General features: G+C 72.9%; 168 protein-coding genes, 3 tRNA genes, 1 pseudogene and 1 riboswitch. Of the genes and pseudogenes, 113 read left to right on the top strand and 59 right to left on the bottom strand.

The window, feature by feature from the left end; genetic code table 11:
* The 5 genes from ACZ1IK_RS02635 to ACZ1IK_RS02615 all read left to right on the top strand — a co-directional run.
* Nucleotides 1–2355: ATP-dependent helicase C-terminal domain-containing protein (locus tag ACZ1IK_RS02635; protein ID WP_465098307.1), on the top strand; the 2355-nt coding region annotated here is incomplete at its 5' end.
* A gap of 86 nt (nt 2356–2441) precedes the next feature.
* Nucleotides 2442–3746 carry an extracellular solute-binding protein gene (locus ACZ1IK_RS02630; protein WP_060974376.1) on the top strand — a complete coding sequence of 435 codons (1305 nt, stop codon included), beginning with the start codon at nt 2442–2444 and terminating at the stop codon, nt 3744–3746.
* Complete coding sequence (locus ACZ1IK_RS02625) at nt 3743–4714, top strand: carbohydrate ABC transporter permease (protein ID WP_041102962.1); 972 nt, start codon at nt 3743–3745, stop codon at nt 4712–4714. The genes ACZ1IK_RS02630 and ACZ1IK_RS02625 overlap by 4 nt, the downstream gene beginning before the upstream one ends.
* On the top strand, nt 4711–5613 hold the full coding sequence (locus ACZ1IK_RS02620; RefSeq protein WP_080695955.1) for a carbohydrate ABC transporter permease: 903 nt from the start codon (nt 4711–4713) through the stop codon (nt 5611–5613). Before ACZ1IK_RS02625 ends, ACZ1IK_RS02620 begins: the two co-directional genes overlap by 4 nt.
* 35 nt (nt 5614–5648) lie before the next feature.
* The gene (locus ACZ1IK_RS02615) at nt 5649–6941 is read left to right on the top strand and encodes an ABC transporter ATP-binding protein (RefSeq protein WP_135039813.1); all 1293 of its coding nucleotides are present in this window, start codon (nt 5649–5651) and stop codon (nt 6939–6941) included.
* A gap of 27 nt (nt 6942–6968) precedes the next feature.
* Here ACZ1IK_RS02615 and ACZ1IK_RS02610 read toward each other — a convergent pair whose 3' ends face one another.
* From ACZ1IK_RS02610 to purU, 3 genes are read right to left on the bottom strand one after another with little or no spacing between them, the layout of a single operon-like run.
* Complete coding sequence (locus ACZ1IK_RS02610; protein ID WP_236601176.1) at nt 6969–7964, bottom strand: D-isomer specific 2-hydroxyacid dehydrogenase family protein; 996 nt, start codon at nt 7962–7964, stop codon at nt 6969–6971.
* A gap of 33 nt (nt 7965–7997) precedes the next feature.
* A complete protein-coding gene (locus ACZ1IK_RS02605) occupies nt 7998–8519 on the bottom strand; it encodes a gamma carbonic anhydrase family protein (RefSeq protein WP_036314590.1) in 522 nt (173 codons plus the stop codon).
* A 55-nt stretch (nt 8520–8574) separates the two neighbouring features.
* Nucleotides 8575–9480, bottom strand: coding sequence for a formyltetrahydrofolate deformylase (gene purU / locus ACZ1IK_RS02600; protein ID WP_041102954.1), 906 nt, complete (start codon nt 9478–9480; stop codon nt 8575–8577).
* A 179-nt stretch (nt 9481–9659) separates the two neighbouring features.
* On the opposite strand from purU, the gene ACZ1IK_RS02595 reads away from it, so the two are divergent.
* A complete protein-coding gene (locus ACZ1IK_RS02595; protein WP_465098306.1) occupies nt 9660–11216 on the top strand; it encodes a DNA polymerase III subunit gamma/tau domain-containing protein in 1557 nt (518 codons plus the stop codon).
* Between the two features lie 105 nt (nt 11217–11321).
* Here ACZ1IK_RS02595 and ACZ1IK_RS02590 read toward each other — a convergent pair whose 3' ends face one another.
* On the bottom strand, nt 11322–12836 hold the full coding sequence (locus ACZ1IK_RS02590) for a catalase (RefSeq protein WP_060974379.1): 1515 nt from the start codon (nt 12834–12836) through the stop codon (nt 11322–11324).
* Between the two features lie 226 nt (nt 12837–13062).
* Between ACZ1IK_RS02590 and glyA the strand changes: the two genes are divergently transcribed.
* The 4 genes from glyA to ACZ1IK_RS02570 all read left to right on the top strand — a co-directional run bounded on the left by glyA (nt 13063) and on the right by ACZ1IK_RS02570 (nt 18239).
* Nucleotides 13063–14343, top strand: a complete 1281-nt coding sequence (glyA, locus tag ACZ1IK_RS02585) for a serine hydroxymethyltransferase (RefSeq protein ID WP_060974380.1) — start codon at nt 13063–13065, stop codon at nt 14341–14343.
* A gap of 7 nt (nt 14344–14350) precedes the next feature.
* A complete protein-coding gene (locus tag ACZ1IK_RS02580) occupies nt 14351–15262 on the top strand; it encodes a bifunctional methylenetetrahydrofolate dehydrogenase/methenyltetrahydrofolate cyclohydrolase (protein ID WP_060974381.1) in 912 nt (303 codons plus the stop codon).
* A 97-nt stretch (nt 15263–15359) separates the two neighbouring features.
* Complete coding sequence (locus ACZ1IK_RS02575) at nt 15360–16346, top strand: ABC transporter ATP-binding protein (RefSeq protein ID WP_060974382.1); 987 nt, start codon at nt 15360–15362, stop codon at nt 16344–16346.
* A 3-nt stretch (nt 16347–16349) separates the two neighbouring features.
* On the top strand, nt 16350–18239 hold the full coding sequence (locus ACZ1IK_RS02570) for an ABC transporter permease (RefSeq protein ID WP_465098305.1): 1890 nt from the start codon (nt 16350–16352) through the stop codon (nt 18237–18239).
* Nucleotides 18240–18254: 15 nt separating this feature from the next.
* On the opposite strand, the gene ACZ1IK_RS02565 is transcribed toward ACZ1IK_RS02570, so the two are convergent.
* Nucleotides 18255–19757, bottom strand: coding sequence for an MFS transporter (locus ACZ1IK_RS02565; RefSeq protein ID WP_061866938.1), 1503 nt, complete (start codon nt 19755–19757; stop codon nt 18255–18257).
* Nucleotides 19758–19859: 102 nt separating this feature from the next.
* On the opposite strand from ACZ1IK_RS02565, the gene ACZ1IK_RS02560 reads away from it, so the two are divergent.
* From ACZ1IK_RS02560 to ACZ1IK_RS02525, 8 genes are all read left to right on the top strand, one after another.
* Nucleotides 19860–20423, top strand: coding sequence for a hypothetical protein (locus tag ACZ1IK_RS02560; RefSeq protein ID WP_061866937.1), 564 nt, complete (start codon nt 19860–19862; stop codon nt 20421–20423).
* On the top strand, nt 20423–21349 hold the full coding sequence (locus ACZ1IK_RS02555; RefSeq protein WP_002856592.1) for an exodeoxyribonuclease III: 927 nt from the start codon (nt 20423–20425) through the stop codon (nt 21347–21349). Before ACZ1IK_RS02560 ends, ACZ1IK_RS02555 begins: the two co-directional genes overlap by 1 nt.
* Nucleotides 21350–21375: 26 nt before the next feature.
* A complete protein-coding gene (trpS, locus tag ACZ1IK_RS02550) occupies nt 21376–22458 on the top strand; it encodes a tryptophan--tRNA ligase (protein ID WP_002856591.1) in 1083 nt (360 codons plus the stop codon).
* A gap of 181 nt (nt 22459–22639) precedes the next feature.
* On the top strand, nt 22640–23401 hold the full coding sequence (locus tag ACZ1IK_RS02545; RefSeq protein WP_036314566.1) for an ABC transporter ATP-binding protein: 762 nt from the start codon (nt 22640–22642) through the stop codon (nt 23399–23401).
* The gene (locus ACZ1IK_RS02540; RefSeq protein WP_101965725.1) at nt 23398–24681 is read left to right on the top strand and encodes an ABC transporter permease; all 1284 of its coding nucleotides are present in this window, start codon (nt 23398–23400) and stop codon (nt 24679–24681) included. Before ACZ1IK_RS02545 ends, ACZ1IK_RS02540 begins: the two co-directional genes overlap by 4 nt.
* A gap of 49 nt (nt 24682–24730) precedes the next feature.
* A complete protein-coding gene (locus tag ACZ1IK_RS02535; protein ID WP_041105172.1) occupies nt 24731–25327 on the top strand; it encodes a hypothetical protein in 597 nt (198 codons plus the stop codon).
* Nucleotides 25328–25435: 108 nt separating this feature from the next.
* A complete protein-coding gene (locus tag ACZ1IK_RS02530) occupies nt 25436–26020 on the top strand; it encodes a hypothetical protein (RefSeq protein ID WP_135040345.1) in 585 nt (194 codons plus the stop codon).
* A 7-nt stretch (nt 26021–26027) separates the two neighbouring features.
* Nucleotides 26028–26549 (top strand): hypothetical protein, encoded by a 522-nt coding sequence (locus ACZ1IK_RS02525; protein WP_267714514.1) that lies wholly within the window; start codon nt 26028–26030, stop codon nt 26547–26549.
* 178 nt (nt 26550–26727) lie between these two features.
* Here the strand turns inward: ACZ1IK_RS02525 and ACZ1IK_RS02520 are convergent, their stop codons facing one another.
* From ACZ1IK_RS02520 to sdhC, 4 genes are all read right to left on the bottom strand, one after another.
* On the bottom strand, nt 26728–27519 hold the full coding sequence (locus ACZ1IK_RS02520) for a succinate dehydrogenase iron-sulfur subunit (RefSeq protein WP_010079347.1): 792 nt from the start codon (nt 27517–27519) through the stop codon (nt 26728–26730).
* Nucleotides 27519–29306, bottom strand: a complete 1788-nt coding sequence (gene sdhA, locus ACZ1IK_RS02515) for a succinate dehydrogenase flavoprotein subunit (protein WP_252411569.1) — start codon at nt 29304–29306, stop codon at nt 27519–27521. The genes ACZ1IK_RS02520 and sdhA overlap by 1 nt, the downstream gene beginning before the upstream one ends.
* A gap of 77 nt (nt 29307–29383) precedes the next feature.
* Entirely contained in the window at nt 29384–29863 is a 480-nt protein-coding gene (locus ACZ1IK_RS02510; protein ID WP_036314556.1) for a succinate dehydrogenase hydrophobic membrane anchor subunit, read from the bottom strand.
* Nucleotides 29864–29866: 3 nt separating this feature from the next.
* A complete protein-coding gene (gene sdhC, locus ACZ1IK_RS02505; RefSeq protein ID WP_078025777.1) occupies nt 29867–30271 on the bottom strand; it encodes a succinate dehydrogenase, cytochrome b556 subunit in 405 nt (134 codons plus the stop codon).
* A 246-nt stretch (nt 30272–30517) separates the two neighbouring features.
* Between sdhC and ACZ1IK_RS02500 the strand changes: the two genes are divergently transcribed.
* From ACZ1IK_RS02500 to ilvA, 20 genes are all read left to right on the top strand, one after another.
* Complete coding sequence (locus ACZ1IK_RS02500; RefSeq protein ID WP_095353407.1) at nt 30518–31669, top strand: mannose-1-phosphate guanylyltransferase; 1152 nt, start codon at nt 30518–30520, stop codon at nt 31667–31669.
* A 61-nt stretch (nt 31670–31730) separates the two neighbouring features.
* Nucleotides 31731–32987 carry an amidohydrolase gene (locus ACZ1IK_RS02495; protein ID WP_036314553.1) on the top strand — a complete coding sequence of 419 codons (1257 nt, stop codon included), beginning with the start codon at nt 31731–31733 and terminating at the stop codon, nt 32985–32987.
* A gap of 144 nt (nt 32988–33131) precedes the next feature.
* Nucleotides 33132–34289 (top strand): BMP family lipoprotein, encoded by a 1158-nt coding sequence (locus tag ACZ1IK_RS02490; RefSeq protein ID WP_095353408.1) that lies wholly within the window; start codon nt 33132–33134, stop codon nt 34287–34289.
* Nucleotides 34290–34415: 126 nt separating this feature from the next.
* A complete protein-coding gene (locus tag ACZ1IK_RS02485; RefSeq protein ID WP_465098304.1) occupies nt 34416–36014 on the top strand; it encodes an ABC transporter ATP-binding protein in 1599 nt (532 codons plus the stop codon).
* Entirely contained in the window at nt 36011–37426 is a 1416-nt protein-coding gene (locus ACZ1IK_RS02480) for an ABC transporter permease (protein ID WP_148408464.1), read from the top strand. The genes ACZ1IK_RS02485 and ACZ1IK_RS02480 overlap by 4 nt, the downstream gene beginning before the upstream one ends.
* Nucleotides 37423–38730: an ABC transporter permease gene (locus ACZ1IK_RS02475; protein ID WP_036336743.1), complete on the top strand. Its 1308-nt coding sequence runs from the start codon at nt 37423–37425 to the stop codon at nt 38728–38730. Before ACZ1IK_RS02480 ends, ACZ1IK_RS02475 begins: the two co-directional genes overlap by 4 nt.
* Nucleotides 38731–38732: 2 nt before the next feature.
* The gene (locus ACZ1IK_RS02470; RefSeq protein WP_036336742.1) at nt 38733–39164 is read left to right on the top strand and encodes a cytidine deaminase; all 432 of its coding nucleotides are present in this window, start codon (nt 38733–38735) and stop codon (nt 39162–39164) included.
* Nucleotides 39165–39238: 74 nt separating this feature from the next.
* Nucleotides 39239–40573: a thymidine phosphorylase gene (locus ACZ1IK_RS02465; RefSeq protein ID WP_465098303.1), complete on the top strand. Its 1335-nt coding sequence runs from the start codon at nt 39239–39241 to the stop codon at nt 40571–40573.
* A 4-nt stretch (nt 40574–40577) separates the two neighbouring features.
* The gene (locus ACZ1IK_RS02460) at nt 40578–41225 is read left to right on the top strand and encodes a DedA family protein (RefSeq protein ID WP_036336738.1); all 648 of its coding nucleotides are present in this window, start codon (nt 40578–40580) and stop codon (nt 41223–41225) included.
* Nucleotides 41226–41249: 24 nt separating this feature from the next.
* Nucleotides 41250–42461, top strand: a complete 1212-nt coding sequence (locus ACZ1IK_RS02455) for an adenosine deaminase (RefSeq protein ID WP_465098302.1) — start codon at nt 41250–41252, stop codon at nt 42459–42461.
* Nucleotides 42462–42468: 7 nt separating this feature from the next.
* On the top strand, nt 42469–43275 hold the full coding sequence (locus ACZ1IK_RS02450) for a MazG nucleotide pyrophosphohydrolase domain-containing protein (protein WP_465098301.1): 807 nt from the start codon (nt 42469–42471) through the stop codon (nt 43273–43275).
* 177 nt (nt 43276–43452) lie between these two features.
* Complete coding sequence (gene eno / locus ACZ1IK_RS02445) at nt 43453–44730, top strand: phosphopyruvate hydratase (protein WP_454180049.1); 1278 nt, start codon at nt 43453–43455, stop codon at nt 44728–44730.
* A gap of 136 nt (nt 44731–44866) precedes the next feature.
* Nucleotides 44867–45697: an FtsB family cell division protein gene (locus ACZ1IK_RS02440; RefSeq protein ID WP_063189012.1), complete on the top strand. Its 831-nt coding sequence runs from the start codon at nt 44867–44869 to the stop codon at nt 45695–45697.
* A 50-nt stretch (nt 45698–45747) separates the two neighbouring features.
* Nucleotides 45748–47346, top strand: a complete 1599-nt coding sequence (locus ACZ1IK_RS02435) for a DUF501 domain-containing protein (protein ID WP_144879234.1) — start codon at nt 45748–45750, stop codon at nt 47344–47346.
* Nucleotides 47347–47399: 53 nt separating this feature from the next.
* Nucleotides 47400–48815, top strand: a complete 1416-nt coding sequence (locus tag ACZ1IK_RS02430; RefSeq protein WP_454180050.1) for an NAD(P)/FAD-dependent oxidoreductase — start codon at nt 47400–47402, stop codon at nt 48813–48815.
* Between the two features lie 91 nt (nt 48816–48906).
* Nucleotides 48907–48983 (top strand) — tRNA-Leu (locus ACZ1IK_RS02425).
* Between the two features lie 184 nt (nt 48984–49167).
* The gene (locus ACZ1IK_RS02420; protein WP_036384970.1) at nt 49168–50043 is read left to right on the top strand and encodes a Bax inhibitor-1/YccA family protein; all 876 of its coding nucleotides are present in this window, start codon (nt 49168–49170) and stop codon (nt 50041–50043) included.
* Between the two features lie 121 nt (nt 50044–50164).
* On the top strand, nt 50165–51136 hold the full coding sequence (locus ACZ1IK_RS02415; protein WP_063189020.1) for an aldose 1-epimerase family protein: 972 nt from the start codon (nt 50165–50167) through the stop codon (nt 51134–51136).
* Entirely contained in the window at nt 51133–52350 is a 1218-nt protein-coding gene (locus ACZ1IK_RS02410; protein ID WP_465098300.1) for an AI-2E family transporter, read from the top strand. Before ACZ1IK_RS02415 ends, ACZ1IK_RS02410 begins: the two co-directional genes overlap by 4 nt.
* The gene (gene ilvA, locus ACZ1IK_RS02405; protein WP_465098299.1) at nt 52350–53681 is read left to right on the top strand and encodes a threonine ammonia-lyase; all 1332 of its coding nucleotides are present in this window, start codon (nt 52350–52352) and stop codon (nt 53679–53681) included. The genes ACZ1IK_RS02410 and ilvA overlap by 1 nt, the downstream gene beginning before the upstream one ends.
* Nucleotides 53682–53691: 10 nt before the next feature.
* On the opposite strand, the gene ACZ1IK_RS02400 is transcribed toward ilvA, so the two are convergent.
* The 3 genes from ACZ1IK_RS02400 to ACZ1IK_RS02390 all read right to left on the bottom strand — a co-directional run bounded on the left by ACZ1IK_RS02400 (nt 53692) and on the right by ACZ1IK_RS02390 (nt 55627).
* Entirely contained in the window at nt 53692–54330 is a 639-nt protein-coding gene (locus ACZ1IK_RS02400; protein WP_465098298.1) for a GOLPH3/VPS74 family protein, read from the bottom strand.
* A gap of 97 nt (nt 54331–54427) precedes the next feature.
* Nucleotides 54428–54922, bottom strand: coding sequence for a transcription elongation factor GreA (gene greA, locus ACZ1IK_RS02395; protein ID WP_060973861.1), 495 nt, complete (start codon nt 54920–54922; stop codon nt 54428–54430).
* A 258-nt stretch (nt 54923–55180) separates the two neighbouring features.
* Nucleotides 55181–55627 (bottom strand): DUF4307 domain-containing protein, encoded by a 447-nt coding sequence (locus ACZ1IK_RS02390; protein ID WP_002856530.1) that lies wholly within the window; start codon nt 55625–55627, stop codon nt 55181–55183.
* A 115-nt stretch (nt 55628–55742) separates the two neighbouring features.
* Here ACZ1IK_RS02390 and mca point away from each other — a divergent pair, with 115 nt between their 5' ends.
* Nucleotides 55743–56735, top strand: a complete 993-nt coding sequence (gene mca / locus ACZ1IK_RS02385) for a mycothiol conjugate amidase Mca (RefSeq protein WP_080694998.1) — start codon at nt 55743–55745, stop codon at nt 56733–56735.
* Between the two features lie 48 nt (nt 56736–56783).
* Nucleotides 56784–57188 (top strand): hypothetical protein, encoded by a 405-nt coding sequence (locus ACZ1IK_RS02380; protein WP_036316330.1) that lies wholly within the window; start codon nt 56784–56786, stop codon nt 57186–57188.
* Nucleotides 57189–57329: 141 nt separating this feature from the next.
* Here ACZ1IK_RS02380 and trhA read toward each other — a convergent pair whose 3' ends face one another.
* Nucleotides 57330–58049, bottom strand: a complete 720-nt coding sequence (gene trhA, locus ACZ1IK_RS02375; RefSeq protein ID WP_135040037.1) for a PAQR family membrane homeostasis protein TrhA — start codon at nt 58047–58049, stop codon at nt 57330–57332.
* A gap of 105 nt (nt 58050–58154) precedes the next feature.
* On the opposite strand from trhA, the gene ACZ1IK_RS02370 reads away from it, so the two are divergent.
* Nucleotides 58155–58928: an isoprenyl transferase gene (locus ACZ1IK_RS02370; RefSeq protein WP_036339992.1), complete on the top strand. Its 774-nt coding sequence runs from the start codon at nt 58155–58157 to the stop codon at nt 58926–58928.
* On the opposite strand, the gene ACZ1IK_RS02365 is transcribed toward ACZ1IK_RS02370, so the two are convergent.
* Complete coding sequence (locus tag ACZ1IK_RS02365; RefSeq protein WP_257966160.1) at nt 58907–59548, bottom strand: rhomboid family intramembrane serine protease; 642 nt, start codon at nt 59546–59548, stop codon at nt 58907–58909. The two genes, ACZ1IK_RS02370 and ACZ1IK_RS02365, sit on opposite strands and share 22 nt — an antisense overlap.
* A gap of 227 nt (nt 59549–59775) precedes the next feature.
* Here ACZ1IK_RS02365 and ACZ1IK_RS02360 point away from each other — a divergent pair, with 227 nt between their 5' ends.
* Entirely contained in the window at nt 59776–61224 is a 1449-nt protein-coding gene (locus ACZ1IK_RS02360) for a PhoH family protein (RefSeq protein WP_070709063.1), read from the top strand.
* A 344-nt stretch (nt 61225–61568) separates the two neighbouring features.
* Entirely contained in the window at nt 61569–62072 is a 504-nt protein-coding gene (locus ACZ1IK_RS02355) for a prepilin peptidase (protein WP_144825400.1), read from the top strand.
* 90 nt (nt 62073–62162) lie between these two features.
* On the opposite strand, the gene ACZ1IK_RS02350 is transcribed toward ACZ1IK_RS02355, so the two are convergent.
* Genes ACZ1IK_RS02350 through ACZ1IK_RS02340 form a run of 3 tightly spaced genes read right to left on the bottom strand, consistent with a single transcriptional unit; the run spans nt 62163 to nt 64898 of the window.
* Nucleotides 62163–63584 (bottom strand): class II fumarate hydratase, encoded by a 1422-nt coding sequence (locus tag ACZ1IK_RS02350; protein WP_465098297.1) that lies wholly within the window; start codon nt 63582–63584, stop codon nt 62163–62165.
* Nucleotides 63585–63639: 55 nt separating this feature from the next.
* The gene (locus tag ACZ1IK_RS02345) at nt 63640–64311 is read right to left on the bottom strand and encodes a carbonic anhydrase (protein WP_049147417.1); all 672 of its coding nucleotides are present in this window, start codon (nt 64309–64311) and stop codon (nt 63640–63642) included.
* Nucleotides 64308–64898, bottom strand: coding sequence for a DUF4245 domain-containing protein (locus ACZ1IK_RS02340; RefSeq protein WP_069941642.1), 591 nt, complete (start codon nt 64896–64898; stop codon nt 64308–64310). The genes ACZ1IK_RS02345 and ACZ1IK_RS02340 overlap by 4 nt, the downstream gene beginning before the upstream one ends.
* 107 nt (nt 64899–65005) lie before the next feature.
* On the opposite strand from ACZ1IK_RS02340, the gene glpX reads away from it, so the two are divergent.
* Complete coding sequence (glpX, locus tag ACZ1IK_RS02335; RefSeq protein WP_134377287.1) at nt 65006–66028, top strand: class II fructose-bisphosphatase; 1023 nt, start codon at nt 65006–65008, stop codon at nt 66026–66028.
* Between the two features lie 23 nt (nt 66029–66051).
* Here the strand turns inward: glpX and manA are convergent, their stop codons facing one another.
* From manA to ACZ1IK_RS02315, 4 genes are read right to left on the bottom strand one after another with little or no spacing between them, the layout of a single operon-like run.
* Nucleotides 66052–67296 carry a mannose-6-phosphate isomerase, class I gene (gene manA / locus ACZ1IK_RS02330; RefSeq protein ID WP_135040512.1) on the bottom strand — a complete coding sequence of 415 codons (1245 nt, stop codon included), beginning with the start codon at nt 67294–67296 and terminating at the stop codon, nt 66052–66054.
* Nucleotides 67297–67337: 41 nt separating this feature from the next.
* Nucleotides 67338–68930 carry an LCP family protein gene (locus ACZ1IK_RS02325; RefSeq protein ID WP_465098296.1) on the bottom strand — a complete coding sequence of 531 codons (1593 nt, stop codon included), beginning with the start codon at nt 68928–68930 and terminating at the stop codon, nt 67338–67340.
* Nucleotides 68931–68950: 20 nt separating this feature from the next.
* Nucleotides 68951–69508, bottom strand: a complete 558-nt coding sequence (gene purE / locus ACZ1IK_RS02320; RefSeq protein WP_166437667.1) for a 5-(carboxyamino)imidazole ribonucleotide mutase — start codon at nt 69506–69508, stop codon at nt 68951–68953.
* Entirely contained in the window at nt 69505–70710 is a 1206-nt protein-coding gene (locus tag ACZ1IK_RS02315) for a 5-(carboxyamino)imidazole ribonucleotide synthase (protein ID WP_166437666.1), read from the bottom strand. Before ACZ1IK_RS02315 ends, purE begins: the two co-directional genes overlap by 4 nt.
* Before the next feature lie 162 nt (nt 70711–70872).
* On the opposite strand from ACZ1IK_RS02315, the gene ACZ1IK_RS02310 reads away from it, so the two are divergent.
* Nucleotides 70873–71433, top strand: coding sequence for a GtrA family protein (locus ACZ1IK_RS02310; RefSeq protein ID WP_002854495.1), 561 nt, complete (start codon nt 70873–70875; stop codon nt 71431–71433).
* 27 nt (nt 71434–71460) lie between these two features.
* On the opposite strand, the gene ACZ1IK_RS02305 is transcribed toward ACZ1IK_RS02310, so the two are convergent.
* Complete coding sequence (locus tag ACZ1IK_RS02305) at nt 71461–72084, bottom strand: hypothetical protein (protein ID WP_248074017.1); 624 nt, start codon at nt 72082–72084, stop codon at nt 71461–71463.
* A gap of 170 nt (nt 72085–72254) precedes the next feature.
* On the opposite strand from ACZ1IK_RS02305, the gene ACZ1IK_RS02300 reads away from it, so the two are divergent.
* Complete coding sequence (locus ACZ1IK_RS02300; protein ID WP_465098295.1) at nt 72255–72776, top strand: WhiB family transcriptional regulator; 522 nt, start codon at nt 72255–72257, stop codon at nt 72774–72776.
* Between the two features lie 55 nt (nt 72777–72831).
* On the opposite strand, the gene ACZ1IK_RS02295 is transcribed toward ACZ1IK_RS02300, so the two are convergent.
* A complete protein-coding gene (locus ACZ1IK_RS02295) occupies nt 72832–73377 on the bottom strand; it encodes a hypothetical protein (RefSeq protein WP_465098294.1) in 546 nt (181 codons plus the stop codon).
* A 62-nt stretch (nt 73378–73439) separates the two neighbouring features.
* Between ACZ1IK_RS02295 and ACZ1IK_RS02290 the strand changes: the two genes are divergently transcribed.
* Genes ACZ1IK_RS02290 through ACZ1IK_RS02280 form a run of 3 tightly spaced genes read left to right on the top strand, consistent with a single transcriptional unit; the run spans nt 73440 to nt 76615 of the window.
* Nucleotides 73440–73742: a DUF3499 family protein gene (locus ACZ1IK_RS02290; protein WP_020628239.1), complete on the top strand. Its 303-nt coding sequence runs from the start codon at nt 73440–73442 to the stop codon at nt 73740–73742.
* A 45-nt stretch (nt 73743–73787) separates the two neighbouring features.
* Entirely contained in the window at nt 73788–75347 is a 1560-nt protein-coding gene (gene ahcY, locus ACZ1IK_RS02285) for an adenosylhomocysteinase (RefSeq protein ID WP_239664519.1), read from the top strand.
* Between the two features lie 47 nt (nt 75348–75394).
* Nucleotides 75395–76615, top strand: a complete 1221-nt coding sequence (locus tag ACZ1IK_RS02280; protein ID WP_073115930.1) for a TIGR01906 family membrane protein — start codon at nt 75395–75397, stop codon at nt 76613–76615.
* 77 nt (nt 76616–76692) lie between these two features.
* Here ACZ1IK_RS02280 and ACZ1IK_RS02275 read toward each other — a convergent pair whose 3' ends face one another.
* Entirely contained in the window at nt 76693–78531 is a 1839-nt protein-coding gene (locus ACZ1IK_RS02275) for an AMP-dependent synthetase/ligase (protein ID WP_465098293.1), read from the bottom strand.
* A gap of 68 nt (nt 78532–78599) precedes the next feature.
* Nucleotides 78600–80213 carry a dolichyl-phosphate-mannose--protein mannosyltransferase gene (locus ACZ1IK_RS02270; RefSeq protein ID WP_465098292.1) on the bottom strand — a complete coding sequence of 538 codons (1614 nt, stop codon included), beginning with the start codon at nt 80211–80213 and terminating at the stop codon, nt 78600–78602.
* A gap of 96 nt (nt 80214–80309) precedes the next feature.
* Between ACZ1IK_RS02270 and rsmI the strand changes: the two genes are divergently transcribed.
* From rsmI to lepB, 14 genes are all read left to right on the top strand, one after another.
* Nucleotides 80310–81167: a 16S rRNA (cytidine(1402)-2'-O)-methyltransferase gene (gene rsmI / locus ACZ1IK_RS02265; protein WP_465098291.1), complete on the top strand. Its 858-nt coding sequence runs from the start codon at nt 80310–80312 to the stop codon at nt 81165–81167.
* A 183-nt stretch (nt 81168–81350) separates the two neighbouring features.
* The gene (locus tag ACZ1IK_RS02260) at nt 81351–82838 is read left to right on the top strand and encodes an NAD-dependent succinate-semialdehyde dehydrogenase (RefSeq protein WP_065573326.1); all 1488 of its coding nucleotides are present in this window, start codon (nt 81351–81353) and stop codon (nt 82836–82838) included.
* A 119-nt stretch (nt 82839–82957) separates the two neighbouring features.
* The gene (locus tag ACZ1IK_RS02255; RefSeq protein ID WP_465098290.1) at nt 82958–83911 is read left to right on the top strand and encodes a TatD family hydrolase; all 954 of its coding nucleotides are present in this window, start codon (nt 82958–82960) and stop codon (nt 83909–83911) included.
* Between the two features lie 33 nt (nt 83912–83944).
* Nucleotides 83945–85756 carry an ABC transporter ATP-binding protein gene (locus ACZ1IK_RS02250; RefSeq protein ID WP_465098289.1) on the top strand — a complete coding sequence of 604 codons (1812 nt, stop codon included), beginning with the start codon at nt 83945–83947 and terminating at the stop codon, nt 85754–85756.
* 60 nt (nt 85757–85816) lie between these two features.
* Nucleotides 85817–86737, top strand: a complete 921-nt coding sequence (gene rsmA, locus ACZ1IK_RS02245) for a 16S rRNA (adenine(1518)-N(6)/adenine(1519)-N(6))-dimethyltransferase RsmA (protein WP_465098288.1) — start codon at nt 85817–85819, stop codon at nt 86735–86737.
* Nucleotides 86734–87702, top strand: a complete 969-nt coding sequence (locus tag ACZ1IK_RS02240) for a 4-(cytidine 5'-diphospho)-2-C-methyl-D-erythritol kinase (protein WP_070709113.1) — start codon at nt 86734–86736, stop codon at nt 87700–87702. Before rsmA ends, ACZ1IK_RS02240 begins: the two co-directional genes overlap by 4 nt.
* A 66-nt stretch (nt 87703–87768) precedes the next feature.
* Entirely contained in the window at nt 87769–89610 is a 1842-nt protein-coding gene (locus tag ACZ1IK_RS02235; protein WP_070709111.1) for an ABC-F family ATP-binding cassette domain-containing protein, read from the top strand.
* 142 nt (nt 89611–89752) lie between these two features.
* Nucleotides 89753–91246 (top strand): sugar transferase, encoded by a 1494-nt coding sequence (locus ACZ1IK_RS02230; RefSeq protein ID WP_159305442.1) that lies wholly within the window; start codon nt 89753–89755, stop codon nt 91244–91246.
* 64 nt (nt 91247–91310) lie between these two features.
* Nucleotides 91311–91382, top strand: a tRNA-Gln gene (locus tag ACZ1IK_RS02225).
* A 37-nt stretch (nt 91383–91419) separates the two neighbouring features.
* Entirely contained in the window at nt 91420–92913 is a 1494-nt protein-coding gene (gene glmU, locus ACZ1IK_RS02220; RefSeq protein WP_465098287.1) for a bifunctional UDP-N-acetylglucosamine diphosphorylase/glucosamine-1-phosphate N-acetyltransferase GlmU, read from the top strand.
* 85 nt (nt 92914–92998) lie between these two features.
* Nucleotides 92999–93568: a type IV toxin-antitoxin system AbiEi family antitoxin domain-containing protein gene (locus ACZ1IK_RS02215; protein WP_070709107.1), complete on the top strand. Its 570-nt coding sequence runs from the start codon at nt 92999–93001 to the stop codon at nt 93566–93568.
* Entirely contained in the window at nt 93546–94583 is a 1038-nt protein-coding gene (locus ACZ1IK_RS02210) for a nucleotidyl transferase AbiEii/AbiGii toxin family protein (RefSeq protein WP_087114480.1), read from the top strand. Before ACZ1IK_RS02215 ends, ACZ1IK_RS02210 begins: the two co-directional genes overlap by 23 nt.
* 116 nt (nt 94584–94699) lie before the next feature.
* Nucleotides 94700–95680, top strand: coding sequence for a ribose-phosphate diphosphokinase (locus ACZ1IK_RS02205; RefSeq protein WP_070709768.1), 981 nt, complete (start codon nt 94700–94702; stop codon nt 95678–95680).
* 2 nt (nt 95681–95682) lie between these two features.
* Nucleotides 95683–96429: a signal peptidase I gene (gene lepB / locus ACZ1IK_RS02200; protein ID WP_070709771.1), complete on the top strand. Its 747-nt coding sequence runs from the start codon at nt 95683–95685 to the stop codon at nt 96427–96429.
* A gap of 54 nt (nt 96430–96483) precedes the next feature.
* Here lepB and ACZ1IK_RS02195 read toward each other — a convergent pair whose 3' ends face one another.
* Complete coding sequence (locus tag ACZ1IK_RS02195) at nt 96484–97578, bottom strand: PqqD family protein (protein ID WP_465098286.1); 1095 nt, start codon at nt 97576–97578, stop codon at nt 96484–96486.
* 200 nt (nt 97579–97778) lie between these two features.
* Between ACZ1IK_RS02195 and ACZ1IK_RS02190 the strand changes: the two genes are divergently transcribed.
* Genes ACZ1IK_RS02190 through ACZ1IK_RS02140 form a run of 11 tightly spaced genes read left to right on the top strand, consistent with a single transcriptional unit; the run spans nt 97779 to nt 110530 of the window.
* Nucleotides 97779–98702 (top strand): glycosyltransferase family 2 protein, encoded by a 924-nt coding sequence (locus ACZ1IK_RS02190; protein WP_465098285.1) that lies wholly within the window; start codon nt 97779–97781, stop codon nt 98700–98702.
* A complete protein-coding gene (locus tag ACZ1IK_RS02185) occupies nt 98699–99760 on the top strand; it encodes a CgeB family protein (protein WP_217565213.1) in 1062 nt (353 codons plus the stop codon). The genes ACZ1IK_RS02190 and ACZ1IK_RS02185 overlap by 4 nt, the downstream gene beginning before the upstream one ends.
* Nucleotides 99757–100878: an RNA-binding protein gene (locus tag ACZ1IK_RS02180; protein ID WP_217565214.1), complete on the top strand. Its 1122-nt coding sequence runs from the start codon at nt 99757–99759 to the stop codon at nt 100876–100878. The genes ACZ1IK_RS02185 and ACZ1IK_RS02180 overlap by 4 nt, the downstream gene beginning before the upstream one ends.
* Nucleotides 100875–101666, top strand: a complete 792-nt coding sequence (locus ACZ1IK_RS02175; RefSeq protein WP_465098284.1) for an acylneuraminate cytidylyltransferase family protein — start codon at nt 100875–100877, stop codon at nt 101664–101666. Before ACZ1IK_RS02180 ends, ACZ1IK_RS02175 begins: the two co-directional genes overlap by 4 nt.
* The gene (locus ACZ1IK_RS02170) at nt 101663–103906 is read left to right on the top strand and encodes an N-acetylneuraminate synthase family protein (protein ID WP_465098283.1); all 2244 of its coding nucleotides are present in this window, start codon (nt 101663–101665) and stop codon (nt 103904–103906) included. Before ACZ1IK_RS02175 ends, ACZ1IK_RS02170 begins: the two co-directional genes overlap by 4 nt.
* The gene (locus tag ACZ1IK_RS02165; protein ID WP_465098282.1) at nt 103897–105036 is read left to right on the top strand and encodes a glycosyltransferase; all 1140 of its coding nucleotides are present in this window, start codon (nt 103897–103899) and stop codon (nt 105034–105036) included. The genes ACZ1IK_RS02170 and ACZ1IK_RS02165 overlap by 10 nt, the downstream gene beginning before the upstream one ends.
* Nucleotides 105033–106178 carry an acyltransferase family protein gene (locus tag ACZ1IK_RS02160; RefSeq protein ID WP_465098281.1) on the top strand — a complete coding sequence of 382 codons (1146 nt, stop codon included), beginning with the start codon at nt 105033–105035 and terminating at the stop codon, nt 106176–106178. Before ACZ1IK_RS02165 ends, ACZ1IK_RS02160 begins: the two co-directional genes overlap by 4 nt.
* The gene (locus tag ACZ1IK_RS02155) at nt 106175–107212 is read left to right on the top strand and encodes a glycosyltransferase family 4 protein (protein WP_465098280.1); all 1038 of its coding nucleotides are present in this window, start codon (nt 106175–106177) and stop codon (nt 107210–107212) included. The genes ACZ1IK_RS02160 and ACZ1IK_RS02155 overlap by 4 nt, the downstream gene beginning before the upstream one ends.
* Nucleotides 107213–107228: 16 nt before the next feature.
* Nucleotides 107229–108191, top strand: a complete 963-nt coding sequence (locus ACZ1IK_RS02150; RefSeq protein WP_465098279.1) for a glycosyltransferase family 2 protein — start codon at nt 107229–107231, stop codon at nt 108189–108191.
* 9 nt (nt 108192–108200) lie between these two features.
* A complete protein-coding gene (locus ACZ1IK_RS02145; protein WP_465098278.1) occupies nt 108201–109373 on the top strand; it encodes a glycosyltransferase in 1173 nt (390 codons plus the stop codon).
* Complete coding sequence (locus ACZ1IK_RS02140; protein WP_465098277.1) at nt 109370–110530, top strand: glycosyltransferase family 4 protein; 1161 nt, start codon at nt 109370–109372, stop codon at nt 110528–110530. Before ACZ1IK_RS02145 ends, ACZ1IK_RS02140 begins: the two co-directional genes overlap by 4 nt.
* 47 nt (nt 110531–110577) lie before the next feature.
* On the opposite strand, the gene rfbA is transcribed toward ACZ1IK_RS02140, so the two are convergent.
* Nucleotides 110578–111447, bottom strand: coding sequence for a glucose-1-phosphate thymidylyltransferase RfbA (gene rfbA / locus ACZ1IK_RS02135; RefSeq protein WP_465098276.1), 870 nt, complete (start codon nt 111445–111447; stop codon nt 110578–110580).
* A gap of 111 nt (nt 111448–111558) precedes the next feature.
* On the opposite strand from rfbA, the gene galE reads away from it, so the two are divergent.
* Entirely contained in the window at nt 111559–112527 is a 969-nt protein-coding gene (gene galE, locus ACZ1IK_RS02130) for a UDP-glucose 4-epimerase GalE (protein WP_336574930.1), read from the top strand.
* Nucleotides 112528–112591: 64 nt separating this feature from the next.
* Here galE and ACZ1IK_RS02125 read toward each other — a convergent pair whose 3' ends face one another.
* Together ACZ1IK_RS02125 and ACZ1IK_RS02120 are read right to left on the bottom strand one after the other, a co-directional pair.
* Nucleotides 112592–113515, bottom strand: a complete 924-nt coding sequence (locus tag ACZ1IK_RS02125; protein ID WP_336574929.1) for a glycosyltransferase family 2 protein — start codon at nt 113513–113515, stop codon at nt 112592–112594.
* Nucleotides 113512–115719, bottom strand: a complete 2208-nt coding sequence (locus ACZ1IK_RS02120; protein ID WP_336574928.1) for a glycosyltransferase — start codon at nt 115717–115719, stop codon at nt 113512–113514. Before ACZ1IK_RS02120 ends, ACZ1IK_RS02125 begins: the two co-directional genes overlap by 4 nt.
* A gap of 228 nt (nt 115720–115947) precedes the next feature.
* Between ACZ1IK_RS02120 and ACZ1IK_RS02115 the strand changes: the two genes are divergently transcribed.
* The gene (locus ACZ1IK_RS02115; RefSeq protein WP_465098275.1) at nt 115948–117012 is read left to right on the top strand and encodes a glycosyltransferase family 4 protein; all 1065 of its coding nucleotides are present in this window, start codon (nt 115948–115950) and stop codon (nt 117010–117012) included.
* A gap of 17 nt (nt 117013–117029) precedes the next feature.
* Here the strand turns inward: ACZ1IK_RS02115 and ACZ1IK_RS02110 are convergent, their stop codons facing one another.
* Nucleotides 117030–117869 carry a glycosyltransferase family 2 protein gene (locus tag ACZ1IK_RS02110; RefSeq protein WP_336574926.1) on the bottom strand — a complete coding sequence of 280 codons (840 nt, stop codon included), beginning with the start codon at nt 117867–117869 and terminating at the stop codon, nt 117030–117032.
* Nucleotides 117870–117882: 13 nt separating this feature from the next.
* The gene (locus tag ACZ1IK_RS02105) at nt 117883–118752 is read right to left on the bottom strand and encodes a glycosyltransferase family 32 protein (protein ID WP_465098274.1); all 870 of its coding nucleotides are present in this window, start codon (nt 118750–118752) and stop codon (nt 117883–117885) included.
* A 40-nt stretch (nt 118753–118792) separates the two neighbouring features.
* Between ACZ1IK_RS02105 and ACZ1IK_RS02100 the strand changes: the two are divergent.
* A pseudogene (locus tag ACZ1IK_RS02100) lies at nt 118793–119109 on the top strand (integrase core domain-containing protein); the annotation flags it as partial.
* Between the two features lie 5 nt (nt 119110–119114).
* Here ACZ1IK_RS02100 and ACZ1IK_RS02095 read toward each other — a convergent pair.
* On the bottom strand, nt 119115–120011 hold the full coding sequence (locus tag ACZ1IK_RS02095) for a glycosyltransferase family 2 protein (protein WP_336574924.1): 897 nt from the start codon (nt 120009–120011) through the stop codon (nt 119115–119117).
* 284 nt (nt 120012–120295) lie between these two features.
* Between ACZ1IK_RS02095 and rfbB the strand changes: the two genes are divergently transcribed.
* Nucleotides 120296–121291 carry a dTDP-glucose 4,6-dehydratase gene (gene rfbB / locus ACZ1IK_RS02090; RefSeq protein ID WP_465098273.1) on the top strand — a complete coding sequence of 332 codons (996 nt, stop codon included), beginning with the start codon at nt 120296–120298 and terminating at the stop codon, nt 121289–121291.
* A 13-nt stretch (nt 121292–121304) separates the two neighbouring features.
* Nucleotides 121305–122720 (top strand): sugar nucleotide-binding protein, encoded by a 1416-nt coding sequence (locus ACZ1IK_RS02085; RefSeq protein ID WP_070708695.1) that lies wholly within the window; start codon nt 121305–121307, stop codon nt 122718–122720.
* A gap of 60 nt (nt 122721–122780) precedes the next feature.
* Here the strand turns inward: ACZ1IK_RS02085 and ACZ1IK_RS02080 are convergent, their stop codons facing one another.
* Nucleotides 122781–124184, bottom strand: coding sequence for a tyrosine-protein kinase domain-containing protein (locus ACZ1IK_RS02080; RefSeq protein WP_070708694.1), 1404 nt, complete (start codon nt 124182–124184; stop codon nt 122781–122783).
* 168 nt (nt 124185–124352) lie between these two features.
* On the opposite strand from ACZ1IK_RS02080, the gene ACZ1IK_RS02075 reads away from it, so the two are divergent.
* From ACZ1IK_RS02075 to pth, 3 genes are all read left to right on the top strand, one after another.
* Nucleotides 124353–125663 (top strand): O-antigen ligase family protein, encoded by a 1311-nt coding sequence (locus ACZ1IK_RS02075; protein WP_260446659.1) that lies wholly within the window; start codon nt 124353–124355, stop codon nt 125661–125663.
* Nucleotides 125664–125848: 185 nt separating this feature from the next.
* A complete protein-coding gene (locus ACZ1IK_RS02070; RefSeq protein WP_070708693.1) occupies nt 125849–126472 on the top strand; it encodes a 50S ribosomal protein L25/general stress protein Ctc in 624 nt (207 codons plus the stop codon).
* A gap of 7 nt (nt 126473–126479) precedes the next feature.
* Nucleotides 126480–127055, top strand: coding sequence for an aminoacyl-tRNA hydrolase (pth, locus tag ACZ1IK_RS02065; RefSeq protein ID WP_010079281.1), 576 nt, complete (start codon nt 126480–126482; stop codon nt 127053–127055).
* A 43-nt stretch (nt 127056–127098) separates the two neighbouring features.
* On the opposite strand, the gene ACZ1IK_RS02060 is transcribed toward pth, so the two are convergent.
* Together ACZ1IK_RS02060 and ACZ1IK_RS02055 are read right to left on the bottom strand one after the other, a co-directional pair.
* Complete coding sequence (locus ACZ1IK_RS02060) at nt 127099–127674, bottom strand: arsenate-mycothiol transferase ArsC (protein WP_070708692.1); 576 nt, start codon at nt 127672–127674, stop codon at nt 127099–127101.
* 83 nt (nt 127675–127757) lie between these two features.
* On the bottom strand, nt 127758–128285 hold the full coding sequence (locus ACZ1IK_RS02055; RefSeq protein ID WP_070708691.1) for a DUF2505 domain-containing protein: 528 nt from the start codon (nt 128283–128285) through the stop codon (nt 127758–127760).
* 184 nt (nt 128286–128469) lie between these two features.
* On the opposite strand from ACZ1IK_RS02055, the gene ACZ1IK_RS02050 reads away from it, so the two are divergent.
* Together ACZ1IK_RS02050 and mfd are read left to right on the top strand one after the other, a co-directional pair.
* Nucleotides 128470–129516, top strand: coding sequence for a MauE/DoxX family redox-associated membrane protein (locus ACZ1IK_RS02050; RefSeq protein WP_251393468.1), 1047 nt, complete (start codon nt 128470–128472; stop codon nt 129514–129516).
* Nucleotides 129513–133169 carry a transcription-repair coupling factor gene (gene mfd, locus ACZ1IK_RS02045; RefSeq protein WP_161787943.1) on the top strand — a complete coding sequence of 1219 codons (3657 nt, stop codon included), beginning with the start codon at nt 129513–129515 and terminating at the stop codon, nt 133167–133169. Before ACZ1IK_RS02050 ends, mfd begins: the two co-directional genes overlap by 4 nt.
* A 6-nt stretch (nt 133170–133175) precedes the next feature.
* Here mfd and ACZ1IK_RS02040 read toward each other — a convergent pair whose 3' ends face one another.
* From ACZ1IK_RS02040 to ACZ1IK_RS02005, 8 genes are all read right to left on the bottom strand, one after another.
* On the bottom strand, nt 133176–133508 hold the full coding sequence (locus ACZ1IK_RS02040; RefSeq protein ID WP_070709311.1) for a PqqD family protein: 333 nt from the start codon (nt 133506–133508) through the stop codon (nt 133176–133178).
* Complete coding sequence (locus ACZ1IK_RS02035; protein ID WP_070709309.1) at nt 133498–134385, bottom strand: nucleotidyltransferase family protein; 888 nt, start codon at nt 134383–134385, stop codon at nt 133498–133500. The genes ACZ1IK_RS02040 and ACZ1IK_RS02035 overlap by 11 nt, the downstream gene beginning before the upstream one ends.
* 626 nt (nt 134386–135011) lie before the next feature.
* A complete protein-coding gene (locus ACZ1IK_RS02030; RefSeq protein ID WP_161787945.1) occupies nt 135012–135950 on the bottom strand; it encodes an arsenate-mycothiol transferase ArsC in 939 nt (312 codons plus the stop codon).
* A complete protein-coding gene (locus tag ACZ1IK_RS02025) occupies nt 135947–137014 on the bottom strand; it encodes an acyltransferase family protein (protein ID WP_161787946.1) in 1068 nt (355 codons plus the stop codon). The genes ACZ1IK_RS02030 and ACZ1IK_RS02025 overlap by 4 nt, the downstream gene beginning before the upstream one ends.
* Before the next feature lie 78 nt (nt 137015–137092).
* Nucleotides 137093–137398 (bottom strand): hypothetical protein, encoded by a 306-nt coding sequence (locus ACZ1IK_RS02020; protein WP_041103886.1) that lies wholly within the window; start codon nt 137396–137398, stop codon nt 137093–137095.
* Nucleotides 137399–137456: 58 nt separating this feature from the next.
* The gene (gene deoC / locus ACZ1IK_RS02015; RefSeq protein ID WP_041103884.1) at nt 137457–138146 is read right to left on the bottom strand and encodes a deoxyribose-phosphate aldolase; all 690 of its coding nucleotides are present in this window, start codon (nt 138144–138146) and stop codon (nt 137457–137459) included.
* Nucleotides 138147–138166: 20 nt separating this feature from the next.
* The gene (locus ACZ1IK_RS02010) at nt 138167–139897 is read right to left on the bottom strand and encodes a phospho-sugar mutase (protein ID WP_041103882.1); all 1731 of its coding nucleotides are present in this window, start codon (nt 139895–139897) and stop codon (nt 138167–138169) included.
* Entirely contained in the window at nt 139897–140742 is an 846-nt protein-coding gene (locus ACZ1IK_RS02005; RefSeq protein ID WP_052520063.1) for a purine-nucleoside phosphorylase, read from the bottom strand. Before ACZ1IK_RS02005 ends, ACZ1IK_RS02010 begins: the two co-directional genes overlap by 1 nt.
* Before the next feature lie 64 nt (nt 140743–140806).
* On the opposite strand from ACZ1IK_RS02005, the gene ACZ1IK_RS02000 reads away from it, so the two are divergent.
* Nucleotides 140807–142246 (top strand): NAD(P)H-quinone dehydrogenase, encoded by a 1440-nt coding sequence (locus ACZ1IK_RS02000; protein ID WP_052520048.1) that lies wholly within the window; start codon nt 140807–140809, stop codon nt 142244–142246.
* Nucleotides 142247–142369: 123 nt separating this feature from the next.
* On the opposite strand, the gene ACZ1IK_RS01995 is transcribed toward ACZ1IK_RS02000, so the two are convergent.
* The 6 genes from ACZ1IK_RS01995 to ACZ1IK_RS01970 form a co-directional block, all read right to left on the bottom strand.
* Nucleotides 142370–143815, bottom strand: a complete 1446-nt coding sequence (locus ACZ1IK_RS01995; RefSeq protein ID WP_465098272.1) for an MFS transporter — start codon at nt 143813–143815, stop codon at nt 142370–142372.
* 171 nt (nt 143816–143986) lie between these two features.
* A complete protein-coding gene (locus ACZ1IK_RS01990) occupies nt 143987–145843 on the bottom strand; it encodes an acetyl/propionyl/methylcrotonyl-CoA carboxylase subunit alpha (RefSeq protein ID WP_465098271.1) in 1857 nt (618 codons plus the stop codon).
* 164 nt (nt 145844–146007) lie between these two features.
* Nucleotides 146008–146703, bottom strand: coding sequence for a Maf family protein (locus ACZ1IK_RS01985; protein ID WP_465098270.1), 696 nt, complete (start codon nt 146701–146703; stop codon nt 146008–146010).
* A complete protein-coding gene (locus ACZ1IK_RS01980) occupies nt 146700–148388 on the bottom strand; it encodes a DUF885 domain-containing protein (protein ID WP_465098269.1) in 1689 nt (562 codons plus the stop codon). Before ACZ1IK_RS01980 ends, ACZ1IK_RS01985 begins: the two co-directional genes overlap by 4 nt.
* Nucleotides 148389–148423: 35 nt before the next feature.
* Nucleotides 148424–148717, bottom strand: coding sequence for a hypothetical protein (locus tag ACZ1IK_RS01975; protein ID WP_465098268.1), 294 nt, complete (start codon nt 148715–148717; stop codon nt 148424–148426).
* Nucleotides 148714–150297 (bottom strand): acyl-CoA carboxylase subunit beta, encoded by a 1584-nt coding sequence (locus ACZ1IK_RS01970; RefSeq protein WP_465098267.1) that lies wholly within the window; start codon nt 150295–150297, stop codon nt 148714–148716. Before ACZ1IK_RS01970 ends, ACZ1IK_RS01975 begins: the two co-directional genes overlap by 4 nt.
* A gap of 189 nt (nt 150298–150486) precedes the next feature.
* Between ACZ1IK_RS01970 and ACZ1IK_RS01965 the strand changes: the two genes are divergently transcribed.
* The 11 genes from ACZ1IK_RS01965 (at nt 150487) to gatB (ending at nt 161754) form a co-directional block, all read left to right on the top strand.
* On the top strand, nt 150487–151323 hold the full coding sequence (locus tag ACZ1IK_RS01965) for a biotin--[acetyl-CoA-carboxylase] ligase (protein ID WP_063188775.1): 837 nt from the start codon (nt 150487–150489) through the stop codon (nt 151321–151323).
* 30 nt (nt 151324–151353) lie between these two features.
* Nucleotides 151354–151881, top strand: a complete 528-nt coding sequence (locus ACZ1IK_RS01960) for a PH domain-containing protein (protein WP_465098266.1) — start codon at nt 151354–151356, stop codon at nt 151879–151881.
* Nucleotides 151878–153008 (top strand): adenylate/guanylate cyclase domain-containing protein, encoded by a 1131-nt coding sequence (locus tag ACZ1IK_RS01955; protein WP_069941776.1) that lies wholly within the window; start codon nt 151878–151880, stop codon nt 153006–153008. The genes ACZ1IK_RS01960 and ACZ1IK_RS01955 overlap by 4 nt, the downstream gene beginning before the upstream one ends.
* 11 nt (nt 153009–153019) lie before the next feature.
* Nucleotides 153020–153778, top strand: a complete 759-nt coding sequence (locus ACZ1IK_RS01950; protein ID WP_020625514.1) for a PP2C family protein-serine/threonine phosphatase — start codon at nt 153020–153022, stop codon at nt 153776–153778.
* Nucleotides 153779–153818: 40 nt separating this feature from the next.
* Entirely contained in the window at nt 153819–156212 is a 2394-nt protein-coding gene (ligA, locus tag ACZ1IK_RS01945; protein WP_060973933.1) for an NAD-dependent DNA ligase LigA, read from the top strand.
* Nucleotides 156209–157126, top strand: coding sequence for an inositol monophosphatase family protein (locus ACZ1IK_RS01940; protein WP_465098265.1), 918 nt, complete (start codon nt 156209–156211; stop codon nt 157124–157126). Before ligA ends, ACZ1IK_RS01940 begins: the two co-directional genes overlap by 4 nt.
* Nucleotides 157123–157605: a hypothetical protein gene (locus ACZ1IK_RS01935; protein WP_465098264.1), complete on the top strand. Its 483-nt coding sequence runs from the start codon at nt 157123–157125 to the stop codon at nt 157603–157605. The genes ACZ1IK_RS01940 and ACZ1IK_RS01935 overlap by 4 nt, the downstream gene beginning before the upstream one ends.
* Nucleotides 157602–158126 carry a GNAT family N-acetyltransferase gene (locus tag ACZ1IK_RS01930; RefSeq protein WP_036317337.1) on the top strand — a complete coding sequence of 175 codons (525 nt, stop codon included), beginning with the start codon at nt 157602–157604 and terminating at the stop codon, nt 158124–158126. The genes ACZ1IK_RS01935 and ACZ1IK_RS01930 overlap by 4 nt, the downstream gene beginning before the upstream one ends.
* 204 nt (nt 158127–158330) lie before the next feature.
* A complete protein-coding gene (gatC, locus tag ACZ1IK_RS01925; RefSeq protein WP_002854348.1) occupies nt 158331–158627 on the top strand; it encodes an Asp-tRNA(Asn)/Glu-tRNA(Gln) amidotransferase subunit GatC in 297 nt (98 codons plus the stop codon).
* Between the two features lie 8 nt (nt 158628–158635).
* Nucleotides 158636–160252 carry an Asp-tRNA(Asn)/Glu-tRNA(Gln) amidotransferase subunit GatA gene (gene gatA / locus ACZ1IK_RS01920; protein ID WP_465098263.1) on the top strand — a complete coding sequence of 539 codons (1617 nt, stop codon included), beginning with the start codon at nt 158636–158638 and terminating at the stop codon, nt 160250–160252.
* Nucleotides 160249–161754: an Asp-tRNA(Asn)/Glu-tRNA(Gln) amidotransferase subunit GatB gene (gene gatB / locus ACZ1IK_RS01915; RefSeq protein WP_465098262.1), complete on the top strand. Its 1506-nt coding sequence runs from the start codon at nt 160249–160251 to the stop codon at nt 161752–161754. Before gatA ends, gatB begins: the two co-directional genes overlap by 4 nt.
* Before the next feature lie 15 nt (nt 161755–161769).
* On the opposite strand, the gene ACZ1IK_RS01910 is transcribed toward gatB, so the two are convergent.
* Nucleotides 161770–162846: a phosphotransferase gene (locus tag ACZ1IK_RS01910; RefSeq protein WP_135019706.1), complete on the bottom strand. Its 1077-nt coding sequence runs from the start codon at nt 162844–162846 to the stop codon at nt 161770–161772.
* A gap of 144 nt (nt 162847–162990) precedes the next feature.
* On the opposite strand from ACZ1IK_RS01910, the gene ACZ1IK_RS01905 reads away from it, so the two are divergent.
* On the top strand, nt 162991–163887 hold the full coding sequence (locus tag ACZ1IK_RS01905) for a CPBP family intramembrane glutamic endopeptidase (RefSeq protein ID WP_101967295.1): 897 nt from the start codon (nt 162991–162993) through the stop codon (nt 163885–163887).
* Nucleotides 163888–163905: 18 nt separating this feature from the next.
* On the opposite strand, the gene ACZ1IK_RS01900 is transcribed toward ACZ1IK_RS01905, so the two are convergent.
* Complete coding sequence (locus tag ACZ1IK_RS01900) at nt 163906–164541, bottom strand: VOC family protein (protein ID WP_101967294.1); 636 nt, start codon at nt 164539–164541, stop codon at nt 163906–163908.
* Nucleotides 164542–164718: 177 nt separating this feature from the next.
* A riboswitch (SAM riboswitch) is annotated at nt 164719–164834 on the top strand.
* Nucleotides 164835–164964: 130 nt separating this feature from the next.
* Here ACZ1IK_RS01900 and ACZ1IK_RS01895 point away from each other — a divergent pair.
* Together ACZ1IK_RS01895 and metX are read left to right on the top strand one after the other, a co-directional pair.
* Nucleotides 164965–166332 (top strand): O-acetylhomoserine aminocarboxypropyltransferase/cysteine synthase family protein, encoded by a 1368-nt coding sequence (locus ACZ1IK_RS01895; RefSeq protein ID WP_101967293.1) that lies wholly within the window; start codon nt 164965–164967, stop codon nt 166330–166332.
* Nucleotides 166329–167459: a homoserine O-acetyltransferase MetX gene (gene metX, locus ACZ1IK_RS01890; protein ID WP_101967292.1), complete on the top strand. Its 1131-nt coding sequence runs from the start codon at nt 166329–166331 to the stop codon at nt 167457–167459. The genes ACZ1IK_RS01895 and metX overlap by 4 nt, the downstream gene beginning before the upstream one ends.
* A gap of 74 nt (nt 167460–167533) precedes the next feature.
* Here the strand turns inward: metX and ACZ1IK_RS01885 are convergent, their stop codons facing one another.
* Nucleotides 167534–168427: an SGNH/GDSL hydrolase family protein gene (locus ACZ1IK_RS01885; protein WP_101967291.1), complete on the bottom strand. Its 894-nt coding sequence runs from the start codon at nt 168425–168427 to the stop codon at nt 167534–167536.
* 79 nt (nt 168428–168506) lie between these two features.
* Between ACZ1IK_RS01885 and ACZ1IK_RS01880 the strand changes: the two genes are divergently transcribed.
* Nucleotides 168507–169199: an alpha/beta hydrolase gene (locus tag ACZ1IK_RS01880; protein WP_134377310.1), complete on the top strand. Its 693-nt coding sequence runs from the start codon at nt 168507–168509 to the stop codon at nt 169197–169199.
* Nucleotides 169200–169251: 52 nt separating this feature from the next.
* Here ACZ1IK_RS01880 and ACZ1IK_RS01875 read toward each other — a convergent pair whose 3' ends face one another.
* Nucleotides 169252–169494 (bottom strand): RNA-binding S4 domain-containing protein, encoded by a 243-nt coding sequence (locus ACZ1IK_RS01875; protein ID WP_036317588.1) that lies wholly within the window; start codon nt 169492–169494, stop codon nt 169252–169254.
* A gap of 141 nt (nt 169495–169635) precedes the next feature.
* Here ACZ1IK_RS01875 and ACZ1IK_RS01870 point away from each other — a divergent pair, with 141 nt between their 5' ends.
* Genes ACZ1IK_RS01870 through ACZ1IK_RS01860 form a run of 3 tightly spaced genes read left to right on the top strand, consistent with a single transcriptional unit; the run spans nt 169636 to nt 172783 of the window.
* Complete coding sequence (locus ACZ1IK_RS01870; RefSeq protein WP_044659691.1) at nt 169636–171018, top strand: glycine--tRNA ligase; 1383 nt, start codon at nt 169636–169638, stop codon at nt 171016–171018.
* Entirely contained in the window at nt 171015–172151 is a 1137-nt protein-coding gene (locus ACZ1IK_RS01865) for a GNAT family N-acetyltransferase (protein WP_036317592.1), read from the top strand. Before ACZ1IK_RS01870 ends, ACZ1IK_RS01865 begins: the two co-directional genes overlap by 4 nt.
* On the top strand, nt 172148–172783 hold the full coding sequence (locus tag ACZ1IK_RS01860) for a cation efflux transmembrane domain-containing protein (RefSeq protein WP_465098261.1): 636 nt from the start codon (nt 172148–172150) through the stop codon (nt 172781–172783). Before ACZ1IK_RS01865 ends, ACZ1IK_RS01860 begins: the two co-directional genes overlap by 4 nt.
* A 7-nt stretch (nt 172784–172790) precedes the next feature.
* Here ACZ1IK_RS01860 and ACZ1IK_RS01855 read toward each other — a convergent pair whose 3' ends face one another.
* Nucleotides 172791–174104, bottom strand: coding sequence for an MFS transporter (locus tag ACZ1IK_RS01855; protein ID WP_095353461.1), 1314 nt, complete (start codon nt 174102–174104; stop codon nt 172791–172793).
* Nucleotides 174101–175123, bottom strand: a complete 1023-nt coding sequence (locus ACZ1IK_RS01850; protein ID WP_020628395.1) for an LLM class flavin-dependent oxidoreductase — start codon at nt 175121–175123, stop codon at nt 174101–174103. Before ACZ1IK_RS01850 ends, ACZ1IK_RS01855 begins: the two co-directional genes overlap by 4 nt.
* A gap of 139 nt (nt 175124–175262) precedes the next feature.
* Here ACZ1IK_RS01850 and ACZ1IK_RS01845 point away from each other — a divergent pair, with 139 nt between their 5' ends.
* The 3 genes from ACZ1IK_RS01845 to ACZ1IK_RS01835 all read left to right on the top strand — a co-directional run bounded on the left by ACZ1IK_RS01845 (nt 175263) and on the right by ACZ1IK_RS01835 (nt 178493).
* Nucleotides 175263–175679 carry an ankyrin repeat domain-containing protein gene (locus ACZ1IK_RS01845; RefSeq protein ID WP_095353462.1) on the top strand — a complete coding sequence of 139 codons (417 nt, stop codon included), beginning with the start codon at nt 175263–175265 and terminating at the stop codon, nt 175677–175679.
* 119 nt (nt 175680–175798) lie between these two features.
* Nucleotides 175799–177094 carry a tRNA dihydrouridine synthase DusB gene (dusB, locus tag ACZ1IK_RS01840; RefSeq protein WP_230956166.1) on the top strand — a complete coding sequence of 432 codons (1296 nt, stop codon included), beginning with the start codon at nt 175799–175801 and terminating at the stop codon, nt 177092–177094.
* A complete protein-coding gene (locus tag ACZ1IK_RS01835; RefSeq protein WP_081097679.1) occupies nt 177087–178493 on the top strand; it encodes a deoxyguanosinetriphosphate triphosphohydrolase in 1407 nt (468 codons plus the stop codon). Before dusB ends, ACZ1IK_RS01835 begins: the two co-directional genes overlap by 8 nt.
* Here ACZ1IK_RS01835 and ACZ1IK_RS01830 read toward each other — a convergent pair.
* Nucleotides 178420–179322, bottom strand: a complete 903-nt coding sequence (locus tag ACZ1IK_RS01830; RefSeq protein WP_060973407.1) for an NAD-dependent deacylase — start codon at nt 179320–179322, stop codon at nt 178420–178422. The two genes, ACZ1IK_RS01835 and ACZ1IK_RS01830, sit on opposite strands and share 74 nt — an antisense overlap.
* A gap of 113 nt (nt 179323–179435) precedes the next feature.
* Nucleotides 179436–181019, bottom strand: coding sequence for an anthranilate synthase component I family protein (locus ACZ1IK_RS01825; RefSeq protein WP_256748739.1), 1584 nt, complete (start codon nt 181017–181019; stop codon nt 179436–179438).
* A 32-nt stretch (nt 181020–181051) separates the two neighbouring features.
* Here ACZ1IK_RS01825 and ACZ1IK_RS01820 point away from each other — a divergent pair, with 32 nt between their 5' ends.
* The 3 genes from ACZ1IK_RS01820 to dnaG all read left to right on the top strand — a co-directional run bounded on the left by ACZ1IK_RS01820 (nt 181052) and on the right by dnaG (nt 184167).
* A complete protein-coding gene (locus tag ACZ1IK_RS01820; RefSeq protein ID WP_060974137.1) occupies nt 181052–181918 on the top strand; it encodes an arsenic resistance protein in 867 nt (288 codons plus the stop codon).
* 62 nt (nt 181919–181980) lie between these two features.
* Nucleotides 181981–182226: a hypothetical protein gene (locus tag ACZ1IK_RS01815; RefSeq protein ID WP_060974141.1), complete on the top strand. Its 246-nt coding sequence runs from the start codon at nt 181981–181983 to the stop codon at nt 182224–182226.
* Between the two features lie 30 nt (nt 182227–182256).
* The gene (gene dnaG / locus ACZ1IK_RS01810; protein WP_465098260.1) at nt 182257–184167 is read left to right on the top strand and encodes a DNA primase; all 1911 of its coding nucleotides are present in this window, start codon (nt 182257–182259) and stop codon (nt 184165–184167) included.
* Nucleotides 184168–184248: 81 nt separating this feature from the next.
* Here the strand turns inward: dnaG and ACZ1IK_RS01805 are convergent, their stop codons facing one another.
* Nucleotides 184249–184914, bottom strand: a complete 666-nt coding sequence (locus ACZ1IK_RS01805) for a PepSY domain-containing protein (protein WP_060974139.1) — start codon at nt 184912–184914, stop codon at nt 184249–184251.
* Between the two features lie 203 nt (nt 184915–185117).
* Between ACZ1IK_RS01805 and ACZ1IK_RS01800 the strand changes: the two genes are divergently transcribed.
* Nucleotides 185118–185189: transfer RNA gene (locus tag ACZ1IK_RS01800), tRNA-Asn, on the top strand.
* On the opposite strand, the gene ACZ1IK_RS01795 is transcribed toward ACZ1IK_RS01800, so the two are convergent.
* Entirely contained in the window at nt 185151–185414 is a 264-nt protein-coding gene (locus tag ACZ1IK_RS01795; RefSeq protein ID WP_223246458.1) for a helix-turn-helix domain-containing protein, read from the bottom strand. The two genes, ACZ1IK_RS01800 and ACZ1IK_RS01795, sit on opposite strands and share 39 nt — an antisense overlap.
* Nucleotides 185415–185575: 161 nt before the next feature.
* On the opposite strand from ACZ1IK_RS01795, the gene ACZ1IK_RS01790 reads away from it, so the two are divergent.
* The 3 genes from ACZ1IK_RS01790 (at nt 185576) to ACZ1IK_RS01780 (ending at nt 187784) form a co-directional block, all read left to right on the top strand.
* A complete protein-coding gene (locus ACZ1IK_RS01790; RefSeq protein ID WP_060974140.1) occupies nt 185576–185803 on the top strand; it encodes a helix-turn-helix domain-containing protein in 228 nt (75 codons plus the stop codon).
* A gap of 368 nt (nt 185804–186171) precedes the next feature.
* The gene (locus tag ACZ1IK_RS01785; protein WP_238693316.1) at nt 186172–186654 is read left to right on the top strand and encodes a hypothetical protein; all 483 of its coding nucleotides are present in this window, start codon (nt 186172–186174) and stop codon (nt 186652–186654) included.
* A complete protein-coding gene (locus ACZ1IK_RS01780; protein WP_044659678.1) occupies nt 186651–187784 on the top strand; it encodes a DUF2637 domain-containing protein in 1134 nt (377 codons plus the stop codon). The genes ACZ1IK_RS01785 and ACZ1IK_RS01780 overlap by 4 nt, the downstream gene beginning before the upstream one ends.
* Nucleotides 187785–187897: the final 113 nt, after the last annotated feature.

Below are 187897 nucleotides of genomic sequence, written 5' to 3'. Positions count from 1 at the left end.
GCGCGGGCTCGGCTCGCGGACGCCGCCGTCGGCTACGCGGTGCGGGGTGATGCGGCCGGCGGCGGGGCCTCGGCCGTCGAGTTCGTGACCCCGGGCCTGCTGCTGCGCCGCCTCCTGGCCGACCCCGGGCTCGACGGCGTGGACGCGGTGGTCCTGGACGAGGTCCACGAGCGGGACCTGGACACAGACGTGCTCTTCGCGCTCCTCGCCGACCTGCGGCAGCTGCGTCCCGAGCTCGCGCTCGTGGCCATGTCCGCCACCGTGGACGCGGCGGCTCTGGCCACCCGCTGGGCCCGCGGCATGGGGGAGGAGGCGCCCCTGCCCGTGGCCTCCACCCCGGCCGTGCTGCACCCGCTGCGCGAGGAGCACGTCCCCTTCCGCGGCCACCGTCTCACCGCCGGGGGCCGCGTGGACCGGGCCTTCCTCGACCACGTCGCGGCCACGGCCGCGCGCGCCCACGCCGCGGCGCTCGACGCCGACCCGACCGTGGACGCCCTCGTCTTCCTGCCCGGCGTGGCCGAGGTCGAGGCGGTCGCGGGGCGCGTCGCCGCGCTCGCCCCGGACACCGAGGTCCGCGTCCTGCACGGCCGCCAGGAGCCCGCCGACCAGGACGCCGCGCTCGCCGGCCGCGCCGACCCCACCGTGCCGCGCGTCGTCGTCGCGACGGCGGTCGCCGAGTCCTCGCTGACCGTGCCGGGGGTGCGCCTCGTCATCGACGCGGGCCTGGCCCGCGAGCCGCGCCGGGACCGGGGGCGCGGCATGGCCGGGCTCGTCACCGTCCAGGCCTCGCGTGCCGCCGCCGGCCAGCGTGCGGGCCGCGCCGCCCGCCTCGGCCCCGGCACGGTGGTCCGCTGCCACACCGCCGCGGCCCTGGGCACCGCGCCCGCAGCCCCGACGCCGGCCCTCGCCGTCGTCGACCTCGCGCCGGTGGCCCTGGCGTTCGCGGCGTGGGGCGCCCCGGGCGGCCACGGGTTGACCCTGCCCGAGGACCCGCCGGCCGACGCGATGGCCGCCGCCGAGCGCACGCTCGCCTCCCTCGACGCGGTGGACGCGGACGGGCGCGTCACCCCGCACGGCGCCGTCCTGGCCGAGCTGCCCCTGGACCCGCCCCTCGGCCACGCCCTCCTGCGCGCGGCACCGTGGACGGGGCCCCGCCCCGCGGCCGAGGCGACGGCGGCCCTCGCCCTGGACCTGCGCGCCCCCGGGGCCGACCTCGAGGCGCTGGTCGCGGCCGTGCGGGACGGCCGGCACCCGGAGGCCGGGCGCTGGCGCCGGGAGGCGGACCGACTGGAACGACTCGCCCGTCGGCACGCACACCACGCCCCGGGCGAGCCCGGGCCCGAGGCGACGGCGACCGCGCGGCGCCACCCCGCCGGCCTCGTGGCCGCCCTGGCCTTCCCCGCGTGGATCGCCCGACGCGCGGGGGAGGCGGGCGCGTACCTGCTCACCTCCGGCACCCGCGCGGCCCTGCCCCGCGACGCCGCCGGCGGCGGCCTGGCGGGGCAGGAGTGGCTGGCCGTGGCCGAGGTCGCCCGTGTGGCCGGGGACGCGGCCGGCACGGGTGCCGCGATCCGCGCGACCGCGCCGATCGACCGGACGCTCGCCGAGCTCGCCGGCGCGGGCCTGCGGCGCACCGAGGACACCGCCGACTGGCGCGGGGACCGGCTCACCGGCCGCCGCGTGGACCGGCTGGGCGCGCTCGTGCTGGCGGAGACGCCGGCCCCCGTCGCCCCCGACGCCGCCGCGCAGGCCGTGCGCGCCGCACTCGCCGCCGACGGCCTCGCCCGGTTCGACCCGAGCGGTCGGACCGAACGCCTGCGCCGCCGGGTGCACCTGCTCCACCGCGTCCTCGGCGCCCCGTGGCCGGACCTCTCGGACGCGGCGCTGCCCGGCCTGGACGCGCTGGTCGACGGGCTTGCGGCCGACCTGGCCGCGGGGCGGTCCCTCGCACGCCTGGACGCCGAGGCGCTGCTGCGCGGCGCCCTGCCCTGGCCGGAGGCGGGCCGGCTGGACGAGCTCGCCCCCGAGCGCCTGCCCGTGCCGAGCGGGCGCGCCGTCGTCGTGGACTATCCGGCCGTCCACGAGGACACCCCGCCCGTGGTCGCCGCCAAGCTGCAGGAGTTCTTCGGGGCGCGTGTCACCCCCGCTGTCGCGGACGGTCGTGAGCCGGTGGTCCTGCACCTGCTCTCCCCGGCAGGTCGCCCGCTCGCCGTGACCGCCGACCTGCCCTCCTTCTGGGCCGGCCCCTACGCGCAGGTCCGCGCTGAGAACCGGGGGCGCTACCCCAAGCACCCGTGGCCCGAGGATCCCGCCGCCGCGGAGCCGACCGCCCGGACGAACCGCCGCGCCCGCTGAGAAAGGGGTCCGCGAAACGTGCAGGAATCGCTGTGATGCGTGATGATGGCCGTCACATCCGACTCGCATCGATTGAGGTTCCACTTGTGAGACACGACACGCGGGCACGTCAACGGCGCCGGGCCACGCTGGCCGGCGCCGTCGCCGCGGGCGCGCTGATCCTGGCCGGGTGTGCTCCGGCCGAGCAGACGCCCACCCTGACCTGGTACACCAACCCCGACGACGGCGGGCAGGCGAAGATCGCCGCCCAGTGCACCGACGCCGCGAACGGCCGGTACAGAGTCGAGACGTCCATGCTTCCGACGGACGCCGCCTCCCAGCGCGAGCAGCTGACCCGCCGCCTCGCCGCGGGCGACACGTCGATGGACATCATGTCCCTCGACCCGCCGTTCGTCCCCGAGCTCGCCGAGCCCGGCTTCCTGGCCCCCGTGCCGGAGGAGATGCAGGCCTACGCGAAGGACAACGCCCTGGAGGGCGCGCTCGCGGCCGCCAGCTGGAAGGACGAGCTCGTCACGGTCCCGTTCTGGGCCAACACGCAGCTGCTCTGGTACCGCAAGTCGGTCGCCGAGGCCGCGGGGTTGGACATGTCCCAGCCCGTCACGTGGGACCAGCTGATCGAGGCCGCCCGCAGCCAGGACAAGGACCTGGCCGTCCAGGGCGCCCGTGCGGAGTCCATGACCGTGTGGCTCAACGCGCTCATCGAGGGCGGCGGGGAGCAGATCGTCCCCAACGCCGAGGCGCCCACGGACGAGGTCACCACGAACCTCGACTCCGAGGCCGGCCGCACGGCCGCCCGGATCATCTCCACGATCGGCAAGGAGGGTCTCGGCAGCGCCGGCCTGCCGACGCAGGACGAGAACGCCTCCATGCTGCTCTTCCAGGGCAAGAACGGCTCGTTCATGGTCAACTGGCCGTTCGTCTGGCCGGCCACCCTCGGCTCCGTGGAGGAGGGCTCGCTGCCGGAGGACCTGCCCGAGGACATCGGCTGGGCCGTCTACCCCCGCACCGTCGAGGGCAAGGACGCCGCGCCGCCCGTGGGCGGCATCAACCTGGGGGTGGGCGCGAAGTCCGAGCACCAGGACCTCGCCTGGGACGCGATCTCCTGCATCACCACCACCGAGCACCAGAGCCAGTACTTCGTCGAGAACGGCAACCCGCCCGCCGACCCGGCGGCCTACGACGCCCCCGAGGTCGCCGAGAAGTACCCCATGGCGGACACCATCCGGGAGTCCCTCGAACTCGGCGCCCCGCGGCCGCAGACCCCGTACTACAACGAGGTCTCCACCGCGATCCAGCAGCGCTACGCGCCGCCGTCGGGCGTCTCCGAGTCCACCCCGGCCGAGACCGACGACTTCATCCAGGAAGTCCTGAGAGGGGAGCGTCTGCTGTGAGCCACGTCGACACCGCACCCGCCGCATCCACCCCGCGCGCCGCCGAGGGTCGTCGCCCCCGCCGGGTGAAGTCCCAGCGCGCGAAGTCCGAGGCGCGTCTCGGCTGGCTCCTGGCCGGCCCCGCGTTCTTCGTGATGCTGTTCGTGGTCCTGTACCCGATCCTGCAGGCCCTCTACGACTCGCTGTTCAAGTACCGGCTCACCGCGCCGGGCGACCGCGAGTTCGTGGGCCTGGGCAACTACGGCGTGATCCTCACGGACCCCGTGTTCTGGAAGGGCCTCGGGGTGACCCTGCTGATCACCGTGGTGACCGTGGTGGTCGAGCTCATCCTCGGCTTCCTGCTGGCCCTGGCCATGCACCACGCCATCAAGCAGACCCGCGGCCTGATCCGCACGATCATCCTGGTGCCGTACGGCATCATCACCGTGGTCTCCGCGTTCGCGTGGTTCTACATGTTCTCGATCGACTCGGGCTACATCAACGCCTGGTTCGAGTGGCTGCCGGGCGTCGACGCGGACCTGAACTGGTTCGCGCAGGGCAGCACCGCGCTGTTCGTGATCATGCTCTCCGAGATCTGGAAGACCACCCCGTTCATCTCCCTGCTCCTGCTGGCCGGCCTGGCCCAGGTGCCGGGCGACCTCACCGAGGCCGCCTCCGTCGACGGCGCCTCGTGGTGGCAGCGGATGAAGCTGGTCATCCTGCCGAACATGAAGGCCTCGATCATGGTGGCCGTCCTGTTCCGCGCGATGGACGCGTTCCGCATCTTCGACTCCATCTACATCATGACCAACGGCGCCTACGGCACCGAGGTCCTCTCGCTGCTGGCCTACCGCACGTCCATCGGCCGGCTCGAGATCGGCATGGGTTCGGCGGTCTCCGTGATCCTGTTCCTGTGCGTGGCCCTCATGGCGGTCATCGCCGTCAAGGGCTTCAAGGTGGACCTGGCCGACCGAGGAGGTTCCAAGTGAGCACCGCCGCATCCGCTCCCGCCCCCGAGGGCCGCGCGCCTGAGGGCCGCGCGCCCCACCGTCGCGGCACCGGGAAGGCCACCGCACTGTGGTGGATCCTCACCGTCGTGATCGGCGTGTGGTGCCTCTTCCCGCTGTTCTCGATCTTCGCGACCAGCTTCAAGACGCCCGCCGACCTCGCCAACGGCAAGCTGCTGCCCACCCAGTGGTCCACGGTGAACTACGAGGAGATCTTCGTGGGCGGCTCGCGCGAGCTGTTCCTCACGGCGCTGCGCAACTCGATCGGCATCACCGTGATCGCCACGATCATCGCCGTCATCCTGGCCACGCTGTGCGCCTACGCGATCGCCCGCCTGGACTTCCCGGGCAAGCGGATCGTGCTCACGGTGTCCCTGATGGTCTCGATGTTCCCCGTCATCTCCCTGGTGACGCCGCTGTTCAACATGTGGCGCACCCTCGGGCTGTACGACACGTGGGTCGGCCTGATCATCCCCTACCTGTCCCTGACCCTGCCGATCTCCATCTGGACCCTGGCCGCGTTCTTCCGCCAGATCCCGTGGGAGCTCGACCAGGCCGCGCAGGTGGACGGCGCCACCCCGCTCGAGGCGTTCCGCAAGGTGATCGTCCCGCTGGCCGCCCCCGGCGTCTTCACGACGGCGATCATCGCCTTCTTCATCGCCTGGAACGACTTCGTGTTCGGCATCTCCCTGACCTCCACCGAGACCGCGCGCACCGTGCCCGCCGCCCTGGCCTTCTTCACCGGCGCCTCGCAGTTCGAGTCGCCGACCGGGGCCATCTCGGCGGCCGCGATCATCGTGACCATCCCGATCGTGATCCTGGTGCTGGCGTTCCAGCGTCAGATCGTGGCCGGCCTGACCAACGGCGCGGTGAAGGGCTGAGGCCCGCACACGAGACCTCCTGAAAGGACCCCCCGATGGCCTCCATCACCCTGAACCACATCGACAAGACCTACGACGACGGCTTCCACGCCATCAAGGACGTGAACCTGGAGATCGAGGACGGCGAGTTCGTCATCCTCGTGGGCCCCTCCGGCTCCGGCAAGTCCACGCTGCTGCGCATGATCGTGGGCCTCGAGGACATCACCGACGGCGAGATGCTGATCGACGGCCGCCGCGTGAACGAGGCGGCCCCCAAGGACCGCAACCTCGCGATGGTGTTCCAGAACTACGCGCTGTACCCGCACCTGACGGTGTACGAGAACATCGCCTTCCCGCTGCGGCTGATCAAGGACAACAAGCCCTCCGAGGAGGAGATCGACCGCAAGGTGCGCGACGCCGCCCGCGTGCTCGAGCTCGAGGACCACCTCGAGCGCAAGCCCGGCAACCTCTCCGGCGGCCAGCGTCAGCGCGTGGCCATGGGCCGGGCGATCGTGCGCGAGGCGGACGCGTTCCTCTTCGACGAGCCGCTGTCCAACCTGGACGCCAAGCTGCGCGGGCAGATGCGCGCGGAGATCTCGCAGCTGCAGCGCCGCCTGGCCACCACCTCCGTCTACGTGACGCACGACCAGACCGAGGCCATGACCCTGGGCGACCGGGTGGCCGTGCTCAAGAAGGGCGAGCTGCAGCAGGTGGCCAGCCCGCGCGAGCTCTACGAGCAGCCGCTCAACCTGTTCGTGGCCGGCTTCATCGGCTCGCCGTCGATGAACTTCCTGCCCGCCTCGCTGAGGCAGAAGGAGGGCGGCCACGTGCTGTCCTCGCCGATCGGTGACATCCCGGTGCCGCCCGAGAAGGCCCGCGCCGCCGAGGGGCGGGACATCGTGTTCCTCGGCCTGCGGCCGGAGTTCTTCGAGGACGCCGAGCTGGTGGAGGACAGCCGCCGCGGCCAGGGCTCCACCTTCGACGCGACGCTCACGCACCTGGAGTGGCTGGGCCACGAGCAGTACGGCTACATCGAGTTCGATCCGGACCCGGCCGTGGCCGAGATGCTCTCCGCGCTGGCCAAGGACCTGGACGCGGACGAGCTGCGCCCCGTCGTCGTGGCCACCCTCTCCGGCGAGTCCCGCGCCCGGCCGGGCACGCCGACCCGCCTGTGGGTGGACACCACGCGGGTGCACCTGTTCGACCCGACCACCGGTGAGAACCTCACCCGCGACCCCGAGGTCGGCGCCGAGCTGACCCGCCGGGCCGCCGAGGAGCGCCGCCGCCAGATCGAGATGGCGGCCGAGCGTGACGCCGCCGAGCACGAGGCGGACGCGCCGCGCCGCTGAGCCGGCGCCGGGGACGCCGGGGGCGGGTCAGTACCCGCCCTCGGCGTCCACCAGGCCCTCCAGCTCCGTCCCGGCCGCGCGGGCCCGCAGGTTCCGCTCGACCCGCGCGTGGAGCAGCGGGACGCACATCTCCGGGGTGTCCGCCGTGTGCGGCGTGATGAGGGCCCGTTCCTCGGTCCAGAGCGGGTGGCCCTCCGGGAGCGGCTCGGGGTCGGTGACGTCCGTGCCGTAGCCGTGCAGCCGACCCGCCGCGAGGGCCTGGACGACGGCGTCCGTGTCCACCAGCGCCCCGCGGGCGACGTTCACGAGCACGGCGTCCTCGTCCAGGAGGGCGAGGCGGTCGGCGTCGACCATGCCGCGGGTCTCCTCGGTGGCCGCCGCGGCGATCATCACGACCTGCGCGCCGGGCAGGACCTCGTCGAGGGAGTCGGTCGTGACGGTGCGGTCCGCGCCGGGCACGTCGCCCGCGCGTCGGCGGACCGCGGTGACGCGCACGTCCCAGGTCTTGAGCAGGCGGATGTACTCCTGTGCGATCCCGCCGCCGCCCACGACCACGGCGTTCAGGCCGTTCAGGGTGCGGCCGGAGGAGGGGCCCCACGTGGTGGCGCGGACGCGCGCGGGCAGGTCCCGCAGCAGGGCCAGGGTGAGCAGCAGCGCGTGCTCGGCCACCGGCGGCGCGTACGTGCCCTTGGCGGACGTCCACACGATGTCCGGGCGGCTGCGCACGAGGGGGACGAACGGCTCGATCCCGGCGAACGGGAGCTGCACCCAGCTCACGTGGGGGTGGGCGGCCAGGGCCGCGGCGAGCGTGTCGACCGGGATCGGGCGGACCATCAGCAGGGCCGTGGCGGAGGTGTCGCCCTCGGCCACGGCGGCACCGCCGACGTCGGCCACGGCCTGCTCGGCCAGCCGACGGGCGTGGGCGTAGGGGGTGCCGGCGACGTCCTGCGCCGCGGGGAGGACGAGCAGGCGCTCGGGGACGTCGTCGGGTCGGGTGCGGGGGAGAGCGGAAGTGGTGGGCATGGTGCCCACCGTCCCACATCCTCCGGGCCCGCTTCAGCCGGCGACGGCGTCCCGGTGCGCGGCGGACAGCCGCAGGTAGGTGGCCGCGTTCTTCTTGAGGCCCTCCCGCTCCTCGTCCGTGAGGGGGCGGCGGACCTTCGCGGGGACGCCCGCCACGAGCGAGCCGGCCGGGACCTGCGTCCCCTCGAGCACCAGGGCGCCGGCGGCCACGAGCGAACCGGCGCCGATGACCGCGCCGTTCATCACCGTGGCGGACATGCCGATCAGGCAGTCGTCCTCCACGGTGGCCCCGTGCACCACGGCGGAGTGGCCCACGGAGACACCGGCGCCCAGGGTGCACGGGAAGCCCTCGTCCGCGTGCAGCACCACGTTGTCCTGCAGGTTGGTGCCCGCCCCGACGCGGATGGGGGCGGAGTCACCGCGGGCGGAGACGCCGTAGAAGGCCGAGGAGCGCTCGGCCATCTCGACGTCGCCGGTGATCGCGGCGGTCGGGGCGAGGAAGACGGACTCGTGGATGCGCGGGGTGGCACCCGCGACGGTGATGATGTGGGCCATGCCACCAGCCTAGGCGGGCAGGACGACGGCGCCGCGTGGCGCCGTCGTCCCGGGCTCAGCTGAAGACGACGGTCCGCCGGCCGTCCGCGAGGACGCGGTGCTGGGCGTGCCAGCGCACGGCCTGCGCGAGCGTGGAGCCCTCGACGTCGCGGCCGCGGGCCACGAAGTCGGCGGCGGTCTGGGCGTGGGTCACCGGCTGCACGGACTGCGCGATGATCGGGCCCTCGTCCAGGTCGGCGGTCACGTAGTGGGCGGTGGCGCCGATGAGCTTCACGCCGCGTTCGTGCGCCTGGTGGTAGGGGCGGGCGCCCTTGAAGGAGGGCAGGAACGAGTGGTGGATGTTGATGGCCATCCCGGCCAGGTCCCGGCACAGCTCGTCCGAGAGGATCTGCATGTAGCGGGCCAGGACCACCAGCTCGATGTCGAACTGGGCGATCAGATCGCGCAGCCGGTCCTCCGCGGCCTCCTTGGAGTCCCGGCTCGAGGGGTCCTTCGAGACGGGCACGTGGATGAAGGGCACGCCGTAGAAGGAGGCGAGCGGCTGCAGGTCCAGGTGGTTCGAGACCACCACGGGGATCTCGATGGGCAGGGTGCCGGCGCGCTGCTGGAAGAGCAGGTCGTTGAGGGTGTGCCCGTCCTTGGAGCACATCACGAGGGTGCGCATGCGCTGCGCCGCGTCCCACAGGCCCATGCGCATGCCGAACTCCTCGCGCACCGGCGCGAGCGCCTGCTCGATGTCCTCCCGCGTGGCCGGGGTCACGAACTCCACGCGCATGAAGAAGTCGCCGGTGTCCGGGGAGCCGTACTGCTGCGACTCGGTGATGTCCGCCTCCACGCCCAGCAGGGCGCCCGTCACGGCGTGCACGATGCCCTTGCGGTTCGTGCAGGCCAGCGTGAGCACGTGGGCGTGCTCCGCGCCGGAGGCGGGGGAGGGGCTGGGTGAGAGGGCTGCCGTGTCCATGGCGTCGATGGTAGGCGGTGCCGGCCGCGCGGAACCGCGGGATGACGGGGCTGATCCCTGGTCGGGGGGCCGGGCCCCGTGTCATTCTCAAGACCAGGTTCCCCGCCGCGCGGCGGCGCGGGAAGCACGACGCGGCGCCCGGCCCGGCCGGTCGCCCCAGACGACCGAGGAGCACCCCCATGCCACAGTCCACCCTCTACTGGATCATCGCGGCGATCATCGTCGTGCTGCTGATCCTGATCATCCTCTCGGTGATCGCCTCCCGCCGTCGTCGCGAGGCCGAGGCCGAGGCCGCCGAGACCCGGCTCGAGCGTCGGGGTGTCACCGCGGACACCGCGGGTGAGCAGGCGGCCGCCCCCGCGGCCCCGACCCGCCTCTCCCGCCTGGACGAGGTGGTGGCAGAGAAGGACGCGCGCCCCGCAGCCGCGGTGAAGCCCGCCGGGGGTATGGCTGCGTTCGACACCGCCGCGGCGGACCGCGAGACCGACGAGTCCGTCGCCGGCGTGGCCGGCGGGGCGGGGGTGACCGTGGACCAGCACGACGCCCCGAGCACCGAGGCCGCCGCTGAGACCCACCGTCGCGATGCCGCGGTTCCGGCCACCCGGGGCACTCTGCGCCCCGCCGCGGCGGCGCCGAGCACGGCGCGCGAGACGGACACCGTGGGCCTGGGCGCGGCCGGTGTGGCCGGCGGCTCCGGCGTCACCCTGGACGAGCAGACGCCCGCGGCCGACGTCCCGGCGACCCCGGCCTCCCCGTCTCCGGTGACCGAGACCCCCGCCCCGGCGGCACCGGCCGCCGAGGCTCCGCAGCACAGAAGCCACCTCACCCCGGCTCCCGAGCACGTGCACGGGACCGTCCCCGCCGCCGAGGTCGCCACCGAGCACACCCCCACCAAGGAGTTCGCCACGGACGCGATCCCCGTCCCTCAGGGCGAGCACCTCGAGACGCACACGGTCGCCACCACCGCGCACGGCTCGGTCACCGTCGTGGCCACCGAGTCGTACCAGGCCCAGCAGAACGGCGCCGACGGGGCGGAGCGCTCGGCCGCCGGGTCCCTGCGCATCGACGGCACGCCCAGGGTGCCCGGTCGCGTGGCGGAGGCGGACCGCGAGCCGGCGCGCACCGATGACCACGGCGCGGACGTCGCGCAGCCGGCGGCGGTCGAGCCCGCGGCTGAGCGCCCGTCCCTCGAGGCCGCGGCCGAGCGCCCGTCCCTCGAGGCCACCCCGGCCACCCGACGGGCCGAGGCCCCGGAGACCCACGCCGGCACCACGCCGGCCACGCCCCTGGGCGGCGCCCCGGAGCTGGATCCGACCGCGGCCTCGTCCGGCCGTGCGGAGGACGCCACTCCGGCGACCCGCCGCGAGGCCCGCGCCGCGCAGTCGGCGGCAGCCGCCGGGACCGGCGCGCCGACGTCGTCGACGCCCACGACCGTGGCCCCGGACACCTCCACCTCCTCCGCCCCCACGGATGAGGAGCCCGCCGAGGACGACACCGAGGGCGCCGCCCTCCCGGACCTGCGGGCGGACCGCGACGAGACCCGAGCCTCGGACGCCGAGGGTGAGTCGAAGCTGGCCCAGGTCGGCGCCGTGGCGGCCTCCGCGTTCGAGACCGTGCGTGACAAGGTCGCCGTCCCGCTGCGGGACAACGTGGCCGTGCCCGCCAAGGACACGGTCGTGAAGGTGGTCAAGGACAAGCTGTCCCAGGCGCAGGAGCGCCGCTGGGGCAAGCGTTGACCGGCACAACCGCCCCACGACGACGGCGGCCGCCCCCTCGTGTGAGGGAGCGGCCGCCGCGCGTTCAGCGGAGCCCGCGCGGGCGCCCGCCGGGGGAAGGAGCCGTCAGATGCGGGCCTCGCCGCCGGCCTCGACGCCCGGGATGCCGTCGCCCTCGTGGCGCTTGACCTCGTCCTCGATGCGCTGGCCGATCGTGGCGTCCACGTTCTTCCAGTACTCGAAGGCGCGGGCCTGGACGTCCTGGCGGACGCCCTTCAGCGCGCCGGCCACGGTCTCCACGAAGTCCTCGCGCTCCTGGGCCGAGAAGACCTCGCGGACGAGGGTGCCGGCCTGACCGAAGTCGTCGTCGTCCGCGCGCAGGGCCTGGGCCTCGCGGGTCAGGGTGCCGTCGGCCTCCCAGCCGTCGTCCACCGGGCCGGTCTCGTCCGACCAGGAGTCGCCGTTGGAGTTCGGCGCGTAGGTGGAGCGGTCGCCGGTGTGGTCGTACCACATCTGGCCGTCGAAGGCGTAGTTGTGCACCGCGTTCTTGGGACGGTTCACCGGCAGCTGGTTCACGTGGGCGCCCACGCGGTACAGCTGGGCGTCGTGGTACGCGAAGGCGCGGCCCAGGAGCATGCGGTCCGGGGAGAGGCCGATGCCCGGCACGGTGTTGCTCGGGCTGAACGCGGCGGACTCGATCTGCGCGAAGTGGTTCTCCGGGTTGCGGTTCAGGGTCAGCGTGCCGACCTTGATGCGCGGGTAGTCCTTCTTGGAGATCGTCTTCGTCAGGTCGAAGGGGTTGAACCGGTAGGTCTTGCCCTCCTCGTAGGGGATCGCCTGGATGTAGAGGTCCCACTTGGGGTGGTCGCCCTTGGCGATGGACTCGAACAGGTCCTGGCGGTGGAAGTCGGCGTTCTCGCCGGCGATCTTGGTGGCCTCGTCGTTCGAGAGGCCGTGCACGCCCTGCTGGGAGATGAAGTGGTACTTCACCCAGTGCTTCTCGCCCTGGGCGTTGACCCACAGGTAGGTGTGGGAGCCGTAGCCGTTCATCTCACGCCAGGTGCGGGGCAGGCCGCGCGGGCCCATCAGGTAGGTCACCTGGTGCGCCGACTCGGGGTTGTTGGTCCAGAAGTCCCACTGCATGGTGGCATCGCGCAGGCCGGAGTCCGGCAGACGCTTCTGCGAGCGGATGAAGTGGGTGAACTTCATCGGGTCGCGCAGGAAGAAGACCGGGGTGTTGTTGCCGACGATGTCGTAGTTGCCCTCCTCGCTGTAGAAGCGCAGCGCGAAGCCGCGCACGTCGCGCCAGGTGTCCGGGGAGCCGAGCTCGCCGGCCACGGTGGAGAAGCGCAGGAGGGTCTCGGTCTTCGTGCCGGGCTGGAACACGAGGGCCTTGGTGTACTTCGACACATCCTCGGTCACCTCGAACTCGCCGAACGCGCCCGAGCCCTTGGCGTGCGGGCGGCGCTCCGGGATGTTCATGCGGTTGAAGTGCTGGTGGGTCTCCAGCAGGTGGGTGTCGTGCAGGACGATGGGCCCCTCGCTGCCCACGGTCAGGGACTGGCGGTCGCTGACGGCCGGGGCGCCGTTCTGGCGGGTCGAACCGGTCGCGTGCGGGGTCGTCTTCTGGTACTCCGTCATGGAACTCTCCTTCGTCGATCGACGTCGGCCGCGCACCGATCGGCGCGGTGGGCGGCGTCATCCCCGATCTTGGCATATTTCTGAATCAGTCAAAAGAACCGCGCGCCGAGGGTGGCGGCCGGGGCCGCGGCCGCCGTCGTGCAGACCCGACGACGGCGCCCGGTCACTAGGATGGAGGGCACCGGAGCCTTCCGGCCGCACAGACCCCCGTTCGAAGGGAACCCCCGTGACGCAGACGCCCGACATCAACACCCAGCCCCTCGCCGAGGTGGACCCGGAGATCGCCGCGGCGCTCGCGGACGAGCTCGGCCGCCAGCGGGGCACGCTCGAGATGATCGCCTCGGAGAACTTCGTGCCGCGCGCCATCCTCGAGACGCAGGGCTCGGTGCTGACCAACAAGTACGCGGAGGGCTACCCGGGCCGCCGCTACTACGGCGGCTGCGAATTCGTGGACGTGGCCGAGAACCTGGCCATCCAGCGCGCCAAGGACCTGTTCGGCGCCGAGCACGCCAACGTCCAGCCGCACGCCGGCGCTCAGGCCAACGTGGCCGTGATGACCTCGCTGCTGGACCACGGGGACACGATGATGGGCCTGTCCCTGGCGCACGGCGGCCACCTGACGCACGGCATGAAGCTGAACTTCTCCGGCAAGAACTACAGCATCGCCGCGTACGAGGTGGAGCCGGACACCCACCGCATCGACATGGACAAGGTGCGCGAGAAGGCCCTCGAGGCCCGGCCGAAGGTGATCGTGGCCGGCTGGTCCGCCTACCCCCGTCAGCTCGACTTCGCCGCCTTCCGCTCGATCGCGGACGAGGTCGGCGCCAGGCTCTGGGTGGACATGGCCCACTTCGCCGGCCTCGTGGCCGCCGGCCTGCACCCGAACCCGGTGCCGCACGCCGACGTCGTCTCCTCCACCGTGCACAAGACCCTCGCCGGCCCCCGTTCGGGCTTCATCCTCTCCACCGAGGAGCTGAAGAAGAAGATCGACTCCGCCGTGTTCCCGGGCCAGCAGGGCGGCCCGCTGATGCACGCGATCGCGGGCAAGGCCGTGGCCTTCAAGATCGCCGGCTCCGAGGACTTCAAGGAGAAGCAGGAGCGCACCCTGGCCGGCGCGCAGATCCTGGCCGAGCGCCTGACCGCCCCGGACATGGCCGAGCACGGCATCTCGGTGCTCACCGGCGGCACGGACGTGCACCTGGTCCTGGTGGACCTGCGCGAGTCCCAGCTGGACGGCAGGCAGGGCGAGGACATCCTGCACGAGGTCGGCATCACGGTGAACCGCAACTCGGTGCCGTGGGACCCGCGTCCGCCGATGACCACCTCCGGCCTGCGCATCGGCACCCCCGCGCTGGCCTCCCGCGGCTTCGGCGAGGCCGAGTTCCGCGAGGTGTCCGACGTCATCGCCGAGGCGCTGAAGCCGAGCCCGGACGTGGAGGCGCTGCGCGCCCGCGTCGTGAAGCTCACCGAGGACTTCCCGCTGTACGACGGCCTCGAGGGCTGGTGAGCCGCCGATGACCGCGAAGGTCCTGGACGGCAAGGCCACCGCCGCCGCGATCAAGGAGGAGCTGCGCGGCCGCGTGGCCGCCCTCGCCGAGCGTGGGCGCACCCCCGGCCTCGGCACCCTGCTCGTGGGTGAGGACGCCGGCTCGCAGAAGTACGTGGCGGGCAAGCACCGCGACTGCGCCGAGGTGGGCATCGAGTCCATCCAGCGTGAGCTGCCCGCGGACGCGACGGAGGAGCAGATCCTCGACGTCGTGCGCGAGCTGAACGAGGACCCGGCCTGCACGGGCTACATCGTCCAGCTGCCGCTGCCGAAGCACGTGGACACCCAGAAGGTGCTCGAGGCCATCGACCCGGACAAGGACGCGGACGGCCTGCACCCCATGAACCTGGGGCGGCTCGTGGCCTCGGTCGGCGGCGAGCTGGACTCGCCGCTGCCGTGCACCCCGGCCGGCTGCGTCGAGCTGTTGCGCCACCACGGTGTGGAGCTGGCCGGCAAGCACGTGCTCGTGATCGGCCGCGGCGTGACCATCGGCCGGCCCGCCGGCCTCGTGTTCACCCGCCGCGAGGTCAACGCCACCGTGACCCTGGCCCACACCGGCACCACGAACCTCGACGAGCTGCTGGCGAGCGCCGACGTCGTGATCGCCGCCGCCGGCTCCGCCCACATGGTGAAGCCGGAGCAGGTCAAGGAGGGCGTGATCGTCCTGGACGTGGGCGTCTCCCGCGTGACCGGGGAGGACGGGACGTCGCGCGTCCTGGGCGACGTGGACCCGGCCGTGAAGGAGAAGGCGGCCTGGATGGCGCCGAACCCGGGCGGCGTCGGGCCGATGACCCGCGTCATGCTGCTGGCGAACGTCGTCGAGGCCGCCGAGCGTGCCGCCGACGGCGAGGACTGGGCGGGGGAGCGGGCCGGAGCCTGACCTCTCCCCGCCCCGCGACGAACCCTGCGAATCGCAGGGTTCGTCGCCGAGGGGGCGGCGCGCGTCCGGGCGGGTGGTGCGCCTATGCTGTCGCCTTGTGAGTCACACCACTCTGCACGCGTCCCCCGGCGGCGCCTCCGTCATCCGTGCCCGTGGGCTGCGCAAGCAGTACGGCGAGTTCCACGCTGTGAAGGGCATCGACCTGGACGTGCGCCCCGGGGAGTGCTTCGGCCTGCTCGGCCCCAACGGCGCGGGCAAGTCCACCACCATGCGCATGCTCGCGGGCACCTCGCAGCGCACCGCGGGCGAGCTGACCATCCTGGGCATCGACCCGGAGGAGGACGGGCCGGCCGTCCGTGCGCGCCTGGGCGTGGTGCCGCAGCAGGACAACCTGGACGAGGAGCTCACCGCCCGGGAGAACATCCTGATCTACGGCCGCTACTTCGGCCTGCCCTACTCGTACCTGCGGCCCAAGGCCGAGGAGCTGCTGGCCTTCGCCCAGCTCACCGAGAAGGCGGACGCCAAGGTCACCGACCTCTCCGGCGGCATGAAGCGCCGGCTCGTGATCGCCCGCGCCCTGGTCAACGAGCCGGCCCTCTTCCTCCTCGACGAGCCCACCACGGGCCTGGACCCGCAGGCCCGCCACATCCTGTGGGACCGCCTCTACCGGCTCAAGGAACGCGGCACCACGCTGCTGCTGACCACGCACCACATGGACGAGGCGGAGCAGCTGTGCGACCGGCTCGTCGTCGTCGACGGCGGCGAGATCATGGCCGCCGGCACCCCCGCCGAGCTCATCCGCGAGCACGCCTCCCGTGAGGTCCTCGAGGCGCGCTTCGGCGCGGACCGCAACGAGGCCGCGGCCCGCACCGTCCAGGCCCACGCGGGTGACGGCGTCGTGCACCGCGTCGAGGTCCTCCCGGACCGCGTCCTCGTCTACGCCCGACGCGCGGACGACCTGCACGACGTCGTGCAGCGCCTCGTCGACGAGGGCGCCCTGCCCGCCCCCGCCACCACGCTGACCCGCCGGGCGAGCCTCGAGGACGTGTTCCTCATCCTCACCGGCCGCACCCTGGTGGACTGACCCGTGCCGTCCCCCATCACGACGACGGCCCCCGGCCCCGCCTCGCCCGCCGAGCCGCTGCGCCCGCCGGTCACCGCGGCGGCGTCCGCGGAGCGCGTGAGGCGCCGCGGCGTCCTGCTCTACGCCGAACACCAGCTGCGGAACATGCGTCGCTACGGCGCGGTGCTGCTCGTCGGGGCGCTCGGCGAGCCCGTGCTCTACCTGCTGGCCATGGGCCTGGGCCTGGCCCAGCTCATGGGCGGGGGGATGCCGCAGGACGCCCTGGGCGGGGTCTCCTACGTCGCGTTCATCGCCCCGGCGCTGCTGGCCTCGGGCGCGCTGATGACCGCGTCCGTCGAGTTCTCCTACCCGGTGATGGGCGGGTTCCAGTGGCAGCGCACGTACTACGCGGCGCAGGCCACTCCGCTGTCTCCGGCGCAGATCGCCCTGGGCCACCTCGCGGCCGTGAGCCTGCGGTTCGTGTTCCAGGCCGCCGTGTTCCTGCTGGTGATGCTGGCGTTCGGCGTGGTCTCGAGCCCGTGGGCGTGGGTGCAGGTCCTCACCGCCACGCTCGGCGGGCTCGCCGTCGGCGCGCCGATCATGGCGTTCGCGGCCTCCCTGAAGGAGGACAAGGGCCAGTTCGCCACCCTGCAGCGGCTCGTGGTCATGCCCCTGTTCCTGTTCTCCGCCACCTTCTACCCGCTCGAGGCGCTGCCGGTGTGGCTGCGCTGGATCGGCTGGCTCTCCCCGCAGTGGCATGCCGCCCAGCTCGGCCGCGTGCTCTCCTACGGGATGGTCGAGCCGGCCTGGCTCACCGTGGTGCACGTGGCGTTCCTGCTGGCCCTCGCGCTCGGCGGGGCCTGGCTCGCGGTGCGGATCTACACGCGCCGCCTCGGCTGGGTCCGCGGCACCCCGGACCGCGACGCCGTCACGGCCGCCCGTCGCGACCGTGCCCCGCGCCTGGGCCGCCGTGCCCCGCGCCTGGGCCGCCGTGCCGCGCGCACCGGGGCCGCCCGCGCCGACGTCGCACCCGCCGCCGCGCAGGCGGACCCGGCTGCGCCGTCGTCCTCGGTGGTGCGGGAACACGCCGTCGCCGTGCCGCCCCTGCCCGAGATCCCCGTCCGCCGCGGCCCGCTGGCCGGCGCGTACTCGGGCAACGTGCGCGCGGTGATGGAGCGGGCGTTCCTCTCCCTGAAGTCCAACAACTGGGTGGTGTTCTTCTCCGGGTTCTTCGAGCCCGTGCTCTACCTGGCCTCCCTGGGGCTCGGGCTCGGTGCGCTGGTCGGCGACGTGGCCGGCCCGGATGGCACCCCCGTCCCGTACGGCATGTACCTCGCCCCCGCACTGCTGGCGGTCTCGGCGATGAACGGCGCCATCTACGACTCCACGTGGAACGTGTTCTTCAAGCTGCGCTACGCGAAGACGTACCAGACCATGCTCTCCACGCGGTTGGGCCCGCTGGACGTGGCACTCGGGGAGATCGCGATGGCACTGCTGCGCGGGCTGATCTACGCGGTCGGCTTCCTGATCGTCATGACCGTGGCCGGTCTCGTCACCTCGTGGACGGCGCTGCTCATGATCCCCGGCGCCCTGCTCGTGGCGCTGGGCTTCGCCTCCCTCGGCATGGCGGTGACGAGCTGGATGAAGACGTTCCAGCACATGGACTGGGTCCAGATCGTGCTGATGCCCATGTTCCTGTTCTCGGCCACGTTCTTCCCGCTCGCGGTCTACCCGGAGCCGATCCAGTGGGTGATCCGCGTGTTCCCGCTGTGGCATGCGGTGGAGATGATGCGCGCGCTCGCGGTGGGCGTGCTGAGCTGGGCGACCGCCGGCCACGTCCTCTACTTCGTGGTGATGGCCGGCGTCGGGGTGTGGCTGGCCGCCCGCCGGCTCGGCGCGCTGTTCCTGCGCTGAGGCCCCGCGGGCCGGTCAGGCCGCGCGCGCGGCGCGGCGCCGCCGGACCACGTCCAGGGCCGCGACCACGGCGGTGAGCGCCCAGCACACGGCCACCATGCCCATGGCGGTCGAGGCCGCGTGCGCGTACGCCGCGGCCGACGGCGGCCCGGCGCTCTCGGCTGCGGCGCCGGCCAGGGCCGCGAAGAACGCGCCCGTCACCACGGACAGGCCCAGGGCGGTGCCGAGGCGCTGCGCCGTCTGGGCGACGCCGCCGGCCGCCCCCGCCTCGTGGCCGGCGACGTCGTCCATCATCAGCACCTGCGTGCTGGTGAGCAGCAGGGCCTGCGAGGCCGACTGCACGATCAACCCCACCCCCACGATCCACGGCGACCACGCGCCGGCCGCGCTGCGCTCGAACGCGAGCGCGAGCACCCCCAGCGACACGAGGCCCACGAGGGCGCCGAGCAGCACGAGCACGGGCCCGCGCCGCTGCACCATCGAGCCCACCCACGGGGACAGAGAGGCCACGACGACGGCGCCGGGCAGACCCACGAGGCCGGCCTCAAGCGGCGTGAACCCCATGCCGCGCTGCAGGAAGATCGCCACGATCGCGAACACCGCCGGCATGGTGGCCAGGTAGATGGTGGACTCGAGCGCGCCGATCGTGAAGGACGGCCGCCGGAACAGGGCCGGGTCCACCATGGGCTGCACGCCGGTGGCCGAGGCCCGGGCCTTTACGCGCTTCTCCCACAGCCACCACGCCGTCACGAGCGCGGCGGCGAGCACCAGCAGCCAGGCGGTGCCCGGGACGATGAACGGCACCATGAGGCTCACCCCGCCGGCGCCGAGCAGCAGGGCGCCCACCGGGTCGAGCGCGGTGATCCCGCGCGGTCCGGGGGCGGCGGGCAGGCCGTGCACGCGGGTGGGCGGCGGCAGCCAGAGGGCGCCCATCGCGACGGCGGCCAGGCCCACGGGCACGTTCATGAGGAACGTGGAGCGCCAGCCCCACTCGGGGCCGAACGCGCCGAGGAACAGTCCGCCGAGCAGGGGCCCCACGGCCACGCCGAGGCCCACCACGGTGCCGAACAGCCCGTAGGCCCGCCCGCGGGCGCGGCCGTGGAAGTTCGACTGGATGAACCCGATGACCTGGGGGTTGAACACGCCCGCGCCCAGGCCTGTGAGCAGGCGCCCCGCGTTGAGCAGCAGGGTGTCCCCGGCCAGGCCGGAGAGCAGGGAGCCGAGCATGTACAGCGTGATGCCCGCCAGGAACAGGCTCTTGCGCCCCCACAGGTCGCCGGCGCGGCCTGCGGCCACGAGCACGGTGCCGAACGTCAGCGTGTACCCCGCCAGCACCCACTGCAGATCCGCGCTCGTGGCGTCCAGGCCCGACTCGATGGCCGGCAGCGCCACGTTCACCACGGACACGCTCATCAGCGCGAGGAAGAGCGGCATGAGCAGTGCGGTGAGGATGCGGCGCTGGTCAGGGGTGAAGGCCCCGGACGCGGGGTCGGCGGGGTGCGGGGGGCGGGGGGTCATCGCCTCAGGATAGGCACCGACGCGGGCCGCCCGATTCGGAGCGCACCCCGCGATGCGGGATGATGGAGGGCAGACCCCACGAGCCCCTCCGGAGGAGCACCCATGTCCCAGTCCCTGACCCCCGGTCCCGACGGCGCGCGCCGCGGCCCCCGCGCCGGCCTGCGCGTGGGATCGCTCGGCTTCGTCGCGATGATCGTCATCCTGATCGTGGCGATCATCTTCGCCGCGAACCAGAACGACGTGATCGGGTGGCTCGTGGTCGCCGTCGCCGCCGGCTGGCTCGTGTTCGCGGTGGTCGTGTACCTGCAGATGCGCCGCGGCGTCCAGGCCGCGGGCCGCAAGGTGGACACCGCCATGCAGAACGCCCGCGCCGACGTCGCCGCCCTGCGCGGCCGTGACGCCGACGCCGCCGCCCCCGCGGTGGCCCCGTCGGCGCCGGCCGCGGACCCCCTGCGGGACACCAAGCTGGACCACTCCTTCAAGATCGCCCAGGTGCAGGTGCGCGTCGTGCGCGAGCAGCTCGCCGCGGGCGAGAGCATGGACCGTGAGATGGTGGACCGTGCCCTGGAGACCATCGACATCACGGCCTCCAACGCCCGCGACATGATCAAGGAGTCCCGGGCCGGTGGCGCCGAGGGCCCGGTGAGCGGGACGGTGATCGGCTGATGACGGCGCTGCCCGAGAAGGACCCCGTCACCGGGAAGTACCCCGAGCCCGCCGAGGGCGAGCCCGTGGTGCACGCCAACGCCGGGGCGCCCAAGGCCGACGGCGCCGTGCGCGTGGCCACCGTGAACGTCAACGGCATCCGCGCCTCGCACCGCAAGGGCATGCGCGAGTGGTTCGCCGGCCGCGGCGTGGACGTGCTCACCCTCCAGGAGGTGCGCGCCCCCGCGGACGTCACGGCGCAGCTGGTCCGCGAGATCGTGGGCGAGGACTGGGACGAGGTGCACCTGGCGGACGCCGTGGCCGCCGCCAAGGGGCGGGCCGGTGTCGCGATCGCCTCGCGGTTCCCGCTCGGCGAGGTCCGCACCGGCATCGCCGACGCCGACGGGTACTTCGACGACGCCGGCCGCTGGATCGAGGCCGACCTGCGCCTGCCGGACGGCTCGCCGCTGACCGTGGTCTCGGCGTACGTGCACTCGGGCGAGGTCGACACCCCGAAGCAGGTGGACAAGTACCGGTTCCTCGACGAGATGGTCCGCCGCCTCTCCGAGCTGGCCGCGGGGGAGGGGCACGCCCTCGTCACGGGCGACCTCAACGTGGGCCACACCGAGCTGGACATCAAGAACTGGAAGGGCAACGTGAAGAAGGCCGGCTTCCTGCCCGAGGAGCGCGCCTACTTCGACCGGTTCTTCGGCGAGCTCGGCTTCACGGACGTGCACCGCGCCCTCGCCGGACCGGTGCCGGGCCCGTACACGTGGTGGTCCATGCGCGGCAAGGCCTTCGACAACGACGCCGGCTGGCGCATCGACTACCACATGGCGACCGCGGGCCTGGCCGAGCGGGCGACGACCGCCGTCGTGGACCGCGCCCCCAGCTGGGGCACCCGCTTCTCCGACCACGCCCCGCTCGTGGTCGACTACCAGTTCTGACCGTGCAGGAGAGACCCGAGGCTGAGATGACCATGAAGAAGAACTCCGTGCAGGACGTCCTGGCCCAGGACGCCGCCGCCACCGCCCACCTGGCCGGCGCGTCCGCCCGGCACCGCGTGCTCTCCGGCATGCAGCCCTCGGCGGACTCCCTCCACCTGGGCAACTACCTCGGCGCCCTCGTGAACTGGGAGCGCACCCAGGCCGACTTCGAGGCTTTCTTCTTCATCCCCGACCTGCACGCCATCACCGTGCCGCAGGACCCGGCAGCCCTGGCGGAGCGCACGCGGGTGGCTGCCGCGCAGTTCATCGCCGGCGGCATCGACCCCGAGCGCTCCACGCTGTTCGTCCAGTCCCAGGTGCCCGAGCACGCGCAGCTGGCGTGGGTGCTGACCTGCATGACCGGCATGGGCGAGGCCATGCGGATGACCCAGTTCAAGGACAAGTCCGCCAAGCAGGGCGCGGACGCGGCCGGCGTCGGCCTGCTCGCGTACCCCATGCTCATGGCCGCGGACATCCTGCTCTACCAGCCGCATGGCGTGCCTGTGGGCGACGACCAGCGCCAGCACGTGGAGCTCACCCGCGACCTCGCCCAGCGCTTCAACCACCGCTACGGCGAGACGTTCGTGGTGCCCACCGGCTTCTACCCGGAGACCGGCGCGCGCATCTACGACCTGCAGGACCCCACGTCGAAGATGTCCAAGTCCGCGGCGTCCCCGAACGGGCTCATCAACATCCTCGAGGAGCCGAAGAAGACCGCCAAGAAGATCAAGTCAGCGGTCACCGACGACGGCACCGAGGTGCGCTTCGACCGCGAGGCCAAGCCCGGCGTCTCCAACCTGCTGACCATCCTCTCCGCGGTGTCCGGGACGCCGATCCCGCAGCTCGAGGAGGAGTTCGTCGGCAAGATGTACGGGCACCTCAAGGTCGCGGTGGCGGACGCCGTCGTCGAGCGCCTGGCCCCCGTGCGCGAGCGCGCCCTCGCGCTGCTGGACGACCCCGCCGAGCTCGACCGCATCCTCGCCGCCGGCGCCGAGAAGGCCCGCGCCGTGGCCACGCCCGTGCTCGAGGACGTCTACGCCAAGGTCGGCTTCCTGCCGCCGCTGCGCTGAGCCGGGCCGCACCGGCCCCCCGACGACGGCCCGCGCCCCCGACCTGCGGGGAACGCGGGCCGTCGTGTTTCTCCGACTCGAGTCGGAGGCGGCGGCGGGTGCCCGGCTGTCAGGATGGGTGCACTGCCTCCGCTCCTGCCGCAGCGGGGGCGAGCCCCACCGACAGAGGAGTGCCGGAGCCATGTCCACCGCGGTCCCCATCCCCGCCGTCGCCGAGGTCCCGCCCGGCGCCGAGCCCGTCCTGGAGACGGAGAACCTCGTCAAGGTCTACGGTCGCGGGGCGTCCCGCTTCGACGCGCTGAAGGGCATCACCCTGCAGATCCAGCGCGGCGAGTCCCTGGCCGTCGTCGGCAAGTCCGGCTCCGGCAAGTCCACCCTGATGCACCTGCTGGCGCTGCTGGACCAGCCCTCCGCCGGCGTGGTGGCGATGGACGGCCGTCCCGTCTCCCAGCTCAAGGCCGCGGAGATCTCCCAGCTGCGCAACGAGCGGTTCGGCTTCGTGTTCCAGCAGTTCTTCCTGAACCCGAACCAGACGGTCCTGGAGAACACCGTGCTGCCGCTGAAGATCGCCGGCGTGGGCCGGGCCGAGCGCACCCGCCGAGGCATGGCGGTGCTCGAGCGGCTCGAGCTCGCGGACAAGGCGAAGAACAAGGCCACGGACCTCTCCGGCGGCCAGAAGCAGCGCGTGTGCATCGCCCGTGCGCTCGTGAACAACCCGACGGTGCTGTTCGCGGACGAGCCCACGGGCAACCTGGACTCCGCCACCTCGGCGGCCGTGGAGGACATCCTCTTCGGCCTGCACCGCGACGAGGGCATCACCCTCGTGGTGGTCACGCACGACGACGACCTGGCCGCGAAGTGTGACCGTCGCGTCGAGCTGCAGGACGGCGTGGTCATCGCCGACGAGCGCGTCGGCACCGAGCGGGACGGAGCGCGGGCATGAAGGCCACCGACGTCGCGGGCACGGCGCTCGCCAACACGATGCGCTCCAAGCTGCGCACCTTCCTCACCGTCGTCGCGATCGTGATCGGCGCATTCACGCTGACCCTCACCACGGGGCTCGGCGCGGGCATCAACAAGTACGTGGACAACGTGGTCGAGGGCTTCGGCAAGCCCGGCGAGCTGACCGTGATGAAGCAGCAGGACATGTCCTCGGCCGGTGCGGCGAGCGGTTCGCCCCAGGAGTACACGGAGCAGGACGCCGCCGGCGGCGAGATGTTCGGCATGCCGCTGCTCACGCAGGAGGACCTCGCCGCGATCGAGGACACCGAGCACGTCACCGAGGTGAAGACCTATCGGGTGGCCGAGCCGGAGTACATCCAGGGCCCGGACGACCGCAAGTGGCAGACCGGCTTCATGGGCAGCTCCGGCGAGATCGACATGCTCACCTTCTCGGCCGGCCGTGCCCCCGAGGCCGGCGCCGCGGAGATCGTCATGCCCGAGTCGTGGGTGGAGGACCTGGGCGCCGGCGACGCCGAGGACCTGGTCGGCACGGAGCTGACCGTCGTGGCGGCGACCCCGCTGCAGGAGCACAAGTCCGTGACGGCCACCGTGGTCGGTGTGACGAAGGCGGCCGCGTCCGGTGCGGGCACCGCCCCGACGCCGTCGGAGTCGCTCGAGCAGGAGATCTACGACATCACGACGGAGGGCCTGCCGGAGTCGCAGCGGAACACCTACTTCCAGGCCACGGCGATCGTGGAGGACCCGGAGGCGAACGAGGACGCCGTGAAGCAGGCGCTGGCCGACCAGGGCCTGCTGGCGCAGACCCTCGAGGAGCAGCTCGGCGTGATCCGCGGCATCATCGACGCCGTCACGTGGGTGCTCACCGGCTTCGCGCTCATCGCGCTGCTCGCCGCCAGCTTCGGCATCATCAACACCCTGCTCATGGCGGTGCAGGAGCGCACCCGGGAGATCGGCCTCATGAAGGCCCTCGGCATGACCGGCGGGAAGATCTTCGGCCTGTTCACCATGGAGGCCGTCGTGATCGGCCTGCTCGGCTCGCTGGTCGGCATCGGCCTGGGCGTCGCCGTCGGACTCATCGCGAACCAGGTGTTGACCACCGGCCCCCTCAGCGGCGTCACCGGCCTGGTCCTGTTCGCGGTCAACCCCCTCGCCCTGCTGCTGATCCTGCTGCTGATCGTGGCCATCGCGTTCATCGCCGGCACCTTGCCCGCCCTGCGTGCGGCCCGGAAGGATCCCATCGAGGCACTGCGGCACGAGTGATCCTGCCACCGCGCCCGTCACCGCCACCACCGTCACCGAGGAGCACACCATGACCACCGATCGACCGAACCCGAACCCGGAGCAGCCCGCCGTGGGCTCCCGCTACGGCACGCAGCCCTACGCGGCCCCGGGCTATGGCGCCCAGCCGGGCAGCCCGTACGGCATCGTCCCGGAGCCGGCCGCGTTCCCCGCGCTCCTGACGCTGACGCTCACGTCGCTCGCGCTGTACGTGCTGTCCTCCCTGCCGGCCCTGTTCGGCGGCGAGGAGAGCATCGAACGCATGCGGGACTCCCTTCGCCAGAGTGGCCTCACCCCCGAGCAGGTGGAGGAGATCGCGCCTGTCGTGGGCGCCTCCGTGACGGTGGGCACGATCATCGTCCTGCTCATCGGCGTGGCCCTGTACGCCCTGGTGTACTTCAACCTGCGCGGGGCCAAGAACTGGGCCCGCATCCTCGGCATCGTCGTCGCGATCCTGGGCACCCTCAGCGCCGTCGGCGGCATCTTCTCCTTCGTGACCTACCCCGGCATCGGCGGCGTCCTGGCCTCCGTGCTGAGCCTGGCGCTGGTGATCGTGAACATCCTGTGGCTGGTCAAGGCCTTCAACCCGCAGGTCGCGGCCTACACCCGTCAGGGCCGCCGCGCCTGATCCCGACGCCGTTCGCCGGCGGCGAGTCCGGGGTCGCCAGCCCTCGCCCCGGCGTCGGCCAGCGGAGACCATGGCGACATGGCCTCCGATCATCGACCCCCGCATCCCGTGTCCCCCCACCCCGACGACCTGGACGGCGGCGGGCGGCCCGTGGTGGGCCCGGATGAGGCGCGGCGGCGCATCGCCGGGCACTCCGGTCCGGACGCCCGCCCGCTGATCCGCCCCGACGCCCGCACCCCCGGCGTGTTCCGGGCGCTGCTCGGACTGACGGTCGCGTCCGCGGTCCTCTACGCCGCGTCGATCCTGCGCAACCTCCTCCCGGGCGCGGCCCAGGACATCGCGGACTCGCTGCCCGAGGGCAGCGCGCAGTCGCCCGCGATGACCGCCGAGGCGATCGAGGGCGCCCTCACCGGCAGCGTCTGGTTCGCGACCCTGCTGGGCCTGGCGGTCTACGCGATCGTCCTCGTCGGGCTGACCCGGCACAGCAACACGGCGCGCATCATGGGCGCCCTGTTCGCCTCCATCGCCATCTTCGTGACGCTGCTGGGGACCATCCGCCTGTTCGTCTTCCCTGCCGGGGACGTGGTGCTGCCCCTGGTCCTGGGCGGGCTGTTCGCGCTCGTGAACGCGGCCTGGCTCGTGTGCGCCTTCAACCCCGGCCTCGCGACGACTTTCCTGCGCCGCCGGGCATGATGGGGGCATGCACCCCCTCGACGACGATCCCCACGAGATCACGGACCCCGCCCCCGATCTCGCGTCGCTGCGTCCCCTGCGCCTGTTCCAGACCGTCACGGCCGTCACGGGCGCACTGAGCGCGGCCGGCGTGGGGGGCGTGCTCGCGCTGCAGTCGACGCCCGGCTACGCCCGCGCCGTGCTGGAGGCGCGCTCCTGGGGCGCGAGCGAGGTCACCGAGGCCGACGTCGCCGCGTTCCTCACCCCGGCGGGGGCGTGGCCGGTGGCCGCCGCGGCGGTGGTCGTCCTGACCCTGGTGCTCCTGGCCGGCATCACCCGCCGCATCCGGGCCGTGCGCCCCGTGGGGAGCGTGCTCGTGGTGCTGGGGATGCTCACGGCGGCCTTCTGGATGGTCGACGGTGGACGGATGGTGCAGGACGGGGGAGGGGGGCCGGTCGTGCTGGGTGCCGTCGTCGGGATGCTCGTGTCCAGCGCGGTGTGGCTGCGTGTGGCGCACCGGCGGGAGACGCGCGACGCCTTCGACGTCTGAGCTCGGACCGCCTCCGCCTCCGGTCCCGCCCCCGTCCCCACGCCGAGGCCCGCAGACACGCCGCTACACCGGGCCGGTGACGGCGCGTCTGCGGGCCTCGGCGGGAGGGGCACCACGCACGACGACGGCGGCCCGCCTCCTCGAGCGAGGAGACGGGCCGCCGTCGTGGTGCGGGGGATCAGAACTGGCGGGCCAGGATGGCCCGCTTCACCTCGGAGATCGCCTTGGTCACCTGGATGCCGCGGGGGCACGCGTCGGTGCAGTTGAAGGTCGTGCGGCAACGCCACACGCCCTCCTTGTCGTTCAGGATCTCCAGGCGCATGTCGCCGGCCTCGTCACGCGAGTCGAAGATGAACCGGTGCGCGTTGACGATGGCGGCCGGGCCGAAGTACTGGCCGTCCGTCCAGAACACCGGGCAGGACGAGGTGCACGCGGCGCACAGGATGCACTTCGTGGTGTCGTCGTAGATCGCCCGGTCGGCCTGGGACTGGTAGCGCTCCTTGGTGGGCGCGTGGCCCTCGGCGACCAGGAACGGCATGATCTCGCGGTAGGACTGGAAGAACGGGTCCATGTCCACGATCAGGTCCTTCTCCACCGGCAGGCCCTTGATGGGCTCCACCAGGATGGGCTTGGACAGGTCGAGGTCCTTCAGGAGCGTCTTGCAGGCCAGGCGGTTGCGGCCGTTGATGCGCATGGCGTCGGAGCCGCACACGCCGTGGGCGCAGGAGCGGCGGAACGACAGGGTGCCGTCGTGGTCCCACTTGACCTTGTGCAGGGCGTCCAGCACGCGGTCGGTGCCGTACATGGTCAGGCGCCACTCGTCCCAGTAGGACTCCTCGGAGGACTCCGGGAGGTAGCGGCGGACCTTGAGCACGATGTCGAAGCTCTCGACCTCGCCTGCGCCGCCACCGGCGGACTGGGTCTGCGCCTGGGCCACGGGGGCCTCGGTCTCGGTTGCTGAGTGGCTCATCAGTACTTACGCTCCATCGGCTGGTAACGGGTCACGACGACGGGCTTGGTCTCGAAGCGGATGCCCTTGACGCCCTCCATCTCCGCGGTCTCGTCACGGTAGATCATGGTGTGCGCCATGAAGTTCTCGTCGTCGCGGTCGGGGTAGTCCTCGCGGTAGTGCCCGCCGCGGGACTCCTTGCGGCCCAGGGCCGCGAGGGTCATCGCCTCGGCGATGTCCAGGAGGTAGCCCAGCTCCATGCCCTCGAGCAGGTCGAGGTTGAAGCGGCGGCCCTTGTCCTGGACGGACACGTTCTCGTAGCGCCCGCGCAGCTCCTCGATCTTGGCCAGTGCGCGGCGGATCGAGTCCTCGTCGCGGAAGACCTGCATGTCCGCGTCCATCGACTCCTGGAGCTCGGCGCGGATGTCCGCGACGCGCTCGGAGCCGGTGGCGGAGCGCAGGTTCTCGATGTGCTCCACGGTCGGCAGCTCGCCGCCCTCGGGCAGCTCCACCCAGTCCGCCTGCACGGCGTACTCGGCGGCGTAGATGCCGGCGCGGCGGCCGAACACGTTGATGTCCAGCAGCGAGTTGGTGCCCAGGCGGTTGGACCCGTGCACGGACACGCAGGCCACCTCGCCGGCGGCGTACAGGCCCGGCACGACGGTGTCGTTGTCCTGGAGGACCTCGGCCTGGATATTCGTGGGGATGCCGCCCATGAAGTAGTGGCAGGTGGGGAACACCGGCACCGGCTCCGTGTAGGGCTCGACACCCAGGTAGGTGCGGGCGAACTCGGTGATGTCCGGGAGCTTCTCGTCGATGTGCGAGGGCTCCAGGTGCGTCAGGTCGAGCAGCACGTAGTCCTTGTTGGGGCCGGCGCCGCGGCCCTGACGGACCTCCTCGGCCATGGACCGGGCCACGATGTCGCGCGGGGCGAGGTCCTTGATGGTGGGGGCGTAGCGCTCCATGAAGCGCTCGCCGTCCGCGTTGCGGAGGATGCCGCCCTCGCCGCGCGCGGCCTCGGAGAGCAGGATGCCCAGGCCGGCCAGGCCGGTCGGGTGGAACTGCACGAACTCCATGTCCTCCAGCGGCAGGCCCGCGCGGTAGGCGATGGCCATGCCGTCTCCGGTGAGCGTGTGGGCGTTCGAGGTGGTCTTGTACACCTTGCCGGCGCCGCCGGTGGCGAAGATGACCGACTTGGCCTGGAAGACGTGGATCTCGCCGGTGGCCAGCTCGTAGGAGACGACGCCGGCGGTGCGCTTCTGCTTGTAGGCGGTGCCGTCCTCGCGCACGGCGTCCTCCTCCACCAGCAGCAGGTCGAGCACGTAGAACTCGTTGAAGAACTCCACGTTGTGCTTGACGCAGTTCTGGTACAGCGTCTGGAGGATCATGTGGCCGGTGCGGTCCGCGGCGTAGCAGGCGCGGCGCACGGGCGCCTTGCCGTGGTCACGGGTGTGGCCGCCGAAGCGGCGCTGGTCGATCTTGCCCTCGGGGGTGCGGTTGAAGGGCAGGCCCATCTTCTCGAGGTCCAGCACCGCGTCGATGGCCTCCTTAGCCATGACCTCCGCGGCGTCCTGGTCCACCAGGTAGTCGCCGCCCTTGACGGTGTCGAACGTGTGCCACTCCCAGTTGTCCTCCTCGACGTTGGCGAGGGCCGCGCACATGCCGCCCTGGGCCGCGCCGGTGTGGGAACGCGTGGGGTAGATCTTGGTGAGGACGGCGGTGTGCGCGCGCTGACCGGCCTCGATGGCCGCGCGCATGCCCGCGCCGCCGGCGCCGACGATCACCACGTCGTACTTGTGCACCTGCATTCAGGTCTCTCTTTCTGGGTGTCTGTGACGCGGCGGCCGCTCGGGCCGGCCGCACCGCAGGGTGAGCGTTTCCGAGGTCAGCCGCAGAAGGCCGGGGAGCCCTCGAGCAGGGCGCCGGAGGCGTCCACCATGCAGGGATCGAAGGTGAAGATCACCAGGGTGCCGAGGATGATGATCACGGCCGTGGCGATGTACAGGATCATCGTCAGCCAGAAGCGGGCGCTGCCGCGACGGGTGTAGTCGTTGATGATCGTGCGCACGCCGTTGGCGCCGTGCAGCATGGCCAGCCACAGGAGGGCCAGGTCCCAGAACTGCCACAGCGGGTGCGCCCACTTGCCGGCCACGAAGCCGAAGTCGATGGCGTGGATGCCGTCGCCCACCAGCAGGTTGGTGGTCAGGTGCACGGCGATCAGCACGACGAGGAAGACGCCCGAGATGCGCATGAACAGCCAGGCGAGCATCTCGAAGTTGCCGCGGCCGCCGCCGTCGCGCGTGTACTTGGGGTCCAGACGGCGGCTGCGGGGCGCCGCGATGGTGGTCTCAGCGGTGGTGCTCATGGCTCAGTGACCTCCGAGTGCGAGGCTGAAGTGACGGATGGCGAAGCCCAGGGTCAGGACGACCCACAGCCCCAGCACGATCCACAGCAGGGTCTTGTGGTGCTGGGTGCCGCCCTTCCAGAAGTCGACCAGGATGATGCGCAGGCCGTTCAGGGCGTGGAAGATGATCGCCGCGACGAGGCCGGCCTCGCCGAGCGCGAAGTACCACGTCTTGTACGAGCCGATCACGGCGTTGTAGGCCTCGGGGGAGACCCGGACCAGGGCCGTGTCCAGCACGTGGACGAGCAGGTAGAAGAAGATGACGACGCCGGTGACGCGGTGGCCCACCCAGGACCACATGCCGCCGTGGCCCCGGTACAGGGTTCCGCGGCCGTTCTTGGCCGGGGCCTGCGCAGTGGCGCTAGACACGGTTGATACCTCCAGGGGGAATGCACGATCCCGGTCCTCCGCCGTGGGACGACGACGGGCAGGGGCGTGTGCGAGTGGATTCCTCCACCTAGGGTAGACCCTTCCCGCGCCTCCGTGCCCGACCGGGACCCGGGCGACCACTGTGACGCGTGCGGCGCCCCGCCGCCGTCCTGTTCGGTCTGGGCTGTGCCCCGCCTGGGACGCGTCGAGTGGTCCCCCGTCCGGACGGTTCCGTAGTCTGGCCCGGTGAGCACCGATCCGAACCTGACCGATGCCCCGCGCGAGGCCGCGCCGGGCACGGCCCTGTCCCGCTTCCACGCCGTGATCCCCGCCGGGGGCGTGGGCACCCGCCTGTGGCCCCTCTCGCGGGCCGCCGCGCCGAAGTTCCTCCACGACCTCACCGGCTCGGGCCAGACCCTGATCCGTGCCACGTGGGACCGTCTGGCGCCCCTGGCCGCGGGCATGCTCGTGGTGACCGGGGGGGCCCACCGGGAGGCGGTGTGCATGCAGCTGCCGGATCTGGCGGAGACGGATCTGGTGCTCGAGCCCTCGCCCAAGGACTCCGCGGCCGCCATCGGCCTGGCCGCGGCGATCCTCTCCCTGCGTGACCCGGACACGATCATGGGCTCGTTCGCGGCGGATCAGGTGATCTCCCCGGTGGAGGTCTTCCAGGACGCGGTGCGGCAGGCCGTCGAGACGGCGGCCACCGGCCGGATCGTGACCATCGGCATCGAGCCCACGCACGCGGCCACGGGCTTCGGCTACATCCGCCGGGGCCGCCGCCTCCGCGTGGCCGGCGCTCCGGACGCGCATGACGTCGCCGCGTTCGTGGAGAAGCCGGACCTGAAGGTCGCCCAGCAGTACGTGAAGTCCGGCCGCTACCTCTGGAACGCGGGCATGTTCGTGGCGCCCGTGGGCCTCATGCTGGCCCACCTCGAGGAGAACGAGCCCGCGCTGCACGCCGGCCTGATGCAGATCGCCCGCGCGTGGGAGACGCCGGAGCGGGACGAGGTCATGGCCCGGGTGTGGCCCGAGCTGACGAAGACCGCCATCGACTACGCCGTGGCCGAGCCCGCCGCCGCCGTCGGCGACGTGGCCGTGATCCCCGGCTCCTTCACGTGGGACGACGTGGGGGACTTCGCGGCGATCGCCCGCCTGAACCCGGTCAAGGACGCCTCCGGCATCACGGTGATCGGCGACACCCCGCGGGTGTACTCGGACGACGCGTCCGGCGTCGTGGTGACGGACACGAAGCGCGTCATCGCGCTGATCGGCATCGAGGACGTCGTCGTGGTGGACACCGAGGACGCGCTGCTGGTCACCACCACGGAGCACGCGCAGGAGGTCAAGAAGGCCGTCGAGGCGCTCAAGGCCGAGGGCGTGGACGAGGTCCTCTGACCGCGTCCCCGGCCGGGTCCGGTCCGCACCGACCGGCACCCCCGGAGTAGGGTGCTGGGCCATGACCACCTCCGACTCCGTGCTGACCGGGCCCCGTCCGACCTCCGTCCCCTCGGTGGGCCCCGTGGTGGCCGAGCTCGAGGACGAGATCGTGTCCTTCCGCCGGGACCTGCACCGGCATCCCGAACTCTCCTATGAGGAGTACCGCACCACCGACCGCATCGTGGAGCTGCTCTCCGGCTACGGGCTCTCGCCCGTGCGGATGGAGTCCACGGGCGCCTACGTGGACGTCGGGGAGGGGCCGGTGGTGCTGGCCCTGCGCGCGGACATCGACGCGCTGCCGGTCGAGGAGGAGACCGGCCTGCCCTACGTGTCCGTCAATGACGGCGTCGCGCACGCGTGCGGCCACGACATGCACACCGCCGTCATGGCGGGTGTGGCCGTCGCCCTCGGCCGCATCCTCCGCGGGGCCACCGCCGACCCCGACCTGCGCGCGGTCGGCGAGCGGGTCCACGGCACGGTCCGCGTCATCTTCCAGCCCGCGGAGGAGCGGCTGCCCGGCGGCTCCCTGGCCGTGCTGCGGCAGGGGATCCTCGACGACGTGCCCCGCATCCTGGCGGCGCACTGCGACCCCCAGGTCGACGTCGGCTCGATCGGCACCCGCATCGGCGCCATCACCTCGGCGGCGGACACCATCCGGATCACCCTCACCGGACGCGGGGGGCACACCTCGCGGCCCCACCTCACCGAGGACATGGTCTTCGCCCTGTCCCAGATCGCCGTGAACGTGCCCGCCGTGCTCTCCCGGCGGATCGACGTGCGCTCGGCCGTCTCCGTGGTGTGGGGGCAGATCGCCGCCGGCAGCGCGCCCAACGCGATCGACAACACCGGCTACCTGGCCGGGACCATGCGCTGCCTCGACGCGGACGTGTGGGAGGAGGCCGGCGCGCTGCTCGACGAGGTGGTCCGACAGGTCGCCGCGCCGTACGGCGTGCACGTGCAGCTCGAGCACGTGCGCGGCGTCCCGCCGGTGCACAACACCGAGGGCGAGACGGCGCTGATCGAGACCGCGGCGCGGCGGGAACTCGGCTCCCGGGCGATCGTCCTGACCCCGCAGTCGATGGGCGGCGAGGACTTCGCCTGGATGACCCAGAAGGTGCCCGGCTCCATGCTGCGCCTCGGCACCCGGTCCCCGGGTGGCCCCATCTACGATCTGCACCGCGGGGACTACGCGCCGGACGAGCGGGCCATCGGCGTGGGCATGCGGGTCTTCACCGCCGCCGCGCTGCAGGTGCTCACGGGCGAGGACCACCACTGACCCCGCCGCCCGCCCCCGCCGGAGGGGACGGGCCCACCGTTCGGTAGACTCGCGCTCATCCGGACGGGGCCACCCGCACGGGCCCCGTCTTTCCGCGGCCACCGGCCGCGGACCTCGCACCGTGCCTTCCGAAATGAGGACCCCATGGGCATCGCCACCCCGTCGGCCGCGCGCCGCCGTCGTCTCCTGCTCCCCGCCGCCGCGCTCGGCGTCTCCGGCCTGCTGCTGACCGCGTGCGGCGCCCCGCCGGAGCAGTCCGAGGCCTCGGACTCCGGCGCCGCCGAGAGCGAGGCCATCGCCACCGTGGACGGCGTCGGCTCGGACAACAACGACTACAAGGCCTGCATCGTCTCGGACGAGGGCGGCTTCGACGACCGCTCCTTCAACCAGTCCTCCTACGAGGGCCTCAAGGCCGCCGAGGAGGCCTACGGCATCACCACCAGCGAGGCCGAGTCGAACGAGCCCAGCGAGTACACCCCGAACGTGACCGCCATGGTCAACGGCGACTGCGACGCCGTCATCGGCGTGGGCTTCCTCCTCGGCGACGCCATGAAGCCGATCGCCGCCCAGCACTCGGACACCCACTTCTTCGGCGTGGACGTCACCGACGGCGACTTCACCGACAACTTCCAGAAGCTCACCTACGACACGGCGCAGGCGGCGTTCCTGGCCGGGTACCTGGCGGCGGGCACCACCGAGACCGGCACCGTGGCCACCTACGGAGGGGCCGAGATCCCCACCGTCACCATCTTCATGGACGGCTTCGCCCGCGGCGTGGAGCACTACAACGAGGTCAAGGACAAGGACGTCAAGGTCCTGGGCTGGGACAAGGACGCGAAGACCGGCTCGTTCACGGGCGACTTCGAGAACGTGGCCAACGGCAAGACGAACACCGCCAACTTCATCAACGAGGGCGCCGACATCGTGATGCCGGTGGCGGGCCCCGTGGGCCTGGGCACCCTGGACGCCGTCCGCGAGGCGAACCAGGGCGGCAAGGACGTCAAGGTCATCTGGCCGGACTCGGACGGCTACGAGTCCACCAAGGACGGCAACCTGATCCTCACCTCGGTGAAGAAGAACATGGGCCAGTCCGTCACCGACGTGATCGCCGCGGACCTGAAGGACGAGTTCTCGGCCGAGCCCTACGTGGGCACGCTGGAGAACAAGGGCGTCGAGCTGGCCCCGTTCCACGACTTCGAGGACACGGTGCCGCAGGAGCTCAAGGACGAGCTCAAGGACCTCGAGGCGAAGATCATCTCGGGCGAGCTGAAGGTCGGTTCGGAGTACTCCCCGGAGGCCTGACCCGCCTCGCCACCGCCGCGGGGCCGGCCCGGACCCCTCCGGACCGGCCCCGCGGCGCGCGGGCGCCCGGCCCGCCCCCGCCGCCGAGCGCGGCACCACGAGCATCGACCAGACGGAAGGCCCTCGATGAGGCTCGAACTGCGCGGGATCACCAAGCGCTTCGGCTCGTTCGCCGCGAACGAGGACGTGAACCTGACCGTGGAGTCGGGGCGGGTGCACACCCTCCTCGGCGAGAACGGCGCCGGCAAGTCCACCCTGATGAACGTCCTCTTCGGGCTCTACGAGCCCACCGAGGGGGAGATCCTCCTCGACGGCGAGCCCGTCCGGTTCTCCGGTCCCGGTGAGGCCATGCGCGCGGGCATCGGCATGGTGCACCAGCACTTCATGCTCGTGCCCGTCTTCACGGTGGCCGAGAACGTGGCCCTCGGCGACGAGCACACCCGCGCCCTGGGCGTGCTCGACCTCGAGGCCACCCGCCGGCGGATCCGGGAGATCTCCGCCCAGTACGGCTTCGACGTGGACCCGGACGCCGTCGTCGAGGACCTGCCCGTGGGCGTGCAGCAGCGCGTCGAGATCATCAAGGCCCTCGTCCGCGACGCGCGCATCCTCATCCTGGACGAGCCGACCGCCGTGCTCACCCCCCAGGAGACCGACGAGCTGCTCGGCATCATCCGGCAGCTGCGGGCGGACGGCACGGCGATCGTGTTCATCTCCCACAAGCTGCGCGAGGTCAAGGCCGTCTCGGACGACATCACCGTGCTGCGCCGCGGCCGCGTGGTCGGCACGGCGGACCCCTCCGCCGAGGCCGCCGAGCTGGCCGCCCTCATGGTGGGCCGGAGCGTCGTCCTCGAGCGGCGCAAGACGGCCCCGACCCTGGGGGAGGAGACGTTCCGCGTCGAGGACCTCTCCGTCGTCTCGCCCACGGGCCAGGTGCTGCTGGACGCCGTGTCCTTCGCCGTCCGCCAGGGCGAGGTGCTCGCCGTGGCCGGTGTGCAGGGCAACGGGCAGACCGAGCTGACCGAGGCGATCATGGGCCTGGTCAAGGCCACCGGCTCCGTCACCCTGGACGGTCGGGAGCTGATCGGCCGGTCCACCCGCCAGATCATCCGCGCCGGCGTCGGCTTCGTGCCCGAGGACCGCTCCACGGACGGGCTCGTCGGCCCGTTCTCCGTGGCGGAGAACATGGTGCTCAACCGGTACGACGTCGCCCCGGCCGGCAACGCCGTGCAGATGCGCCCCGCCGCGGTGCGGGCGCTCGCCGAGCGCCGCGTGGCCGAGTTCGACGTCCGCACCCAGGGCGTGGACCTGCCGGTCTCCTCCCTCTCGGGAGGCAACCAGCAGAAGGTCGTCATGGCCCGCGAACTCGTGGACGGGCTGCGCCTGTTCATCGCCTCGCAGCCCACGCGCGGCGTGGACGTCGGCTCGATCGAGTTCCTGCACGACCGGATCATCGCCGAGCGCGACGCCGGCACCCCCGTGCTGATCGTCTCCACCGAGCTGGACGAGGTCCTCGAGCTGGCGGACCGGATCGCCGTGATGTACCACGGGCGGATCGTCGGCATCGTGCCGGGGGACACCTCGCGCGAGACGCTCGGCCTCATGATGGCCGGCCAGACCCCCGACGACGCGGCCCTCGCCTCCGGCGCAGACGTCGCCGCGGGCACGCCCGGCACCGCCGGTGAGGCGCCCGCCGCCCACCCCACCACGGAAGGAGAGCGCCCGTGAGCACCGCCGCCCCGCAGCGCCCGGCCCCCGCGTCCGACGCGGCCGTCCGGCCCGCCCCCGCCGACTCCGCCCTGCGCCGGATCCTCTCGGGCAACGGCACGGTCACCGCCCTGGCGATCCTGCTGTCCCTGCTGATCTCCGGTCTGCTGATCATCGCCGTGGACGAGGACGTCCGCGACGCCGCCGGCTACTTCTTCGCCCGCCCGGGCGACCTGCTCTCCGCCGCCTGGGCCGCGTTCGCCGGGGCCTTCGCGGCCCTGTTCCGCGGCGCCGTCTTCAACTACCGGGCCTCGGACGCGACGGGCATGCTCTACCCGCTCACCGAGACCCTCACCGTGGCGACCCCGCTGATCATCATCTCGCTGGGCATCGCCATCGCCTTCCGGGCGGGCCTGTTCAACATCGGCGGCCAGGGCCAGTTCATCTTCGGCGCCATGTTCGCCACGTGGTTCGGCGTGCACCTGCACCTGCCGGCCGGCGTGCACCTGCTGCTCGTCGTCGTGATGGGCGTGCTCGGCGGCGTGCTGTGGGGCTCCGTCGTCGGCGTGCTCAAGGCCTGGACCGGCGCGCACGAGGTGATCCTCACGATCATGCTCAACTACGTGGCGGTGAACCTGCTCGCGTACCTGCTGAACACCCCCGTCCTGCGGGCACCCGGCACCACGAACCCGGTGTCCGCGCCGCTGGACCGCTCCGCCATGTTCCCGCGGCTGCTGGGGACCGACTTCCGGCTGCACTGGGGCTTCTTCGTCGCGCTGCTGGCCGTGCTCTTCACGTGGTGGCTGATGCAGCGCTCCACCCTCGGCTTCCGCCTGCGGGCCGTGGGCGCCAACCCGGACGCCGCCCGCACGGCCGGCATCTCCGTCAAGGGCTCCTACCTGGCCGCCATGGCGATCTCCGGCGGCCTCGCCGGCCTGGCCGGCGCCACCCACGTGGCCGGCACGGAGAGCACGCTGAACACCTCCGTGGCCGGGTCCTTCGGCTTCGACGCGATCACGGTGGCGCTGCTCGGCCGGTCCCACCCGGTGGGCGTGCTGTTCGCGGGCCTGCTCTTCGGCGCCCTGCGCGCCGGCGGCGTGACCATGCAGACCGAGACCGGGGTGCCGGTCGACATCGTCCTCGTGGTGCAGTCCGTGATCGTGCTGCTCATCGCGGCCCCGCCGCTGGTGCGCGCCATCTTCCGGCTGCCCGCCCCGGGCGCCGCGCGCGCCCGCCGCGCGGCCGACCCCGTGACCCAGCCCGCCGTGGCCGGCGCCGCGCTGACCGGCGCCGGCGGCCACGCCGCCGCCCCGTCCACGGGCGTCCAGGAGGCCGCGACCGCCGCCGTCGCGGACCCGCAGGCTCCGACCACTGCACCCACGGACACGGCCCCGACCCACCGCCCGCACGAGCAGAAGGGGGACGCCCGATGAGCGCGACCGCCGCCCGGCCCCACGCCGACGTCGTCCGCCCCGAGGCCGCCGAGCCCGCCCGGGTCGTGGTCCGGCACTGGACCACCCCGATCGCCCTGACGATCCTGACCCTGCTGGCCCTGGCCGTCTTCGCCCTCGGCGCCCCCGAGGCGGCGGCGACCTTCCGACTCTCGAACGCGTCCGACGCCGTCGTGCTCCCGGACCTGACCGCCGACCCCGTGCTGGGGGGCTGGCTGCTCGTCGGGCTCATGGCGCTGCTGACCGCGGTGGCCTGGCTGGCGACCCTGCGCTCGGGGCGCACCCCCGGCTGGGCCGCGGCCCCGTTCGCCGTCGCCTTCGTGGCCGCGTTCCTCATCTGGGTGATCGGCTCGGCGGACAACACCACCGTGTTCCTCACCGGCCTGATCGCCGGCTCGTTCGCGCTGGCCGTCCCGCTGATCTTCGGCTCGATGGCCGGCATCCTGGCCGAGCGCTCGGGCGTGGTGAACATCGCGATCGAGGGTCAGCTGCTGGCGGGCGCGTTCACGGCCGCCGTCGTCGGCACCGCCACCGGCTCGCCCTGGGCGGGCCTGGTCGCCGCCATCGTGGCCGGCGTCCTCGTGTCCTGGCTGCTCGCCGTGTTCTCGATCAAGTACCTGGTCAACCAGGTGATCGTCGGCGTCGTGCTCAACGTGCTCGTGGCCGGCCTGACGAGCTTCCTGTACTCCACCGTCCTCACGGACGGGGACACCGAGCTCAACGCGCCGCCGCACTTCCCGAACCTGCGGATCCCGGGCCTGGCGGACATCCCCGTGCTCGGGCCCATCCTGTTCGACCAGACGATCCTGGGCTACGCGATGTACCTGCTCGTGATCGCGCTGTGGTTCGCCCTGTTCCGCACCCGCTGGGGCCTGCGCGTGCGCGCCGTGGGCGAGCACCCCAAGGCCGCGGACACCGTGGGCATCGACGTGAACCGCACGCGGTACGCCGCCGTCCTGCTGGGCGGTGCGGTGGCCGGCATGGGCGGGGCGTTCTTCACGCTCGTCTCCGCGTCGTCCTTCACCAAGGAGATGACGGCGGGCCAGGGCTTCATCGCGCTCGCGGCCGTGATCTTCGGCCGCTGGAACCCGATCGGCGCGTTCTTCGCGGCGCTGCTGTTCGGCTTCGCCACCAACATGCAGTACGTCCTGGCGATCCTCGGCACCCCGGTGCCGAGCCAGTTCATGGCGATGCTCCCGTACCTCGTCACGGTGTTCGCCGTGGCCGGCCTCGTGGGCCGCTCGCGCGGCCCGGCCGCCTCGGGCGTGCCGTACGTGAAGGAGTAGCCGTGGCGGACGGGCAGCACACGACGACGGCGCCGCGCGTGGACTGGGACCGGCTGCGGGCCGCGGCCCTGGCCGCCACGGAGCACGCCTACGTGCCCTACTCGGGGTTCCGGGTGGGCGCCGCCGCGCTCACCGACGACGGCCGCCTCGTCTCGGGCTGCAACATCGAGAACGCGTCCTACGGGCTGACCCTGTGCGCCGAGTGCGCGCTGCTGGCCGACCTGCGCATGGGCGGGGGCGGCCGACTGGCCGCGTTCGTGTGCGTGGACGGCGCGGGCGTGCTCACCATGCCCTGCGGGCGGTGCCGCCAGCTGCTGTACGAGTTCCGCGCCCCCGGGCTCGTGCTGCTCACCCCGGCGGGGGAGCGGGGGATCGACGCGGTGCTGCCGGACGCCTTCGGCCCGGCCGACCTGGAGCGGGCGGACCGTCCCTGACCTGCGGCGCGCTCCCGGGCCCGCTCGCTAGAGTCGGAGGCTGACCGTCGCAGCCGTCCTCCGAGGAGAACCCCATGACCGCGCAGCCGCAGGCCGAGCCCTTCGACGCCGTCGAGGTGATCCGCACCAAGCGGGACCGGGGGACGCTGTCGCCTGAGCAGATCGACTGGGTGGTGGACGCGTACACCCGCGGCGTGGTGGCGGACGAGCAGATGTCCGCCCTGGCCATGGCGATCCTGCTCAACGGCATGGACCGCGCCGAGATCGCCCGCTGGACGGACGCGATGATCGCCTCGGGCGAGCGCATGGACTTCGGCGGGCTCACCACCCCGGACGGCCGCCCCCTGGCCACCGCGGACAAGCACTCCACCGGCGGCGTGGGGGACAAGATCACCCTACCGCTGGCCCCGCTCGTGGCCTCCTTCGGGGTGGCGGTGCCGCAGCTGTCCGGCCGCGGCCTCGGCCACACCGGCGGCACCCTGGACAAGCTCGAGGCGATCCCCGGGTGGCGGGCCGACCTCAGCAACGAGGCGATGCTGCGCCAGCTCTCCGAGGTGGGCGCCGTGATCTGCGCCGCCGGCTCGGGCCTGGCCCCGGCGGACAAGCGCCTGTACGCCCTGCGCGACGTCACCGGCACGGTGGAGGCCATCCCGCTGATCGCCTCCTCGATCATGTCCAAGAAGATCGTCGAGGGCACCGGCGCCCTCGTGCTGGACGTCAAGTGCGGCTCGGGCGCGTTCATGAAGGACGAGGCGTCCGCCCGCGAGCTGGCCCGGACCATGGTGGACCTCGGCCGGGACGCCGGGGTGGACACCTCGGCGCTGCTCACGGACATGTCCGTGCCCCTGGGCCGGACGGCCGGCAACGCCCTCGAGGTCCGCGAGTCGGTGGAGGTGCTCGCCGGCGGCGGCCCGGCCGACGTCGTGGAGCTCACCGTGGCGCTCGCCGCCGCGATGCTCGCCGGCGCCGGGGTCACGGACGTGGACCCGGCCGAGCACCTGGCCAACGGCCGGGCGATGGACGTGTGGAACCGGATGATCGAGGCCCAGGGCGGCGACCCCCGCGCGGCCCTCCCGACGGCGGCCCACACCGAGGACGTCGTCGCGGAGACGGACGGCGTCCTCACCGAGCTGGACGCGATGGCCGTGGGCCTGACCGCGTGGCGCCTCGGCGCCGGGCGGGAGCGACAGGGCCAGGCCGTCCAGGCCGCGGCCGGCGTCGAGGTGCACGTCCGCCCCGGCGAGCGCGTGGCCCGGGGTCAGAAGGTGCTGACCCTGCACACGGACACGCCGGAGCGCTTCGAGCGGGCGAGGGCCGCGCTCGCCGGCGGCTGGGCCGTCGGCGAGCTCGACGACGCCGCCGCCCGGGCCCTGCGGGAGCGCTCCGTGATCCTGGACCGGATCGGCTGACCGGATGCTCGCGTGGCTCGAGGGGGCGATCCTCCACGCCTCCGCGCAGTGGTGGGTCCTGCCGCTGACGCTGCTGCTGTGCCTGCTCGACGGCATCGTGCCGATCTTCCCGTCGGAGTCGGTGCTGGTGGCCCTCGGCGCGATCGTCCGCGACGGGCATCCGTTCTCCCTGTGGGCGCTGTGGGGGGTCGGCTTCGCGGGCGCGTTCCTGGGGGACGTGGCCGCGTACGCGATCGGCCGTGCCGTGGGCGTCGAGCGGTTCCGGTGGATGCGGCTGCGGCGGGTGCGGGCCACGGTCGAGGTCGCCCGGCACCACCTGCACAGCCACGGCGCGCTGCTGCTGTTCACCGCCCGGTTCATCCCCGGCGGACGCGTGGCCCTGAATCTCACGGCCGGCGCCACCCGCTATCCTCCGGTGCGGTTCGTGGCGCTGGACCTGCTCTCCACGGCCAGCTGGGCCGCGTACTCGATCATGATCGCGCGCCTGACCGCGGGCTGGCTGGAGAACCCGGTGCTGCAGATCGCCGTCTCCGTGACGGGTGCCGCGCTCGTGGGCCTGCTGCTGGACCGTCTGCTCAAGGCCCTGCTGCGCCGCCGGCTGGGTGCCGGGGTGAAGGGCCTCACCCTGGCCGAGCAGGAGGCCCTGCGCTGAGCGCCCTGCCGTAGAGTGACGCCCGTGACGACGACGCAGCTTCCGGACACCGCATCCCCCTCCCCGCTCGAGGTCGACCTGGCCGTCCTGCCCAAGGTCTCCCTCCACGACCACCTCGACGGCGGCCTGCGCGTGGGCACCGTCCTCGACCTGGCCCGCGAGGCCGGCGTCGAGGTCCCCGCGGACACCGTCGAGGGCCTGGCCGAGTGGATCGCCGAGCACGCCAACGGCGAGTCCCTCGAGAAGTACCTGCAGGTCTTCGCCCTGACCACCGCCGTGATGCAGACCCGCGAGCAGCTGCGCCGCGTGGCCCGCGAGTTCGTCGAGGACCTGGTCGCCGACGGCGTCGTCTACGGCGAGATCCGCTGGGCCCCCGAGCAGCACCTGGCCGGCGGGCTGACCCTGGACGAGGCCGTCGAGGCCGTGCAGGCCGGTCTGGACGAGGCGGTCGAGGCCGCCGACGCCGCGGGCCACGTGATCCGCGTGGGCCAGCTGGTCACCGCGATGCGGCACGCTGACCGGGCCCAGGAGATCGCCGAGCTGGCCGTGCGCCACCGCGAGGCCGGCGTCGTGGGCTTCGACATCGCGGGCGCCGAGGCCGGGTTCCCGCCCTCCCGCTTCGCCGACACCTTCACGTGGCTGGCCGCCCACCACCTGCCCGTCACCGTGCACGCGGGCGAGGGCGACGGCCTGGACTCCGTCCGCTCGGCCCTCGTGGACGGCCGCGCCCTGCGTCTGGGCCACGGCGTGCGCCTGGCCGAGGACATCTCGGTGGAGTACGGCGGTGTGGACGAGGACGGCGAGCAGCTGGACGAGCTGACCGGCCTCGTGGACCTGGGCGAGACCGCCGCGTGGGTGCGGGACCGGCAGATCGCCCTGGAGGTCTGCCCGTCCTCGAACCTGCAGACCGGCGCGGTGGACGCCGCGGCGGGCATCGCGGGCCATCCCATCGACCTGCTCGTGCAGCTCGGCTTCCGCGTCACCGCGAACACGGACAACCGGCTCGTCTCGGACGTGTCCCTGACCGACGAGCTCTACCTGCTCGCCGAGACCTTCGGCTACTCGCTCTCCGAGCTGCTGGACCTGCAGCTCAACGCCGCCGAGGCAGCCTTCCTGTCCGTGGAGGAGCGCGAGGACCTCGCCGAGATCCTCGTGGCCGGCTGGGGCGAGGTCATCTCCGGCGACGCCGTCGGCCCGGTCCTCGAGGAGCTGGACGACGAGGACGAGGACGACTGATCCGCCCGTGAGCGCGAGTGTGGACCGTCTGGTGGCGGTGGTCGAGGCCCTGCGCGACCACTGCCCCTGGACGGCCGCGCTCACCCACGCCGACCTCGCCGAGTACCTCGTGGAGGAGGCGTACGAGGCGGTGGCGGAGATCGAGTCCCGCGACGCCGCCGCGTGGGCCGACGTGCCCGCGCGTCGGGCCGACGGCGCGTACCCCGCCCTGGCCGCCGAGCTCGGGGACGTCCTGTTCCAGGTGGTGCTGCACGCCGCCGTCTCCCGGGCGCCGGGCGCCCCGGCGGAGACGGCCGGGTTCCGCCTGGACGACGCGGCCGACGCCCTCACCGCCAAGATGATCCGGCGCAACCCGCTCGTGCTCACCCCCGAGGGCGGCCTGCGACCGGCCGAGGAGCTCGCCGCCGTCACGCCCGAGGCCGTCGAGCTGGCCTGGGAGCGGGTCAAGGCGCAGGAGCGGGCCGCCGCGGGGCTCTCGTCCGCCGCCCCGACCCACGACGACGGCGGCACCGGCCCGGGCCTCGACGTCGGCGACATCCCGGCCCGGCTGCCGGCGCTGGCCGCCGCCGCGAAGGTGGTCGACCGCGCGGCCCGGCAGGAGCCGGACCCGCTCGCCGCGCACGTCCCGGCGCCGGCCGCCGAGGCGGGAGAGCGCCCGGCGGCGGTGTGGCCGGGCGAGGCCGCGCTCGGGGCGGAGCTGTTCGCGCTGGTGCGTCGGGCCCGGGCGGCGGGGCTGGACCCCGAACGGGCCCTGCGCACCACGGTGGCCCGGGTGCGTGCGGGGGACTGGTCGGCGCTGCGTCCGTCCGGCTGACGCGGCGCCGCGCCGGCCCGGCCGCAGCCCCGACCGCGCCCCAGCGACATCGCAGCCGGGGGGAACGGCGGTCTTGTCGCCGGCGCGCGGCCGACCGGAACCGGAGGTCCCCGCTAGGCTGAGGCCGTGTCCACGCCGCGGGCACGACTTCCGACTTCGATTGAAGGAGACCCGTCCATGGCCCTGATCGACGCCATCCACGCTCGCGAGATCCTCGACTCGCGCGGCAACCCCACCGTCGAGGTGGAGGTCCTGCTCACCGACGGCTCCCTGGGCCGCGCGGCCGTGCCCTCGGGCGCCTCCACCGGCGAGTTCGAGGCGGTCGAGCGCCGTGACGGGGACAAGAAGCGCTACGGCGGCAAGGGCGTGCTGGACGCCGTCGCCGCGGTCGAGGGCATCGCGGAGGAGCTCGAGGGCGAGTTCGCCGCGGACCAGCGCGCCGTGGACCGCGCGATGCGGGACCTGGACGGCACCCCCAACAAGGGCACGCTGGGCGCGAACGCGATCCTGGGCGTGTCGATGGCCGTCGCCGTGGCCGCCGCGCAGGCCTCCGACCTCATGCTCTACAAGTACCTGTGCGGCCCGAACGCCCACGTGCTGCCCGTGCCGATGATGAACATCCTCAACGGTGGCGCCCACGCGGACTCCAACGTGGACATCCAGGAGTTCATGATCGCCCCGATCGGCGCCCCGTCCTTCCGCGAGGCCCTGCGCTGGGGCACCGAGGTCTACCACGCCCTGAAGACCGTGCTGCAGGAGAAGGGCCTGTCCACCGGCCTGGGCGACGAGGGCGGGTTCGCCCCGTCCCTGGAGTCCAACCGGGCCGCCCTGGACCTCATCGCCGAGGCCGTGACGAAGGCCGGCTACCGCCTGGGCGAGGACATCGCGCTGGCGCTGGACGTCGCCTCCTCCGAGTTCTTCGACAAGGGCTCCTACACCTTCGAGGGCCAGCAGCGCTCCGCCGAGGAGATGGCCGCCTACTACACCGAGCTGGTGGACAACTACCCGATCGTCTCCATCGAGGACCCGCTCGACGAGGACGACTGGGACGGCTGGCAGCACCTGACGGCGCAGCTGGGCGATCGCGTCCAGCTGGTGGGCGACGACCTGTTCGTCACCAACGTGGAGCGGCTGCAGCGCGGCATCGACGAGAAGGCCGGCAACGCCCTGCTCGTGAAGGTCAACCAGATCGGCTCCCTGACCGAGACCTTCGACGCGATCGCCCTGGCCCAGCGCCACATGTTCCACTGCATGATCTCGCACCGCTCGGGCGAGACCGAGGACACGTTCATCGCGGACCTCGCGGTGGCCACCAACGCCGGCCAGATCAAGACCGGCGCCCCGGCCCGCTCGGACCGCGTGGCCAAGTACAACCAGCTGCTGCGCATCGAGGAGGACCTGGCCGACGCCGCCGTCTACGCGGGCCGCTCCGCCTTCCCGCGCTTCCGCGGCTGACCGTCCCCGACGACGACGCGCGGGCCCGCCCGGATCCTTCCGGGCGGGCCCGCGCCCGTCCCGGCGCGACCAGGATCCTGCCAGGGGCGGGCAGTAGGCTGGGAGGGTTCCCGCAGTGCGTCCGAAGGAGTCCGCGATGAGTCCGCGCCGCCCCCGCGTGCCCCGTGTCGACCCGACGACGGGCGCCCCGCGCCGGACCGCCGTCGCGGCCCCGGCGGCCCCGACGACGGCCTCCCCGAAGCCGGACGCGCCCACGCCGACCCCCGCGGCCCCCACGCCGGCGCCCGCGGCGACGGACGCCGAGGTCATCGACCTGCAGAGCGTCCAGGAGCGCCGCCAGGCCGGTCACCCCGGACACCTGGACGGGCACCCGGACGCGGACCGGGCCGACACGGCCTCCGCCGGGGACACCGCCGCCCCCGCATCCCCGTCGGCACCCCCGCGCCGCACGGCTCCGGCCCGCCCGGCCGGGCGTCGGCCCCGGCCCGCCCCCCGCGGCGCCGCATCCGCCGCCGCCACGGCCGCCCGCCGTCGGGCCCCGCTGCCGGAGCCGGTGCCGGCCCGGCAGATCACGGGCCGCTCGCTCATCGTCGTCGCCGTGCTGCTGGTGGCCGCCGTCCTGGTGGCGCCCACGCTGCGCGCGTTCCTGAACCAGCAGCTGGAGATCTCGGCCGCGCGCGAGGAGATCGCCACCATGCAGGCCCAGCGCGAGGACTACGAACGGCGGATCCAGCTGTGGGACGATCCCGCCTACGTGACCCAGCAGGCGCGCGAGCGCCTCGAGCTGGTCATGCCGGGGGAGACCCTGTACTCCGTGACGGGACGACCCTCCGAGACCGAGACCGAGACCGAGACCGACACCGAGGCCGAGGACACGCCCGCCGCCGGCGCGGACGAGGTCGTCAACACCCGCCTGCCGTGGGCCGAGGGCCTGTGGGACTCGGCCGTCCGCGCCGGGCTCGAGTGAACCCCGCGTCCCGCCCCCGCCCGCACCACCCCCGCACCCCCGAGGACACCATGACCGTCAGCCCCCGCCCCGCCCAGGACCGCACCGTCACCGAGAAGGACCTGGACACCCTGTCCCGCCAGCTCGGCCGCCCGGTCCGGGACGTCGTGGAGATCGGCGCCCGCTGCGTGTGCGGCAACCCCCTCGTGGCCACCACCGCGCCGCGCCTCTCCAACGGCATCCCGTTCCCCACGACCTTCTACCTGACGCACCCCGTGCTGACGGCGGCGGTCTCGCGCGTGGAGGCGGACGGGGAGATGGCGCGCATGAACGACCGCCTCGCCCAGGACCCCGCGCTCGCGGCCGCGCACCGCGCGGCGCACGAGGCCTACATCGCCGAGCGGGACCGGGTCGGGGCCGAGGCCGGCACGGGGCCCGTCCCGGAGATCGCCGGGGTCTCGGCCGGCGGCATGCCCGAGCGCGTGAAGTGCCTGCACGCCCTCGTGGGCCACGCGCTCGCGGCCGGGCCGGGGGTGAACCCGCTCGGGGACGAGGCGATCGCCCTGGTGGCCCCGTGGTGGACGCCCGAGGTCTGCGCGTGCGAGGGCGCGTGGGACGAGGCCGCGGCGGTGCCCACGAAGGACCTCTCCCGGCACGTGAAGCACCTCGAGCGCGTCGCCGCGCTGAAGGAGGTGACGGTGGCCGGCGTGGACTGCGGCACGAACTCCATCCGCCTGCTGATCTCCCGGCCGGCCGGGACGGACGAGACCACCGGCGCCGGGGCCGACCCGACGGCGCCGCTGGCCGACGTCGTGCGCGAGATGCGCGTGGTGCGCCTGGGCGAGGGCGTGGACGCCACCGGCGCGTTCTCCGACGCCGCGCTGGAGCGCACCTTCGCGGCGGTGGACGAGTACGCCCGCCTGGTCCAGCGCCACCACGCCGGCCGGGTCCGGTTCGTGGCCACCTCCGCCAGCCGGGACGTCTCCAACCGGGCCGCGTTCGTCGACGGCGTCCGGGAGCGGCTCGGCGTCGAGCCGGAGGTCGTCTCGGGCGCCGAGGAGGCCGCCCTGTCCTTCGCGGGCGCCGTCTCCGCCGTCGAGACCGCGGACCTGGGCCCGGAGGACCTCGTGCTCGTCGTGGACCTCGGCGGCGGCTCCACCGAGCTGGTCGTCGGCACGCCCGCGGGCGAGGTCGTGGGCGCGGTCAGCCTGGACATGGGCTGCGTGCGGTTCACCGAGCGTCATCTGCGCTCCGACCCCCCGACGTCGGACGAGGTCGCCGCGGCCCGCGCGGACGCCCGCCGCCTCCTCGACGACGCCGCCGCCCGCCTGCCGCTGGAACGCGTGGCCCGCGTGGTCGGCGTGGCCGGCTCGGTGACCACCGTGACCGCCGAGGCCCTCGGGCTCAGCACGTACGAGCCCGAGGCCATCCACGGCGCGCGTCTGCCGATCGCGGAGTTCCGCGCGGCGGCGGAGGGCCTCGTGGCCGCGACCCGGGCCGAGCGCTCCGAGCGGGGGTTCATGCACCCGGGACGGGTGGACGTGATCGGCGCGGGCGCGCTGCTGTGGAGCACCGTCCTGGAGCGGGTGGCCGAGGTCGCGGGCGTCACCGAGGCCTGGGCGAGCGAGCACGACATCCTGGACGGGATCGTGCTCTCGCTGCGGTCCTGACCACGACGGCGGAGAGTGGAGGGGCCGGGCCCGTGCGTGCGTAGACTGGCGGTATGTCTCTCACTCCTGAACTGTCTCCCAAGCCGCGCCTGCTGATCGTCGGCGGCGGCTACGCCGGGTTCCATGTCGCCCGCGAGCTGCAGAAGAAGGTCGCCGAGCGCGGCGGCGTCGTGACCGTCGTCGACCCCCGCCCGTACATGACGTACTACCCGTTCCTGCCCGAGGTCGTGGGCGGCCACATCGAGGGCCGCCACGTGAACGTGGACCTGCAGACGCACCTCAAGGACGCCGAGGTCGTCCGCGGCGCCGTCGTGTCCGTGGACCACGCCGGCCGCACCGCCGTGGTGCGCGGCGAGGGCGGCGACGAGTTCGAGATCCCGTACCAGGACATCGTGATGACCGCGGGCGCCGTGACCCGCGTGTTCCCGATCCCGGGTCTGGGCGAGCAGGGCATCGGTCTGCGCTCGGTCGAGGAGGCCGTCCAGCTGCGCAACCAGATCCTGGAGCGCCTGGACGCCGGTTCCCTGATGACGGACGCCGAGGAGCGCAAGCGTGCCCTGACCTTCGTGGTGGTGGGCGGCGGCTTCGCCGGGATCGAGGCCATCGCGGAGATGGAGAACCTCATCCGCAACGCCGTGGAGCGCAACGAGCGCCTCTCCCAGTCGGAGATCCGGATCGTCCTCGTCGAGGCCGTGGGCCGCATCATGCCCGAGGTCTCCGAGGAGCAGGCCCAGGGCGTGGTGGAGCATCTGAAGTCCCGCGGCGTCGAGGTCCTGCTGAACACCTCGCTGGGCGACGCCACGGACGGCGTCATGAAGCTCGTGGCCATGCCCTCCAAGGAGGAGGCGGAGACCTTCGCGGCGGACACCCTCGTGTGGTGCGCCGGCGTGGTGGCCAACTCCGTGGTCAAGAGCACCGACTTCCCGGTGGACGACCGCGGCCGCGTGGAGGCCACCCCCACCCTGCAGATCAAGGACGGCGAGGCCGGCGCGCTCGAGGGTGCGTGGGCCTGCGGCGACGTCTCCGCCGTGCCGGACCTGACCGGGGCCGGCCCGGGCGGCTTCTGCGTCCCGAACGCCCAGCACGCCATCCGTCAGGCCAAGCGTCTGGCCGCCAACTACATGGCCGTGCGCCACGGCGAGGGCGAGGTGCAGGAGTACGTGCACAAGTCCCTGGGCACCGTGGCGGGGCTGGGCTTCGGCCGCGGCGTGGGCAACCCGCTGGGCACCAAGATCGCCGGCATCCCGGCGTTCCTGGCCCACCGCGGCTACCACGGCTACGCGATGCCCACCCTGGAGCGGAAGTTCCGCATCCTGTCCGGCTGGGTCGCCGAGACCCTGTTCGGCCGTGACTCCACCTCGGTGGCGGGCCTGGACACCCCGTTCAACCCGTTCCGCCGCGCCGCGGGCGTCGAGCTCGAGCCCGGCCGCTTCGAGCGGCAGCGGGCCCTCGAGTCCTCGAAGGGCTGATCCCGCAGCCAGCGGGCCGCCGGCCCCGTCCGAGCGCATCGGGCGGGGCCGGCGTCGTCCGCACCCGGGCCCGCGTCCACGGGCCCGCCACGCCCCCGTGGCCCAACTGGCAGAGGCGGCCGACTTAAAATCGGCGTGTTGCGGGTTCGAGTCCCGCCGGGGGCACCACGCGTCTCCCCGCGCGCCTCGCTTCTGCGCCCACCGTGAACAGCCGGTGAACCGGCGCGGATCCACGCTCCGACCCCGCGCGCGGACACAGACCTCCCGATAGGATCGTGCTGAACCCCGGGGCACGAACGCGGCTCACTGCGGCGGCGTGCGACCGGGCCGACTCGACCCGAAGGAGTGAGCCGTGGCGAATCCGGTCATGAACTCTCAGAACTTCCAGCAGCAGATGCAGGGCGGCGGACAGGCGCAGCCCGGTTGGTACCAGGGCGGGCAGCAGTCCGCGCAGTCCCCGTACGGCCAGCAGCAGAGCCCGTACGGCCAGGCCCAGGCGTTCGGCGCCGGCCAGGCGGCCCAGCAGTACGCGCACCAGCAGTCCATGGAGGACGCCTTCCGCGCGCCCTCCGCCGGCCCGGAGCAGACCGGCCGGATGACCTTCAACGACGTCGTCGGCAAGACCGGCCTGATGCTCGTGCTCGTCGTGGTGGCGGGCGCCGTGGGCTGGTTCTCGCCGGGCCTGATGATCATCGGCGCGATCGCCGGCCTCGTGCTGGGCCTGGTCAACGCGTTCAAGCGCGAGCCCTCGCCCGTGCTGATCATGGCCTACGCCGTGGCGCAGGGCCTGTTCCTGGGCGGCATCTCGGCGTTCTTCGAGGGCGCCTACCCGGGCATCGTGGTGCAGGCCGTGCTCGGCACCTTCTCCGTGTTCGCGGTGATGCTGGCGCTCTACACCTCGGGCAAGTTCCGCCCGACCCCGCGCATGACGAAGATCGTCATGGGCGCCATGATCGGCTACCTCGTCTTCATGCTCGTCAACCTGGTCCTCACCTGGACCGGCATCGGCAACATGCGTGAGGGCGGCCTGGGCCTGATCATCGGCGCGATCGCCGTGCTGCTCGCCGCGTACTCGCTGACGATGGACTTCGAGATGGCCGCCGTGGGCGTGAAGAACGGCGCCCCGCAGAAGTACTCCTGGTCCGTGGCCTTCGGCCTGACCGTGACCCTGATCTGGCTGTACATCGAGATCCTGCGCATCGTCGCCATCCTGCGCGGCAACGACTGACCGGCGCCCCGTCCCCGCACGGAGACCCGCACCGCCGCCCCGGTCCTGCACAGGGCCGGGGCGGTCTGCGTCCGCGAGGGCGTAGATTGAGGGGGTCCCTCGCCGCCACTCAGGAGGTCCCGTGACCGAGACCAGCGACCTGCCCGCCTTCGGGGCTCCGGACGCCACCGGCACCCAGCACCGCCTGCACCGCGGGTCCGCGGAGGCCGTCGTCGTCGGCCTGGCCGGTGCCCTGCGCAGGTACCGCGTGGGCGGCGTGGACCTGACCGAGCCGTACGGCCAGGACGTGGTCCCGCCCGCCGCCAACGGCATCCAGATGAGCCCGTGGCCGAACCGCGTCGCCGGCGCCCGCTGGATCCTGGACGGCGTCGAGCAGCGCCTGGACGTCACCGAACCCGCGCGCGGCCACGCCAGCCACGGCCTGCTGCGCAACACCCACTTCGTCACCGAGACGTTCTCCGCCCACGCGGTGACCCTGCGCGGTGAGATCCACCCCCAGCACGGCTGGCCGTTCCGGCTCACCCACCGCGTCACGTACGAGCTCGAGGCGGACGGCGGCCTCACCGTCACCGCCGAGGTGCAGAACCACACGGACGCCACCGTGCCCGTGGCGGTCGGCTCCCACCCGTTCCTGCGCATCGGGGACGTCCCGACGGCGGAGCTGAGCCTGCGCGTGCCCGCGGACGCCTGGATCCGCACGGGGGAGGACCTCATCCCCGTGGAGACCCTGCCGGTGGACGGCACCGAGCTGGACTTCCGCCGCGGCCGGGCCGTGGGCGAGGCCGCCCTGGACGTGTGCCTCACCGGCCTGACCCCGGACGCCGACGGCCGGCACCGCCAGACCCTGCTCGCCGCGGACGGCCGCGCCGTGACTCTGTGGTCCGACCACGCGTTCGCCTACACCCACGTCTTCGTCACGGACCGGCTTCCCGGCCGTGACACGGCGCTCGCGGTGGAGCCGCTCACCGCTCCCGCGGACGCCCTGAACTCGGGGGAGGGCCTGCACCGGCTCGCCCCGCACGCCCGCTGGAGCGTCCAGTGGGGTCTGACCCCCCATGTCCCCGACCACCCACACGAGGAGGATCGCGCGTGAGCTCGACCCTGGCGGCCCAGACCAAGATCGACAAGGACGTGCCCTACGGGCTGACGGTGGCCGCGGCCTGGTCCTGGCGGCTGGTGGCCGTCGTCATCGGCATCGGCGTCGTGGTGTACCTGCTGGGCTTCGTGAGCCTCGTGGTGATCCCGATCCTCGTGGCCGCGCTGCTGGCCACCCTGCTGGCCCCGGTGTTCCAGGCGATGCGGCGCATCAAGGTGCCGGGCGTCGCGGCCGCCCTACTGTGCGTGCTGCTGTTGGTCGTCGTCGTGGTGGGCCTCATGGGGCTCGCCGGTCAGCAGATCGTCCAGGGCTTCGCCGAACTGGGCGGCCAGCTGGGCCAGGCCGTCGACGACGCGATCGCCTGGCTGGCCGGCGTGGGCGTGGAGATCCCCCGGTCCGGTGCCGGGCTGGAGGGCCTGTGGCAGACGCTGCGGGACAACTCCGCCACGGTCATGAACAGCGCCGTCTCGTTCGGCTCCACGGCCGTCAACATCGGTGCGGGCCTGTTCATCGCCCTGTTCTCCCTGATCTTCTTCCTCTACGACGGCGACCGCATCTGGCGCTTCCTGCTGATCTTCGTGCCGAAGGCGCACCGGGCCACCGTGGGCCGCGCGGGCCGCTCGGGCTGGCAGTCGCTCGGCTCCTACGTGCGGGTCCAGATCTTCGTGGCGTTCATCGACGCCGTCGGCATCGGCATCGGTGCCCTGATCCTGGGCGTGCCGCTGGCCATCCCGTTGGCCGTGCTCGTGTTCCTGGCCTCGTTCATCCCGATGATCGGCGCCACCCTGACCGGCGCGATGGCGGTGCTCCTGGCCTTGATGTCCAACGGCCTGGTCAACGCGCTGCTCATGCTGGGCGTGGTGCTGCTCGTGCAGCAGATCGAGTCGAACGTCCTGCAGCCGCTCGTGATGGGCAAGGCCGTCGCGCTGCACCCGCTGGCCGTGTTCCTGGCCGTCGCCGCCGGCTCCACCGTCCTCGGTCTGGCGGGCGCCGTGTTCGCCGTGCCGGTGCTGGCCTTCGTGAACAGCTTCGTCCGCGCCCTCACCGCCGACACCCCCGAGGAGCTCACGGAGCGGACGGGCCACGCCCTCGAACCGGGCGGCGCGGAGGACGAGACGGCCGGCTCCCACCGGTACCGCCCCTCGGCGCACGACGACGCCGCCCTCGCCTCCGAGGCCGACGCGGGCACCCGGCACGGGGACGACGCCTGATGGGCGCGGCGCAGGCCACGGACACCCCGGACCGGACCGTCCCGACGCCGTCGCCCCGGTGGGTGCGGCCCGCCGGCGGCCCGCCGGCCCCGACGGCGCTGCCCGTCACCCTCGAGGAGATCGAGCGGGCGCGCGAGACGCTGCGCGGGATCGCCGAGCTCTCCCCGCTGCAGCACTCCCGGGCGCTCTCCCGGGCCGTGGGCACGGACGTGCACCTGAAGTGCGAGAACCTGCAGCGGGCCGGCTCGTTCAAGGTCCGCGGCGCCTACGTGCGGATGGCGCAGCTGAGCGAGGAGGAACGCGGCCGTGGCGTCGTGGCCGCCTCGGCCGGCAACCACGCCCAGGGGGTCGCCCTCGCGGCCGCCAAGCTCGGCATCCGCGCCCGCATCTTCATGCCGCACGGTGTCGCCCTGCCCAAGCTTCAGGCCACCCGGGACCACGGCGCCGAGGTCGTCCTGCACGGCTCCACCGTGGACGAGTCCCTCGCCGAGGCGCAGCGGTGGGCCACGGAGACCGGTGCCGTGTTCATCCCGCCGTTCGACGACCCGGCCGTGATCGCGGGGCAGGGCACCGTCGGCCTCGAGATCCTCGACGTGCTGCCGGACGTGGACACCGTGATCATGGGCATCGGCGGCGGGGGGCTCATCGCCGGCACGGCCGTGGCCCTCAAGGAGGCCGCCCGGCGTCGTGGGCGCACGGTGCGCGTCATCGGCGTGCAGGCGGCCACCGCCGCCGCGTTCCCCGGCTCCCTCGAGGGGGGCCGCGTCCAGGTGCTGGAGAGCGTGTCCACCATCGCGGACGGCATCGCCGTCGGCAGGCCCGGGGCCCTGCCGCTGCGGATCGCCGCCGAGCTGGTGGACGCCGTCGTGACCGTCACGGACGACGAGATCGCCGCGGCCCTCGTCCACCTCCTCGAGCGCTCCAAGCTCGTGGTGGAGCCGGCGGGCGCCGTCGGGGTGGCCGCCCTGCTGGCGGGCCGCACGGCGGACCTGGGCTTCGAGTTCGGCACCACCGCCGTGATCCTCTCCGGCGGGAACATCGATCCGATGCTCATGCTGAAGTCCATCCAGGCCGGACTGTCGGCCGCGGGGCGCTATATGACCGTGCGCATCCCGCTGCGGGACCGCCCGGGCGAGCTGGCCACGATCTCACGGATCATCGCGGACACGGACGCCAACGTGGTGCGCGTGGACCACACCCGCGTCGGCCCGGAGCTGTCCATGGGCGGCGTGCACATCACGATCGACATGGAGACCCGCGGCACCGAGCACTCCGCCCAGGTGCTGGAGGCGTTGCGCGCTGCCGGCTACAGCCCGGCCCCGCTGCCCTGACCGGGCCGGCTCAGGCCGCGGAGCCGGCGGCGGCCGCGGTGACGGTGCCACAGGTCCCGCCCACCGCGCGGCGCACGGCCTGGACCAGGAGGTCCTCGCGCGTCAGCGCCTCGATGCGGCGGACCATCTCGCGGCGGTCGTAGCGCTCGTGGGCGCCCGGCAGCAGGCGTCGGGCGAGGTTGAGATGCTGCAGCACACCGAGCAGGAGCACGTCCTCGTCGCAGGGCTCGGCCTCGTCGAGGACCACGGCGGTCAGGTGCGCCAGCAGCTCGGTGCGCGCGGTGCCCCGGGGGACGTGCCGGGTGGCCAGGAAGGCCTTGCGCTCGGTGAGGCAGCCGGTCTCGGTCAGATGGGCGACGACGGCCTTGCGCAGATCCGGCTTGCCGGCCGCCACAGTGGACACGAGCGGTCGGCCGGCCAGGGCGTCGACCTGTCCGAGGGAGGAGTCCAGGACGGGGTCGCCGGTGGTGCCGGCCGCGGTCACGAGCACGCGGGCCCGGTCCACGGGGACGTCCTCGAGCGTCACGATCCCGGCGGAGCGGTGGTCGGCCAGCGCGGCGGCCGCGAGGGCCACGCGATGGTGGGAGGGGCTCTCGGAGCGCCCGTCCTCGCGGGTGAGCAGCAGGTGCGCCTTCTCGACGGTCAGCATGGGGCCAGAGTAGCAACGGGGGCGCGGTGGGGCCCGGGACGGACGACGGCCGCGGTCCCCTCGAGGGGACCGCGGCCGTCGTCGGGGCCGGGGAGGGTCAGCCGGAGTAGGGCTGGACGTCCTTGACCTCGACCTTGATGTCCTTGCCGTTCGGGGCAGTGTAGGAGACCTTGTCGCCCTTCTTGGCACCGTTGATGGCCTCGCCGAGCGGGGAGCGCTCGGAGTAGACCTCGAGCGACTCGTCGTCCGCGGCGATCTCGCGGTTGCCGAAGAGGAACGTCATCTCGTCGCCGGCGACGACGGCGGTCACCACGGTGCCCGGGTGCACGGCGCCGTCGTTCTCGGCGGCCTCGCCGACGCGGGCGGTCTCGAGCAGGTGCTTCAGCTCGGCGATGCGGCCCTCGTTCTTGGACTGCTCCTCGCGGGCGGCGTGGTAGCCGCCGTTCTCCTTGAGGTCGCCCTCATCGCGGGCGGCCTCGATGCGCTCGATGATCTCCTGGCGGCCGGGGCCGGAGATGTACTCGAGCTCCTTGGAGAGGCGGTCGTACGCCTCCTGGGTCAGCCACGGGGCGTCGGACTGGCTGGTGGTCATGCTCTGTTCCGCCTTTCTGTCTCGGGTGATGCGGAGTCCGGGGCGCGGCGCACCGGGTCCGGTGCGCGATCCGCGTCCGGCGGACGCGCCCGCATGCGAAAGACCCCGCCGATCAGGAGGACGCGCGTGACCCGAGGGCTCCGTGCGACGCCTGCCTGACTCACCGGCGGGGCGGGAATGCTCCGACGAGTCTATCCGGGCGGCGTGCGTCACACCAAAGGCGGCCGCTACGCCGAGGGCGGAGCGGGCCGGGAGGGCTCAGACCTTGCGGCAGGTCTCGACGACGCCGGAGTCGCCCCGCACCACGGTGCGCACGTCCACGGTGTAGCGCTGCTGCGCGTCCGAGGGGGAGTCCCGCCGGTCGGCCGGCAGGGTCTCCAGGCGGACGGTGCGGAAGCCGACGGGGGCGGCGTGGGAGTCGGTGACGAGCACATCGCACTCGGCCTGCACGCCCTCCGGGACGGAGGCCTGGAAGGTGACGGTCGCGTGGCCGTCGTCCTCGATGGTGAAGCCGACGTCCTTGTACTCGATGGCGCCCACGGACATGTTCAGGCCGATCCACACGGACAGCAGCACGGCCACGACCAGCCCGAGCCCGCCGAGGCCCGCCCACAGCCGACGACGGCCCGGACGCGTGTGGTCCGTGCCGTACCGGTTGGCTAATGTGGGGTCCTGCGCGCGGACCGCGGGGGCGTGGTGAGACATCCCCTCCACCCTAGCCGCTGCCCGCCGCCGGAGGCCGATGACGACGTCGGCCTGGACCCCTCACGCCGCCGCCCCCGCGGCGGCTCCGCCATCCGGACAGGAGTGTGCGATCCCCGTGACCGATCAGACCCCCCAGGCCCAGCCGGCCGCAGGCACCGCCCTGCCGCCCTCCACCGGGCTGCGTCTCATGGCGGTGCACGCCCACCCGGACGACGAGTCCTCGAAGGGGGCCGGCACGATGGCCGCCTACGCGGCGGCCGGGGCCGAGGTCATGGTCGTCACGTGCACCGGCGGCGAGGCCGGCACCCTGCTCAACCCGTCGTTCGGGGACACCACCCGGGCGGACCGGGACATCGCGGCCGTGCGCCGCGAGGAGATGGCCGAGGCCGCGGGCATCCTCGGCATCCGGCACGCCTGGCTCGGCTTCCTCGACTCGGGCCTGCCCGAGGGGGATCCGCTGCCCGCCCTCCCGGCGAACTGCTTCGCCGAGGTCCCGCTCCAGGATGCGGCGACCCCGCTGATCTCGCTCGTGCGCCGGTTCCGCCCGCACGTGCTCATCTCCTACGACGAGGTCGGCGGCTACCCGCACCCGGACCACCTGCAGGCCCACGCCGTGACGATGGAGGCCTACCGGGCCGCGGGCCTCGCGGACGAGTACCCCGAGGCCGGGCCCGCGTGGGAGGTCTCGAAGGTCTACTACGACTGCGGCTTCAACCCGCGGAAGTTCCGCACGATGGCCGCGGTGGCCGAGGCCGACGGCGAGGACGTGCCGTTCGCCCGACGCCTGATGATGTTCGACGCGATGGACGCGATGCGCGAGGTGCTGCGCCGCCGCGAAGCCGGGGAGGACGTGCCCGACCCGGAGGTCATCCCGCCGTGGGTCACCGCGGACCACGACGTCACCACCCAGGTGGACGTCACCGGCTTCCTCGACGAGCGCGACGCCGCCCTGCGGGCGCACCGCACGCAGATCGACCCCGACGGCATGTTCTTCGACGCCCCCCACGACCTGCAGCGGCGCGCCTGGCCGTGGGAGGACTTCGCGCTGATCGACTCGCGCGTGCCCTCCGAGCTGCCGGAGCACGACCTCTTCGCCGGCCTGCGCTGAGTCGCCCCGGCTCGGGCCGTGCGGCCGGGGCCGGTAGAGTGGGGCGGCGTGACACCCCTGTCTGGCCTTCCCCTCGTCCTCACCGCGCTCGCGGCCGCGAGCCCCGCGCCGGTGCCCGCCGTCCCGGAGCCGACGCTGCGCCCCGGGCTCGAGGAGGCGGAGGTCACCCCCGGCATCGAGGGGTTCCTGTTCACCGCGCTCATGGTGGTCATGGCGATCATCGTCCTCCGCGTCATGGTCCGCTCGGTGCGCCGCGTCCAGCAGCGTTCCCCGGAGGCCGAGGCCATGCTCGTGGAGCGCCATCAACAGCACCTGCCGGACGAGGTCCGCGCGGGCGGCGAGCACCTGGACGCGGACTCCGAGGACCGACTGCGCCGCCTGCAGGAGAAGTACCCCGGCTACCTCCAGGCGCCGGCCCCGGAACCCCAGGCCCCGGACACCGGACGCGACTGACCGTCGTCGGGCCCGTGCACGCCCGAGACTCGACGCCGGAGACTCCACGCCCGCAGACGCGCCGCTACGGCATGACCGTAGCGGCGCGTCTGCGGGCCTCGGCGCTGCCCGGCGGGGCGCAGACCCCCGTCCCCGCCACGCTCAGGCGACGACGAGCACCGCCCGGTAGATGGCGACGGCGTGGCACACGAAGCCGGCCACCGTGAAGGCGTGGAACAGCTCGTGGAAGCCGAACCACTCGCGGTGGATCGTGGGGGCCTGCAGCGCGTAGAAGACCGCGCCCGTGATGTACGCGACCCCTCCGGCCACGATCAGCCACCCCGCCGCCGCATCCGCGGCGAAGAAGTCGCCCAGGTAGAGCAGCGCCGCCAGCCCGAGGGCCACGTACACCGGCGTGTAGAGCCAGCGCGGCGCGTCCGTCCACAGCACCCGGAACGCGACGCCGGCCACGGCCCCCACCCACACCAGGGTGAGCAGCACCCGCGCCCGGTCCGGAGCCAGCAGGGCCAGGGAGAGCGGCGTGTAGGTGCCGGCGATGACCAGCATGATGTTCGTGTGGTCCAACCGCTTGAGGACACGGGAGACCACCTCGTTCCACTGCACCAGGTGGTACGTCGCCGAGACCGCGAACAGCAGCAGGCCCGTCACGGTGTAGACCGCGCTGGCCCACCGCAGCGTCGCGGTCGGCGCGAGCACGATGAGCACGATGCCGGCCGCCAGCGTCAGCGGCGCCATGACCGCGTGGATCCAACCGCGCAGTCGGGGCTTGTACAGCGGATGGTCGGGGTCGCGGATGCGCTCGATGCGCCAGCGCAGGCGACGGGCGGCGTCGGTCTCGCGGAGGGGTGTCACAGGGTCCATGCCTCCATTGTCGTCGGTCGGCCCGGGGCCGGGGCACGGGATGGTCGCTGTGTGCCGCGCGCGTATCCTGGAGGCTCGCAGGACCGTCCGAGAGGGGAGCGCGCCGTGGGTCGACCCGAGGCCTTCTACCGCCTGTACGAGCGGCGGCTGACGCGTGGCCTGGACCCGGAGCGCCTGCCTCGGCACATCGGCGTGCTGGTGGACGGCAACCGTCGCTGGGCCCGCGCGTTCGGGGCGTCCACGCAGCAGGGTCACCAGGCCGGCGCCGAGCGCATCCTCGACTTCATCGGCTGGTGCGACGAGGCCGGCATCCCCGTGGTCACGCTCTACATGCTCTCCACCGAGAACCTGCGGCGCCCGGCGGAGGAGCTCGCCCCGCTCCTGGAGATCATCCAGACGACGGCGGAGCGCCTCGCCCAGCCGGCCGAGGGCCGCGCCCCCGTCTGCGTGCAGCCGGTCGGCGCGGTGGACCTGCTCCCCGAGCCCATGGCGCGACGGCTCGCCGAGGTGGCCGAACAGACCAAGGACCACGACGGCGTGCACGTGAACGTGGCCGTGGGCTACGGGGGCCGCCAGGAGATCCTCGACGCCGTGCGCGAGCTGCTGCGGGACGAGCACGCCCTGGGCCACAGCGCGGCGGAGGTGGCCGAGTCCGTCACCGTCGAGCAGATCGCGGACCGGCTCTACACGCGCGGCCAGCCGGACCCGGACCTGGTCATCCGCACGTCCGGGGAGCAGCGGCTCTCCGGGTTCCTGCTCTGGCAGTCCGCCTACTCGGAGTTCTACTTCTGCGAGGCCATGTGGCCCGCGTTCCGCAAGGTCGACTTCCTGCGTGCCCTGCGCGACTACGGCAGCCGTCAGCGCCGGTTCGGCACCTGACGGTCGGCGCGGCCCCACCACAGGCCCAGCAGCACCCCGACGACGGCCCCGGCCAGGTGGCCGGTCCACGAGATGCCGGGTGCCGGCAGCAGGCCGATCAGGCTCGAGCCCAGGTGCGTGAGGGCAACGAGCACGGAGACGACGACCGCCCCGATCCGCCGCACCGCGACCCCGTAGACGATCAGGAACGCGATCAGCGCGTACACGATCCCGGAGGCGCCGATGTGCACGCCCGGGGTGCCGATCACCCAGGTCAGCAGGCCCGAGCCCAGCCAGGCGCAGACGAGCAGGGCCACCGGCCGGCGCGAGACCAGGGCGGCCAGCGGACCGAGGACGAGCAGCGCCGTCGTGTTGCCGATCAAGTGGGCCCAGCCGGCATGCAGCACGGGGGAGAACAGGACCCCGTCGAGGCCGGCGAGGCGCCGCGGGATCAGGCCCACGCCGGGGATGATCACCCGGCCGAGGAAGATCAGCACGAACTGCGCGACCCACATGGCCGCGATCAGCACGGCGGTGGGCGCGACGGCGCCCAGCAGGCGGCCGCCGGCGCGCTCGGCCAGGGTCGGGGCGGGGGCCGGGCTGCCCGGCAGATCGGGCAGGCCGGGGGACGGGCGGTGCATGCTCAAGGGCCCTCCTGGGGACGGGGAGCGGGCGGCCGTCGGGACGTCGGCGGCGCGTCTCCAGTGTAGGGAGCGCGGGACGTCGGGGCCGTGGCGGGGCCCGGACGGACCGTCACCGCGACTTCATCCCGGGTTCACCGTGCCGGGCCCCGGCGGACGACGCCGCTTCCTAGCGTGGCCCGTGGGCGGACCCCCGCCCGCATGGTTCACCGGCACAGGAGGCAGACATGGTGGCAGAGCTCGTGGAGCACGTGCAGACCCGGGAGGAGCCGTCGAGCCGGCCGGGCCAGGCGCGTGCCGAGGCGGGGCCGGCGGAGGCGACCGGCCTGCGGACCTACGTGGTGGACACGTCCGTGCTGCTCTCGGACCCGCGCGCCCTGCTGCACTTCGCCGAGCACGAGGTGGTCCTGCCGCTCGTGGTGGTCTCGGAGCTCGAGGCCAAGCGCGCCGACCCCGACCTCGGCTACGACGCGCGCACGGCCCTCCGCCTGCTCGACGACCTGCGCGGCCGCCACGGCGCGCTGGACCAGCCCGTGCCGATCACCCCCGAGGGCGGCACGCTGCGGATCGAACTGAACCACGTGTCCGTGGACGTGCTGCCCCTGGGCATCCGCGGCACGGACAACGACTCCCGCATCCTCGCCGTCGCGAAGGCGCTCGCGGACGAGGGCGCCACGGTCACGGTCGTGTCCAAGGACCTGCCGATGCGCGTGAAGGCGGCGGCCATGGGCCTCGCCGCGGACGAGTACCGCCACGAGCTCGTGCGTGACTCGGGCTGGCGCGGCACCGTCTCCCTCAGCGTGGCGCAGGAGCGGCTGGACGCCCTCTACGACGACGGCGAGGTCGACCTGGCCGGCGTCCCGCTGGGGACCCTGACCGGCACGGGCGTCGAGACCGGGCCGGAGGAGGCCCCGGCCGAGGCGAACCGCCTGCCGGTCAACACGGGGCTGGTGCTCACCGCGCCCCGGGGCTCCGCCCTGGCCCGGGTCGGCGAGGGCGGCCGAGCCTGCCTGGTGCGCGGGGACCGCGACGTGTTCGGCCTGCATGGCCGCTCCGCCGAGCAGCGGCTGGCCATCGAGCTGCTGACGGAGCCGAGCGTGGGCATCGTCTCCCTCGGCGGCCGCGCGGGCACCGGCAAGTCCGCGCTGGCGCTGTGCGCGGGCCTCGACGCCGTGATGGAGCGCCGCGAGCACCGCAGGGTGGTCGTGTTCCGCCCGCTGTACGCCGTCGGCGGCCAGGACCTCGGCTACCTGCCCGGCTCCGAGGGCGACAAGATGGGTCCGTGGGCGCAGGCCGTGTTCGACACCCTGGGCGCGCTGGTCTCCCCGTCCGTGGTGGACGAGGTGGTGGACCGCGGGATGCTGGAGATCCTGCCGCTGACGCACATCCGCGGCCGTTCGCTGCACGATGCGTGGGTGATCGTGGACGAGGCGCAGTCGCTCGAGCGGAACGTTCTGCTCACGGTGCTGAGCCGGATGGGCCGCAACTCGAAGGTGGTGCTGACCCACGACGTCGCCCAGCGAGACAACCTGCGCGTGGGCCGGCACGACGGCATCGCGGCCGTGGTGGAGCGCCTCAAGGGCCACCCGCTGTTCGGGCATGTGACGCTGACCCGTTCCGAGCGCTCACCGATCGCCGCACTGGTCACGGACCTGCTGGAGGAGGGCCGGGCCTGAGCCGGCCGGCGGGGTCGGGCATGAAAAAGGGGCCGCTGCCGAAGCAGCGGCCCCCGGCGGGGGTGCTCGGCCCCGCGGAGGGGGGATGGGGGACCGAGGAAGCCCGCCACCATGGCCCCTTTGAAACGGGATTGAGGCCATGGGGTCTGTGTGAGCCCCGTACGTCCATCAGACGGCCGGAAGCTCGTGACTTCACAGTAGACCCACGCGAGGGCTCGTCGCAATGGGCGGCTCCGGTTGCGCTGTGGGCAGAACACGGGGTGGCCGGACCGTGAACGCGAGGTGGCCGGATCGCCCTGTGGACGACGGCCCGGCGGGTGCGCCGCCCGACCTAGGCTGGGCGCATGAGCGGGGTGGGATGGGCGTGGACGCACGGCGCGCCGGCGACGGCGGTGCTGTGGTCCCTGGGACTGGTGTGGTTCGCGGTGTGCACGGGCGTGCTCGTGCGCACGGACCTGCGCGAACATCGGCTGCCGAACCGATGGACGCTGCGGCTGGCGCTGGGCGGGTTGACGATGATGACCGGGGGAGCACTGCTGGCGGGCCGGGGTGACCTGGCCCTCTGCAGCCTGCTGGGCGGTCTCGGCTACACCGTGGCGATGCTCGCGCTGCACGTGCTCAGCCGCGGCGGCCTCGGGATGGGCGACGTGAAGCTGGCCGGCGGGCTGGGCGTGTACACGGGGGTGCTCGGCCCGACGGCGGTGCTCGCCGCCGGGGTGGGCGCGATCCTGCTCGGCGGCGTCGTGGCGGGGCTGCTGGTCCTCGCGGGCCGGGCGACGGGGCGAACGGCGCTGCCGTTCGGGCCGGCGATGGTGGCGGCGGCCGCCGGAGTGCTGGTGCTGGCGTGAACGTCGAGCGGCCGCCCTCCGCACGGGAGGACGGCCGCTCGGCGTCGTGGCCCGGGAGGCGGCGTCGCGCCGCTCACCGAATCCGCCGGATCACTCCGGGTGGGTCATGGACATGGTGTCCAGGGCCTTGTCCAGCTGCTCCTCGGTGATCTCGCCGCGCTCGACGTAGCCGAGGTCCACGACGGCCTCGCGCACGGTCATCTTGTTCGCGACGGCGTGCTTGGCGATCTTGGCGGCGGCCTCGTAGCCGATCACCTTGTTCAGCGGGGTCACGATGGACGGCGAGGCGCCGGCGAGGAAGGCGCAGCGCTCCTCGTTGGCCTCGATGCCGTCGATCATCTTGTCCGCCATGACGCGCGTCGTGTTGGCCAGCAGGCGGATGGACTCGAGCAGGTTGGCGGCCATCACGGGGATGCCCACGTTGAGCTCGAACGCGCCGTTGGTGGAGGACAGGGCGACGGTGGTGTCGTTGCCGATCACCTGGGCGCACACCATGATCGCGGCCTCGCAGATCACGGGGTTGACCTTGCCCGGCATGATCGAGGAGCCCGGCTGCAGGTCCGGGATGGCGATCTCGCCGAGGCCGGTGTTCGGGCCGGAGCCCATCCAGCGCAGGTCGTTGTTGATCTTCATGAGCGAGAACGCGATGTTCCGCAGCTGGCCGGAGGCCTCCACGAGGCCGTCACGGTTGGCCTGGGCCTCGAAGTGGTTGCGGGCCTCGGTCAGCGGCAGGCCGGTCTCCTCGGCGAGCAGCTCGATCACGCGGGCGGAGAAGCCCTGGGGCGTGTTGATGCCGGTGCCCACGGCGGTGCCGCCGAGCGGGACCTCGGCCACGCGCGGCAGCGCGGACTGGATGCGCTCGATGCCGTAGCGGACCTGCGCGGCGTAGCCGCCGAACTCCTGGCCCAGGGTCACCGGGGTGGCGTCCATGAGGTGGGTGCGGCCGGACTTCACAATGCCGGCGAAGTCCTCCGCCTTCTTCTCGAGGGAGACGGCCAGGTGGTCCAGCGCCGGGACGAGGTCGTTCACGAGGGCGGCGGTGACGGCCACGTGCACGGAGGTCGGGAACACGTCGTTCGAGGACTGGGAGGCGTTGACGTGGTCGTTGGGGTGCACCTCGTCCTCGGAGCCGGCCTCCTGGAGGGCACGGGTGGCGAGGGTGGCGAGCACCTCGTTGGTGTTCATGTTCGAGGAGGTGCCGGAGCCGGTCTGGAACACGTCGATCGGGTACTGGTCGTCGTGGTCGCCGGCGATGACCTGGTCCGCGGCGGCGACGATGGCGTCCGCGCGCTCCTGCGAGATGATGCCCAGCTCGGCGTTCGCCTTGGCCGCGGCCTTCTTGACCTGCGCGAGGGCGTGGATGTGGGCGGGCTCGAGGCCCTTGCCGGAGATCGGGAAGTTCTCCACGGCGCGCTGGGTCTGTGCACGGTAGAGCGCGTTCACCGGCACCTTCACCTCGCCCATGGTGTCGTGCTCGATGCGGAACTGCTGATCGGTGTTCTCTGCGGTCATGGTCACATCCTAGGACGGCGTGGGCGCCCGGTGCCGCACCGGACGCCCGACGTCGTCAGACCGCCAGGTCGCCGTGCACGCGGCCCGGTCGCGCGGTGCCCTCGGACAGCGAGTAGGTGAGCCCGACGACGGCGGTGCGCCCGGACTCGACGGCCGCGCGGACGGACTGCGAGGTCTCCAAGAGGTGGTCGCAGGTCTGGTCCACGTGCTCGGCCACGAACTCGTCGACCTCCTCCAGGCCGCGGCGGCGCCCCGCCAGCACGGACGGGATGATGCGCTCCACGAGGGGGCGCACGAAGCCGCGCGGCATGGTGCCGGAGATGTAGGACTCGACCGTCGCCGTGACGGCGCCGCACGAGTTGTGGCCCAGGACGATGACGAGCGGGATCTCCAGCACGTCCACGCCGTACTCGATGGAGCCCAGCACGGCGTCGTCGATCACGTGGCCGGCCGTGCGCACCACGAACACGTCGCCGAGCCCCAGGTCGAAGATGATCTCGGCCGCCAGGCGCGAGTCGGCGCAGCCGAAGATCACGGCGACCGGGGCCTGGCCGGCCGTCAGCCCGCTGCGGCGCTCGGCGTTCTGGTTCGGGTGGCTCGGCTCGCCCGCCACGAAGCGGCGGTTGCCCTCGACGAGGACCTCCCACGCCTCCGCGGGGGTCAGGTCGGAGGTGGGGACGACGACGTCGGGGGCCGGCGTCGTCTCGGGGCGGGTGTGGGGGGTCATCGGGTCTCCTTCGCGACGCCGTGCGCCAGGTCTTCGAGGACGGCGCGGTCACCGGTGGTGGTCAGCACCACGGTGCTGCCGTCCACCTCCGCCACGAGCCGTCGCTCCGGCTTCTTCGGATCGGCGTGGAGGTCCCACGCGATCCCGTCGATCTCGATCGTCTCCGACGTCGGGACCTGGTCCACCCGCAGGCTCACCCAGGTGGGGTCGACGTCCTCCGCCTGCTGCAGGCCCGCGAACACCGTGTCCGTGACCACCCAGCCGACGTCCCACGTGGAGACGCCGTCCAGCTTCTGCAGGCGGGCGTAGTTGGCGTACCAGGACTCCGGCACCTCGGGCGCCAGGGCCGGCAGGTCGCCGTCGTCGTGGGGGACCGTGGCGGCCTCGGCGGCGACGTCGACGCGGTCCTCACGGGGCCGCTGCGGCGGCTCCGGGTTGAGCAGGAGGACCACGGCCACGATCGCCAGCAGAGCCGCCAGGGAGAGCACCATGGCCATCCACGGCTGCCGGGCCCGCTGCGCCTGCGTGGCGGTCAGGACGGGACGGGGGGCGGGGGAGTGGGGGTCGGCGGAGCTCACGGTCAGCATTGTGCCACCCGCGGGAGACCGCCCCCGTAGGATGAGGACCGGGGCAGAGCCGCCCTCACGCCCCGTCTCGTGCGGACGGAGCGCCGCGAGCAAGGATCGGAGCAGCGATGACCAGCGCGTCCTCGGAGAAGACCGGCTACGAGAATCACGTCCCGGACCGCAACCTGGCCATGGAGTTGGTGCGGGTGACCGAGGCGGCGGCCATCGCCGCGAGTCCCTGGGTGGGCTACGGGGACAAGAACAAGGCGGACGGCGCCGCGGTGGACGCGATGCGCGCGTTCATGGACACCGTGGCCATGGACGGCACCGTGGTGATCGGCGAGGGCGAGAAGGACGAGGCCCCCATGCTGTTCAACGGCGAGCAGGTCGGCGACGGCTCCGGCGCCGCCGTGGACGTGGCCGTGGACCCGATCGACGGCACCCGACTGACCGCCATGGGCTACAACAACGCGCTCTCCGTCTTCGCGGTGGCCGAGCGCGGCACCATGTTCGACCCGTCGGCCGTGTTCTACATGGACAAGCTCGTGGTGGGCCCCGAGGCCGCCGACTTCGTGGACATGCGCCTGCCGGTGAAGCAGAACGTGAACCTTGTGGCCAAGGCCCTGGACAAGCCCGTCTCCCAGGTGACCGTGTGCGTGCTGGACCGCCCCCGCCACGAGGGCCTGGTCAAGGAGATCCGCCAGGCCGGCGCCCGCGTGAAGTTCATCCTGGACGGCGACGTCGCCGGCGCCATCGCCGCCGCCCGCCCGGGCACCGGCGTGGACATGATGATGGGCATCGGCGGCACCCCGGAGGGCATCGTCACCGCGTGCGCGATCAAGGCCACCGGCGGCATCATCCAGGGCCGCCTGGCCCCCACCGACGACGCCGAGAAGCAGAAGGCCCTCGACGCCGGCCTCGACCTCGACGCCGTGCTGACCACGAACGAGCTGGTCACCTCCGACCACTGCTACTTCGCGGCCACCGGCATCACCGACGGCGACCTGCTGCGCGGTGTGCGCTTCGCCGACGGCCGCGTGCACACGCAGTCCATCGTGATGCGCTCGTCGTCCGGCACGGTCCGCACCGTGGACGCCGAGCACGACGTGAAGAAGTGGTCCAAGTGGCTGGAGGACCGCGACGCCCGCTGAGCCTGCGGGCCGGCCTGCCGGGCTCAGCCCCGCGGCAGGCCGGCCACGTGCACCGTCGCCGGGGCGCCGGCCGCGGCGCGGACGGCCAGCCGGCCGGACGCCGTCTCCACGGCGGGCAGGAATACGGCCTCGCCCGGGCCCAGCTCGATCTCCTGGCCTGCCAGGGCCAGGCTCGCCGTGCCGCGGGTGACCACCGCGATCCCGGGCCCGTGCACGTCGAGCCCGTGGACGGCGTCGTCCTCGAGCGTGGCCTGGAGCAGCTCGAACTCCTCGAACGGCGGGCGGAAGGCCACCACGGAGTCGGCCACGCGCTCGGGCTCGGTGGAGGGCACCGGCAGCGCCTCGAAGGTGACCACGCGGCGCAGCTCGGGCACGTCCACGTGCTTCGGGGTGAGCCCGCCGCGCAGCACGTTGTCCGAGGCCGCCATGACCTCCACGCCCAGCCCGTGCAGGTACGCGTGCACGTTGCCGGCGGGCAGATGGATGGCCTGACCCGGGGCCAGGTCCACGCGGTTGAGCAGGATGGCCACCACCACGCCGGGGTCGTCCGGGTGGTGCTGGGCGACCTCGAGGGCCGTGGCCAGCGAGGGGTCGCGCTCGGCCAGGTCCGGCGCGGCCCGCAGCACGTCCACGACCTGCGCGACGGCGCCGGGGGCGCCCCACACGGAGTCCGGGTCGAGGATCGAGGTGAACGCGTCCTCGAGGTCGCCGGCGGCGAGGGCCTGGCTGATCCGGGCGGCGGCGACGGCGACGGCGGACGTGTCCCCGTCCGCCCGCTCCGTGAGGGCGCGGGCCAGGGCCTCGAAGCTGTCCGAGGAGACCTCGGGGGAGCGGAAGCCGCACATCGCCGAGAAGGGGGTCAGCGCGAGCAGCATCTCCGGCTTGTGGTTCGCGTCCTTGTAGTTGCGCTGCGGGGCGTCGACCGGCACGCCGGCGGCCTGCTCCGCGGCGAAGCCCGCGCGGGCCTGCTCCAGGGTGGGGTGCGCCTGGATGGACAGCGGGGCGCCCGCGGCGAGCAGCTTCATGAGGAAGGGCAGCCGGCCCTCCGGCGCGACGGGCCCGAGGCAGCGCTCCGGGTCCGCGGCCACCACCTCGTCCAGGCCGATGTGGGCGCCGTCCGCCACGACGGCGACGCACGGGGCGCCCGGATGGTCGCCCAGCCACAGCTCGGCCTCGGGGCGGCCGGTGGGCTCGCGTCCCTGCAGGTCGGCGAGGAGCGTGGGGGAGCCCCAGGCGTAGTCACGGATCACGGGCTTCAGGACGTGCATGCGCCCAGCCTAGGTCAGCCCGTCGGCCCGCGCGTCGCGCCTCACGGGGCCGGGACGCACAGCCCGTTGGTCGAGGACGCGTGGTTCAGCACGTCCTCCTGGCCCAGGTCCTCGGCCGTCATCAGGTCCTCGGCGGTGAAGGGCTCGCCGTCGGAGCGGGTCGGCGGGGCCGGCCACGTGGCCGGGTCGTCCTCGTCGACGTCGGAGGTCTGCGTCTCCTGCGCGACGACGGCCAGCACGGTGAGCAGCGGCGTCGCCGAGACCCCGGTCGGCTCCGATCCGGCGGTCACGGACTCATCGGCCAGCATCTCGTCCACGCGGCGGTGGACGAGGTCGTAGTCGGGGTAGGTGGTGAAGTGGGTGCCCGTGTCGCCGAAGTCGGGCGGGCCGATGGTCAGCCGCCGCATCTTCTGGCCGCGCGAGCGCTCGGCGAGGTCGACGAACGTGCCGAGCTGGGACTGCGGCAGGTCGGTGGTCACGATCTGCTGGCCCGCCGCGAGGATCCCCTCGAAGCGGGTGAGCACGGTGGCGGGGCTGAACTGCTCCAGCATCGCCGCCTGCAGGCACTGCTGCCGGCGGATGCGGGCGTAGTCGGTGGACCAGTGCCGGGAGCGGGCGAAGGCGAGCGCGTCGTCGCCGTTGAAGTGGTGGGTGCCCGGCTCCCACCAGATGTTGCCCCAGACGCCGTCGGGCCGGACGCCGCGGTGCACCACGTAGCCGCCGCTGACGACGTCCACCCCGCCCATGGCGTCGATCAGCTGGGCGAAGCCGCCCATGTCCATGAGGGCGTAGCCGGAGACGTCCAGGCCGAGGATGCCGCCGGCGGCGTCCTTCATGGCCTCGGCGCCGGGGTGCTCGGCGTCCGGGTAGAGGTCTGCGTGGTGCTCCTCCACGTCCGTGTAGAGGGCGTTGAGGATGCACTCGTCGCCGCAGTCGAAGCCGTTCGGGTACACGTCCCACAGCGGGGAGCCCTCGACGAACGGCGCGTTCTGGAGATTGCGGGGCAGGGAGAACATCACGATGGCGCCGGTGCGGGCGTCCACGGAGACCACGTGCATGGAGTCCGGGCGCAGCCCCTGGCGGCCCTCGCCGGCGTCCGCGCCCAGGACCAGGATGTTGTAGCGGCCCTCGGCCTCCGGGACGGCCGGCCCCTCCCGGAAGACCTCGCCGAGCGCCCCGCGGCTCGTGTTCGCCGCCCAGCCGCCGTAGAGCAGGGCGCCGCTGGTGAGCACGAGCGCGAGCGCGGTGACCGCCGCCGTGATCTTCCGCGCGCCGGGGGCGAGCAGGTGCGGCCGGATCAGCCGGAACGTGTCCACCCACAGCACCGCCCAGCCCACCGCCAGCGCCGCCAGGACCACCGCCAGCCCGAGCAGCACGCCGTCCCGGGCCATGAGCGAGATCAGGCTCGCGCGGGAGACCAGCCACCACAGCAGCCCGACGATCAGCACGGCCCACACGGTGACGGTGACCCGCAGCGCCACGCGGCCGAGCCGGCGGCTGCCGGCGACGAGCTGGGCGCCGCCGGGGACCAGCAGGGTCAGGGCGGTGAGGATCAGCGCCCGGCGGGTGCGCTCGGTGGGGGAGGCGACGCGCGGATCCCGGAGCGGGTCGGGCTGCGCGTGACCGGCGGGCACGGATCCGGTGGCGGGCGACATCAGCGGTCGGCGGCCATCCGCTCGCGCAGGCGGGCCCCCTTGGCCTGGGCCTGGGCGTTGAGCTCGTCGGCGTGCTCGGCGAGGGCGGCGCGCAGGCGGTCGCCCTCCGCGGTGTCGGCCGAGGCGAGGATGCGGGCGGCCAGCAGGCCGGCGTTGCGGGCGCCGTCGATGGAGACGGTGGCCACCGGCACGCCGGCGGGCATCTGGACGATCGAGAGCAGGGAGTCCATCCCGTCCAGGCTCTTGAGCTTCACGGGCACGCCGATCACGGGCAGGGGGGTGACGGCGGCGAGCATCCCGGGCAGGTGCGCCGCGCCGCCCGCGCCGGCCACGATCACGCGGATGCCGCGCTCGTGCGCGCGGGCGCCGAACTCCACCATCTCGTGGGGCATGCGGTGCGCGGAGACCACGCCGACCTCGACGGGCACGTCGAGCTCGCGCAGGGCCTCGGCGGCCGCGCTCATCACGGGCCAGTCGGAGTCGGAGCCCATCACGACGGAGACGACCGGGGCGTCGTCCTGCAGGGGCTGGGCGGGGGTCTGGGGCGTGGCGGTCATGGGCGGGCCTCCGTCTCGGTGCCGGTGGTGGGGGCGTCGTCGCGCAGGAGTGCGGCGGCGGACTCGGCGGTCCGCACGGCCTCCTCGAGGCTGAGGCCGTGGTCCGCGACGACGTTGACGTGACCGACCTTGCGGCCCGGGCGCACGTCCTTGCCGTAGAGGTGGACCTTGGCCTGCGGGTGGGCGGCGAGGGCCACGACGCTGCCGGCGTGCAGGTCCTCGCGGGCGCCGCCGAGGACGTTCTTCATCACGACGCCGGCCCCGCGGGGGGTCGTCTCGCCCAGCGGCAGGTCGAGCACGGCGCGGACGTGCTGCTCGAACTGGCCGGTGACGGCGCCGTCCATGGACCAGTGGCCGGAGTTGTGGGGGCGCATGGCCAGCTCGTTCACCTGGAAGCCCGGGCCGACCCCCGGCGTCTCGAACAGCTCGACCGCGAGCATGCCGGTGACGTCCAGCTCCTCGGCGAGGCGGACGGCCGCGGCGGTCGCGGCCGCGGCGACGGCCGGGTCGAGGTCCTGGGCCGGGGCGACCACGAGGTCGCACACGCCGGCCACCTGGACCGAGTCGACGACGGGGTAGACGGCCACCTCACCGGAGGGGGTGCGCGCCACCTGCGCGGAGAGCTCACGGGAGAAGGGGACGAGGGCCTCGGCCAGCAGCGGGGCGATGCCGGCGCCGAGCCACGCGGCCAGGGTGCCGTCCGCGGCGGAGGTGCGGGCGTCGTCGGCGTCGTCGAGCTTGAGCACGCCCTTGCCGTCGTAGCCGCCGCGGGCGGTCTTGAGGATCATGGGCCAGCCGTGCTCGTCGCCGAAGGCGAGGACGGCCTCGAGGTCGTCGACCGGCGCCCACGCCGGGTTCGGCAGGCCCAGCCGCTCGACGGCGGCGCGCATGACCAGCTTGTCCTGGGCGTGCTGCAGCGCCTCGGGGCCGGGGCGCACGGCGACGCCGGCCTCCTGCAGGGCCCGCAGGTGCTCGGTGGGCACGTGCTCGTGGTCGAAGGTGACCACGTCCACCGTGGCCGCGAACGCGCGCAGGTCCGCCAGGTCCGCGTGGTCGCCGACCACGTGGGGGGCGACCTGGGCCGCTGACGCGTCCGGGGCCTCCGCGAGCACGCGGAAGGGCACGCCGAGCTCCGCGGCCGCGCCCGCCATCATGCGGGCCAGCTGCCCGCCACCGATCACACCGAGTCGAGGGGAAGTCACCCGCACAGGGTAGTCGGACCGGCTGAGAACTCCGTCACGGAGGGGCGGCCGACGCCGGATCCGAGGAGGTCGCGCGCCGGGGGCGCGGCTACAGTGTTCCCCAGCCCTGCGCGGGTCCGGCCCGCGTGCACACCCCCGTCCCGAACCGAGGAGTCCACGCCCATGCTGTCCGATCTCTGGGGCCGCCTGACCGGGATGGCCTCCCTGCTGTGGCGGGAGGTGGCCAAGTTCGGCACCGTCGGTGCGGCCGCGTTCGTGGTGGACTCGCTCGTCTTCTGGTGGATGATGACCGGCCCGCTCGAGGGGTCCAACGTCAAGGCCAAGATCGTGGGCGGCGTCGTCGCCACCCTGTTCAGCTGGGTCGCCAACCGCTACTGGACGTTCCGGGACAAGCGCTCCTCGAACAAGACGCGCGAGCTCGTGATGTTCCTGATCATGAACGCGATCGGGCTGGGCATCCAGGCCGGCTGCGTGGCGATCGCGCAGTACCTGCTGGGCGTGACCGACCCGACCGGCCTGTTCATCGCCGGCAACGTGATCGGCCTGTTCTTCGGCACCGTGTTCCGCTACTTCGCCTACCGGTTCTGGGTGTTCAAGGAGAAGCTGGACGTGGAGCCCGGCTTCGCCAACGACCTCGCGATCATCACCGGCCAGATGCCCGTGCTGCGCGAGGACCAGCTGCGTCCGCGCGGCCGGCACCGTACCCCCGACGCCGGGGTCTGAGCGCCCCGGCCTGACCCCGCCGCCCCGTCAGGGGCGCACGGTCACCGCCCGACCCGCGTCCCACGCCTCCAGCGCGGCCCGCACTCCCGCCCACGTCAGGCGGGGGCGCGGGCCGTCGTCGTCCGGGGCGACGTCGGCCCCGGCCGGGATCGACGCGGGCCGCACGTGATCCACGGGGCCGGGCAGGGCATCCGGCTGGGCGCGGATCTCGGCGGCCACGTCCACGACGGCCGGATCGGCGGCCGGGCCGTCGAACTCGGGCTCGAGGCCGCGCGGCAGGGCCACGGCGAAGACGGCCACGGACGGGTCCGGCCACGCCTCGGGCCGGTCTGTGAGGACGGCGGCGGGGGAGTCGCCCTCGAGGGCGGGCTCGGCCTCGGCGCAGAGCACGCCGAGGGCGAGGGCGTGGGAGAGCCAGTGGACGGGCAGGTCCAGGGCGACGGCGTCGCCCGCCCCCACGCCCTCGGCGCCGAGCAGGCCCGCGAACTTGGCGGCCCAGTTCACGGTCACACGGCCCGAGAGCTCGATGCGCTGGTCCACCGCGCCGGGCTCGTCCGGGGCCCCCGGCTCCTGGACGAGCGCGGGCCGCGGGGAGGAGGCGAGGCGGAGCACGAGGGGGCCGGTGGACCGGGGTGCGGAGAGGGAGACCATGGGCCCAGTGTGGCACCCGCTCGGTTTGACTCGGCATGAATCACACCGATGTAATGAACCCGGGCCAACGGTCCCGCCAGGAGGGGCCCGCCGGATTGCCCGGCACCCGCGCGGACCGCATGGTCACCCGGCCCACACCGCCACGTCGATCCCGGGAAGAGGCGTTACACATGGAGCAGACCCAGCGAGTCGAGGACGCGCACCGCGCCGATCCCGCGCCGGCGCCTCGTCCGCGGAGCGTCCCCAGCGACTGGTTCCTGGATCCCGCCGACCCGCAGGCCGACGTCTCCGGTGCGAGCCTCGAGGGCCAGGCGACCGCCTTCCTCACCGCCCACGACCTCGACGGCGAGACCGGCACCCCGACCGCCACCGTCACCGCCCTCTTCCCCGGTGACGCGCGTCCGGTCGAGGCCGTGCCCGTCTCCGCCGACTGGGCCGCCATCCCGGGCGTGACCACCGAGCCCGTCGAGGGCGAGCTGGCCTGGCAGGCGGACGCCCTGTGCGCGCAGACGGACCCCGAGGCGTTCTTCCCGGAGAAGGGCGGCTCCACGCGGGACGCCAAGCGCGTGTGCGAGGCCTGCACCGTCAAGGACGCGTGCCTGGAGTACGCCATGGCGAACGACGAGCGCTTCGGCATCTGGGGCGGGCTCTCCGAGCGCGAGCGTCGCCGCCTGCGCCGCGCCCGCGCCTGAGGCACGGCGCCCGTCCACCGGGTGCGGTGCCCGGCGCGGACCGCCCGGTCCGGGCTCAGCCGCGGCCCCAGCTGGGGTCGAGCACCTGCGGGTCCACGCCCAACGCGTCGGCGCAACGGCTCAGCGCCACCCCGTAGACGGCCCCCTCGAGGTCGGCCGGGTCGGCCGCGTCCCGCAGCGGCCGCTCGAACAGGGTGATCAGCACCCCGTCCCGGCCCTGCCGCTCGGCCCGCGCGAACAGCGCCTCCTCATCCCGTTCCCGGCCGGCGTGCAGCTCGCGCAGCCGCTCGTCGAGCCGGTCCGGGATGCGCTCCACCCGCGCGGTCACGTGCCGCAGCCCGGGCGCGTCCAGGGAGCCCAGCCGGTCCACCGCCTTCTCGACGGCGGTCAGCAGCGCCTCGCCCCGGCCCCGCTCCGAGCGCGCACCGAACGGGCGCGGATGCCGCAGCCCTCGGCCACGGCGGTCCCGGCCGCCGCGCCCCGTGGGGGAGGAGACGCCGGCCTCGGCCGGGCCGCCCTCGACACCCGGCTCGGCCCCCGCGGCGTCGCCCGCCCGGAACGGCAGGGGGTCGAGGGGATCGGAGGAGGCGGACGGGGTCATGCGCGCCATGGTAGGCCACCGCCCCGGGCCGTCCGCCGAGTAGGGTGGCGGGCGTGGGACCCATGCGACGCTGCAGCAAGACCGGATGCCAGAGCCCTGCCCTGGCCACGCTGACGTACAACTACGCGGACTCGCAGGTGGTCATCGGGCCCCTGTCGCGCCGGGCGGAGCCGCACACGTACGACCTCTGCGGCGAGCACGCTCGGCGCACCACGGCCCCGCGCGGCTGGGAGGTGCTGCGGCTGGAGCTGCCCGAGCACTACGAGGCCGTCGACGCGGACGGCGGCGTGCGCACGGTCCCCACCCGGCCCATGGCCGTCCCGCCGGCCCGCCCCGGGCTGCGCGTGGTGCGTGACGGGGACTGACGCGGCACGTGTCGTGCCGTCCGGGGCCTCGCTAGGCTGGAGGGCATGACTGAGACCTCCGCAGAGTTCCGCACCCCCGACGTCGACCCGGCCTTCGCCAACCGCACCACCGTGCCCGGTGCCTCGTTCGACTTCACGGTCCGGGACCTGTCCCTGGCCGAGGCGGGCCGCCACCAGATCCGCCTGGCCGAGCACGAGATGCCGGGGCTGATGTCCCTGCGCGAGGAGTACGGGGAGGCCCAGCCGCTGAAGGGCGCCCGCATCGCCGGCTCCCTGCACATGACCGTGCAGACCGCCGTGCTCATCGAGACCCTCATCGCCCTCGGCGCCGAGGTCCGGTGGGCCTCCTGCAACATCTTCTCCACGCAGGATGAGGCCGCCGCCGCCGTCGTCGTGGGCTCGGGCACCCCCGAGGACCCGCAGGGCGTGCCGGTGTTCGCCTGGAAGAACGAGTCCCTCGAGGACTACTGGTGGACCGCCTCGCAGATCCTCACCTGGCCGGGCGCGGACGAGGATCCGGAGCGCGGCCCCAACATGATCCTGGACGACGGCGGCGACGCCACCCTGCTGGTGCACAAGGGCGTCGAGTTCGAGGCCGCGGGCGCCGTGCCCAGCGCCACCGAGGACGATCCCGAGGAGTACCGGATCATCCTCGAGACGCTGCGCCGCTCGCTGGCCCGCGACCCGCAGCACTGGACCCGCACCGCCGGCACCCTGCGCGGCGTCTCCGAGGAGACCACCACGGGCGTGCTGCGCCTCTACCAGCTGGCGCAGGAGGGCCGCCTGCTCTTCCCGGCGATCAACGTGAACGACGCCGTGACCAAGTCCAAGTTCGACAACAAGTACGGCATCCGCCACTCCCTGCCGGACGGCATCATGCGCGCCACGGACGTGCTGATCGGCGGCAAGGTCGCCGTGGTCTGCGGCTACGGCGACGTCGGCAAGGGTGCCGCCGAGGCCCTGCGCGGCCAGGGTGCCCGCGTGATCGTCACGGAGATCGACCCGATCTGCGCGCTGCAGGCCGCGATGGACGGCTACCAGGTGGCCCGCCTCGAGGACGTGGTGGGCGAGGGCGACATCTTCGTCACCACCACCGGCGGCAAGGACATCATCATGGCCGAGCACATGGCCGCCATGAAGGACAAGGCCATCGTGGGCAACGTGGGCCACTTCGACAACGAGATCGACATGGCCGGCCTGGCCCGCATCCCCGGCGTCGTGAAGACCGAGATCAAGCCGCAGGTCCACGAGTGGACCCTGGACGGCGGCACGGAGGCCGAGCGCAGCATCATCGTGCTCTCCGAGGGCCGCCTGCTGAACCTCGGCAACGCCACCGGCCACCCCTCGTTCGTGATGAGCGCGTCCTTCACCAACCAGGTGATGGCGCAGATAGAGCTCTTCGGCGGCTCCACGGGCACCGGCGCCCTGACCGGCGACCACTACGAGAAGCGCGTCTACACGCTGCCCAAGGTGCTGGACGAGAAGGTCGCCCGCCTGCACCTGGACGCCCTCGGCGTCGGGCTGACCGAGCTGACCAAGGCCCAGGCCGAGTACCTCGGCGTGGACGTGGCCGGCCCCTACAAGGCCGACCACTACCGCTACTGATCCCCGGCGCCCGCGGGCGGACGGACCCACTCGAGAGAGGCACGAGCATGGCTTCCCATCAGGCCGGCCGCGGGCGCGACGAGCGCGCCGGGGCGGAGGACTTCGAATCCGGGCTGGACTACGGCGCGTTCGTCGAGGACGACGCCGCCGACGATCCGAACCGCACCCAGGCGCTGCCCGCCATGGGCCGGGACGACGACGGCGGCGCCCAGCACACCTCGGCGCTCAGCCCCGAGGACCTCGCCGCGCTGCGCGGCGGGGACGCGGCGGCCGCGGACCGACGCGACGCCGGCCGCCCGGTCGCGGACGCCGACCGCGACATCGTCGCCTCCCGGGCCGTGCCCGAGGGCGGCCGGCGGCCGTTGCCCGGCGCCGACGAGCTCGGCCCGCTGAGCGCCGCCGTCGGGGCCCGCCCGGCGGGTTCGAGGACAGCCGCCCCGGTCGACCGCTACCCCGAGGACGGCACCGCCGCCCCCGCGGCGCAGGCGGCGGCCCTGCAGGGCCCCACGCCGGAGGAGCGCGCGCGCCTGCCCAAGGCGGGTCCGCGCCTGGCGCAGGTGCTGCTGGCGGTCCTCGCCCCGCTCGCCCTGCTGCTGGCCGCCGTCCGCCTCGTGGCGAGCCCGGTGTTCCTGTGGCTGGAGTACCACCGGCCCGGGTTCCCCGCGGACCGGTTCGGCTTCACCCTCGCCGACCGCATGCACTACGGCTCCGCCGGGTTGGACTACGTGACCAACCTGGCCGGGCCGCGGTACCTCAGCAGCCTCACACACCAGGGCGCGCCCCTGTTCACCGAGGTCGAGGTCGACCACATGACGGACGTGAAGACCGTGCTGTGGATCGCCACTGCGGCGCTCGTGGTGCTCGTGGTGGTGTGCGCCCTGCTCATCGCGTCCCTGCTGCGCACCAGCCCCGGCGGGGTGCGCCGCGGCCTGTTCGCCGGCGCCGTGTGGCTGCCGCTCGCGGTGATCGCGCTCGCGGTCATGGCGGTGCTGGGCTGGGAGACGTTCTTCGCCGGGTTCCACTCGCTGTTCTTCGCGGACGGCACGTGGACGTTCTCCGTGCGGGACGCCCTCATCCGTCTCTACCCCCAGCAATTCTGGGTGGACGCGGCCGTGGTGGTCGGGCTGGTGACCCTCCTGGCGTCCCTCGTGACGCTCGTGCTCACGTGGCCTACGCGCCGCCGTCGTGAGCTGAGCGCGGACCGCCGCGAGCAGCTGCTGCGGACCCGCCTGCGGTGGGCCCGGGAGGACGACGCCGTGGTGCGCTGACCGCCGCCGGACGGCACCGGGAACGGGCCGGGAGGACGAGGCGTCCTCCCGGCCCGTCGTCGTCCGGGGGCGCGAGGTCAGCGACGGTAGAGGGCCTCGACGTCCTCGGCGTGGTCCTCGATCACCTGGGCCCGCTTGAGCTTCTGGGACTGGGTGACGTGCCCGGAGTCCTCGGTGAACGGGTGGTCCAGGATGCGGAAGCGGCGGATGGACTCGGCGCGGGAGACGCCCGCGTTGACCTGGTCCACCGCCTCCTGGATCGAGGCCAGCACGGTGGGGTCCGTCGCGGCCTCGGCCGGCGTGAGGCTGAGCTCGCGGTCCAGGGCCCACTGGGTGAAGGCCTCGGTGTCCAGGGTGATGAGGGCGCCCACGAACGGGCGGTTCTCGCCGACCACCACGACGTGCTCGATGAGCCGGTGCTGGCGCAGCGCCTCCTCCATGGGCGTGGGGTACACGTTCTTGCCGCCGGCGGTGATGATCACGTCCTTCTTGCGGCCGGTGATCCGCAGGAAGCCGTGCTCGTCCAGCGCGCCGATGTCCCCGGTGCGGAAGAAGTCGTCCTCCATCACCTCCGCCGACGCCTTCGGCATGCCGTGGTAGCCGTCGAACACCACGGGGCCGCGGATGAGGATCTCGCCGTCCTCGGCGATCTTCACCGTCACCCCGGCCACGGGCAGGCCCACGGTGCCCACGCGGTGCGCGCCGGGGATGTTCACGGTGGCCGGCGCGGTGGTCTCCGTGAGGCCGTAGCCCTCCACGATCGGGATGCCGGCGCCGCGGAAGAAGTGCACCAGCTCCGGGGAGAGGGCGGACGCGCCGGACACGCACGAGATCACCTCGCCGCCGAGGGCCTCCCGGATCTTGCGGTAGACCAGCCGGTCGAACAGCGCGCGCCGGGCGCGCAGCAGGGCCGAAGGCCCGGGGCCGTCCCCGAACTCGGCCTCGTCCACGGCCGTGGACCACTCGATGGCGGTGCGCTTGGCGGCCGCGTAGATCGGCCCGGTGCCGCCCTTCTGGGCCTTGGCCTCGATGCCGGCCTCGACCTTCTCGAACACGCGCGGCACGGCCAGCAGCCACGTGGGGTGGAAGGAGGCGAGGTCGCCGAGCAGCGTGGCCGGGGAACCGGAGTGGGCCACCTGGATGCGGGCGTACAGGCAGATGACCTGGACGGCGTGGGCGAGCACGTGGGCCAGCGGGAGGAAGAGCAGGGTGCGCGACGTCGTCGTCTCCGGGGACCACTGGACCACCTCGCGCGCGAAGTGCAGCACGTTGATGGCCGCGCCCACGAAGTTGCCGTGCGTGATCACGGCGCCCTTCGGGCGGCCGGTGGTGCCGGAGGTGTAGACGATCGAGGCGGGGCTGGCGAGGGTCGCCAGGGAGCGGGCGTGCTCGACGGCGTCGTCCGACACGAACGCGCCGGCCTCGGCCAGCTCCGCCAGTCCGGCGTCCGTCAGCGGGAACGTCGCCACGTCCACGCCCGCGTGCCCGGCGGCCTCGGCGACGCGCTCGCCGAGCTCCTCGCTGCCGACGGCGACCACTCGCAGGCCCGAGTCCGTGACGATGTGCTCCACCTGGTGGGCCGAGGAGGTCTCGTAGATCGGCACGGAGACGGCGCCGGCGAACCACACGGCCTGGTCGAGGACGGCCCACGCGTAGGAGGTGGGGGAGAACAGGCCCACCCGGTCCCCGGGCTGGACGCCGCGGGCGATGAGGCCGGCCGCCACGGCGCGCACCTGGGTGAGGAACGCGGTGAAGTGGACGTCCACCCAGCCGCCCGCGCCGTTGCGCACGGCGTACACGGGGGCGTCCGGCCGGTCGGCACAGGAGGCGACGATCAGGTCCGTGATGTTGGAGTCCGCCGGCGGCATGCCGACGAGCTCGGTGGCGGACTCATGGACGGGGCTCTGGTTCTGCACGGTCCGAGGGTATCCACTTCCGGGCGTGCGGCGCGCGGTCGGCACACCCGCGCCCGGGGACGCGGCCGTCAGATCCAGCTGCTGAACCACATCCGCCAGCGCCACTGGTCGTAAGGGATGACGTCGCCGATCCAGACGGGCAGGAAGAACAGGGACACGGCGACGGCGATCGTCACGTACGCCAGCACCAGGGCCGAGCCCCAGCGGGGCCCGGGCCGGCGGCCCGGCCGCAGCAGCAGCGAGAGCGCCAGGGCGATCATCATCACGAGGAAGGGCTCATAGGCGATCGTGTAGAAGAAGAACATGGTCCGCTCGGGCCACAGGAACCACACCAGCTGCCCGGCCGCGTAGGCGCCGAGCAGGGCGCCGGCCCGCCAGTCCCGGTGGCGCACCAGCAGCCACACGCACACGAGGACGGCGGCCAGGCCCGTCCACCACACGAACGGGTTGGCGATGTCCGTGATGGCCGCCGAGCACGCGCCCGCGGCGTCCGCCGGGCAGATCCCCTCGCCGGGCTCTGCACCCTCGTAGTAGTAGCTCACGGGCCGGCCCATAAACGGCCAGGTCCACGGGTTGGCGGCGTAGTCGTGGGGGCTGGTGAGGCCCTGGTGGAAGGTCGTGGACTCCACGTGGTAGTGCCATAGGGAGCGCAGCGGGCCGGGGACCAGCCCGGCGAGCACGCCCTCCGACGGGTTGTCCCGGTGCCAGTCCCGGTAGTAGCCGCCCTCCGTGACGAACCAGCCGGTCCACGAGGCCAGGTAGGCGACCAGGCCGCCGCCCACCACGGCCACGAACGCGTACAGGCCGTCCTTCTCGATGCCGGCCCACGCCCAGTGCCGCACCCCGGCGGTCCGGCGCGCGGACATGTCCCACAGGACCGTGAGCAGGCCGAAGGCCGCCATGAACGCCAGCCCGGAGAGCTTCACGGCGCAGCCGGCGCCCAGCAGCACGCCCGCCAGCAGTCGCCACGGGCGCCAGCCGAGCCACGGCCCGCTGGCCAGGGCGTCGCGTCCCCGCCGGGCGACGTCGTGGGCGAGCCGCGCCGCGAGCAGCCGCCGCCCGTGGACGCGGTCCGCCAAGAGCGCGGCGAAGGCCGCGAGCACGAAGAACGAGAGGAAGATGTCCAGCAGCCCGATGCGGGACATCACCAGGTGGTGGCCCTCCACGGCCAGCAGCAGCCCGGCGACCGCGCCCAGGGACACCGAGCGCAGCAGGTGCTGCGTGGCGAGGGCGACCAGCAGGACGGACAGCGTGCCGGCCACCGCGGCGCTGAACCGCCAGCCCACCCCGTTGTCCGGGCCGAACGCGAGCATGCCCAGGCCGATCAGCCACTTGCCCAGCGGCGGGTGCACCACGTAGGCGGCCCCCTCGAGCGGCTCCGCCTCGCCGCGCGCGAACGCGTCGTTGACGTCCTCGTCCCACCGCCGCTCGTAGCCGGACTCCAGGAGGGCGTAGGCGTCCTTGGGGTAGTAGGTCTCGTCGAAGATCAGCTGGTCCGGGTGGGCCAGGTTCGTGAACCGCAGGACGCCGGCGATCGCCGTGACCAGCAGCGGCAGGATCCAGTGCCACCGCGTCAGGGGTGCCGCACTCACCCCGAGGCGGGCGCGCAGGGCGGCGACGCCGAAGGGGCCGTCGTCGGCCGCGACGGCGGCGGGGCGGGGGGCGAGGGCGGTGGCGGGCACGGGCTCCATGCTAGGGGGACGGGTGGACGGCGAGACGTGCACGGTGACCGGGGCCGTAGGCTCGGGGCAGCCGTCCGTCCGTCGAAAGGTCGTCCCATGCCCGAGGGCCGCATCGTCCTGGCCGCCACCCCCATCGGCAACCTCGGGGACGCGTCCGCGCGCCTGCGTGAGCTGCTGGCGGAGGCGGATGTGATCGCCGCCGAGGACACCCGGACCGCGCGGCGCCTGTGCGCCGGTCTGGGCGTCACCCCGACGGGCAGGGTGGTGGCCCATCACGAGCACAACGAGGCGGCCTCGACTCAGGGGCTGCTGGACCAGGTGCGCGGCGGTGCCACGGTGGCGGTGGTCTCGGACGCGGGCATGCCCACGGTCTCGGACCCGGGGTACCGGCTCGTGGCGGCCGCGGTGTCCGCAGGGCTGCCCGTGACGTGTGCGCCCGGCCCCTCCGCCGTGACCACCGCGCTCGCCCTCTCCGGCCTGCCGACGGACCGGTTCGCCTTCGACGGCTTCGTCCCCCGCAAGGACGGGGAACGACGGCGATGGCTCACCTCCCTGCTGACCGAGGCCCGCACCGTGGTCGCCTTCGAGTCGCCGCAGCGTCTGGCGGACGCGCTGGCCGTCGTCGTGGAGGTCCTCGGTGCGGAGCGGCCGGTGTGCGTGGCCCGCGAGCTCACCAAGCTGCACGAGGAGGTGGTGCGCGGCACCGCGGCCGGAGTGCATGCCTGGGCTGCGGAGCGGCACGCGGGGGAGGGGATCCGCGGGGAGATCGTGCTGGTGATCGGGCCGGCCGCCCCCGGCGCCGAGGGCGAGGCGTCCGAGGCGGACGCCGTCGCCGAGGTGGCGGTGCTGGTGGAGTCCGGCACCCGGTTGAAGGAGGCCGTGGCGGCGGTGGCCGGAGCCCACGGGATGCGGAGCCGGGAGCTCTACCAGGCGGTGCTCGCGGCCCGGGGCTGACACGTCCCCGGCTACACAGATGCTCATGCGCGATGGCGCGGCCCCGGGGCCTGGCTAGGATCAGCCGTGGAGCCGCTGCCGACCGCCGCCGGACGGCGTCGGAATACCCGTGCCCGTCCACCCGTTCCCCTGAGGGACGCGGGGCGCGCCGCCTCCGACCACCGACCCCGAAAGAGGTGCATCATGACCGTGACCGCTGAGCGCGAGAAGGCGCTGCTGGAGTCCGTCCCCACCGGCCTACTGATCGACGGCGAGTGGCGCGATGCCTCCTCCGGCAAGACCTTCGACGTGAAGGACCCGGCCACCGGCAAGGTCATCGCGAGCCTGCAGGACGCGAACTCCGACGACGCCATGGCCGCCTTCGACGCCGCCTGCGCCGCGCAGGCCGATTGGGCCCGCACCCCGGCCAAGGAGCGCGCCGACATCCTGCGCCGCGCCTACGACCTGATCAACGAGCGCGCCGAGGACTTCGCGCTGCTGATGACCCTCGAGATGGGCAAGCCGCTCGCCGAGGCCCGCGGCGAGGTCACGTACGGCAACGGCTTCCTGCGCTGGTTCTCCGAGGAGGCCGGCCGCCACTACGGCCGCACCCTCACCGTGCCCGAGGGCACCCTGCGCATGCAGGTGCACCATCGCCCGGTGGGCCCGTGCCTGCTGATCACCCCGTGGAACTTCCCGCTGGCCATGGCCACCCGCAAGGTGGGCCCCGCCGTCGCCGCCGGCTGCACCATGGTCCTCAAGGCCGCCAAGCTGACCCCGCTGACCACCCAGCTGTTCGCGCAGGTGATGCAGGAGGCCGGCCTGCCCAAGGGCGTGCTCAACGTCGTGGCGGGCTCCTCCGCCTCGTCGATCTCCAGCCCGATCCTGCAGGACCGGCGGCTGCGCAAGGTGTCCTTCACCGGCTCCACCCCGGTCGGTGTGCGCCTCATGAAGGACGCGGCGGACAACGTGCTGCGCACCTCCATGGAGCTCGGCGGCAACGCCCCGCTCATCGTCTTCGAGGACGCGGACCTGGACGCCGCCGTCGAGGGCGCCTTCGCCGCGAAGATGCGCAACATGGGCGAGGCCTGCACCGCCGCCAACCGCTTCCTCGTGCACGAGGACGTGGCCGAGGAGTTCACGCAGAAGTTCGTGGCCAAGCTCGAGGCGCTCAAGCCCCTGCGCGGCACCGACCCGGAGTCCACCCTCGGCCCGATCGTGGACGAGGGCGCGCGCGACGACATCGACCAGCTCGTCCAGGACGCCGTGGCGGCCGGCGGCGAGGTGCTCACCGGCGGCCACAAGATCGAGGGCGACGGCTACTTCTACGCGCCGACCGCGATCAAGGTGGAGAAGGGCAACCCGATCCTCCAGCAGGAGATCTTCGGCCCGGTGGCCCCGATCGTGACCTTCTCCTCCGAGGAGGAGGCCATCGAGATGGCCAACGACACCGAGTACGGCCTCGCCTCCTACGTGTTCACGAAGGATCAGGCCCGGATGTACCGCGTGGCCGAGAGCATCGAGTTCGGCCTGATGGGCTACAACGTGGGCGTCATCTCCAACCCGGCCGCGCCGTTCGGCGGCGTGAAGCAGTCGGGCCTGGGCCGCGAGGGCGGCGCCGAGGGCATCGAGGAGTACACCTCGGTGCAGTACATCGGCATCGCCGACCCGTGGGCGGCCGCGAAGGCCTGACCTCTTCGCCGAGCCGTGTCCTCCGGGGGCGGTATCGGGTGGTATCCGACGTGGATACCACCCGATACCGCCCCCGAGGCGTATCAGCGGCCCGGGCTCGGCTCCCTAGAGTGGGGTGCATGGCCCACGCATCCGAGACCCCCCTCGCCTACCGCGCCCCCGCCCCGCAGCCGGACGACGACGGCGGCCCCCGCCGCGACGCGCGGGAGGAGAAGTCGGGACGTCGGCGGCGCCTCGAGTACCCGCCCGCACCCGAGCCGCTGCCGGTGCCCGTCGTGGACAACCACACGCACCTCGACTTCCGCGACGGCCTGGTCCGCGTGGACGTCCACCAGGCGATGGACGCGGCGGAGGCCGTGGGCGTGGTCGGTGCGGTCCAGGTGGGCTGCGACGTCGCCTCGGCCCGGTTCACGATCGCGGCGATCGAGGCCGAGCCCCGCCTGCTCGGCGCCGTGGCGCTGCACCCCAACGACGCGGCCCGCCTGGCCGAGCGCGGCGAGTTCGAGGAGGCGTTCGCGCAGATCACGGAGCTCGCCCGCCACCCCCGCGTGCGCGCGGTGGGAGAGACGGGCCTCGACTACTTCCGGACGCAGGACGAGGCCGGCCACGCGGCGCAGCAGGAGTCCTTCCGCCGGCACATCCGGCTCGCCCGCGAACTCGGCACGGCCCTGCAGATCCACGACCGGGACGCGCACGACGACGTCGTCCGGATCCTGCTCGAGGAGGCGGCCGACGGCGGGCTGCCCCCGCACGTGGTGTTCCACTGCTTCTCCGGCGGCCCCGATCTGGCCCGCACGTGCGCCGAGCAGGGCTGGCACATGTCCTTCGCCGGCCCCGTCACCTTCAAGGCCAACGACGAGCTGCGCGAGGCGCTGCGGATCGCCCCGGCCGAGCTGCTGCTCGTGGAGACGGACGCGCCCTTCCTCACGCCGCATCCGCACCGGGGCCGCCCCAACGCGCCCTACCTGATCCCGCTGACGCTGCGGGGCATGGCGGAGACGCGCGGCGACGACGTGGCGGCCCTCGCCCGCGCGGTGAGCGAGAACACCGCCCGAGTGTACGGGGCGTTCTAAGCCGATCCAGACCCGGCCCCTAGGATGAGCGACGTGCTGACCCGACTCCTCAAAGCCCGGCTGCCCGAGGGAACGCAGTACCTGGTGGACCGCCCCATGCGGATCCGCCTCGTGTTCGTGGTCCTCGGGTCCGTCCTCGTGGCCGGCCTCGAGATGGTGGCGCTCGCCTCGATCATTCCGCTGGTCAGCCTGCTGACCTCGGGTGAGCTGGGCTCCCCGGTCCTTGAAGGGCTGCTGGCCCGGTTCGGGGCCGTGACGGTGCCGGAGCAGACGGTGGCCTTCGCCGTCGTGATCGTGCTGGCCTTCCTGCTCAAGGCGATCCTGGTGCTCGCGTTCCGCTGGTGGACCATGGGGTTCACCAACCAGAACCTCATCCGCACGTCCGCCACGCTGCTGCGCTATTACCTCCGGGCTGACTATGGCCTGCACCTGACACGCACCGTGGGCACCCTGGTCAACAACGTGACCGGCACCTCCAGCATGGCGTACACGGGCGTGGTGAACGCGTCCGTCACGTTCCTCACGGAGGCCGTGACGCTCGTCGCGGTGGCGGTCGTGGTGGGCGTCTCCATGCCGCTGACGGGGCTCGGGATGGCCCTGTACTTCCTCGCCGTCGCCTGGGTGATCAAGACCGTGATCCGCCGCCCGGCCTCGCGTCTGGGCTGGACCCTGGTGACCACGGGGGAGCGGGCCAACACGGCGGCGCTGCAGGGCCTGGAGAACTACAAGGACGTGAAGATCCGCGGCAACGACTCGGCCTTCATGGAGGAGTACCGGGCCGCCCGCGCGGAGAGCGCCGAAGCCACGCGGCTCAAGATGATCCTCACGATGATGCCGCGCTACGTGCTCGAGGTCGCCTTCGTGGCCGCCATCGCGGCGCTCGTGGCCGTGGCCTTCGTCCAGGGCCGCGGCGGGGAGGCGTTCGGCTCGCTCGCCCTGCTCGCGATGGCCGGCTTCCGCGTGCTGCCGTCCATGGCCGCGCTCATGGCCACCACCAACGAGATCCGCACGTCCTGGCCGGCCTTCGAGCGCACGACGGCGGAGCTCGCCGCCGCGCAGCCGGTCCTGCACGCGGCGGACCGGCCCTACGAACGCATCACGTTCGAGGAGGCCATCGAGGTGCGGGACGCGTCCTTCACCTACCCCGGCAAGACCGAGCCGGTCCTGCGCGACATCGACCTGCGCATCCCCTTCGGCTCCTCGTACGCCTTCGTGGGCGGCAGCGGTGCCGGCAAGACCACCCTGGTGGACCTGGTCATCGGCTTCCACCACGCCCAGCGCGGCGGGGTCTACGTGGACGGGGTGGAGCTCGAGGCCAACCCGCGCGGCTGGTGGGACAACGTGGCGTTCGTCCCGCAGTCCGTCACCGTGGTCAACGGGACGGTGCTGCACAACGTGCTCCTGGACGTCGAGGCCGCCCAGACGGCGGACCGGGCCGAGGTGGAGCGCGTGCTGCGCGAAGCCCAGCTGGGCCAGTGGCTGGACGAGCTCCCCGACGGCCTGGACACCGTGATCGGCGAAGGGGCCGTGGGCGTCTCCGGCGGCCAGCGCCAGCGCCTGGGCATCGCGCGCGCGCTCTTCCGGCGCCCCCGCCTCCTCGTGCTCGACGAGGCGACGTCGGCCCTCGACAACCTCACGGAACGCCGGGTGACCGAGGTGATCGAGTCGCTGCGCGGCCGGATCACGGTCATCGTGGTCGCCCACCGTCTCTCCACGGTCAAGCGCTGCGATCAGATCGTGCTGATGGACCACGGTCGGATCATCGGCCAGGGCACGTTCGCCGGGCTGCAGGAGACGAGCCCCGAGTTCCGCGAGCTCGTCCGGCTCGGTGACCTCTCCACCTGAGCGGAGCCCGCGCCGCTGCGTCCAGGCTACCCCGTCCGGCGCCCCGATAGACTCGCGGGCATGGTCCAGCCCTCCCCGCACCCCGCCCCCGCCCCGCTGCTGAGCGCCGCGGACGTGCGGCGCATCGCCGCCGAGCTGGACCTGCGTCCCACCAAGCAGTGGGGCCAGAACTTCGTGATCGACCCGAACACGATCCGGCGCATCGTGCAGGCCGCGGACGTGACCGCGGACGAGCACGTGCTCGAGATCGGCCCCGGTCTGGGCTCGCTCACCCTCGGCCTGCTGGACGCGGCCGCCGCCGTCACCGCCGTCGAGATCGACTCGGTCACCGCCGCCCGCCTGCCGCGCACCGCCGCCGAGTTCCGCCCCGGGGCCGAGGACGCCCTCGCGGTGCTGCACGCGGACGCCATGACGCTGAGCGAGCAGGCACTGGCCGAGGTCCGGCCCGCCGCCGCCGCCGCCGGCCCCACCGCGCTCGTGGCGAACCTGCCCTACAACGTGGCCGTGCCCGTGCTGCTGCACGCGCTCGCGGTCCTGCCGGGGCTGCGGCACGGCCTGGTGATGGTGCAGGAGGAGGTCGCGGACCGTCTCGCGGCCGGGCCCGGCTCCAAGGTCTACGGCGTCCCGTCCGCCAAGGCGGCGTGGTACGCGGACGTGCGCAAGGCGGGCACCATCGGCACCCAGGTGTTCTGGCCCGCTCCGCGCATCCACTCCGGGCTGGTCGCCTTCACCCGGCGCGAGCCGCCGGCGGGCAGCACGTCCCGCCGGGAGGTCTTCGCCGTGGTGGACGCCGCCTTCGCCCAGCGCCGCAAGACCCTGCGCGCCGCGCTCGCCTCCTGGGCGGGGTCGCCGCAGGCGGCGGAGGACGCCCTGGTGGCCGCCGGCGTGGACCCGCGCGCCCGCGGCGAGGCCCTGGACATCGCGGCCTTCGCGCGGATCGCCGAGCACGGCCCGCGGCGTGCGGCGGAGGTGAGCGCATGACGACGGAGGACCTCGGCCTCGACCCCGCGGCCCGGCACGTCACGGTCAGCGCCCCCGGCAAGGTGAACCTGTCCCTGCGGGTGGGGCCGCCCGGCGCGGACGGCTACCACCCCGTGGCCACCGTGTACCTGGCCGTCAGCCTGCGGGAGACCGTCACGGCGATCGCGCGCACGGACGGGAGGATCACCGTCGGCCCGTCGGGCCGCCACATCAGTCTGGTGGACACCCAGGACGTGCCCTGGGACGAGCGCAACCTCGCGCACCGCGCCGCCGCACACCTGAGGCACACCCTCGGACTCGATCCTGACAGCCACGGCGTGCACCTCGAGGTCGCCAAGCAGGTCCCGGTCGCGGGCGGCATGGGCGGCGGCTCCGCCGACGCAGCCGCCGCGCTGCTCGCGTGCAGCGTCCTGTGGGAGACCGGGCACACCCGCGCCGAGCTCGCCGAGCTGGCCGCCCCGCTGGGCGCGGACGTGCCCTTCAGCGTGCTGGGCGGCGCCGCCGTCGGGCTCGGGACCGGGGCCGAGCTGACCCCCGTCGCGGCCCGCACCCCGGTGCACCTCGTCCTCGTCCCGGCGGACGCCGGGCTGTCCACCCCCGTGGTGTTCCAGACCCTGGACGAGCTGCGCCGGGAGGGCCACCTGCCCGACGGGCCGGCGCGCCCGGAGGTGAACGAGGCCGTCCTGCGGGCCCTCGCCGCGGCCGACCCGCTCGAACTCGCCACCGCCATGGACAACGACCTGCAGACCCCGGCCGTCGTCCTGTTCCCCGAGCTCTCGGACGTCCTCGACCTCGGCCTGGACGAGGGCGCGCTGCGCGGTATGGTCTCCGGCTCCGGCCCCACCCTGCTCTTCGTGGCCCAGGACGAGGCTTCCGCGCTGCGGCTGGCCTCGGCCATCGAGGAGCGCACGGGAGTGCGCGCCCTCCCCGTCCACGGCCCCGTGCCCGGCGCCCACGTGCTGTGACACCCGGCGGCGCACCCCGCCGCACCCTGACCACCCCTCCTCCGTCCGGAAAGGACCACCCCCTCCATGGCCCACCTGCTCGGCGCCGAGAACATCGGCATCGCCTTCGGAACCCGCACCGTCCTCGAGGGCCTCTCCCTCGGCGTGGATGAGGGGGACCGGATCGGACTCGTGGGCCGCAACGGCGACGGCAAGTCCACGCTCATGCGCATCCTCGCCGGCCTCCAGGAACCCGACACGGGCCGCGTCACCCGCCGCGGCGGCGTCCGCGTGGGCGTGCTGGACCAGCAGGACCGGCTCGACCCGGAGCACACCGTGCGTCAGGCCGTGGTCGGGGACGTGGACGACCACGTGTGGGCCTCGGACCCCAAGGCCCGGGACGTCCTGGGCGGTCTCCTCGACGGCTTCGACCTCGGCCAGCCCGTGCGGGGCCTCTCCGGCGGCCAGCGCCGTCGCGTGGCCCTGGCCCGTCTGCTCGCCGGGGACGACGACGTCCTCTTCCTCGACGAGCCCACCAACCACCTGGACGTCGAGGGCGTCGCGTGGCTCGCCCGCCACCTGAAGCAGCGCTGGCGCCCCACCGACGGCGGCCTCGTGGTGGTCACCCACGACCGGTGGTTCCTCGACGAGGTCTGCACGCGCACGTGGGAGGTGCACGACGCCACGGTGGACCCGTTCGACGGCGGCTACGCGGCGTGGGTGCTCGCGCGCGCGGAGCGCTCCCGGCAGGCGGCGGTGACGGAGCAGAAGCGTCAGCAGCTGGTGAAGAAGGAGCTCGCCTGGCTGCGCCGTGGCGCCCCGGCGCGTACGTCCAAGCCGAAGTTCCGCATCGAGGCGGCCAACGCCATCATCGAGGACGTCCCCGCCCCGCGCGACTCGGTGTCCCTGGCGAAGATGGCCACGGCCCGGCTCGGCAAGGACGTCCTCGACCTCGAGCACGTGAGCCTGACGCTGGGGGAGAAGCCGATCCTCGACGACGTCACCCTGCGCCTGGCACCCGGCGAGCGGCTCGGCGTGGTCGGCGTCAACGGTGCGGGCAAGTCGACCCTGCTGCGCCTGCTCGACGGCCGCATCGCCCCGGACTCGGGGCGGGTGAAGCGCGGCAAGACGGTGGTCTCGGCCACCCTCACCCAGGACGTGAAGGAGCTCGACGACGTCGCCCACCTGCGCGTCGCCGAAGTCATGGCCCGCGAAGGCTCGTCCTTCCAGGTCGGTAGCCGCGAGATGTCCTCCGGCCAGCTGCTCGAGATGCTCGGCTTCGGCACCTCCCGGCAGTGGACTCAGGTCTCGGAGCTCTCGGGTGGCGAGCGCCGGCGCCTGCAGCTGCTGCGCCTGCTCGTGGGTGAGCCCAACGTCCTCATGCTCGACGAGCCGACCAACGACCTGGACACGGACACCCTGGCCGCCGTCGAGGACGTGCTGGACGGGTGGCCGGGGACCCTGGTGGTGGTCTCCCATGACCGTTACCTGCTCGAGCGCGTCACCGACCACCAGGTCGCCCTGCTCGGGGACGGCAAGGTCCGCGGCCTGCCGGGCGGGGTGGATCAGTACCTCGAGCTGCGCGCCGCGATGGCCGAGGCCGGCGGCCCGGCCCGGGGAGCCGGCGCGGTACGGGGCCGCAACGACGTCGTCGGGACGTGCGCGGGCATGGGCGGGCCGGAGGAGGACACCGGGCCCACCGAGGCGGAGCGTCGGCTGGCCCGCAAGGAGATGGCCCGGCTCGAGAAGCAGATGACCCGGCTGCGGGACCGCAGGTCCGGCCTCGAGGCGCGGATGGCCGAGCTGGGGCAGGCGCAGGACTTCGATGCCCTCACCGCGGCCTCCGCCGACTTGAAGGACCTCGACGCACAGCTGGACGTCCTGGAAGAGGAGTGGCTGCAGGCTGCCGAACTCGCCGAAGGGGACTGACCGGCGGGCGCGCACAGGAGGGTGCGGCGGCCGTCACAGCCATTCACAATTTCCGCCCTATAATCGGGGGCCGGGGCACAGCACCATGCCTGACCCCACATGACGTGGACCATCCCCCCGCGTCAGGACGGAGGAGCAGAGCGTGATCGGGAGTCCCGGTGATGAGTCGACCGCGCTCCGCATGGGCTCGACCGCCCGCGGCCGTGTCCTGGGCCGGCCTTGGGAGCGGGGCCTCCCGCTGCTCGTCCTCATCGTGGACGTGGTCGCGGTCCTGCTCGCCACCTTCGTCTCGGCCCAGCTCCGCTTCGGCGGACCGCGGCGCACCACCCTCCCCGGCGCCGAAGTCATCGACTACAGCGTCATCAGCCTCGCGCTGAGCGCGGCGTGGGTGCTCGCGCTGAGCATCCAGGGCTCGCGGGACATCCGGATCCTGGGGGTGGGCAGCGAGGAGTACAAGCGGGTCCTGCAGGGCACCCTGTACCTCTTCGGCACCGTCGCGATCCTCGCCTATGCGGCAGGTCTCGAAGTGGCGCGCGGCTACGTGGGTCTGGCTCTGCCGTTGGGCGTGCTCCTGCTCCTGCTGGGCCGGTTCCTCGTGCGCGGGTGGGTGGCGCGGCAGCGCCACCACGGCAGGTTCCGGCGGCGGCTCCTGCTCGTCGGCGGCCCGAAGGCGGTCCGACACATCTTCCAGACCCTCGACTCCGAGGCCGGCGCCGGCTATGCCCCCGTGGCGGCGGCTCTCCCCGGATACAAGGCCCGGCGGGAGGACTACCTCCCGATACCGGTCTCCACGGACCTGGACACCGTGGAGGACGTGGTCGCCCTCGTGGAGGTGCGCGACGTCGAAGCCGTGGTGATCACCTCAGGCCACTCGTTCGTCCCCGGGGACGTCCGCCGACTGGGGTGGGAGCTGCAGGAGCGCGGCGTCTCCCTGATCATGGCGCCCGCGCTCGTGGACGTCGCCGGACCCCGCCTCCACACGCAGCCCCTCGCGGGTCTGCCGCTCATCCACCTCTCCACCCCGCGCCTCTCCGAGGGCAAGGCGTTCGCCAAGCGGGCGTTCGACGTCGTCGCGTCGGGTCTGGGCCTGATCGCCATCTCGCCGCTGTTGATCGCCGTCGCGATCGCGGTCAAGGCCACGGACGGCGGGCCGGTGCTGTTCCGGCAGGAGCGGATCGGTCTCGGCGGCAGGCCGTTCACCATGCTCAAGTTCCGTTCCATGGTGGTGGACGCCGAGGAGATCCGGGAGCGGCTCGTCTCGGACGGCGGGGATGCGGACGTGCTGTTCAAGATGAAGGACGACCCGCGCATCACCCGGGTCGGCAAGCTCATCCGCCGCACCAGCATCGACGAGCTGCCCCAGCTCGTGAACGTGTTGCGGGGGGACATGTCCCTCGTGGGTCCGCGGCCCCACCTGCCGCATGAGGTCGAGGCCTATGAGCAGTATGTGCACCGCCGCTTCCTGGTGCAGCCCGGCATCACGGGCCTCTGGCAGGTCTCCGGCCGCTCCGACCTCCCGTGGGAGGAGGCGGTCCGCCTGGACCTCTACTACGTGGAGAACTGGTCCATCCTGGGCGACCTCGTGATCCTGGGCCGGACCGTCAAGGCCGTGGTCGCCGCCGACGGCGCCTATTGACCCCGGATCCGCGCGACCTGTGTGGAAGAATGGGCCGTCGTCGCCGCCCCCTGGGGTCCGGCGCTCCGCCCTGGTGTAATGGCAGCACGCCGGCCTTTGGAGCCGTGCGGTCTAGGTTCGAATCCTAGGGGCGGAACCCCCGTCCTCTGACCCCCACCGGTGCAGGAGCCCCCATGTCCCAGCCGTCCGCCCGTCCCTCCGCCGTGATCGTCCTGGCCGCGGGCCAGGGCACCCGCATGAAGTCGACGACGCCGAAGATCATGCACGCGATCGGGGGGCGCTCCCTCGTGGGCCACGCGCTCGCGGCGGCCTGGTCGCTCGCGCCGGAGCACCTCGTGGCCGTGGTCCGGCACGAGCGGGCCCGCGTGGCCGAGCACATCGAGACGGTTGCGGCCCAGCTGGGTATCGACGCGCTGGCGATCGCCGACCAGGACGACGTGCCGGGCACCGGCCGCGCCGTCGAGCTGGGCCTGGCCGCCCTGCCCGCGGACCTCGAGGGCACCGTCGTGGTGACCTACGGTGACGTCCCGCTGCTGACCCCGGAGACCCTCGCCCGGCTCGTCGCGGACCACGAGGCGGACGGCAACGCCGTCACCGTGCTCACCGCCACCCTCGAGGACGCCACGGGCTACGGCCGCATCGTCCGCGACGCCGAGGGCCTCGTGGAGCGGATCATGGAGCACAAGGACGCCCTCGCCCATGCCGAGTCCACGGGGGACGACTCCTTCGTGGCGATCCGCGAGGTCAACTCCGGCATCTACGCCTTCGACGCCGCCCTGCTGCGCCGCACCCTGCCGGAGATCTCCACGGACAACGTGCAGGGCGAGAAGTACCTCACGGACGTGCTCGGCATGGCCCGCGCCGAGGGCGGCCGCGTCGCCTCGGTGGGCACGGACGACGTGTGGGAGGTCGAGGGCGCCAATGACCGCCGTCAGCTCTCCGACCTGGGCCGCCAGCTCAACGACCGCGTGCTGCGCGGCTGGATGAAGGAGGGTGTCACGGTCGTCGACCCGTCCTCCACGTGGGTGGACGTCACCGTCTCCCTCGCCTCGGACGTCACGCTCAAGCCCGGCACCCAGCTGCATGGGGCGACGTCGGTGGCCACGGGCGCCGTCGTCGGCCCGGACTCCACCCTCACGGACACGCAGGTGGGGGAGGGCGCCGTGGTGAAGCGCACCGACGCCACGGAGGCCGTGATCGGCGCGGGCGCGACCGTCGGCCCGTTCACCTACCTGCGCCCGGGCACGGTGCTGGGGGAGGACGGCAAGATCGGCGCGTTCTACGAGACCAAGAACGTGACCGTGGGCCGCGGCGCCAAGCTCTCCCACCTGGGCTACGCCGGGGACGCCGAGATCGGCGAGTACACCAACATCGGCTGCGGCAACATCACCGCCAACTACGACGGCGTCGCCAAGCACCGCACCGTGATCGGGGCCCACGTGCGCACCGGCTCAAACACGGTGTTCACGGCCCCGGTCTCGGTGGGCGACGGCGCCTACACCGGTGCCGGCGCGGTGGTCCGCGACGACGTCCCGGCCGGCGCCCTGGCGCTGAACGCCGTGGCGCAGCGCACCATCGAGGGCTGGGTGCCCGCCAAGCGCCCGGGCACCTCCTCGGCCGAGGCCGCGCGGGCCGCCGGCGCGGAGGGCTCCGGCGCTCAGGGGTGACCCCGCGCGCCCGACAAGAGGTCGGCGTGTCACAACCGTACCGATTCCGGTACGGTTGTGACACCAGAGATGAGGTGGTGATCCCGTGACGTATCGTGACGATCTGTGGGACGTGGCTGCGGGGAACCACGGGGTCATCGCCACTACGGAAGCGGAGGAGGCGGGCGTGCCCGCCGTCGAGGTCCGCAAGCTCGCCCAGCGCGGCGTTCTGCGGAGGCTGGCCCACGGGGTGTACCTCCATCGCCAGGTTCCCCGCGACCGGTTCACGGACGCGGCGGAGGCCGTGGCCACGGTCGGTGAAGATGCATTCCTGGACTGGGACGCAGTGCTGTCACTGTACGACCTCGCCCTGGTCGATCCCTCCGTCGTACGGGTGGGCGTGACGAGGCGGTACCGCGGCTCGCCGCGCGCGCATGTACGAGTGACACGACGCCGTCCCCCGCCGGGCGACGAGGACCTCACCTTTCACGGCGGCGTGCGAGGCCTCACGATCAACCAAGCCCTTCGTGAGGCACTCGACCGCATCCCTCTCGAGCGCGTCGCCGCTGCGATCGAGGAGGCCCGCGCGCGCGGGCTGCTCACGGTGGGCGAGGCGAGGAGCTTGAAGAAGGACCTGGAGGCGCGGCAGAACGGTGGACATCGTGGCGGTCGATGACGTGGTCGTGGGCCTGGGCGATCTGGGAGCTCGAGGTGCGCCCAGGAGCGAAGGCCAACTCAACCGTCGACTGGAGGCGATCGCTGACGCGATGGGCGTTCCGGTGGACCGGGCGCGCCGGTTGCTGGGAGCAGTGATCGTGGCGCAGATGTTGCCGGAAGGCGTCGTAGTCAAGGGTGGAAATGGCGTTCGACTCCGACATGGAGCCACCGGGACGCGGGCGACCCGGGATCTCGATCTACTGGCTCGCGATCCCCAGCAGGCGCTGAAGGACTTGACCGGGTTCGTCGACCGGGGATGGGGGGCCGCGCCCGGGAGCAAGAGAGAACTCAAGGCCGACCCGGCTGCGACCCGGGTGGCCTTCTTCGGCACGGTGCATGAGGACGATCCTGCGGAGCCTCTCGGAGTGCCCGATCCCTACGTCCTGTCACGAGCGAAGGTGACCCTGCATTTTCTCTCCCCGAGGACAAGTTGGGTGTCGGTCCCGATCGAGATCGGGCGCGACGAATTCGAGGGCAGCACGCTGGCGCAGCCAGTCGAGGTCGTGGCACCCCAGGTCGCGGAGGCGGTCACCGCGTTGGGATGTGGAACACCGCGGTCTGTGGCCGTGATGGCTGTCGAGCAGCAGCTCGCACAGAAGATCCATGCCGTCACGGATCCACATCAGACGCGAGGCCACGATCTCGTGGACATCCAGTTGCTCTGGCATGGGGCGGAGGCCGAGGGTGGTGTCGACATCCCGTTGCTCGCAGATCTCGTCAGCCGTACTTTCATGTTTCGGTCACCCGGCCGGACTGCGGCAGGACACACACCGCATGAGTGGCCGCCTCCGGTCGCTCACGTCCGGACTCTCGAGCAGGGGTACCTGGATGCGCTGGAGGAGACACGAGTGGGTGCGGAGGGACAGGCCAGGCTCCTGCAGCCGCGCGTGTCCGACGCGGCGGATTGGCTGGAGTCGTTGATCACAAGGATCGCGCGGGCCGCCGGCGCGGAGGGCTCCGGCGCTCAGGGCTGACCCCGCGCGCCCTAGGATGGGTGCGAGGACCGGGCCCTTCAGGCGGCCCGCTGGACGTCGGCCGCGCGCCGCCGCCGGGCATGGAACGTGCAACCACGAAGGATGTTGAGGACGTCATGACGGAGCTGAGCCGCAGCGAGGACAAGCGACTGGTGCTGGCCACGGGCCGCGCCCACCCCGAGCTCGCGCAGGAGATCGCCGAGGAGCTGGGCACCGAGTTGCTCCCCATGAGCGCCTACGACTTCGCCAACGGCGAGATCTACGTGCGCTCGGGCGAGTCGGTGCGTGGCAAGGACGTGTTCATCATCCAGTCGCACCCGGCGCCGCTGAACAACCACCTCATGGAGCAGCTGATCATGGTGGACTCCATGAAGCGCGCCTCCGCCCGCCGCATCACGGTGGTCTCGCCGTTCTACCCGTACGCTCGCCAGGACAAGAAGGGCCGCGGCCGCGAGCCGATCTCGGCCCGTCTCGTCGCGGACCTGTACAGGACCGCCGGCGCCTCCCGTGTGATGAGCGTGGACCTGCACACCGCCCAGATCCAGGGCTTCTTCGACGGCCCGGTGGACCACCTGTTCGCCATCCCGCTGCTGGCGGACCACATCCGCTCCAGCGTGGAGGGCGAGGAGGTCACGGTGGTCTCCCCGGACACCGGTCGCGTGCGCGTGGCCGAGCAGTGGGCGGACCGCCTGGGCGGCGTGCCGCTGGGCTTCGTGCACAAGAGCCGGGACCTCACCGTTCCGAACAAGGCCGAGTCCAAGACCGTGGTCGGGGACGTCGAGGGCCGCGTCTGCGTGCTGATCGACGACATGATCGACACCGGCGGCACCATCGCCGGCGCCGTGCAGATCCTCAAGGACGCCGGCGCGAAGGACGTCATCATCGCCGCCACGCACGCGGTGTTCTCGGACCCGGCCGCCCAGCGTCTCGGCGAGTGCGGCGCCCGTGAGGTCGTGGTGACCAACACCCTGCCCATCCCGGAGGAGAAGCGCTTCGAGACCCTCACCGTGCTCTCGATCGCCCCGCTGATCGCCCGCGCGATCCGCGAGGTCTTCGAGGACGGCTCGGTCACCAGCCTCTTCGACGGCGTCGCCTGACCATGGCCGAGCGCGTCGAGCCGGCCCACGGGGACCACGGCGGCGCGGTCGCCGCGCCGCAGCCTCACCGTCCGCGCCTGCCGTTCTGGGCCTCCCTGCTGCTGAACGTGGTGGTGGCCATCGCGGTCGTCGCCGTGGTGCAGGCCCTGTGGGTGAAGGTGTACTCGGTGCCGTCCGGCTCGATGGAGAACACCCTCGAGGTGGGGGACCGCATGCTGGTCAACCGCACCGCCTACCCGGACGGGATGGCCGACTCCCAGGACGTGGTGGTCTTCACGGCCAACGAGGACTGGGCGCACCCCATGCCACCGGAGGGGGCCGTGGAGAACGCCGTCCGCACGTTCGGCGACCTCACCGGCATCGGCCGCTCGCACGAGCAGGCGTTGGTCAAGCGCGTGGTCGGCACCGCGGGGCAGACCGTGGAGTGCTGCACCGCCGAGGGCGCGGTGACGGTGGACGGGGAGCCCGTGGACGAGCCATACATCCACAACGACCTGCCGTTCATCCGGGACGAGCTGGACTGCGAGTCCGAGGTGATGTCCGCGCGCTGCTTCGGCCCGGTCACCGTGCCGGACGACTCGATGCTCGTGCTCGGCGACCACCGTTCGAACTCGGCCGACTCCGTGATCGCGTGCCGCGGCATCCCCGCCGACCAGGCCGGGGACTGCGCCCGCTTCGTCACCCGCGAGGACATCGTGGGCGAGGTCTTCGTGACCGTCTGGCCGCCCACGCACTGGGGCGGACACTGATCTCCTGAGGGGGCGGGGCGTCCTGGGCGCCGGCCGCCTCCGGGCCGGGCCGGTTCAGCCGGTCCTGGCCAGTTCCGCGGTGACCAGGGCGTCCATCGCCTCGTGCACCCGGGCCTCGGCGTCCTCGGGCACGGGTCCTTCGGTGCGGAGGCGGGCCACCACGTCGGCGGCCGTCCGCGGCTCGTCCAGCAGGAGCCAGACGGACGGGCCCAGACCTTCGAGCACGACCAGGCGGTCCGAGGCGAGCAGGACCAGGCGGCCGTGGTCGGTCAGGATGCCGTCGTCGACGGCGCAGCGGGACACCGCGCCCGGGGTTGCCACTCCGACGGAGGCCGAGAGCTCTTCCTCGGTGAGCGCCTCCCAGGCGGGGGTGACGGGCGTGGGCGGGGCCGCCAGGAGGCCGTCGACGACATCCCGCAGGTCCTCCGCTTCGGCGTAGACCAGGCGTTGGGCGCCGCCGACCGCGTCGAGGACGCGGCAGAGCGTCACGAGACCGCGGGGGAGCAGGGAGAGGGAGGACGTCTGGGGGACGAGCGCCCCCAGCGCAGCCACGAGCTCTATGGCCTCCGCCCGCGGCGTCACCGGGCCTGCCGGATCCCGCACGCGGTCCAGCACGGCGATCCGGGCCAGCCGGGCGTCGGGGAGGGTCGGACCGAGACCCAGGTCGTCCGGGCCGCGCTGGGTCTTCGGGCGCACCCCCCGTGACCCCAGCAGGGACAGCGGCTTGGGGTAGGGCGTGACGGTCAGGCCGTCCGGTGCGATGATCGCCGTCTCGTCGGTGAGGTAGGCGAAATGGGGTCCCAGCCGGCGCGTGGCCGTCGTCTTGCCCGTCCCGGACGCCGCCACCAGGACCATCGCCGCCCCGGTGTCCGGTGCGGCGAGGCACGCGGCATGGAACAGCAGGTGGGTGCCGCGGGCGGACTCGATCGCCCGTGAGGTCGCCAGGAACACCAGGTCCTCGTGCCACTGGAGCCACGGACGCGCGGCGCCGGCGCCCCGGTGCGCATCCGCGTCGGCGGGCGGCTGCACGACCTCCACACCGCACCGGGCCCAGGACGCGATGACCTCCGCGCGCTCGTCTCCTGTGAGGCCGCTCACCGTCACGGCATCGAGACCGGTGCCGATGCGCAACGCGGTGGTCTCGCTCATGGCTTCGTCCTCCCCCTGGGCGCCGGGCATGGTTCACCCCTTCCATCCCGTGGCTGTCCGGTCAGTGTACTGAGAGCCGTGCGGGCGGCCATGGCGCCGCCCCACTGGCTGGCACGGGTCTTCGCCAGAGCCTCCCTATACTCGACACAGGTTCTCGGGCGCTGAGTGCGCCGTCCATCCGAGCTGAGGGAGGAGCCCGCATGGCAGCCCAGTCGCCCACGGCGGCGGTGACCGTGGTGATCCCGCACTACGGCGATCCGGCCCCCACCCTCGCCCTCGTCGACCGCCTGCTGACCGATCCCGGAGACGCGCTGGTCGCCGTCGTGGTCTCGGACGACGCCTCGCCCACCCCGTACCCCGAGGCGCACGATCCGCGTCTGACCGTGGTGCGCCGCGAGCGCAACGGCGGCTTCGGCGCGAACGTGAACACCGGCCTGGCCGCGGTCACCACCGAGCTGGCCCTGGTCCTCAACTCGGACGCGGAGATCACGGGGGCGCAGATCGACGCGCTGGTGGCGGCGGCCGCCCCGTATCAGCCGGCCGTGGTCAGCCCGCAGGTCGTCAACGAGGACGGCACGCCGCAGTGGTCCGGGCGGCACTTCCCGACGGTCCTGCACCAGACCGTGGAGTGGCTGACTCCGCTGGCCCGCTTCCGTCACCTGGACGTGCTCCACGAGGCCGTGGGGCACGACGTCGCGGCGGCCCGGTCCGCCTCGCCCGTGGCGGTCGACTGGGTGATGGGCGCCGTGCTGCTCCTGCCGATGGCCCAGGTCCGCGCCGTCGGCGGGTTCGACGAGGAGTACTTCATGAATTCCGAGGAGGTCGACCTGCAGCGCCGCCTGCGCGAGCGCGGCGTGCCGTCGATCGTGGTCCCGGCCGTCCGTGTGCCGCACGGGCTGCACGGCTCCTCGGATCCGCTGCGCCGGCGCGGCTGGCTGGTGGACTCCCGGTACCGCTACGCCCGGAAGTTCGGTCACCCCCGGGTCCTCAGGGCCGCGCTCACCGCGGCCACCGGGGCGAACTTCGCCGTGAACGCGCTCCGGCAGGCCCGGGGTGTGGACGTGGACGCCCGCGCCGTGTTCCGGGACGAGCACGCGCTGGTCTGGAAGGGGCAGCGCCGATGAGCGCCACCGGCTACACCGTGGCCGCGCCGCCCGAGGCGCGGGGCGGCCGCTCACCGGAACGGCTGTTCCTCGTCTCGCCGGCGTTCCACGGCTATCACCGCTCCATCGCGGCGGCGTGGGCGGCCCAGGGCTTCGACGTCACGGTGCACTGTTACGACGCCTACGCCACGCTCGGCATGAAGCTGCGGAACAAGGGGCTGCTCGAGCTGCCGCAGAAGGTGGGCGTGGACCGCACGGCCGCGCGGGTCGCCTGGGACACGGGGCGGGCCGTGGCCGCCCTGCGCGAGGCCCGGCCGGACCGCGTGCTCGTGATCAAGGGGGACTCGCTGGGCGAGGACTTCTGGTCCGAGATCCTCGATGCGGGCCTGCCCCGCATGCTCTGGCTGTACGACGACCTCGCGCGGCACGACTACTCGATGGAGTTCCTGCGCTCCGTCGGGCCGGTGCTCAGCTACGCCCGCTCCGAGGCCGAGCTGCTGGCCGGCGAGGGCGTGGACGCCCACTACATGCCCAACGGTTTCGACCCGGCGATGGCGCTGCCCCAGGTGCCGCGGCGCGATGAACTGGTCTTCGTGGGCTCGCGCTACCCGAACCGCGTGGAGCTGCTCACCCGCCTGGCCGCGGCCGGGGTGCCGGTGCGCGCCTACGGGCGTCAGTGGAGCCACCACCCGGTGGACCGCCTGCGCACGTGGGAGCTGACCCGTCCGGACCTGCCAGCCGAACGGGACATCCCCCTCGAGGAGGCGTACGCCGTTCAGGCGGCCGCCGCGGGCGCCATCAACATCCACGGGTTGCAGGCCGGCCACGCGATGCGGACCTTCGAGGTGCCCGGCATGGGCGGTCTCCAGCTGGTCGATCGGGCCGACGTGGCCGAGTTCTACGTCCCGGACGAGGAGGTGCTCGTCTTCGAGGACGCGGACCACCTCATCGAGCTGGGCCGCCGGATCGTCGCGGACCCCGCCTGGGGAGCGCGCATCCGAGAGGCCGGCCGCCGCCGGTCGCACGCGGAGCACACGTTCGCGCACCGGGCGGCCATGGCCCAGGGGTGGTGGGCATGACCGACGCGCCCCTCTTCTGGCGCTCCGAGGATCTGCCGCGCTGGCAGGCGTGGCAGCGCGCCCAGTGGCCGTTGACCCGGCGGGCCGCGGACACCGCGCGCTCGACCGTGCGCGGCGTGGCCGGCGCCCTGACGCGCCGCCGGCCCACCGGCGACGACGTCCCCCGCCTGCTCCTGCCGGCGGGGGACGTGCACACGCTCGTCGCCCTCGAGTCCTTCGGCCCCACGCAGCTGGCCGCACTGGCCTCGCCCGTGGCCGCCCTGGCGACTGCGCGGCCGGAGGTCGCCGCCGGGGTCGGCTGGGTGTTGCCCGCCGGTGACGCACCCGCTCTGCCCGGGGCCGCGGGTCACCGAGAGCACGCCGCCACCGCCGACGTCGTGACGGAGCGCCTGTCCGGTCTCCGCCGCGTCCTGGTGGCGGGGGAGTACCTGCCCTCGGGCCGCGCCGCCGTGCGCTGGGCCCGGCAGCGGGGGGCGCGGGTCGGCGTCGTCCAGCACGGGCTGCTGGCCGTGTCCACGCCGCCTGTCCCGCAGGACGCCACCCTGTACGCCTTCACGAGCGCGGACGCGGACTGGTGGACCCAGGGCCGCGCCGATGTGGAGGCCGTCCCGGTGGGTTCGGCACTGCTGGAGCAGGCCCGCCGGACCGCGCCCGCGCTCGCGGGTGCCGGGGACGACGGCCCCGGGGTGTTCCTCGGCCAGCTGCACGGCGCCGAGCTGCCCCGCCGGGACTTCGCCGCGGCCGCCGAACAGTACGTGCGGGCCACCGGCGCCGCCTACCGCCCCCACCCGGCCGAGCGGGACCGTCTCTCCCGCGGCCAGCACGCGGCCTGGCGCAGAGCCGGTGTGCGGATCGACGACGCCGGGGCGCCCCTCGTCGCCACGCGCGGGCCCGTGGCCGCCGTCTTCTCCACCGGGATCCTCGAGGCCGCGCAGGCCGGCAGACCTGCGTGGGCCGTCCACCCGGACCCGCCCGCCTGGCTCGAGGGGTTCTGGCGGCGCTACGGCATGACCCGGTGGCGGCCCGGCCGCACACCGGAGCCCACCCCGGCCCTGGCCTCGCCGACCGCGGACCCCGCGGCCGCGATCGCCGAGCACGTCTGGAAGGAGTCCGCGTGAGCATCCTGTGCGTCATCCCCGTGCGCGGCGGGTCCCGGGGGCTGCCCGGCAAGAACATCCGCCTCCTGGGCGGCCACCCGCTCGTGGCCTGGACCATCCAGGCCGCCCTCGAGGCGGAGGAGGATCTGCACGTGGTGGTCTCCACGGACTCGGCCGAGATCGCCGAGGTCGCCCTCCGCTACGGCGCGGACGTCCCGGGCCTGCGCCCGGCCCACCTGGCGCAGGACTCGACCCCCACCGAGCCCGTGATCGAGCACGTGCTCGCGGCCGAGCGCGCGGCCGGCGTCGAACCCGAGGGCGTGATGCTGCTCCAGGCCACCAGTCCGCTGCGCCTGCCCGGCACCCTAGACCGCGCCGTGCGGCAGTTCCGGGACACGGGGGTGGACTCGCTGGTCGGCGTCGTCCCGGTGTCCCCGTTCCTGTGGCGCCATCCCGAGGATCCCGACGGGGAGCCGATCCCGGACTTCGACGTCACGGCGCGCAAGCGCCGGCAGGACATGTCGCGCGCCGACCTGCGGTTCCGCGAGAACGGCTCGCTGTATGTGACGCGCCCCTGGGTCTATGACCGGCTGCACAACCGGCTCGGCGGCCGGATCGGCATGCTGGAGCTCGACGACCTCGAGGGCGTGGACATCGACACCGAGCTGGACTTCGCCCTGGCCGAGCAGCAGATGGACCAGTACCTGGCGGTCCAGAAGGTGCTCCAGCACCACCCCGACCTCGGTGCCCCGCGCACCGCCGAGACCCCCACCACCGGCCCGAACCGCACCCCCGGAGGCGCGCAGTGATCATCGAACGCAGGCTCACCCCCTACCTCGTCTTCCCCGAGGACTCGCTCCTGGTCGCCCTGCAGAAGATGACCGACAACCGCGAGCGCATCGTGTTCGTGGTGGATTCCCACGGTTTCCTCGTCGGCTCCCTGACGGACGGGGACGTGCGCCGCTGGCTCGTGGCCCATCCGGAGGCGTCGCTGGACGTGGCCGCGGCCGACGTCGCCCATCGCGACCCGGCGACGGCGCCCCTGGGCGCCTCCCCGGCCGAGATGCGCGAGGCCCTGCCCGCCGGGGCGCTGCACCTGCCGCTGCTGGACGAGCGCGGCCGCCTGACGGCCCTGGCGATCAACCGGGAGGCCGAGCTGCGGATCGGCGGGCACCGGATCGGGGAGGGCCACCCGGCGTTCCTGATCGCGGAGATCGGCAACAACCATCAGGGTGATGTGGACCTGGCCCGCCGTCTCGTGGACCTGGCCGTCGAGGCGGGTGCGGACGCCGTGAAGTTCCAGCTGCGGGACATGGACGCCCTGTACCGGCAGTCCGGTGCGGCCACCGCCGGCGAGGACCTGGGGGCCCAGCGCACCCTGGACGAGCTGGCCAAGTTCTCGCTCTCCGCCGAGGACATGGTGCGGGTGTTCGACCACGTCCGGGACGCCGGCGTCGCCCTGATGTGCACCCCGTGGGACGCCCCGTCCATGCGGGTGCTGCGCGAGTACCCGGTGGACGGCGTGAAGATCGCCTCCGCGGATCTGACGAACCATGGTCTGCTGCGGGACGCGGGCGCCTCCGACCTGCCGATGGTGCTCTCCACCGGCATGTCCCGGGAGGAGGAGATCCGCGAGTCGGTGGCCCTCGTGCGCTCCTTCGGCGTCCCCTTCGCGATGCTGCACGCCCAGTCCACGTACCCCGCCCCCTACAAGGACGTGAACCTGGCCTACCTGGACCGGCTCGCGGAGATCGCGCAGACGCCGGTGGGCTACTCGGGCCACGAGCGCGGCTTCCACGTGGCGCTGGCCGCGGTGGCCCGGGGCGCTGCGATCATCGAGAAGCACTTCACCGTGGACCGCGGGCTCGAGGGCAACGACCACAAGGTCTCCCTGCTGCCGGAGGAGTTCGCGCAGATGGTGCGGCAGACCCGGGACATCGAGGAGTCGATCGGCGTCGGGACCGAGCGCGTGGTCTCCACAGGCGAGGCGATGAACCGCATCAACCTGGCCAAGTCCCTGGTGGCGGCCCGCCCGCTGCAGGCCGGCGCCACGATCACCGAGGCGGACGTGACCGTGAAATCCCCGGGCCGTGGCCTGCAGCCCAACGAGCTGCCGCGTCTGGTCGGCCGCACGCTGCACCGCGAGATGGCCGAGGGCGACTTCTTCTTCGCCGGTGACCTCACGGACTCGGTGCCCACCGGGCGCCAGTTCCAGTTCCGGCGCCCCTGGGGCCTGCCGGTGCGCTACCACGACGTCGAGGCGCTGACGAAGGACTGCACCCCGGACTTCCTGGAGTTCCACTTCTCCTACAAGGACCTCGAGATCGACATCGACTCGGTGTTCACCGAGCCCATGCCGATGGGCTTCACCACCCACCTGCCGGACATCTTCTCCGGTGACTTCCTCGTGGATCTGGCCAGCGACGACGACGCCGTGTGGGAGCGCTCGATCGCCGAGGTGCAGCGCACGATCGACATCACCCGGGACCTGAAGCGCTGGTTCCCGAACGAGGAGGAGCCCATCATGGTCATCACCATGGGCGGGTTCACCCTGGACCGGCACATCCGCCCGGAGGAGCGGCTGCCGAAGTACGAGCGCATCGCCGAGGCCGTGCAGCGCCTGGACACCTCCGGCATCCGGATCGCCGCGCAGACGCTGCCGCCGTTCCCGTGGCTGATGGGCGGTCAGCAGTACCACAACCTCTTCATGGACCCGGACGACACCGTGGCGTTCGTGGAGGCCACGGGGGTGCCGCTGTGCCTGGACATCTCCCACTCCAAGCTCTCGGCCACGTTCCTGGGGATCCCCTTCTCGGAGATGGTGGAGAAGCTGGCCCCGCACACCATCCACCTGCACCTCGTGGACGCCACCGGTGTGGACGGGGAGGGGCCGCAGATCGGCGAGGGCGACGTCGACTGGCCCGTGCTGTGCGAGCAACTGGACCGCCTGGCCCCCGGGGTGAGCTTCATCCCGGAGATCTGGCAGGGCCACATCAACAACGGCGAGGGCTTCTGGACGGCCCTGGACCGCTTGGAGCAGTGGCTGTGATCCCCGAGGCGGCGACGAGCACCCCGGCCCCGCTGACGCTCTGGGTGGTGCCCGTCGCCGACCTCGGCGGCGTGGCCCGGCACGTCCTCGACGTCGCGCGCGTGGGCCTGCCCGGTCTGCGTCTGGCGGTGCTGTGCCCCGAGGGACCGCTCGCCGAGCGCCTGCGCGAGCAGGGTGCGGCGGTGTTCACCGGGGACGTCGGTCCCGACGCCGGCCTGGCCGCCTCGGTGCGCACGCTCCGGACGGCGGTGCGCACCCTGCGTCCGGCCGCGGTCCACACGCACCTGGCCTACGCCGACCTCGCGGCGTTCACCGCGTTCGGCCCGGGGCGGGCCCGGCAGCGGGCCGGTGCGCCGGCGCTGCTCAGCACCGAGCACGGGATCGCCCCGGACGACGGGCTGTACAACCGCGCCGCGGCGGCCCGGGTGAAGAACGCCGCGCACCGCGCCCGGCTGCGCGGCACGGACCTCGTGATCGCGGTGGCGCAGTCCACCGCGGACGTGCTGCGCCGCAAATGGGGCGCGGGGGCGCCCCTCACCGTGGTGCGCAACGGCGTGGACGGGCCCGCGGTGCGCGCCGCGGCCGCGGGGCAGCGGCGCGCACCGGGGGAGGGGCTGCGGATCCTCTCCCTGTCCCGGCTGGCCCCCGAGAAGAACCTCGACCGGCTGATCGCCGCACTGCCCGCCCTGCTGGAGCGCGACCCCGGGACGCGGTTGACGCTGGCCGGCTCGGGTCCCCTGGAGGGGCAGCTGCGCGCTCAGGCCGAGGCGCTCGGTGTCGCGGATGCGGTCGACCTGCCCGGCTTCGTGGAGCCGTGGGGGGCCATGGCCGAGCACGACGTGCTGGTGCAGCTCTCGGCGTGGGAGAACCTCAGCTATACCCTGCTCGACGCTGCGGCCGCGGGCCTGCCCGCCGTCGCCACGGACGTGGGCGGCAACGGAGAGATCCTGCCGCCCGAGCGCCTGGTCCGCGAAACCACTCCGGAGGCCATCGCCGACGCCGTCGTGCGCGCCGCCGCCGAGGGCCCGGGCGAGGTGCGCGTGGGCGACGTGGAGACCATGGCCCGGGCGGTCGCCGAGGCGACCCTCGAGGTGCTCGGGCGCCGGGTGGGGAAGGGCGGGCACCGATGACCGCGGCGAGCCCGAACGAGCCGGGGGCGGCCTCGGTGGCCCCGGCCGAGAAGCGAGTGCCGGGACCTCGGTTCCGGGAGCTGGACGGTCTTCGGGGGATCGCGGCGCTGGCCGTGGTGTTCTCGCACTTCGGCGGTACGCACAATTTCCACTACCGCGACGATCCCCCCGCTTTTCATGACTTCGTCTGGGGTGGCACGGGGGTCCAGCTGTTCTTCATGATCAGCGGTTTCGTGATCCTCATGACCGCGCGCCGGGCCTCGCGTCCCAGCGATTTCGTCATCTCCCGAGCCGCCCGGCTGTACCCGCCGTACTGGCTCTCGCTTGCATTCGCCGTGGTGATCCTCGCCCTCGTTCAGGTGCCGGGGTACTCGCTGAGTCCGGGGCAGATCATCGTCAACCTCACGATGGTCCAACGATGGTTGCTGGTCGACGATGTGGTCGACGTCTACTGGACCCTGGCGGTCGAGATGCAGTTCTACGCACTTGTCTTGACCCTCCTCATCCTCAGCCGGTGTCGCCTGTCGGACCGTCTGGTCCTGTGGGCATGCCTGGGTTGGTCTGTGTTGTCCTGGACGGTGGTGGCTGTGACGTCACAGGCCGCGGCGCCACGCCCAGCGGGGGACCCCACGTGGGTCAAACTCGTCAACAACATCACTGTTGCCGAGTATGCGCCCATGTTCGTCCTGGGCATGGTGGTGTTCCTGGCACGGGAGACGGGTCGCCACCGACGAGCGGTGGCCGCAGCCTATCTATCGGCTGTCGTGAGCCCCTTCGTCTTGCGCGACATGACCCTTGGGCTCTGGGTGCTGGCAGCAGCGACCCTGTTCACTGCTGTGGCCCTCCGACGAAGGACGTGGCTCCTCACAACGCCGCCCTTCCAGTTCTACGGCCGGATCAGCTACTCCCTGTACATCATCCACGTCATTCCCGGTTATCTGGTCATCCATGCTCTATGGCCGTACGTAGGCCGAAACATGGCCATGCTCGTGGCCTTGGCCGTGGTCTCCGTGCTCGCCTGGGCCCTGCAGAAGTACGGCGAGGAGCACCTCGGCCGCGCGGCCAAGCGGGGGCTGACCCGCGTCCGCTCCGTCGTGGACGCGCGGACCGGACATCCCCGATCCCTGGAGCCGGCCCGATGACCGGACGCATCTGGATCCTGGCGAACCAGGGCGAAGTGGGTGGCGGCGAGGTGATGCTGCACCACCTCGCCACGGCCCTGCGCGAGCTGGGGCGGGACGTGGGCGTCGTGGCCCCGGCGCACCCGGCCGAGACCGCCGATCGTCTGGCCGCGGACGGCTTCGACGTGGTCCGCGTGGGTGGGCCCGGACGACTGGGGTACCTGCGTGCTCTCCGGGCCTGGGACCGCGGCCGAGGCGGGGACGACGTCGCCTGGTGCAACGGGCTGCTGCCGGCCACGGCCCTGGCCGGCCGGCCGCGCCGGATCGTGCACCTGCACCAGGTGCCCGAGAAGCCGGTTCTGCGCGTGTTCTCCGCCCTGGCGCGCCCCGGCGCGCTCGCGGTCCTCGTGCCGTCCCGATTCGCGGCAAACCGGATCCGCGGGGCGCGCGTACTCCACAACTGGGTTCCGGCCCCCACGGCACCGCAGACACGTCCGGCCCGCGGTGCCGATGATCCGGTGACCGTGGGCTTCCTCGGACGGCTGTCCGAGGGCAAGGGCATCGTCACCCTGTTGGAGGCTGCCGCGCTGCTGCGGAGGACCGACCCGGGTGCTTTCGTGTTCCGCATCGCGGGGGAGAGCCGGTTCGTGGCGGAGGACGAAGCCGAGCGGCTCGCCACCGCCCTGAAGGCAGCCGGTGAGGACGTCCAGGTGCTCGGCTGGCAGGACACCGGCGAGTTCCTGACCTCCGTGGACGTGCTGGCCGTGCCGTCGCAGTGGGCCGAGGTCTTCGGCTTGGTGACGGCCGAGGCGATGGCCGCGGGCGTTCCGGTGGTGGCTTCCGATGCGGGGGCCGTTCCCGAGGTGGTCGGCAGCGATCACCCCTTCGTTGTTCCGCAGCGGGACGCTGCCGCGCTCGCGGGCTGCTTGCGGGCCGTGCGCGCGGTCGATCTGGGCGAGGTGGCCCGCTCCCAGCGGCAACGCTGGGCGTCGCTGTTCTCACCCGAGGCCGGCCGCGCCGCCGTCGCCGAGCTCCTGGATGACCTGTCCCTATGACTCTCGCGGAGGACTCATGACCGAGACGCCCCTGACCCCCGAGGCCAGCGTGATCGTCCCCAGCCGGGGCGGAGCCCAGCGGCTGCCGCGCCTGATCGGCGCCCTCACCGCGCAGGAGGACGCCCCGCCGTTCGAGGTCCACGTGGTCGTGGACGGGGATGTGGACGGGTCGGAAGCGGTGCTCGCCCAGTTGGCCGCAGAACATCCGGGCCTGGACCTGAGTTGGACCGTCTTCCGGGAGAACCGCGGACGGGTCGCCGCGCTCAACGCAGGTGCCGACGCCACGTCCGGCCGCATCCTCATCCGCGCGGACGACGATCTCGAGCCCGGACCCCACTACATCCGGGACCACGTGGCCGCGCACGCGGGCGGGCCTGGCGGCGTGATCGGACTCTATCTGAACGTCCTGGAGCCCACCCCGTATCAGCGCGCCTACGGTGACGCCCAGGACGACTTGCACCGCGAGCACGCGTATGCGCTGCCAGCGGATCGGCAGTGGCGGCACTGGGCGGGCAACGTGTCCGTCCCCCGTGCCCTGCACGAGCAGATCGGCGGCTACGACCCGGACTACCGACAGTACGGGTGGGAGGACATCGACTACGGCTACCGGCTGCACGCGGCAGGCTACCCCGTGGTAATCCGCCCCGAGCTGGAGACGCGACACCACGCTGCCGCCGTGACGACGCACTCGAAGGCGGTGCGGGCCTTGCACGGCACGGCCGCGCGGAACCTGTTCGTGAGCAAGCACGGGGCGGCACCGCTCGGCAACATCGGTGCTCCGCGAGGCGTGTGGGGTGCTGCCGTGCGCCTGGTGGCGTGGGGCACCACCGAAGCCACTCTCACGCGTTCCAGTGCTCTGATCGACGCCGTCACGGACTACCTGCCCCGGGGGCTTGCCCGCCGACTCATCGCCCTGCAGGTGGAGGGCGCCGCCGAGGCCGGACGGGCCCGCCCCCACCGCGCGCAACGGGCCATCTGAGGGGACACGATGTCGGAACAGACTCCCGCAACGATCGCCATCGCCCACGACTACCTCACCCAGAAGGGCGGGGCGGAGCGGGTGGTGCTCGCACTGCACCGGATGTGGCCGGATGCGCCCATCTACACGACGTTCTACGACCCCGAGGGCACGTTCCCCGAGTTCAAGGACGCGCACATCGTCACGTCGCCCCTGAACCGGGTGGGGCTGCTGCGGAAGGACCCGCGGAGGGCACTGCCGCTGCTGCCCCTGGCCTCCTCACTGATGCACGTGAAGGAGTCCGTCGCCGTCGTCTCGACGTCCGGCTGGGCGCATGGATTCCGCTACGACGGCGCCACGCTCGTCTACTGCCACACCCCGGCGCGCTGGGTGTACCTGCTGGACGACTACCTGGGTGAGGGCGGCCGGGACAGCATCAAGGGGCGGATCGCCCGCGTGCTGCGCCCGGGTCTGCGCAGGTGGGACCGCGCGGCCGTCCGGCGCCGATCACGCTATGTGGCCAACTCCACGGTAGTGAAGAAGAGGATCGAAGACGTCTACGGGCTCGAGGGCGTGGACCTCGTGTTCCCGCCGCACTCCGTGAGCACGGACGGCCCGCAGGAGCCGATCCCCGGTGCGGAGCGGCTGGCGGAGGACGGCTTCCTGCTGTCGGTCGCGCGGCTCATGCCGTACAAGCACGTGGACGTGGCCATCGAGGCCGCGGCCCGCGCGGGGCGACCGCTCGTGGTGATCGGCAAGGGCCCGGAGGAGGCCCAGCTACGCGCGATGGCGGGGGAGGACGTGGTGTTCGGCCAGGACCTCACCGACGCGCAGCTGCGCTGGGCGTACGCGCACGCGACGGCACTGATCGCCGCGAGCCACGAGGACTTCGGCATCACGCCACTCGAGGCGAGCGCGTGGGGCGTGCCCACCGTGGCACTGCGGGCCGGCGGCTACCTGGACACCATCGTGGACGGCGTCAACGGAGTGTTCGTCGAGGAACCGACGGTGGATGCGGTGGCCGGAGGGGTGGAACGTCTGCTGGCGCATGACTGGGACCGCGGGGTGATGCAGGCGCACGCCGAGCGGTTCTCGGAGGACGCGTTTGCTTCCGCGGTTAGAGTGCAGATGGAAAGACTGGACCAGGACCAGAATCTGCGGCTTATGGGGCCACATGGGGGAAAGCGAAGTCGGTCGGCATGAAACTTGTGTATCTCAGCCCGTTCCCGCTCTCCCAGGACAGGGCGACGGGCGAATGGATCCTCGAGGGGAAGAGCTGGACCGGAGTGCTGGAGTACGCCCGCCTCTGGCCGGGAGAGGTGGTCTTCGCCACCCCGGGGGTCCTTCCTGCCGCCGCAGGGGCGACCCCGCCGGGACATCTCCGTCAGAGGATCGACGGATCATCTCCAGTGGAGATTCTCGTCGTGCCCCCGTTCGCCCAGCGCGAGGAGCAGGTAGCGTCGTTGCGGGGCCTCGCCCCCGACGTCGTGCTGACTCTTCTCCACGCCCAGGCCGCCCATCTTCCTGAGCGGCTGCCCATGGTGTTGACCGCTGAATTCACTTTCGCCATCCGCCGTGACCAAGCCCTCGCGTCGGGACGAGCGATCGACAAGGGGCGCGCTGTGGCCGGGCTGCTCCGTCGCGAGCGTGTCTGCGGCGTCATGGTCCGGGACGCGCTGTCCATCCAGTGCAATGGCCCCGCCGCGATGCGGGCCTACGGGCCGCTGGCATGTGATCCGCTGGGCTTCATGGACCACCGCATCACCGAGTCGGATGTCCGCGCCAATGACACGATCCTTCCGTGGGACGGCATCCGCCCCTTGAGGCTGGGGTTCTCCGGACGATGGACCGCGATCAAGGGGCCGGAGTATGCGGTGCGGGCGATGGAGGTCCTACGGGACCACCTTCCCGGGGTCACCCTCACCATGTTCGGCGGGGGGGACTTGGACGGCCATCTGCGGGGCATCGCGGGCCCCGACGTTCGCTTCGCGGGATTCTGCGACTTCGAGACGGAATGGAAGCCGTTGGTGCGGGAGACGGTCGACCTCATGCTCCTCCCTCATGTCCAAGGTGACCCCTCGTGCACGTACTACGAGAGCTTGGGCAGCGGCGCTCCGGTAATCGGATTCCCCCAGGTGACCCTCTCCCCGCTGGTGCGGGACAACGGTGTCGGCGCCGTTGCACGGCGGCGCGATGCTCGGAGCCTGGCTGAGGCGGTGCTGGCGGCCGCGTCTGACGTCGGGCAGTATCAGCGGATGCGACGGGCTGGCCTGGAGCTTGTGGGAGCGGAGACGTGGGAGAACGTGAACCGGAGACGTGTGGAGCACTTGGTTCGCCACGCCGAAGGGGGGCGGCGCTAGAGAGGCCGGGGCGCGGGGGCGGCCGAGCCCCCGGCCCCCGAGCTTGATTAGCGGCCAGACTCGAGGAGGTCGAGCAAATACTTCCCGTACCCGGACTTCACGAGCGGGAGGGCCCGCTCGCGCAGGTCGTCGTCGGTGAGAAGGCCCTCACGCCAGGCGACCTCCTCGGGAGAGCCGACCTTGAGACCCTGCCGGGACTCGATGGTGCGGATGAAGTTGGACGCGTCGTTCAGGTCATGGAAGGTGCCGGTGTCCAGCCATGCGGTGCCGCGGGGGAGGACCTCCACGTTCAGGGTGCCGCGTTCCAGATAGGTGCGGTTCACGTCGGTGATCTCCAGTTCTCCGCGAGCCGACGGCTTGAGGCTTTTCGCGATCTCGACGACGTCGTTGTCGTAGAAGTACAGCCCGGGCACCGCGAAGTTGGACTTCGGCTGGGCAGGCTTCTCCTCGAGGGAGACCGCCTTGCCGTGCTCGTTGAACTCCACCACGCCGTAGGCGCTGGGGTCCTTGACCCAGTAACCGAATACGGTGGCTCCGTCGACCTGGGTGTGACGGCGCAGCTGCTGGCCCATGCCGGGGCCGTAGAAGATGTTGTCCCCCAGGACGAGCGCGACATGCTCGTCGCCGATGTGGTCTTCCCCAAGGATGAACGCCTGCGCGAGGCCGTCCGGGGAGGGCTGCTGAACGTAGTTGAGCGAGATCCCAAACTGGGAGCCGTCGCCCAGGAGGCGCTGGAACTGCTCTGCGTCGTGCGGGGTAGTGATCACCAGGATGTCGCTGATTCCGGCCAGGATCAGGGTGGACAGCGGGTAGTAGATCATCGGCTTGTCGTAGACCGGTACGAGCTGCTTCGAGATGCCATGGGTGATGGGGTGCAGCCGGGAGCCGGTGCCGCCGGCGAGGATGATGCCCTTCATAGGGCTGACTTTACTGGCAGAGTGTCTGAAATCGACCGCCGACCCTGAAGCCGTAGACAGAAGTCGGGGCGTTGGCGATGCTGGAGTTCTGTTGAGAAAGATGTGGGGAACATGTCCTGGATGGTCACCGGCGGCGCTGGATACATCGGCGGGCACGTGGTGCACGCCTTTCATGCGGCAGGCATTCCCGTCGTCGTTGTGGATGACTTGTCGACGGGTCGTGCTCGGTTCGTTCCAGATGACGTTCCGCTGATCAGGACGAGCGTTCTGGACACCGAGGCGCTTTCTCACGCTCTGCGAAAGCATGAAGTGAGCGGTGTCGTGCATGTGGCGGGTTTCAAGTATGCAGGGGTGTCCGTAGAAGAACCTCTCCGCACGTACCGGAACAATGTCCAAGGAACGCTGAGTGTGCTCGAGGCGATGGAAGCGTGCAACGTGCGCCGAATCGTCTTCTCCTCCTCTGCGGCCGTTTACGGCACGCCAGACGTCCCTGTAGTGACGGAGCAGACGGCCCCCTCTCCGGAATCGCCGTACGGCGAGTCCAAGTTGATCGGAGAGATGATGATCGCCGCCCAGGCGGTCGCCACGGGTCTTCAGCATACGAGCCTGCGCTATTTCAATGTGGTGGGGAGCGGGGCTGACGGGATCATTGACCTGAGCCATCACAACCTCTTCCCGCTCGTCTTCACGGCTGTGGAGCGGGGCGAGGCACCCCGGATCTTCGGCACGGACTACCCCACGTCTGACGGCACGTGCGTCCGCGACTACGTGCACGTCGTGGATGTCGCCCGTGCGCACGTCGCTGCGGCGCAGGCATTGATGGCGGGAGTTGAGCTGGCGCCCGTCTATAACCTCGGATCCGGTGAGGGAACTTCAGTCCGACAGATCATGGACGCCGTCGGCAGTGTCACCGGCCGCGGTTTTGAACCGGCCGTCCATCCTCGCCGCCCGGGCGACCCCGCTCGAATCGTCGCTGATGGATCATGTGCGGCGCGGGACCTCGACTGGGAGAACCGGCACAGCCTCGTGGAGATGGTGGGCAGTGCTTGGCAGGCGCGAAGGGCATGGGAAGCCCACTGATCGGGACCCTTGCCCGTGGTGGCTTCACGGGCCGGCAGATGTGGGCGACGACGCCGCGGGCAACTCACTCGTAGGAAACAGCGGGAGGCATGCCTCGGCCGCCGGGGCAGGTGGCGGCACGAGTGATGAGAGGCGCGGGAGGCCGTCCCAAGAGGCGGTAGCGAAGATGACCTTCGAGCGTGCCCAGCCTCCATCCCCACTCGGCACCATCTTCCAGGGTCGCGGATCCGCGGAGGACCCGCCCCCACGTGGAGAGACCCGTGAGAGCGCCCTGGAGTGCGCCTCGCAGGCTCACTCCGAGAGGATCGACCAGGTGAGGATGGCGGGTCCACAACTGGATGGCGGTCCGGGCGTAGTTGCGCCGCTGGGTGACCACCCCTCGGACATCTGAACGCTGCAGGTAGTCGATCCGCGCTTCGGGGACGAAACGGGTGGGAAATCCGGCGTCTGCGGCGCGCCAGGCGAAGTCAGCCTCGTCGTGCCCGCCCACGAAGGACTCGTCGAAGCCGCCCACGGTCTCAAAGACCGCCCGGGACATCCCCATGTTCCCTCCGAGCGGATACAGCGGGCCGCCGAAGATCTCTCCGAGGCCGATGTCCGGGCCCAGGCGGTTGCCTGCATCGTCGACCGGCGTGGCTATCCCGCCCGCCAGCCCCCCTTCCGCGAGGGTCTGCCGGAAGGAGTCGACCCAGCCTGGATAAAGGGTGTCATCCGCGTCGCAGATCAGGAGCAGGTCTCCGCGCGCGGCGGCCAGTCCCGTGTTCCGGGCGTGGTTCACCCCCTGACGCTGGTCGGCAAGCACCATGCGCACTCGCGGATCGGCTGCGGCGGCCGCCGCGAGCAGAGCGGGGGTGGTGTCGGTGGAGAGGTTGTCCACGAGCACCAGCTCGTCCTCGGGGCCCAACTGGGCGAGCACGGCGGTGATCTGTTTGCCGATCCAGGCCTCGGCGTTGTAGCAGGGGATGATGACGCTGACGGTGGGTTTCATCGGTAGACCTCCTGGAGGCGGGCGCGGAAGCGCTCTTCTCCGTATTCCTCGGCCACGGCATGGGCCGTCCGGCGAGCATGGTCATTGGCGGCGTCAGGATCCCGGAGCACCCGGCTGACGGATGCCGCGAAGGCCCGGGGGTCATCGGCCACGAACGCGGCGTCGGCGGGGTGGATGCCCTCGTTTCCCACGGTGGTCGTCACCGTGGGCACTCCGCGGATGAGCGCCTCCACCACCTTGAATTTCACGCCGGCGCCGTAGCGGAGGGGGACCACCACCACGGCGGCTTCTTCATACAGAGGCTCGAGGTCGTCCACGAAGCCCAGCACCTCGACGGCGTTGGCTTCGAGTTCTGCCACGACGTGATCGCGGAGCCCGCCGCCCGCGACGGCGACCCGTGCGTTCGGGTGCGCTTTGCGTACTTCGGGGAGGATCTCTGTGACGAACCAGTGCATCGCGTCCTCGTTTTCCCAACGGGCCATGTAGCCCACGAAGAGGAGCAGGGGGTTCGTAGAGGAGGGTGCTTCAGCGCGCACGTGGCCGGAGATCGCTGGGGGCACCACATGCACCCGTGCGTGCATGCCCCGGCGGGGCAGTAGATCGGCGTCCTTCTGGCTGAGGACCACGACATCGTCGGCGTATCGAGCGATCCGACCCTCAAGTCGGAGGGCGGCGGCACGCCGGACTGCCCAGGCTGCTCGGCGCGGGATGCTCGTCTGGAGCTTTCGCTGCCGCCCGAACCGTTGGGAGAGGACGTCGTGCAGGGTCACGACGACGCGCGCGTCGGGATTGATTCGGTGCATGGCCCTAAGCAGGATGGCGGTCTCCTCCCATTGCAGGTCGATGACATCGGCCTCTGCCACTAGGTCTCGAACCCGTGAGAGGGTGACGCGGCTCAGCGACGGGGCCACTGCAAGCAGGCGTTCCAGGCGGCCGCGGCGGTCTTGCGCAGGGGAGAGTATTCGATGGGAGAAGGGGACTCCGCGGGTGAGTGCGCGACGGTTGGCCGGGCCATCGGTCGTAACCATCGTCAGCTCGGCGCTGTCGCTTATCACTTCGGCAATGGCGTGGACCAGGTGCTCGCCCGCTGATTCCTGGCGGGTCGACGAAGGAAGAACGGGTGTGAGCATGACGGCTTTCCGCTTGGTCGAGGCGGAGGGGCCAGGACTTCTGCGCGCCTTGAGAGCGGCATGGACCGCATGTTCCGCTGCGTCTGCCCATGCCTGCCAGTTCAGTCTCAACTGGCCGTCTCGGATGGCTGCCTCGGAGGCGCCTGCCACGGTTGCCTGCGAGATCTCCTCTAGCAGACGTGCGGTCTGGTCGACGGCCTCGCCCGGGGTGACGAGCCATCCAGTGAGTCCTTCGTGGACGATGGTCTCCACGCCGCCTACGCGCGTGGCGATGACGGGCAGCCCCGAGACCAGGGCATCGGTCATGACGACGCCAGCGGCGTTGGCCAGGGCGAGGTCGAGGAGGACATCGTGCTCCCTGTAAAGCTCAGCGAGTGCCGACCGGTCCACCACGCCTGGCGTGTCCACCCACGGGGGGAGGCCGTCGGGGACTCGGCCGACGATGGTCAGCCCGATCTCCCGGCTCTGTCGAGCCTGCTCCACGGCGAGGACCACGTCGTCTCCACGCTTGCGCTCCCAATCGGCGATGACAGCCAGGACTCGCAATGGGGAACCCGGCGACCGTGGGCGGGGCGCATTCGACGTGGGGGTCGCGGGGCCGAAGGGGGCGACGGTCACCCGACGGGGTGAGACGCCGGCGTCGCCGATCAGACTGCGGGCGGCCCAATCCGAAGCAGCCAGAAAATGGTCCGTCACAGTGGCCCCCGCCTGTTCGACGCGCAGCCCCTCTCGCTCGTTGCGACGGCCGAGGCCGGTCGCGATCGGGTAGAACCCGCGGATGGCGGGGAAGGTGGCGTCGGTGACCTGGACGAGGGGCAGATCGTGGGGGAGGGAGAGCACATCGGTCGACGCGGCGATGGCCACCAGGGCATCCAAGGGTTTCCCGGTGTGGGCGCGGATCTGATTCGCCAGAGCTGCGCTGCGAAGCCGAGCGGTCGCCATGGTGTGCGTGGGAAGGCTGCGTTGCCCCCTCATGCCGCGGAGGCGGGTGCGGAGCCGTTCGCCGGTTGCATCCGGCTGAGTGACCGGAGGGAACACGGTGACGTCGAAGCGCTCACGGAGCCCGGCTGCCATGGGTGCCACGACACCGGACCATGCCCGAGGGTCGTCTGTGCTCCAGGGACTGTAGAGCCCGACATGGAGGGCCACGAGTGAGTCAACTCCTCGGTCAGGTGGTCGGCGTCGGGTCCATCCTAGGTCGGATAGGGCCGGGTACGCTGAAGCCAGTTCCTCGCGGATGCTCCCCCGAGGGGGAGCGTCGAGGAATCGTTCTCCATCCGCGATGCCATTCGGGAGGCGCCCGTGAATACCCGTTGCCTGGTCCTCACCTCTGGTCGCGCAGCGGACGGTCCGTATGGGATCGACAAGCTCCGCCAGTTCGGGTACGACCTCACGGACGTCGAGCCGGCAAGGCATCGAGTCCACCGCAAGGCCCGCGACGTCGTTGAGCATCGCTCTGGCCGGCCGATGGACAAAACGATCCGGTCTGTCCGCAAGGCCTGGCAGGCGGATTTGGTGCTCGCCTTCCTGGAGAAGGAGGCGCTCTCGGCCTCTTGGGCAAAGCGCCGAGGCCTGGCGCCTTACGCGCGGAAGCCGCTCGTTATGATCGCCTGCTGGCTGGATGATGAGCTGCAGTCGATGACTGCGGCGGAGCGGGCGGCCACAGTGGCACTGTACGACGGCGTAGATCTGATCCTCGTCTTCTCCCGGAACCAGATAGAGCTCCTCGTCGAGGCGGGCTTCCGGCGCGAGAAGGTGGAGGCTGTCAGCTTCGGTTACGACCCTGGGCAGTTCCCGGTCGCGCCCTTTGAATCGCGGGATGGGATCGTGTCCGTCGGCGCGGACCGTGGCCGAGACTTCGCCACGCTCGTGGAGGCCATGCGAGGCTCCGAGCTGGAGCTGCACCTCTACACCGGTGAGGGGCATCTGCGGGGTGTCACGCCTGGTCCGGAAGTGGTTTTTCACGGACGAGTCCCGTTCTCCGAATATCGTCGCATCGTCGCGTCTGCATCCGTCGTGGCAATCCCGACGCACGTGATGGCCTATCCCAGTGGACAGACCGTGGCCCTGGAAGCCGCCGGCACCGGCGCCTGCTTGGTCCTGACGGACACCCCCGCCATGCGGGAGTACTTCACCGACGAGACGGCGGCCTTCGTGCGCCCGGGTGATTTGGCGGGCTGGCGTCAGACCCTGGAAGACCTGGCGTCGGATACTAAGAGGCGTCAGGGATTGGGGAGCCGTGCCGCGTCCTTTGCTCGGGAGCGCTTCACCTACACAGAGATGTGGCGCCAGGTGGACGAGATCCTGCGCTGTCGCGGGTGGGCTCGTACATCAGTGGCAGACGAGAGCGGCATGCCGCAGCCCTAACAGGGAGCGTCGTCAGGTCATCGGCCGAGGCCTAGCGAGCGTTCCAGGCGGGTCCTGAGGCCTTCCAGCTTCCCGTAGCGCCGGGCCCAGTACTGAGCCTGCCGGGTTGCCTCAGCGGCGAGGGGAGACTGATTTTGGCCCAAGAAGAATGACAGCTCTAGATCCTGGAGCAGTCCTGGAATTATCTCCTTCTCCAAGCCGGGATTATTCTTCACCATTGCTGATCGTGTGGCAGTCAGGGCGTCAATACCATTGTAATTGTTCAGGTTTCGCCCTCTCCGTGAAACCCGGTACATATATCCAGGCCCCTCGGCTCGCCTGGCCACGCCCGCCGTCTGGAGAAGGAGGCGAGTCCACCATTCCCAATCCTCGAATCCAATCCGCAAGGTTTCGTCATATCCTCCCAGTTTCTCCCAGTCGTGACGGCGGAAAAGGCAACTGTTGTTGATGGGGCAGCTCCGCACCATCTCTGGCGCGGTGACAACCTCAGGTGGTAAATGCCGATCCGTTGTATGACCGAAACTTTGCCACTCCGTCGCAGCGATCGTCGTGTCGTGGGTGTCCATGTGCTGCACCAGGCACTCGATAAATCCTGGGAGAAGATAGTCATCCGAGTCGAGGGGAAGAATATAGTGCCCGGTCCCGGCTGCAATGCCCACGTTGCGCGCGGCTGCGACGCCGGCGTTGCGCTGGTGGATGACCACGGCATCCAAGGAGTCGAGGACTGCCAGGGTCTCCTCTCGCGTCGAACCATCATTTACGACGATCACCTCGGTATCTAAATCCTTGGGGATGGAACCGACCGCCTGGAGGAGATTCGCCGGATCTTCGTTGTAGCAGGGGATGACAACGGTCAAATTCACGAGGGGATCACCTGTAATTCTGGAGGACGGGTTGCGCGGAATCGGTAAGGATGACCCGGTCGCGATACTTCAAGGACAGCGGATGGAGAATGTCACCCAGAATCTCGGTCCACCAGATGGGGTAGACCGCGGGCGTGGCGTAAGGGTCCGCATCCGCCGCGTCGGCTTCCGCCAGGGGGGCTGACAGATAGTCCATCCGTGCGTGCAGCTCACGCATCCATTCGGCGGTGAACGGAGAGTGGGGCTTGAAGATGAACATGGAGGGACCCATCAGGGCGCGGTAGTGACGGCGCAGAACGGCCCTTAGGCCGTGGTGGGGATGCCCCGCGTACTCCGAGGTCACCTCGGCATAGCCAAGGGCTAGATGCTCCTCTGAGCCGTTGAGCTGGTCGATGAGGGGGCGAACCGGGTGCGACATCGGTTTGACGTCGATGTAGGCGCCGCCGTAGTGGTGCATGAGGTAGGCCCGCAGATAGTCCGACTTGTGGACCGACGTCAGGTGTTCGAAGGCAGGGTGGAATGGGTGCCCCGGGAGCATGACGGACCGAGGTGTTCGGACGATCGTCACCTCCACACCCGGCTGCGCCTCCAGTGCCTGGAGGGAGGCCTTGCGTGCCGGGGTGGGTGCCCCGCCCAGCCAAATAGTCCAGAGCCGGTGGGGGGCAGCACCGAGCGTTGGTGTCGCAGGTGCCTCGCGGGCCAGGAAGGTATGCGCGAAGAATGAGGGGTCGTATCGGTAGGGGAACTTCTCCTCCAGTGCGGCCCACCGGCGATCCTCCAGGGCGATCCGAGCATCCCGCGCGGCCCATCGGGCGTGCTTCGAAGCCACGAAAGCCCGGTGCTTGAATCTCCTGAGAGCGTCCGGCGTCGGTGTCATGAGGCCAGCCTAGTTGTGATGTCCAGGGCGCTTCAGCCTGGGTGTGGGGGTGAAGCGGGTCCTGACGGGTAGCGGCTCTGCCTACCTCGCCTGTGCCTGGCGCGATGCTTGCACGCAACTGGGGATCAAGCGCAAGCGGACTCGACCCTCTCGACCGCAGACGACCGGAAGATCAAGCGGTTCCATCGCACGTTGGCCGAGGGGTGGGTCTATGCGAGGTTCTACGCTTCCCCGCCCGAGAGTGATGGGCAGCTCCCGAGGTGATTGCTCTTCAACAATCATCATCGAGCTCACTCCGCGGTCGGAGGTCTGCTACCGGTGACTAGACTGACCAACCTCCCTGAACATCCCAGCTAGCGGGCTCAGAAGGGGGTAGTCCACCCCTCCCATTTGGTGGGCAAAGGCACCATGGGGAGACCTCGAGCCGCCTCGACCTCCTGGGACCACGCGGCCGCCAGGTTAGCCTCGCTCAGGCCGGCTGCGGCGCGCCAATGGTTGCCGATGTCGGGGCGCAGGGTGTCGGCCTTTTCGAGGGCGGCGGCTCCCAGCACAACCTTGCGGATGCGCTGCTCCAGCGAGCGGTGAGGAACGTGCGCGATGCGCAGGGGACCGGGAACGTCGCGGGCGAGGTCAAGGCATGTGTGGTTGCCATCATCCACCCACACCCACCGGTCCGGACGGATGGCGACCTTCTTTGTACTGGGCTCCTGCCTCATACGGGCCACGGCGTTCGGATCGGTGAAATTTACCCCCTCGAGGGTGCCAGGCAGCAGGTCATAGGAGGCGGCCGCCTGGACCCGGTCTGGCCCAACCTGTCGGAGCGCGTCAACGACGGTCCCCTCCTGCCCGAACCAGAACTCGTCGGCGTCGAACAGGATGATCCAGTCCGCCCCCGCTCGGTGGGCAAGCCAAGTCAGGTAGGACATTGCCCGACCCTGATAGAACGCGTCGAGCGCGTTCACCCCGACATGTACCCGGCCATCTTCGCGGGCGAGCTCCGCCAGAACGTCCGGGGTGGCGTCCTCGCTGAGGTTGTCCACCACAATTACCCCGTCCACGCCCTGTCCGAGCAGGTGGCGGATAGAGCGGCCGACCACGTCTGCCTCATTGCGGACCATCGTCACCGCCCACACGCTGCCCGGCTTGACCTTCCGACGGGGCAACTTAGGGACAGTGATGGAGCGCTCGACGCGGCGCTGTAACGGCCGCCGCCGAGCCATCGCAGTCCGAAGGAGGCGGGCCAGGCGCTTTAACTCCATGCGTCACACTCTACCTAGGCGCTAATCGGATCTCCGGCTACCTCAGAGGAGCGCCTTGCTGGCCTCCCGGAGAGACACCTGCCCGGCCCGTGATTCGCTAAGCGCCCGTGTGGTCTCTCGCGTGCATGCCTTGTCCGGTTTCGTGATGGAACCGCGGGTGCTTCGTTGCCCGTGGGGCACCACCGCCCGGGGCAGAGTAGGCGGTGTATCCACAGGCGCGGCGTTTGACTGCAAGAACGCCGTCTCGGGCCCGCGTTGCTCCCGACCTCTGTAGCCTGAGCCCCATGCACCTCCTCGTCACCGGCGGCGCCGGGTTCATCGGATCGAACTTCGTCCACCACGTCGTCCGCGAGACCGGGCACGACGTCGTCGTCCTGGACAAGCTGACCTACGCCGGCAACCGGGAGAACCTCGCCGGCCTGCCGGAGGACCGCGTCACTCTCGAGGTCGGGGACATCTGCGACGCGGCCCTGGTGGACCGCCTGGTCGCCGAGTCGGACGCCGTCGTGCACTACGCGGCGGAGTCCCACAACGACAATTCGCTGAACGATCCCTCGCCGTTCATCCAGACGAACATCGTCGGAACCTTCGTCCTCCTCGAGGCGGTTCGCAAGCACGGCAAGCGGTTCCACCACGTGTCCACGGACGAGGTCTACGGCGACCTCGAGCTCGACGACCCGGCGAAGTTCACCGAGACCACCCCGTACAACCCCTCCAGTCCCTACTCGGCCTCGAAGGCCGGCTCGGACCACCTGGTGCGCGCCTGGGTGCGCTCCTTCGGCGTGCAGGCCACGCTGAGCAACTGCTCCAACAACTACGGCCCGTACCAGCACATCGAGAAGTTCATCCCGCGCCAGATCACCAACCTGATCGACGGCGTCCGCCCCCGCCTCTACGGCCAGGGCGTCAACGTCCGGGACTGGATCCACACGGAGGACCACTCCTCGGCCGTGCTGCGGATCCTCGAGCGCGGCGAGATCGGCCGCACGTACCTGATCGGCTCGGACGGCGAGAGGAACAACAGGGAGATCGTGGAGATCCTCCTCGAGCTCTTCGACCGCCCCGCGGACGACTACGACCTCGTCGCCGACCGCCCGGGCCACGACCTGCGCTACGCGATCGACAACACCGCCCTGCGCACCGAGCTCGGCTGGGAGCCGCAGTTCACGGACATCCGCGCCGGTCTGGCGGACACGGTCCGCTGGTACCGCGAGAACGAGGCCTGGTGGCGCCCGGCCAAGGCCGCCGTCGAGGCCACCTACCGCGCCCAGGGCCAGTGAGGGGGCACCGCTGATGCGCATCACCGAGACCGCCATCCCCGGCCTGCTCGTCCTCGACCTCGACGTCCACGGGGACAACCGCGGCTGGTTCAAGGAGAACTGGCAGCGGGAGAAGATCCGCGCCCTCGCCGCCGAGCACCCCCGCTTGGCCTCGCTCGCCCCGGTGCAGAACAACATCTCCTTCAACGACGCCGTCGGCACCACCCGCGGCATCCACGCCGAACCCTGGGACAAGTACGTGGCCGTCGCCCACGGCCGGATCTTCGGCGCCTGGGTGGACCTGCGCGAAGGGCCGTCCTTCGGCGCCGTCGCCACCGTGGAGCTCGGCCCGGAGAAGGCCGTCTTCGTGCCGCGCGGGGTGGGCAACTCCTACCAGACGCTCGAGCCGGACACGGCCTACACCTACCTGGTGAACGACCACTGGTCCGCCGACGCGCAGGGCCAGTACACGTTCCTCAACCTCGCGGACCCGACGGCGGCCATCGCCTGGCCCATCCCGCTCGAGGACGCCGAGCTCTCGGACAAGGACCGCGCCCACCCGATGCTCGCGGACGTCACCCCCATGCCGCCCGCCCCGATCCTCGTGCTCGGCGCCGGCGGCCAGCTCGGCCGCGCCCTCGTGGCCCGCGCCGAGGCCGCGGGGATCCCGGTCGAGGCCCACGGCAGGGACACGTGGGACATGACCGATCCGGCCTCGTGGCCGCGGGAGCACTTCCGCGGCCTGCGCGCCGTGGTCAACGCGTCCGCCATGACCGCGGTGGACGCCGCCGAGACGCCCGAGGGCCGGGCCCAGGCCTGGGCCGTCAACGCGACCGCCGTCGCCGAGCTCGCCCGCCGCTGCGCCGAGGCCGGCGTCCCCCTGGCCCACGTCTCGACCGACTACGTGTTCGACGGCGCCCTCCCCGTGGGGCAGGAGCACCCGGTGGACCACCCGCTTGCGCCGCTGGGCGTCTACGGCCAATCGAAGGCCGCCGGCGAGGCCGCGGTGCGCACCGTGCCGCGGCACTGGATCGTCCGCACCTCCTGGGTGATCGGGGAGGGGAAGAACTTCGTGGCCACCATGGCCTCCCTCGCCGAGCGCGGGATCGACCCGGCCGTCGTCGACGACCAGCACGGCCGCCTCACCTTCGCCGACGACCTCGCCGACGCCCTGCTGCACCTGGTCACCACGGACGCGCCCACGGGCACGTTCCACATGACCAACAGCGGCGACGTGGTCACCTGGCACGACGTCGCCCGGTGGGTCTTCGAGGACACCGGCCACGACGCCGGGCGCGTCTCCGCCACGACCACCGCCGCGTACATGGCCGGAAAGGAGGGCGTGGCCCCGCGGCCGACCAACAGCGCCCTCGACCTCGGGCCCCTGGCGGCCGTCGGCTACACCGCCCCGGATCAGCGCGAACGCCTGCGGACGTACCTGAGGCGCTGACCGCGTCTCGCACGACGAAGCCCCCGCCGGCTTCGGCGGGGGCTTCGTGCGTGGGGGCGATCAGCTGCGCGTGCGGGCCTTGCGGCGTGAACGCCGCCCCTTCCTCGCGGACGAGCCGACGCTCGAGAGGTACTTCTCGTAGGACTTGTGGTACGTGCTCTCGTACCCGTAGCCATAGGAGTAGCCGCCGCCGCGCTGGGAGCGCGCGACGCCGTTCATGACGACGCCCAGCAGATGCGCGTCCACCGCGGCGAGATTCTCCACAGCCGCCTCCAGGTGGTCCTTGCGGGTCCGCCCCTGACGCACCACGAGCACAGTCCCGTCCACGGCCGTGGCCAGGAGGGAGCCGTCCGTGACGGGCAGCAGGGGAGGGGAGTCGACGATGACGAAGAAGTCCTCCGATGCCAGCTTCAGCAGGGCCCGCATGCGCTTCGAGCCCAGCAGCTCCGACGGGTTCGGGGGCGTCCGGCCGGCGGGGAGCAGCGTGAGGTTCGGGATTCCGGTGGCCGCGAGGGCGTCGTCCGGCTGCACCTCACCGGCCAGCACCTCGGCCAGGCCCACGTCGCCCGCCACCTGGAAGAGGTCGTGCTGCCGGGGCCGCCGCAGGTCGGCGTCCACCACGAGGACCCGTTCGCCGGCCAGGGCCAGGGCGCGGGCCAGGTTCGATGCGACGGTCGACTTGCCCTCGGAGGGGTCCGCGCTCGTGAACGAGACGACGCGCGGCGGCTCGTCGACGGAGACGAACTTGAGGTTGGTGCGCAGCGCCCGGATGGCCTCGCCGGCCCGGGGGTCGAGGTCCATGGCCTCCTCGCCCGTGCGGGTCAGGGACTCGTTCTCCGGGACGGCGCCGATCACGCCTGCGCCGGTGATCTCCTTCACGTCGGCGCGGCTGCGCACCTTCACGTCGAGGAGACGACGGAGCACGGCGATGGCGAGCCCGGCACCCAGTCCGGCCACGACGCCCACGAGGACGTTGCGCCGGGTGTCAGGGCTCACGGGGGCAGAGGGCACGCGGGCATCGGACAGCGGCACGACCTCCAGCGGGCTGTTCTTGTCCACGTCCGCCGCCACGTCCGCCGTCGCCTGCAGTGCACTGTTCGCCAGCTGCGCGGCGGTCTCGGGATCGGTCGAGGTGGCGGTCACCTTGATCATGCTGGACTCGGGGACGAGCACCGCGGAGAGCGAGCCGTCGCCGTCCTGCCCCGTGTCCTGTGCCACGCGTTCACGCACGGCCTCGCTGTTGATCAGGGCGACGTAGGCCTGAGCCCGGCTCTCGGCGGGCAGGTTGCTGGTGATGAGGCTCTGATCTGCAGCCCGGGCGGCGAGGAACCCCTGAGATTCGGATGCGTAGATCCGGGGCTGCAGTGCGGAGTAGCCCCAACCCAACAGACCCCCCACGAGGGCTGCCGCCAGGAGCAGCAGGAGGTTGGCGCGCAGGAGGCGGAAGAAGTCGACGATCGTCACGGGGCACCTCGGGGGTCATGGACGGGGATGCGCGGGCCGTTGTGGCCAGGAAACGCACAGGTCCACGGTACCAACACCTACCGTGCGCTCTGAGGCCCCGAGGACGAGGCCCGCCACCGCGCTACGCTGAGCCGAGTATTGCCCGGCGTCCACGAAAGGTTCCGCACCATGCGCCCGAGCACGCCCCGTGACCGGACGGCTGCCCGCGCCATGGGGGCCGTCGCGCCACCCGAGGCCCGGCCTGCCAGGCGTCACGCCTCACTCGGCCTCGTCCCGGACGGTCAGGCCGCGTGGACCCGCTCCCCGTGGAACCCCTTGGTCACGCCGGCCTCACCGCGGCTGTTCGAGGCCGTGCTGGCCATCGGCCTGGTGATGGATGCGTTCACCGCTCCCGGCCTGCCGATCCCGTTCGCGGAGTTCTCCGCCATCCTTCTGCTGCTCCTCGCCTCATTCCGGCAGCCCCGCCGGGACCTGTCCCACTACGGCGTGCTGGCCCTCGTCGCACTGGCCCTGGTGGCGTATCTCGTCGCGGTGACCGTGCACAACGACCTCGACCCCACGCGTCGCGCCACGAGGATCACGCTCCTGATCCTGCTGATCTACGCCATCGCCAGCGAGAGGATCGACATCAAGGGCGTCCTCTACGGGATGACGGCCGGCGCACTGATCAACGTGCCCCTCTTCTACGCGGGCCTGGTCCCGGACGCCTACGGGGGCTACCTCACCGGCTTCCTCGGGGACAAGAACGTCTCCGGCCTCTTCTATGCGCTCCTGCCGGTGCTGCTCGTGGCCACCATGCAACGCATGGGCCCGAAACTCCTCGTGCTGGGTGCCGGCTCCGTCTTGACCTTCCTCACCGGCTCGCGGACCTCGATGGCCGCGTTGCTCTGCGCGGTCGTGTGGATCCTCGTGAGCCCCTACCTGGGGCGGGTCCTGCGTATCGCACTGGGGGTCGTCATGGGTTGGTTCGTCAGCTGGGCCGAGGAGAACCTGGCCGACCTCGGCATCTTCGGAGACCGCACGGGCACGGACTGGTTCCGGGCGCAGATCCAGGCGGCGTCCGTGGAGAAGGTGGCGGAGACGTCCTTCTTCGGCCAGGGCCTCTCCACGGCATTCGTGGACCTGGACCACGTGTCCATGTTCTTCCACAACTCCTACCTGGGTCTCCTGGTCGAGGGCGGCTGGCCGTTCCTGGTCGTGGTGGTCGGCGCCTACCTCTGGCTGTGCCTGCGGCCCTTCGCCCGGACGCACCGCTCGCCTTCCCGTGTCGCCGTCGAAGCGGCCGCCCTCATCATCCTCGTGGCCTCGCTCCAGCTGGGGGAGGTGTTCATCACGATCTTCGGCGCCATTGTGCTCGGTTGCGGACTCCTGCTGAGCGCCCAGGAGGACGAGGAGGACCATGGCGCCCCCGCGAAGGACCGGGCCCACCGCCGCAAGCTGGACCGCATCATCGAGCGGTCCCGACTCGCGGGCCGCTGAACGCGTCGAGCACCACCGGTGCTATCCTGTCCGGGTTGCCCAGGCGAGGGAGCGTGCGCTCCGTGATCGACGAGGCCGCCGCCGCGCGTCAGCATGCTGACCCGCTGCGGCACTGAAGCCCCCTCCTGGCCGCATCCCGCGCCGCCCCCGGCTGCGCGGCCGAGACCCCCACAGGAGGACGCATCATGTCTGACCAGCTCAAGATCAAGGTCACCCGCCGCACCGACTTCGGCAAGGGCGCCGCCCGCCAGGCCCGCCGCGCCGGCCTGATCCCCGCCGTCGTCTACGGCCACGGCCAGGAGCCCGTGCACCTGCTGCTGCCGGCCCAGGAGACCACCCTGGCCGTCCGCAACCCCAACGCCCTGCTCACCGTCGTGAACGAGGCCGGCGAGGAGCACCTGGTCCTGCCCAAGGACATCCAGCGCCACGCCATCAAGGACACCGTGGACCACCTGGACCTCATCGCGGTCCGTCGCGGCGAGAAGGTCATCGTCGAGGTCACCGTGCAGGTCGAGGGCGAGGTCGCCCCCGGCAACGAGTACGTGCTGGACTACGTCACCGTGCCGGTCGAGGCCGAGGCCACCGACCTGCCCGAGGCCGTCACCATCTCCATCGAGGGCCGCGAGGCCGGCGACCATGTGTACGCCACGGACGTGCAGGTCCCCGCCGGCGCCACGCTGCAGCTCGAGGACGACATCGCCATCGCCACCGTCAACGAGGTCCTCGAGCAGGACCTCGGCGACGAGTCCGTGCAGGAGGAGCAGGCCGCCGAGTCTGCCGAGGGCGAGTCCGAGGGCTCCGAGGACTGATCACGCCATGACGACGGGGACCACGCTCATCGTCGGGCTCGGCAATCCCGGGCCCGAGTACGAGCGCACCCGTCACAACGTCGGCCAGATGGTGGCGGATGAGCTCGCCTCCCGCATGGGGGTCGGGTTCACCCGCCACCGGGCCGGCGCCGTGGTGGCCACGGGTCGCCTCGGCATCGGGGGACCGCGGGTCGTGCTCGCGAAGTCCACCGGCTACATGAACGTCTCCGGACGCCCCGTCTCCGCGCTGGCGTCCTTCTACGGGATCGGCCCCGAGGACCTCGTGGTGGTCCATGACGAGCTGGACATCCCGTTCGACACCCTGCGTCTCAAGCGCGGCGGGGGAGAGGGCGGCCACAACGGCCTGAAGTCCATCACCGCCTCGCTCGGCACGAAGGACTACGCCCGCGTGCGCGTCGGCATCGGCCGCCCCCCGGGCCGCATGGACGTGGCCGACTTCGTGCTGCGCCCCTTCACCAAGCCCGAGCAGGACGTCCTGCCGCTGCACGTGGACCGCGCGGCGGACGCCGTCGAGAAGCTCGTCACGGACGGTCTCGAGCCCGCCCAGCAGGCGTTCCACTGACCTCCCGCCCCGCGACATCCTCGACGGGGGCTCAGCCCCACGCTCAGGGGGCCGGGGTCACGGCACGGGCCAGAGCGTCCGCGATGGTCTCCAGGGCGGGATCCATGATCTGGATCATCTCCGCGTACCCCTCCACCGGCCCGCGGAACGGGTCCACGACGTCGAGGGGCTGGGCGGTCGACCGCGCGAGGGCCCGGTGGCGGGCCGCCTCGGCGGCGAAGGCACGCACTCCGCGACCGGCCGGGATCCAGTCCCGCCCGTCCCGCTGGTCCATCGCGCGGACCAGCGCCGCGAGCTCCAGCACGGTGAACACCCGCGCGACGGCCTGCGGCACCTCCCGCAGCGCGAAGCGCATGTGGTCCTGAGCCGCGGCCAACACCAGATCCGCCTCCGCCACCATGAACGGCTGCAACGCGGCGGGACGGTGGCCTTCCAGCCCGGTGACGCCGGCCTCGGCGCCGAGCCGCACGAGCGGCGGCGGCACCGTCAGGGCCTGGTTCGGCTGGGAGCCGGCGCTGCCGACCTCCACCCGGCCGGGGACCAGAGCCGCCAGCCGGCCCTGCAGGGCCCGGCTCGCATAGGCCGAGCGGCACACGTTGCCGGTGCACACGATGAGCACGGCGTCCGGCGAGGGGAGGGCCCGGCGCCCCCGCCGGGCAGGCGGAGCCGAGCTCGACAGCGCCGGGCGACGGGAGAACGAGATCAACCGCGCGCGGCTCCGCCATCACGCTCGAGCCACGAGGACAGCGCCCGGGCCTGGCGATCGACGACCTTGCCGACCATCGGCTCGGCCTTCGCGGCGAGCTTCGAGCCCACCAGCGGGATCCGGCAGACGAGGGTGCCGTCCACGGAGAACTGGGAACCCTCACCGGCGGCGGTCAGGCGGAGGGCGCCGTCCGCCGTCGCCTTGGCGGAGGGCACGGTGATGGTGGTGGTGCCGGCGCGGGAGCCGTCCGCGGCGGGCGCGTCCCAGCGCTCCACCTGCTCCACCTGGAGGGCGGAGCCGATGAGCTTGCGGGCCATGTCCGGGACCCGATCCGGGATACGGTCCGCGGGCAGGGAGCGCACGGCGGTGACGGTCATCGCGCCCTCCGGGGAGCCCTCCACGGAGAACGAGACCAGGGAGCCGCCGAAGGACTCGACCACGGAACGGTGGAAGTCCTCGGACGCCAGGGCGGCTGCCACGGCCGCCGGCGGGTGCGGGATGGACTGCTGAGCGGAAAAGGCCACGGTGTCTCCTCGGGGTCAAGTCGGGCCGCGCCCGGCGGGCCGTGAGAGGGCCTGCACCGGTTCGCCGACGGCGATAGGCGCCCATCCCTCACCTTATATGCTGGCCTCCGCGACCCGGGTCCCGTGCACGGCGCCGGGACCGGCCGCGCGACCCCTCGTGAACCCCCTGGAAGGTGTGTCCGCCATGTCGGCACTCTGGGCCGTGGCCCTCATCATGCTCCTGAGCGGGACGGCGAAGCTCCGTTCCGGCGAGGACGTGCAGGCCACGTTCACCCGACTCAGGGTGCCCCGCCCGTTCGCGGCCCCCGCCCTGGCGCGCGCGTTCCCCTGGCTCGAGCTGCTGCTCGCCGCCGCCCTCCTGCAGCCCTTCACCCTGCTGCGTCCCGTCGTCGGCCTGGTGGCCGTGGCCCTCTTCGCCGCCTTCCTCGCGCTCGTGGTCCGGGCCCAGGACGACGGCGTCTCGTGCGGCTGCTTCGGCGAGGCATCGGCCGCCCCGATCTCCCGCACCACCGTGGTCCGCAACGTCGTCTTCCTGGCCCTCGCCGTCCTGGCCCTGGCCGAGGGGATCGTCTCGCTGACGGTGCACGGCGCGGGCCTGGCCTGGCAGCCGCTCACCGCCTTCGGCGCCGGGGCGTGGGCGTGGGCCCTGCTCGTGTCCGTGCTGCTCGCGACCGCCGCGTTCCTGGCCGGGCGCGAGTCCGTCCCGGCCGCACCCGACGCCGCCCCGGCGACGCCCACGCCCGAGGCCCCGGCCGCCGTCGACCCGGCCGACGCCGCCGAGCCCGAACGCCACCCGTTCCCGGACGCCGTCGTGGTCGCGGACGGCGAATACACCGGTCTGCACCGGCTGGTCGCGGACGGGGCCGTGGTGGCCCTGCGCCTGTCCACGGGGTGCGGCTCCTGCACGCGCGTGATCGACCGGCTGGACGAGTTCAAGGACGCGCTCGGGCCGGTCCGGCTGCGGGTCCTCATGCCCCAGCACGCCCCCGGCGCCGAGGGGGCGATCCACAGCGGCGCCGTCGACGCGTCGCTCGTGCTCGCCGACCCGGCCGGCGCCGCCTCGCAGGCCCTCGGCCTGCACTCGTTCCCCACCGCGGTGCTGCTCGGCACGGACCGGCTCACCGCCGGCGGCCCGGTGGGCGGCGCCGACGACGTCCTCGCCTTCCTCGAAGAGATCCGGGAGATCATGACCACCGAACTGCCCGCCGCCACCCCGGAGGTCCGCGCATGAGCGCCCCCGAGACCACCCCCGTCCTCGCCCCGCTGCTGCCGCGCCTGCGCGCCGAACGCGCCCTCGAGGCGGCCGCCGCCTCCGCCGCCCGGCCGCTCGAGGCTCGGGGCGTCGAGCTGGAGATCGGCCTGCCCGACGGCGCCCGCGCGCCCCTGCTGACCGTCCTCGCCGAGGCGCTGGCCGAGGGCCACGGCGAGCGCGCCGCCGTCCTCGTGGTCACCGCGACCACCCGCGAGGCCGAGGACCTCGTGACCGACCTCGCCGCCTGGGCCCCCGCCGGTGCCGCCGCGCTGTTCCCGTCCTGGGAGACGCTGCCCCACGAGCGCCTGTCCCCGCGCTCGGACACCGTGGGCGCGCGCCTGGCCGTGCTGCGCCGCCTCGCCCACCCCGAGGAGCACGCGGAGGGCCCGCTGCGCATCGTCGTCGCCCCCGTGCGCGCCGTGCTGCAGCCCCTCGTGGCCGGGCTCGGCGAGCTGAGCCCCGTGACCCTGCGGACGGGGGAGGAGCGGGACTTCGACGCCGTGGTGGCCGCGCTCGCGGACGCCGCCTACTCCCGCGTGGACATGGTCAGCCGTCGCGGCGAGTTCGCGGTGCGCGGCGGGCTGATCGACGTGTTCCCGCCCACCGAGGACTACCCCGTGCGCATCGAGTTCTTCGGCGACGAGGTGGAGCAGATGCGCTGGTTCTCCGTGGCGGACCAGCGCTCCCTCGAGGACACCACGGAGGACGGCTCGGGCCACCCCTCCGAGCTGTACGCACCCCCGTGCCGCGAGCTGCTCATCACGGACCACGTGCGCCGGCGCGCGAAGGAGCTGATCCCGGCCATGCCCGCCGCCGCGGACATGCTGGACCGGATCGCCGAGGGCGTGGCCGTGGAGGGCATGGAGTCCCTCTCCCCGCTGCTGGCCGAGGCCATGACGTCGCTGCCCCGCATGCTGCCCGCAGGCTCGCTGACCGTCCTCGTGGAGCCCGAGCGCCTGCGCGGCCGCGCCGACGACCTGCTGGCCACCAACGAGGAGTTCCTCCAGGCCGCGTGGGCCGGCGCCGCGCAGGGCGCGGTCGCCCCGGTGGACGTGGCCGGGGCGGACCAGTCCGCCGCGGGCGGCTTCCTCACGGTGGCCGAACTCCGCGCGGCCGCCCTCGAGCAGGACCAGGGGTTCTGGTCCGTCACCGCGCTGGTCTCGGACGCTGAGCTGCTGCCCGACGCCGCCACCCTGCGCGCCACCCTCGGCGTCCCGCAGACCTTCTCGGGCGACATCGAGGCCATGGTCGCGCACACCCGCGTCCGGCTCGCGGAGGGGTGGCATGCCGTGGTCCTCACCGACGGCCCCGGCTCCGCCCGCCGTCTCGCCGAGCTCACCACGGAGGCCGGCCTCACGGCCTCCGTGGCGGACGGGCCCCTGCCCGCGGACCTCGCCCCGGGGCGGGTCTCCATCGCGACGGCGCCCGTCGGCTCCGGCTTCACGATCCCGGACGCGCAGATCGCCCTGATCACGGAGCACGACCTCTTCGGCCGGCACCGCACCGCTGGCACGCGCGCCCCCGGAGCGCGGCTGGCCCGGAAGCGGCGCAACGCCGTCGACCCGCTGACCCTGCAGCCCGGCGACCACGTGGTGCACTCCCAGCACGGCATCGCCCGCTTCGTGGAGCTGCAGCGCCGCAAGGTCACCGGCGGCCCGCGCACCGCCCCCGGCGCCGAGGAGTCCTACCGCGAGTACCTCGTGCTGGAGTACGCGCCCTCGAAGCGCGGCGCCCCCGGCGACCGGCTGTTCGTGCCCACTGACCAGCTCGACCTGATCTCCACCTACGTGGGCGGGGAGACGCCGTCGCTGTCCAAGATGGGCGGCTCGGACTGGGCGCAGACCAAGTCCAAGGCCAAGCGCGCCACCCGCGAGATCGCCGGCGAGCTCATCCGCCTGTACTCGGCCCGTATGGCCTCGCGCGGCCACGCGTTCGCCCCGGACACCCCGTGGCAGGGCGAGCTGGAGGAGGCGTTCCCGTTCATCGAGACGCCGGATCAGCTGACCACCATCGAGGACGTCAAGAAGGACATGGAGGCGGCCGTCCCCATGGACCGGCTCGTCTCCGGCGACGTCGGCTTCGGCAAGACCGAGGTGGCCGTGCGCGCCGCGTTCAAGGCGGTGCAGGACGGCAAGCAGGTGGCCGTCCTCGTCCCGACGACGCTGCTCGCCCGCCAGCACCACCAGACGTTCTCCGACCGGTTCGCCGGCTTCCCCGTCAAGGTGGCCGCGCTCTCCCGGTTCCAGACCGCCAAGGAGTCCAAGGAGGTCGTCGAGGGGCTCGCGCACGGCGAGGTGGACGTGGTGATCGGCACCCACCGGCTGCTCTCCGACCAGGTGCAGTTCAAGGACCTGGGCCTGGTGATCGTGGACGAGGAGCAGCGCTTCGGCGTCGAGCACAAGGAGGCGCTGAAGAAGATGCGCACCAACGTGGACGTGCTCGCCATGTCCGCCACGCCCATCCCGCGCACCCTCGAGATGTCCCTCACCGGCATCCGTGAGACCTCCACGCTGGCCACCGCCCCGGAGGAGCGCCACCCCGTGCTCACCTCGGTGGGCCCGTACTCGGACCAGCAGGTCACCGCGGCCATCCGCCGCGAGCTGATGCGCGAGGGCCAGGTGTTCTACGTGCACAACCGCGTCACCACCATCGACAAGGTGGCCAAGCGCATCGCCGAGCTGGTGCCGGAGGCGCGGATCGCCGTCGCCCACGGCAAGATGAGCGAGGCCCGGCTCGAGCAGATCATGGTGGACTTCTGGGAGCGGAAGTTCGACGTGCTCGTCTCCACCACGATCATCGAGACCGGCCTGGACATCGCCAACGCCAACACCCTGATCGTGGAGGACGCCCACCGCTACGGCCTCTCGCAGCTGCACCAGCTGCGCGGCCGCGTGGGCCGTGGCCGCGAGCGGGCGTACGCGTACTTCCTGTACGACCCGCAGAAGCCCCTGGGCGAGGTGGCCCTCGAACGCCTCAAGGCCGTGGCCACCCACAACGAGCTCGGCGCGGGCATGCAGCTGGCCATGAAGGACCTCGAGATCCGCGGCGCCGGCAACCTGCTGGGCGGGGAGCAGTCCGGCCACATCGCCGGCGTGGGCTTCGACCTCTACCTGCGGATGGTGGGCGAGGCCGTGGCCGACTTCAAGGGCGAGGAGGACACCGCGCCCGCCGAGGTGAAGGTGGAGCTGCCGGTCAACGCCCACCTGCCGCACGACTACGTGCCGGGGGAGCGGCTGCGCCTCGAGATGTACCGCAACCTCGCCCAGGCCGCGGACGACGCCGCCGTGGACGCCGTGGTGGAGGAGCTCAAGGACCGGTACGGCCCGCTGCCGGAGCCGGTGGAGGCGCTCGTCGCCGTCGCCCGGTTCCGCAACCGGGCGCGAGCCGCGGGCGTCACCGAGGTCATGCTGCTGGGGCAGAACGTGAAGTTCGGCCCCGCCGCGGACCTGCCGGAGTCCCGTCAGATGCGCCTGACCCGCATGTACAAGGGCGCCCAGGTCAAGCCGGCCCTGAACGGCGTCCTCATCCCGCGTCCCAAGACCAAGCCGGTCATGGGTCAGGACCTCGTGGACGTCCCGCTGCTCGAGTGGGCGCAGCAGGTGGTCGACGCGATCTTCGCGCCGGAGGGCTGAGGCGGGTCAGGCCGTCCTCACGCGGACGAGGATGCCGTGCGCCTCGAGCATCTCGAGGAAGGCGTGGACGTCGGCCGCGACGTCGGCGGGAGCGAGGCCGAACGCCTCCGCCACCTGGACCGTGACGTCCGTCGTCGACAGCGGCACCGGCGGATCCGCGACCAGGTCGTCCTCCGGGGTGCGGCCTCCCACGAGGACGTCCCAGATCACGTCGCCCGAGGCGCTCAGCAGCAGCGGCTGACCGGCCTCGAGCGTCATGACGGCGGTCTGGCCGCCGGCGGTGCGGGCCCACGCGATGTCGGGGGCGAGCGCCCAGCCCTCGGTGGTCTCACCGGCCACGGCGCACCGCCTTCGTCCAGGCCCAGCCGGCGAGTGCGCCGAGCCGGGCGCGCTGCTCGCGCCACAGGTCCGCGCGGGTGACGGGTCGGCCCAGGCGCATCTGCAGATGGGGGCGGTTCACCGGGATCGTGCGGGCCACGAGGGCGGCCCGCTCCCGCACCGTGGCGGCCGACCGCCACCGGGTGCGGAACAGCTCAAGACCGCTCTGGCTCTCGTGCAGCGCCGCGAAGAGGGTCAGCTGCCGGGTGTCGACGCCGTCGGCGGCCTCGCCCGTGGCGACGTGCCAGGCCGCGCCCGCGTCCAGCCGGTGGGCTTCTTCGCGCAGGGCGGCCCAGCTCTCGGCGGGGAGGGACTCCCGGATGTGCCGGACGTCGAGGCCACCGCGGAACGGGTCGCGGGCCGCGTGGACGATCACGACGAGCCGCTGATGGCGCGGACTCGGCACCGGGACAGACCGGCCGGCGATCACGAGGTGGACGTGCTCGCTCCACAGGGCGTCGAAGGTTGCCTCGGGGGACGCGCCGAGGCCGGGGAAGAGCCGATGCACGTCCACATACCCCAGCTGGTCATGCCAGAGCGTGGCCGCGTGCTGGAAGATCGACCCTTCCGAGAAGTCAGCGACCGGTTCCCAGGCGTGGGCGTGCAGGAGCTCGATGACGGCGGTGGCATCGGCCGGATGGACCAGCAGGTCTACGTCCGAACTGCGGCGGTGCTCCGGGTAGACGCCGGGCTCCGTGGCGTAGCCCTTGACGTGCAGGCCGCGAATGCCGACCCGGTCCAGCAGATGCGTGATGCGGGCGTGGGCGAGGCGGACGCGGACCTCGAAGTCCAGGGACGGCGGGGCGGCCGGTCGCTGTCCCGTCGCTCGTTCTCCCATGGCCGCGAGCTTAGTCGACCCAAAGGAGGCCCGGCGGTGACTGTGCCGGATGCCCGGTGCAAAGTTAAAGGGGGTTCAGGTGGATTCGTGGACTGACGGCGCGAGACCCGCACGCTCCCGGGTGCTCCGTGTTGACGTGCCATCCATGAACGCGTGGCAGGACTCGCGATGAGCTGCGCGACCTGTCTAGATCCACCTGCAGAGTTCCATTCTCATGTTCACCGAGCATGCCGTTCCCCGCGATCGTCCCCCTGCCGCAGGGCATCCCAGACCTGGACTGGTTGCGCTAATGGGCGCGGATCGCGGGCTTCATCGGTCTTGTTGACTGCATCGCCCGCGGTCGGCTCAGTCGCCGCTCGCTCTGATGCGGACGCGGCGGTGGAAGGTGGCCCTGCTCGTCACCGCCGCGGTGTGCGTCTTCCTCACGGGCCCTGCACCTCCATGGCGGGCTTGGCGTGCGCCGTCCTGTGGCTCTGGTCGACGCCGCAGATGGGGGTGGCGTCGTGCTCGTCCTCGCCATCCTCGGCGCCTACGCATTCTTAGGCTGCGCCTGTCCGCCCCCCGGCTGCGCACCCCTGCGCGTGGCAGTGGAGGCGGCCCCGTCCCCGATCTCTGACGCCGGCCGGTCAGGCGCCCGTCGGCTCCTCGTCCACGACGTCCCCGTCGAGGGCCCGGGCGATCTCCCACGCCAGCAGCTCGACGATCGGCTGCGCGGTCTGCGCCATCGCGGCGTAGCCCTCGGCGGGGCCGCGGAACGGGTCCGGCAGATCCGCGTCCGGCCGCTCCCCGTGGGCGATCAGGCGGGAGCGCAGCTCCGCCAGCGCCGTGACGAGCGCGGTGACGCCCGCGCCCGGAGGGACCGCCGCGGCGAGCTCCTCGCCGTGGTCGCGCAGGAGGGTGCCCATGCCGAGGATCGTGAAGGTCCGGCGCACCGCCGCGGGGTCCTCGCGCAGCACCTCGTCCAGGTGGTCGTCCGTCGCGGTCAGGACGAGGTCCTGTCCCGCCAGCGAACGCCCGGTCAGCTGCTGCGGTCGATGCTGCGTCAACGCGGCGCGGACTCGGCGGCTCGGTGCGAGGTCGAGCAGCGGGCCGGGGACGGTCAGCGCCTGGTTCGGTTCCGTGCCCGCGCTCGTGACCTCCGCGCGGCCCCGGTCGCCGAGCAGGGCGTTGAGCTGCGCCTGCAGCGCGTACTCCACATAGGCGGAGCGGCAGATGTTGCCCGTGCACACGACGAGGACGCGGGCGCTCGGCACGGGGCCGGGGACACGGTCGGCCGGTGCGGCAGGCGAGGCCGGCTCAGCGGCCGCGGCGGTCGCGGGAGCCACCGCGCGCTCGGCCGGCGTCGCACGCTGCCGCGGCGCGGCGGGGTCGGCCGGGTGGGGGCGGAACGCCGGGCCGAGCCGGAACTCGGCGAGGCGATCCTCCCGCGCCGTGGAGGCCGCCGGGGCGCCGGCGTCGCCGCCGTCACCCGCCGGGTGGCCGCCGTCGCGGGTCGGCGCCTCGGGCTCCTCCGGCGTCGACGGCAGGAACGGATTGCGGATCGGGGGGCGATGATCCCGGCTCATGGTTGTGTCCTCTCCGAGGCGGTCGTGACGCGCGGCAGCGCGGACGTGACGGGGTGCGGGGGCTCCACGCGCCGCAGGCGGTGCACCGGGTGCCAGCGGCGGCGCGCCCCCGTGAACGGCTTGGACAGGGGGGTGGCGAGCAGGGCGAGGCCTGCCAGCCAGCTGAGGGCGAGCGCGAGGGCGAACTTGACGGCGTTGTCCTCCACGCCGTGGCGCGTGACCCACATCAGCACCCAGCCGTGCAGCAGCACCACCACCGTGCCCGTCCGGACCAGGGCGGTGATGACGCGGCGCAGGGCCTGCCCCGTCCCGGTGCGTCGGGCGAAGGAGCGCAGCAGTCCCTCCACCGTGGAACCGAACACGAGCACCATCCCCGCGGACATCAGGACGCCCACGGCAGGGGTGAGCACCGGCGTGCCGAAGCCGCCGAACTTGATGTTGGGCGGCTCCAGGCCCAGCCGGACCGCGCCCAGCCCGAGCAGCACCAGGCCGACGCCGATGAGCGTCCGATGGCGTCGCACGTGCGGTTGGACGCGGCGACGGAACGTCTCGCCGCTGAGGACGAACAGCAGGCACGGCAGGGCCAGCCCGACGCCCAGAGGCGTGCGGGCGATCGCGGAGTCCGGCACGAGGTGGGCCCACGCCAGCCCGGCCAGGCCCACGGCCCAGGCGACGGCGGACGGGAAGCGCTCGAGGAATCGGCGCAGCACCGTGGTGAAGAACAGGACGGAGATGAACCAGAACGCCCACCACGGGGGCTCCTGGTCCGCGCCCCCGTACCAGCCGGTGAGCATCAGGCGCCGCAGCAGGTCGGGGTCGTCGCCGAACCACGCGAACGCGGCCACGGACATGAGCGCCGCCCACACCAGGTAGGGCACCATCAGGCTCCGGAAGCGGCCCCGCACGTCCTTGGCCCAGGGGCGGCCGCGCGTCCAGAAGTAGCCGGTGAGGAAGAAGAACAGCGGCATCCGCCAGATCTCCAGGTACCGGCTGAAGGTGAGGTCCGTCAGGTACGCGTGACCCAGCACCACCGCCGCGATGGAGACAAGCCGAAGGGCGTCCACCCCCGTGTTGCGGGTGGACGCCCTTCGGCGCGCGGCGGCCGGACGACCGGTGTCAGCGATCCTCGGCTCCCGGACGGCTCAGCGGTGCGCGGCGCCGGTCTCGACGGCGTGGGCGCCGGCGGCGGCGTGCTCGACGGCGGGACGGGTGTGGATGGCGGTGGTGTCCACGGTGTCGCTGCGGCCCAGGAACGCCTTGGGGATCAGGAAGGCCACGGTGGCCAGGGCCAGCGCGATCAGGCCGGGGACCCAGACCGTCTCGAGCGTCCAGAAGCCCATGGCGTAGAGGCAGCCGAGGAACGCGCCGAAGGCGACGATGAAGGCGATCAGGGAACCCCAGACGCCGCCCACGTTGGAGTGGTCGATGGCCTTGCCGTTGCGGATCACGTGATGCTCCTTCGGTGCGGTCCCGACCGGGGCGGACGCCCGGCCGAAGTGATGCGAGTCAGTCGGATCCCAGGATAGCAAGCGCGGAGCTGGCCCCGATCCGGGTGGCGCCGGCCTCGATCATCGCCAGGGCGTCCGCGCGGGTGCGCACCCCGCCGGAGGCCTTCACGCCGATGCGCTCGCCCACGGTGCGGCGCATCAGCGCGACGTGCTCGACGGTGGCGCCCGCGGTGGAGAAGCCCGTGGAGGTCTTCACGAAGTCCGCCCCGGCCTCGACCGCGGCCTCGCAGGCCAGGACGATCGCGTCGTCGTCCAGCAGGGCGGTCTCCACGATCACCTTGAGCAGCGCCCCGCCGTCGCCCGCGGGGCCGTCCGCGTGCGCGGCCTCGGCCACGGCGCGGACGTCCGAGACGAGCCGGGCGCGGTCCCCGGCACGGGCCGCGGCGACGTCGAGGACCATGTCCACCTCGTCCGCGCCGGCGTCGATCGCCTGCCGGGCCTCGAAGGCCTTGACCTCCGAGGCGTTGGCGCCGAGGGGGAAGCCGATCACGGTGCAGGTCAGCACGTCCGAGCCCGCGAGCTCGGCGGCCACCAGCGGCACCCACACGGGGTTGATGCACACGCTCTTGACCCCGGCCTCGCGGGACTCGGCCACGAGGCGGCGCACGTCCGCCTCCGAGGTGTCGGCCTTCAGGGCGGTCGCGTCGATGTACTTCGCCAGCTCGGCGGTGGTGAGGGAGACGGTCATGTCCGCCAGCCTACCGAGGCTCAGCCGCCCACGAGGGCCGTCACCTCGGCGCGCAGCGCCTCGAGCCGCTCGGCGGCCGCGGCCGGGTCGGCGTCCCGGGTGCCGAGGTAGCACTTGAGCTTCGGCTCGGTGCCGGACGGGCGCACGAGGACGCGGGTGCCGGAGTCGGTGGCGAACAGCAGCGCGTCCGTCGGCGGCAGCCCGTCCCCGCCGGCGGCCAGGTCCCGGCGCACGGTGACCGGCTCGCCCGCGAGCGTGGCCGGCGCCTGCTGACGCAGGGCCGCCATGGTGCGGGCGATCAGGGACAGGTCCGCCACGCGGACCGAGACCTGGGCGCTGGGCATGGCGCCGGTGACCGCGTCGACGTCGGCCAGGGCGTCCGTCAGGCCGCGTCCCTGCGCCGTGAGGCCGGCGGCCAGCTCCGCGGCCAGGAGGGCGGCCGTGATGCCGTCCTTGTCCCGCACCATGTCCGGGTCCACGCAGTAGCCGAGGGCCTCCTCGTAGCCGAAGCCGAGGTCCGGGGCGCGGGAGATCCACTTGAAGCCGGTCAGCGTGACGTGGTGCCTCACCCCGTTCGCCTCCGCCAGAGCGGCCAGCTGCGGGGAGGAGACCACGGAGTTCGCGGCGCTGCGGCCCGCCGCGTGCAGGGCCGGCATCGCGTGCGCGCCCAGCAGCGTCCCGACGGCGTCGCCCGAGAGCATCCGCCACGTGCGGGTGCCGTCCGCGTCGGTGACCGGCGCGGCCAGGGCCAGGCGGTCGGCGTCGGGGTCGTTGGCGATCACCAGGTCCGCGTCCACCTCGGCGGCCAGGGCGAGGGCGAGGTCCATCGCCCCCGGCTCCTCCGGGTTGGGGAACGCGACCGTGGGGAAGGCCGGGTCCGGGGCGGCCTGCTCGGCCACCACATGGACGGGGCCGAAGCCGGCGTCCTCGAGCAGACCCGGGACCACGGCGCCGCCCACCCCGTGCAGGGGCGTGTAGACCACGCGCAGGGCGCGGTGGCCGTGCCGGTCGTCGTCGAGCACGCCGAGGGCCGCCGCACGGTAGGCCTCCAGCAGGTCCGGCCCGGCCACGGTCCAGCCGTCCTCGGCGAGCGGGATGTCCGCGGTCCACGCCGCATGGTCGATGCGGGCGGCGATCTCCGCGTCCGCGGGGGAGACGATCTGCGCCCCCCGGCCCGCCTCGTCCGTGAGCCGCCCGCCGAGGTAGACCTTGTAGCCGTTGTCCGCGGGCGGGTTGTGACTGGCCGTGACCATCACGCCCGCGTCCGCGCTGAGATGGCGCACCGCGAAGGCGAGCACCGGCGTCGGCAGCGGGTCCGGCAGCAGGACGGTCTGCACGCCCGCGGCCGTCAGGACGGCGGCCGTGTCCGCGGCGAAGGCGGCCGAACCGCGCCGCGCGTCGTACCCGACGACGGCCAGCGGCGGGGCCGCGTCCCGTCCGACGCCGTCCCACAGGTGGGCGGCCAGACCCGCCGCGGTGCGGCGCACCACGAGCCGGTTCATGCGGGACTCGCCCGGGCCCTCCTCGGCGCGCAGGCCGGCGGTGCCGAAGGCGAGCGGCCCGGCGAAGCGGGCGGCGAGCGCCGCCCGGGCGGCCGCGGCCTCCGGGCCGACGCCGGCGGCTGCGTCGAGCTCGGCGCGCAGGGTGTCCCGGTGCGCGGGGTCGGGGTCCTCCGCCGCCCACCGCTCAGCCCGGGCGAGGACGTCCTCCGGGAGCGCGGCGACGTCGTCGTGCGGGGGATGCGCGGGCATCAGAGCCGCCCCACGATGTCCGCGAGCAGGCGCGCGATGCGCGGGCCGGCGGCCTGGCCGGCCTCGACGACCTCGGCGTGGGACAGCGGCGTCTCCGAGATGCCGGCGCCGAGGTTGGTCACCAGCGAGATGCCGAACACCTCCAGCCCGGCGTGACGGGCCGCGATCGCGTCCAGTGCCGTGGACATGCCGACGAGATCGCCGCCGAGGGTGCGCGCCATCCGCACCTCGGCGGGGGTCTCGTACTGCGGGCCGGCGAACTGGACGTACACGCCCTCGCGCAGGGACGGGTCCACCTCACGGGCGATCGCGCGCAGCCGCGGGGAGTAGAGGTCGGTCAGGTCCACGAACGTGGCGCCGGCGAGCGGGGTGGCGCCGGTGAGGTTGATGTGGTCCGCGATCAGGACGGGGGTGCCCGGGGCGATCTCCGGGTCCAGGCCGCCGCAGCCGTTGGTCAGCACCACGGTGCGCGCCCCGGCGGCGGCGGCGGTGCGGACGGTGTGCGCCACGGCCTGGGCGTCGCGGGACTCGTAGAAGTGCGTGCGCGAGCCGAAGACAAGGGCGTGCGTGCCGTCCGGCAGTCGGACCGAGCGGATCACCGCGTTGTGGCCGGGCACCTTCGGGGCGTGGAAGCCGGGCACCTCGGCCAGCGGCACGGCGGCGACCTCGTCGCCGATCAGGCCGGCGGCCTCGCCCCAGCCGGAGCCGAGGACGACGGCGACGCGGTGCTCCGCCACGCCCGTCGCCCGGGCGATGGTGTCGGCGGCCGCGCGGGCCTCGGCGAAGCCCGGATGGTCGCCGGTCACGGGGGAGTCGGGGGAGGGGATGCTGGTCTGGTCGGTCACGTCGTGGAGTCTAGGCGGTGTCCCGTGAGCGCGGGCTAGGACTTTCCCGTCCGCGGCGGACACAATGGAGCCCGTGAGCGAGGAAAACAGCACCTTCATCCCGTCCCTGACCATCATCGGCGGCGGCCCCGGCGGCTACGAGGCCGCCATGGTGGCCGCGAAGCTGGGCGCCCGCGTGACCCTGGTCGAGCGCCAGGGGCTGGGCGGCGCGGCCGTCCTCACGGACGTGGTCCCCTCCAAGACGCTGATCGCCGCCGCCGACTCGATGCGCCGCGTGGGCGCCTCCGTGGACCTGGGCGTCGACCTCGGTGGGGCCGACGTCCACGCGGACATGGGCCGGGTCGGCCACCGCATCCTGAACCTGGCCCACGAGCAGTCCTCGGACATCCGCGCGGGCCTCGAGCGGGTCGGCGTCCGGGTGATCGACGGCGTGGGCCGCGTCGTCGGCCCCCACGAGGTGTCCGTCCGCGCCCTCGACGACGCCGACGCCGGCGCCGAGCCCGAGATCATCACCTCGGACGCGATCCTCGTGGCCGTCGGCGCGAGCCCCCGCGAGCTGCCCACCGCCGTCCCGGACGGCGAGCGGATCTTCAACTGGAAGCAGGTCTACAACCTCAAGGAGCTGCCCGAGCACCTGATCGTCGTGGGCTCCGGCGTCACCGGCGCCGAGTTCGCCTCGGCCTACAACCGCCTCGGCGCCAAGGTCACCCTCGTCTCCTCGCGCGACCGCGTGCTCCCCGGCGAGGACGCCGACGCCGCCGAACTGCTCGAGAAGGTCTTCGAGGGCAACGGCCTCAGGGTGGTCTCCCGCTCCCGGGCCGAGTCCGTCGAGCGGACCGAGACCGGCGTGCGCGTGCACCTCTCCGGCGAGGGCGCCGAGGACACCCCGTCGATCGAGGGCTCCCACGCGCTGGTGGCCGTCGGCGGCGTGCCGAACACGGCGGGCCTCGGCCTCGACGACGTGGGCGTGAAGCTGACCGGCTCCGGCCACGTGCTCGTGGACGGCGTCTCCCGCACGTCCGTGCCGAGCATCTACGCGGCGGGCGACTGCACGGGCAAGCTCGCCCTCGCCTCGGTGGCGGCCATGCAGGGGCGCATCGCCGTCGCCCACCTGCTCGGCGACGCCCTCAAGCCGCTGCGCCCGCACCTGCTGGCCTCGAACATCTTCACCTCGCCGGAGATCGCCACCGTGGGCGTCACGCAGGCGCAGGTGGACTCCGGCCAGTACCAGGCGGACGTGCTGCGCCTGGACTTCCACACCAACCCCCGCGCCAAGATGTCCGGCGCGGAGGAGGGGTTCGTGAAGATCTTCGCGCGACAGGGCTCCGGCACCGTGATCGGCGGCGTGGTGGTCTCGCCGCGCGCGTCCGAGCTGATCTACGCGCTCGCGCTCGCGGTCACGCACAAGCTGCACGTGGACGACCTCGCGGACACCTTCACCGTGTACCCGTCCATGTCCGGGTCGATCGCGGAGGCGGCCCGCCGCCTGCACGTGCGCATCTGACCCAGAGACGACTTTCGGTCGTGAGATAGGGCCTATCTCACGACCGAAAGCGTCCATTCCCCCGATGTCACGTTCGAAAGTGCGGGCGTGGGGCGCGGGGGGAGCGCCGGGGGCCGGCCGGGGTCAGCGTGCGGCGCGGCGCTCGCGGGCCGAGGTGACGGTGTCGAGGTCCGTGTGGCGGGTCTCGGGGGAGAGGGCCAGCGCGATGACGGTGATCGCCGAGGCGGCGGCCAGGTAGTAGCCGACGTAGGAGACGTCGAACTTCTGCACCAGCCAGGCGGCGATGAACGGGGTCAGCGCGGCGCCGAGGATGGAGGACACGTTGTAGGCGATGCCGGAGCCGGTGTAGCGCGTGTTCGTGGGGAACAGCTCGGGCAGCACCGCGGACATCGGCCCGAAGGTCAGGCCCATGAGCGTCATGCCCGTGGCCAGGAACGCCAGCATCAGCGGCACGTTCAGCTCCGCGCCCACGCCCATGTTCTCCGGCGAGAGCCACAGGCCGAACGAGAGGCCGAACAGCACCATGAGCACCGAGATCACGATCAGGGTGGGGCGGCGGCCGAAGCGGTCAGCCAGCAGGCCGGAGACCGGCACGAACGCCGCGAAGAACAGGATGCCGACCAGCTGCAGCACGAGGAACTCGGCGTAGGGGACACCCAGGAAGCCGTTGGCCGGCTTGCCGATCGCGTAGGAGAGGATCCACGTGGTCATCAGGTAGAAGAGCACGTAGGTGGCGTACATGACGAAGGTGCCCAGGATCAGCTCCCACCAGTTGCGGCGGAAGACCTCGCCCAGCGGCGCCTTCACACGCTGGTCGCGGTCGAGGGCGCGCTGGAAGACCGGGGTCTCCTCGAGCTTGACGCGGACGTAGAGGCCCACGGCCACCATCACGATCGAGAGCAGGAACGGCACGCGCCACACCCACGTGAGGAACGGGCCGTCGAGCACCGGGTTCGTGGAGTCGTGGTCGAAGCCGAGCACGAGCGCGAGGAACAGGCCGTTGGCCAGCAGGAAGCCGATCGGCGCGCCGAGCTGCGGCCACATGGCCGCCTGCGCGCGCTTGCCGTCCTTGGCGTACTCGGTGGCCAGCAGGGCGGCGCCGGACCACTCGCCGCCGAGCCCCAGACCCTGGAAGAAGCGCAGCAGCGTCAGCATGGCCGGCGCCCACAGGCCGATCTGGTAGTACGTGGGCAGCAGGCCGATGAGGAACGTCGCGATGCCCATGGTCAGCAGCGAGCCGATGAGCGTGGTCTTGCGGCCCACGCGATCGCCCAGGTGGCCGAAGACGACGGCGCCCAGCGGCCGGGCGACGAACGCCGCGCCGAAGGTGGCCATGGAGGCCAGCAGGGCCGTGTTGTCGTCGCCGCCCGCGAAGAAGATCAGCGGGAACACCGAGACGGCGGCCGTGGCGTAGATGTAGAAGTCGTAGAACTCGATCGAGGTGCCCACGAGCGAGGCGATGATGACCCGCGATCGGGGCACCTCCTGCGCGGCGGCGACCGCGTCCGACGTGACATCGGGGGTGGCGGTGGGGGCGCCCGGGTTCGCGGGCGGGGTGGAGTGGGACATGGTGTCTCCCTGGTATGACGGGCACAGGGGGTCGCGAACGACCACGATGTGAGACGAAGATGCGTGTCAGGTTAAGCCTCGTCGCGCCGATCTGCGAGAGTCATGTCCCCGTCGTCCACCATGTGGAACCAGCCCACGACGCCGACGCTCCGCGCCGTCGTCGCCGGCGGCTCACTCCGCGTCGGCGATGGTGGCGATCACCGTGCCGGCCGTGACCGTCTGGCCCGGCTCGACCTCGAGACCGCTGACCACGCCCGCGCGGTGGGCCGCGAGCGGCTGCTCCATCTTCATGGCCTCCACGACCACGATCAGGTCCCCTTCGGCCACGGTCTGGCCGTTCTCGGCGGCGACCTTCACCACGGTGCCCTGCATCGGGGCGGTCAGCGCGTCCGTGCTGACGGCCGCGGCCACCGGTGCGCCGCGCTTGCCGCGGGGCCGGCGTCGTCCCGCACCGGCCCGCTGGGCGGCGCCGGAGATCGTGTGCAGGGCCTCGCCCCACGTGGGCAGGGTGACGTCCACGCGCTTGCCGTTGACCTCCACGGTCACGGTGTGGCGTGCCTCGCGGGGGGCCGGCTCGGCCGGGGTGAGGGCGCTCGGCTCGATGTGGTTCGCGAACTCCGTCTCGATCCACCGGGTGTGCACCGAGAACGGCTCCTCCGAGCCGGCGATCTCGGGGGCGAAGGCGGGGTCGCGCACCACGGCGCGGTGGAAGGGCAGCACCGAGGGCATGCCGACGATCTCGGCCTCGCGCAGGGCGCGGGCGGCGCGCTGCAGGGCCTGGCGGCGGTCCGCGCCGGTGACGATCAGCTTGGCGACCATGGAGTCGAAGGCCCCGGAGACGGCCTCGCCCTCCACCACGCCGGAGTCCACGCGCACGCCCGGGCCGCTGGGCATGCGGAACGTGGTGAGCCGGCCGGGGGCGGGCAGGAAGTTGCGGCCCGGGTCCTCGCCGTTGAGGCGGAACTCGATCGAGTGGCCGCGGGGCCGCGGGTCCGTGTAGCCGAGGGCCTCGCCGCGGGCCAGGCGGAACTGCTCGCGCACGAGGTCGATGCCGGTGATCTCCTCGGAGACCGGGTGCTCCACCTGCAGGCGCGTGTTCACCTCGAGGAAGGAGATGGTGCCGTCCTGGCCCACGAGGAACTCGCACGTGCCCGCACCGACGTAGCCGGCCTCCTGCAGGATCGCCTTGGAGGACTCCACGAGGCGGGCGTTCTGCTCGTCCGTGAGGAACGGCGCCGGGGCCTCCTCCACGAGCTTCTGGTTGCGGCGCTGCAGCGAGCAGTCGCGGGTGGAGATCACGACGACGTCGCCGTGCACGTCCGCCAGGCACTGCGTCTCCACGTGGCGCGGCTTGTCCAGGAAGCGCTCCACGAAGCACTCGCCCCGGCCGAACGCGGCCACGGCCTCACGGACCGCGGACTCATAGAACTCGGGGATCTCCTCGCGCGTGCGGGCCACCTTGATGCCGCGGCCGCCGCCGCCGTAGGCCGCCTTGATGGCCACCGGCAGGCCGAACTCGTCCGCGAACGCGACGACCTCCTCCGTGCCGGTCACGGGGGAGGTGGTGCCCGGCGCCAGCGGGGCGCCGACCTTGGTGGCCAGCTGGCGGGCCGAGACCTTGTCGCCCAGCCGGTCGATCGCCTCGGCGGGCGGGCCGATCCACACGAGGCCGGCGTCGGCCACGGCGCGCGCGAAGTCCGCGTTCTCGGAGAGGAAGCCGTAGCCGGGGTGCACGGCGTCCGCGCCCGCGCGCTCGGCGGCGTCGAGGATCTTGCCGATCACCAGATAGGAGTCGGCGGCGGTCTCCCCGCCGAGGGCCACGGCCTCGTCCGCGAGCGTCACGTGCAGGGCGTCCCGGTCCGGCTCGGCGTAGACGGCCACGGAGGTCAGCCCCTCGTCCTGGCAGGCCCGGATGATGCGCACGGCGATCTCGCCGCGGTTGGCGATCAGCACCCGGGAGAACCGGCGCTCCGCCGCGGGGTCGACGGGCGGGACGACCGAGGCCTGCGGTGCGTCGGCGATGCTCATGGGCGATGGACTCCTCGGACGATCACGGCTGGGGGTGCGGGCGCCACGTCCGGGGTCGTGCCCCTCACCCGGTGGGGCGAAAGGCGCGGGACGGCGCCGACTCTGACCAGCACCCTACTCGTTGTGGCGGAACCCTCCGAGGCACGCGGCCCTGTCGCGCCGGATCAGCGCTGCGCGTTGGAGGGTTCCCACAACCGGGTGGAGTCCTGGCCCAGGGCCGCCGTGGCCCGCCGCAGCCACGCCACGGACAGCCCGATCACCGCGTTGGGGTCCCCGTCCACGCCGTCCACGAGGGCCGCGCCCGCGCCGTCGACTGTGAACGCGCCCGCGCAGTGCAGCGGCTCGCCCGTGGCCACGTAGGCCTGGATCTCGGCCTCGGTGACGGCGCCGAAGCGCACGACGGCGGACACCACGCCCGCCTCCGCCGCCATCCCGGACCCGACCCCGGACTCCGGCAGCACCAGGCCCAGCCAGTGGCCCGAGTGCAGCACGCCCTGCCGGCCGGCCTGGGCGCGCCAGCGCTCGACGGCGACCTCGGGCTCATAGGGCTTGCCGTGGGCGCGGCCGTCGAACTCGAACACGGAGTCGCAGCCGAGCACGAGCGTGGGCGCGTCGACGCCGGCGGCCGCCACCCGGGCGGCCACGTCGCGGCCCTTGGCCTCCGCCAGCAGGCCCGCCAGCTCCGCCGGCGACGGGTCGCCCGCCGCCGCGCCCACGGCCGCCTCGTCCACCCCCGAGACGACGACGCGGAACGGCACCCGCGCCCGGGTCAGGACCTCCGCTCGGCCGGGGGAGGCCGAGCCGAGCACCAGCCGCAGGCCCGTGCCGGGGTCGGCCGCGCCGTCGTCGTGCGGGATCACGCGAGCGCCTCCCGCAGGGTGTCCAGGCCCATGCCGCCCAGGCGCAGGGCCCGGGTGTGGAAGGCCTTGAGGTCGAAGTCGGCGCCCTCGGCCTGCTCGTGCTCGGCGCGGATCTGCTCCCAGATGCGCTGGCCCACCTTGTACGCCGGCGCCTGCCCCGGCCAGCCGAGGTAGCGCGTGAACTCGAAGCGGCGCTGGCCCTCGGAGATCCTCAGGTGCTTGGTCAGGAACGCGTAGCCCTTCTCCGGGGTCCACGCGCCGCCGCCCTCGGACTCGGGGGCGTCGAAGCCGCAGTGGTAGCCGATGTCGAACACCACGCGGGCCGCGCGCATGCGCTGCATGTCCAGCATGCCGAGGTGGTCGCCCGGGTCGTCGAGGAAGCCGAGCTCCTCCATGAGCTTCTCCGCGTACAGCGCCCAGCCCTCGCCGTGGCCGGACGTCCAGCAGAAGCTGCGGCGCCACAGGTTGAGGTTTTCCCGGTTCATCATGGCGGTGGCGATCTGCAGGTGATGGCCCGGCACGCCCTCGTGGTAGACCGTGGTGGTCTCCGCCCACGTGGTGAACTCGTCCTCGCCCGGGGGCACGGACCACCACATGCGGCCGGGCCGGGAGAAGTCGTCCGAGGGGCCGGTGTAGTAGATGCCGCCCTCCTGGGTGGGGGCGATCATGCACTCGAGCCGGTCCATCGGGGCCGGGATCTCGAAGTGCTCCTTCATGGCCTCGACCGCGTCGTCGGAGAGCCGCTGCATCCATGTGCGCAGGGCCTCGGTGCCCTTCAGGGTGCGCTCCGGGTCCGCGTCCAGGATCGCGCGCGCCTCCTCGATCGTGGCGCCCGGCCGGATGCGCTCGGCGTCCGCCTGCTGCGCGGCGATGATGCGGGCCAGCTCCTCCTGGCCCCAGCAGTAGGTCTCCTCGAGGTCGATCTCGGCGCCGAGGAAGACGCGCGAGGCCAACCGGTAGTAGTCGATCCCGACGCCGTCCGCCTCCGGGGCGTGCGGGCGCAGCTCGGCCTCGAGCGTGTCCGCGAAGTCGCGGTAGGCCTGCGCGGCGGTGTCCGCGCCGGAGCGGATGCGGGCGGCCAGGGCGTCCTCCACGACGTCGGCTGCCTCGGCCCGCTCGACCAGGCCCGGGAAGAACCCGCCCGCGGCGCCGTGGGCGCGGGCCTGTTCCACCACGATGTCCACCTGGCGCACCGCGGCCACGTGGCCGGCGTCGCGGGAGGCGAGCAGGGACTCCGTGTAGCCGCGCAGGGCGGCCGGCAGGTTCTCGAGGCGGCCGGCGATGTGGCCCCACTGCTCCGCGGTGTCCGTGGGCATGAGGTCGAAGACCGCGCGGATGCCCTGGGCGGGGGAGGCGATGTTGTTCAGCTCGGTGCGGCCGGTCGCGTGGATCTCCCGCTCGAGGCCGATGCGCTCCTGCATGGCCGCCTTCGTGACGCGGTCCGTCTCATCCTGCGGCTCGAGCGCGGCCAGGTCCTCGAGCAGGCGGGCGTTGAGCTCGTCGTCGGCGCGGGCGCCGGCGGGGGAGAAGTCCGTGTACTCGGTCTCCCGACCCGGGAAGCCGAGCTCGGTGGCGGTGTCCGGATGCAGGGCGAGGAGGTCGGTCACGTAGCGCTCGGCGAGCGCGTCGATGGCGGACGGGGTGCGGGCGCCGTCGGCGGCGGCCTCGGAGGTGTGCTGGGTCATACCGGCACTCTAGGCGCTGGCGCCCGCCCCCCGGCTCACTGCGGGCCCGCGCCCTGACGCCACTGGCCGCGGCCGGGCCGGGCCCACAGGCCCAGGTCGCCGCGACGGCGGAGCGTGCGGTCCAGGGGACGGGGGTCGGCGGCCGCGGCGGCGAGCCGGGCGGCTTCGGCCCGGGCCGCGGCGGCCGCCTCGAGGACGGCGGCCAGCGCGGCCATCTCCTCCGGCTCCAACTCCGGGCCGCTGAGCTGCAGCGGGTCGGCCGGCGCCGGCGTGGCCTGCGTCGACTCGTCGTTCTCGTCCGGGACGCCCGGACCCAGCAGGGCGCTCACAGCGGCATGTTCCCGTGCTTCTTGGCGGGGCGGGCCTCGCGCTTGTGCAGGGTGGCGCGTAGGGCGCGGATGAGCTGGCCGCGGGTGGCGTGCGGGGGCACCACGGCGTCCACGTAGCCCAGCTCGGCGGCCTGGTACGGGTTGAGCAGCTCGGCCTCGTAGTCGGCCACGATCTCGGCCCGGCGCGCGTCGACGTCGCCGCCCGCCTCCGCCGTCGCCTTCAGGTCGCGCCGGTACAGGATGTTCACGGCGCCCTGGGCGCCCATCACGCCGATCTGCGCGCTCGGCCAGGCCAGGTTCAGGTCCGCGCCGAGCTTCTTGGAGCCCATCACGATGTACGCGCCGCCGAAGGCCTTGCGCGTGATCACGGTCAGCTTCGGCACGGTGGCCTCGGCGTAGGCGTAGATCAGCTTGGCGCCGCGGCGGATGATGCCGTTGAACTCCTGGTCCGTGCCGGGCAGGAACCCGGGCACGTCCACGAGGGTGATGATCGGGATGTTGAACGCGTCGCAGAAGCGCACGAACCGCGCGGCCTTCTCCGAGGCGGCGATGTCCAGGGTGCCGGCGAACTGCATCGGCTGGTTCGCGACGACGCCCACGCTCATGCCGTCCAGGCGGGCCAGGCCGGTGATCACGTTGGGCGCGTACAGCTCCTGCAGCTGCAGCAGGTGGCCCTCGTCCACGATCGAGGCGATGACCTCGAGCATGTCGTAGGGCTGGTTGGCGGAGTCCGGGACGATCTCGTCCAGGGCCAGGTCCTCGTCCGTGGGCTCCGGGTCCGCGGCCTCGAAGGTCGGGGCCTCCGCGAGGTTGTTGGAGGGCAGCAGCTCGAGCAGCTCCTGCACGTAGGCGATCGCGTCCTCCTCCGAGGAGGCCATGTAGTGGGCGGTGCCGGAGGTGGCGTTGTGCGAGCGGGCGCCGCCGAGGGTCTCCATGTCCACGTCCTCGCCCGTGACGGTCTTGATCACGTCCGGGCCGGTGATGAACATGTGCGAGGTCTGGTCCACCATCACCACGACGTCCGTCAGCGCCGGCGAATAGGCCGCGCCGCCGGCGGAGGGGCCCATGATCAGCGAGATCTGCGGGATCATGCCCGAGGCCAGGACGTTGTTCCGGAAGATGTCTGCGAACTGGGCGAGGGAGGCCACGCCCTCCTGGATGCGCGCGCCGCCGCCGTCGAGGATGCCGATCACGGGGCAGCCGTTGCGCGCGGCGAACTCCTGGACCTTCACGATCTTCTGGCCGTTGCGCTCGGACAGCGAGCCGCCGAACACGGTGAAGTCCTGGGAGTAGACGGCCACTTGGCGCCCGTCCACGGTGCCGAAGCCGGACACCAGGCCGTCGCCTGCCGGGTGCTTGGCGTCCATACCGAACACGGTGGTGCGGTGCACGGCCAGCGCGTCCAGCTCCACGAAGGAGCCCTCGTCCAGGAGGAGGTCGATCCGCTCGCGCGCGGTGTGCTTGCCGCGCGCGTGCTGGCGCTCGACGGCGTCCGGGCCGCCGGGCGCGGCCGTCGCCTCGAGCCGCCGATGCAGGTCGGCCAGCCGGCCGGCCGTGGTGGTCAGATCGGGATCGGTCACACGTCCTCCTTGTGGTGGTCCGCCAGATGCGGAGGCTCAGTCGGCCAGTCTACGGGCCGCCGCGGACGCCCTCGGTTGGAGGAAGCCCACAAACGGCGGGGACGTCGGCCCGGGCCGCCCCTTCGCGCGTCCCGGCGGTGGATCGGCCCGCCCGGCCCGCCCCCGGGAACGCCGTGTATATCTAGGGACATGCACCCCGACGACGCCCCCACACCGGACCTGACCTGGCTGGACTCCGCCGGCTCCACGCAGGATGAACTCCTCGCGCGGCTGGACCGCGAGGGGCACCGGCACGGTGCGGCCGTGGCCACCGCGGACCAGCGGGCCGGCCGGGGACGGCACTCCCGCGTGTGGAGCGCCGCGCCGGGGGCGGCGCTCGCCCTGTCCGTGTACCTGCGTCCCGAGTCCGGCGGGGTGCCGGTCTCCCCGGCCCACCTGAGCTGGCTCTCGCTCGTCGCCTCCGCCACGGTCGCCGAGCGCCTCGCGGCCCGGGGCGTCCCGACGCACGTGAAGTGGCCGAACGACGTGCTCGCCACCGACGGGCGCAAGCTGTGCGGCGTGCTGGCCACGGTGGCGCTGTCCTCGGACGGCAAGGGGCCCGGCGTCGTCGTCGGGATGGGCGTGAACCTGGACCACCGCGGGGCCGCCCCGGTGGACACCGCCACGGACCTGGCGGAGTGGATCGGCGCGGACGCCGTGCCCGCCCCCCGGGACCTCGCGGTCGAGCTGCGCGACGCCGTCGTGGCGGCCGTGGACCGCTTCGCGGCGGGCGTGGCGGGACAGACGGCGGCCGTGGACGGACGCCACCCCGCCGTGGCGGCCGTGGCAGACCGGCTCTCCACGCTGGGCCGCGCGGTGCGCGCCGAGCTGCCCGGCGGCGGCGTGCTGGAGGGCACGGCCGTGGGCCTCGGCCCCGGTGGCACCCTGCGCGTGAAGCGCGTCACACCGGACCGTGGCACAATCGAGACCGAGGTCAGTGCGGGGGACGTGGCCCACCTGCGCGGAGACGTCCATCGCGGCGCATGACACACCCGTCCCGGTCAGGAGGTGACCGCCGTGCGACTCGAGCCCGGTGAGCAGGTGATGGTCCGCACCCGCACCCACCCGCGCGCGCTGCTGCGCCCGGCCGCGGTCCTCGTGGCCGTCGCGTTCCTGCTCGGCCTGGCCGTCGGCGTGCTCGCACGCCCCGACCTGCCCGGGATCGTCGCCGCGAACCGCGCCGTGCTCGAGGCGGCCGCGTGGGTGGTCGCGGCGCTCGTCCTGCTCCCCGGCACCGTCCGCCCGCTGTGGCGCTGGGTCTTCCGGCGCACCGTGCTCACCGACCGCCGCATCCTCCAGGGCGCCGGCGTCGGCGGCTCCGGTGCCGCCATGCCGCTCGTGTCCATCGCCGACGTGCAGCGGCGCCGCCGCGGCTCGGGTGCCGGAGACCTGCACATCCTCTTCCAGGAGCCCGCCCGCCAGGTCCACTGGCGGCTGCGTGACGTCCCCGAGGCCGCGCGCTTCGAGAAGGCCCTGGCTCACCTGACCCGCCAGGCCCGCGCCGCGACCTGGCCCGCCCCCGTCCCGACAGGAGACCTCCGATGAGCCGTCCGGAGACACCGGACACCGCACCGCTGCCGATCGTCCCGCCGGCCGAGGACACGACCGCCCGCGACGCCGAGGCACGGCCCGCCGGCTGGACGAGCGCGATGCGCACGCTCGACGCCGGCCTGGTGGTGGGCCCGCGCGCCTACACCTCGCGGGAGGTGGCGCAGCGCCTCGGCGTCTCGATGGCCTCCGCCCGGAAGATCTGGCGTGCGCTGGGCTATCCGACGTCGCCGGAGGGGCACAAGGCCTTCACCGAGGCGGACATCGAGGCGTTCGAGTCCGTGCTCACGCTCGTACGCTCGGGGACGCTGAACGAGGACACCGCCATCTCGCTGGCCCGCTCGATCGGGCAGATGACGGACCGCATGGTGGTGTGGCAGATCGAGGCGCTCGTGGAGGACAAGATCGCCTCCGAGGGCCTGACGGACCCGGAGGCACGGCGGGCCGTCGTCGACATGCTCCCGGACATGGTCGGACCGCTCGAGAAGGCCATGCGGATCGTCTATCGGCGCCAGCTCAACCGCGCCGTCCAGCGCCTGACCGTGCGCGTGGAGGCCGGGCTGGCGGCCAGCGCCCAGGGCCGCGACGGCTCCGAGTCGGATGCGCCGCTGCCGCTGGCCCGCGCCGTCGGCTTCGCGGACATGGTCTCCTACACGACGCTCTCCCGGACCATGGACGACCGGACGCTGGCCCGCATGGTGCTGCGCTTCGAGTCCCTCGCCGCGGAGACCATCTCGGCCGGCGGCGGCTGGCTCGTGAAGACCATCGGCGACGAGGTCATGTTCAACGCCGAGACCCCCGAGGCCGGCGCCGCGATCGCGCTCTCCCTGGCCGAGACCATCGCCGCGGACGAGGAGCTGCCCTCGGCGCGCGTCGCCCTGACATGGGGACGGGTGCTCTCCCGCATGGGGGACATCTACGGGCCCACCGTGAACCTCGCCGCGCGGCTGACGTCCCTGGCCGATCCGGGTACCGTGCTCGTGGACGCCATGACCGCTGCGGCCCTGTCCCGGGACGAGCGCTTCGTGCTCGTCCCGCAGCCGCCCAGGATCGTCCGCGGGTTCGGAGAGGTCCGCCCCTCCCTGCTCTTGGACGGGTCGGCCCAGACCCTGCTCGCCGACTGATCGAGGACCCCGTGGACCCCCGCCCCGAGACCCCGTCCGCGCCGCGGCCCCAGGCCGCGGGCGCCACCCACGTGGGCGCCGTCCGCGACCTGAACGAGGACGCGTGGACCCTCGTCGGGGAGCCGCTGGTGCTCGCCGCCGTGGCCGACGGCATGGGCGGGCACGAGGCCGGCGAGGTGGCCTCGGCCGCCGCGATCGAGACCCTGCGCCGCCGCGCCCCCGAGGTGCTCGCCCCGGGCACGGCCCACACGCCCCAGGAGCTCGGCCACCTGATCCACGAGGCGGACGCCGCCGTCGTCGAGGCCGGGCTGGGGCGCTCCGGCACCACCCTGACCGTCCTGGCCTGCCTGGACACGGAGCGCGGCCGCTGGGCCGTGGCGAACGTCGGCGACTCCCGGGTGTACCTGCGGCCCGTCGGCTCGCCGGTGCTCCAGCAGCTCACGGTGGACCACTCGGCGGTCCAGATGCTCGTCGACGCGGGGGAGCTCACCCCCGCCGAAGCCCGCGTCCACCCGCGCCGCAACGTCATCACCCGCGCGCTCGGCTCGCGCGAGGCGCTCACGGTGGACGTGGCCGAGGTCCCCCTCGCCTCCGGGGACCTCGTCCTGCTGTGCAGCGACGGCCTGACCGGCGAGCTGCTGGACGAGGAGATCCGCGCGCTGATCGACGACGCCGACACCCTCGAGGACGCCCTCGAGAAGCTCATCGGCGCCGCCCTGTGGCGCGGCGGCCGGGACAACATCACGGCGGTGCTCGTGCGCATCCCCTGACCCGGGTGCGCCGTCCGGGACGCCGACTACGCTGGGCCGGGTGAGCACCCCCAAGGAATCCGCCGCCCAGCCCGATCCGCAGGACATCCCCGCCGCGGACCTGCGGGAGGAGTACGAGGACCTCGTGGAGCGGGTCCGCGCCGCCCGGACCGCCTACTACCAGCGGGACGCCCCGGAGATCTCGGACGCCGAGTACGACGCGCTGTACCGCCGCCTCGAGGACCTCGAGGCCCTGCACCCCGAGCTCGTGGCCAACGACTCGCCCACCCAGGAGGTCGGCGGCGAGGTCTCGGAGGCGTTCGCCCCCGTCCGGCACGGGGCCCGCATGTACTCGCTCGAGGACCTGTTCTCCATCGAGGAGCTCGAGGTCTGGTTCCGCCGCGCGGCGCAGGCCCTGACGCAGGTGCGACCGGGCGTGGCGCCCCGCTGGCTCGTGGAGGTGAAGATCGACGGGCTCGCCGTCGCCCTGCGCTACCGGGACGGGCGGCTCGTGCAGGCCGCCACCCGCGGCGACGGCGTCACGGGCGAGGACGTCACCGCCAACGTGCGCACCATCGGGGACATCCCGCACGAGCTCTCCGGCGAGGGCTGGCCCGCCGAGTTCGAGGTGCGCGGCGAGGTGTTCATGTCCTCCGCCGCCTTCGCCGAGCTCAACGCGCGTCGTGCCGAGGAGGGTCAGACGCCGTTCGCGAACCCGCGCAACGCCGCCGCCGGCGCCCTGCGTCAGAAGGACCCGGCCGTCACCGCGCAGCGCCCGCTGGCCATGTTCGTGCACGGCATCGGCTCTGTCGAGGCGTTCGGACTGGAGTCCCAGCACGAGGTGTACGACGCGCTCGCGGGCTGGGGCCTGCCCGTGAGCCCCTACACCCGCGTGGTGGAGGGTGCGGACGAGGAGGCGTTGGCCGCCGTCGTCGCGGTGATCGAGGAGTACGGCCGGCGCCGGCACGAGCTGATCCACGAGATCGACGGCATCGTGGTGAAGGCGGACGCGTTCGCGGACCAGCGCTACCTCGGCCACACCTCCCGCGTGCCCCGCTGGGCGGCGGCGTACAAGTACCCGCCGGAGGAGGTGCACACGCTGCTGCGGGACATCGCGGTCTCGGTGGGCCGCACCGGTCGGGTGACCCCGTTCGCGGTGTTGGAGCCGGTCACCGTGGCCGGGTCCACCGTCTCTCTGGCCACCCTGCACAACCAGGACGTGGTCAAGGCCAAGGGCGTGCTGATCGGGGACACCGTGGTGGTGCGCAAGGCCGGGGACGTGATCCCCGAGGTCGTGGGCCCCGTGCTGCCGCTGCGCGAGAAGGCGATCGAGGCGGGCCGGGAGCTGCGCGAGTTCGTCATGCCCGCGCACTGCCCCTCGTGCGGCACGCCGCTGGCCCCGGCCAAGGAGGGGGACGTGGACCTGCGCTGCCCCAACGCCCGCTCCTGCCCGGCCCAGCTGGCCGGCCGCGTCGAGCACCTGGCCAGCCGCGGCGCCTTCGACGTGGAGGCGCTCGGCGAGGAGGCCGCCCGCTGGCTCGTCCAGGGCCCCGGCGAGGACCCGGCCGAGCACGAGGGGCAGGTGCGCCCCGAGGGTCCCGGCCCCATCACGGCGGAGGCGCAGATCTTCGACCTCGCCTCCGGCACGCCGGAGGAGATCACGGGCCCCCGCGGCGAGGACGGGCTGACGGACCTGCAGCGCTCCCTCGGCGAGGTCCGCGTGTGGCGCGAGGGCCGTACGAAGGTGGACGGCCGCATGGTGCCCTCGGGCGTGTTCACGCTCAAGCCGTACTTCTTCACCGCCGGCACCGCGAAGAAGCCGTCCGCGCCCACGGCCAACACGCTCCGCCTGTTCGACGAGCTCGAGAAGGCCAAGTCCCAGCCGCTGTGGCGCACCCTCGTGGCGCTGTCCATCCGGCACGTGGGCCCGACGGCGGCCCGCTCGCTGGCCACGGCGTTCGGTTCGATGGCGGCGCTGCGCGCGGCGGCCGAGGCCGGCGACCGGGACCGGCTGGCCGAGATCGACGGCGTCGGTCCGATCATCGCGGACGCGCTCATCGAGTGGTTCGCCGAGGACTGGCACCGGGAGATCGTGGACCGCTGGGCCGCGGCGGGTGTGGCCATGGAGGACGAGCAGGACGAGTCCACCCCGCGCACGCTCGAGGGCCTGACCGTGGTGGTCACCGGCTCGCTCGAGGGCTTCTCCCGCGACTCCGCGAAGGAGGCGATCCTCGTGCGCGGCGGCAGGGCCTCCGGGTCCGTGTCCAAGAAGACCGACTTCCTGGTGGCCGGCGAGGCCGCCGGCTCCAAGCTGGACAAGGCGCAGTCCCTCGGCGTGCCCGTGCTGGACGAGGCCGGGTTCACGGCGCTGCTGGCCGGTGGCCCGGACGCCGTGCGCCCGGCGGGCACGGACGACGCCACCGACGACGCCGCAGAGGGGGAGGCCTCGGCATGAGCGCGCGCACCACGGTCCCGGGCCTGCTCGTGGTCGCCAAGGCCGCCGCGCGCGCCGGCGCGGACGTCCTGGCCCGGCGCTGGACCGGTCACCACCCGGCCGTCCCGCTGGGCATCGAGGAGATCGGCGCGCAGACGAAGTCCTCCGGCTCCGACTGGGTCACCGACTACGACCGCCGCGCCGAGCAGGCCGTCCGGGAGGTCGTCGCCGGCTACCGCCCCTCGGACGAGATCACCGGCGAGGAGTACGGCGCCACCCGTCCGGCCGAGCCGTCCGGGTACCGCTGGTCCATCGACCCGCTGGATGGCACCACGAACTTCGTGCGCGGGCTTCCGCAGTTCTGCACCTCGGTGGCCGTCACCGGCCCGGTGGACGCCGAGACCGCCGACCTGCTGGGGGTGGCCGAGGGCACCGAACGCTGGCTGGCCGGCGTCGTGGCGGCGCCCGCGCTGGGGCGCACCTGGTTCGCGAGCGCGGGCCGGGGCGCCTTCAGCACCGCGGACGCGACGACGGCGGGCGTGGACGTGCCCGACCGCGATGCCGCCCCCGTGCGGCTCACCGGCCCCGTGCCGGGACGCTCGGGGCGGCTCCTCGCTACCGGCTTCGGCTACGACCCCGCCCGCCGGGCCCTGCAGGTGCGGGCGCTCGCGGCCCTGCTGCCCGCGTTCGGGGACGTGCGACGGATCGGCTCGGCGGCGCTGGACCTGTGCATGGTCGCGGACGGCACCCTGGACGCGTACGCCGAGTTCGGCACGCAGGAGTACGACTGGGCCGCCGGCGCGTTGGTGGCGGAGGAGGCCGGCGTCGCGGTGACGCGGCCCGCCTCGGCGGACGGCACGGCACATCCTGACTGGATGGTGGCCGGCGACGTGGACGGGTCCGCCCTGGCCGCCGTGACGGGGGAGAGGGCATGAGGCGGATCGTCGGAGACCCGTGGTTCTACCCGGTCCTGTTCGTGGCCGGCGGACTGACGTTCATGATCGCGGGGACGCGCCTGCAGCAGGTCGGCATGATCGTGGCCGGGCTCGTCCTGGCCGGCTACGCGGTCACGTACCGGTGGGCGGTCCGGGTCCGCTCGCGGCCGTTCGCCGGCGCGCAGGCGCACGTCGAGCGCGGCGGCGTCGTCGTGTTCTGGCGGCCGGGCTGTTCGTTCACGAGGCGGCTGGTCAAGGAACTGACGGCGCAGGAGCGGGAGCGCGCCTACTGGGTGAACATTTGGCAGGAGCCGGCGGCCGCGACGTTCCTCGAGGGGCTGCACGAGGCGCGCGACGGCCACCCCCACCAGGCCGTGCCCACCGCCTGGCTGCGTCGGCGCGACTACGTCGTGGCCACGGACGCGACCCGCGCCCGCCTGAAGGACACGCTGCGCCAGCGCACCGGAGGTGACGCATGAGCGCCCTCGTCCGCCCGCTGCGCCCCGAGGACCACGAGGCGGTCGCCGAGCTCACCCTGGCGTCCTATGTCGACGGCGGCCACATCGCCCCCGACGACGCCTACGTGAAGACCCTCATGGACGTGGCCGACCGGGCCGGCCGCGCGGAGGTGCTCGTGGCCGAGGTCGACGGCGAGGTGGCCGGGTCCGTGGTGCTCACCCCGCCCGGCTCGCCCTTGGCCGAGACCTCCGGTGACGGGGAGTACGAGTTCCGCATGCTCGCCGTGCACCCGCGGTTCCACCGCCGTGGGGTGGGCGGCGCCCTGCTGGCCGAGATCGTGGCGCGGGCCCGCGCCGAGGAGGGCGTGGACGCCGTCGTGCTGACCACCATGCCCTCCATGACCGGCGCCCACCGGATGTACGAGCGCGCCGGCTTCGTGCGCGTCCCGGAGCGGGACTGGTTCCTCGCGGACGTGGTGCCGGACCTCGACCCGGCCGACGAGACCGGCCCGTTCCTCGTCTACCGGCTCGCGCTGGACTGACCCCGGGCGGGACGTCGGCACCGGGACCCCATTCGGGGCGGGAAATCCCTGTCATGCGGGCCCGGAGCGCCGCGGTGGGGTGGATCTCCCGCCTCGAAGCGGTGGCGGCGGCCGGGCAGGCCCCGGCACTAGACTCGACCCCGATGTGGCCGCCGCCGCGCCGGCGTCGTCCACCCCGCCCCGACCCGTCACACGAGGAGATCCATGCCTGAGATCACCCGGGATCAGGTGGAGCATCTGGCTCGCCTGGCCCACATCCGGATGACCGACGAGGAGCTGGACACGATGTCCGGCGACCTGGAGAAGATCCTGGAGCACGTCTCCGCGGTCCAGGCCGCCGCGGGCGACGACGTGACGCCGACGTCCCACCCCATCGCGTTGGAGAACGTGTTCCGCGAGGACGTGCCGGCCGGCATGCTCACGCAGGAGGAGGCCCTCGACCAGGCGCCGGACTCCGAGGACGGCCAGTTCAAGGTCCCCGCCATCCTGGACGGAGAGTGATCACCCCCATGACCGAGACGTTCGACGTGAACGCGACCCTCGGCGCCGACGAGCTCGTCCGGCTCACCGCGCTGCAGATGGCCGAGCGCCTGCGCGCCGGCACCACCACCTCCGTGGAGCTCGTCCAGGCCCACCTGGACCGCATCGCGGTCCACGACGGCGACGTGCGCGCCGACGCCGACGGCGACCGCGGCGTGCGCGCCTACCTCCACGTGAACACGGACGAGGCCCTCGCCGTCGCCGCCGAGGTGGACGCGATCCGCGCCGCCGGCGGCCCCGAGGCCGACGCCCTGCACCCGCTGGCCGGCGTGCCCGTGGCCGTGAAGGACAACATCGTCACGCGCGGCCAGCCGACCACGGCCGCCTCCCGCATGCTCGAGGGCTGGCTCAGCCCGTACGACGCCACGGTGGTGGCCCGCCTCCGTGAGGCCCGCCTGCCGATCCTCGGCAAGACCAACCTCGACGAGTTCGCGATGGGCGGCTCCACCGAGCACTCCGCGTTCGGCATCACCCGCAACCCGTGGGACGCGGACCGCGTGCCCGGCGGCTCGGGCGGCGGGTCGGCGGCCGCCGTGGCCGCCTTCCTGGCCCCCTTCGCCCTCGGCTCGGACACCGGCGGCTCCGTCCGTGAGCCCGCCGCGTTCACCGGCACGGTCGGCGTGAAGCCCACCTACGGCGCGGTCTCCCGCTACGGCCTCATCGCCATGGCCTCCTCGCTGGACCAGATCGGCCCCGCCGCCCGCACCGTGGCCGACGCCGCGGCGCTGCAGCAGGTCATCGGCGGCCACGACCCGCAGGACTCCACGTCCCTGGCCGACGCGCCGGCGGACCTGACCGCCGCGGCCCGCGGCCGCGACCTGGCGGGGCTGCGCGTCGGCGTCGTGACGGACCTGCCGGCGGAGGCGTTCCACCCGGGCATCCGGGCCGGTTTCGACGAGCACGTCGCGGCCCTGCGTGAGGCCGGCGCGGAGATCGTGGAGGTCTCCTGCCCCAGCTTCGACGCCGCCCTCGGCGCGTACTACCTGATCATGCCCTCGGAGGCCTCCTCCAACCTGGCCCGCTTCGACGGCGTCCGCTACGGCCACCGCGTGGTGCCCGACGGCGGCGGCACGATCGAGCAGGTCATGGGCGCCACCCGCGCCGCCGGCTTCGGCGCCGAGGTCAAGCGCCGCATCATCCTGGGCACCTACGCGCTCTCCGCCGGTTACTACGACGCCTACTACGGCTCCGCGCAGAAGGTCCGCACGCTCGTGCAGCAGGACTTCGCCCGCGCCTTCGAGCGGGTGGACGTCCTCCTCACGCCCACCGCGCCGACCCCGGCGTTCGAGCTGGGCGCCAAGACGGACGACCCGATGACCATGTACGTCAACGACCTGGCCACCATCCCGGCCAACCTCGCCGGCGTCCCGGGCATGTCCGTGCCGGGCGGCGTCGTCGACGGGCTGCCCTACGGCCTGCAGCTGATGGCGCCCGCGCGCGAGGACGCCCGCCTGTACGAGGCCGGCGCCGCGCTCGAACGCCTCGTGGCCGAGCGCCGGGGCGGGCCGGTGTGGGCCGAGGCCCCCGAGCTGGAGAAGGGCGCGCAGCGCGCCACCACCGCGACCACGGCAGGAGGCCGGGCATGAGCCACGCAGAACAGACCATGGACTTCGCGGAGGCGATGGAGCGCTTCGACCCGGTGCTGGGCTTCGAGGTGCACGTGGAGCTGAACACCGCCACGAAGATCTTCTCCTCGGCGCCCAACGCGTTCGGCGATGAGCCGAACACCAACGTGACCCCGCTCGACCTCGGCCTGCCGGGCACCCTGCCGGTGCTCAACCGCGAGGTCGTGGAGTACGCGATCCGCCTGGGCGTGGCCCTGGACGCGCAGGTGGCCGAGACCTGCCGGTTCGCGCGGAAGAACTACTTCTACCCGGACACGCCGAAGAACTTCCAGACCTCCCAGTACGACGAGCCGATCGTCTTCGACGGCCATCTGGACGTGGAGCTGGAGGACGGCGAGGTGTTCCGCGTGGAGATCGAGCGCGCCCACCTCGAGGACGACGCCGGCAAGCTCACCCACGTGGGCGGCTCCGGCCGGATCCAGGGCGCGGCGAACTCGCTGGTGGACTACAACCGCGCGGGCGTGCCGCTCATCGAGATCGTCACCAGGCCGATCGTCGGCGCCGGTGCGCGGGCCCCCGAGCTGGCCCGCGCCTACGTCACCGCGATCCGGGACATCGTGCAGGCCATCGACATCTCCGACGCGCGGATGGAGCGCGGCAACGTCCGCTGCGACGCGAACGTCTCGCTGATGCCCAAGGGCGCCACCGAGTTCGGCACCCGCACCGAGACGAAGAACGTGAACTCCACGCGCGCCGTGCAGCACGCGGTCACCCACGAGATCCAGCGCCAGGCCGCGGTGCTCGCCGCGGGCGGCACCGTGACGCAGGAGACCCGCCACTGGCACGAGGACACCCGCAGCACCACCTCGGGCCGCCCGAAGTCGGACGCGGACGACTACCGGTACTTCCCCGAGCCGGACCTCGTGCCCGTGCACGTGGACGCCGCGTGGGTCGAGCGCGTGCGCGCGGCCATGCCCGAGCTGCCGGCCGTGCGGAACAAGCGGCTCAAGGCCGAGTGGGGCTTCTCGGACGAGGAGTTCCGCGACGTCGTCAACGCCGGCGTCCTGGACGAGATCGTCGCGACCGTGGAGGCCGGCGCCTCCGCGGCGGCCGCCCGCAAGTGGTGGATGGGCGAGATCGCCCGCCTGGCGAACGTCCGCGAGGTCGCCGTCGCCGAGCTGGGGATCACCCCGGCGCACGTGGTGGAGATCGAGGAGCTGATCGCCGCGAAGACGATCAATGACAAGATCGCCAAGCAGGTGCTCGGTCTCGTGGCCGACGGTGAGGGCGCCCCGAAGGAGGTCGTCTCGGCGAAGGGCCTGGCCGTGGTGTCCGACGACGGCGCGCTCACGGAGGCCGTCGACGCCGCGATCGCCGCCAACCCGGACGTGGCCGAGAAGATCAAGGGCGGCAAGATGGCCGCCGTCGGCGCCCTGATCGGCCCGGTCATGAAGGCCACCCGCGGGCAGGCCGACGCCGGCCGCGTCCGCGAGATCGTCCTGGAGCGCCTGGGCGTGTCCTGACGACCGCGCGGGCCCTCAGCCGTCCAGGGCGGTGAGGGCCCGCGCCACGCGGGGCAGGGTCTTGCGCAGCAGGCGCCGCCAGGACCCCGCGGCCAGCCCGCCGACGATCGCGTCCCGGGCCGCCGCGTCGTCGAGCGTCTCCAGGGCCATCGCCCCGAGCCACACGCGGGCCCGGCGCGCCTCGGCCGCGTCCCGGGCCAGGTCGGGCACCTTCTCCTCGCCGTGCCACAGCGCCAGGTAGGCGACGTTGAGGGCGGGGTCCCACGCGCACGCGAAGTCCCAGTCCAGCACCCCGGCCAGCGCCCAGCGCAGCGGGGCCCGCGGGTCCTCGTCCTCGGGCACGGCGCGCCAGCGCATGTTGTGCCCGGCCAGGTCGCCGTGCACGAGCGACGGCGGCACGGGCGGCGCGGCGGTCCACGCCGTCACGGCGTCCGTGACGGCGGCGACCGCGTCCGGCCACGCCTCGGCGCCCAGCCGCGCGTCGACGTCGTGCCCCTCCCACGCGCCCAGGCGCGCGGCGACCGCCCCCGGCAGCGCCGCGACGTGCCGGGCGCGCTCCGGCGTCCACGGGCCGCGGAAGGCGAACGGGCGGCCGAGGTGCGGGGCGATCCGCGGGTCGGTGACGTCCACGGCGGCGAGGTCGTCGAGGACGCCGCGCAGCACGGCCGGATCGCCCTCGTGCGGCGGGTGCGGGCCGCCCGGGAGGAAGCGCTGCAGCACCGCGGCGCCCGGGCCCGCGGAGACGGGATCCGAGAGGGCGATCGGCACGGTCCACGGCACGCGGCGCTCGGCCAGGGCCGCGGCGAGCCCGTCGAGGAGGGCCAGGCGCCGGGGCAGGTGCGCTGCGGGGTCCCGCTCGGGCGCCCACCGCGCGGCGGGGGCGGCGCCGACCTCGTGGGCCCGCGTCATCCGGAGGACGCCGACGTCCTCGAGCACGAGCACGCGGTGGAACTGCCCGCCCTCCTCCACGGACGCCGCGGCCCAGTCGGCTGTGCGGAGCCGGCGGGCGAGAGCGGGGTCGAGGCCGGGGCGGAGGTGCTGCAGGGCGCGGTGGACCAGCTCGAGCTCGCTGGGGGCAGGCGGGGAGACCACACGACCACGCTAACCCTCCCTCCGCCCCCCTCCCGGACTTTCGAACGTGACATCGGGGGAATGGGGACTTTCGAACGGGAGATAGGCCCTCCCTCACGTTCGAAAGCGCCCGGGGGGAGAGGGGGCGGGCGGATACTGGGGGGCATGCCCGCCACCCCGCGCACGTCCCGCACCCCGGCCGGCCCGGCCGTCCGACCCGCCCCCGCGCTGCCCGCCCCCTCGGCGCGCACGGTGCGGTGGGAGATCGCGATCGTCCTCGGCCTCTCCCTGGGGAAGTCGGCGGTCTACGCGATCGTCCAGCTCATCGACAAGGCCACCCAGGCCCCGCTCGGCGAGCAGACCACCGTCCTCAACCCGGCCCTGGCCGACCGCTGGGCCTTCGATCTGACCTACCAGCTGCTCGGCATCGGGTTCGCGCTCGTGCCGGTGGCCCTCGTGCTGCACCTGATGCACCTGCGCGGCCGGAACCCGTTCCGGGTGCTCGGCCTCGACCTGCGCCGCCCCGGCCGCGACCTGGCCTGGGGCCTGGGCCTGTTCGCGGCCATCGGGCTGGGCACGCTCGGCGTCTACGCCGCCGGCCGGGCCCTAGGGATCACGACGGCGATCGTCGGCTCGGCGCTCGGGGAGAGCTGGTACCAGGTGCCGGTCCTGCTGCTCTCCGCGCTGCGGCACGGACTGCTGGAGGAGGTCATCGTGGGCGCCTGGCTCGTCGACCGGCTCGGGTATCTGCAGCGGCTGCGCGCCGCGGGCCTGGCGCACGATCCGGCGCCGGCCGTGCCGTCGTCGTGGGTGAGCGCCGAGGGGCTGTACCTGCCGACCCGCGCGGCCGTGGTGGTGTTCGCCCTCGCGCTGCTGCGCGGGGCGTACCACCTGTACCAGGGGATCGGGCCGGGCGTGGGCAACGCCCTGATGGGCGTGGTGTTCGCGCTCGTGTTCCTGCGGGTGCGCCGGGTGATGCCGCTGGTCATCGCGCACACGCTGCTGGACGCCGTCGGGTTCGTCGGCTACCCGCTGCTGGCGCGGGCGGGGCTGCTCGGCTGAGCGGCCCCGCCCCCGCGCTCAGAGCGTGACCTCGCCCTTCGGGGTGCGGAAGGTGACCGAGACGATGCCCGGGGTGCCGGAGGGCGCGACGTACTCGATGTTCACGTCCTGGACCTGGCCGTCCTCGTCGTCGCCGAGCCACTCGGCGAGGCGCTCGGGGGAGCCGGCGATGTTCAGGCGCTCGATGGTGGCCTGCGGCTCGGCCGCCTGCGAGGGGTGCATGTCCTCCTGACCGTCGGCCCAGCGCAGGATGAACGGCAGCTGCGGGTCCGCGAGGGTTCCCTTGACGCCGATCTGCCGCCAGGACAGCTCCCGGCCGTCCGGGAAGCGACGGTTGCCGGGGACGGCCTCACGGCCGAGGCGGCGCTCGAACCGGCCGATGTCCGTGGTGGCCACGGCCCAGCTCATCCAGCCCCCGCCCTGCTCGGTGCGGGCGCGCACGAGCTGGCCGAACGGCGCACTGAGGGAGGCCGGGTGGTCCAGGGCCTCGACGACCTCCAGATACTGCCCCTCCGTCATGGGGAAGAGCGCGTTCTGGGTGCCGAAACGTGGGTGGACACCGCCCTTGATCCGCTCGATGCCCAGCGTCTCGGCGATGCGGGCGACCGTGGCGTCCAGGCCCTCGGGGCCGGCGGCGTAGGACACGTGGTCCATGCGACAGGTGTGCACTGCGCTGTTCCTCTCCGTTCCCGGGCTGCCCCGGGGGTTGACCTGGTGCGAGTCGCGGGGCGTCGAGCCCTTGACGGGTCGGGCGCCCCGTGCGGAGAGCGTATCCGCGGGTGACACGCGTGACGAAATCGTGGCGGGGCGGCGGGCTACACTCGGAGGCACGGTCACGAGAGTCAGCAACAGGCCCCGGCATGCTGACCGGCAACCCTCCTTCCGCGGTGGGGTGCCCCGGGTGACGACCAGGCCGGCCCCACAACGGATGCCGGCAAGCGCGGGCCGATCCCACGGCCCCTCTCGACGGCGCCGGGTCATCTCCGGCACCTCGACGACGCCGGTCCCCGGATCGGCACGTCGGCCGGCGGGCGGGGCGGCGGCGTCCGGCCCCTGAACCCCTCAGGAGGGTCCGCCATGACCGACCAGACCACCCCGACCCCCGACGCCTGGGGCTTCTCCACCGCGCAGGTCCACGCGGGCGTCGCCGTCGGCCAGCACGCCTTCGGTGCGACCGCCCTGCCGATCTTCCAGACCACCTCGTACGACTTCCCGTCCGCCCAGGTGGCCGCGGACCGGTTCGCACTCAAGGACCTCGACCCGCTCTACACCCGCATCGGCAACCCGACGCAGGGCCCGGTGGAGGAGAAGATCGCCGCGCTCGAGGGCGGTGTGGGCGCGCTGCTGCTGGCCTCCGGTCAGGCGGCGACGACGTTCGCGATCCTCAACCTCGCCGGCGCCGGCGACCACGTGGTCGCCTCGGCCAGCCTCTACGGCGGCACGCAGAACCTGTTCAAGCACACCCTCGCCAAGGTCGGCGTCGAGACGACGTTCGTGACCGACCCGGACGACCTCGAGTCCTGGCGCGCCGCCGTCCGGCCGAACACCACGGCGTTCTTCGGCGAGACCCTCGGCAACCCGCGCGGCGACGTCCTGGACGTGCGCGCCGTCGCCGACGCCGCCCACGAGGCCGGCGTGCCGCTGATCGTGGACAACACGCTGGCCACCCCGTACCTGCTGCGACCGATCGAGCACGGCGCCGACGTCGTCACCCACTCCGCCACGAAGTACCTCGGCGGGCACGCCGCGGCCATCGCGGGCGTGATCGTCGACGCCGGCACGTTCGACTACGCGCAGCACGCCGAGCGGTACCCCGGCTTCAACGAGCCGGACGAGTCCTACCACGGCCTCGTCTACGCGCGGGACCTCGGGGTGGGCTCGCCGCTCGGCGCCAACCTGGCCTTCATCCTCAAGGCGCGCGTGCAGCTGCTGCGCGACTACGGCTCGGCCATCTCCCCGTTCAACGCGTTCCTGGTGAACCTCGGCCTGGAGACCCTGTCCCTGCGCATGGAGCGGCAGGTGGCCAACGCGGCCGCGGTGGCGCGCTGGCTGGAGGGCCGCGACGACGTCGAACACGTGGTCTACGCCGGCCTGGAGTCCAGCCCGTGGCACGAGCGGGCCCAGCGCTACCTGCCGAAGGGCGCGGGCGCGTTCGTCTCCTTCGAGATCGCGGGCGGCCGCGAGGCCGGGGCCGCGTTCGTGGACGGGCTCACCCTGCACCACCACGTGGCCAACATCGGCGACGTCCGCTCGCTCGTGGTGCACCCGGCCTCGACCACCCACTCCCAGCTCGCCGACGACGAGCAGCGCGCCGCCGGCGTCACCCCCGGCCTGGTGCGGCTCTCGCTCGGCGTGGAGGACATCGAGGACATCCTCGCCGACCTCGAGCGCGGCTTCGCGGCCGCCGCCCGCCGCGGCGACGACGACGCGGGGGAGCGGGCATGACCGCCGTCGCCACGCGTCCGTCGCGCACCGCGCTGCCCCGCGGCGGCCGCCACCGCCTGCGGGTCGGCGAGCTGCGCACCGAGACCGGCGGGCTGCTGCCCGACGTCGAGCTGGCCTACGAGACCTGGGGCACCCTCGCCGCCGACGGCGCCAACGCCGTGCTCGTGCTGCACGCCCTCACCGGCGACGCGCACGTGGCCGCGCACGAGGAGGACCCGACGCCGGGCTGGTGGGACGCCCTCGTCGGCCCGGGCCGCGCCGTGGACACGGACCGGTGGTTCGTGGTCGCCCCCGCCATGATCGGCGGCTGCCACGGCTCCACCGGGCCCTCGACGCCGGCCCCCGACGGGCGGCCCTGGGGCTCCCGGTTCCCGTTCCTCACGCTGCGGGACGCGGTCGAGGCCGAGCGACGCCTGGCCGACCACCTCGGGATCGGCGCCTGGCGCGCCGTGATCGGCGGATCGATGGGCGGGGCCCGCGCCCTCGAGTGGGCCGCGACCCACCCCGCGCGCGTCGCCGGGGTGGGTGTGCTGGCCGCCACCGCGGCCTCCTCCGCCGACCAGATCGCGTGGGGGCAGGCGCAGACGGCGGCCATCCGCCTCGACCCGGACTTCCAGGGCGGCGACTACTACCCCGGCCCCGGCCCCGTGGCCGGCCTGGGCATCGCCCGGCGCATCGCCCACACCACCTACCGCACGGCGGGCGAGCTCGGCCAGCGGTTCGGCCGGGAACCGCAGGGCGTCGAGGACCCGTTCGGCGCCGTCGTCGGGGTGCCGGGCGGGCGCGGGCGCTACGCCGTGGAGTCCTACCTGGACCACCAGGCGGCCAAGCTCACCGACCGGTTCGACGCGAACTCCTACCTCGTGGTCACCGAGGCCCTCATGGGCCACGACGTCGGGCGCGGGCGCGGCGGCGTGGCGGCGGCGCTCGCGGACTACCGGGGCCGGGCGTTCGTGGCCGCCGTCGACTCGGACCGGCTCTACCTGCCGGCCGAGTCCGAGGCGCTCGCGGCGGCGCTGCCCGCGCGGCCGCCGGTGCACACGATCACCTCGCCCATCGGCCACGACGGGTTCCTCACCGAATACGGCCAGGTGGCCGACACGCTCAAGCGCACCCTCGCCCTCTGAGCTTTCGTTCGGGAAACGGCGGCGTGTCGCGGCACTGTCGTTCGGGAAACGGCCACCGGCCCCGCCGGCCGGGCTCAGGGCTCGACGACGTTCAGCGACTCGGTGTGGTCCGAGCCCTGCGGCATCGGCGCGCCGAAGAGCGGCTCGGGGACGGGGCGCTTGGCCGTGACGCCGTCGCCGGAGGAGACGCCGCGGATACGGCGGGCCACCCACGGCGCCAGGTGCGTGCGCACCCACGCGGCGTCCGACGCGCGGGCCTCGCGCCAGGTGCGCGGCGCCGGCGGGGATAGGCGCAGGTGCTCGAGGCCGTGCTCCACGCCGAGGGTGTCCAGCACCATCGCGGCGATCGTGTGGTGGCCGAGCGCAGAGAAGTGCAGGCGATCTTCGGCCCACATCTCCCGCCGGGCGAGGTCTTTGAGCGACCACATGTCCGGCACCAGGGCGTCGTGCCGCAGCGCGATGGTGCGCACGTTCTCGTTGTAGATCGCCACGGTGCCGCGGATGCGGCCGATGACGGGCGTGCCCTTCACGTCGGTCGCGTTGAACAGCAGCACGGTGGCGCCGTCGGAGGCCAGGCGTTCGACGACGGCGTCCAACCGGACCGCGATCTCGTCCGGGTCCGCGCCGCGCAGGATGTCGTTGCCGCCCGCACACACGCTGATGAGGTCCGGCCGCAGGGCGAGCGCCGGCTCCACCTGGTCCTCGGCGATCTGGTCCAGCAGCTTCCCGCGGACCGCCAGGTTGGCGTAGGCCAGGTCCTCACCGGGCGGCGTCAGGCGGGAGAGCTCCTCCGCCAGGCGGTCGGCCCAGCCGCGGTGGTAGCCGGGGCGGTCCGGGTCCGGGTCGCCGATGCCCTCGGAGAACGAGTCCCCGATGGCGACGTAGCGGCGCCACGGATGGGCGGCGGGGTCGTCGACCGGGGTCGCGTCGGAGGCGTGCGGAGGCTGGGAGGAGGATGGGTTGCCCACGGGTAGGATTCTGCCCGCGTCGCGCGGGAGGGGTCAACCGCCGGGTGGGGTGACCGCGCCGCTCGCTAGGCTGGCGGGCGTGAACGCGAACCCCACCCCCGCCGTCGAGCCCGTCGTCCGCTGGTCCCGCCCCGAGGGCGAGCGCACCGAGGACCTGCTGATCGTCCTGCACGGCTACGGCGCGAACGAGGACGACCTGTTCGGCCTCGTCCCGCACCTGCCCGAGCACGTCACGGTGGCCGCCGTGCGCGCGCCCCTGCCCCTGCAGCCGGGCTCCCACGCCTGGTTCCCGCTCTCCCAAGACCCGGTCACGGGGGAGCTGGGCTCCACCGCCGAGCCGGTCCGCGAGGCCGTCAAGGCCCTGCACGCCTGGGTGCAGGCCGTGCGCGGGGACTTCCGCACCGTCTCCCTGCTCGGCTTCTCACAGGGCATGGCCATGGCCACGTCGCTGCTGCGCCTGGACCCGGAGGCCTACGCGTGCACCGTGGCGCTGTCCGGCTTCGTGGTGGACCCGCAGCTCGCGGAGCCGCAGCTGCGTGAGCTGTTCACCCGCGACGACGACGTCGCCCGCGTCCGACCGAAGGTCTTCTGGGGCCGCGGCCAGGAGGACCCGATCATCTCCGAGCCCCGGGTCGAGGAGACCCATGCCTGGCTGAACGCCCACGTGGACCTCATGAAGATCGTCTACGCCGGGCTCGGCCACGCGATCAACGAGCAGGAGCTGGGCCACGTGAAGGAGTACCTCGCCCACATGGTGCCGCCCCGCGGCTGACGCACCGGACACGCTCGACGACGGCGCCGCGGCCGCCCGACGGGGCGTCGGCTCAGGCCTGCCCGGCCTGGACGACGAACGCCTCGCCGGCGAACTCGACGACGTCCCCGTCGTGCAGCTGGGCGCCGCGGCGCGTCTCCACCGCGCCGTTGACGGTGACGAGCCCGTCGGTGACGACGTCGCGGGCCATGGCCCCGTCCTCCACGAGGGAGGCGAGCTTGAGCGCCTGGCCGAGGCGGATGGACTCGTCACGGATGGGCAGGGGCTGGGCGTCGGGTGCGTTCGTCTCGGTCATGGTGTCCATCATGGCCGGTAGGCTGGACGGGATCGACCGGCGCGCCGCGCCGGAACGGGCCCGCCGCGTCGGAGGCGGCCGGGTGCCGTCGTCGTCGTGATCCCCTCCCGCCCCGCCGATGAGTACGGAAGTGATGCCCCCATGGCTGCCAAGTCCCCGCTGGACAACGTCATCAACCTCGCCAAGCGCCGAGGCTTCGTGTTCCAGGCCGGTGAGATCTACGGCGGTTCGCGCTCCGCGTGGGACTACGGGCCCCTGGGTGTGGAGCTGAAGGAGAACATCAAGGCCGAGTGGTGGAAGACCTTCGTGCGCTCCCGTGAGGACATGGTGGGCCTGGACTCCTCCATCATCCTGCCGCGCGCGGTGTGGGAGGCCTCCGGCCACGTCGAGACCTTCACCGACCCGCTCGTGGAGTGCACCCAGTGCCACAGGCGCCACCGCCAGGACCACCTGCTCGAGGCGTTCGAGGCCAAGAAGGGCCGGCCGGCCGAGGGCATGGCCGAGATCGTGTGCCCGGACTGCGGCACCCAGGGCGCCTGGACCGAACCGCAGCTGTTCTCGGGCCTGGTCAAGACCTACCTCGGCCCCGTGGACAACGAGGAGGGCCTGCACTACATGCGCCCGGAGACGGCGCAGGGCATCTTCGTGAACTTCCTCAACGTTCTGGGCGCGGCCCGGAAGAAGCCGCCGTTCGGCATCGGCCAGATCGGCAAGGCGTTCCGCAACGAGATCACCCCGGGCAACTTCATCTTCCGCACCCGTGAGTTCGAGCAGATGGAGATCGAGTACTTCGTGCCGCCGGCCGAGGCGGGCCAGCACTTCGACCGCTGGGTCGAGGACTGCTGGGACTGGTTCATCGACCTCGGCATCGACCCCGCGCACCTGCGCAAGTTCGACGTCCCCGCGGACGAGCGGGCGCACTACTCGGACGCCACGATCGACCTCGAGTACGACTTCGGCTTCACCGGCGGCGACGGCTGGGGCGAGCTGATGGGCATCGCGAACCGCACCGACTACGACCTGGGCCGGCACACCGAGCACTCGGGCACCAAGATGCAGTACTTCGACCAGGCCAACAACGAGCACTACACCCCGTACGTGATCGAGCCGTCCTTCGGCCTGACCCGCGCCATGATGGCGTTCCTCGTGGACGCCTATGCCGAGGACGAGGCCCCGAACGCCAAGGGCGGGGTGGACGTGCGCACCGTGCTCAAGCTGGACCCGCGCCTGGCCCCGGTCAAGGCCGCCGTGCTCCCGCTGTCCAAGAAGCCCGAGCTGCAGCCGGCCACCCAGTCCCTCGCCGCGGAGCTGCGCGGCCTGTGGAACATCGAGACGGACGACTCCGGCGCGATCGGCCGTCGCTACCGCCGCCAGGACGAGATCGGCACCCCGTTCTGCATCACCGTGGACTTCGACACCCTCGAGGACCAGGCCGTGACCATCCGCGAGCGGGACACCATGGCCCAGGAGCGCGTGGCGCTGTCCCAGGTGAAGTCCTACCTGCTGGAGCGCCTGGTCAAGTGAGCGGGGACGTGACGGGAGCGGCCGGGGCCGCGGGACACGACGACGGCGGCGCGCTGTTCGACTCCGCCGCGGTCGCCGGCGGGGAGATCGTGCTGCGTCCCTGGCGGCCCGGGGACGACCTGGCCCTGCTCGAGGTGTGGGGTGACCCGGCCAACGCGCAGCAGCACCAGGACCGGGCGATGCTCGCCGAGGACGCGGAACGGCCCTGGCGCCGCGCGCTCGTGGCCGAGGCCGCCGGGGTGCCGGTGGCGGCCGGCGTCGTCTATGCCTCGTCCGTGCACCCGCGGCGGCTGTGGCTGTACGTCGAGACCGCGGCTGCCGAGCGGCGCCGGGGCATCGGCCGGGCGCTCGTGGCGGCCCTGCGGGGGCTCGCCGCGGAGGCGCACGCCGCCGGCGCCATCCCGACGACGGCTCTGAAGGCTCGGTTCGCCAAGGACGCCCTGGTGCCCGGAGTGGCCGGCGCCGACCCGCAGACCGAGGCCGACGGTGCGACGGGCCGCCCGCCCGTGGACACGGAGGCCGTGCGGTCCCAGACCGCCGCACTGGCCGCCGGCACCGAGGCGTTCCTCGTGGCCCAGGGCTTCACCCCCGTGCAGCGCTCCCGCCGCGTCGCGATCGCCCCGGGGGCCATCGGCCTGCCGGATGTGCGCGGGGAGGAGCACCCGGACGGCGTGGTCCTCGAGGAGGCCTCGACCGGCTCCGTCGAGCTGACGCAGGCGGTCGCCGCGTTCTATGACGCCGTGCACGCGTGGGACCCGTCGACCCTGAGCGTCGGGGCCGCCCAGCAGCTGCTGCTGGGCCCGGCCACCGGGGCCGCGGGCGCCGTCGTGCTCCGCGACGCGCCGAAGGCCGAGGGCGGGCGCATCCGCGCGTTCGCGGTGTCCTACACCCCGGAGCGCCAGGACGCGCCGGCCGATGTGCTCGTGGGCTGGGATCCGGAGCTGGGGGAGGAGGACGCGCTGCAGGCCGTGGCCGACCTGCTCGCCCTGCTCGTGGCCCAGTACCCCGTGCAGATCGAGGTGGACGAGGCGATGGCCCCGCTGGAGCGGATCGTGGACGGGCTCATCGGCGGCAACGCGGCGCGGACGCTGGTGGACACGTACGTGTTCGTGGACGACGCGCCGGGCGCGTGAACCGGGCGGCCGTAGCGGACCGCCGGCGCACCCGCACCCTGCGGGGCACCGTCCTGGCGGTGGCCCTGCTCAACGGCGCCTACCTGGTGGTCGAGATCATCCTGGCGGTGGGGATCGGCTCGGTGGCCCTCGTGGCGGACTCCGTCGACTTCTTCGAGGACTTCGCCGTCAACCTGCTGATCTTCGTGGCGCTCGGGTGGACGGCGGCCCGGCAGGCGGTCATCGGCAAGGTCATGGCCGGGATCATCGTGCTGCCGGCCGTGGCGGCGCTCGTCATGGCGGCCACGAAGATCGGCGACCCCGAGCCGCCGGCCGCGGGCGTGCTGCTGGGGGCGGCCGTCGGCTCGCTCCTCGTGAACATCGTGTGCGTGGTCCTGCTGGCCCGCGTCCGCGTCGACGGCGGCTCCCTCACCCGGGCGGCCTGGCTCGCGGCGCACAACGACCTCGTGGCCGGCGTCGTGCTGATCGCCCTGTCCGGGATCACGGTGCTGACGGCGTCGGGCTGGGCGGACATCATCGTGGGCGTGCTTCTCGTGCTGCTCAACGGCTCCGCCGCCAAGGAGATCTGGGAGGCCGCGACCGAGGAGCACCTGGCGGCCCAGGCCCTCGCCGGCGAGGTCGACGACGACTGAGCGGTTCCTACGGGGCGGCGGGCAGCCGGGCGGCGAGCACCGCCCCGACGGCGGCCAGGCCCAGGAACACCGTCAGCGCCGGTGCAAGACCGACGGCGCCGGCCAGCGCCCCGACCGCCGGGCTGAGCCCAACCCCGGCCAGCCGCATGCACCAGCTCGTCACCGCCAGCCCGGTCTGCGGCCGGAGCCCGGGCGCCTCGTCGCCGAGCGCATAGGCCACGGGCACCACCACGGCGCAGCCGAGCCCCGCCAGGGCCAGCCCCGCGAACGCGGCAGGCACGGCCACCGGCTCGGGCAGCGGCGCCAGGGCCAGCCCCAGCCCCACGACGACGGCGCCCAGCCCCGCCGTCAGCGCCCCGCGGCGTCCCAGGGCGGTGAGGGTTCGGTCGCCCGCGAGGCGTCCGACGAACTGCGCGCCCAGCAGCGTCGACGCGCCGAGCACCGCCGCGGCCGGATCCAGGCCGCGCTCCGTGATCAGGAACAGGGTGGCCCACGCGTTGCCGAACTCCTCCACGCCGAACCCGGCCATCGCGATCACCACGGCGGGGACGAGCACGGCCACGGCGGCGCGGCGGGGGAGGGCTTGGGCGGCCGGGGCAGGCGGCGTGGACGTCTCCGACGGTGCGGGTGACTGATCCGCGGCGCCGCGGGCGGACGCCGAGTCCACGGGAGCCTCCGCCAGGAACAGGCGCCGGACCCCCAGCAGCACCGCGACGCACACGGCGCCGTTGAGCCCCAGGTGCAGGGCCGCGGGGCCGCCCACGGTGATGACCGCCGCACCGAGCCCGGCACCGGCGGCCGCCCCGAGGCTCCAGCCGGCGTGCATGGTCGTGAGCACGGGCCGGGCCAGCCGGGCCTGCACCTGCAGGCCCTGCGCGTTCTGGGCGGTGTCCACGACGGCGTCGAGCACCCCCGAGGCCAGGACGAGGCCCGCGAAGACCCACAGCGGCCAGGCCGCGGCCGTGCCCGCACCGTGCCCGGCCCCCGCACCCGCCCCGGCGACGTCGAGGACGAGACCGGCCGCCGTCGTGAGCAGGGCGATGGCCACGCTGCCGGCGAGCATGACGCGTCGGGCGCCGAACCGGCGCAGGATCGGCGCGGGCAGGGGCCCGGCGAGCGTGCCGCCCACGGCGAGCGCGATGACGAGCAGGCCGAACGCGGCCGGGTCCAGGCCGAACGCGGCCTTGGCCTCCGGGTAGTGCGGGATGAGCGCGCCGAGCAGGGCGCCGTTCGTCGCGAAGGCGGCGGTGACGGCCCAGCGCGCGCGACGGGCTCGGGTGAACCCGTCGGCGGCCGGAACGTGCGGCGCGGCCTGGCTCATGCATCCCAGCCGAGCAGGCGCCAGACCTCCGCCCAGCCGGCGAAGATCTTCGCGTTGTACTCGACCCCGAGCTGGTTGGGGTTGGCGAACAGGACCCAGTCGGCGGCGGCGACGGCGTCGTCGGCGGCGAGCTTCTCCGCGACCTCCTCGGCGGACCCGGCATAGGTCGGGCCGGAGCGGGCGGCGCCGCCCTCGAGCATGCCGGAGGAGTCGCGCGAGGCCCGCTCCCGGCCGAAGTACAGCTCGTCCTCCCGGTCCTGGATGACGAACGCGGAGCGCGTGACCGCCGTGCGGCCCGGACCGGCGTGGCCGGCCGCGGCGAAGGCCTCCCGGTAGCGCGCGATCTGGTCGGCCTGCTGGACGTGGAAGGGGCGGCCGTCGTCCTGCAGGAGCAGGGTGGAGGAGAGCATGTTGTAGCCGTCCGTGGCGGCGCCGGCCACCGAGCCCACGGAGCCGGACCCCCACCAGATGCGGTCCGCGAGCCCGGGGGAGTGCGGCTCGATCCGCAGCGGCTGCGAGCTGTGCGCCCAGCCGGAGGTGAGGTCCGGCGTTGCGATGCCCTCGCCGCGCACGGCCGAGAGGAACCGGCGTCCGCGCTCTCGGGTCACGTCGGCCCAGGTCTGCCCCTCGTCGAGGGCGTAGCCGAACTGCGCCTGGCCGTCGAGGGCGGCCTCGGGTGAGCCGCGGGAGACGCCGAGCTCGAGCCGGCCGCCGGAGATGAGGTCCGTGGTGGCCGCGGCCTCGGCCATGTACAGGGGGTTCTCATACCGCAGGTCGATCACGCCGGTGCCGAGGCTGATCCGCTCGGTGCGGGCGGCCATCGCGGCGAGGATCGGGAACGGCGAGGAGAACATCCGCTGGAAGTGGTGGACGCGGAGCCAGGCGCCGTCGAGTCCGGCGTCCTCGGCGGCCACGGCCATGGCGACGACGTCGTCGAGGGCCTGCCGCGCGTCCGGTTCGGCGCCGGGACGGTGGATCCAGTGGCCGAAGTTGAGGAAGCCGAGGTGCTTGCGGGTCATGCCGGGTGCAACCGCGGGGCGGGCGGGGCTGTTCCCGGTGCTCGTCTGACCGCCGGCCGGCGACATCACCTGCGGGCAGACCCGCGGAGATGTCGCTGCGGAGCGGTCGATCGTCGCGGCGTCCGCCATACTGGCGGGCATGAGTGAGCAGTGGAGCGAGAAGGACATCGAGCTGGCGAACCGGCTCTTCGACATGGCGCGGGACGGGGACACGGCCCAGCTGAAGGCATACCTGGACGCCGGGGTGAGCACGCGCCTGCGCAACCACGCGGGCGACTCCTTCCTCACGCTCGCCGCCTATCACCAGCACCCGGACACGGTGGCGATGCTGATCGAGGCCGGCGCCGAGATCGAGCACGCCAACGATCGCGGCCAGCGCGCCCTGACCTGCGCCACGTTCAAGCGGGATGTCGCCTCGATGCGGCATCTGCTGGCTGCCGGGGCGGACCCGGACGCGGGCACCCCCTCGGCGCGCCAGACCGCTCAGATGTTCGCCGGTGCGGACCTGCTGGCGGTGCTCGACGGCGAGGACGCGGCGCCGGCGTCGGAGGCCTGACCCGCCGGGAGGATGGTCTGCCCGTCCCGGCGGGGTGCCTCGGTGATCGCCTCCCAGCGGGCCTCGTCGTGGGGCACGGTGACGCGGGTGCCGGGCGGAATGGAAGAATGGGGTCCGACATGACTTCTTCCCACACCCTCCCCGCCGCGGCGGTGACCGACGCCGACGACGTCGCGCACTACGCCAAGTCCGCCGGCGCGGGTCGGCGCATCGCCGACGACGATCAGCTCCACGAGGCCCGCCACCCCGCCCCGACGACGGACCGCCTGGCCCTGCCCCCGCTGCGGCTGGGGCCGCTGACCATCGACGTCCCCGTGGTGCTCGCCCCGATGGCCGGCATCACCAACACGGCGTTCCGCCGCCTGTGCCGCGAGTACGGTGGCGGCCTCTACGTCAACGAGATGGTCACGGCCCGCGCGCTGGTCGAGCGGAAGCCCGAGTCGATGCGGATCATCCAGCACGACCCGGACGAGGTGCCCCGCTCCGTGCAGCTCTACTCCGTGGACCCGGTCACCACGGGTGCCGCCGTGCGCATGCTGGTCGAGGAGGACCGCTGCGACCACATCGACATGAACTTCGGCTGCCCCGTGCCCAAGGTGACCCGGCGCGGCGGCGGCTCCGCCCTGCCGTGGAAGGCGGAGCTGTTCGCCTCCATCGTCAAGGCGGCCGTGACCGAGGCGGCCAAGAAGGACATCCCGGTGACCGTGAAGATGCGCCGCGGCATCGACGAGGACCACCTGACCTTCCTCGACGCCGGCCGCACGGCCCGCGACCTCGGCGTCGCCGCCGTCGCCCTCCACGGCCGCACCACCCGCCAGTTCTACTCGGGCACCGCCGTGTGGGACGACATCGCCCGGCTGCGCGAGGCCCTGCCGGACATCCCCGTGCTCGGCAACGGCGACATCTGGTCCGCGGAGGACGCCATCGCGATGGTCGAGCAGACCGGCGTGGACGGCGTCGTGATCGGCCGCGGCTGCCAGGGAAGGCCCTGGCTGTTCGGGGACCTGCAGGCCGCGTTCGAGGGCCGCCAGGACCGGTTCCAGCCGACCCTGGGCATGGTCGCGGACACGCTGTACCGCCACGCCGAGCTGCTCGTGGACACCTTCGGCGGCGACGAGACGAAGGCGCTGCGGGACATCCGCAAGCACGTGGCCTGGTACTTCAAGGGCTACCCCGTGGGCTCGGAGATCCGCACCGCGCTGTCCACCGTCCCGGACCTGGCCACGCTGGGCGAGATCCTCGCCCGCGTGGACCGGGGCCAGCCCTACCCGGGCGAGGCCGCCGAGGGCCCGCGCGGCCGGGCCGGCGCCCCCAAGCGCCCGCACCTGCCGGACGGCTGGCTCGACTCCCGCGAGCTCAATGCCGAGCAGCAGGCCATGATCCAGGCCGCCGAGCTGGACGTCTCCGGTGGCTGAGCCCACGACGCCGGAGCCCGCCGCCGGAACGCCCGCCGCGCCGTCGTCGCCCTGGACCGGCGCCGCCCACCAGCCGGTGCTGTTCGGCCCGGAAGGCCGGCCCCCGTATGCCGGCCGCGCCGTGCAGACCCCCGGCTACACGCCGTGGGACCGGGAGCGGTGGCTGCCCGAGCCGCCCAAGTCCTCGTACCGCTCGGACTTCGAGCGGGATCGTGCCCGCGTGCTGCACTCCGCGGGCCTGCGCCGGCTGGGGGCCAAGACCCAGGTGGTCGCCCCGGACGCGGACGACTTCGCCCGCACCCGCCTGACGCACTCGCTCGAGGTGGCGCAGGTGGGGCGTGAGCTCGGCCGGTCGCTGGGCTGCGACCCCGACCTCGTGGACACCGCCTGCCTGTCCCACGACCTCGGCCACCCGCCCTTCGGGCACAACGGGGAGAAGGCGCTCGACGCGCTCAGCGAGGACGTCGGCGGCTTCGAGGGCAACGCCCAGACCCTGCGCCTGCTGGCCCGCCTCGAGCAGAAGAAGCTCTTCGCGGACGGCTCCTCCGCGGGCCTGAACCTCACGCGCGCCGCCCTCGACGCCGCATGCAAGTACCCGTGGACCCGTGAGGACGCCCCGCTGCGCCCCGACGGCACGCGCTCGCGCAAGTTCGGCGTCTACGAGGACGACCTGCCCGTGTTCCGCTGGTTCCGCGCCGGGGTGCCCGGCACGCGCACGTCCATGGAGGCCCAGGTCATGGACCTCGCGGACGACATCTCCTACTCCGTGCACGACGTCGAGGACGGCGTGGTCAACGCCGTGTTCCAGCTCAAGTGGCTGGCCATCCCGGAGCACCGGGAGCGCGTCGTGGAGACCACCCGCCAGTGGTACCTGCCGCACACGGACCCGGCCGAGGTCGACGCGGCCCTGGCCCGCCTCGAGGCCACCGACGTGTGGGTCTCCGAGATGGACGGCTCCCGGCGGGCGCTGGCGGCGATGAAGGACATGACGAGCCAGCTGATCGGCCGGTTCTGCAGCGCCGCCTTCGACGCCACGCGTCAGGTGTTCGGCAACGAGCCGCTCACCCGCCACGGCGCCGACGTCGTGGTGCCCGAGGAGACGGAGACCGAGATCGCCGTGATGAAGGGCATCGCGGCGGCCTACGTGATGACCGCCGAGCAGCGCCAGCCGCTCTACGCGCGGCAGCGCGAGGTGCTCGCGGAGCTCGTGACGCTGCTCGACGCGACGGGGGACCGGTACCTCGAGCCGATGTTCGCGTTCGACTGGGCGCAGGCCCCCGACGACGCAGCCCGGCGGCGCGTGGTGATCGACCAGATCGCCTCGCTCACCGATTCGACCGCCGTCGAGTGGCATCACACCCTGGTGCAGGGCGCGGAGTTCCGGCGCGTCTGGCTCTGACCGGCGGGTCCAGCAGCGCGGGAAGCACCGCGCCGGCGGGACCCCGCAGGACGTGCGTGACCGCGCCGCTCAGCTCGGTCTCCACCGGATTCACCTCGACGACGGCGGCCCCGGCCCCCAGCGCCACGAACGGCAGGGACGCCGCCGGCTGGACGATGCCCGAGGTGCCGACGACGACGCACAGGTCGCAGTCCTCGAGCGCGGCGAACGCCCGGTCCCAGGGCTCGGCCGGCAGCATCTCCCCGAACCACACGATCCCCGGGCGGATCAGCCCGTCCCCGCACACGGTGCAGGCCGGCGGTGCCTCGCGGAGCATCGCCTCGAGGTCGGCCTCGGAGCCGGCCGTCGCCTCGTCCGCGGGCGCGCCCGGGTCGACGTCGGCGGGGGCCCAGCATTCGGCGCAGCGGTGCTCGAACAGGGAGCCGTGCAGGTGTGCGAGGACCCGGGCGCCGGCGCGCTCGTGCAGGTCGTCCACGTTCTGGGTGACCACCTCCAGACCGGGTGTGCGGCGCTGCCAGGCGGCGACGGCGTCGTGCCCCGGGTTGGGTCGGCGGGCTCGCACCATCCGGGCACGCCACCGGTACCAGGACCACACAAGCGCGGGATCGGCGAGGAACGCCTCCTCCGTGGCGAGCTCCTCCGCGGAGAATCGCTCCCACAGGCCGGTCCGGGCGTCGCGGAACGTGGGGATGCCGGACTCGGCGCTCATCCCCGCCCCGGAGAGCACCACGGGACGCTCGGCGGCGGCCACGAGCGCGCGGACGGCGTCCAGCGCGTCAGGGTCGAGGTCGGGGGCGGAGGCGGCGAGGACGGGGTGCGGATCGGCCATGTCCCCAGCCTAGGCAGGCCGCACGGGTGGTCGCCTCCCCTTGTTCGGGGGCGGTTTGCGGCGTTATTCCGTCGGAATACCGCCGAATATCGCCCCCGAACCACAGGGTGGGGTCAGGCGATGTCGGGCGCCGTCGTCGGCAGGCCCGTGCCGGCGGCGCGGGCGAGGGCCCGGCGCAGGCCGCGGGCCTTGAGGAGGACCTCGTCGTGCTCGGCGGCCGGGTCAGAGTCCGCGACGATCGCCCCGCCGGCCCCCACGGACCAGCGGCCCCCGGCGAGCACGGCCGTGCGGATCACGACGGACAACGACGTCGTCCCGTCCGCGCTCAGCATCCCCAGCGCCCCGGAGTAGACCCCGCGCGGGGAGGCCTCCCACGCGGCCAGCAGCTCGACGCTGCGGCGCTTCGGCGCGCCCGTCATCGACCCGCCGGGGAACAGCGACCGCACCACGTCCACGGGCTCGACGCCGGCCCGTGCCGTGCCCGTGACCGTGGAGACGAGCTGGTGGACGCTCGCGTAGCTCTCCACCGCCATGAGGGAGGGCACCTGCACGGAGCCGGGCTCGCACACCCGGGAGAGGTCGTTGCGCAGCAGGTCCACGATCATGAGGTTCTCGGCGCGCGTCTTGGGGTCGGCGGCGAGCGCGCGGGCGGCCTCGGCGTCCCCGGCCGGGTCCGGCAGGCGGGCGGCCGTGCCCTTGATCGGCTTGGTGCTGTACCGGCCCTCGCGCCCGGCGAGGAACCGCTCCGGTGAGGCAGAGACCACGGCCCACCGGCGGGCGCCCGTGCCGTGCTCCAGCAGCGCCGCGTACGGGGCCGGCTGGTGCGCGGCGAGCTCGTGGAACAGGACCAGCGGGTTCACGCGCAGCCCGGGATCGGCGTCGAAGCGGGTGGTCAGGCACAGCTCGTAGGAGTCGCCGGCATGCAGCGCGGCGCGGCAACGGGCGATCTGCTCGGCGTACGCCGCCCGGTCCTCGCGCCACGTGCCCGGCGCCTCCTCATCGGCCCGCGGCCCCGGGCCGGCGTCCCGCGGCGGGGGCACGACGACGTCGCCCGCCGCCGTCTCGAGAGCGCGGCGGGCCGCGGCGAGGGCGCGGCGCACGTCCGCCGCCCAGCGGTCGGCCCCGGCCTCCGCGGTGGTCGGATCGAGGGAGACGGCGCAGCAGTGCAGCACCCCGGCCGCGTGGTCGGCCACGACGTAGCGGGACGGGCGCACCCAGAACTGCGCGGGCAGGGGCGCGGGGTCCTCGGGTCGGCGTGAGGGCGGGGACACCCCCAAATCCGCCATGCCAAGTTCGTAGCCGAGCCAGCCGACCAGGCCGCCGCGCAGGGGCAGGCCCTCGCCGCCGACCACCGACCGGGGCGCGGCCGCGGCCCCGAGGTCCGCCCACGCGCGGTCCGGATCGGCGGGGTCGTCGTGCCGGACCAGCCGCGGGCCAGGGGAGGGCACGCGACCCTGCTCCTCGCCGAGCACGTCCAGCCCGTCGCCCGCCACGGACCAGCGCGCCTCGGCCGGGTCCGGCAGAGCGGAGTCCAGCCAGAACGACGCGGCCCCGCGCACGACGGCGTGCGCATAGACCGCGGCCACGGCGGTCGCCGCCGTGTGCCCGGCCGCCGCGAGCGCCGCGGCGTCGAGCGTGCGCACGGCCACGTGCAACGGGGTGGCAGCGGCCTCGGACGGTGCGGGGGCGGTGGGCATGGCCCCCAGCGTAGGGGTCAGCCCCCGCCGGGATCGCCGCGGGCGCCGTCGTCGGGTGGGCCGTGCCCGGGGCCGACGCGTGGGCGGTGCTCGTCGAGCCGGTCCTCGCGCTGCTCCTGCTGGCGACGTTCCTGGCGGTGCCGTTCGCCGCGCTGGGCGCGGGGCTGCGGGACGGCAGGTTCCTCGGGGCACTGCTGGTCCTGAACTTCGTGGTGGTGCCGGCGGTGGTGTTCGGGCTGAGCCGGTTCGTGGCCCACGACGACGCGCTGCTCGTGGGCGTGCTCCTCGTGCTGCTGGCCCCGTGCGTGGACTACGTCATCGCGTTCACCGCACTCGCGGGCGGGGCGGCGGTGGCCGCGGTCGACGTCGGGCCCTTCGTCCGTGCTCTGGTCATGCTGATTCTGGTGCCGCTCGCGCTCGCGGCGCTGCTCCAGTGGGGTGCGGTGCGCGGCCGCGGTGGGGTGCGGGACACGGCGGCCGGGGTGGTGCGCGGGTTCACGGTGGCGATGGTCCCGCTCATGGTCGTCACGCTGTTCACGGTGGTCGCCTCGCAGATCCGCGGGGTGGGGGAACGGCTGCCCGCGCTGGCCGCCGTCGTGCCCCTGTTCGTGGCGTTCGCCGTCGTGATGGTGGCCCTCGGTGTGGTGGCTGCGCGGTGGGCGCGCCTCGATGTGCCCGCAGGACGAGCGCTCGTGTCCTCGGGCGCGACGCGGAACTCCCTGGTCGTGCTGCCGCTGGCGTTGGCCCTGCCGGCGAGCCTGGACCCGGCCCCGCTCGTGGTGGTGACGCAGACGCTCGTGGAGCTCGGGGCGATGGTGAGCCTCGTCCGCCTGGTGCCCCGGCTGCTGCCGCTGCACGGGCAGTCCGCGGGGGCGGGCGCGGGTCGAACCGTGACCTGACCGCCCAGAATGTTGCCTAACCGTGACCGGAATCACGGTCCCGGGTGGCTATGGTGGGCGACATGAGCCTCTCGTTCGTGTCCTCGGCGCGCCGCCGTCACGGCGGCCTGGCGTCGGCCGCGCTGTTCCATCCGCTGGTCGAGGCGGCCACCGGCGCACTGCCCGTCATCGACCCCGCCACCGGGCGCCCCGCGTCCGAGGGAGTGGACGCGGCGCGGACCGAAGCGTCCCGCGCGGCAGGGACCGGTCCTGCACAGGCCGCAGCGGAGACCGAGCCATCCACGCAGGGCGGTTCCGCTCGGGGCTGACCGCCCCGCCCCGTCCCTAGAATGGTCCGCATGGCTGGACTGATCGTGCGCAAGGACATCGACCTCGTCCGCGAGCGCACGGACCTGAAGGCCGTGGTGGAGGAGTTCGTCACCCTGCGCTCGGCGGGCGTGGGCTCGTTCAAGGGGCTGTGCCCGTTCCACGACGAGCGGACGCCGTCGTTCCACGTGCGCCCCGGCGTGGGCACCTATCACTGCTTCGGATGCGGCGCGCACGGGGACGTCATCAGCTTCCTCATGGAACTTGAACACACCACGTTCATGGAGACCGTGGAGCGACTGGCGTCCCGGGTGGGGGTGGAGCTGCACTACGAGGACGGCGGCACCGGCCCGGACAAGGCGGAGACGGGGCGCCGTCGTCGCCTGTTCGAGGCGAACAAGGTGGCGGACGAGTTCTTCCGTCGGGCCCTCGGCTCGCCCGAGGCCCAGGCCGCCCGCGACTTCCTCACCCAGCGCGGGTTCACGCAGGAGCACGCGGTGCAGTTCGGCCTCGGGTACGCCCCGCAGGGGTGGTCGCATCTGCTGGACCACCTCCGGCAGCGCGGCTTCCGGGACGAGGAGCTGCGCGCCTCCGGGCTGGTGTCCGAGGGACAGCGCGGCCTGTACGACCGGTTCCGCGGCCGCCTGCTCTGGCCCATCCGGGACATGACCGGCGCGACCATCGGCTTCGGCGCCCGCAAGCTCTACGACGACGATCCCGGCCCCAAGTACCTGAACACCCCCGAGACGCCGCTCTACAAGAAGTCCCAGGTGCTCTACGGCATCGACCTGGCCAAGCGCACGATCGCCAAGGAACGCCAGCTGGTGCTCGTCGAGGGCTACACGGACGTGATGGCGGCCCACCTGGCCGGCGTCGGCACGGCCGTGGCCACGTGCGGCACCGCGTTCGGCGCGGACCACATCAAGGTGGCCCGCCGCCTGATCTCCGACGACGGCACGGGCGGCGAGGTGATCTTCACCTTCGACGGCGACGAGGCCGGGCAGAAGGCCGCCCTCAAGGCGTTCGACGAGGACCACCGGTTCCTCGCCAAGACGTTCGTGGCCGTGGAGCCCAGCGGCATGGACCCGTGCGACCTGCGCATGCAGAAGGGCGACGAGGCCGTGCGCGCGCTCATCGCCTCGCGGCGGCCGCTCTTCGAATTCGCGATCCGGGCCGGGCTCAAGGACTACGACCTCGACACCGTGGAGGGCCGCGCCGGCGCCCTGCGCCATGCCGCTCCGATCGTGGCGGGCATCAAGGACGCCGTCCTGCGTCCCGGTTACGAGCGGGAGCTGGCCGGCTGGCTCGGCCTCGACCCGAACGCCGTGCACCGCGCCGTGGCCGCGGCCGGGCGCGCGCCGCGGCGGGGGCCCGAGCCCGAGGCGCGGCCGGCCCCGGCGGACGACGGGCAGGCGATCGGGCCCACGGGCCGCCACGGGGAGGCTGCCGCCCCGGCGCCGCGGATCGTGGTGCCGGTGGATCCGCGCGACCCCGTCGCCCGCCGCGAGCGGGAGTCCCTCGAGGTGGTGCTGCAGCATCCGACCCTGCTCTCCGCGGAGCAGTGGACCGCGCTGTACGCCGCCCGCTTCACGGTCCCGCAGTACGCCGCCGTCCACCAGGGCGTGAAGGTGGCCGGGTCGGCGGGGGCGACACCGCAGCGCTGGGTGGACGCCGTGCGGGACGCCGTGCCCCAGGAGGTGGCCGGCGTCGTCTCCGAGCTGGCCGTCCGCGACCTGCCCGCCCGCACTCCCGAGGATGTGGACCGGTACTGCCGGGACATCATGAACCGCCTGTTCGCCCTGCAGATCGTGCACCGCAAGGAGGAGCTGCTCGGGCGCCTGCAGCGGCTCGGCCCCGAGGGCGACCCCGCCGAGTTCACCCGCCTCAACAGCGAGCTCATGGAACTGGAGGCGCGCCGCCGGGCCCTCCGAGCCGACGACTGACCCCCACCCGTTTTCGTTCGGGAAACGGCGGCTCCAGGCGCGTTTTCGTTCGGGAAACGGCGGCCCGTCGGCCGCGCGGCGTCAGCGCTCGTCGACCGTGAGCACCTCGCCGGACGTGGCGTCGATCTCGACCTCGGGGCCGTCGGAGCCGTCCTCGCGATCGAACCGGACCTCCCACTGGAGGGTGCCGTTGTCGTCCTCCAGGTCCATCTCGTCCAGGGTCACCCCGTCACGGCCCTCCCGGGCGGTGTCGAGGGCCTGCTGGGCGGTGACCTCGGCCTCCTTCGCCTTCTGGACGTCCTCGGGATCCGACTCGCGATCGGTCTCGGTGATGTCGCCGTCGGCGGTGACGTCCAGCTCCTTGGCCCCCTCGCCCACCACGACGTCGACCTCCCAGGTCGTGTCATCGTCGTTGGCATCCACCGCGACGATGATGCCGTCGGCGTACTTCTCCAGGACCGCGTCGATCACCGCGTAGGCGGGCTCGTCGGCCTGGCCGGTGGCCGAGCCGCTGCCGGCCGCGGCGGCCGTCGACGAGGCCGAAGCGGAGGAGGCTGATGACGACGCCGAGCCCGACGCGTCGTCCGTGGTGGGGGTGCTCGCCACCGCCGAGGAGGCGTCGACCCCCGGCGAGGCGGAGCCGTCGTCGCCGTTGTCGGAGGTGGTGCCGCAGGCCGCGAGGGCGAGGGCGGCGAGCATGCCCGTGCCGGTCAGGGCGGTCTTGCGTGTGAGGGTCGTGATGGTCATGGACACGTCTCTCCTTCGGGTCCGTTCCTGATGGTTTTGGGGTGTCCGCGCACCGTAGGCCCGCCGGAACCGTGCCTGGCAAGGGCCCGGTCCCCGGGCGTGGGTAGGACGACGACGGCGCCCCGCGGCCGGGTGGCGCGCAGGCAGGGGCTCTGGTAGAGTTCCATCCGTTGTCCGAACGGCTCCGGCGGTTCGCGGCACATTCCCCCGTAGCTCAACGGCAGAGCATTCGACTGTTAATCGAAGGGTTGTTGGTTCGAATCCAACCGGGGGAGCGATCCTGAGGCCCCTGCACCGACCATGTCGGTGCGGGGGCTTCTTCGTGCCTGGAGGACGACCGGGCCGAACAGTTCAGCGAGCGTGATGTCGAGCCACCCCGCGATCGAGGCCAGTTCGGGGAACGTGAAGTCCTGCTGTCCGCTCATCCGCCGGCTGACCGCGCTGCGTGTCAGGCCCATGTGCCGGGCCATGTCGGACTGGTTGACCTGCCGGCGGCCCATCCAGGCGCGGATCTCCGCGAGGAGCGCGGTCTTGATTTCTGACTCATCCATGTGTCCAGCGTAGCGAAGGGCAGGCCAGTCGTCATGGGATACGAAAAAAAATTGCTACATAAGCAACATACGGCTTGACCAGTGTTGCGGGTAGCACAACACTGGTGGCCATGACGAGACAGAAGCAGTTAACTCTGCAAATCCGCTCCAGGTTGGCCCTGGCCGACAAAAGCATGGGGGACCTGGGCGAAGCCCTCGGTCTAAGCCGCGCATCGGTGTCAGCACGTATGAACGGGCACCGCGATTTCACCTTCACGGAACTCGAGACCGTCGCTGACTTTCTTGGGTTGTCGATGCGAGACCTCTTCGTGTTCGAGGCCGAGGAGGGGAAGCCGTGACGGCGACAGTGGTTGACCCTGACCACGGCGCGTCCATGACTGCTGCGGCAGCGCGTGACCTCACGGACCAGATTAAGACTGGCATGGAGTCGGTCTACCACCTCATCCGTTCGGCATATCGAGGACGGGCCTGGGCCGTTCTTGGCTACCGCAGCTGGGACGACTACGTGACCCGTGAGTTCGGAAACCTCCACCTCCGTCCGCCCTTGGAATATCGGCAGGACGTGGTCCTCTCACTTCGTGAGGCCGGCATGAGCGCACGCGCCATCGCAACCGCCACTCAGTTGTCTAAGAGCACCGTGCACCGGGAACTCGACGCGACGGCGGGTCGAGATGTCCCAAATGGGACACCTGGAAACGCTCGGCGGGTGACTGGCACGGACGGGAAGACCTATCAGCCGGTGCGCGAGCGAGCCGCGACGTCGTCCGAAGGGCCAGAGGCGGTGCTCGAGGGCCAGATGGGCCTGGACTCGGTGCTGGACATGCCGGCCGAGGACTTCGGGATCGAGCCGCTGAACTTGGTCCGGCACGACGAGGAACAGAAGGGCCGCGCGCGTCGTGTGCTGACTGCGTTCAACGGGTCGGGTGCGGCCGCGGTGCCAGCGCTGATCAAGGCGGCTACCCCGGTGGCCTCGCTGGTGTCTCCGGCGACGGGTAAGGCGCTGGTCGAAGACGAGGACTTGCACGGGGTCGTGTGGGACTCGGTGCGGTGCGTGCGGACGCTGGCGCACGTGATCCGGTCCGTGGGGCATGTCGAGGGCGAGTCCCAGGCGGAGATCCGGTCGACGCTGCGGGACGCGGTGGACGACCTGGATGAGGTGCTGAAGAAGATCGAGGAGGGCACGCGATGAGCGCGCAGCAGATGTGGGAGGCCCGAACGTCTGGGCCGAAAAGGGCGGAAGCCCCGGCCAGCGGGCAGGCTGTCGGGGCTTCCGAAAACGCTCAATCCGAGACGGTGCACATTCCAAAGAACACGCTGGTCGAGCACTCAAAGGATAGCACCGGGGCGCGGCCCACGGACAGTGGGATTCGGACGCTTCCGCGCCGGGTCAACCCGAACGATGGGCGGTTCATCCGGGCCGTGGTGGCCGGGACCGCTGTGGCCGGGCTGGTGGCGTTCTCCATTTCGTTCGCGGCGCTGTACGAGGTCGCGGCGTGGCTGGGGCTGCCGCCGTTCATGCATTGGGCAGTGCCGGTCTTCATAGACCTGGCGATCCTGGTCTACGCAGGCTCCGTACTGGTGCACGAGTCTCGAGGGGAGTCCGCGCGGGCGTCGTGGTGGGCGCTGGGGGCGTTCACGGGGCTGTCGATGATCGCCAACGGGGCGCATGCGTGGAGTGCTGAGAACGCGAGCGTGTGGCAGTCCGTGGTGGGTGCGCTCATCGCGGTGATGGTTCCGGTGGCGGTGTTCGTGGCCACGGATCAGCTGGCGCGGGTCGCGGTGGAGAACCCGGACTCGCGGCGGGCCGAGCGCGCATCGCAGGTGTCGGAGGAAGCAGAGCAGCTGAAGGCTCAGGCGGAGCTGGATCGTCAGCGCGCGGAGCTGGAGGCCGAACTCGCAGCGAGCCGCTGGCAGATCGAGGCCCAGCGGCGCGAGGCCGAGCGGGAGGCCGAGGTGGCCGAGGCTCGGCACCGGCAGGAGCTGGAACGGATGGAGCGTCAAGCCAAACTCGAGACCGAACGCGAGGCCCGCGAGGTTCCGCAGGCCGTGGTCGAGGAATCGCAGGTCGCCCAGGGGATCGAGGTCGTCGAGACCGTGGCGTCGTCAGAGCCGGTCGCCGCAGAGACGAAGACGGTGGAGAAGGCATCGGGTGCGGACATCACCGCATGGATCGTGGCCCGTGCGCAGGAGGGCCAGGTGCCCTCGGCGGCGGAGGTCGCAGAGAAGTTCGGGTGCTCAGAGCGCACCGGGCGCCGCCGCTTGGCCGATGCCCGTGAGGCGCACGCCGAGGCATTCGGGACCGAGGAGGAGCAGGCATGAGCATCGAAGCGATGAAGTGGGCGCAGAAAGTCGCGGAGACAGGCCAACTCAACACCGGCCAGGCGTTCGTGCTTTTGCTGCTGGGTGACCATGCGGACGAGGCGTGGTCGTGG

The sequence above is a fragment of the Micrococcus sp. CS26 genome (genome assembly GCF_055522295.1).
This window is presented reverse-complemented; position numbering and strand designations above follow the sequence as displayed.

Coding starts and splice junctions, on each gene's coding strand:
- rsmA (WP_465098288.1), top strand. CDS start 85,817: ATGGTCCAGCCCTCCCCGCACCCCGCCCCCGCCCCGCTGCTGAGCGCC.
- ACZ1IK_RS02535 (WP_041105172.1), top strand. CDS start 24,731: ATGACCACCGATCGACCGAACCCGAACCCGGAGCAGCCCGCCGTGGGC.
- ACZ1IK_RS02195 (WP_465098286.1), bottom strand. CDS start 97,578: ATGAGCGAGACCACCGCGTTGCGCATCGGCACCGGTCTCGATGCCGTG.
- purU (WP_041102954.1), bottom strand. CDS start 9,480: ATGGACACGGCAGCCCTCTCACCCAGCCCCTCCCCCGCCTCCGGCGCG.
- galE (WP_336574930.1), top strand. CDS start 111,559: ATGTCCTGGATGGTCACCGGCGGCGCTGGATACATCGGCGGGCACGTG.
- rfbB (WP_465098273.1), top strand. CDS start 120,296: ATGCACCTCCTCGTCACCGGCGGCGCCGGGTTCATCGGATCGAACTTC.
- ACZ1IK_RS02125 (WP_336574929.1), bottom strand. CDS start 113,515: ATGAAACCCACCGTCAGCGTCATCATCCCCTGCTACAACGCCGAGGCC.
- ACZ1IK_RS02050 (WP_251393468.1), top strand. CDS start 128,470: ATGTCGGCACTCTGGGCCGTGGCCCTCATCATGCTCCTGAGCGGGACG.
- ACZ1IK_RS01935 (WP_465098264.1), top strand. CDS start 157,123: ATGAGGCGGATCGTCGGAGACCCGTGGTTCTACCCGGTCCTGTTCGTG.
- ACZ1IK_RS02525 (WP_267714514.1), top strand. CDS start 26,028: ATGCACCCCCTCGACGACGATCCCCACGAGATCACGGACCCCGCCCCC.
- ACZ1IK_RS02490 (WP_095353408.1), top strand. CDS start 33,132: ATGGGCATCGCCACCCCGTCGGCCGCGCGCCGCCGTCGTCTCCTGCTC.
- ACZ1IK_RS02260 (WP_065573326.1), top strand. CDS start 81,351: ATGACCGTGACCGCTGAGCGCGAGAAGGCGCTGCTGGAGTCCGTCCCC.
- ACZ1IK_RS02590 (WP_060974379.1), bottom strand. CDS start 12,836: ATGACGGAGTACCAGAAGACGACCCCGCACGCGACCGGTTCGACCCGC.
- ACZ1IK_RS02030 (WP_161787945.1), bottom strand. CDS start 135,950: ATGAGCCGGGATCATCGCCCCCCGATCCGCAATCCGTTCCTGCCGTCG.
- ACZ1IK_RS01940 (WP_465098265.1), top strand. CDS start 156,209: ATGAGCGCGCGCACCACGGTCCCGGGCCTGCTCGTGGTCGCCAAGGCC.
- ACZ1IK_RS02155 (WP_465098280.1), top strand. CDS start 106,175: ATGACCGGACGCATCTGGATCCTGGCGAACCAGGGCGAAGTGGGTGGC.
- deoC (WP_041103884.1), bottom strand. CDS start 138,146: ATGACCGTCTCCCTCACCACCGCCGAGCTGGCGAAGTACATCGACGCG.
- ACZ1IK_RS02485 (WP_465098304.1), top strand. CDS start 34,416: ATGAGGCTCGAACTGCGCGGGATCACCAAGCGCTTCGGCTCGTTCGCC.
- ACZ1IK_RS02310 (WP_002854495.1), top strand. CDS start 70,873: ATGCTGTCCGATCTCTGGGGCCGCCTGACCGGGATGGCCTCCCTGCTG.
- ACZ1IK_RS01805 (WP_060974139.1), bottom strand. CDS start 184,914: ATGACCATCACGACCCTCACACGCAAGACCGCCCTGACCGGCACGGGC.
- dusB (WP_230956166.1), top strand. CDS start 175,799: ATGACTTCTTCCCACACCCTCCCCGCCGCGGCGGTGACCGACGCCGAC.
- ACZ1IK_RS02510 (WP_036314556.1), bottom strand. CDS start 29,863: ATGAGCACCACCGCTGAGACCACCATCGCGGCGCCCCGCAGCCGCCGT.
- glpX (WP_134377287.1), top strand. CDS start 65,006: ATGACCAGCGCGTCCTCGGAGAAGACCGGCTACGAGAATCACGTCCCG.
- ACZ1IK_RS02400 (WP_465098298.1), bottom strand. CDS start 54,330: ATGCTGACCGTCGAGAAGGCGCACCTGCTGCTCACCCGCGAGGACGGG.
- ACZ1IK_RS02010 (WP_041103882.1), bottom strand. CDS start 139,897: ATGCCCGCGCATCCCCCGCACGACGACGTCGCCGCGCTCCCGGAGGAC.
- ACZ1IK_RS02435 (WP_144879234.1), top strand. CDS start 45,748: ATGACCGTCAGCCCCCGCCCCGCCCAGGACCGCACCGTCACCGAGAAG.
- ACZ1IK_RS02280 (WP_073115930.1), top strand. CDS start 75,395: ATGGCTTCCCATCAGGCCGGCCGCGGGCGCGACGAGCGCGCCGGGGCG.
- ACZ1IK_RS02300 (WP_465098295.1), top strand. CDS start 72,255: ATGGAGCAGACCCAGCGAGTCGAGGACGCGCACCGCGCCGATCCCGCG.
- ACZ1IK_RS02190 (WP_465098285.1), top strand. CDS start 97,779: ATGGCAGCCCAGTCGCCCACGGCGGCGGTGACCGTGGTGATCCCGCAC.
- ACZ1IK_RS02560 (WP_061866937.1), top strand. CDS start 19,860: ATGTCCCAGTCCCTGACCCCCGGTCCCGACGGCGCGCGCCGCGGCCCC.
- ACZ1IK_RS02150 (WP_465098279.1), top strand. CDS start 107,229: ATGACCGAGACGCCCCTGACCCCCGAGGCCAGCGTGATCGTCCCCAGC.
- ACZ1IK_RS02460 (WP_036336738.1), top strand. CDS start 40,578: ATGCTCGCGTGGCTCGAGGGGGCGATCCTCCACGCCTCCGCGCAGTGG.
- ACZ1IK_RS02610 (WP_236601176.1), bottom strand. CDS start 7,964: ATGCCCACCACTTCCGCTCTCCCCCGCACCCGACCCGACGACGTCCCC.
- metX (WP_101967292.1), top strand. CDS start 166,329: ATGACCGCCGTCGCCACGCGTCCGTCGCGCACCGCGCTGCCCCGCGGC.
- ACZ1IK_RS01855 (WP_095353461.1), bottom strand. CDS start 174,104: ATGAGCCAGGCCGCGCCGCACGTTCCGGCCGCCGACGGGTTCACCCGA.
- ACZ1IK_RS01930 (WP_036317337.1), top strand. CDS start 157,602: ATGAGCGCCCTCGTCCGCCCGCTGCGCCCCGAGGACCACGAGGCGGTC.
- ACZ1IK_RS02465 (WP_465098303.1), top strand. CDS start 39,239: ATGACCGCGCAGCCGCAGGCCGAGCCCTTCGACGCCGTCGAGGTGATC.
- ACZ1IK_RS02255 (WP_465098290.1), top strand. CDS start 82,958: ATGGCCCACGCATCCGAGACCCCCCTCGCCTACCGCGCCCCCGCCCCG.
- ACZ1IK_RS02495 (WP_036314553.1), top strand. CDS start 31,731: ATGACCACCTCCGACTCCGTGCTGACCGGGCCCCGTCCGACCTCCGTC.
- ACZ1IK_RS02095 (WP_336574924.1), bottom strand. CDS start 120,011: ATGGAGTTAAAGCGCCTGGCCCGCCTCCTTCGGACTGCGATGGCTCGG.
- dnaG (WP_465098260.1), top strand. CDS start 182,257: ATGGCTGGACTGATCGTGCGCAAGGACATCGACCTCGTCCGCGAGCGC.
- manA (WP_135040512.1), bottom strand. CDS start 67,296: ATGCACGTCCTGAAGCCCGTGATCCGTGACTACGCCTGGGGCTCCCCC.
- ACZ1IK_RS02205 (WP_070709768.1), top strand. CDS start 94,700: ATGACGGAGCTGAGCCGCAGCGAGGACAAGCGACTGGTGCTGGCCACG.
- trhA (WP_135040037.1), bottom strand. CDS start 58,049: ATGGACCCTGTGACACCCCTCCGCGAGACCGACGCCGCCCGTCGCCTG.
- ACZ1IK_RS02475 (WP_036336743.1), top strand. CDS start 37,423: ATGAGCGCGACCGCCGCCCGGCCCCACGCCGACGTCGTCCGCCCCGAG.
- gatB (WP_465098262.1), top strand. CDS start 160,249: ATGAGCCACGCAGAACAGACCATGGACTTCGCGGAGGCGATGGAGCGC.
- ACZ1IK_RS02120 (WP_336574928.1), bottom strand. CDS start 115,719: ATGGCAGCCGGGCTCCGTGAGCGCTTCGACGTCACCGTGTTCCCTCCG.
- ACZ1IK_RS02355 (WP_144825400.1), top strand. CDS start 61,569: ATGAGCGGGGTGGGATGGGCGTGGACGCACGGCGCGCCGGCGACGGCG.
- ACZ1IK_RS02105 (WP_465098274.1), bottom strand. CDS start 118,752: ATGACACCGACGCCGGACGCTCTCAGGAGATTCAAGCACCGGGCTTTC.
- ACZ1IK_RS01895 (WP_101967293.1), top strand. CDS start 164,965: ATGACCGACCAGACCACCCCGACCCCCGACGCCTGGGGCTTCTCCACC.
- ACZ1IK_RS02340 (WP_069941642.1), bottom strand. CDS start 64,898: ATGCTGACCGTGAGCTCCGCCGACCCCCACTCCCCCGCCCCCCGTCCC.
- ACZ1IK_RS01830 (WP_060973407.1), bottom strand. CDS start 179,322: ATGGCCGATCCGCACCCCGTCCTCGCCGCCTCCGCCCCCGACCTCGAC.
- ACZ1IK_RS01980 (WP_465098269.1), bottom strand. CDS start 148,388: ATGACCCAGCACACCTCCGAGGCCGCCGCCGACGGCGCCCGCACCCCG.
- ACZ1IK_RS01955 (WP_069941776.1), top strand. CDS start 151,878: ATGAGCCGTCCGGAGACACCGGACACCGCACCGCTGCCGATCGTCCCG.
- ACZ1IK_RS02185 (WP_217565213.1), top strand. CDS start 98,699: ATGAGCGCCACCGGCTACACCGTGGCCGCGCCGCCCGAGGCGCGGGGC.
- glmU (WP_465098287.1), top strand. CDS start 91,420: ATGTCCCAGCCGTCCGCCCGTCCCTCCGCCGTGATCGTCCTGGCCGCG.
- ACZ1IK_RS02565 (WP_061866938.1), bottom strand. CDS start 19,757: ATGACCCCCCGCCCCCCGCACCCCGCCGACCCCGCGTCCGGGGCCTTC.
- ACZ1IK_RS01900 (WP_101967294.1), bottom strand. CDS start 164,541: ATGGACCACGTGTCCTACGCCGCCGGCCCCGAGGGCCTGGACGCCACG.
- ACZ1IK_RS02555 (WP_002856592.1), top strand. CDS start 20,423: ATGACGGCGCTGCCCGAGAAGGACCCCGTCACCGGGAAGTACCCCGAG.
- ACZ1IK_RS02160 (WP_465098281.1), top strand. CDS start 105,033: ATGACCGCGGCGAGCCCGAACGAGCCGGGGGCGGCCTCGGTGGCCCCG.
- ilvA (WP_465098299.1), top strand. CDS start 52,350: ATGGGCGCGGCGCAGGCCACGGACACCCCGGACCGGACCGTCCCGACG.
- ACZ1IK_RS02365 (WP_257966160.1), bottom strand. CDS start 59,548: ATGCACCGCCCGTCCCCCGGCCTGCCCGATCTGCCGGGCAGCCCGGCC.
- ACZ1IK_RS02295 (WP_465098294.1), bottom strand. CDS start 73,377: ATGACCCCGTCCGCCTCCTCCGATCCCCTCGACCCCCTGCCGTTCCGG.
- ACZ1IK_RS01990 (WP_465098271.1), bottom strand. CDS start 145,843: ATGAGCATCGCCGACGCACCGCAGGCCTCGGTCGTCCCGCCCGTCGAC.
- ACZ1IK_RS02035 (WP_070709309.1), bottom strand. CDS start 134,385: ATGGGAGAACGAGCGACGGGACAGCGACCGGCCGCCCCGCCGTCCCTG.
- ACZ1IK_RS02180 (WP_217565214.1), top strand. CDS start 99,757: ATGACCGACGCGCCCCTCTTCTGGCGCTCCGAGGATCTGCCGCGCTGG.
- gatC (WP_002854348.1), top strand. CDS start 158,331: ATGCCTGAGATCACCCGGGATCAGGTGGAGCATCTGGCTCGCCTGGCC.
- ACZ1IK_RS02595 (WP_465098306.1), top strand. CDS start 9,660: ATGCCACAGTCCACCCTCTACTGGATCATCGCGGCGATCATCGTCGTG.
- ACZ1IK_RS01870 (WP_044659691.1), top strand. CDS start 169,636: ATGGCTGCCAAGTCCCCGCTGGACAACGTCATCAACCTCGCCAAGCGC.
- ACZ1IK_RS02440 (WP_063189012.1), top strand. CDS start 44,867: ATGAGTCCGCGCCGCCCCCGCGTGCCCCGTGTCGACCCGACGACGGGC.
- trpS (WP_002856591.1), top strand. CDS start 21,376: ATGACCATGAAGAAGAACTCCGTGCAGGACGTCCTGGCCCAGGACGCC.
- ACZ1IK_RS02305 (WP_248074017.1), bottom strand. CDS start 72,084: ATGGTCTCCCTCTCCGCACCCCGGTCCACCGGCCCCCTCGTGCTCCGC.
- sdhA (WP_252411569.1), bottom strand. CDS start 29,306: ATGCAGGTGCACAAGTACGACGTGGTGATCGTCGGCGCCGGCGGCGCG.
- ACZ1IK_RS02070 (WP_070708693.1), top strand. CDS start 125,849: ATGTCTGACCAGCTCAAGATCAAGGTCACCCGCCGCACCGACTTCGGC.
- ACZ1IK_RS02290 (WP_020628239.1), top strand. CDS start 73,440: ATGCGACGCTGCAGCAAGACCGGATGCCAGAGCCCTGCCCTGGCCACG.
- ACZ1IK_RS02085 (WP_070708695.1), top strand. CDS start 121,305: ATGCGCATCACCGAGACCGCCATCCCCGGCCTGCTCGTCCTCGACCTC.
- ACZ1IK_RS02605 (WP_036314590.1), bottom strand. CDS start 8,519: ATGGCCCACATCATCACCGTCGCGGGTGCCACCCCGCGCATCCACGAG.
- purE (WP_166437667.1), bottom strand. CDS start 69,508: ATGACCGCCACGCCCCAGACCCCCGCCCAGCCCCTGCAGGACGACGCC.
- gatA (WP_465098263.1), top strand. CDS start 158,636: ATGACCGAGACGTTCGACGTGAACGCGACCCTCGGCGCCGACGAGCTC.
- lepB (WP_070709771.1), top strand. CDS start 95,683: ATGGCCGAGCGCGTCGAGCCGGCCCACGGGGACCACGGCGGCGCGGTC.
- ACZ1IK_RS01965 (WP_063188775.1), top strand. CDS start 150,487: ATGCACCCCGACGACGCCCCCACACCGGACCTGACCTGGCTGGACTCC.
- ACZ1IK_RS02520 (WP_010079347.1), bottom strand. CDS start 27,519: ATGAGCCACTCAGCAACCGAGACCGAGGCCCCCGTGGCCCAGGCGCAG.
- ACZ1IK_RS02360 (WP_070709063.1), top strand. CDS start 59,776: ATGGTGGCAGAGCTCGTGGAGCACGTGCAGACCCGGGAGGAGCCGTCG.
- ACZ1IK_RS01815 (WP_060974141.1), top strand. CDS start 181,981: ATGAGCCTCTCGTTCGTGTCCTCGGCGCGCCGCCGTCACGGCGGCCTG.
- mfd (WP_161787943.1), top strand. CDS start 129,513: ATGAGCGCCCCCGAGACCACCCCCGTCCTCGCCCCGCTGCTGCCGCGC.
- ahcY (WP_239664519.1), top strand. CDS start 73,788: ATGACTGAGACCTCCGCAGAGTTCCGCACCCCCGACGTCGACCCGGCC.
- ACZ1IK_RS02390 (WP_002856530.1), bottom strand. CDS start 55,627: ATGTCTCACCACGCCCCCGCGGTCCGCGCGCAGGACCCCACATTAGCC.
- ACZ1IK_RS02000 (WP_052520048.1), top strand. CDS start 140,807: ATGGAGCCCGTGAGCGAGGAAAACAGCACCTTCATCCCGTCCCTGACC.
- ACZ1IK_RS01995 (WP_465098272.1), bottom strand. CDS start 143,815: ATGTCCCACTCCACCCCGCCCGCGAACCCGGGCGCCCCCACCGCCACC.
- ACZ1IK_RS02235 (WP_070709111.1), top strand. CDS start 87,769: ATGGCCCACCTGCTCGGCGCCGAGAACATCGGCATCGCCTTCGGAACC.
- rfbA (WP_465098276.1), bottom strand. CDS start 111,447: ATGAAGGGCATCATCCTCGCCGGCGGCACCGGCTCCCGGCTGCACCCC.
- ACZ1IK_RS01790 (WP_060974140.1), top strand. CDS start 185,576: ATGACGAGACAGAAGCAGTTAACTCTGCAAATCCGCTCCAGGTTGGCC.
- pth (WP_010079281.1), top strand. CDS start 126,480: ATGACGACGGGGACCACGCTCATCGTCGGGCTCGGCAATCCCGGGCCC.
- ACZ1IK_RS02545 (WP_036314566.1), top strand. CDS start 22,640: ATGTCCACCGCGGTCCCCATCCCCGCCGTCGCCGAGGTCCCGCCCGGC.
- ACZ1IK_RS01845 (WP_095353462.1), top strand. CDS start 175,263: ATGAGTGAGCAGTGGAGCGAGAAGGACATCGAGCTGGCGAACCGGCTC.
- ACZ1IK_RS02615 (WP_135039813.1), top strand. CDS start 5,649: ATGGCCTCCATCACCCTGAACCACATCGACAAGACCTACGACGACGGC.
- ACZ1IK_RS01875 (WP_036317588.1), bottom strand. CDS start 169,494: ATGACCGAGACGAACGCACCCGACGCCCAGCCCCTGCCCATCCGTGAC.
- ACZ1IK_RS02145 (WP_465098278.1), top strand. CDS start 108,201: ATGTCGGAACAGACTCCCGCAACGATCGCCATCGCCCACGACTACCTC.
- greA (WP_060973861.1), bottom strand. CDS start 54,922: ATGACCACCAGCCAGTCCGACGCCCCGTGGCTGACCCAGGAGGCGTAC.
- ACZ1IK_RS02580 (WP_060974381.1), top strand. CDS start 14,351: ATGACCGCGAAGGTCCTGGACGGCAAGGCCACCGCCGCCGCGATCAAG.
- ACZ1IK_RS01780 (WP_044659678.1), top strand. CDS start 186,651: ATGAGCGCGCAGCAGATGTGGGAGGCCCGAACGTCTGGGCCGAAAAGG.
- ACZ1IK_RS02140 (WP_465098277.1), top strand. CDS start 109,370: ATGAAACTTGTGTATCTCAGCCCGTTCCCGCTCTCCCAGGACAGGGCG.
- ACZ1IK_RS01905 (WP_101967295.1), top strand. CDS start 162,991: ATGCCCGCCACCCCGCGCACGTCCCGCACCCCGGCCGGCCCGGCCGTC.
- ACZ1IK_RS02240 (WP_070709113.1), top strand. CDS start 86,734: ATGACGACGGAGGACCTCGGCCTCGACCCCGCGGCCCGGCACGTCACG.
- ACZ1IK_RS01850 (WP_020628395.1), bottom strand. CDS start 175,123: ATGACCCGCAAGCACCTCGGCTTCCTCAACTTCGGCCACTGGATCCAC.
- ACZ1IK_RS02075 (WP_260446659.1), top strand. CDS start 124,353: ATGCGCCCGAGCACGCCCCGTGACCGGACGGCTGCCCGCGCCATGGGG.
- ACZ1IK_RS01825 (WP_256748739.1), bottom strand. CDS start 181,019: ATGCCCACCGCCCCCGCACCGTCCGAGGCCGCTGCCACCCCGTTGCAC.
- ACZ1IK_RS02430 (WP_454180050.1), top strand. CDS start 47,400: ATGTCTCTCACTCCTGAACTGTCTCCCAAGCCGCGCCTGCTGATCGTC.
- ACZ1IK_RS01795 (WP_223246458.1), bottom strand. CDS start 185,414: ATGGGCCGCCGGCAGGTCAACCAGTCCGACATGGCCCGGCACATGGGC.
- rsmI (WP_465098291.1), top strand. CDS start 80,310: ATGCCCGAGGGCCGCATCGTCCTGGCCGCCACCCCCATCGGCAACCTC.
- eno (WP_454180049.1), top strand. CDS start 43,453: ATGGCCCTGATCGACGCCATCCACGCTCGCGAGATCCTCGACTCGCGC.
- ACZ1IK_RS02350 (WP_465098297.1), bottom strand. CDS start 63,584: ATGACCGCAGAGAACACCGATCAGCAGTTCCGCATCGAGCACGACACC.
- ACZ1IK_RS02540 (WP_101965725.1), top strand. CDS start 23,398: ATGAAGGCCACCGACGTCGCGGGCACGGCGCTCGCCAACACGATGCGC.
- ACZ1IK_RS02345 (WP_049147417.1), bottom strand. CDS start 64,311: ATGACCCCCCACACCCGCCCCGAGACGACGCCGGCCCCCGACGTCGTC.